Origin of the sequence: Amorphoplanes digitatis (genome assembly GCF_014205335.1) — a bacterium.
Lineage (GTDB): Bacteria > Actinomycetota > Actinomycetes > Mycobacteriales > Micromonosporaceae > Actinoplanes > Actinoplanes digitatus.
The window spans coordinates 6677713-6906915 of sequence record NZ_JACHNH010000001.1 but is presented as its reverse complement, the minus strand read 5'-3'; the positions used below and the strand labels follow the sequence as shown (position 1 = coordinate 6906915).

Below are 229203 nucleotides of genomic sequence, written 5' to 3'. Positions count from 1 at the left end.
TCCGGCGCGGTCACCCGGTGCCCGACGTAGTAGGCGCCGTCGGTGACCTCCGCGGTCGCCAGCCAGCAGAGCAGGGCGCCGGCCTTCTCGGAGCTGGTGAGGAACGGCGCGAACCGGTAGAAGAGCCGCATCACCGCGCCGGTGCCGAAATTGCTGCGCACGATGCCCGGGTGGAACGACACCGAGGTGATGTCGGGCCAGCGGCGGGCCGCCTCCGCGGCGAAGAGGATGTTCGAGGACTTGCTGGCCCCGTACGCCTGCCACATGCTGTGGCTCTGCGCCGACCCGGTGAAGTCGTCCGGATTCGCCTGCCCCCCGCGGTGCGCCTGCGACGCGGTGTTCACCACCCGGCCGCCGCGCAGCGCGTCGCGCAGCAGGTTGGTCAGGAGAAAGGGCGCCAGGTGGTTGCCCTGGATCGTGGACTCGAAGCCGTCCACGGTGCGGACATAGGACCCCGGCATGCCGCCGGCATTGTTCGCCAGGACGTCGATCGACGGGTACGCCGCCAGCACCTTCGCCGCCAGATCACGCACCTCGTCGAGCGAATCGAAGTCGGCACGGAACTCGTCCGGCTCCGGCCCCGTCGCGGCGGCCCGGACCTGCGCCATCGCCGCACCCAGCCGACTCGGGCTACGGCCGACCACGATCACCTGGTCGCCCTGTGCGGCAAACTGTTCGGCCGCGGCCAGGCCGACACCCGAGCTGGCCCCGGTGATCATGACGGTGCGTGGCATTCCGTACTCCCTTGGTCGTCGGTGCGGCAGCCGCACCACCGTGCATTCTGGCACTGGGTCTCACAAAAGGATCGACGAACGTGGCGCCCGCACCCGCCCGGCCGGCCCGCCGAGCCCACCGACGCCCCATGCCGGCCCGCGGCAGCCCGCCGGTCCCGCTCCGCCCGGTCCCACTTCGGTCCCGATCCGAGCCGCTCCGACTCCGCCTCGGCTCCGGCTCGAGCCCGCTCGGGGTTCGATCCGGGTCCGCTTCGTACCCGCTCCGGGTCTGCCTGGGTCCCGCTCCGGCCCTGCTCTGGGCACACTCCGGTCCGCTCCGGCCCGCTCCGGCCCGCTCCGGCCCGCTCGAGTCCGGTCCGGGTCGGCTCGGATCCGGTCGGATCGGCCGTCTGGTCCCGTCCGGTCCGGGATGCTCCGGGCCGCTCCGGGTCCGGTTCGAACCCGCTTCGGGCCTGGTCCGCGCCCCGGTCCGCGCCCCGGTCCGAGCCCGGCTGTGCGGATCCGGTGGACCCGCGACGTCGCTGGGGTTCCCCGCCCGTGACCTGCGGCTCTCCTGTCGTTGGCGCGGCCCGTCGTAGGTGATCTCCGGCCGCTCCGGCCGCCGCCGCGCGTGTTGCTTTTTTGTCGGACCCACGGTGTACTCTCATTCGTAGTTAGAACGAGTGTTCGATTGGTTCGAACTCCTGTGCCAGGCGATCGCTCGGGCTGACTGACCGGGAGCCACGTTTCGCGGCGGGCTCCCGCGTGCGGCGCCCGCGAAGCGCCGCACGCGAGGTCCGGGCATTCGCGGGCTCGGACCGGCACGAGGCAGGACCGTCGTTCGCCGCCCTCGACCCCCGGGCGGCGGGCGACGGACCCGCCGGCAAGCCCGGCCGGGTGTGGTGTGGGGAAGCTTCACACCCGGCCGGCTGCCACAACCGCTGTGCCTTCCTCCGCAGCGGGATCGGTTCGACCAGCACGTCGGATGCGACACACGCGAGGAGAGACCATGGTGAGCAACCCGGCTTACCCGGTGCCCAGGCAACCGAGCCCCGGCCTACTGGCGCACGCGCACGCGCCAACGGCCGCGGCCCAGGCGGCACCCACGGTTCCGGCCAACCTGCTGCCGAGCCGCACGCCTGCCCAGCTGCTCGCCATCGCCCGCCAGGGCCTGGCCGAAGCGGCACACACCCGTCCTGACGGCCTGCGCTACGCCGCGGCGCACCTGGCGGCGCTGCGCGCGGCGGCGGCGGTGCTCGCGGCCCGGGCCCGTCCGGCGGCGCCGACCAAGCGCGGCCGGGTGACAAGCGCCTGGTCTCTCCTTGTTCTGGTGGCGCCGGAGTTCAGCGACTGGGCGAGCTACTTCGCCCTGGGCGCAGCCAAGCGCTCGGCCGCCGAAGCGGGCATCCCCCGGGTAGTCAGCGAACGCGAGGCGGACGACCTGCTCCGCGCCGCGGAGCATTTCGTCTCGCTTGTCGAATCGGTGCTGGGCCTGGCCTACCAGCCGACCCTCGAGGCCGCCTGACCACCCGGACCCCGGGCCGTCGCCCTCGATCGCCGAATCGGGCCGACCCGCCCCACGTAGCCACTTCGGTGATGCCGATGTCGAGCCGTCCCGAGCAAACGCGACCGACCCCGCCACGTCGAGGGCGCGCCGGACCGGCTGCGTGCCGTTCGCGCACGCAGATCACACGGCGCCGGCTGCGACCGGACGCGCTTCCCGGCTCGGACGCGGAGGCCGACAGCCGGGTGTCCTTCGCAGCTGGCGTGGGCCAGGCCGCGCGCCTTTGGCGGGGCTCCCGGGACCCGTCCCTGCGGGTACCGGGCGAGCAGGTCAACGTCGAGAGCGGCCACTCGACCCGGTGGCGGCTGGCCCGCCCAGAGCCGCCGCGACGCTCTCCGGAAGCGGGGTGCTCATGACGCGGTCGACGCCGGCCCGGACGCCGGCGACGTGGCTTGGGTGCTGGCGATGCGGACTTGGGTGCTGGCGACGCCGGCCCGGACGCCGGCGACGTGGGCTTGGGTGCTGGTGGCGCTGACCCGGACGCCGGCGACGCTGACGGCTACGTCCGCGGCCTCGGTGTGCGGGACGGTCTTGTCGTGGCTGTCGCGCCCGATGGTCTCGCCGGTCCGCGCCCGTGTGGCGTCGGCGGTGGGGTGCTGGTCCGGCCGGCGTGGCCGGTTCGGTGTTCGGACTTATGTCGTGGCCTCGGGTGGGCCGTGACTTTAAAGATCAACTTCAATGGGTTCAAGGCGAGGCGGGGAAATGGCCGGGCGCATGATCAACGGTGCTGCGGCCCTTGCTGACCTGATCCGTCCAGTCGGCGAGGCGGACGGTTTCGGAGCCAACCGGGTGCTGCCGGTGCTGCCGGAATTGAGTGGCCTGCTCCCGAGCCGGAGCCTCCGCCGGGGCACCACCATCGCCGTCGCCACCGGCCGTTCCCCCGAACCCGATGGATTAGCGCACGGAGCGCACCGCAACTCATCAAGGTCCTTGGTGGGCAGTACCTCGCTGTTGCTGGCGTTGATCTCGGCGGCTTCCCGCGCCGGATCGTGGTGTGCGGTTGTCGGCGTTCCCGCGCTGGGCGCGCTGGCCGCTGCCGAGAGTGGGATCACCCTGGACCGGCTGGCGCTGGTTCCCGATCCCGGTCCTGAGTGGCCCACCGTGGTCGCCGCCCTCATCGACGGCGTGGACGTGGTGGTCGTCGCCGTGCCCGGGCAGCTCTCCCCGTCGATCACCAGCCGGCTCGTGGCCCGGGCGCGGCAGCGTGGCTGCGTCCTGATGCCCTACGGACGGTGGGACGGCGCCGATGTGACGTTGCAGGTCACGCACGGACAGTGGGAAGGACTCGGCGCGGGCCACGGCAGGCTGCGCCGCCGGAAGGTCACCATTGTCGCCCGAGGCCGGGGCGCGGCGGCCCGGCCCAAGGAGATCACCATCTGGATGCCGGGAGTCACCGCCCCACCCCCGAACGACCCCGCCCCCGGCATCCCACCTCGTCGCCGCCCCACCACCATTTCCCCGGCATCACCTCCAGCCGCCGATGACGACCCGGCCCTCACAGGGCCGGCCGGAGAAGGCCGAGCTTCTGCGGGGGTTGCGAGGGCGAGCCGGGTTCGTGCGGGGCTGGCTGGGGTGAGTCGGGTCTCTGCGGGGCTGGCCGGGGGAGGGCGAGTTTCTGTGGGACTGGCGGGGGAGGGTGGGGTCCCTGCGGGGCTGGCTGGGGTGAGTCGGGTTCGTGCGGGGGTGGCTGGGGAGGGCCCGGTCTCTGTGGGGGTGGACCGGGCTTCTGTGGGGGTGGGGGAGGAGGACCGGGTCTCCGCACGCTTCGGTCCGCTTGCCTCCGTTACACGTATTTCGTCTGCGGCGATGCTTCCGGCGGGTGCTGTCGAGCTGGATTCGCCGTGGGGTTCGGGTGAGCGGGGCGACGGTGGGCAGGCGGGGTTGTTCTCGGTGGGGTTCGGGTGAGTGGGGGCAGCGCCGGGGTGCGGACCCTGCTCGTCTGGTGTCCGGACTGGCCAGTCATGGCCGCCGAGATCGTGGATGGGGTTCCTGCCGCCGAGGCCGTTGTCGTGCTGCGGGGAAACCGGGTTCTGGCGTGTTCCGAGGCTGCGCGCGCCGAGGGGGTGCGGCGCGGGCTTCGGCGGCGGGAGGCGCAGAGTCGGTGTCCTCACCTTGTCGTGGTCGAGCACGATCCTGGGCGGGATGCTCGGGCCTTCGAGCCGGTCGTCGCCGCCGTCGAGGAGGTTGCCGTCGGGGTCGAGGTCATCCGGCCCGGTGCCTGTGCGCTTGCCGCGCGCGGGCCGGCCCGGTACTTCGGTGGTGAGTTGCCGGCTGCTGAGCGGATCGTCGAGCAGGTGGCTCAGGCCTGCTCCGTGGAGAGCCAGGTCGGGATCGCGGACGGGGTCTTCGCCGCCGGGCTTGCGGCGCGTGCCGGGCAGGTCGTTGCTGCTGGGCGTACCCGGGAGTTCTTGGCGGGGGTGCCCGTCGAGGCGCTGGAGCGGCCCGAGCTGGCCGACCTGCTGCGGCGGTTGGGGATCAAGAGCCTGGGGGACTTCGCGGCGTTGCCGGCCTCCGATGTGCTGACCCGTTTCGGGTTCGACGGGGCGCTCGCGCATCGGCTGGCCGGCGGGCTCGACTATCGGCCGCTGGCCGTGCGGCGGCCGCCGCCGGATCTGGATGTCCAGGACACCTACGACGAGCCGCTCGAACGGGTCGATGTGGCCGCCTTCGCTGGGCGGGTGCTGGCCGAGCGGCTGCACGACCTGCTCGCCGCGCACGGGCTCGCCTGCACGCGGCTCGGCATCGAGGCGGTTACCGCCGACGGGCAGGAACTGCACCGGGTCTGGCGGCACGACGGCACGCTCACGGCCGCGGCCATCGCCGAGCGCGTACGGTGGCAGCTCGACGGCTGGCTCACCGGCGCCCGGCGCGGCGCACCCAACCGGCCGACCGCGGGACTGGTCCGGCTGCGGCTCGTGCCCGAAGGGGTGCTCGTCCACCTCGGATTACAGCCCGGCCTCTGGGGCGACGCGGGCTCCGAACGGGAACGAGCCCACCGTGCCCTGAGCCGCATCCAGGGTCTGCTCGGACCGGAGGCCGTGGTCACCGCCGTGCTCGGCGGCGGGCGGTCCGCGGACGACCAGGTTCGCCTGGTGCCCTGGGGCGATGAGCGCGCACCCGCGCGGCCCAGCGGTGACCTGCTCACGCCGCTGCCGGCGTTCGACGCGGCCGCCGTATCGCCGGCTGAGACGCCCGCCCTCGTCGCGCTGACATCCGCCCCGGCGCCGGTTGACGGCCCCGCCTGGTCGTCCGTCGGGGGTCTTTCCTCACCGGCCGATGAGGACCTCGCCTCGCAGTCGGCCGGCGGTGCCGCTTTGCCGTCGGCCGGGGGTTCGGCCCCGCCGGAGGACCACGACCCGTCGCCGGGCGGAAGCAGGGAGCGGGGGACGGCTGGCAAGACGCGGCGAGGGCTGAAGGTGGTGCCCGATGCCGCCCCGCTGGAGATCTCGCGCGATGCCGAATGCGATGGCGAAGAGGCGGGCACGGCCCTGGCAACCGCGGAACGGGATGCACGGGAGGAAGACGCGACATCGCTGAAGGGCGTCGGGCGGTCTGACGCGGTCCGGGATGGGGCGCGCAAGGCGATCGAAAGGAGCGCGGCCCAAGCGGCGGAAGTGCCTCAGGCGAAAGCGGATGAAGGTGCGGAAGCGGGCGAAGGCGCGGGCCCAGGGCAAGGCGCGGGCCCAGGGCAAGGGGTAGGGCCTGGGCAGGGAGTAGGGCTTGGGCAGGGAGCAGGGGCTGGGCAGGGAGTGGGGGCTGGGCAGGGAGTGGGGGCTGGGAGGGTGGGGAGGGGGCGGGGGGTTAAGCGGGCTGTGCCGTTGCCGTCCTGGCCTGGTCGGTTGCCTCGGCCTGCGCCCGCCCTGGTTCTTCCGCAGGCACTGCCTGCCGTGGTGCTGGACGCCGGCGGGCAGTTGGTCGGGGTCAGTGCTCGGCTTGAGCTCTCCGGTGAACCCGCGTTCCTGCTGATCGAGAACGGCGGGCCGGCCGGGGGCGGCGGGCGGGTGGAGATCGTCGGGTGGGCCGGGCCATGGCCGGTCGACGAGCGTTGGTGGGCGCCCGTCGAGGCTCGGCGGCGGGCCCGTTTCCAGATGGCCGTCGTCGACGGGCGGGCGTTTCTGCTCTCCCTGGTCTCCGGGCACTGGGCCGTGGAGGCCATCTATGACTAGCGCGGCGGTCACCGGTCAGGGTTGGTGGTGGCGATGAGTTTTCATAATCCGCGGATGCCGTGGTCCACGCTCGAGGGCACGCTCTCCGGCAAGCGGCATCTGCACGTCGTCGACCCGCTCGCCGTCGACGCGGACGGTGGGGACTCGCCCGCCTGGAGCCGGAAGCGGCAGCCCTATCAGGCGCCCGCCCTGCTCCGGAGCCCCAGCACGGACCGGTACGCGGAGCTGCACTGCCACACCAATTTCAGCTTCCTGGACGGTGCCAGCCACCCCGAGGAGCTTGCCGAGGAGGCCGCCCGGCTCGGGCTCACCGCGCTCGCGGTCACCGACCATGACGGCTTCTACGGGGTGGTGCGGTTTTCGCAGGCCGCGCGGGAGCTCGGCCTGCCCACCGTCTTCGGGTCCGAGCTCTCCCTGGACCTCACCAGGCCGCAGAACGGCGAGGCCGATCCCGAGGGCCGTCACCTGCTGGCCCTCGCGCACGGGCCCGAGGGGTACGCCCGCCTCGCGCGCACCATCTCCCGGGGTCAGCTCGACGGCGCGGAGAAGGGCAAGCCGGCGTACGGCGACCTGGAGGACGTCGCCGCGGTCCTGCGCGATCACGTGCTGGTGCTCACCGGCTGCCGCAAGGGCAGCGTTCCCAGGGCGCTCGCGGAGGGCGGCGTGCCGGCGGCGGCGTACGAGCTGGACCGGCTTGTCGATCTTTTCGGGCGTAGCAACGTCGCGGTGGAGCTCACCGATCACGGCGACCCCTACGACGATGACCGGAACGACGCGCTCCACGAGCTCGCGCTCGGCCGACGGCTGGAGATCGTCGCCACCAACAACGTGCACTACGCGACCCCGGCGCGGCGCAGGCTCGCCACCGCGCTCGCCGCGGTTCGGGCGCGGCGCAGCCTGGACGACATGGACGGGTGGTTGCCGGCCGCGGGTACCGCCCATCTGCGCAGCGGGGCCGAGATGAAGCGGCGGTTCGCCGCCTATCCCGGTGCGGTCGAGAACGCCGCGATGTTCGGTGAGGATCTCGCCTTCGACCTCAATCTGGTCGCGCCGAGGCTGCCCGATTTTCCCATTCCCGAGGCCGGGCACAGCGAGATGAGCTGGCTGCGGGAGCTGACCATGCGCGGCGCGCGGGAGCGGTACGGGCCGCCGCAGGCGCACCCAAGGGCGTACGCGCAGATCGAGCACGAGTTGCGGATGATCGAGGAGCTCGATTTTCCGGGGTACTTCCTGGTCGTCTACGACATCGTGCGGTTCTGCCGCGACCAGAACATCTACTGCCAGGGCCGGGGCTCGGCCGCCAACTCGGCGGTCTGCTACGCGCTGCGGATCACCAACGTGGACGCCGTCGAGTACGACCTGCTCTTCGAGCGGTTCCTCGCACCGGAGCGGGACGGGCCGCCGGACATCGACGTGGACATCGAGTCGGACCGCCGCGAGGAGGTGATCCAGCACGTCTACGGCAAGTACGGGCGGGAGCACACCGCGCAGGTCGCCAACGTCATCTCCTATCGGCCGCGTTCCGCCGTACGGGATATGGCCAAGGCCTTCGGGTTCTCGCCCGGGCAGCAGGACGCGTGGAGCAAGCAGATCGACCGGTGGGGCAGTGTCGCGTCGGTCGACGTGGACGAGGTTCCGGAGCAGGTTCTCGCGTTCGCCAACGAGGTGCAGGGCTTTCCGCGGCATCTGGGTATCCACTCCGGCGGCATGGTCATCTGCGATCGGCCGATCATCGAGGTGTGCCCGGTCGAGTGGGGGCGGATGCCGGGGCGCACGGTGTTGCAGTGGGACAAGGACGACTGCGCGGCGATCGAGTTGGTCAAGTTCGACCTGCTGGGGCTGGGGATGCTCTCGGCGCTGCACTACGCGTACGACATGATCGAGTCCGACCTGGACATCAGCACCATGCGGTTGGACGATCCCGAGGTCTACGCGATGTTGTGCCGGGCCGATTCCGTCGGGGTCTTCCAGGTGGAGAGCCGGGCGCAGATGGCGACGCTGCCCCGGCTCAAGCCGGGGGTGTTCTACGACCTGGTCGTCGAGGTGGCCCTGATCCGGCCGGGCCCGATCCAGGGCGGCTCGGTGCACCCCTTCATCCGGCGCAAGAACGGCCTCGAGGAGGTGACCTACCCGCATCCGCTGATGCGCAACGCGCTGGAGAAGACCCTCGGCGTGCCGCTGTTCCAGGAGCAGCTCATGCAGTTGGCGATCGACGTCGCCGGCTTCGACCCGGCCGAGGCCGACCAGTTGCGCCGCGCGATGGGCTCGAAGCGGTCCGTGGAGAAGATGGAGCGGATCAAGGCCCGGCTGTACGCGGGCATGGCCGAGCGCGGCATCACCGGGGAACTCGCCGACGACCTGTTCGTGAAGCTGTCCGCGTTCGCCAGCTACGGCTTCCCGGAGAGCCACGCGATGAGCTTCGCGTACCTCGTCTACGCCAGCGCCTGGCTCAAGCGCTACCACCCGGCGGCCTTCTGCGCCGCACTGCTCAACGCGCAGCCGATGGGCTTCTACTCGCCGCAGTCGCTGGTGGACGACGCCCGCCGGCACGGTGTCGAGGTGCGCCGGCCGGACATCAACTCCAGCGACGCCGCCGCGACCCTGGAGTCGACGCCGCGTACCCGCTGGTGCAGCGAGCCCGGCGAGCCGCCGCACGCCTGGGGGCTCGGTGGTCCGGCCGTGCGGATGGGGCTGACCAGCGTCCGTACCCTCGGCGACGAGCTCGCCCGGTGCATCGAGGAGGAGCGGCGCGCGCACGGCCCGTACCGGGACATGGCGGATCTCGCGCGCCGGACCGGATGCGCGACCGCCCACCTGGAGGCCCTCGCGACCGCCGATGCCTTCGCGGGTTTCGGTCTCTCGCGGCGCGAGGCGCTGTGGGCGGCGGGCGCCGCCGCCCAGGACCGGCCGGACCGCCTTCCGGGTACGGTCACCGGCACCGAGGCGCCCACCCTGCCCGGCATGGCCGACGTGGACAAGCTCGTCGCGGACGTCTGGGCGACCGGCCTGTCACCGGACGCGCACCCGGCGCAGTTCATCCGGGCCGAGTTCGAGCGTGTCGGTGCGCTGCCGATCGCGCGGCTGGGCCGGGTCGAGGCCGGTACCCGGATCCGGGTCGGCGGCATCGTTACCCATCGGCAGCGGCCGGCGACGGCGGGCGGGGTCACCTTCATCAACCTCGAGGACGAGACGGGGATGCTCAACGTCACCTGCTCGCCCGGCCTGTGGCAGCGCTACCGGCGGGTGGCCCGGACCAGCACGGCGCTGATCGTGCGGGGGCGGCTGGAGAAGTCCGAGGGCGTGCTCAACCTGGTGGCGGACCGGTTGGAGGCCATTGCCCCGCCGGTCAGCCCGGCATCCCGTGATTTCCGGTGAGAGGGGACTATATTTCCTTTTTCATATGATTTGCTCCGAGGTTGGGGGAGTTCGCCATGATCCGCGCCGTCGCCGCGTCGGCCGCCGCCGCAGCACTCCTGCTCACGGCCGATCCCGCCGCGGCGGCGATCGGCAGCCGGGTCGCCGCCGGGACCGGCAATCCGGGCGCGGTGATCAGCGCGGCGCGGGCGAAGATCGGGCTGACCGCCGGGACCGGCAGCCCGGGCGCGGTGATCAGCGCGGCGCGGCCGAAGACCGAGCTGACCCTGAGCTACATGGCCTTCAACGGGTACGCGGCCGCGGTCGTGCTGCGCTGCCACCCGGCCGGCGGCACCCACCCGAAGAAGGTAAAGGCCTGCCGGCTGCTCACGAAGGTCGACGGCGACCCGGGCCTGCTCAAGCCCGCCGCGACGCCGTGCACGTTGGAGTACGCGCCGGTCACCGCGCAGATCAAGGGCAGATGGCGGGGCCGCCCGGTCGACTGGTCGCGGCGGTTCGGCAACCGCTGCGAGATGAACCGGACCACCGGCGTGCTCATGACCTTCTGACCGACCCGCACCTCATGGAGTGGCGGGCCACCGCTCGCCGCCCCATCGCGGCACGCGGCCGATACGCTGCGCAGGTGGACACCGCATCGACGCGTACCCCCCGATCGCCCGTCACCGTGCGTACCGCAGCCGTCTGGGCGGTGCTGCGGCGTGAACTCGAGCGCAGCGCCGGACGGTCGCTGACCGTGCTCGACGTCGGCGGCGGGACGGGTGGGTTCGCCGTACCGCTCGCCGAGGCCGGACACTCCGTCACCGTCGTCGACGCCAGCCCTGACGCGCTCGCCGCTCTGACCCGGCGCGCCGCCGACGCGGGCGTAGCCGACCGGGTCCGGGCGGTGCAGGGCGACGGCGACGCGCTCGCCGGCCTGGTCGCGCCGGCCAGCGCCGACCTGATCCTGTGCCACGCCGTGCTCGAGGTCGTCGACGACCCGGCCGAGGTGGTCGCCGCCATCGCGACCGCCCTGCGCCCGGGCGGCGCGCTCAGCCTGCTCGTCGCCGGGCGGGCCGCGGCGGTGCTGGGCCGCGCGGTCAACGGCCACCTCGGCGCCGCGTCGGCGCTGATCGACGACCCGGACGGCCGCGCGGGCAACCGGGACACCCTGCGCCGGCGCTACGACGCCGAGACCGCGTCGGCGCTGCTCGGCGGTGCCGGCCTCACGATCGAGGAGATCCACGGGGTACGCGTGCTGGCGGACCTGGTGCCGGCGGCGGTCGTGGAGGCCGACCCGGAGGCGATGCTCAACCTCGAACTGGCGCTCTCGGCCCGGCCGCCGTTCCGCGACATCGCCTCCCAGCTGCACCTCTTCGCGCGGCGCCCGTGACAGATCTGCTGCCGCCCGAGGCGTTCGAGCCGGTGCGGCCGGCGTACGGGGTCAGCAGCCTTGCCGACCTGATGCCCAGCGCGTGCGCGCTGCTCGGGGTGCCCGGCACGACGGACGTGCTGGGGCTTCGCGCCGAACTCGAGGGCGTCGACCGGATCGCGGTGCTCCTGGTCGACGGGCTGGGCAGCTACCAGCTTCCGGTCGTCGCCGGGTACGCCCCGATCCTGGGGGATCTCCCGGGCCGCGACCTGACCGTGGGTTTTCCGTCCACGACCCCGTGCAGCCTGGTCACGCTCGGCACCGGCGCGCCGCCGGGCGCGCACGGGATCCTGGGCTTCACCCTGCGCCTGCCGGACGGCGGCATCCTCAACCACATCCAGTGGGGCACCGACCCGGACCCGGCGCAGTGGCAGCCGGTGCCGACCTGCTTCGAGCGGGCGGCCGCGGCCGGCGTGAACGTCACCCAGGTGACCCGCCCGCAGTTCGAGGGCACCGGTCTGTCGGTCGCGGCGAACCGGGGTGCCCGGTTCGTCGGCGCGGCGAACCCGGATGAGCTGGCGGCGGGCATGCTGGCGGCGCTGAACCGGCCCGGCCTCGTCTACGGCTACCACCCGGATCTGGATCACCAGGGGCACGCGGCGGGCGTCGACTCGCCGCCGTGGCGCACGGCCGCGGCGGAGGTCGGTCAGCTGGTCTCCCGGCTGGTCGACGGGCTGCCGGCCGGCGCCGCGCTGCTGGTGACGGCCGATCACGGGCAGCTCAACGTGCCCGCCGAGGGGCGCGTCGACCTGGACCGGGACCCGGCGCTCTCGGCCGGGATCGTCGCGGTCTCCGGCGAGCCGCGGGTCCGTTACCTGTACGTGGCGGACGGGGCGCGCGATGACGTCATCGCGGCCTGGCGCGGGGTGCTGGGACCGTCGGCCTGGGTGCTTGCGCGCGAGGAAGCGGTCGCCGAGGGCTGGTTCGGGCCGGTGTCTCCGGCGCACCTGGACCGCATCGGCGAGGTCGTGGTGATCTGCCAGGGGCGGGCCGTGGTGCTGGCGAGCGGGCGGGAGCCGGCTGCGGTGGGGCGACTGGTCGCCTACCACGGGTCGGTGACCGCGGCCGAGATGACCGTTCCGCTGCTGATCGCCCGCTGAGTTCTGTCGTACCCGGCCGATAGCCTCCGGTCATGGGACGAAGTCAGGCCATCGGCGGCGGGCGCGATCCGCGGTTCGGGCCGGAGGCCGACGACGCGGGTTGCCCGATCCTGCATGTCGACATGGACGCGTTCTTCGCCGCCGTCGAGGTCCGCCGCCGCCCCGAGCTGCGCGGCAGGCCGGTCGTGGTGGGCGGCGTCGGCCCGCGCGGCGTGGTCAGCTCCGCGAGCTACGAGGCCCGGCGCTACGGGGTCCGCAGCGCGATGCCGGCCGGGCGCGCCCGCGCGCTCTGCCCGCACGCCGTGTTCCTGCCGCCCGACTTCACCGAGTATTCGGCGGCCTCCGACGCGGTCATGCGGATCTTCAGGGACGTGACCCCGCTTGTCGAGCCGCTCTCGCTGGACGAGGCGTTCCTCGACGTCTCCGGCGCGCAGCGGCTGCTGGGCCGCCCCGCGGCGATCGCCCGCGACATCCGCGCGCGGGTCGCCGAGGAGCAGCGGCTGACCTGCTCGGTCGGGGTCGCGCCGAGCAAGTTCGTGGCCAAGCTCGGCTCCACCCGCGCCAAGCCGGACGGCATGATCGTCGTGCCGGCCGGTCAGGTGCTCGACTTCCTGCACCCGCTGCCGGTCGGCGCGCTGTGGGGCGTGGGCGAGCGGGCCGCCGAGACGCTGCACCGGCTCGGCCTGATGACGGTCGGCGACCTGGCCGCGGCGCCGCCCCGGATGCTGCGCGGCGCGCTCGGCGAGGCGTCCGCCGCGCACCTGCACGAGCTGTCCTGGGGCCGCGACCCCCGCCGGGTCGTGCCTGAGCAGGCGGAGAAGTCGATCGGCGCCGAGATGACCTATGACACCGACGTCACCGATCCGGCCACGATCCGCCGCAGCCTGCTCGCCCTCGCCGACAAGGTGGGTGTCCGGCTGCGGGCCGGCGGTCACGTGGGCCGCACGGTCACCATCAAGATCCGCGTGACGGACTTCCGCACGGTCAACCGGTCGCGCACGATGCAGACGGGCACCGATGTGGCACGCGAGATTTTCGAGACCTCCTGGGCATTGTTCGAGGCGCTCCGCCCCGCCGAGGCCATCCGTCTCGTCGGCGTCCGGGTCGACGGGCTCGCCCCGGCGGCGGGCGCGTCTCGCCAGCTCAGCCTGGGTGAACCGGACCGCGGCTGGCGCGAGGCGGAGGCCGCGACGGACGCCGCGGCGGCCCGCTTCGGGCGTTCCATCGTCGTACCGGCCAGTCTTTTGGGACAAACCGATCTACGTCGAACCGAAAATCACCCGCACTCAACGGTCGTCCCGCTTTCCGACCCGCCACCGCCCTCGTAGACTGCGATTAGGCAGCCGGACGGCTGTCTCGCACCATCGGCCCACCTGCACCACCGCCGGGGGGCCGGACATGCGCCCGGGGAGGAATGCCGTGCCGCTCTCGGAGCACGAGCAGCGGCTGTTCGACCAGATCGAGCAGTCGCTTGCCGAGGACCCCAAATTCGCCTCCGCAGTGCGGGCCAGCGACCCGCGTTTCCACGCCCGGCGTCGACTCGTCATCGCCGCGTTCGTGATCGTCGCTGGGCTGGCACTGGTTGTCTACGGCACGGTGAGCAGCAATACGCCGCTCGGCGTGGCCGGGTTCGTGGTCATGCTGGCCTCCGCCGCGTTCGCGATGCAGAGCCGCCGGAAGGGGCAGGCACCCGACCTGCACGCCGTCGGTGGCACCGCGACCCGCCGCACCAGGCAGACCCGGAAGGCGGGCTTCATCGACCGGCTCGAGGACCGCTGGCGTCAGCGTCCCGAGGGCCACCGCTAGCCGGCGACAGCGACGACGAAAATGGCGGCCTGCCGGCCGCCATCGCCGTATCCGCGCGGCCCATCACGACGATGAGCCGCCGAACACCCGAGCGGTGTCCTCAACCAGGGACGCCGCTCATTGCTATGCCCGCGCCGGGCGGCGAGCCCCTGCGCGGCGAGCCCCTGCGTGCCGCGGCCCTGCGGGGCGTGGCCCTACGTACCGCGGGAGCAGTTGCCGACCGGCGCCCGGATGTGCGAAACGCCGCCCGGCCTGTGGGGCCGGGCGGCGTTCGGGGTGTGGGTCGGTCAGCGGGTGCGGCCCGCAAGCAACCGCCGGGGGCTGAAGCGGATCAGCCAGTCCCGCCCGGTGCTGAAGAGGCCCACCCAGCGGGCCGACATGTCGCCGAGCCCCATCCGCCAGCGCAGCATCACGGACGGCGGCAGCAGCAGCGCCACGATCCGGGTCCGCTTGGTCGCCGTCCTGGCGAGACTCCTGCGGACCTGGCCCAGCGCCACCGTCAGCTCCCCGCCCTGAAGCGGCTGCCGCGCGTAGCGGGCCCGCTCCTCGGCCCGCCCGAGCAGCACCGCCGACTCGGCCGGCGAGTCGGTCAGCTCGGCCTCCCGGACCAGCCGCTGGGCGGTGTGCCGCGGGGTTTCGGTCGGGTCGACGGGCACCCGGTAGTCGATCATGGTGTCGACCAGTTCGTCCCAGGCCGCGTGCGCGTCCTCGCGGGCCTGGACCGTCTCGGTGGTCACCACGACCTCGCGGCCGTCCGGCGGGGCCGGGCCCCCGGTCGCCACCGCCGTCGTCTTCGGGATCGTCGCGGAGTGGCGGCGTCTTCGGACGAGGATCCGGCGCAGGGCCGGCACCGCCAGCAGGGCCAGGAACACCGCGACGAGCGCCATGGTCAGCATGGTCGCCGAGGAGACGCTTGCCTGGATGCCGGCGCCCGGTGAGTTCAGAGCCCCGTTGTCCACGTCCCGGTCCGGGCGCTGCGCGGCACCCGGCGCCGCCGACGGGTCCGTGCCCGGCGCCACCGTCGCCGTCGAGGACGCCGACGGGGTGGCCACCGCGTCCGGGTCCTCGGCCCAGGCGGAGCGGGCCGAGCCGACCACGGCCGCCGCCGGGGTGGCGTCGAACGGTACCCAGCCGAAGCCGTCCAGGTAGACCTCGGTCCACGCGTGCGCGTTGCGGTTCGTGAGCACGTACGCGTCGCCGTCGCGGGTGCTGCCCAGCGTGAAGCCGAAGGCCACCCGGGCGGGGATGCCCGCCTCGCGGGCCATCCAGGCCATCGCCGCCGCGTACTGCTGGCAGTAGCCGGCCTTGCCCTCCTTCAGGAACGTGACGATCGCGGACTTGCCGGCCTGCGGGTCCGTGGTCTGGAGGCTGTAGGTGAAGCCGTTGTCCCGGGAGAAGTAGCGGTAGATCGCCGAGATCTTGTCGTACTCGGTGCGCTGGTTCTTGATCAGGCCGGCCACCAGCGCCTGGACCTCGGGGTCGTCCGGCACGGCGGTGAACTGGGTGCGCAGCGGGTCGTCGCGGGCGAGCGCCTCGGCCGTCCGCAGCTGGGCGGGGGTGTACTTGGCGCGGACGTAGTCGAACGAGTACTTCCTGCCCCTGGTGGTCGTGCGGTTGGAGAAGACCACCTGGGTGTTCGGGTCGTACAGCCAGGCGCCGTCGAGGCCGTCCGTGTCGATGATCGTCGAGTAGACCGGGGCCAGGGTCTGGTTGAAGTCGTTCGTGATCTCCACGTCCGCGTGGTACTGGGTGTATTGCACCCCCGCGGTGGCGCCGTTCTGGCGCGGGTCGTCCAGGCCGCGCGACAGCGGCCGGCCGGTCGGCGTCCGGTTGGTGACGGCCTCCTGCGTGATCACGTCCGCCACGCCGAAGCGCAGGTAGAACGGGTCGGGCTCGTTCGTGGTGACCCGGACGTAGTTGGTGACCTGCGCCTGGTTGAGCTGGCCGCTCAGCAGCGCGAAGAGGTTGATCCGCCCGTTGCCGCCGGTGCCGTTGCCGCCGACGCCGGTGCCGGCGCCCACCTGGGTGAGGCTGTTCAGCAGGCCGGTGTTGATGCCCGGTACGACAAGCGGCAGCAGCACGGCAACGGCCATCCCGATCACCGCGAGCCGGCGCCCGGCCGCGGCCAGCGGCGACGGCTCCCACACGTCGACGTCGCGGCCGTCGCCGGTGAACCTGCGGCCGAAGCGGCGTACCCGGTCGACGTTGTCCGCGACCAGCAGCCAGAGGAAGCCGGTCGCGCCGATGACGAAGGTGAGCATCGGGACGCTGTCCAGGTAGACCGCGACCGGGACCGAGTAGATCGCCAGCATCGGCAGGCCGGCGAGGGCCGGCTTGCGGGCGACGACGGCGAGCATGTCGACCGCGATGGCGACCGTGCCGATGCCGAGCACCGCGATGAAGAGCAGGCCGTCGCGGTCCGGTACCGGGACGCCGTATGAGCGGGTGTCGGTGCCGGCCTCGGTGAAGAGCTCGCCGAAGTGGTTGAACGTGGCCGGCGACGGTATCAGCGACAGCAGCTCGTCGCCGCTGGGGAACATCCAGGTCAGCGTCAGCAGCAGGACACCGACCATGGCGATCGCCTGCGCCCAGGTCGGGAACCGCAGCGTGCGGGTGAGCACCGCCGCGCCGGCGACGAGGCCGACCGCGAGGATGCACTGGAGCAGCCACGTCCAGGTGTCGAAGATCGCCGAAAGGGGCGCGGCGGCCAGCAGGGTCGCGGCCGCCGCCACGAGGCCAAGTCGTCGTCGCCCGGTCACCGCTGAACCCCCGTCATCGTCCCACCGTTTCCGCCATCGCCGCCCGGTACGCGAATCCCTGCGAGCCGCGGCCGGCCGCCGGCCAGAGCGCGGCGAGGGAGTCGCCGTGCGCGACCGGCACCGAGCGCCAGCCGCTGCGGATCAGCGCCATGGCCGAGGCGCCGTGCGCCCGGTCGGCCTCGGTGCGGTCGCCGGGGATCATGTTCACCCAGGTGGAGCTGTCGATCGCGAACCCGATGCAGGTCGCGCCGTTGCCGCGCAGCCCGGTCAGCACCTCGGCCTCGGCGACGCTGAGCGTGCCGAACAGGCCGATGACCAGGCCGCCGTCGGAGCGGCGCCGCACCTGCTCGACAAGCACCGAGATGTCGCCGGCGCTGCTGAGCTTCACGTCGGCGAGGGTGTCAAGGATCGCGCCCTCGCCGCCGATCTCGGTGGCGTCGACGTCAACGCCGGTGCCGGTGACAAGCCGCAGCTTGTAGCCGGCGTGGCGCAGGTGCACCGCGATGCTCGCGGCCGCCGACACCGCCCACTCGAAGCTCGCGGTCGGGCCCTCGCCGCGGTGCGCGGCCAGCCGGGTGTCGAGCACCACGGTGGCGCGGCTCTCCCACGGCTGTTCCTCGCGGCGGACCATCAGCTCGCCCGTACGGGCGGTGGAGCGCCAGTGCACCCGCCGCAGGTCGTCGCCGCGGCGGTATTCGCGGGTGGCCGCGTCGTCCTCACCGTGCACGGCGACCGAACGGGCGCGGCTGTCGCCGGTGCCCGCGTACTCGCCGGCGAGCCGGACGGCCGGCAGCGAGACGACCTGCGGGATGACCGTGAGCCGGTCGACGCTCGGGAACGAGCGGGTCAGTTCGCAGAGCCCGAAGGGGTCGGTCAGCCGGATCACCAGCGGGCCGACCGGGTAGCGGCCGCGCACGTCGGCACGGACCGTGTACGCCACCGAGCTGGCCTGGTGCGCGCCGAGGCGCTCGAGCACCACCCGGGGCCGGCTGCCGAGTGCGTACGGGAGCCGGTCCTCGAGCAGCAGCGTCCCGGTGGGCAGCCGGGACAGGTTCTGCAGGCGCAGGATCACCCGTGCGCTGGAGCCGACCGGCGCGCGGCCGGGCTCCAGCGAGCGGGTGCACGCCAGCTTGTAGCGGCTGCGGCCGACATACGCCGCGGCGAGCAGCGGCAGCGCCGCCAGCAGGACCGCGACGCGCAGCAGGTCCTTCTCGCCGAGGACGATGGCGGAGACCCCGGCGGCCGCGGCCGCGGCGAGGAACGAGCGGCCGCGGGTGGTCATTCCCCGCATAGCCTCCCGCATGTCAGCGTCCCCGTGACTCGTACTGCCCGGTCACGCCGCCGGTGGCGCGGGTGTCGTAGGGCGAGCGGTTGCGGTCGTGCGGCAACGGGAGCCGGTGCACGATCTCGGCCACGATGGCGTCGGTCGTGCGCCTGTTGAGCTGGGCGTCGGCCGTGGGGATGATGCGGTGCGCCAGCACCGGCACCGCGAGGGTCTGCAGGTCGTCGGGCAGGACGTAGTCGCGGCCCTCGAGCGCCGCGACGGCCTTGGCCGTGCGGATGAGCTGGAGCGTGGAGCGGGGCGACGCGCCGAGGCGGATCTCCGGCGCCTCCCGGGTGGCCGTGACCAGCGCGATCGCGTACTGCTGCACGGCCTCGGACGCGTGCACGTCGCGCGCGGTCGCGATGAGCCGGCGCACGAGCGTGGCGTCGGCGACGGCGCGCAGGTCGTTGAGCGGGTCGTGCGCGCCGTGGCCGTTGAGCATGGCCATCTCGGCCCGGGGGTCCGGGTAGCCCATCGCGATGCGGGCGGTGAAGCGGTCGCGCTGCGCCTCGGGGAGGGGGTAGGTGCCCTCCATCTCGATCGGGTTCTGGGTCGCGATGACCATGAACGGCGCCTGTAGCTCATAGGTGGTGCCGTCGACCGTGACCTGCCGCTCCTCCATGCACTCCAGCAGGGCGGACTGGGTCTTGGGCGAGGCCCGGTTGATCTCGTCGCCGACCACCAGGTTGGCGAACACCGCGCCCGGCTTGAACTCGAAGTCGCGCGTCTCCTGGTTGTAGACGCTGACCCCGGTCACGTCGCTGGGCAGCAGGTCGGGGGTGAACTGGATGCGCCGCACCGAGCAGTCGATCGAGCGGGCGAGAGCCTTGGCGAGCTTGGTCTTGCCGACGCCCGGCACGTCCTCGATCAGCAGGTGGCCCTCGGCGAGCAGCACAGCGAGTGCCAGCCGGATGGTGGCGCTCTTGCCTTCGATGACCTGCTCGATGTTCGTCACGATGGCGCCGCTGGCGGCGAGGAACTCATCGCTCGGCAGGGGACCGCCGGGCTGGTCCCAGGTTGGCGTTGTCACGGGCCTCCTCCATGTCGTTCAAGCTCCTCGCCACGTGCCTTTCGTGGTGAGGAGCCGAAGGTTCGCGGGCGGCCGGCGGTCCGTGGGCCTCCGGCGCTCGCCGCCCGTTCAACACAGATTAGCCCGGTCGATGCAACCTGCCGAGTTGGGCGCAAGTACCCATCACGGCACGCGGTCAACCAGACACGCATACCGGATGCATTACGAATCGTCCCGGGTGATACCGGTCGCCACCGCCATATCGGGCCCGGTACTATGCAGGGATGGCTCGGTCTTTCCTGCTTCTTAGCCGGCCGTGCTGATCTCCTAGCAGAGAACAGCGCGGCGCCCCCTCCTGCGAGAGGGGCTTTTTTATGCCCTGAAGCAGGCGACCCTGTCGACTGACCTCACAGAACGAGATGGTGACGATGAGCGAGTCCGAGACCAACGCGGACGTCCCGCCGTACCGATACACGGCGGCGATGGCCGCGGAGATCGAGCCACGCTGGCAGGCCTTCTGGGCCGACAACGGCACGTTCTACGCGCCGAACCCGACCGGTGAGCTGGCCGACGCCGCCCACCCCCGCGCGGGCGCGCCGAAACTGCACGTACAGGACATGTTCCCCTACCCGTCCGGCGCCGGACTGCACGTCGGGCACCCGCTGGGCTACATCGGCACGGACTCATACACCCGCTACCAGCGGATGGCGGGCTTCAACGTCCTGCACCCGATGGGCTTCGACGCGTTCGGGCTGCCCGCCGAGCAGTACGCGGTGCAGACCGGCACCCACCCGCGCACCACGACCGAGGCGAACGTCGAGCGCTACCGCGGCCAGCTGCGCCGGCTGGGCCTGGCCTACGACGACCGCCGCTCGGTCTCCACCACGGACCCGGCGTACTACCGGTGGACCCAGTGGATCTTCCTGCAGATCTTCAACTCCTGGTTCGACCCGTCGCTGCGCAAGGCGCGCCCGATCTCCACGCTGGTCGACGAGTTCGTCGCGGGCACCCGCAAGGTCGACGGCCGGTCCTGGGCGGACCTGTCGCACACCGAGCGGCGCGCGACGATCAACGACCACCGGCTGGCCTACGTCAGTGAGGCCCCGGTCAACTGGTGCCCCGGGCTGGGCACGGTGCTGGCCAACGAGGAGGTCACCCCCGAGGGCCGCAGCGAGCGGGGCAACTTCCCGGTCTTCCAGCGCAGCCTGAAGCAGTGGAAGATGCGGATCACCGCGTACGGCGACCGCCTGGTCGAGGACCTGGACAGCCTGGACTGGCCGGAGCCGGTCAAGCTGATGCAGCGAAACTGGATCGGTCGCTCCCGCGGTGCGCACGTCGACTTCCCGATCGACGGCTTCGAGATCTCGGTCTTCACCACCCGGCCCGACACCCTGTTCGGCGCGACCTACATGGTGCTGGCGCCCGAGCACTCCCTGGTCGACTCGCTGGTGCCGGCGGCCTGGCCCGAGGGCACCAAGGACGCCTGGACCGGCGGGCACGCCACGCCGGGCGCGGCCGTCGCCGCGTACCGGGCCGAGGCCGCCGCGAAGACCGAGCAGGAGCGCACCGCCGACGCCAAGGTCAAGACGGGCGTCTTCACCGGCGCGTACGCGACAAACCCGGCAAACGGCGCGAGCATCCCGGTCTTCATCGCCGACTACGTGCTGGCCGGCTACGGCACCGGCGCGATCATGGCGGTGCCCGGCCAGGACGAGCGGGACTGGGCGTTCGCCGAGGTCTTCGACCTGCCGATCATCCGTACGGTGCAGGCGCCGGCCGATTTCGAGGGCGCGTTCACCGGCGAGGGACCCGCGGTCAACAGCGACTGGCTGAACGGCATGAGTGTCGTCGACGCGAAGGCGTCGATGATCTCCTGGCTGGAGGAGAAGGGCCACGGCCGCGGCGCGACGACGTTCCGGCTGCGGGACTGGCTGTTCAGCCGGCAGCGCTACTGGGGCGAGCCGTTCCCGATCGTCTACGACGAGACCGGCCTGCCGATCGCGCTGCCCGACTCGATGCTGCCCGTCGAACTGCCGGACGTCGACGACTTCTCGCCGCGTACCTTCGACCCGCAGGACGCCGCGAGCGAGCCGGAGACGCCGCTGTCGCGCAAGAAGGACTGGGTCAACGTCGAGCTGGACCTGGGCGACGGCCCGAAGCGGTACGTCCGCGAGACCAACACGATGCCGCAGTGGGCCGGCTCCTGCTGGTACGAGCTGCGCTACCTGGACCCGCACAACGACAAGGTGCTGGTCGACCCGGAGAACGAGGCCTACTGGATGGGCCCGCAGCGGGCCGGCGACCCGGGCGGCGTCGACCTGTACGTCGGCGGCGTCGAGCACGCCGTGCTGCACCTGCTGTACGCGCGCTTCTGGCACAAGGTGCTGTTCGACCTGGGCCACGTCTCGTCGTTCGAGCCGTTCCGCAAGCTGTTCAACCAGGGCTACATCCAGGCGTACGCGTTCCGCGACGCGCGCGGCGTCATCGTGGCCGCCGAGGAGGTCGTCGAGCGCGACGGCAAGTGGTTCCACGGCGACCAGGAGGTCCACCGCGAGTACGGCAAGATGGGCAAGTCGCTGAAGAACGTCGTCACCCCGGACGACATGTGCGAGCAGTACGGCGCCGACACGTTCCGGGTGTACGAGATGGCGATGGGCCCGCTGGACGTCTCGCGCCCGTGGGAGACCCGCGCGGTCGTCGGCTCGCAGCGCTTCCTGCAGCGGGTCTGGCGCCTGGTCGTGGACGAGACGACCGGCGCGATCCGGGTCACCGACGACCCGCTGGACGTCAAGACCCGGCGCGCCCTGCACCGGACCATCGACGGCGTCCGCGGCGACATGGACGAACTGCGCTTCAACACCGCGATCGCGAAGCTGATCGAGCTGACCAACACGCTGACGCCGCTGGCGACGGCGTCGCGCGAGGCGATCGAGCCGCTGGTGCTGATGATGTCGCCGTTCGCGCCGCACCTGGCCGAGGAGCTGTGGCGCAAGCTGGGCCACGACGACACCCTGGCCTACGCGGACTTCCCGGTGGCGGATCCCGCCCTGCTGGTCGCGGAGTCGATCACCTACCCCATCCAGGTGAACGGCAAGGTCCGCGGCCGGGTCGAGGTAGCGCCCGACACAACCGAAGATTCCGTACGCGCGGCTGCGCTGGCCGAGGTCGCCGAAGCACTGGCCGGACGGGAGCCGCGCAAGGTGATCGTGGTTCCGGGCCGGCTGGTCAGCATCGTCGTCTGACCCGGGTCATCTCCGGACGGCCCGCCGCGAACCACTCGCGGCGGGCCGTTTTCATGGCGCCTTCGCCACCGGACACGTACCGAAAGTGCCACGGCATCCGCCCGATAAGAGCAGCGAACTGCCAGCTCACCGGATGACCGCGGTGCCGCAAGATCACTACGCTGGCCGCTCCACCATCACACGGAGCAACCTTGCCATCGTCGATCCCCGCCCCGACCGTCCCGGTTCCTGACAGCACACGCCGACGGGTAGTCGCGGCGATGGTGATCGTGGTTCCCCTGCTGGCGGTTGCCGCCGTGCTGAGCTGGCTCGACGGCTACGCCGCCGAAGCCGCGTTCCGGCCGGTGACCGAAGAGGCGACAGCCGCGGAATGCCGGGAGCTCTACACCGAACTCGACTCACACCTGACCGCTGAGCCGGAACTGCGATTCGCGGCACGAGACGGTTACTACCAGGCGCGGGTCTACGTCTCCGAGCCCGACAACTGGATGGCCGTCTGCCGCAACGATCCACCCGGGGCACAGTACCTGGGAACCGCGATGGAGCCGGGTGCGAAAGACCGTATCCAGCTGTTCGGCGCTGAAGACACCGTGATGAAGTCCAACCTGGTGGTCGGACGGGTGCCCACGGGGACGACGACGATCCGCGCCCGCCTGGCGTCGGGCCGGATCGTCACCGGCTCGCACGACGGCGACGTATTCGTCATCTGGACGGTCGACGACTCTGTCCAAGGCGCCCAGCTCACGGCGACCACCGCGGACGGCTCGGTCATCGCGGCAGCCACCGCGCCCGCGGAGTTCTGATCCCCGATGTCGGACGCCGAGCGGGCTGACCGAACCCTGCGCACGATCGCCGTGCTGATCGCCGCGTACGTGAGCTTCCAGATTCCGTCCACGACTCCGGCGATGCTCACCCTGCTGCCGCCACTCGCCGCGGCCACACCACTCGCGCTGCCCGCCAAGGCCCGAAGTTGGGCCGGAGCCGCCGTCGCGACGATGCTCACCGGGTTCACCTTCGTCCCAGGCGACCTCGGTCTGTACTACCTCCCAGTCGCGCTCCAGCTCTGGGCGGCCACGATCGTGCCCTGGGTGCTGCGCCGCGGCATCGGCCGCGTCGCCACCCGCTCATGGCACCTCGCCGCAGCCGCAGTCATCGCTCTGCCCGCACTGCTGCTGATATCCGCGTTCGCGACCGGCAAGTTCGACATCTACTGGGCCGGCGTGGCGCTGTGGGTCGCCGGGCCGCTCGTGGTTGCGGCGCTGTGCGCCTTCGGCATCCGGACGGGATACGCCCTGACCGCGCTGGCCGGCGCATCGGTCATGATCCTCGCGGTCCGCGATCAAGGCTTCCTGTTCGCCGCCTTCTGGCTGTTCGCAGCGGTGTACCTGACGATCGGAGCCACCGGTTTCACCGCGACCCGGCCCACTACCCGCGACGAAGCCGCACAACCGGGGGTGCCCGCCCAGCGATTGGGCTCGGCGCCATGAGTGCCTGGTGAACGAAGCCAGGGAGTACGGGACCTGGGCGGACTGGCTCGGGGTCCCTCGACACACCTTCTCGGCCGTCTTCGGCGCGGTCATCGCGCGCGGTCAGGACTACCGCGAGACGTTTCAGGTGTTCCGGCCCGGCTTCGATCTGACCGAAGAGCGGGAGAAGCGGGCCGCGGCGTTCAACAACGAAGCGCGCTGAGGGTGGTCTGCCAGCCGTAGAGCCGGTCATCCAGCTGGCGGACACACTCGGTGCCGGCCCATGGTTGCAGGCCGTGCCGGACTTCCCGGATGCGTTCCATGCCCGTGGCGTACCAGGTGATCCCGAGCTGATCGAGCGCTGCTTGAGCGTGGGCGCAGGCTTCGTCGGGGTGCTTGCGGGCGACCTCGACGGCGGCCAGGTCGCCGAGGATGACCGTGCGCTGTTTGCCCTCGTCGGCGGTCAGTGCCTCCAAGGCCCCGAACGCGAGGCGCTGGTCCGGGTGGCTGCCCTGCGCCAACACCCGCCGAAGCGGTGAAGGCTCCGGCCCGACGGAACGCCGGCCTGTGCCGGGTTGTCCGGCGGGATGTGCGGGGGACTGCGGGTCAGGCGGCGGGTGCGGCCAGGGCTGCTGCCGCGGCGGCGTCTCGGCGGGCGGCGAGGCGCCAGCGGAGGACGATCGCGGTGGTCAGGCCCATGCCGATCGCGGCGGGGGCGAGCGTGAGCGGGTTCATCGAGCCCGGTGAGGTGACGGCCGCGCCGATCACCGCGTACGAGACCGCGGACGGTACCGCGGCCAGCGTGGTGCCGAGCAGGTAGCGCACGCGGCAGACCGACGTGGTGCCGTACGCGTAGCCGATCAGGCCGTAGGGCGCGAGGGGCAGGAAGCGGACCAGCAGCACTGCGGCGAGGCCGCGGCGGTTCAGCCAGCCGTCGAGGCGGTCGAGGCGGCCGCCGGCCCGCGCGCGGAGTGCGCCCCGGCCGGCCCAGCGGCCCAGGTAGTAGGTGGCGACGCCGGCGATGACGGCCGCGGCCAGCGCGGTCACCGCGCCCGTCGCCGGGCCGAGCAGGGCGCCGCAGGCGAGGGTGATCGCCGTGCGTGGCACGAGCACCGAGAGCAGGAGGCCGCCGACCACGGCGATCGCCACGGCGGCCGCGGGGCCGATGGCGACGACCGAGTCCGCGATGGCGTGCAGGGGCAGGACCGCGGCGGCGACACCGAGGGACGCCACCGCCGTCCCGAGGATGCCGAAACGGACGAGCCGCCGGCGCCAGCCGATGGGGGTGTCCTGGTGCTGCGCGCTGGCCTGAGGGTCCGTGGCGGGGTTTTCGATGCCCCGCGGGGCGATCAGGGTGTCAGTCATGCAGGCGTACCGCCCCAACTTCTCGTCGGTCCAGGACAGGTCGTACCGGTCAGGCGTTCAGTCGGTCATACGGCGCCCGCCGCGGCGAGCCGCTCGCCTCGTAGCCGATCGGCCCAGGAGTCGTCGAGCGGTTGAAGGCTATCCGCGCCGATCGCCCAGCGCAGTAGCAGATCGGCTATAGCTGGGTTGCGAGCCAGCGCGGGGCCGTGCGCGTAGGTGCCGAGGATCTTCCCGTGCCAGGCGCCCTCGGTCTGGCCGTCGTTGCCGACGCCGGCGGTCACCCGGGCGAGCGGCGCGACGCCGGGCCCCAGCAGGGTCCGGCCGCCGTGGTTCTCGAAGCCGGTCAGCGGGGGCAGGCCCAGCCGCGGGTCGATGTCGCCGCGAACCTCACCGACCGCGCGGGTCTCGCCCCGGTCGGAGGTGAGGTCGAGCAGGTCCAGTCCGGCGCATTTGGTGCCCTTCGCGTAGAACGAGCCGCCGAAGAGCTGGTAACCCGCGCAGACGGCCAGCACGGCCGCGCCCTGGTGCACGGCCCGGTGTAGGCCGCCGTCGGCGATCAGCCGCTGCGCCGCGAGCGCCTGCGGCCCGTCCTCGCCGCCGCCGATCAGGTAGATGTCGGCGGTGGTGGGCAGCGCCTGGTCGGAGCGGACCTCGTAGGTCTCCACCGGGATGCCGCGCAGGGCCGCCCGGCGGCGCAGGATCAGCATGTTGCCCCGGTCGCCGTACGTCGACAGCAGGTCGGGGTAGATCCAGACGATCCGCAGCGTGCTCTCAGTTGACACGGTCCAACTCCGCTCGGATGTCCTGGAACGCGGTGTAGTTCGCGATCACCTCGAGGCGGCCCGGCGGGCTCGCCCGTACCGCCTCGTCGAAGGTATGCACGTGCCGGAAGGCCACATCGTTCACTTCCAGCCGAACGGCGAGGTCGTAGGCGCGGTCGCCGGTGATCAGGACCTGCCGCCCGCGCAGGGGGGAGAAGTCGACGTCGTAGAGCCACGACGTGTCGAAGCCGTCGGGGTCGCGGGCGTTGATGGAGAGCAGCGTCGGCGCCACCTCGGCCATGTCGAAGGCCTCCAGCCAGCTTGCCGGGTTCTTCGCCAGCAGCAGCCGGATGTTGCGCCCGTCGCGGTCGACCTGCGCGTAGCGGCCGGCCACCGAGGCCACGCCGGCGAGCCGTGGTGCGGCCTCGATCGGCCGGATGCCGAACTCGGCGGCGACGGCCAGCGCGGTGGCCGCGTTGCCGAGGTTGACCTGGCCCGGCAGCTGGAGCTTGATCAGGTGCCAGTCGCCGTTCGGATCGACGACGCCGTCGTCCTCCACGGTCCACTGCGCCCGCGGGCGGCGCAGCGGGCAGCCGCTGCACCACCAGTCGCCGTCGGCGCGCTCGATGGGCGAGCCGCACTCGGGGCAGACGAACGAGTCGTCGTGCCAGCGCTGCCCGGCGCTGAACCAGACGACCTGCTGGGTGTCGATCGCGGCCCAGACGACCATCGGGTCGTCGGCGTTGGCGACCACGTGCACGTCGGGGTGGGCCGCAAGGGCCGTGCGCCACATCTGCGCCATCATCGCCACCTCCTTCGCCCGGTCGAGCTGGTCGCGGGACAGGTTCAGCAAGGCGACCACACGCGGGGTGGTCTCGTCGATCACCCGGGCGAGGTAGTGCTCGTCGACCTCGAGCACCGCGAACGGGGTTGCGCCGGCCTTGGCCAGGGCCGAGGTGTGCCCGGTCGGCATGTTGGCGCCGAACGAGTTGGTGGCGACCGGGCCGAGCACGCCGACCGCGGCCGCGGCGAACCGGGTCGTGGTCGTCTTGCCGTTGGTGCCCGACACCAGCGCGATCGCGCGGCCCGAGGCGAGGTTCCTGAGCAGGTCAGGATCGATCTTGAGGCCGATCCACCCGCCGATCACCGAGCCGTCACCGCGTCCCGCGGCGCGTGAGAGCGCCGCAGCGGTTCGCGACACCGAAGTCGCGACCTTGGCCCGTAGGGGCAATTTCCCGTCCGTCACGGCTGCGAGGGTACCGGAAACGGACACTACGTCGAGTGGCCCCGGGGTCCGTGGCCTGCGGTGGGCCGGGGTCGGCCGAACGGATGATCTCCACCCCGCCGCTCGGTGCCGCGTTTAGGCCGGTGGGGGCGTTTAGGCCGACATTCTCCCGATCTTGCGAAAGTCCATGATCCACCGAGGTGCGGCTTTTTATGTGTCGTGTTTCACCCGTTACTTTCGGCGCAGGGTAAGTGATCCACTACGTCTCGTGACGGCATTTGTCACGGCCCGGTTACAAACCGGACAGAGTCCGATGTGCCAAATACTCTGAGTGACCAACTGGGGTCCGACGGTCCCGGCGGAAATCAGGTAGCAAGGTTGGGCCGGTGAGCATTCGCTCGCCGTTCGTGTCGCGTCGGACCACGCCGAGCCCTGCCCCGGTCCGGGCGGCATGACCGTTGAGGTAGCTACACCAACAAAAGGCAGTTGGGGGCAGGGACGGGGGACCCAGATCCGGTCCACCGGCGGTCACGTCGCTTCGGCGGCGCGTACCGCCCGGACCTTGGGGTGAAGTCGCCAGCGGCGACCGGGCAACCTTCCCGCCCGAACCCGACAGCTAACCTCGCAGGCGTGCCGGAGGGAATTCTCTACCGTGCACGAACGCAGTTCGAGCCGGAACCGCCGCATGGCCGGAACCGGCACCATCGCACTGTCCCTGGGTCTCTGCCTCTGTGCCGGCCAGCTGGTCGCCACACCGGCGGCGTCCGCCGCTCCCGTCGTCGAGGCGGCGGCCGCGGCATCGGCGATCAAGCCGAAGATCTCGAACTCCGCGGCCCGCTCCATCGCGTGGGGCAAGACGGTCAAGGTGACCGCCAAGGTGATCGACCCGAAGACCGGCGACGTGGTCACCAAGGGCTCGGTCCGCCTGCAAGCCAAGCGGAACGGCAAGTGGCGCACCTGGGTGACCCGCAAGCTGTCCGCCAAGGGGACGGTGACCCTGTCCGCCGAGCCGCACATCACCGGCTACTTCCGGACGCAGTACACCGGTGCCAGCGGCATCAACTCGGTGACCAGCCCGGGCATCAAGGTCACCGTGCGCAGCAGCGGCGCGAAGATCCTCGCCGAGGCGAAGCGGCACAAGGGCGCGCTCTACAAGTTCGGCGCCGCGGGCCCCAAGCGCTTCGACTGCTCCGGCTACACCCAGTACGTCTTCCGCAAGACGACGGGCAAGAAGCTCCCGCACAAGGCGAACGCGCAGCAGAAGCACGGCAAGAAGATCAGCAAGAGCAACAAGCGGATCGGCGACCTCATCGTGGTCCGGTCCGGCTCGTACGGCACGCACGCCGGCATCTACGCGGGCGGCGGCTACATGTGGGACTCGCCGCACTCGGGCGCCCGGGTGGGCAAGCACAAGATCTGGAGCAAGAACTACGTCGTCCGGCGCCTCGTCGCCGCGTGACACTAGTAAGAACAGTGCGGCACCGGTAAGAAGCAGTAGGACAGTTCAGTGGGGCGCGACCCGGTTCGGGTCGCGCCCCACTGTCGTGCGCGGCCTCCACTTTGCTCCCCACCCGAGCGTCGAAGGGCGGCTGCCCCTTCCCGAAAGCCCGATTTCGGGGGACTTTCGTGCCCGCGTGGGCGGCATGTCGGAAAGTGGACCATGGCAAGGAGGCCTAACCCCTCCACTTCGCCGCCACCGGCTCTGACGTGCGCATTCATCTGCGAATCTGACTCGCAGGCCGCGTCATTCTGGTTGCGGGTGGAGGGAAGTGGAGTAGAGTGGAGCGCAGTGGCAGGGCCTGAGGAGCTGACTCCGAAGGGGTTGCCGGCCCAGACGACAGGCGGTCCGCGAAACCGCCCAGGGGCAGGGGGTTGGGCCGATGTTTCTCGGCACGCACACCCCGCGCCTCGACGACAAGGGACGGTTGATCCTTCCGGCGAGGTTCCGCGACGAGCTGGCGGGAGGTGTCGTGATCACCAAGGGGCAGGAGCGTTGCCTTTACGTCTTCCCGATGCCTGAGTTCCAGCGCATCGCGGGCCAGCTGCGTGAGGCACCGGTCACCAACAAGGCGGCCCGGGCCTACAGCCGGGTGTTCTTCGCCAGTGCGCACGACGAGATCCCCGACAAGCAGGGCCGGGTCACCATCCCGGCACACCTGCGGGGTTATGCGGCGCTCGACCGCGAGTTGGTCGTGATCGGCGCGAGCACCCGGGTGGAGATCTGGGACAAGCAGTCCTGGGAGCAGTACCTCTCGGCGAGCGAGGACGAGTTCGCCGACATCGAGGAGGGGGTGCTGCCCGGCGGACTGTGAGGCGTGGCACCTGTGGGCCGCCGACACGGTCCGGACGTCGCCTCGGCCGTACTGCGAGATCTCCAGCCGCTCCCGCTCCTGGCGCCTCTTCCCCGGCGCCAGGCGTGTGTCCGGTCGGGCGCGCCCGAAGGCAACGGGCACGAGCGGATGGGGATCTGGCGGTACGGACGGACGACCGGGCACGTAGGCGCCGAACGCCCCGGTAGGGGCGGCCGGTATCGGGTAAGGCCGGGTGAGCGCGGAAAGAGCGGGCAATGGGGGTCGTCATGGGGGAGCTTCGCGGCACGCACGTGCCGGTGCTGCTCGAGCGCTGCCTCGAGCTGCTCGCCCCGGCCCTCGCTCTGCCGGGCGCCGTGCACGTCGACTTCACGCTGGGCCTGGGCGGGCACGCCGAGGCCGTGCTGGAGCGGCACCCGGACGTGGTCCTCATCGGACTCGACCGGGACACCGAGGCGCTCGCGCACTCCCGGCACCGGCTGGCCCGCTTCGGCGACCGGGTGCACTTCGTGCACGCGGTCTACGACGAGCTGCCGGAGGTGCTCGCGGGGCTCGGCCGGCCGGCGTTCCACAGTGGGCTGTTCGATCTCGGCGTCTCCTCGCTGCAACTCGACGAGCCGGACCGGGGCTTCGCCTACTCGCGGGACGCGCCGCTGGACATGCGGATGGACCAGTCGCGGGGCATCACCGCGGAGGAGGTCGTCAACGGCTACGAGCCGGGCGAGCTCGTCCGCATCCTGCGGGTCTACGGCGAGGAGAAGTTCGCGCCCCGGGTCGTCTCGGCGATTGTCCGGGAGCGGGCGAAGGCGCGCATCGTCTCCTCGGCGCACCTGGCGGAGCTGGTCAAGGACGCCATCCCGGCCGCCGGGCGGCGTACGGGTGGGAATCCCGCGAAAAGAACGTTTCAGGCGTTACGCATCGAGGTAAATGCGGAGCTCGCGGCGGTGGAGGCCGCCGTGCCGGCCGCGCTGGACCTGCTGGCCCCGAAGGGGCGGCTTGTCGTGATGTCGTACCAATCGCTGGAGGACCGGATCGTCAAGCGCGCCTTCGCCGAGAGGGCACGCAGCACGGGGCCGATCGAGCTGCCGGTCGAACTGCCCGGCACGGGTCCTTCGGTGCGGCTGCTGACCCGCGGGTCGGAGCCGCCGAGCGAGCAGGAAGTGGCGGAGAACCCGCGGGCGGCCTCGGTGAAGCTGCGCGCGGTGGAACGGATCGACAAGCACGACCAGGCATCGGGTGCCGCCCGCGAACGGCCCCGGATGTCTGCGCACGGGGGACAAGGGCGGAAACGCCCGGGGGCACGCCAGGAGGGGGAGGGGCATTGAGCGAGCGCAGGACTGCGCCGCGGTCGGGGGGCCGGACCGCGGAGCAGATTGGCAAGGACCGGCGCAAGCCGGCCGCCGCGACGACGGGCACCACCAAGGGCGGTGGCGGCCGGGGGGCGCGTCAGCACCCGACGGTCGGCGCCACACAGGGCAGCGCCGCGCTGAAGCTGGCGGCCGAGCAGCAGAGCGGCAACGTCGAGGCGCCCCGGCTGCGGGTCGCGCCGCCGGCGCCGATCAACGCGCCCCGGGCGCCGTTCATCGCGCTCGTGGTCGCGGTCGTCGTGGCCGGTGTGATCGGCATCCTGCTGATCAACACCAAGACCGCGGAGAACTCGTTCCGCATCGACACGCTGCAGAAGCAGCAGAAGAAGCTGGACACCCGGCAGCAGGAGCTGGAGAACGAGATCGCCGCCAACAACAGCCCGGGCAGCCTTGACGCGGCCGCCCGCCGGCTGGGGCTGGTCAAGGCCGAGAATCCGGCGTACATCCGGCTGCCGGACGGCGTGATCGTCGGCGTGCCGAAGCCGGCCACCGGCGACGTGGCCGTCACGGCGCAGGATCCCGCCACCTCGGCGACCGGACGGTAGAGCATGTCGCCGCGCGCCGACGAGACGCCGCGCCGGGGCCGGGAGCCCCGGCGCGGCGCTTCGCGTGACCTGCCGCAGGCCGACGATTCCGGGCGCGAGGACGACCGGACCCGCGGCTTCGGCGGCATCGGCGACGCGCGCGCGTACACGCCGCGGGGCCGGACCGTGCGCGAGGGCGACCAGCGCACCCGGTCGCCGCGCGCCGCCCGGGACACCGACCCGTTCCGCCCGGCGTTGCAGGTCCTCGACGGCGGCCGGCCCGCCCGGACCCGCCGCCGCGAGCCGGAGGAGGCGCCGCCGCCACCGCAGCGCCGCGGCCGCGAGGAGCGCGACGCCCGCGAACCCAAGGGCCGCACCGCGCGCGGTACGACCCGCGCGGTGCCGGCCGAGGACGACGAGTGGGACGACACCCCGCGCCGTCCGGGCCGGACCACGGCGGGCGCCGCACGCACCCGCTCGACGGCGAACCCGCGCAGGGGCGCCGCCGCCCGTACCGAGCCGGGTGCGCGTACCGGCCGGGAGCGTAAGGTCGCCGCGCCGCCCGGGCCGCGGCGCGGCACCGCCGGGCGCGCCGCGAAGGCCGCGCCGCCCGCCCGGCCCGCCTCGCGGCGGCCCGCGCCACCGGTGCCGGCCGAGCCGCCCAAGCTGGCCAACAGCACCCGGCGGCTGCGGCTCGGCACCGTGCTGGCGCTCGCGCTGTTCGCGACGATCGGGGTACGGCTGGTCGTGCTCCAGGTCGTCGAGACGCCCGCGTCCGCGCAGAGCCTGATGGAGCAGCGGCAGAACCGGCTCACCGACGTGACGCTGCCCGCGCCGCGCGGCAGCATCCTGGACAGCTCGGGCGCGGTGCTCGCGCACAGCGTCGAGGCCCGCTACATCTACGCCGACCCCGAGCTGGTCACGAACGCGCCAACCACGGCGGCGAAGCTGTCCCCGCTGCTCGGCGTCCCGTCGTCGCGGCTGGTCGCGCTGATGGCGAAGAAGAAGCGCCCCGGCGGCGGCGCGTCCCGCTTCGAGTACCTCGCCCGCGGCGTCGACATCGCGGTGGCGGACCGGATCACCGGCATGAAGCTGCCCGGCATCGGCTCCGACCGCGACGAGCGCCGCGACGTGCCCGGCGCCGACCTGGCGGCGAACCTGATCGGCTTCACCGGCGAGGACCACTTCGGCCTGGAGGGCATCGAGGCCCGCTACGACGACCTGCTGCGCGGCACCGACGGCAAGCGGGTCTTCGAGCGCGGCAACCCCGACGTCAACAAGGGCATGCTGGCCAAGGAGATCCCGGGCGGCTACAGCTCGTACCGGCCGGCCGCGCCCGGTTCGTCGATCCAGCTGACCATCGAGCGCGACCTCCAGTTCGAGGTGCAGCGCATCCTGAGCCGGCAGATGGAGCGGGTGAACGCCACCATCGGCGCCGCGGTCGTCATCGACGTGCGCAACGGCGAGGTGCTGGCGCAGGCCAGCTACCCGCCGTACAACGCGGCGAAGCCCTTCGACTTCAAGCCGACCGAGCGCGAGGACGTCGCGAGCAGCGTCATCGCCGACCCGGGCTCGACGCACAAGGCCTTCACCATCGGCGCCGCCCTCCAGGAGGGCGTCATCACGCCCGACTCCACCGTCACGGTGGGCCCGGGGCTGATACTGGGCGGCAAGCCGTTCGCGGACACGCACCGGTTCGAGGCCGGCACCAAGCTGACCATCCCCGGCGTGCTCGCCTACTCGTCGAACATCGGCACCATCCGCATCGCCCAGAAGCTGGGCAAGGAGAAGCTGTACGAGTACCAGCGCCGGTTCGGCCTCGGCGAGGCCACGAACGAGGGTATGCCGGGCGAGGCTGGCGGCCGGTTGCTGACCCCGGACGAGTGGAGTGGCTCGGCGTGGGGCTCGGTGCCGATCGGCATGAGCGTCGACGCCACGCTGATCCAGATGGCGGCCGGCTACGCGGCGATCGCGAACAACGGCACCTACATCCAGCCGCGGCTCATCAAGGCCACCATCTCGGGCAAGGACGGCTCGGTCACCCCGGCGCCCCCGCCGGTGACCCGTGAGGTGCTCAGCCCCGAGGTGGCGAGCCAGCTGCGCACGATGATGGAGTCCGTCGTCGATGCCAAGGGCGGCACCGGCGGCCGGGCCGCGGTCGCGGGCTACCGGGTCTCCGGCAAGACCGGAACCGGAAAGATGCTGGTCGAGGGGCAGTACACCAAGCACAACGCGGGCTCGTTCATCGGCATGGCGCCGGCCGACAACCCGCGCTTCGTGATCGGCGTGTTCGCCGACGTGCCCGACGGCACCGGCGGCGACGTGGCCGCGCCGGCCTTCAGCGAGATGATGGCCTCCGCGCTGCGGCACCACCTGGTCCCGCCGTCGGGTACCGATCCGCCGACCTTCAAGCTCAAGCAGTAGCCGCACCGATGGCGTTCGCAGTCGGATCCCAGGCACCGGGTAGGGTCTGACGCCGTGTCCGGCATTCCCCGTCCCCAGACCGTCCGTCCCCGCGGACTGGCCGACCTCGCAGCCCTGATCGGTGCTCGGCTGACCGGCGGGGACGTCGAGGTCACCGGCGTGACCCACGCCAGCAATGAGGTCCGCCCCGGCGATCTCTACGCCGCGCTGCCGGGCGCCCGGCGCCACGGCGCCGAGTTCGTCGCGGCCGCCGCCGAGGCGGGCGCGGTCGCCGTGCTGACCGACCCCGCCGGCCGCGACGCCGCCGTCGCCGCCGGGCTGCCGGTGCTCGTCGCCGACGACCCCCGCGAGGTGCTCGGCGTGGCCGCCTCGCGGATCTACGGCGACCCCACGGAGCGGCTCACCGTCATCGGCCTCACCGGTACGGCGGGCAAGACCTCGACGGCGTACCTGGTCGAGTCGGGGCTGCGGGCCGCCGGGCTGACCACCGGCCTGATCGGCACGGTCGAGACCCGCCTCGGCGACCTGGTCGTGCGGAGCGTGCGGACCACGCCCGAGGCCACCGACCTGCACGCGATCCTGGCCGCCGCGCTCGAGCGCGGTGTCACCGCGGTCGTGATGGAGGTGTCCAGCCACGCGCTGGCAATGGGCCGCGTCGGCGGTGTCCGCTTCGCCGTCGGCGGCTACACCAACTTCGGCCTCGACCACCTCGACTTCCACGCCGACGCCGAGGACTACTTCGCGGCCAAGGCGAAGCTCTTCGACGGCCGCTGCCGCGCCGAGGTGCTCAACGCCGACGAGCCGGCGCTCGCGCCGCTGCGCCGGCCCGCCACCCTCACCTACTCCGCGGCCGGCGACCGGTCCGCGACCTGGTCGGCGAGCGACATCGCCGGCGACGCCTTCGGACAGACCTTCACCGCGCACGGCCCCGGCGGCGCCGTGCGTGCGGGCGTGGCGCTGCCCGGCCGGCACAACGTCGCCAACGCGCTGCTCGCCCTCGCCTCGCTGACGGCCGCCGGCATCGACCCGCAGGTCGCCGCCGACGGCATCGCCGCCTGCAAGGGCGTGCCGGGCCGGCTCGAGCGGGTCGACTCGCCGGGCGAGGTGTTCGGCGTCGTCGACTACGCGCACAAGCCGGACGCGATCGTCGCCGCCCTCGCCGCGCTGCGCGAGCTGGCCACGGCCCGCCATGGCCGCCTGATCTGCGTCATCGGCGCGGGCGGCGACCGCGACACGGGCAAGCGCCCGCTGATGGGTGCGGCCGCGGCCCGCGGCAGCGACCTGGTCATCGTCACCGACGACAACCCGCGCACCGAGGACCCGGCCGGGATCCGCGCGGCGGTCCGGCAGGGCGCCGAGGGCGCCGGCGGACCGGCGAAGATCATCGAGGTGGCGGGCCGCCGTGCCGCCATCGACGAGGCGGTACGGCTGGCCGGCCCCGGTGACGTCGTCGCCGTGCTGGGCAAGGGACACGAGCGTGGCCAGGAGGTGAACGGCCAGGTGCTGCCGTTCGACGACCGGATCGAGCTGACCGCGGCGCTGGCCGCACGCCCGGACGGTGCCGCTTGATCCGCATGACTTTGGACGAGATCGCCGCGATCACCGGCGGGCGGCTCGTCAACGCCGACCCGGCCGCGGTGGTCACCGGGCCGGTCGAGTACGACAACCGTGCGCTGCTACCCGGCGGGCTCTTCGTGGCGTTCGCCGGCGAGAAGGTGGACGGGCACGACTTCGCCGGCGCCGCGATCGAGGCCGGCGCGGCCGGGGTGCTCGGCACCCGGGACACGGGCCGGCCCGGCATCGTCGTCGAGGATCCGCTGCGCGCGCTGGCCGCGCTGGCGAGCGTGGTGGTGAGCCGGCTGCCGGAGCTGACCATCGTCGGGCTGACCGGCTCGTCCGGCAAGACCACGACAAAGGACTACATCGGGCAGCTGCTCGGCCGCCTCGGCGAGACCGTCGCGCCGGCCGGATCGCTCAACAACGAGCTCGGCTTCCCCTACACGGTGCTGAAGGCGACCACCGCGACCCGGTTCCTGGTGCTCGAGATGGGCGCCCGCGGGATCGGGCACATCCGCTACCTCACCGACATGGCCGGGCCGCGGATCGGCGTGGTGCTCAACGTCGGCGCCGCGCACATCGGCGAGTTCGGCTCGGTCGAGGGCACCGCGCGGGCCAAGGGTGAGCTGGTCGAGGCGCTGAGCGAGGACGGCGTCGCGGTGCTCAACGCCGACGACCCGCTGGTCGCCGCGATGGCCGCACGCACATCGGCCCGGGTCGTGTCGGTGGGCGAGGCGGCCGAGGCAACGGTGCGGGCCGTCGACGTGACGCTGGACGATCGCGGGCGGGCGGCGTACACGCTTGTCACGCCCGCCGGGTCGGCGCCGGTGCGGCTGGCGGTGACCGGCCGCCACCAGGTCGGCAACACCCTCGCCGCCGCGGCCGTCGCGCTCGAGGCCGGGATGGCGCCCGCCGCCGTCGCCGCCGCGCTCGGCGAGGTCGGCATCGTCTCCGGCCGCCGGATGGACGTCTTCGACCGGGCCGACGGCGTGACGGTCATCGACGACTCCTACAACGCGAACCCGTCGTCGACCGCCGCGGCGCTGCACGCGCTCGCGGCGCTGGGGCAGGGGCGGCGCACCGTCGCCGTGCTCGGCTACATGGCCGAGCTCGGCGAGCACGACGCCGCCGGCCACCAGGAGGTCGGCCGGCTCGCGGCCGTGCTCGGCGTCGACCGGCTGATCGCGGTCGCCGGCAACGCCGCCCCGATCCTCGCCGGCGCGGCAACGGAGCCCGCCTGGAAGGGCGAGGCCGTGCTCGCGGCCGATCAGGCCGAGGCCGTCGCGGTGCTGCGGGCCGACCTGCGGCCGGGCGACGTGGTGCTGGTCAAGGGTTCGCGGTACCGCACGTGGGAAGTGGCCGACGCGCTCCGCGCGGATGCGGCCGGCGAGGAGGTAGGCCCGTGAGGGCAGTCATCGTCGCGGCCGCGGTCGCGTTCATCATCTCGCTGTTCGGCACCCCGGTCGCCATCCGCGTGTTCACCGCGCTGAAGGCCGGGCAGCCGATCCGCACGCTCGGTCCCGCCTCCCACCAGGGCAAGAAGGGTACGCCGACGATGGGCGGCGTGGCGTTCATCGTCGCGACCGTCCTGGCGTACGTCGCCGGGCACATCGCCCTGACCACGCTGCCGACCGAGCAGATCGCCCAGGTGCAGCCGACGATGACGGCGCTGGTCCTGCTCGGGCTCTTCGTCTTCTGCGGCGCGGTCGGCTTCCTCGACGACTTCCTCAAGGTCCGCAAGCGCCACTCCGGCGGCCTGAGCGCGAAGGGCAAGCTGCTCGGCCAGCTACTGGTCGGCGGCGGCCTGGGCATCGCCGCCCTGTACGTGCCGAGCACCAACAAGCAGACCGTGGCGAGCGAGCACATCTCGTTCATCCGCGACATCAGCTTCCTCGACGTCGGCAAGGTCGGCTCGGTGCTGATCTTCGTCTTCGTCATCATGGCGATGTCCAACGGCGTCAACCTGACCGACGGCCTCGACGGGCTGGCGACCGGCGCCTCGATCCTGGTGCTCGGCGCCTACTCGCTGATCGGCTTCTGGCAGTACCGGCACTGGTGCGGTGACGACACCTACGCCAGGACCGCGGACTACTGCTACCAGGTGCGCGATCCGCTCGAGGTGGCGCTGATCGCGGCCGCGGCGGCCGGCGCCTGCGTCGGCTTCCTCTGGTGGAACACGTCGCCGGCCCGGATCTTCATGGGCGACACCGGCGCGCTGGGCCTCGGCGGCCTGATCGGCGGCCTCGCCATGGCGACCCGCACGACGCTGCTGTCGATCATCATCGGCGGCCTGTTCGTCATCATCACGATGTCGGTGGTCATTCAGATCATCTCGTTCAAGACCACCGGCAAGCGGGTCTTCCGGATGTCGCCGCTGCAACACCACTTCGAGCTGGCGGGCTGGAGCGAGGTCAACATCGTGGTCCGGTTCTGGATCGTCGCCGGCATCTGCACCGCCATCGGCCTCGGCCTGTTCTACAGCGACTTCCTCGCGGTGATGGGATAGATCTCTCGCGACACGCCAGCGCCGCATCCCGGGGCAGGCGTGTCGCGCCACCATGATGGTGCACATGGGGGAGGAGAAGCCCGACGCCCGGCCCACGGTCATCGTGTCGCCGGCCGCCACCGCGCCCGCGGCCAGGCCGAGATCGCTCAGCCAGCAGCTGCTGCCGGCGGTGCACGGGCTGCTGGCCCGGCCGCTCTCCTCCTACTACCTGCTGATCGCCAGCTCCGGCCTGCTGCTGCTGATCGGCCTGACCATGGTCTTCTCGGCGACCAGCGTCAAGGCGTACGCGGAGGACGGCAACGCCTTCTCCGCGATCCGCAACCAGCTGCTCTTCGCCGCGCTCGGGCTGTTCGGCTTCTGGGTCTTCCAGCGCCTGCCCTCCGGCACGCTGCGCTTCCTCGGTAAGTACGTGCTGGGCCTGGCCGTCGTGCTGCTCGCCGTCCTCGACCTGCTGATGGCGCTCAAGGCGGTCGACCTGGTCGACAAGCCGCGGCTCGGCCCGGTGCACGCCGAGCTGCTCTGGCTCTACGTCGGCCCGGTCGGCGTGCAGCCGTCGGAGTTCGCGAAGCTCGGCGTGGTGCTCTGGGGCGCCGACATCATCGCCCGCAAGGGCGCGTCCCTCGGCTACTGGCGCGAGCTGGCCATGCCGCTGTTCCCGATCGTCGGCCTGCTCTTCGTGCTTGTCGGATACAACGACCTCGGCACCATGCTGGTGGTGCTCGCGCTGATCATCGGCCTGCTCTGGGCGGCCGGCGTGCGGCTGCGGGTCTTCGCGGCGCTGGGCGTGCTCGGCTTCTCCGGCATCGGGCTGCTCATCGCCGCCGCGTCCCGCGGCGCGGGATCCGGCGCCGAGGGCGAGGAAAACTACCGGCTGCTGCGCCTGACGACGTTCCTGCGGCCGCCGGACGAGTGCTCCCTCGGCCCCTGCTACCAGCTGCTACAGGGCCGCTCGGCGATCCACGAGGGCGGCTGGTTCGGCGTCGGGCTGGGCAAGGGCGCCCTGAAGTGGAACTGGCTGCCCGCCGCGGACAACGACTTCATCTACGCCGTGGTCGCCGAGGAGCTGGGCGTCGTCGGCTGCGTGGTCATCCTGGCGCTGTTCGCGGTGCTGGCGTACACCGGCTTCCGGATCGCGCGCCGGGTGCAGGACCCGTTCCGCCGGCTGGTCGCCACCGCGATCACCACCTGGCTGGTGGCGCAGGCCGTCATCAACATCGGCGGCGTGGTCGGCCTGCTGCCGATCACCGGCCTGCCGCTGCCCTTCATCTCGGCCGGCGGCAGCGCGCTGGTCGTGACTCTCTCCGCCATCGGCATGCTCGCCTCCTTCGCCCGCGCGGAGCCCGACGCGGCCCGAGCCCTGCATGCCCGTCCGCCCGCTCGGTGGGTACGGCTAGTCTGGGCCCCGCTGCCGCCGCTCCCCCCGCCGCGGCGGCCGGGGCCGTCGCGCCCTACCGCCCAGAAGAAGGGCGGCCGGACACCTGCGAACGCGGGGGGCGAGAGGAGAAGGTGATGGGTCTGCTGCGGTCGGTCGTGCTCGCCGGAGGAGGCACCGGCGGTCACATCTACCCGCTGCTCGCCTTCGCCGACGCCCTGCGTCGCCACTTCCCCGAGGTGCGGATCACCACCCTGGGCAGCCCGAAGGGCATGGAGAACGAGCTGATTCCGCCGGCCGGCTACGACCTGCGGGTCATTCCGGCGTTCCAGCTGCCGCGGGCGGTCAATCTGAACCTGCTGCGCACCCCGGACCGGATGTACAAGTCCGCGCACGCCGCGGGGAAGATCATCGACGAGGTCGAGGCGGACGTCGTGGTCGGCTTCGGCGGGTACGTCTCGGTGCCGGCGTACCTGGCGGCCTGGCGGCGCGAGCTGCCGATCGTCATCCACGAGGTCAACGTGCCGCCGGGCGTGGCCAACCGGATGGGCATGAAGTTCACCAAGCACATCGCGGTCGGCTTCCCGACCCAGCCGCAGCAGGCCGAGTCGCTGCGCGACGCCCGGGTCGTCGGCGTGCCGCTGCGCACGGCCATCGCCCGGATGGACCGCCAGGCGCTGCGACCGCACGCCCTGGCCCACTTCGGGCTGCGCCCCGACCTGCCGGTGCTCTTCGTCTCCGGCGGCTCCTCGGGCGCCCGCACGATCAACCTCGCGGTGGCCGGCGCCGCCAAGAAGCTGGCACACGCCGGCGTGCAGGTGCTGCACGTGCAGGGCGGGCGCAACGATCCGTTCGAGGTGCCCAGCGACCTGCCGACGCCGTACGTGGTCGTGCCGTACCTGTCCGACATGCAGCTCGGTTACGCGGCCGCCGACCTGATGCTGTGCCGCGGCGGCGCGATCACCGTGGCCGAGACGACGGCGATCGGCATGCCCGCGGTCTACGTGCCGTACCCGCACAGCAACCAGGAGCAGAAGCGCAACGCGCTGCCCGTCGTCGAGGCCGGCGGCGGCCTGCTGGTGGACAACGCCGAGCTCACGCCCGAATGGATCGAGCGCACGATCGTGCCGCTCGCCCGTGACCCGCGGCGGCTGGCCACCATGGGTGCCGCGGCCGGCGCGTACGGCCGTCGCGACGGCGACGAGGCGCTGCTGGACTTCGTGTGCGAAGCGGTGGCCGGCCGATGACCCTTTCACCAACGACCGCTGGAGTGCCGCTGTGAACACCGCTGAGCTGACGCCGGCCGGTGAGTTGACCGCCGAGGATCTGGGCACCGTCCACCTCATCGGCATCGGTGGGGTGGGCATGGGCGGCCTGGCCCGGCTGCTGCTCACCCGCGGCGTGCCGGTCACCGGCAGCGAGCTGCGGGAGTGGCCCGCGCTGGCCGCGCTGCGCGCGCTGGGCGGCACCGTGCACATGGCGCACGAGGCGTCCAACCTGGACGGCGTCGACACCGTCGTCTACTCGACCGCCATCCCGCAGGACCACGTGGAGATCGTCGAGGCGCGCCGCCGCGGCCTGCGGGTGCTGCACCGCTCCGAGGCCCTCGCGGCCGCGATGACCGGGCGCCGCACGATCGCGGTCGCCGGCACGCACGGCAAGACGACCACGACGTCGATCATGACGGTGATCCTCCAGCACGCGGGGGAGGACCCGTCGTTCGTGATCGGCGGCGAGATCTCCGCGGCCGGCTCGAACGGCCACCACGGCTCCGGCAACTACTTCGTGGCCGAGGCGGACGAGAGCGACAAGTCGTTCCTCATCTACCGCCCGCACGTCGCGATCATCACCAACATCGAGGGCGACCACCTCAACAACTGGGGCGACCTCACCGGGCTCAAGGCGGGCTTCCTCGAATTCGCCGAGCTCACCGACGCCGACGGCTTCGTGGTGACCTGCGCCGACGACGAGGGCGTTCAGGAGCTGATCGCGGGGCTGCGCGCCGCGGGCCGCACGGTGTACACCTACGGCGAGTCCGAGGGCGCCGACCTGCGGATCACCGACATCGTCTCCTCCGTGCAGGGCGTGCGCTACCAGGCCACGCTCGACGGCAAGCCGCTCGGCGAGATCACGCTGGCGCTTCCCGGGCGGCACATGGGGCTCAACAGCGCGGCGGCCGTGCTGACCGCGCTGCGCCTCGGGCTGCCGCTGCAGAAGGTGACCGAGGCGCTCGCGTCGTTCCCCGGCGTCCGGCGCCGCTTCGAGCGCAAGGGCACGGTCGCGGGCATCCGGGTCTACGACGAGTACGCGTACCACCCGACCTCGGTGAAGGCGGCGCTGCGCACGCTGCGCGAGGTGGCCGGCGACGGCCGGCTCGTCGTGGTGTTCCAGCCGTACCGCGTCTACCGGACCCGCGACCTGCAGGCCGAGCTGGCCGAGGGCCTGGCCATCGCCGACGAGGTGATCGTCATGGAGGTCTTCGGCCCCGGCGAGCAGCGCGGCCCCGGCGAGGGCGGGGTGGCGCTGACCGCGGCCGTCGACCTGCCCGCCGAGCGCAAGATCTTCGTGCCGTCCTGGGAGGACGTGCCCGCCGAGGTCGTGCGGCGCAGCCGCCCCGGCGACGTCGTTGTCACCATGGGCGCGCCGCCGATCTCGCTGATGGGCGACGAGTTGCTGGCCGCGCTGGCCGAGGCCTGACTGGCGTGAGCGAAGGCCGGGGCGGGGGCGGGCGTAGCTGGCGGCTGGTCCGGGCGGACACCGACGCCGTACCGGCCTCCGTGCGGCGGTTCATGGCCCGCGCCCGCCGGCGCCGGCTCCGCGCGGCGCTGCCCTGGGCGGTCGGCGCGGGGGTCGCGCTGATCGCGGGCGCACTCGCCTGGATCGTGTACGGGACGTCGGTGCTCGGCGTGCGCGCCATCGAGGTCGTCGGCGCGGACTCGCTCGCGCCGCTCGATGTCGAGCAGGCCGCGGCCGTACGGATGAACCAGCCGCTCGCCGGGGTCGACCTGGACCGGATCCGCGGCCGGGTCGAGGCCCTGCCCGCGGTCGACCGCGCGATCGTCTCCCGGAGCTGGCCCTCGACGGTCGTGGTCGAGGTGGTGGAGCGCACGCCGGTCGCCGCGGTGCCCGTCGGCGACGCGTACACGCTCATCGACGCCGAGGGTGTCGCCTACCGGACTGTGTCGAGCCGGCCGGGCGGGCTGCCGGTGGCCCGGCTCGCCGCGCCGGGCCCGGAGGACATCAACACCCGCTCGGCCCTGACGGTGCTCTCGGCGCTGACCGCGGAGCTGCGCGACCAGCTGGTGTCCATATCGGTGCCGGCGCCGGCGCAGGTCAGCCTCGGGTTGCGCCGGGGCCGGACGGTGGTCTGGGGCGACGACACCCAGAGCGACAACAAGGCCCGGGTGGCCACCGCACTGCTCGAACGCAAGGGCGACACGATCGACGTCAGCGCCCCGGACGTGGTCACGATCCGTTAACCGGACGAAAAGGACCGAACGGCGCATTCCGTCACAGGTTACGGCTCAGTCGGATAGTCGCCATGTAAGCGGACGCCGACACGCCGCGTCGGTCCTTGGATGTCGCCTGAGGTCCGCTTACGTTGCCCACGAGAGGTTGAGTAGTTGACATAACACTAAGCCTCTAGTAGAGGGTGAGGGTTTCCTCGCCCTCCCTTGTACGGAGCGGATGTCGATGGCGGGTTCTTGGCCGGGCCGCTGGGGCCCTCGACACCTAAAACCCTGGAAGGGAAGGCTGAGCCCGATGACACCTCCGCACAACTACCTTGCGGTCATCAAGGTCGTCGGCATCGGTGGCGGCGGCGTCAACGCCGTTAACCGCATGATCGAGGTTGGGCTCAAGGGAGTCGAATTCATCGCGATCAACACCGATGCCCAGGCACTGTTGATGAGCGACGCCGACGTCAAGCTCGACGTCGGCCGCGAGCTGACCCGGGGCCTCGGCGCCGGCGCGCAGCCGGACGTCGGCAAGAACGCCGCCGAGGATCACCGCGACGAGATCGAAGAGGTGCTCAAGGGCGCCGACATGGTCTTCGTGACCTGCGGCGAGGGCGGTGGCACCGGCACGGGCGGCGCGCCCGTCGTCGCGAACATCGCCCGCAAGCTGGGCGCCCTGACCATCGGCGTGGTCACCCGGCCGTTCTCCTTCGAGGGCAAGCGCCGCCAGGTGCAGGCCGAGGCGGGCATCGACGAGCTGCGCAACCAGTGCGACACGCTCATCGTCATCCCGAACGACCGGCTGCTGGCGCTCGGCGACCGCGGCATCAGCATGATGGACGCGTTCCGCCAGGCCGACCAGGTGCTGCTCTCCGGCGTGCAGGGCATCACCGACCTGATCACCACGCCGGGTCTGATCAACCTGGACTTCGCCGACGTCAAGAGCGTGATGAGCGGCGCGGGCAGCGCGCTCATGGGCATCGGCAGCGCGCGCGGCGACAACCGCGCCGTCGAGGCCGCCGAGAAGGCCATCTCCAGCCCGCTGCTGGAGCAGAGCATGGACGGCGCGCGCGGCGTGCTGCTCTCCATCGCCGGCGGCTCCGACCTCGGCCTGTTCGAGATCAACGACGCGGCGCAGCTGGTCACCGACGCGGCGCACCCCGACGCCAACATCATCTTCGGCGCCGTCATCGACGACGCCCTCGGTGACGAGGTCCGGGTCACCGTCATCGCGGCCGGCTTCGACGGGGGCACGCCCTCGTACAAGCCGGCCGAGCCCGCGCGCAAGGTTCCGCAGCCCGCGGCCCCGCCCGCGGTCGCGCCGGCCGCGACGGTGCCGGTCACCCCGCCCGCGCCGCCGGCGGCCGCCCCGCCGCCGCGCCGGGTGCTCTTCGACGACGTCGACGTGCCGGACTTCCTGAAGAACGGCTCCTGAGCGGTTGACGGTCCAGGCACGCCGCGACCTGCTGGCGGCCTCGCTGGACGAGGTGCATCAGCGGATCGGGCGTGCCTGCGCGGCGGCCGGCCGCGATCCGGGCTCGGTGGCCCTGGTCGCGGTGACCAAGACCTACCCGGCGAGCGACGTGGTGCTGCTCGCCGGGCTCGGCGTCACCGACGTCGGCGAGAACAAGGACCAGGAGGCGGCCGCGAAGTCGGCGGCAGTCCGGGCGCAGGACGTCGAGGTGCGCTGGCACTTCGTCGGCCAGTTGCAGCGCAACAAGGCCAAGTCGGTCGTCACCTACGCCGACGTGGTGGAGTCGGTCGACTCGACGCGCCTGGCCGGGGCGCTGTCCACCGCCGCCGCGCGGCTGCGGGAGCGCCCGCTCGACGTGCTCGTGCAGGTGAGCATCGACGGTGATCCGGCCCGGGGCGGCGCGATCGCCGGTGCCGCGGAGGCCGACCGTGATCTGTGGCGGGTGGCGGCGGCGGTGAACGACGCCGAGGGCCTTCGGCTCGGCGGCGTGATGGCGGTGGCGCCGCTGGACTGGGAGCCGGAGCGGGCCTTCGCGGATCTGGCCGCGCTGACCGCGCGGCTGCGCTCGGAATACCCGGGCGCGACGGCCGTCTCGGCGGGCATGAGCGGCGATCTCGAGCAGGCCGTTCGGCACGGCGCGACACACGTACGGATCGGCACTTCTTTACTCGGGATGCGAAACACGCTGCGGTAGCCTTGCGGCGGGCAGCAAACTACATACGTGTTGTTTACGCGCGACGTGCCTCGGCCGACGCGCCCGACGACGCAGCGTCGCGGCGGGACCCGGTCGATGTTCGACGATCGGGTGCCTGTGCAAGGGGGGACGCGGCACGCCGAGGGGGCGCGGGCCGCACAGCGGACGGAGGTGGGGGCATGGACGAGCGGTTCGGCGCCGAGCAGGGGGCTGGGGGTAGCCACATGAGCAAGCTTGCGAGCGGATCATCAGCTCAGTGCCCGCCGGCGGGGGTGATGGCATGAGCGCATTGCGTAAGGCGGGGGTTTGGCTCGGACTCGTCGAAGAGGACGACCAGTACGACGATCGCTACCGCGACGGCGGCTACCGCGACCGTGACCGCGACCGTGACCGCGACCGTGACTCCGGTTACCGCTACGCCGACGAGTTCGCCGACGACGAGGACGACGTCGACGAGGCGCCGGCGCTGCCGCGCGCCCGCCAGGAGCGCAGCGGCCGCCTCGAGCGCGCCGCCGCCCGCATCGACCTCGAGCGTGACGACCACCACGATCGCCCCGAGCGCCAGGAGCGGGCCAGCGTCCGCTCGATCACCCGGCCGTCGGCGCCCGTCGCCGAGACGTCCAGCTACGCCACCCGCGACAACCTGGCGCTCGCGCCGCAGGCTCAGCCGCAGGCGCACCAGCGGATCGTCGAGGAGGACCAGCGCTACCAGATCACCACGCTGCACCCGACGACGTACCGCGAGGCGCGCACGATCGGCGAGCACTTCCGTGACGGCGTACCGGTGATCATCAATCTCACCGAGATGGACGAGAGCGATGCCCGCAGACTCGTCGACTTCGCGGCCGGGCTGGCTTTCGGGCTGCGCGGTACGATCGAGCGCGTGACCAACCGGGTTTTCCTGCTCTCACCGGCCAATGTCCAGGTCACCGCTGAGGACAAAGCCAAGATCGCTGAGGGTGGGTTCTTCAACCAGAGTTGACCCTAACGAGGGATCCGCCTGACGTGCTGTCGATCGTGTTCCAGATCATCTATCTGTTTCTCTACGTCTTCTTCCTGACCTTGTTGGCCCGGTTCGTCCTGGGTGCGGTGCTGCAGTACGGGCGTCGGTGGCAGCCGGGGCGCGGGGCGTCGGCGGCACTCGAATCGGTGTGGAGCGTCACTGATCCACCCCTCAAGGCGTTGAGGCGTGTGATCCCACCGCTTCGAATTGGTACCGTGAGTTTGGACCTGGCGTCCCTGGTCCTGCTGGTTATCCTGTTCGTGCTTTTGAACTTCGTGTTAGCGGAGTTGATCAGGAAGTTCGCGTGACCGCGTTCGCCCTGATCGACTGCGCCCCACGCGGCCGCAACTGACCCGAGGAGTTTCGATGCCGCTGACCCCGGCCGACGTGCACAACGTCGCCTTCAAGAAACCCCCTATCGGCAAGCGGGGGTATGACGAGGAGGAGGTCGACGCCTTCCTGGACGAGGTCGAGCGCGAGCTCGCCCGTCTGATCGAGGAGAACAACGAGCTGCGCGCCCAGGTGGAGCGCGGCGGTCGGGGTGGCGCACCAGCCGGTCCGAGCGCCGACCCGCGTCTGGCCGCCGAGCTCAACGACATGAAGGCCCAGCTCGACCGGGTGCAGCGCGACAAGTCTGCCGCTGAGCAGGCCGCCCGCCAGATGCAGGCCGAGCTTGAGCAGGTCCGGGCACAGGGCCCGGTCGGTGCCGGAGCCGGCGCCGCCGGCGGTGCCGACGGCGAGCAGCAGGCACTGCGCGTCCTCATGATGGCCCAGCGCACGGCCGACGACCACGTGTCCGACGCCCGCCGGGAGGCCGACAAGCTTCTCTCCGACGCCCGTTCCAAGGCGGAGGAGGTCACCCGCGAGGCCCGCGCCAAGGCGGATGCCCTCGAGCGCGACGCGCGCCAGCGGCACCAGGAGGCCATGGGCGGCCTGGACGCCAAGCGCTCCGCGTTGCAGAAGCACATCGAGGAGCTCAAGCAGTTCGAGCGCGAGTACCGCACCCGGCTCAAGGCGTACCTCGAGAGCCAGCTGCGCGACCTCGACGGTCGCGGCCAGGGCCTCGAAGCTGAGATGTCCCGCGCCGACGCCAACCGTTCGGTCGGCGGCTCGGGCGGTCTCGCCGCCGCGGGCCTCGCCGGCTCCTACGGCGGCAGCCGCGCCGGTTCCATCGAGACCGGCCGCTGAGCCTCGGCTTGCGGATCGGTTCCCACTGCGGCGGGGATGAGCCATGATCGTTGCTAGTTTGCTGCTCATCCTCGTCGCCGTGACGCTTCTCGTCCTCGGCCTCGCCGGTGGATCGAGCTCTCTGCTGATCAGTTCCATCGTTGCCAGCCTGCTGGCCGCGGTGGCGCTGGTCATCGGCGCCCGGCAGGCCTCGGCCGCCCGGCGCGCGGTGCGGGTACCGGGCGACGACCCGGTCGGCGAGCCGGCCCGTGCGCACCAGGACGCGGCCCGCGGCGGGGACCATCCGGCCGGCGATCCGTTCCCGGAGTTCGACGGCCCCCAGGACGACGAGGCCGCCTACGCCGCCGGCCGCCGCGACGCGGACGAGTACCACTCGGCCCCGGACGTGACCCAGCGGGTGCACCCGGACGCGGACCTCTACGACGATGCCGCCGCCGGCCGGACTTCCTCGGGTCAGGCCGCCGGCGCGGCCTCGCGCGCGGAGGATCCCGACTACGACCGGGCGGCCACCGTCATCGGCGGAGCCCGCGCCGCCGCGCCGGACGAGGACGCGTGGCGCGGTGAGCCGGCGCCCGCGGACGCCGCACCGGCCTTCGCCGAGGCCCCGGCCGCTCACGACCTGTCGTTCGCCGGGCCGGAGAGCTCCGGACCGGACTACGCCGGGCCGGCCGACGAGTTCGACGAGCCCGACCCGGACGACCCGGACGACGAACCGCTGCCGCAGGCCGTCCGCCCGGCGGACGCGGTCAAGGTGGCCCGGCTGGACGCCGAGGTGCTGGTCGTGGACGGCCGGCCGCGTTATCACCTGCCGGACTGCCCGCACCTGATCGGGCGCATGACCGAGGGCCTGCCTGTCGCGGAGGCGGTCGAGCTGGGCTTCAGCCCGTGCGGCCTGTGCCGCCCGGTGGATCGCCTGGTCGCGGCCGCCGCCCGGTACTGATCCGGGGCGCCTAGGGGTGCCTCGCGCCGTTGCCCGTAAGTGCAGCCCTTCGGCCCGCACGCGGACGGGTCGACGTGATAGCTCTCCGTGGTCGCCAATGATCACCGGGCGTTGCGGGGTGACCCCGGTGGGGCACGGGATCGAAGATCGGCACAATGGGGCATGGCCAAGCGTCGCGCTCCCTCCACCGACCCGGCCATCGCGCCCGGCGCGGCACAAACCGCCCGCGCGGGGTCCCCGGCGTCCACCGGGAAGGGCGGGCGGCCCGCGGCGGAGCGATCCTTCGCCGTGCGGGTTCGGCCCGGTGCCGGGCGGACCCGGGTGGGCGGACGCTACGACGGTCCGCACGGTCCGGCGCTGATCGTCGCGGTCGGCGCGCCCGCGGTCGACGGCAAGGCCACCGAGGCGGTGCGGCGTGCCCTGGCCGCCGCGCTCGGGCTCCGGCCCGGCGACGTCGAGCTGAAGATCGGTGCCACCAGCCGCGACAAGGTCTTCACCGTGGCCGGGGACGTCGGCGAGCGGCTGGCCGCGCTGCGTGACGGCACCCCATGACCGGCGGGCTCGATCTCGCGCTGCTCGTCGGTGCCGCCGTGCTGCTCGTCGCGGTGGCCGCCGTGCGGCTCTCCACCCGGCTCGGGCTGCCAAGCCTGCTCGTGTACCTGTTCATCGGCATGCTCATCGGGGAGGCCGGCTTCGGCATCCGCTTCGACGACGCCGGCCTCACCCGTACCCTCGGCTTCTGCGCTCTGATCATGATCATCGCCGAGGGTGGGCTGACCGCCCGCTGGACCACCCTGCGGCCGGTGCTCGGGCTTTCCGCGGTGCTGGCCACCATCGGGGTTGCCGTGAGCGTCGCCGTCGTCGGCGTCGTCGTGCACCTGGTCCTCGGCCTCGACTGGCGGCTCTCGCTGCTCTACGGCGCGGTGCTCTCCTCGACCGACGCGGCCGCGGTCTTCGCGACCCTGCGGGTGCTGCGGCTGCCGCCGCGGCTGGTCGCCACGCTCGAGGCCGAGTCCGGCATGAACGACGCCCCAGTGGTCCTGCTGGTCATCCTGCTCTCCTCCGCCGGTGGGCCGGAGCATCCCTGGTGGCACGAGTTGCTGCTGGTCGGCTACGAGCTCGCGGCGGGGACCGCCATCGGGCTCGCCGTCGGCATGGCCGGGCGCTGGCTGCTGCGGCACGCCGCCCTGCCCGCCGCGGGGCTGTACCCGATCGCGGCGGTCGCGCTCACCTTCCTCGCGTACGCCGCCGGTGCGGCCGCGCACGCGTCCGGCTTCCTCGCCGTCTACGTGGCCGGCGTCGTCCTGGGCAACAGCCGCCTGCCGCACCGCCGGGCCATCCTCGGCTTCGCCGACGGGCTGGCCTGGGTCGCGCAGATCGGGCTCTTCGTGCTGCTCGGGCTGCTGGTCAAGCCGAGCCGGCTGGACGCGGCGCTGGTGCCGGCCCTGGTCGTCGGCTTCGCGCTCGTGCTGCTCGCCCGCCCGCTCTCCGTCTGGGTGTCGGCGCTGGTCACCCGCGGTGGCCGCCGGCTCGCCTGGCGCAGCCGGGCCTTCCTGTCCTGGGCCGGGCTGCGCGGCGCGGTGCCGATCGTGCTCGCGACGATCCCGCTCTCGCTCAGGACGGAAGGCTCCGACGGGCTGTTCGACGCGGTCTTCGTGCTCGTGATCATCTTCACCCTGCTGCAAGCCGGCACGCTCGGACCGGTGGCGCGCCGGCTCGGGATCACCGCGCCGGCCGAGGCGGTGGAGATCCACGTGGAGGCCGCGCCGCTGGAGCGGATGCATGCCGACGTGTTGCAGATCGAGATCGAGCCGGGCTCGCGGCTGGCCGGGGTGCACATCGACGAGCTGCGGCTGCCCGTCGGCGCGGTGGTGACGCTCGTGGTGCGGGACGGCGCGGGATTCGTGCCGGGGCCGGACACCCGGCTGCGGACCGGGGACGACCTGCTGATCGTCACCACCGCCGCCGCCCGGGACGTCGCCGAGCGGCGCCTGCGGGCGGTGAGCCGGCGCGGCCGGCTGGCCCGCTGGCACGGCGAGGACGGTCACGAGAAGCGCTGATCCCCTTGCGTCGGGTATCCGACGCAGGTTTTCGGTATGGTTCGTCCCGGTTAGTGGTCACTCGGTACGGTGCGCCGTGTTGTCGGTAACCTTCACGTTCCGTATCCTTGCCAGCCTCTAGGGGTGCGCGGCGGTGGCTGGCCGCGCCGTTTGTGCACGTGGGGCGGTGCACGGGTCGCGTGGGGGCGTGGCAGGAGCATCGACTGGGGCGGGTGGGCGAGCGCGCCCCTTCATGACCGCTGAAGACAGCCGATTCGCCGCGCCGAGCGCGGCTCAGGGGAGCGACGATGGCCAAGGCAACCGAGACCCGGTCCGCGTCGGCCGCGAAGGCCGCGCCGCGGAAGGCGCGCAGCGCGGCGGAGACCGAGAAGATCCGGGTCGCGCTCGAGGAGCGCCGCGTGGAACTGCAGGCGGAGTACGACCGGTCGCTCACCGAGATCACCGAGCTCCAGCGCGAGCGTCTCGCCGACTCCGCCGGGGACGATCAGGCCGATACCGGGACGAAGACGTTCGAGCGGGAGCAGGAGATCACTCTTGCGAACAATATGCTCGAGCGTGTCACACAGGTGGAGCGCGCCATCGACCGTCTCGGCGAGGGCAACTACGGTTGGTGTGAGCGATGCGGCAATGCCATCCCCGTCGAGCGGCTGGCGGCGTTCCCCGTCGCGACTCTCTGTGTTTCCTGTAAGCAGTTGGAGGAACGACGCTGAACGCCGACATTGAGCCCGGACCGGGTGCGCGCCCCGGTTTCTCGGGCCGGGCGGTGCTCGTGCTCGCCGTCACCGCCCTGGTCGCCGTCGGGCTCGACCAGCTCGTGAAGGAGCTCAGCACCAAGGGCCTGACCGAGGGCGAGCCCGTGCGGATCCTCGGCGGGCTGATCTACCTCTCGCTGCTGCGTAACAGCGGGGCGGCGTTCAGCCTCGGCAGCGGCTACACCTGGGTGTTCCCGCTGGTCACGCTCACCGTGATCGGCTGGATCACCTGGATGGCCGTCCGGCTGCGCTCGGTGCCGTGGGCGATCGCCCTCGGCCTGGTTCTCGGCGGCGCGCTCGGCAACCTGGGCGACCGGGTGTTCCGGGCGCCGAGCCCGTTCCAGGGCCACGTGGTCGACATGATCAGCATGTTCGGCCCCTACGCCGAGTACTTCGCGGTCTTCAACGTCGCGGACGCCTGCCTCTCCGTCGGCGTGGTCCTCGCCGTGCTGCTGGAGCTGACCGGCCGCCAGCGCGACGGTTCGCGGATGGTGCGGACCGCGAAGTCCGCCAAGACCGAGAAGGCCGAGAAGACCGCATGACCGCGCGCTCCCTGCCCGTACCCGACGGCCTCGACGGGATGCGGCTCGACCAGGCCGTGTCGCGGCTCTTCGGCCTGTCCCGCACCGCGGCCGCGACCCTGGTCGAGGCCGGCGACGCGCTCGTCGACGGCATCCCGCGGCCGAAGTCCGACAAGGTCAGTGCCGGCGCCTGGCTCGAGGTGACGCTGCCCCCGCCGGTGACCGCGCCGACGCTGGTGGCGACGCCGGTGCACGGCATGAAGATCGTCTACAGCGACGACGACATCGTGGTGGTGGACAAGCCGGTCGGCGTGGCCGCGCACCCGAGCCCGGGCTGGAGCGGCCCGACCGTGATCGGCGGGCTCGCCGCGATGGGCCAGAACGTCGCGACCAGCGGCGCCGCCGAGCGCCAGGGCGTCGTGCACCGCCTCGACGTCGGCACCACCGGGCTGATGGCGGTCGCCAAGAGCGAGATGGCCTACAGCGCGCTGAAGCGTGCCTTCAAGGAGCGCGAGGTCGACAAGCGCTACCACGCGATCGTGCAGGGCCACCTCGACCCGCTGCGCGGCACCATCGACGCGCCGATCGACCGGCACCCCACCGCCGACTACCGGTTCGCGGTGATGTCCGACGGCAAGCCCAGCATCACCCACTACGACACGCTCGAGGCGTTCCGCTCGGCGAGCCTCATCGACGTCAAGCTGGAGACCGGCCGTACACACCAGATCCGGGTGCACTTCTCGGCGATGCGGCACCCGTGCGTCGGCGACGTCACCTACGGCGCCGACCCGACCCTGGCCGCCCGGCTCGGCCTGCACCGCCAGTGGCTGCACGCGCGCGAGCTCGCCTTCCTGCATCCCCGTACGCAGGACGAGGTCCGTTTTGTCAGCGACTACCCTGAGGACCTGGGGCACGCACTGGACCTGCTCCGCGACGCCAGCTGACATCGACCTTGCGAGGGGGACCACCTCATGAGGCCCGGGGACCGGATGCTGCCGCCGCTGAACCATGGCCTGCCGCGCATCGGCATGTCCCCGGCGCGGCTGCGGTTCATGACCGGCCTGGCGCTGGCGGCGGCGGCCGCGCTGCTGGTCACCGTGGTGTGGGTGGCCGACCGCGGGCCCGAGCTGGAGAAGCCGACCGGCGACGTGGTCCGGGTCGGTGTCGTCGAGGGACAGTCGGTCGGCGGCTACCTGCGGTCCAGCCGCGGTGAGCTGGCCGCGTTGCTGCCCTCGGCGGGATCGCCGGCGGCGGGGGAGACCTGGGCCCTGGTGAGCCTGACGGAGTACCTCGCGCCGGATCGGTTGCAGGCCGCGCTCGAGGGCGTTCCGGTCGCACAGGTCTACGTGCGCGCCCCGCTCGCGGGCGTGCGCACCCAGGTCGTGAAGGTCCCGGTCTACCGGATGCCACAGGACGTGGTCGCCGGGATGCTCAACGCGGCGCTGGCCCGCGACCAGGAACAGGCCGACTACCGCAAGCTCGGCGCCGAGCTGCATGGCGAGGGCGTCAACGAGATCCGGCTGCGCCGGGCGTACGACACCGCGGCGCGCACCGCGGCGTCGGAGGCCGCCGCGTACCGGGCGCACTGCGCCTGCGCGTTCGCGGCCGTGGTGCGCGCCGGCCCGCTCGTGCTCGACCGGCTCGCGAACCGCCCGGAGGTGCGGGCGGTCGATCCCGCGCCGGAGGTCCGGAGCCTCGACCGCACCGAGTTCCGGCCCGTGCTGCCCGAGCAGACCGTCCTGGTGCCCGACGACGATCCGGCGCTGGAGGGCGTGCCATCGCGGTCCCGGACTGTTGCCCCGGCAACCCCCGCGCCACTACCCTCATCCACCGGGGCGGCTGTGAGATCTGCCTCACCAGACAACCCCGCAGTGGGGTCCGGCCATTCAGCCGCGGCAGTTCAGGAGAGCACTGCCGTTCCCTCCGTACGGTCCGGGGGCGCGGACCCGGACGCGCCGATCACTGCTCCGGGAGCATCTCGGGGCGCCTCCAGGCGTTGAATGCGGGGGCGGCGTGTGCCGCCATGGGTACGGGTTGGATGAACGTGCACGAGCTTGACGCCGACGGGCAATCAAGACCGCCGCACAATTGCGGTCATTGGGTGTGGCCTGAATAGGGTTGGCGTCCGTAGCCTGTCTAGGGCAACGGGGGTCCGTGGGAGTGTCGAGCAGGCACATCGAGCAATCGCTGGGAGGACGAGCCGTGGATGGGACCGAGACCGGCTGGGGCCGGCCTGCGGAACCAGCCCCGCGTTGGCGGGCGCTGCTCGACCGGGCCCGGCATGGTTCCCGGGCCGCCGAGGAGCAGTCCGACGCCGAGGGCAACCAGGACGGGCCACGCCGCCCGGCGCCCCGGCCCGCCGGACGACCCTTCAACCCCCTCGATCCACGGCAGAGCGAGCAGGCCCGCGGCCAGGAGTCGCGCCAGCCGGAGCGCCGCCCGCTCAACCCGCTCGACCGCCGCCCCGGCCGGGCCGGCCTGGGTGAACGGCTGGGTCAGTCCGAACCGCTCGCCCCGCTCGCCCCGCCCGCCGAGGCCCGGCAGCCAGACGGCCGCCCGGTCAATCCGCTCGCCGAGGCGCGCCGGCAGTCCCGCATCGGCGAGGGCTTCCAGGCCCGGCCCGCCTCCGGCGAGGAGCCGCACAGCTTCTTCAACCCGGCGCGGGGCTCCGCGGCCCCGTCGATCGGCCGGGTCTCGCCCTCGCCCGTCTCCGCGCCGCCGACCAGCCGGGGTGCCGCCTCGGTCGCGTCGGCCTCGGTGATGCCGCCGCCGACCATCGCGCCGCGGCAGCCGGCCGTCGCCACGCCGGCGCCGACCTCGCCCGCCCCGGCCCGGATCGAGTGGCGTCAGGCCCGGCCGGAGCAGGAGGACCGCTCGGTCGCGCTGCTGCGCCGCAAGCTCGGCAAGCCGCGGGTGATGGCGTTCGCCAACCCCAAGGGCGGCGTGCACAAGACCACCGCCACCGTGCTGGCCGCCGCGACCATCGGCAGCGTCCGCGGCCGCGGCGTGCTGGCCTGGGACGACAACGAGCTGCGCGGCACGCTGGGCCTGCGCGCCGGCAGCGCCCGGCACGCCCGGACGATCCGGCACCTGGTCAGCGAGCTTCTCGAGATCGAGAACCTGCACGGCGAGGGGCTGATGTCGCACCTCGACGACTTCCTGCGGCACGCCTCCGACGGCTCATACGACGTCCTCGCCGGCGAGGAGAACCCGCGCTTCGCTCAGCGGCTCGACCAGGGCACGGTGCGCCGGGTGATGGACCTGCTGCGCCGCACCCACGACGTGATCTGTGTGGACACCGGCAACAACGTCGAGAGCGTCAACTGGCAGACGGTCATGCGCAGCGCCGATCAGCTGGTCGTCACGACGGTCCCGCGCGAGGACGCGGCGTTCACCGCCGACTGGATGCTGGACGTGCTCAACGAGACCGGCATGGAGGACCTCGTCTCCAACGCGGTGACGTTGATCTCCTGCCCGTCGCCGGGCAAGCTGCCGCTGCTCGACGATCTGGCCAAGCACTTCGCCACCCGTACCCGGGCGGTCGCGGTCGTGCCCTACGACCCGGCGCTCGAGGTCGGGTCGTCGATCGAATACAGCGTGTTGCAGCCCGAGACCCGCCAGGCCTGGATGCGCGCCGCCGCGGCGATGATCGAGCCGTTCGCCGAATAGAGCGGGTGTCCCCGGTGCCACCCGGCCCGGGTCGGACTAGGCTCTCGAAGGCCGGATTCGCCAGCGGGAAAAGGGGGCCTGGGTGTCTGACTCGTTCGTGCATCTCCACGTGCACACCGAGTATTCGATGCTCGACGGCGCCGCCCGGCTGAAGGATCTGTTCGCCGAGGCCAAACGCCTCGGCATGCCGGCGGTGGCGATCACCGACCACGGCAACATGCACGGCGCCTACGACTTCTACCGGCAGGCGACCGCCGCCGGCATCACGCCGGTCATCGGCGTCGAGGCCTACGTCGCCCCCGAGTCGCGGCTGACCAAGCAGCGGATCAAGTGGGGCCGCCCCGAGCAGAAGAGCGACGACGTCTCCGGCTCCGGCGGCTATACCCACATGACCATGTGGGCCCGCAACGCGGTCGGCCTCAAGAACCTGTTCCGGCTCAACTCCCGGGCCTCCATCGAGGGCCAGCTCGGCAAGTGGCCCCGGATGGACATGGACATCATCGCCGAGCACGGCGAGGGCATCATGGGCACGACCGGCTGCCCGTCCGGCGCGGTGCAGACCCGGCTGCGGCTCGGCCAGTTCGACGAGGCGCTCAAGTCCGCCGCGGCGTACCAGGACATCCTGGGCAAGGAGCACTACTTCCTCGAGATCATGGACCACGGGCTCGACATCGAGCGCAAGGTCCGCGACGGCCTGCTGGAGATCGGCCGGAAGCTCAACATCCCGCCGCTGGTCACCAACGACTCGCACTACACGCACGAGGCCCAGGCCGAGGCGCACGACGTGCTGCTCTGCGTGCAGACCGGCAGCAACATCGCCGACCCCAACCGGTTCAAGTTCGGCGGCAGCGGCTACTTCGTCAAGTCCGCCGACCAGATGCGCGCCGTCGACTCCTCCGAGGCCTGGCAGGAGGGCTGCCGCAACACCCTGCTGGTGGCCGAGCGGGTCGACACCGAGGGCATGTTCACCTTCAAGAACCTGATGCCCCGGTTCCCGGTGCCCGAGGGCGAGACCGAGGAGTCCTGGTTCCGCAAGGAGGCGTTCGAGGGCCTCAAGCGGCGCTTCCCGGGCGGCGTCCCCGAGACGCACGTCAAGCAGGCGGAGTACGAGCTCGGGATCATCAACCAGATGGGCTTCCCGTCCTACTTCCTCGTGGTCGCGGACTTCATCCAGTGGTCGAAGCGGCAGGGCATCGCGGTGGGGCCGGGCCGCGGCTCGGCGGCGGGCTCGCTCGTCGCGTACGCGATGGGGATCACCGACCTCGACCCGCTGCCGCACGGCCTGATCTTCGAGCGGTTCCTCAACCCCGAGCGCGTCTCGATGCCCGACGTCGACATCGACTTCGACGAGCGCCGGCGCGGCGAGGTCATCCGCTATGTCACCGAGCGGTGGGGCGAGGACAAAGTCGCGCAGATCGCGACCTTCGGCACGATCAAGGCGAAGGCCGCGATCAAGGACTCTGCCCGGGTGCTCGGTTACCCGTACGCGGTGGGCGACCGGATCACCAAGGCCATGCCGCCGGCCGTGATGGGCAAGGACATCCCGCTCGCGGGCATCTTCGACCCCGATCACAAGCGCTACGGCGAGGCCGGCGAGATGCGCACGCTCTACGACACCGACCCCGACGTCAAGAAGGTCATCGACACGGCCCGGGGCATCGAGGGCCTGATCCGGCAGACGGGTGTGCACGCGGCCGGCGTCATCATGTCCGCCGAGCCGATCATCGACCACATCCCGCTGATGCGCCGCGACGCCGACGGGGCGATCATCACGCAGTTCGACTACCCGACCTGCGAGACGCTCGGCCTGCTCAAGATGGACTTCCTCGGCCTGCGGAACCTGACGATCATCGACGACGCGGTCAAGAACATCGAGCTCAACCACGGCCGCAAGCTCGACCTGCTGGGGCTGGCGCTGGACGACAAGCCGACATACGACCTGCTCGCCCGCGGCGACACCCTAGGCGTGTTCCAGCTCGACGGCGGGCCGATGCGCTCCCTGCTGCGGCTGATGAAGCCCGACAACTTCGAGGACATCTCCGCGGTGCTGGCGCTGTACCGGCCCGGCCCGATGGGCGCGAACTCGCACACCAACTACGCGCTGCGCAAGAACAAGCAGCAGGAGATCATCCCCATCCACCCGGAGCTGGAGAAGCCCCTGGAGGAGATCCTCGGCCCGACCTACGGCCTGATCGTCTACCAGGAGCAGGTGCAGCGCGCCGCGCAGAAGCTGGCCGGCTACTCGCTGGGCCAGGCCGACCTGCTGCGCCGGGCCATGGGAAAGAAGAAGAAAGAGGTCCTGGACAAGGAGTTCGTGCCGTTCAGCGACGGCATGAAGGCCAACGGCTACTCGCCCGAGGCGATCAAGGCCATCTGGGACATCCTGGTGCCGTTCGCCGACTACGCCTTCAACAAGGCGCACACGGCCGGCTACGGCCTGGTGTCGTACTGGACCGGCTACCTCAAGGCGAACTACCCCGCCGAATACATGGCGGGCCTGCTGACCAGCGTCGGCGACGACAAGGACAAGATGGCGATGTACCTGGCCGAGTGCCGGCGCATGGGCATCCAGGTCCTGCCGCCGGACGTCAACCAGTCCGCCGGCCCGTTCACGCCGGTCGGCAAGGACATCCGCTTCGGCCTGGCCGCGGTCCGCAACGTCGGCAACAACGTGGTCGAGGCGATCGCCCGGTGCCGTAAGGAGAAGGGCGACTATCAGGACTTCTACGAGTTCCTGTCCAAGGTCGATGCCGTCGCCTGCAACAAGAAGACCGTGGAATCCCTGATCAAGGCCGGCGCCTTCGACTCGATGGGGCACACCCGCAAGGGCCTGCTCGCCGTGCACGCCGAGGCGATCGACGCGTACGCGGACGTCAAGAAGAACGAGGCGGCCGGGCAGTTCGACCTGTTCGCCTCGTTCGGCGAGGACTCCGGCGCGGGCAGCGCGGCGACGGTCGCGATGCCGACCATCGGCGACGGCGAGTGGGACAAGCGCGACAAGCTCGCGTTCGAGCGGGAGATGCTCGGCCTCTACGTCTCCGACCACCCGCTCGCCGGCCTCGAGCAGCTCCTGCACAACTCGGCCGACACCACGATCGCCGCGCTCAACGAGGACGGCTCGGTACCGGACGGGCAGGTCGTCACGCTCGCCGGCATCCTCACCGGCGTGCAGCGGCGCATCACCAAGCAGGGCCGGGCCTGGGCGTCGGCGACCCTCGAGGACCTGGCCGGCGGCGTCGAGGCGCTCTTCTTCCCCAACACCTACGAGGTGATCGGGCAGTACATCGCCGAGGACGCGATCGTCGTCGTCAAGGGCCGGGTGGACCGCCGCGACGACACCCCGCGGATCATGGCGATGGACATGTCGATGCCCGACGTGACGCACAACCCGGACAGCAAGCCCATCACCCTGACCATGCCGATCACCCGGTGCACGCCGCCCCTGGTCGACGAGCTCAAGGAGATCCTGGTCAGCCACCCCGGCGACGCCGAGGTGCACGTGCACCTCCAGAACGGCAGCCGCACCACGATCTTCCGGCTGGGCGCGGTGCGGGTCGCGCCGACGCCCGCGCTGCGCGCCGACCTGAAGACGATCCTCGGCCCGTCGGCGGTGCTTTGATGCTCCCTGCGGGCGCCGGGGGCGGACCTGGCAGGATCGGGGCGTGAACCCCAGCCAGGAGCCGGCCCCACAGCAGTACGGGCAGGTGCCGCAGTACGACACCCAGCCGGCCTACCCGTTCGGCCCGCCCTCGGAGGCGATGGCCTGGGAACAGCCGCGCCCGCCGCACCGGTCGCCGCGGCGCACGGTGTCCGTGATGGCGGCCGTGACGGCCGGGCTGGCAGTGGCCGGTGCGCCGCTCGGCCTGCTCTGGTCGTGGCTGGCGCCGTCGGTGCCGGTGATCAACGCGGGACGGAACGGCATCGTGGTCAACGACCCGTCGCCGGAGGAGTACGTCGCGGCGGACGCCTGGTTCACCCTGCTCGGCTTCGGCTTCGGCCTGCTCGCCGCAGTGCTGATCTGGATGCTGCTGCGCCGCGATCGCGGACCCGCCCTGGTGCTCGGGGTGACCTTCGGCGGCCTCGCCTGCGCGGTCGTCGCCTGGCAGGTCGGCCGCCTGGTCGGGCTGAGCGCCTGGGACGAGTGGCAGCGGACGTCGGCGGCGGGCGACACCTACGCCCGGCCACCGGACCTGCGGACACACGGCGCGCTGCTGGTGATCGCGTTCGCCGCGGTGATCGTCACCACGCTGCTTGCCGGCTGGTCCAACGACCCCGACCTGGACCTGCCCGGCGCGAAGCCGGGCTACGGCCACGACCTGACGGACGCTAGTTCGGACTCACCGGACGAGCCAGATCCGACAGCGGCACCGGCACCGCCCGCACCTTGGCCAGCAGACCCGCCTCGCGGTTGAGCAGCCGCAGCTCGGTGCGCAGCCGGGTGGCCGTGTCGGGCGCGGCCAGCAGCTCCTGCCGTTCGTCGGTGGTGAGCTGCGCGGTCGCCGCGATCAGGTGGGACAGCACGGTCGGGTCGTCCGGCACCTGGTCGAGCACCTCGGAGTCGGGCCGCAGCAGATCCAGGTAGGTGCGGAACGCGGCGAGCGTCCGCGGCGCAAGCAGCGTCGCGGCCGGGCCGGCGCCGTCCTCGTCGGGCAGCCACTCGACCTCGGCGGTCACGTAGGGGTGGGTCTCCGCCGCGATCGCGACCACCCGGAAGCGCCGCCGGCCGACCGTGACGATGTCGAAGCGGCCGTCGGGCAGCTCGGTGACCTGCCGCAGCTCGGCCGTGCAGCCGACGTCGTACAACTGCTCGACCGTGACCGGCATCTCGTCCGCCGGGCGCTCGGCGTCGGCGTCCGGCGTCGCGACCTCCCAGCCGTACCGCAGCGTCACCACGCCGAACTCGTGCGGCTCGTCGTCGGTGGTGGCGACCAGGTCGCGCACCAGCGTGCGGTATCGCTCCTCGAAGATGTGCAGGGGCAGCACCAGGCCGGGGAAGAGCACCGTGCCCAGCGGGAAGACCGGGATAATCGCGCCCACGGTGCGAGCGTATCGGCCTGATCGCTGTCCGCGCGCCTCCCTCCCCGGCGATCTTCGGATCCGGTACGCGCAAAAGCGGCGAAAGCTCTGTTCCCATTGCCTGGAACGGCGACGGAGCGCTGTCGGAGGTGCCGCCTAGACTTGGCCCGTGCTGAACCGGATTGACCTGCGCGGCTCCCGCCGGGACCCCCGCGGCCTGCTGCCCCGTGCCCAGCTCGACGTCTCCGTGGCCGTCGAGAAGATCCGCCCCGTCGTGGTGGCGGTCCGGGAGCATGGCTTCGCGGCGATCCGGGAGGCGACCCATCGCTTCGACGGCGTCCAGCTCGACCGCCTGCGGGTGCCCCGGGAGGCCATCTCCGCCGCCGCGGAGACGCTCGACCCGGAGGTCCGCGCCGCCCTGCTCGTCGTCATCGAGCGGGCCCGCAAGGTGCACGGCGACCAGCGGCGCACCGACGTCACCACCCAGGTGGTCCCCGGCGGCACCGTGATCGAGCGGCACGTGCCGGTCTCCCGGGTCGGCCTCTACGTCCCCGGCGGCCTGGCCGTCTATCCGTCCACCGTGGTGATGAACGTGGTGCCCGCCCAGGTCGCCGGCGTCGAGTCGCTGGTGGTCGCCAGCCCGCCGCAGCAGGACAACGGCGGCCTGCCGGACGCCCGGGTGCTCGCCGCGTGCGCGCTGCTCGGCGTCGACGAGGTCTACGCGGTCGGCGGCGCACAGGCCATCGCCATGCTCGGCTACGGCTCGGACGGCGCGGACGAGGCCGACCGCTGCGAGCCGGTCGACGTCATCACCGGCCCCGGCAACATCTGGGTGACGGCCGCCAAGCGCCTGCTACAGGGCACGGTCGGCATCGACGCCGAGGCCGGCCCCACCGAGATCGCCATCCTGGCCGACGACAGCGCCTCACCGGTGCACGTCGCCGCCGACCTGATCAGCCAGGCCGAGCACGACCCGCTGGCCGCCAGCGTGCTGGTCACCGACTCGCCGGCGCTGGCCGACGCGGTCGAGGCGCAGCTCGCCGTGCAGGTGCCGGCCACCAAGCACGAGGCCCGGGTGCGCGAGGCCCTCGGCGGCACACAGTCCGGCGTCGTCCTCGTTGACGACGTCGAGCAGGGCCTGCGCGTGGTCGACGCCTACGCGGCCGAGCACCTCGAGATACAGACCCGGGACGCCCGCGCGGTGGCCATGCGGGTGCGCAACGCCGGCGCCGTCTTCGTCGGCGCGTACTCGCCGGTCTCGCTCGGCGACTACGCCGCCGGCTCCAACCACGTGCTGCCGACCGCGGGCTGCGCCCGGCACTCGTCCGGCCTGTCGGTGCAGTCGTTCCTGCGCGGCATCCACGTCATCGAGTACGACGAGGCGGCGCTGCGCGACGTCGCGCCGCACGTGGTGGCGCTGGCCAACGCCGAGGACCTGCCGGCGCACGGCCAGGCCGTGACGGCGAGGTTCGGCTCATGACCACGATCGACGACCTGCCCGTCCGCGCCGACCTGCGCGGCCGCTCGCCCTACGGCGCGCCGCAGCTCGACGTGGCCGTGCGGCTGAACACCAACGAGAATTCCTATCCGGTGCCCGACGCCGTGGTGGACGCGATCGGCAAGGCCGTGCAGGCCGAGCTGCGCGACCTCAACCGCTACCCCGACCGGGACGCGGTGGCGCTGCGCACCGATCTCGCCGACTACCTGGGCCACGGCCTGACCGCGGCGAACGTGTGGGCGGCCAACGGCTCCAACGAGGTGCAGCAGCAGCTGTTGCAGGCGTTCGCGGGGCCGGGGCGCTCCGCGCTGGGCTTCGGCCCGTCCTATTCGATGCATCCGCTGCTGGCCGCCGGCACCGGCACCCGCTGGATCGGCGCGCTGCGCGACGCCGACTTCGGCCTCACGCCCTTCTCGGCGGTGGAGCAGATCACCCGGCACGCCCCGGATCTGGTGTTCCTCTGTTCGCCCAACAACCCGACCGGCACCGCGCTCGACCCGGCGGTGGTCGACGCGGTGCTGCGGGCGGCGCCGGGCATGGTCGTGGTCGACGAGGCATACGCCGAGTTCGCCCGGGCCGGCACGACCAGCGCGCTGTCGGCCCTGCCGCGGCACCCGCGGCTGGTCGTCACCCGCACCATGAGCAAGGCGTTCGGCTTCGCCGGCGGCCGGCTCGGCTATCTCGCCGCCGACCCCGCCGTGGTCGACGCCGTCCAGCTCGTCCGCCTGCCCTATCACCTCTCGGCGCTGACGCAGGCCGCCGCCCGGGCCGCGCTCGCGCAGCGCGAGGCGCTGCTCTCCACCGTCGACGCGATCAAGGAACAGCGCGACCGCATCGTCGACACCCTGCGCTCCCGCGGCGTGCGGGTGGCCGAGAGCGACGCCAACTTCGTGCTCTTCGAGGTCGGCGGCGACCAGCACGTCGCGTGGCAGCGCCTGCTCGACCGCGGTGTGCTCGTCCGCGACGTCGGCCTGGCCGGCTGGCTGCGGGTGACCGCGGGAACAGAATCCGAAACTGACGCCTTCCTGGGGGCCCTGCTTTGACTCGCACCGCGCGCATCGAGCGCGTCACCAATGAGACCAAGGTGCTCGTCGAGATCGACCTCGACGGCACCGGCAAGGCCGAGCTGTCGACCGGCGTGGGGTTCTACGACCACATGCTCAACCAGCTCGCCAAGCACGGCGGCTTCGACCTCACCGTGCGCACCGAGGGCGACCTCGAGATCGACGCGCACCACACCATGGAGGACACGGCCATCGCACTGGGCGAGGCGTTCGCGCGGGCGCTGGGCGACAAGGCCGGCATCCGCCGCTATGGCTCCGCGACGATCCCGATGGACGAGGTGCTCGTGCGCGCCGCCGTCGACCTGTCCGGCCGGCCCTACGTGGTGCACGACGAGCCCGAGCTGGCGCCGTACATCGGCCCGGTCTACCCGACCAGCATGACCCGGCACATCTTCGAGTCGTTCGGGCACGCGGCCAAGGTGACCCTGCACGTCAGCGTGCTGCGCGCGGCCCGCGACGGCGGCCGGCCCGACGCGCACCACGTCGTGGAGACGCAGTTCAAGGCGTTCTCCCGGGCGCTGCGGGCGGCCGTGGAGATCGATCCGCGTAACGCGGGCGCGCTCCCGTCGACGAAGGGCGTGCTGTGAGCCTCGTACCGATCCTGCTGCTCGGCCTGTGCGGCATCCTGGTCGGCGGGGTCATCTCGCTGTCCCGGCAGGGCGCCTCGAAGTTCAGCATCGGCCTGGTCGCCGCGCTCGCACTGCTGGCGCTCGCCGGCGGCGTCGCCTGGATGATGCCCGGGGACAGCTGATGACCGAGGTGGTGATCCTGGACTACGGCTCCGGGAACCTGCGGTCGGCCGAGCGCGCCGTCGCGCGTACCGGCGCCACCGTGACGGTGACCGACGACCTGACCGCCGCGGCCGCCGCGGACGGCCTGGTGGTGCCCGGCGTGGGCGCCTACGCGGCGTGCATGGCCGGCATCGAGAAGCTCGGCGCCGGCCCGGTCATCGCCGGCCGGGTCGCGGCCGGCCGGCCGGTGCTGGGCATCTGCGTCGGCATGCAGATCCTCTTCGAGTCCGGCGTCGAGCACGGCGTCGAGACCCGCGGGCTCGGGCTGCTGCCGGGCGCCGTGACCCGGCTGACCGCCCGGCGCATCCCGCACATGGGCTGGAACACGGTGTCCGCGCCGGCCGGGTCGGTGCTGCTGGACGGCCTGCCCGCCGGCGCGCGGTTCTACTTCGTCCACTCGTACGCGGCCTCCGACCTGGCCGCGCTGGAGGCCGCCGGCGCCCGGGTCACGACGGCCGCGCACGACCTGCCGTTCGCCGCAGTGGTGGAGCACGGCCCGCTGTCCGCGGCCCAGTTCCACCCCGAGAAGTCCTCCGACGCCGGATACGCGTTGCTGAACAACTGGGTGGCGGGCCTGCCCTCGCAGTCCACCCGGTGAGCAAGGAACGCGCGAGACGGCGGGCCGAGCGGCTCGTCGTTCTCGAAAAGGAGAAGGCCAAGCGGGCCCGCCGCTCGGCCCGGCGGCAGCGTCGCCGCGCCCTGGTCGCCTCGTTGAAGCCGGGCCGGCGCTCCAGCTCGGGCCGGCTCTACCGGCGCAGCCGCGCCCAGCGCACGGGCATCGTCGTCGTGCCGCTGATCGTGGCGGCGGTGGTGTGGTTCCTCGTGCCCGAGCTCGCGCTCCGCCTGGTGCTGATCGCCATGATCGTTCTTGTCCTGCCGGCCCTGGTCGTCGTAGTCCTGGGCCGCCGTTCCTGACCCGCCTGTTCTCTCTGATCGGAGTTTCTCGTGACCCTGACGCTGCTGCCCGCGGTTGATGTCGCCGACGGCCAGGCGGTCCGCCTCGTACAGGGCGCCGCGGGCTCGGAGACCGGCTACGGCGACCCGCTCGAGGCCGCACTCGCCTGGCAGAACGACGGCGCGGAATGGGTGCACCTCGTCGACCTCGACGCCGCGTTCGGCCGGGGTTCGAACGCCGCGCTGCTCGCCGAGGTGGTCAGCCGCCTCGACGTGAAGGTCGAACTCTCCGGCGGCATCCGCGACGACGCGTCCCTGCGCGCGGCGCTCGCCACCGGCGCCGCCCGTGTCAACATCGGCACGGCCGCCCTCGAGGACCCGGAGTGGTGCGACCGGATCTGCGGCGAGTACGGCGACCGGGTGGCGATCGGCCTCGACGTCCGCGGCCGCACCCTGGCGGCCCGCGGCTGGACCCGCGACGGCGGCGACCTGTTCGAGGTGCTGGAGCGCCTCGACAAGGCCGGCGCCGCGCGCTACGTGGTCACGGACATCACCAAGGACGGCACGATGCGCGGCCCCAACCTGGACCTGCTGCGGGAGGTCTGCGCCCGCACCGACCGGCCGGTGATCGCCAGCGGCGGGGTGTCCAAGCTGGACGACCTGCGCGCCCTGGCGACGCTGGAACACCTCGGCGTCGAGGGCGTGATCGCGGGCAAGGCGCTCTACGCCGGCGCGTTCACGGTGGCCGAAGCCCTCAAGGCGCTAGCGCAGGCATGAGCGAGATCGAGCGCTTCGCCTCCGGTGGTCCCTGGGAGGAGCGGTATGGCTACTCCCGGGTGGTCCGGGCCGGGGACCTGGTGATCACGGCCGGTTGCACGGCGACCGTGGATGGCGCGGTGACCGGGATCGGTGATCCGCGGGCGCAGACGCTGACGGCGATCGGGATCGCGCTCGACGCCCTCGCGGGTGCGGGCGCGGGTCTCGCCGACGTCATCCGGACCCGGATGTACATCGTGGACGCGGCGCACGCGGACGCGGTGGCGGGGGCGCACGGCTCGGTCTTCGGCGAGGTGCGGCCGGTGGCGACGCTGGTGGTGGTGGCCGGGCTGCTGGATCCCGCGCACCTGGTGGAGATCGAGGTCGAGGCGTACATCGGCGGGCGCCCCAGGACGGTCCTGGTCTGACGCCGGGCGGCCGCATGTAGCGACCTTGCCTGGTTTCCGCCGCGGGTGGGCTCAGTCGATGCGAAAGACCGCGACGCGGTCCGCCGTCCCGAGCTGGAGCCGACACCGCTTTCCCCCGCCGCGGCATAACAGGCGGAACGCGTCCGGGCAGTGGCGACCCGCTCCGGGCGCGTCCTAGCCGCCGTTGCGCCGCCAGGCCTCGCGCAGCGCCGTGACCGCCGCGGTCAACGCCGGCCGGGCCGTCGAGGCCTCGCGCCACGCCAGCACCACCCGCCGGGTCGGCGCCGGCCGCACCGGCACCACGCACACGCCCTTCGGCAGCGGCGGCCGCGCCAGCCGGGGGATCATCGCGATGCCGAGCCCCGCCGCGATCAGCGTCAGCTGCGTCTCGAACTCGCCGACATGGAAGTCCGGCCGCACCCCGGGCAACACCCGCAGCAGCCACTCGTGGCAGATGTCGCCGGCCTTCGCCGCGATCCAGCGCTCGTCGCGCGCCCGCGACAGCCGCACCTCCTTCGCGGCGGCGAGGCGGTGGCCGGCCGGCACGATCAGGTCCGCCACGTCCAGGCCGATCCGCTCGTGCGTGATCCCCGGCGGATACCGCAGCGCCACCTCCGGCCAGTCGTCCAGCACCGCGAGATCGACATGCCCGCGCCGCAGCATCTCGAGACCCTCGTGCGGATTGACCTCCACCAGGCCCGTCGCCAGCTGCGGGTGGTCGGTCGCCAGCCGATGCAACGCGTACGGGAGCAGCGCCCGGCACGCGGTCGCGAAGGCCGCCACCGTCAGTCGTCCGGTGACCGTGTCGCGGTGTGCGGCGAGCGCCGCCTCGGCCTCGTCGAGGTGGGACAGCAGCCGCTCGGCGTGGTCGGCGAGCACCCGCCCCGCCTCGGTCAGCCGCAGCCGGCGCCCGTCCTTCTCGACGAGGGTGGCGCCGGTCTCACGCTCCAGCTTGGCGAGCTGCTGCGACACCGCCGACGGCGTGCAGTGCAGCGCCTCGCCGGCCGCCAGCACCGTCCCGTAGCTGGCCACGGCGTGCAGGGCGCGGAGCCGGCCCAGATCAATCATGTAGCCACGCTACATCGTCGGTGTAGCACTATTCGCTGGTGCTTCACGATGCGCCCGGGCGAGGGTGATCACATGAGACCCCGGGACATCGCGCTCGCCGCGGCCGTCGCCGCCGTGTGGGGCGTCAACTTCGTCGTGATCGACATCGGCCTCGACCACTTCCCGCCGCTGCTGTTCTCGGCGCTGCGGTTCACGCTCGCCGCGTTCCCGGCCGTGCTGTTCGCCGGTCGCCCGCCCGCGCGGTGGCGGTGGGTGCTCGCGGTGGCGCTGGCGCTCGGGGTCACCAAGTTCTCGCTGCTCTTCGCCGGCATCGCGGCCGGCATGCCGGCCGGCCTGAGCTCGCTGATCCTCCAGAGCCAGGCGGTGTTCACCACGATCTTCGCGGTGCTGCTCCTGCGCGAACGCCCCGGACCACGCCGGATCGCCGGCCTGGCCGTCGCGGCGCTGGGCATCGGCGTGGTCGCCACCCGGCTCGGCGCGGACGGCCTGCCGGCGGGCGCGTTCGGCCTGGTACTAGGCGCGGCCGTCGCCTGGGGCGTGTCCAACGTGGCCACCCGGCGTGCGGCGCCGGCCGACACGCTGCGCTTCATGGTCTGGGTGAGCGCGGTCGCGGCGCTGCCGCTGGCCGTCCTTTCGGTGCTCGTCGAGGGCCCGGCCGCGGACCTGGCCGCGCTCCGCGCGATCGACGCCACGGCGGTCGCCGCGCTGCTCTTCGTCGCCCTGATCTCGACCCTGGCCGGGTTCGGCGCCTGGGGCGCGCTGATCAGACGGTACGGCGCTTCGGCGGTGGCACCGTTCTCGATGCTGGTGCCGGTGTTCGGCATCGCGTCGGCGGCGATCTTCCTCGGCGAGGCGGTCCACGGCACCGACCTCGCCGGGGGAGTGCTGGTGGTCGGCGGGGTGCTGCTGGGAGCCTCCGGACCCGGCCGCACGTCCCCGGCCACCGGGCCCCACACCGCCAGCGCGAGCCTGGTCCCCGCCACCGGGGCCTCTGCCGCGGTGGCCGGTACCGCCGCCCGCGCCACAGGCCTGTCGGTGGCCGCGGTTGGCGCTGCCGGTTGCGACTGAACGAGCCCGGGGCGGTGCCCGGTCCTGCGGGCATCGGCCTGTCGGGGGTCGGCCGCATGGCTACTCGCGGCTGAGTGGGCTCGACGGTCGTGGCCGGTTCCGGCGCGGGTGGGGTGTGCCGGTCGCGGCTGAGGATTTCGGGGTGCCGCGAACGGCCATGCAGGCACCCGGCGTCGGCGCCCCGGCGGTCCGGTCGGCGTCAGCGGGCGGTGCCTGGCGCGCCGGGTTCCGCCCTGTGGATATCCGGGCACTCGCCGGAGCGCGGCTCGATAGGGTTGGGCCATGACGGTGGCGGTGCGGGTGATTCCTTGTCTCGACGTTGACGCTGGGCGGGTGGTCAAGGGCGTCAACTTCGTCGACCTGCGGGACGCGGGTGACCCGGTCGAGCTGGCGGCCGCCTACGACGCCGCCGGCGCCGACGAGCTGACCTTTCTCGACGTGACCGCCTCCTCCGACGACCGCGGGACGATGCTCGACGTGGTCCGGCGCACCGCCGAGTCGGTGTTCATCCCGCTGACCGTCGGCGGCGGGGTGCGCTCGGTGGACAACGTCGACACGCTGCTGCGCGCCGGCGCCGACAAGGTCGGGGTCAACACCGCGGCCATCAACCGGCCCGAGCTGATCGCGGAGATCGCCGACCGTTTCGGCAATCAGGTGCTGGTGCTCTCGCTGGACGTCCGCCGGGTCGCGTCCGGGCCGTCGCCGGAGCACCCGAGCGGCTGGGAGGTCACCACCCACGGCGGCCGCCGCAGCGCCGGCCTGGACGCCGTCGAATGGGCGCGGCGGGTCGCCGAGCTCGGCGCCGGCGAGATCCTGCTCAACTCGATGGACGCCGACGGCACCAAGGCCGGCTTCGACCTGGACCTGATCGCCGCGGTGCGCGCGGTGGTCGACATCCCGGTGATCGCGAGCGGCGGCGCCGGCGCGGTGGAGCACTTCCCGCCGGCGGTCGCCGCCGGTGCCGACGCCGTCCTGGCCGCGAGCGTCTTCCACTTCGGAGACCTGACCATCGGCGAGGTCAAGGAAAGCCTGCGCGAGGCGGGCAACCCGGTCCGCTGACGGCCCACCCGGCCCACCCGGACCGATCCACCGCTGTCGGAGCCGATCCGCCTGGGCCGATCCGCCGGTGTCGGGGCCGATCCGGCAGGTCCGGCGGGGCCGATCCGGCAGGGTGGCAGCCGGTCCATCCCGAGCCGATCCTGCGCGCGGAACCGATCCGCTGGAGTCGGAGCTGATCCGCCTGAGGTGGGAGCCGATCCGCTCGGGGTGGGAGCCGATCCGTCTGGGTGGGAGCCTGTCGCTGGGTTCGGAGTCAGTCTGGCTGGGGCGGAGCTGGTTCGTCGGGGGTCAGCGGCCGTCGGCGAGGCGTAGTGAGTACTCGCGGACTGCTGCGTTGTAGGTTCGCTCGTCGAGTCGCCAGTCCGAGTCGCCTGGGGTCGCCGCTCGGTTCAGTTGGGCCTGGAGGGTTACCACGGCCGAGGACAGGCCGCTGAACGGCCTCGTGCGCCAGAGCTGTTCGCCGGCCGGGGCCACCTCGACGAGGTCGTCGTCGACGGTGAGTAGGCCCGCGCCGGCCAGGCGGCGGACGGAGTCCTCCAGTTCGGCGCGGCTGGGCACGCTGTGGTGCAGGAAGTCGGCGGCCGCGAGTACGTCCGCGAGGCTCGCCCCGGTGACCGGCAGCGCCGCATGGAGCGCCCGGTCACGCTCGAGGCGCTCGGCGATGACTGTCGACACGAAGATCCATGCGTCGTTCCAGTGCCAGTCGCCAGCCCCCATGTCGCCATGATGCCGTGCGGTCGGCGAACCGGAAAGCAAATGTGCCTGGATGATCACCAACCTGTGTCCTCACCCCGGACAATTCGCCCGCACCCGACCCGCCGCGGTGGGACTCCCATCTGGATGGATCCGGCGGCCGATCGGGTTGGGTGTATCGGTTGAGCGGACCACCCACGTATCGGTTGAGCGGACCACTCGCGCATCGGTTGAGCGGACCGCCCGCGTATCGGTTGAGCGGACCGCCCGCGTATCGGTTGAGCGGACCGCCCGCGTATCGGTTGAGCGGACCGCCCGCGTATCGGTTGAGCGGACCGCCCGCGCGGGCGGATCAGGTGGACGGGACCGGAACCAGCCTCGCGGCGTTCGCGGGCGCCGGGTCCGCGGCGGGAATCGCGAAGACCGGCATGAACAGCTGCGCCAGCGGGCCGATCGCCAGCGCGTACGCGATGGTGCCGAGGCCGACCGTGCCGCCCAGCAGGAAGCCGACCGCCAGGACGAGCAGCTCGATGCTGGTGCGGACCAGCCGGATGGACAGGCGCGGAAAGCGGTTCACGATCCCGGTCATCAGGCCGTCGCGCGGGCCCGGCCCGAAGCGGGCCCCGATGTACATCCCCGTCGCCACGCCGTTCAGGGCGATGCCCACCAGCAGGTACGTGACGCGCATCGCCATCGACTCGCCGGGGGCCAGCAGGGCCAGGGCGGCGTCCACCACGAGCCCGATCACCAACAGGTTCGCGAGCGTGCCGAATCCGGGCCGCTGTCGCAGCGGGATCCATAGCATCAGGATCGGGACGCCGGCCAGGATCACCACCCAGCCGAAGCTGAGCCCAGTGGCCTTCGACACACCCTGGTGGAACACGTCCCAGGACGTCAGGCCCAGGCTGCTCTCCACCATGAAAGCCATGCTTATCCCGTACAGGACCAGGCCCGCGAGGAGTTGACTCACGCGGCGAGGGAGGCGGGCGCCGGTCGGGACGAGGTTGCTGATGCGGCTCATAGGTGCCACTCTGAAGGCCAATTGGTCGGCACCAAAGTGCCAATTTCGGGGAGGTGGCCATGACAACGTCCGTTCGTGGGGGCCAATTGGCCCGCCTCCTGGGTCAGTGGCACTCGCTTCCGGGGCGGCACCGCAGCCCGGACTACGCCGCGCTCGCCGGCGCGATCCGGGGGCTGCTCTCCGACGGGCGGCTGCCGCTGGGCGTGCGCCTTCCCGCCGAACGTGAGCTCGCCGAGGCGCTCGGTGTCAGCCGGACGACGGTCACCGCCGCGTACCGGTCGCTGCGGGAGACCGGCCATCTCACCAGCCGGCGCGGCGCCGGTAGCTGGACCACCCTGCCGACCGGGCACCGGGTCGCCACCTCGGGCCTGTGGACCCCGGACGACGACCTGGACATGATCGACCTGGGGGTGGCGGCCTCGGCCGCGCCGGTCGAGCTCGTGCCCGCGGCCCGCGCCGCCGCCGAGGACCTGCCGCGCTTCCTCGGCAGCGCGGGTTACCACCCGACCGGGCTCATGGAGCTGCGCGAGGCGGTCGCGGCCGGTTACTCCGGCCGCGGCGTGGCGACCAGCCCGGAACAGATCCTCATCACCAGCGGTACGCAGCAGGCCCTCGACCTGGTGCTGCGCCTGTCGGTACCGGCCGGCGCCGCGGTGCTGGTCGAGTCGCCGACCTATCCCAACGCCCTGGCCGCCCTTGCCGCGCGCCGGGCCCGGATCAGCACGCACGGCCTCGACGCCGCCGACGGCTGGGACGGCGAGATGCTGCTGGGCGCGCTGCGCCAGACCCGGCCGCGCCTCGCCTACGTGATCCCCGAGTTCCAGAACCCGACCGGCCACCTGATGCCCACCGAGCTGCGCGAGCGGCTCGCCGCCACCGCGCACGCGGCCGGCACCGAGCTGATCGTGGACGAGTCCTTCGTGGACCTGCCGCTGGACGGCACCGCGATGCCGCCGCCGGTCGCCCTCTTCGACCGGCACTCGCGGGTCGTGTCCATCGGCGGCATGAGCAAGGCGTACTGGGGCGGCCTGCGGATCGGCTGGGTCCGCGCCTCGGCGCCGCTGGTGCAGCGCCTGGCCGCCCTGCGGGTCGGCGTCGACATGGCCAGTCCGGTCCTCGAACAGCTCGTGGCCGTGCACCTGCTGCGGGACGCGGAGACGATCGTCGCGGCCCGGCGCGCTCAGCTGTCGGTCCGCCGGGACGCGCTCGTCGCCGCGCTCGGCGAGCACCTGCCCGAGTGGCGGTTCACCCTGCCGGCCGGCGGGGTGACGCTCTGGGCGGAGCTCGACGGCCCGATCTCCAGCGCCCTGGCCCGCGCGGCCGAGGACGTCGGTGTGCGGCTCGCGCCCGGGCCGCGCTTCGGCCTCGACGGCACCCTCGAGCGCTTCATGCGCCTGCCGTTCACGCTCGCCGCCGACGACCTCACCGAGGCCATCCGCCGGATCGCCTCCGTGCGCCACGACCTGGACCGGGCGACCCGGCCGGCCTGGCGCACCCCAGCCGTCATCGCCTGACGGTACGGAGGTCCTGCGCTGGGTCGCGTCGGTGTGTCGCGGCCTGGGCCGAGTGATCCGGTCGGCGTGGCGCTCTCCGGCTGTGATCGCCGGTGCGTGGCGCGACCGCCGGAACGAGCGACGAGCGCCGCGATTCGAGATCGCGACGCTCGTCGAACGGGCCGTCCGGGATGGTTACAACTGTGCGAGGCTGCCCGCGTACATCTGCTCGATCTGTGCGGAGAAGTTGGTCTCCACGCTGCGGCGCTTGATCTTCATGGACGGCGTGATCTCGCCGTCCTCGATGGTCAGGTCGCGCGGCAGGATGGCGAACTTCTTGACCGTCTCCCACCGGTTCAGCTTGCCGTTCAGCTCCTCGATGTAGCCCGCGACCAGCGCCTGCGTCTCCTTCGCCGCCACGATCTCCGCGTAGCTGCCGGAAACACCTTCGCCGGCGGCCCAGCCCTTGATCGCGTCCTCGTCGAGCGAGATCAGCATGGTCACGAAGTTGCGGGCCTGGCCGACGACGACCGCCTGCGAGGTGTACGGGCAGATCGCCTTGAACTGGCCCTCGATCGCCGACGGCGCGATGTACTTGCCGCCCGACGTCTTGACCAGGTCCTTCTTCCGGTCCGTGATCTTGAGGAAGCCGTCGGCGTCGAGTTCGCCGATGTCGCCGGTGCGGAAGAAGCCCTCCTCGGTGAACGCCTCCGCGGTCTCCTTGGGCAGGTTGTGGTAGCCGCGCATGACCGGGGCGCCGCGCAGCAGGATCTCGCCGTCGCTGTCGATGCGGCATTCGAGGTCGGCGAGGGCCTGGCCGACCGTGCCGAGCTTGAGCTTGCCCATCTTGTTGACGAAGTTGGCCGCGCTCGACTCGGTCAGGCCGTAGCCCTCCCGGATCGGCAGGTTCGCGGCGGCGAAGAACTCCGCGATGTCGGGGCTCAGCGGCGCGGAGCCGGAGACCAGCACCCGCAGCCGGCCGCCGAGGCGCTCCTGGAGCTTGCTGAAGACGAGCTTCTCGGCGACCGCGTACTTGGCCTTCAGCGCGGCGCCGACCGGCTTGCCGGCCTGCTCGAGCGCGACCTTCTCCTTGCCGATCCCGACGGCCCAGCTGAAGATCTTCGCCTTGGCGCCGCCGGCGGCGAGCGCGGTCGTGACGGTCTTGTTGTAGACCTTCTCGAAGATGCGGGGGGCCGCGCACATCAGCGTCGGCTTGACCACGGCCAGCATCTCGACGAGCTTGTCGACGCGGCCGTCGACGTAGGTCGGCACGCCCACGTGGATTATTCCGCAGACCAGCGTCTTGCCGAACGAGTGCGACAGCGGCAGCCACAGGTACTGGAGGTCGGACGACGCGAACAGGCCGGTGCCGAGCTGCGCGACGCCCTCCCAGGTCCAGCCGCGGTGCAGCAGCTGCACGCCCTTGGGGCGGCCGGTGGTGCCGGAGGTGTAGATCAGCGTCGCCAGGTTGTCGGGTCCGACGCTCTCGACGATGCGGTCCACCAGGTCCGGCTGCTCGGCGAGCGCGGCGCGGCCCCGCTCCTCCAGCTCGGCGAGGGTGAGCTGCGGCGGCGTGGCGCCGGCGTCGGCCGTACCGTCGATCAGGATGGTGTGTGTGACCGCGGTCTCGAAACCGGAGAGCTTCATCGCCTGTGCGGGGTTCTCCGCCACCAGGATCTTCGACCCGGAGTCGGCGACGATGTAGGCCGCGTCCTCGGGCTCGGTGGTCGGGTAGACCGTCGTGGTCGCGGCGCCGGCGCAGTTGATGCCGAGGTCCGCGAGGATCCATTCGAGCCGGGTGCCGCTGATGATGGCGACCCGGTCCTCGAGACCGATGCCGAGCCCGGCGAGGCCCGCGGCAATCGCGCAGGCGCGCTCGCCGACCTCGGACCAGTTGAGCCATTTGATCGCACTGTCGTCGGCGGTCGGTACTGCGAACGCCTGGTTGTTCGGGGTCGCCCGCACACGTTGCAGGAACATGTCCGGAATCGACCGGTAGGGAACCTCGAGAGCCATCGGGCGCCGCCTCTTTGCGTCTATGGGGGTGAGTTCATGTGACAGCTGAGTTACCGAAGAGTATTGCCAGTAAGCCGCGAGGGCCAGAGCACCCCGCCAGTCAATCTCCGTTCGCCTTCGGAGTGACCTGCGCAACAATCCTACCCGTGCCGATACGGCCGTTTGTGCACCGCATGACCGGGTGTGCCGGTTGCCCGGCGTCCTGGGTGATCCGCGCCGTCCCCGGGCGCTCGCTGCCCCAGGTCGGATTGTTAACAAATTTTGATATGGCCCATTCGATATAGAGGTTCATCAACTCCTTGGCCCTAATCTCTGTAGTCAACGGACCTTTCTCTGGGGCCACGGGCCCGGGACACGTCGGGGTCCGGCAGGCGCGCGAGAGAGGAAGACCATGGCGATTCGACCCCCCCGAAGCGGCCGGTTCCTGGCCGTCACCCTGCTTGTTGCGGCAACGACGACCGCCGCGACGGTGGCGCCGGCGGTGGCGGCTCCGGCCGCCGGGCAGATCAGGCTCGCCGGCACCGCCGACGCGGTGGCGGGCAGCTACATCGTGGTGCTGAAGGACAGCGCCGTGCGCACCGGGACGAACCGCGTCGCCGCCGTCGGCGACAAGTCGGCCGACCTGGCCCGCGGGTACGGCGCGCAGGTGCGGCGGACGTTCGGCGCCGCGCTGAACGGCTTCGAGGCGAACATGAGCGAGGCCGCCGCCAAGCGGCTCGCCGCCGACCCGAGCGTGGCCTATGTGGAGCAGAACCAGCGGGTCTCGCTGCTCACCACCCAGACCGGCGCGACCTGGGGCATCGACCGCATCGATCAGAAGGCCCGCCCGCTGAGCACCACGTACACCTACACCGTCACGGCAAGCAATGTGACGGCGTACATCATCGATACGGGCATCAAGTACACGCACAACGACTTCGGCGGCCGGGCGCGCTTCGGCTACGACGCGGTCGGCTCGGGCGGCGTGGACTGCAACGGCCACGGCACCCACGTCGCCGGCACGGTCGGCGGCACCGTCTACGGCGTCGCGAAGCAGGTCAAGCTCGTCGGCGTCCGGGTGCTCAACTGCTCCGGCAGCGGCACCACCGCGGGCGTCATCGCCGGCGTCAACTGGGTCACCCAGAACGCGGTAAAGCCCGCGGTGGCGAACATGAGCCTCGGCGGCGGCGCTAGCACCACCCTCGACAACGCGGTCGCGAGCTCGATCAGCTCGGGTGTCACGTACGCACTTGCCGCGGGGAACTCGACCGCGAACGCCTGCAACTCCTCGCCGGCCCGGGTCGCCTCCGCCATCACCGTCGGCGCCACCACGAACACCGACGCCAAGGCGTCGTACTCGAACTACGGCACCTGCCTCGACATCTTCGCCCCGGGCTCGTCCATCACCTCGGACTGGTACTCGTCGAACACCGCGACCAACACGATCAGCGGTACGTCGATGGCGTCCCCGCACGTGGCGGGCGCGGCGGCGCTGGTGCTCTCGGCCAGCCCGTCCCTCACCCCGGCGCAGGTGCGCGACAACCTGGTGAACCGGGCCACGACCGGAGTGGTCACCAGCCCCGGCACCGGTTCGCCGAACCGGCTGCTCTACGTCGGAGCCTGATCCCTCGCGAGACGGGGGTGTGGGTGGCTCCGGGCCGCGAGGTCCGGAGCTACCCCTTTGCGGGCGGGAGCCGGTACACCGACACGTGGTCGGTGCTGTCGGCGTCGAAGACCGCGCCGTGCCAGTCGGCGTAGCGGGCCTCGAGCCGCAGGCCGGCCTGCTCCGCGAGCCGGTCGATCTGCTCCGGCCACAGGTAGTGCATGCCGAACGGCTGCAACTGCACGCCGCCCGCCGAGAACGTCACGGTCTGCCGTACGAACGTCTGCGCGGCCCGGTCGTAGCGGTGCAGCCGCAACGACGCGGAGTCCTCGGTGACCGAGACCACCTGGGCCTGGCGCTCCTCGCGCTCGAACTCGGCGAGGTTCGGCACGAACGCCTCGACGACGAACGCGCCGCCGGGTGCGAGCACCCGCGCGACGTTGCGCAGGCAGTCCGCCTGCCGTTCGGCGTCGACCAGGTTGAACAGCGTGTTGAAGACCAGGTAGACCAGCGTGAACGGCCCGCGCACGGCCACGTCGGCCATGTCGCCGATGACCACCGGGAGGTCCGCGCCGCCGGGCTTGGCGCGCAGCTTCTCGACCATCTCGGGTGAGCCGTCGACGCCCTCGACGGCTATGCCCCGCGCGGCCAGCGGCAGCGCGACCCGCCCGGTGCCGATCGCCAGCTCCAGCACTGGGCCGCCGTCGGCCAGCCCGGCCAGGAAGTCCACGGCCGGCGCCGGGTCGGGGTTGCCGGGGGCGTCGTATTTCTCCGCCCACTGCCGGCCGAAGAGCCCGGGATCGTTGAATATCGACATGCCTCCCAGGACAGCAGAGCGGTCCGGCGCGCGGCAAGCGGTTTCCCCGGGCGCCGGCACCCGAGAATGGGCACGTGGACCTGGTCATCAGCCTCGACGGCACCGGCGAGAAGACCGTGCGGGTGTATCGCGCCCTGCGGGCGGCCATCGTGGACGGACGGCTGCCCACGGGGCACCGGCTGCCCGCCACCCGCGCCCTGGCCGCCGACCTCGGGCTGGCGCGCAACAGCGTCGCGACCGCGTACGAGCGGCTCGTCGCCGAGGGCTACCTGGTGTCGCGGGTCGGCGCGGGTACCTACGTCGCGCCCGTACGGGATGCGCCGGCGCCCGCCGCCGGGGCGCCGGCCGATCCGCTGCGCCCGCGGGCCGGCTGGACCTTCACCCCGCTGCCGACCAGCGCCGACCTGCCGCGGCCGCGGTACGACTTCCGGACCGGCATCCCGGACGCGCGGCTGTTCCCGTTCGACACCTGGCGCCGGCTGGTCGGCGCCGAGCTGCGGCTGCGGGCCAACGACCCCGGCGGGTACGCCGAGCCGTCCGGCCACCCGGCGCTGCGCGCGGCGATCGCCCGCTACGTCGGGTACTCCCGGTCGCTGCGGGCCACCGCCTCGGACGTCCTGGTCACCAACGGCACCCAGCACGCGCTCGACCTGATCGGCCGGGTGCTGCTGCGCCCCGGCGACGTCGTCGCGGTCGAGGAGCCAGGGTACCCGCCGGCCCGGCGGCTGTTCGAGTCGCTGGGCGCGCGCGTGGCCGGCGTACCCGTGGACCGCGACGGGCTGGTGGTCGACGCCCTGCCGGCCGCCGCGCGGGTGGTCTACGCGACGCCGTCGCATCAGTTCCCGCTCGGCGCCGCGATGAGCCTGGCCCGGCGGCACGCCCTGCTGGACTGGGCGCGGCGGCGGCAGGCGGCGATCGTCGAGGACGACTACGACAGCGAGTTCCGCTTCTCGGCACGCCCGCTCGAGCCGCTGTACAGCCTGGACACCGCCGGCCGGGTGCTGTACGTCGGCACCTTCTCCAAGACCATGCTGCCGAGCATTCGTACCGGTTTCGTGCTGGCGCCGGCCCCGCTGCGGGCGGCGCTGGTCGCGGCCCGGCAGCTCAGCGACGGGTACGGCCAGGTGGCCGTGCAGGCGGCGCTGGCGCGCTTCATCGACGAGGGTCAGCTGGCGCGCCACCTGCGCCGGGCCGGCAAGGCGTACGCGTGGCGCCACGCGCGCATCGTGGCCGCGCTCTCCGCGGACCCTGACCTCGAGGTCGTCCCGTCCTCCGCGGGCCTGCACGTGACGGCGCTGGGTGCCCGGTCCGCCGAGGTGGTGGCCGCCGCGGCCGCCCGGGGCGTGGCGATCGAGGATCTCGGCGTCTACGGCAGCGACTCGACCGGGTTCGTGTTCGGGTTCGGCGCGATCGACCCGGCGCTGCTCGACGAGGGGCTGGCGATCTTCGGGGCCGTCCTGCGCGACACGTAGAGCACCGCGCCCGCCGCCACCGCGAGGCTGAGCAGCGCGGGCGGCCCGTTGAGCACCATGAGGGCGAGCACCGAGGCGTTCGCGACGCCGGCGCCGCGCCGCGACCACCCGGGCGGCAGCAGCCGCAGCGCGGCCGCGGTCCCGAGCACGTAGACCAGGGTGAAGCAGCCGGTGACCAGCAGCATCAAGGTGTGCAGGTCGAGCGGCAGCAGCACCGACGCGCATCCGGCGAGGGTGACGAAGGCCAGTGACCTGCGCGGGGTGCCGACCATCCGCGCCGGCAGCGCGCCGTCGCGGGTCAGGGCGACGCCGAGCCGCGACGCGTCGGCCAGGTAGGCGTTCACGGCGCCGATGGTGAGCAGCACGGCGACGACCGCGGTGAGCGGGCGGACCGGGCCGCCGACGCCGACCGCCAGCAGGTCGGCCAGGGGCGCGGGGCTGGCGCCGGCGGCCGGTCCGAGGACCAGCACACTGGCCGCGGCGACGGCGAGGTAGAGCACGCCGACGATCAGCACGGCCGCCGCGGTGGCCCGGGGCACGTCGCGGCGCGGGTCGCGGTACTCGCCGGACAGCGACGACACCGCCTCCCAGCCGGCGAAGCCCCAGACCAGGATCGCGGCCGCGGCGCCGACGCCGGCCCAGCCGTGCGGCGCGAACGGGGTCAGGTTGGCGAGGTCGGCGTGCGGCAGCGCCGCCACCACCGCGATCACCAGCAGGCCGGCCAGCGTCGCGGTGAGGTAGAGCTGTACCCGGCCGGAGACGCGCAGGCCGAACCAGTTCATGGCGAAGACGACGGCCATGACGAAGGCGAACGTGGCCAGCACGGTGGCCTGGCCGCCGCCGAGGACGTCGGCGACGTAGCCGCCCGCGAACGCGGCCGCGGCCGGCGCGCCCAGCGGCACGGCGAAATAGAAACACCAGCCGACGGCCGCGGCGGCGTGCGGCCCGAAGGCCAGCCGGACGTACGTGGACACGCCCCCGCCGTCCGGGTAGCGCCCGCCGAGCGCGGCGAAGGTCCCGGCCAGGGGTGCCGAGAGCAGGATGAGGGCGAGCCACGCCAGCAGGGACGCGGGCCCGGCGACGGCCGCGGCGAGCGCGGGCATCGAGATGACGCCGGTGCCCAGGACCGCGCCGACGCAGAGGGCGGTGCCTTGTGCGCGGGACAGCCCGCCGGTTGGTGTCATGCGCTCAACGTAGGGGGAGATTGGCTCCATGTCCGGGCCAATTCGACCCTGTTCGGAGGGGCCAATTCGATCCGTCAAGAGGCGGGGCAGCGCGGCGATGTAATTGTGGACACAATGTAAACCTGTGGCGTTTACCGTTCGGTTCGGCAGGATGGACTGGTAAGGCCGAGACCGTCGGCGAGGACTTACGTCAGGGCGGGGATTTGACCACGAGGGCCAGCCGGGACGTGCTGGGCCGGGGCCTACGCGTGCTCGGCCGCGCTATCCGCACCGAACCCCGGCTCTTCATCGTCGGCACGGCCGGCAGCAGCCTCTTCGGCCTCCTGGTCATCGCCAACGCCTACCTGGTCGGCGCGGTCACCGGCCACGTCGTGGTGCCGGCCTTCGCCGACCACCGGGTCGGCGCCGCCGAGCTGTGCCTGGTCGCCGCCACGTTCATCGGCCTCTCACTGCTGCGGGTGGCGAGCATCTTCGGCCGCCGCCTCGGCGCCGGCTACATGCAGTTCCGGCTACAGGCCCGCTACCGCAGCGCCGTCACCCGCCGCTACCTGGCCCTGCCGCCCGCCTGGCACCAGCGGCACGCCACCGGCACGCTGCTGTCGAACGCCAACTCCGACGTCGAGGCCGCGTTCGTGCCCATCGCGCCGCTGCCGTTCGCGGTCGGCACGCTGGTGATGATCGCCGCCGCGGTCGTCTCGCTCTTCTTCACCGACTGGGTGCTGGCGCTTGTCGGCGTCTGCCTCTTCCCGGCGCTGTTCGGCCTCAACCTGGTCTACTCGCGGCGCATGTCGCCGCGGCAGATCCGCGCACAGCAGCTGCGGGCCCGGGTCAGCGCGGTCGCGCACGAGAGCTTCGACGGCGCGCTTGTGGTCAAGACGATGGGCCGCGAGGCCGACGAGTCGCGGCGCTTCGCGGTATACGTCGCCGAGCTGCGCGACGCCCTGATCTCCGTCGGCCGGCTGCGCGGCCTCTTCGATCCGCTGATGGACAGCCTGCCCAGCATCGGCACCCTCAGCGTGCTCCTGCTCGGCGCCTGGCGGCTGGAGGCCGGCGCGATCACCGTCGCCGAACTGGTCAGCGTCGCCTTCCTCTTCACCGTGCTGGCCTTCCCGATCCGCGCGATCGGCTGGGTGGTCGCCGAGCTGCCGCGCAGCGTGGCGGGCTGGGAGCGGGTCCAGGCGGTGCTCGGCGCCGAGGGCGACCTCGCCTACGGCTCGTCCGCACCCGCGCGCACCGGCCCGGCGGCGCTCACCTTCGACCGGGTCTCCTTCTCGTACGGCGGGAGCGCCGAGGTCCTGCACGACGTCTCGTTCACCGTCCCGGCCGGCCGGACCGTGGCGCTCGTCGGCGCGACCGGCGCCGGCAAGTCGACGATCGCCTCGCTCGCCGTTCGGCTGGTCGACCCGGACAAGGGAACGGTCCGCGCCGACGACACCCCGCTGCCGGAGCTCAGCGTCGCCGCGCTCGCGGCGACGGCCGCGCTCGTGCCCCAGGTGCCGTTCGTCTTCGACGACACCGTGCGCGGCAACGTGACCCTGGACCGCGACGGGCTGGGCGACGACGAGGTCTGGTCGGCGCTGCGCACGGCGCAGGCCGAGGGCTTCGTGGAGAAGCTGCCGGACGCGCTGGACACCGCCGTCGGCGAGCGCGGCACCTCGCTCTCCGGCGGCCAGCGGCAGCGACTCACCCTGGCCCGCGCGCTCGCGGGCCGCCCGCGGCTGCTGGTGCTCGACGACGCCACCAGCGCGGTCGACCCGCGCGTCGAGGCGGCCATCCTCGCCTCGCTGCGCGACCGCGACGCCGGCGCGTCCATCCTGGTCGTCGCCTACCGGCGGGCCACCATCGCGCTCGCCGACGAGGTGGTCTTCCTGGAGAACGGCCGGGTCGTGGCGACCGGCACCCATCACGACCTGCTGGCCACCGAGCCGGGCTACCTCAACCTGGTGACCGCGTACGAGCAGGCCGACGCCGCCCGCGAGGACGAGAGCGTGACCGCGTGAGCGACGTCCTGCTGGAGAAGCCCGAGCCGGGCACTTTCGCGACCGTGCGGCGCGGGATCGCGCTCTCGCCCGAGCTGCGCCCGGGCCTGATCGGCACGCTGGCGCTGGCGGTGCTCTCGATGTCCGGCCGGGTCGCCGTGCCGATCGCCGTCCAGCAGGCCATCGACCGGGGCATCCGCGCGCCCGGCGGCCCCGACCTCGGGGTGGTCGCCGTGATCGTCGGCCTCACGTGTGCGATCCTCGTCGTCTCCACCGCCTGCGGGTACGCGATGACGCGCCGGCTCTTCACCGTCAGCGAGACCGCCCTCGCCGCGCTGCGCGGCCGCACCTTCCGGCACATCCACGACCTGTCGATGCTGCACCAGCAGTCCGAGCGGCGCGGATCGCTGGTCTCCCGGGTGACCGGCGACGTCGACCAGATCACCCAGTTCCTCCAGACCGGCGGCGTGATGCTGCTGCTCAGCTCGGGCCAGCTGGTCGTGACGACCGTCGTCATGCTCGTCTACTCGTGGCAGCTCGCGCTGGTGGTCTTCGCCGCGTTCCTGCCGGCCGTGATCGTCATCCGGCTGTTCCAGAAGCGGCTCGCGGGCGTCTACCGGATCGTGCGCGAGCGCACCGGCACGATGCTCGGTGCGGTCGCGGAGAGCGTCGTCGGCGCCACGGTGATCCGCGCGTACGGCGTGGCCGGGCGCACCGAGCGGCGCCTGGACGACTCGATCGGCAGCCTGCGGGTCGCCCAGCAGAAGGCCCTGCGTACCAGCGTGGTCAGCTTTTCCACCGGCGAGATCGCCGCCGGGGTCGCGCTCGCCGCGGTGGTGGTCGTCGGCGTGCTGTTCGGCGTCGACGGTGGCCTGACCGTCGGCGAGCTGACCGCGTTCCTGTTCCTGGTGACGCTCTTCATCCAGCCGGTGCAGATCGCCACCGAGGTGCTCAACGAGGCGCAGAACGCGGTGGCGGGCTGGCGCCGGGTGCTCGACGTGCTCGACATCGATCCGGACGTGTCCGACCCCGACGCGCTGGGCGTTCCGCTGCCGCCCGGGCCGCTGTCCGTGCGCTTCGCCGACGTCTCCTACCGCTACCCCGGCGGCCCGGTCGTGCTCGCCGACGTCGACCTGGAGATCGCGGCGAGGACCAAGGTCGCCGTGGTCGGCGAGACCGGCAGCGGCAAGACCACGTTCGCCAAGCTGCTCACCCGGCTGATGGACCCGGCGGCGGGCGAGGTGCTGCTCTCGGGCACGCCGCTGACGTCGGTGCGGTTCACGTCGCTGCGCTCGCGCGTGGTGATGGTCCCGCAGGACGGCTTCCTCTTCGACGCGACCGTGGCGGAGAACATCCGCTTCGCGGAACCGGCGCTGACCGACGACGACCTCGAGATGGCCTTCGCCGGGCTGGGGCTCGCCGACTGGCTGGCCGGCCTGCCGCAGGGCCTGGAGACCCCGGTCGGCGAGCGCGGCGAGGCGCTCAGCGTGGGTGAGCGCCAGCTCGTCGCTCTGGTACGGGCGTACGTCGCGGATCCGGACCTGCTGGTGCTGGACGAGGCGACGAGCGCGGTCGACCCGGCCACCGAGGTGCGCCTGCAACGGGCCCTGGAAACCGTCACCCGGGGCCGGACCACGGTGGCCATCGCGCACCGGCTCTCGACCGCGCAGTCCGCCGACGAGGTGATCGTGGTGGACGCGGGCCGCGTCGTGCAACGCGGCCCACACTCCACGCTCCTGCTGGACGAGGACTCCATCTACGCCAAGCTCTACGCCTCGTGGCTGGAGCAGACCCGCTGACTCAGCGGGCGTAGAACTCGACTACGAGCTGCTCGTCGCAGATCACCGGTACCTCGGAGCGCAGCGGCTTGCGGATCACCGTGGTGCGCAGCTCCTCGACGACGGTGGACAGGTAGGGAGCCGTCGGGCCGTCGAGGTGCGCGCCGGTGGCCGCGATCTGGAACGGCGGCTTCTGCCGGCTGCTCTCCCGGACCTCCACGACCTGACCGGGCTTGAGCCGGTACGACGGGCGGTCGACCTTGCGGCCGTCGACGGTGAAGTGGCCGTGCGCGACGAGCTGGCGTGCCTGGTAGATCGTGCGGGCCAGGCCGGCGCGCTGCACGGTGGCGTCGAGGCGGCTCTCCAGCAGCTGGACCATGTTCTCGCCGGTCTTGCCCTCCTTGCGGTGCGCGTCGTCGTACGCCTTCCGCATCTGGGCCTCGCTGATGTTGTACTGGTGGCGCAGCCGCTGCTTCTCCAGCAACCGGACCTGGTAGTCCGAGGCCTTGCGCCGCCCCCGGCCGTGCACGCCGGGCGGGAACGGCCGCCGCTCGAAGTACTTGACGCACTTGCGCGTGAGTGGAATTCCGAGAGCCCTCGACAGCCGGGCCTTGGGTCGGGAGTTGTTCACGGGCGATCTCACTTCGTTTTCGGGGTGCTGTACGGTTAGCCTCACCTTACTAAGGCAAGCCTAACTGGTGCCCGGAGGTACCCGACATGCAGCCCACCCACGCCGAGGTCGCCCGCACCCTGGCCGCCGGCCACCTGCCCGCCACCGCGCACATCGCGTGCCGGCAGGGCCCCTACCCGGTGCGGCACGTGACCGACAGCCAGGGGCGGGTGCTGCTGCTCTCGCCGAGAAACGGGGCGCTGACCACCGCGTTGCGGCCGGCCGACGGCGTCGACGACACCGCGCTCGTGCTCGACATCAGCGACCTGCCGCCGGTCGCCGGCGCACCGTCGCTGGGCCGGGTCTGGGTCGCCGGCTGGGCCGTCGCGCTCACCGGCGACGAGGCCCGCGCGGCCGCGCTCGACTACGCCGACACCGACGCGGCGCCCGACCTGCTCGACGTCGGGGACACCCAGGTCCTGCACCGGATGGACGTGGCGGAGGTGCGCTACGAGCGCAACGGCGTGCTTGTCGACGTCGACCCCGACGACTACGCGCTGGCCGCCCCGGACCCGCTGCGGACGATCGAGTTCGACCTGATCGCGGACCTCGCCGACCACCACGTCCACGAGATGGCCGTCTACGTGCGCCGCCAGCTCGGCCCGGCCGCGCGCGAGGGCGACGAGCCCCGGGTGGTGCGCCTGGACCGGTACGGCTTCGTGGTCCGCCTCGGCGCCCGGCTCGCCCGGCTCTCCTTCCCGCGCCCGGTGTCCGACCGCCACGACCTGGCACACCTGCTGCACCCGGTGCTCTGCCACCGCTGCACCGCCGGCCAGGAGGCGGCCTGACCGGCCCGGTGCGGGTACCGCGCGATGATTCGGTGATGCGGCCGTTGCCCTATGGCTATTCCCATGACACCCGTGGTGACGGTGTCACCGTCACCAAGCGGTACCGGGGTCTGTTCGCGCACTCGCGCAGGTCCGCGGAGCGGCTCGTGCTTACCAGATTGGCGGGCGGCGACGTACCGGTTCCCGGCCTGATCGCCGAGCCGGCCGGCGCGCTGTGCATGCGGCACGTTCCCGGCACGCACGGCCAGGAGCTGATCCGGGCCGGGCACGCGGCCGCGGTCCTGCGTTCGTGCGGGCAGACGCTGCGCCGGATCCAGGCCGTGGACGCCTCGGCCGTCTTCGACGGCGTGCCGCCGGGCGCGGCGGTGGTCGTGCACGGCGACTACGGCCCCAACAACATGCTCTTCGACCCGGTCAGCTTCGGCGCGGCCGCTGTGCTCGACTGGGAGTGGGCCCACCCGGGTGAACCCGTGGAGGACCTGGCCTGGTGCGAGTGGATCATTCGAATGCACCACCCGGACGTCGTCGGCGAGCTCGGGTCGCTGTTCATCGGCTACGGAGATCGTCCGAGCTGGCGCCGGCGGCGGGCGGCCATGCTGGCCAAGTGCGAAACGATGCTGGCGCCGCCCCGGCCCGATGGGGACACCTCCCCGGGCGCGCGCCGATGGCGCCGGAACCTCGAGATCACCGGCGCCTGGACGGAGTGACGCCGACGGGCAGGCTCAGTGGCCGTCGCCGGTCTCGAAGACGCCCGGTAGGTCGCCGGTCAGGTAGCGCTGCACGTTGGGGCCGATCGCCGCGACCAGCTGCTCGGTCGGCGCGGACGCGACCGGCTCGACCCTGAGCACGTAGCGGACCACCGCGAGCCCGGCGATCTGGGTCGCGACAAGTGCCGCCCGGGTGGCGGCCTGCGCCTCGTCGATGCCCAGCTCGGCCACGGCCCGGCGCAGCACCTGGGTGACCACGAACTCGCGCATCAGCCGCGCCGTCCACTCGTTGCTCAGCGCGGAGCGGAACAGCGCGACCGCGGCGGCGCCGGCCGGCGAGTCCCAGACTCCGAGGACCAGCCGCACCAGCCGCTCACCGGCCTCCTCGGGCGGGCCGGCCATCGCCTTCGGGATGACCTCGGCCGGGTCTATCGGCGAGTTCATGCTCGCCAGGAAGAGCTTCTCCTTGGTGCCGAAGTAGTGGTGCACCAGGGCGGGGTCGACCTGGGCCTCGCCGGCGATGGCCCGGATCGAGGCCTTGTCGAAGCCCCGCTCCGCGAAGACCTTGCGGGCGGACTCCAGGATGGACTGCTTGGTGTCCTGGTTTCCCGGACGCCGCCCGCTGCGCCGTACCAAAAACGCTCCTCGGTCAGGGGGTGCGACGCCGCAGCGTCGCCGCGGCCAGGACCAGCGCGATGATCGCCGCGCCGGCCACGACCGTCAGGCCGCGCCACATCGTCGTGGTGGGGTCGGGGTGCGCGCCGACCTCGGCCAGCGCCTCGACGGCGTACGACAGCGGAAGGACGTCCGCGACCGCCTGTAGCCAGCCCGCCATCTGCTCCCGCGGCACGAACAGCCCGCAGAGCAGCAGCTGGGGAATGACCACCACCGGTAGGAACTGTACGGCCTGGAACTCGGTGCGCGCGAAGGCACTGCAGAACAGCCCGAGCGCCACCCCGAGCACGGCGTTGACCACGGCGATCAGCACGACCAGCCCGACATTGCCGGCCGTGTCGAGCCCGAGCAGCAGGAACGCCGCCGCGACCGCGACGCTGGCCTGCACGGCGGCGGCGAGCCCGAACGCGAGTCCGTAGCCGAAGAGCAGGTCCAGCTTGCCGAGCGGGGTGGTGAGCAGCCGCTCCAGCGTGCCGGTGGTGCGTTCGCGCAGCATCGCGATGCTGGTCACCAGGAACATGATCACGAACGGGAAGACGCCGAGCATGACCAGCGCGATCCGGTCGAAGGTGCTGCCCGCGTTGTCGAACATGAAGTAGAGCAGGGTGAGCAGGACGGCCGGCACCGCGATCAGCAGGCCGACGGTGCGCCGGTCGTGCCGAAGCTGCCGCAGGATGCGGCCGCACGTCGACAAAGTGATCCGAAGGCTCATGCCATCCCCTCCGCTGGCGCTCCGGCGATGCCATGAGTTTTGGACTGAGTTGATGATTCGCTCGCAAGCTCGCTCATGCCGTCGCCTCCGCTGGCGCTCCGGCGATGCCATGAGTTTTGGACTGAGTTGATGATTCGCTCGCAAGCTCGCTCATGCCATCGCCTCCTGCTCGCTGTCGCGGATCAGGCGCAGGAACGCCGCCTCGAGGTCGTCGGTGCCGGTCGCCGTGCGGATCGCGGCGGGGGAGTCGTCGCCGATCAGCCGCCCCTCGCGGATGAGCAGCAGCCGGTCGCAGCGCCCGGCCTCGTCCATGACGTGACTGGAGACCAGCAGGGTCGTGCCCTCGGCGGCGAGGGCGTGGAACTTCGCCCACAGGTCGGCCCGCAGCACCGGGTCCTGGCCGACGGTGGGCTCGTCGAGCACCAGCAGCCGGGGCTTGCCGATCATCGCGCAGCCGAGCGACGCGCGGCTGCGCTGACCGCCGGAGAGGTTGCCGACCAGCTGGCCGGCGGCGTCGGTCAGGCCGACGTCCGCGATCGCGGTGTCCGCGTCGGCGGCCGACAGGCCGTACAGCGAGGCGAAGTACCGCGCGTTCTCCCGGACGGTGAGGTCGGCATAGACGCTGGGCGCCTGGGTCACGTAGCCGACCGTGCGCCGCAGGGCGGCCGATCCGGCCGGCTCGCCGAGCACGGTGACCGTGCCGGACTTGACGATCTGCACACCGACGACCGCCCGGATGAGCGTCGTCTTCCCGCTGCCGCTCGGGCCGAGCAGGCCCACGACGCTGCCGGCCGGAACCGAGCAGTCGATCCCGTGCAGCACGCGGCGTCTGCCCCGATCGACCACGAGGTCCCGGACCTCGATGGCGCTGGTCATCGCGCCTCCTCCAAGAAATCATCGAATGTTGATTTCAACGCTAGATGAATTCTTCGCGCAGGGCAATCGGGTAACCGTCGGCCGGGTACGGGAAATGACAGAAGCCGCGCTCCCCGGGAGGGGGAAACGCGGCTTCCGCGGGTTTTGCGGTGCTCAGAGGGCGAGGATGCGGTCCAGGAACTCGCGGTAGCCCCGCATCGACATGCGCATGCTCTCGGTGTCCGGCGTGCCCGTGCCGCGCAGCGGATCGAGATCGTCGCGCTCCGCCAGCATCGACTCGGTCAGCTCATGCACGGCCTCGGTGAGCAGGTCGTGCGCCCTGGTCAGCGCGGCGACCGGGTCGTCGACGAACTGCGCCTTGATCTCGTGCCACTCGGCGCGGAACTGCTCGCTGGCGGCCTCTTCCCAGAAGGTGATCGAGGTCTCGCGCACGTCACCGGGGCGCAGCGGGGTGTCGGAGGCGTCGGCCTCGGCGGCGGCGCGGGCCGCCCGCCGGCCAACCGGCGCCTCGACGGCGTCGTCGAGGCTCGCGGCCCGGCGCGGCGCCGGGGTCCGGTGTTCCTCGTCGTCGAGGCCGCGGCGGCCGCCCGGGGGACTGACCGGCACGGCCGCGCTGCCGGAGGCTCCCGCCCGGGGCCCGGCCGTCGCCCAGCCGGTCGGCTCGAGCCGGGTCGGGGTGTGGTCCGTGGCGAGCGTGTGCGGCACGGACCGGGTGGCCTGCGACTGCTCGGGTGCGGCCGGCGGCGCGCTGACCGGGCGGCTGGGCCTTGGCGCGGGAACCTGGGCGGAGCCGGAGGCCGCGGGCTGCGCGCTGACCGGGCGGGGCACGGCCGGCGGCCGCGTGGACGCCGCGGCACCGGGCAGCGGCGCCGCCGGGTCGAGCGGGTGCGCCGGGTCCAGCGGGTGTGCCGGGTCCAGGGGGTGCGCCGGCGCGGCCGGCTCGGCGACCGGGCTGCTCGCCGGTGCGGAGCCGGAGGCCTGCGGCGCGAACGGCGACGCGGCGAACGGCGTGTCGGCCGCCCCGCCCTCCTCGGCCGGCGCGAACGGCGACCGGGGCGCGGGCGGGCCGTCGTCGCCGCCCGGGGCGAACGGGGAGCGCGACCCGGGCACGGGCCGGGCCGAGCCGCCGGCGGGCGCCTGGCCGTTGGTGATCGGGGCGCCGCCGTGCCGGGGCCCGGCGTCGCCGTTTCGGTGGCCGTTGGTCTCGACCGGCGCGAAGCCGACCTGGTTGCCCCACCGGGAGCCGTTGGCGCCGCTGAGCAGCGCGTCGGCCGGTCGGCGGGAACCGAGGGCGACCATCTGGGTGTCGCTGGTCAGCGCCGGGTGTGGCCGGCCCGGCGCGAACGGGTTCGGTGCCGGCTCGTCGGACCCTTGCTGATCATCTTGCGGCTGGGACTGCTGATCGCTCACCTGCGGGTGCTCCCCGGTCGGGCCGGCGGCGCCGGCTTGCTGGTCGGAGGTGGGCGCCGTGGCGGCGCCGCCGGAGGTGTCAGACACGTCCGGATCCTCATCGGACTGGCGCTGGGCCGGCGCGGCCGCACCGTGCACCGGCCAGAAGCGGGCGAGGCCGCGCGCCTGGCGGTTGTGGTCGGGCTCGGACGTCGGCTCCATCGGTCAAGACTCCCGTTTCAGTTACGGCACGATCCGCGCCGGGGGAGACCGGGCGGCCGGCGGGCGCGGCACCCGGGCAGGCGGCGCACGACGACGGTACCGTCATCCGCCGCCCGGTCACACCCCCAGTCCGCGTCAGTGACCGGATCGTGGGTTACCGCTACGCCCAGGTGGACGGTCGACGGCGATGCGGGACAATCTGACACTGTGCCCGCACCTGACCTTGAGAACGGACCCACTTCCGCGCTGGATCCGGCCATCGCCGCCCGTCTGCGCCGTGACTCCGGCGGCCTGGTGGCCGCGATCGTCCAGGAGTACGGAACCGGCGACGTGCTGATGATGGCATGGATGGACGACGAGGCGTTGCATCGCACCTTGTCCACCGGCCGGGCGACATACTGGTCCCGCAGCCGCCGCGAATACTGGGTGAAGGGCGCTACCTCCGGTCACCATCAGTACGTGCGGTCGGTCGCGCTGGACTGCGACGGCGACGCGCTGCTGGTGACGGTCGAGCAGGTCGGCGCGGCCTGCCACACCGGAACGCACACCTGCTTCTCCGAGGACCTGCCCGTACACCAGGAGGAGCGCCCGTGACCACCACTGGAGCGGTTTCGCCCGATGAGGACGGTTTCGTCGCCCAGGCGGCCCGCCGCCGGGTCGTGCCCGTCACCCGCCGGCTGCTTGCCGACGGCGAGACCCCGGTCGGCGTCTACCGCAAGCTCGCGGGCGGGCCGGGCACCTTCCTGCTCGAGTCCGCCGAGCAGGGCGCCGGCACCGCCGCCTGGTCGCGCTACTCGTTCATCGGCGTGCGCAGCGCGGCGACGCTCGTCGAGCGCGACGGCCAGGCCGTCTGGCTGGGCAGCCCGCCCGGCGGCGTACCGGTGGCGGGTGATCCGGTGGTCGCCCTGCGGGAGACCGTCGCGGCCCTGGCCGACCCGCCCGAGCCCGGCTCGGGCGACGACCTGCCCCCGCTGACCGGCGGCATGGTCGGCTACCTCAGCTACGACCTGATCCGCCGCTTCGAGCGGCTGCCGTCGATCGCCGCGGACGACGTACCCCTGCCCGAGCTGGGCATGATGCTCGCCACCGACCTGGTGGTGCTCGACCACTACGACGGCTCGGCGATCCTGGTCGCCAACGCGGTCCTGCCCGCCGGCGCGGACCCGGCGGCGGCCCGCGCGGCCTACCACCAGGCGGTCGGGCGGCTCGACGCGATGACGACCGCGCTGTCGCGGCCCACCCCGCCGATGATCTCCACGGTCGAGCGGGTGCCGCCCGGCGAGGTGATCAGCCGCACCGCGCCGGGCGACTACCAGAAGGCGGTCGAGGCGGCCAAGGAGGCGATCCGGGCCGGGGAGTGCTTCCAGATCGTCGTCGCGCAGCGCTTCGAGCGGGCCACCGACGCGGACCCGCTCGACGTCTACCGGGTGCTGCGGGCCACCAACCCCAGCCCGTACATGTACCTGCTGCGCTTCGACGACTTCGATATCGTCGGCTCGTCGCCGGAGGCGCACCTCAAGGTCAGCGCCGAGGACGGCGGCGGCCGCCGGGCACTGCTGCACCCGATCGCCGGCACCCGGTGGCGCGGCGCGACGCCCGAGCAGGACAACGCGCTCGCCGCCGAGCTGCTCGCCGACCCGAAGGAGCGCGCCGAGCACGTGATGCTCGTCGACCTGGGCCGCAACGACCTGGGCCGGGTCTGCCGGGCGGGCACGGTCGAGGTGCCGGACTTCGCGCGCATCGAGCGCTACAGCCACGTCATGCACATCGTCTCGACCGTGGTCGGCGAGCTGCGCGAGGACCGCAGCGCCTTCGACGCGCTGGCCGCGACGTTCCCGGCCGGGACCCTCTCGGGCGCGCCCAAGGTCCGGGCCATGGAGATCATCGAGGGCCTCGAGCCGACCCGCCGCGGCCTGTACGGCGGCACGGTCGGCTACTTCGGCTTCGCCGGCGACATGGACATGGCGATCGCCATCCGCACGGCGCTGCTGCGCGGCGGTACGGCGTACGTGGGTGCCGGCGCGGGCATCGTGGCCGACTCCGACCCCGCCGCCGAGGAGCAGGAGAGCCGCAACAAGGCCGCCGCGGTGCTGGCCGCGATCGCCGCCGCCGAGACGCTGCGCGCGGCCCGCTGATGAGCCCGGCGCGCCGCCTGACGGCAACGGTGCTGCTCTGCGCGGCGGGCGCGGGCCTGACGATCTACGGCGTCACCCGCACCTGGTCGGAGATCGTCACCGAGCGGCCCGGCCTGTCGGCGCTGCGCGCGGTTCGCACCGGCGCCGACCTCGAGCCGTGGGTGATCGGCCTGGCGCTCGTCGCGCTCGCCGGCGCCGGCGCGCTGCCGGCCACCCGGGGGCTGCCCCGGCGGGTGCTCGGCGGGCTGCTCGCCCTGGCCGGCCTGGGGATCGCGGCGGGCGCGATCGCGGGCCGGGCGGGCCTGGACACCGGCTCGGCGGGCGCGGGCGCCACGGTCTGGCCGGTCGCCTGCGTCGCCGGCGGCCTGCTGATCCTGCTCGGCGGGCTGGCCGCGGCCCGCTACGGCCACGAGTGGCCGGGAATGGGCGCGCGCTACGAACGCGGCGCGGCGCGGCCGGACGACGATCAGACGATGGACGACGATCAGGCGGTGGACGCCGATCAGCGGGTGGACACCAGGGCGGCCTGGGACGCGCTGGACCGCGGCGAGGATCCGACCGCCCGCTGACCGCGGGCCGCCTTCGGGCCCTTCGGCCGTCCGCCGGAGCGCTTCGCGGGGGTGCCGGTGGCGCGGGTGGTGTCCGGTGCGCCGTCGCCGGCCTCCGCACCGCCCTGCGGCGGCTGCGGGCCGCGCGGCCGGGCCGCCAGCGTCGCTACCAGCGCGTCCACGTCGGCGCGGGCCTGCGCGCGGGCCCGGTCGGCGCACATCGCCGCCCAGGCGTTGCCCTGGGCCGTGCGGACGTTCGCATCCCCGACCACGCGACGTTCGACATCGGCGACGAGGTCCGCGGCCACCGCGACGACCGCGCGGGAGACGGCGGCGAAACCAAGCTCAGCATCAGGCATGGTCCACTCCACAAAGACTCGTACCGGGGGCCGGCGTTCCCCGGTGCCGCCGACCAGTTTGCCCGAGTCCCATGATGCCGGTGTCGTATTTCCGAACCATGTCACCACCATCAACGCTGAGTGGTGTCAGCCGATCATCCAGGGGGTCCCAGCTAGGCCGAAGATGCACAGGAGGAGGATGTGACTGAACTGACATGCGACACCCGGCAGGGCATTATGCCGCAGTCCACGTCGCGAGGCGCGCCGTACCCCGGGGGGCTGTACGTGTCGGCGGCCACCTAGCATCGGGCCGAGGACACCCGGAGAGGGGAGTCATTAGGTGACATCCGATCAGGCGGAAGCGGGCAGTGGCGGACCCGCGGAGCGTGGTGCAGGACCGCAGAACGTGCTGGAGGAGATCCTCGCCGGTGTGCGCGAGGATGTCGCGGCCCGGCAGGAGCAGATCTCGCTGGAACGGGTGCGTGACCTCGCCGCGGCGGCCCCGCCGGCGATCGACGCGTACGCGGCGCTGCGCAAGCCCGGCGTGGCGGTGATCGCTGAGGTCAAGCGGTCGTCGCCGTCCAAGGGCGCGCTGGCCGACATCCCGGACCCGGCCGAGCTGGCGGGCGAGTACGCGGCGGGTGGCGCCCGCTGCATCAGCGTGCTCACCGAGGGCCGCTGGTTCGGCGGCTCGCTCGAGGACCTGGCCGCGGTGCGTGCCGCGGTCTCGGTGCCGGTGCTGCGCAAGGACTTCGTCGTCTCCAGCTATCAGGTGCACGAGGCCCGGGCACACGGCGCCGACCTCGTCCTGCTCATCGTGGCGGCGCTGGAGCAGAACGTGCTCGTCGGCCTCCTCGAGCGCATCGAGTCGCTGGGCATGACCGCCCTCGTCGAGGTGCACAACGAGGAAGAGGCCGACCGGGCACTCGACGCCGGCGCACAGGTCATCGGCGTCAACGCCCGCGACCTGCGCACCCTGGAGGTGGACCGGTCCGTCTTCGAGCGGATCGCGCCCGGCCTGCCGAACAACGTCGTGAAGATCGCCGAGTCCGGCGTGCGCGGCCCGCACGACCTGATCCGGTACGCGTCGGCCGGCGCGGACGCCGTGCTGGTCGGCGAGGGTCTCGTCACGAAGAAGAGCCCGCGCGACGCCGTCGCCGAGCTCGTCAACGCGGGCAACCACCCGGCGACACCGCGGCCGGTGCGATGAGCGACCGGGGTGCCGGCACGAGCACGCCGGTGCTGCCGGACCTGGCCGGTCACTTCGGGCGGTTCGGCGGGCGCTTCGTACCCGAGGCGCTCGTCCGCGCCCTCGACGAACTGGACGCGGCGTACCGGTCGGCGAAGACCGACCCGGTCTTCCAGGAGCGCTTCGGCGGGCTGCTGCGCGACTACGCGGGCACGCCGTCGCTGCTGTACTCCGCCGAACGGCTCTCCGCGGCGCTCGGCGCCGAGGTGCTGCTCAAGCGCGAGGACCTGAACCACACCGGCGCGCACAAGGTGCGCAACGTGCTGGGCCAGGCCCTGCTCGCCAAGCGGATGGGCAAGCCGCGGGTCATCGCCGAGACCGGCGCGGGCCAGCACGGCGTCGCCAGCGCCACCGCGGCCGCGCTGCTCGACCTCGAGTGCGTGGTCTACATGGGCGAGATGGACACCGAGCGGCAGGCGCTGAACGTGGCCCGGATGCGCATGCTCGGCGCCACCGTCGTGCCGGTGTCGAACGGCTCGCGCACCCTCAAGGACGCGCTCAACGAGGCCCTGCGCGACTGGGTCTCCAGCGTCGACACGACGCACTACCTGCTGGGCACGGCGGCCGGGCCGCACCCGTTCCCGGAGATCGTCCGCGACTTCGTCGGCGGCATCGGCGTCGAGGCCCGCGCGCAGTGCCTGGAGAAGATCGGCCGGCTGCCGGACGCGGTCGCCGCCTGCATCGGCGGCGGCTCGAACGCGATCGGCATCTTCCACGCCTTCGTACCGGATGCCTCCGTGCGCCTGTACGGCTTCGAGGCGGGCGGCGACGGCCTGGAGACCGGCAGGCACGCCGCGTCGATCACCGGCGGCACGGCGGGCGTGCTGCACGGCGCCCGCACCTATGTGCTCCAGGACGAGGACGGCCAGACCATCGAGTCGCACTCGATCTCGGCGGGCCTGGACTATCCGGGCGTCGGCCCGGAGCACGCCTGGCTGCACGACACCGGCCGGGCCCGCTACGAGCCGGTCACCGACGCCGAGGCGATGGCGGCGTTCCAGCTGCTGTGCCGCACCGAGGGCATCATCCCGGCTATCGAGAGCGCGCACGCCCTGGCCGGCGCCGCGCGGATCGTGCCGGAGCTGACCGCCGAGCTGGGGCGCACGCCGACGATCGTGATCAACCTGTCCGGCCGCGGCGACAAGGACGTGCACACCGCCGGGGCCTACTTCGGGCTTCTCGACCAGGTCGAGCAGCTCGTACCGGGGGAGCAGTCGTGAGCATCGCGGACACCTTCGGCAAGGCGAAGGCCGAGGGGCGCGCGGTGCTCGTCGGCTGCATGCCGGCCGGCTTCCCGACCGTCGACGACAGCATCGCCTCGATGGTCGCCATGGCCGAGGCCGGCTGCGACGTCATCGAGGTCGAGCTGCCGTACTCCGACCCGGTGATGGACGGTCCGGTGATCCAGCGGGCGAGCGACATCGCCCTTGCCGCCGGCGTACGCACCCGGGACACGCTGCGCATCATCGAGGCGGTCGCGAACGCCGGCGCGACGGTCGTGCTGATGACCTACTGGAACCCGGTCGAGAAGTACGGCGTCGACGCGTTCGCCCGCGACCTCGCCGCGGCCGGGGCGACCGGCATGATCACCCCGGACCTGATCCCGGACGAGGCCGCGGAGTGGATAGCCGCGTCCGACCGGCACTCGATCGACCGCACGTTCCTGGTCTCGCCGTCGTCGACCGACGCCCGGCTGGCGATGACCGTCGGCCAGTGCCGCGGCTTCGTTTACGCGACCGCGCTGATGGGCGTCACCGGCGCCCGCACGCAGGTGTCGTCGCAGGCTCCCGAGCTGGTCGCCCGCGTCCGCGCGGTAGACCCGGGCATGCCGGTCGGCGTCGGCCTCGGCGTCGGAACGGGTGCGCAGGCGGCCGAGGTGGCCGCGTTCGCCGACGGTGTGATCGTCGGCAGCGCCCTGATCCGCTGCGTCCTGGACGCACCCGACCGGGGCACGGGCCTGTCCCGGCTGCGGGCGCTGAGCGGGGAGTTGGCCGAGGGCGTGAGGGCTTCCAAGCCCTTGTGATTGCCGAATCAGGGATCGGCGGTAGGGTGCCCGCGTGAACCTCGCCGCCATCCCCAGCCCGACGACCTCGGTGTGGCATGTCCTCGGACTGCCGCTCCGCGCTTACGCGCTCTGCATCGTCCTGGGCATCGTCGTCGCCGTCCTCGTCATGGAGTACCGCCTGCGCCGCCGTGGCGTGGCGCCCTGGGCCTCGCTGGATATGGCCGTGTGGGCGGTCCCGTTCGGCATCATCGGCGCGCGGATCTACCACGTCATCACCTCGCCGACCGAGTATTTCGGCTCCGGCGGTGACCCGATCCGGGTCTTCCAGATCTGGGAGGGCGGCCTCGGCATCTGGGGCGCGGTCGCCGGCGGCGCGGTGGGCGCCTGGATCGCGGCCCGCCAGCTCGGCCTGCCGCTGAGCGTCTTCGCCGACGCCCTGGCGCCGGCCCTGCCGCTGGCGCAGGCGATCGGCCGGGTCGGCAACTGGTTCAACAACGAGCTGTACGGCAGCGTCACGACCCTGCCGTGGGGCCTGCGGGTGCACGACATGGACCGCTCGGACCCGGGCCACGCCACGGTCATCGACGGCAAGGCCGTGACCCTGCCGGACCTGTACCACCCGACGTTCCTCTACGAGGCGTTGTGGGACCTCGGCGTCGCCGGCCTGGTGTTCTGGCTCGACCGCAAGTTCAAGTTCGGCAAGGGCCGGGCGTTCGCGATCTACGTGATGGCGTACACCGCCGGCCGCTGCTGGATCGAGATCCTGCGCGTCGACGAGGCCAACCACTTCTTCGGCGTACGGCTGAACGTCTTCACCTCCGTGGTGGTCTTCCTCGGCGCGCTCATCTACTTCATCCTGGTCAAGGGCCCCCGCGAGTACGTGGTGCCGATCGACGCGCCCGACACGGCGCCGGAGCCGGCCGAGGCCGACGACGTCTCGAAGACCGACGTTGAGGGCACCCCGGCGCACGCCAAGACCCCGAAGGCGTACCAGGTGGTCAGCGAGGAACGCTTCCGGGAGTACGAGCGCACCGGCGTCCTGCCGCCCGCGACGCCCGCTGCCGCGGAGACGGACAAGCCGGGGGACGACGGCGACGACGGCGACGACAGATCGTCCGCGTCCGCCTCCGCCGACGAGCACTGACCGCCGGCACAGGCGAGAGGCGGCGGCGTGCGTACGGCCGTGGTGGTCGGTGCCGGCATGGCCGGGCTGGCCACCGCCGGTGCCCTGGCCCGCGAGGGCTGGCAGGTGACCCTGCTCGAGCGCGGTGAGCGGGTGGCCGCGTCACCGACCGCGCTCGTGCTCTGGCCGAACGGTCGGCGCGCCCTGGAGGCGCTCGACCCGGACGGCGGCTGGTCGGCGATCGCGCTGCCGCTGCCCGACGGCGGCGTGCGCCGGCCCGACGGCCAGTGGCTGGCCGCGCCCCGCGCCCGGCCGGGCGCCGGTCCCGGACCGGCGGTCGTGCACCTGGAGGACCTCTACGACGCCCTGGTCGCCGGGCTCGGCGAGCGGGTCGACATCCGTACCGGTGTCGAGATCACCGCGGTGCGCACCGGCCGCGCCCAGCGGCCCAGCGTGAGCGACGGCACCACCGTGTTCGAGGCCGACCTGCTGGTCGCCGCCGACGGCATCGACAGCGCGGTCCGCCGCGCGCTGGCGCCGGAGGCGGTGGCCGTCGGGTCGGGCTTCGCCTCGTGGCAGGCGGTCATCCCCGGCTTCCGCGTGCCGGACCTGCCCGCCGACCAGCTGGCCGGCGGCGAGACGCTGGGTGCCGGCTACCGCTTCGTCTCCATGCCGCTCGGTGAGCACGCGGCCGGCCGCGGCGGGGTCTACTGGATCGCCACCGCGGCGGGCGCGCCCCGGCCCGAGTCCGCCGCCACCCAGCTCGCCCTGCTGCGGCGCTGGTTCGCCAGCTGGCACGCCCCGGTCGGCGCGCTGCTGGCCGCGACCCGGCCCGAGGACCTCGTGCCGCAGGAGGTCAGGGAGCTGCGGCCGCTGCCGCGGGCCTACGGCTTCCGGGCGGGTACCGGCGGCGTGGTGCTGCTCGGCGACGCCGCGCACGCCATGCCGCACCACCTGGGCCAGGGCGCCTGCCTGGCGTTCGAGGACGCGGCGACGCTGCGTTCGCTGGTCGCCGACTGCACGCCCGGCGCGCAGCTCGGTGCGGCCGTCGAGGCGTACGACCGGGCCCGGCGCCCGCGGACGGCCAGCGTGGTCCGGCAGACCCGCCGCATGTCGGCGGTCGTGCAGGCGCGCGGCCGGCTGGCGCTGCGGGCGCGCAACGCCGCGCTCGGCTCGCTGCGGCCCCGCATCCTCGGCCACGCCCGCGGCCTGGCCGCGGACTGGCAGCCGCCGGACTGACGTTTACCCGCCCGCTCAGGCGGGTGCCGGCTCGGCGATGCAGGCGGTGCCGATGCGCCGGAAGCCGACCTTGGAGTAGAGGCGGGCGGTGTCGTCGTCGCCGGCCGAGAGCAGGATCAGGTCGGCGCCGTCGTGCAGCGCGCGCCGGGCCAGGCTCGCGGTCAGCTGCGACGCGTAGCCGCGGCGGCGGGCCGACGGCAGCGTCGCCACCCCGGCGATCTCGGCCACCGCGTCGGCGCACAGCGCCGATCCGCAGGTCAGGATGCCCTCGGCGGGCGACTCGACGACCGCGCTGACCAGCCGGCCGGACGCGTGCCGGCGGGTCAGCTGGGCGAGGTCGTCGTCGCCGAGCGGGGGCACCGCGTCGCGCTCCTCCGGGCCTGCGACCTCGACCACCAGCGAGCCCGCCTGCACGGCGGTGGCGTTGGCCGGTGCGCCGAAGCCGAGGCGGCCGACCGCGCGGCTGGCGTTGAGGTCGGCGCCGAAGGCCGGCGAGGCCGGGTCGAGGAAGCGGATCCCGGCGCCGGGCAGCGGCAGGTCCGGCACGAGCGCGGCGCTCTTGAGCACCATCAGCGGCGCGAGCAGCACCTCCAGCCCGCCGGAACGGGCGACGGCCAGCAGGTCCGGCGTCGTCTCGTGCACCCATTCGAACGCCTCGGGGACGCCGAGATCGCGTTGCCGCTGCCGGACGGCGGTAATATCAGCTGCGGACGGTGTTGCCGCGCCGCCCAGACGGGGACGGGCGTAGAACGGCCAACCCCCGCCATCGTTGACGAAGAGCACGAACCCGCCGACATCCTCCGCGACGGCGGCGTCGCGGGGCACGGCATCGTAGAAACGTTCGAGCCGGGTGAAGACGTCGGTATCTTCTAGCGCCACCGCGCGAGACTACCCGTTGTGCCCGCGCCGACTCTCCCCCGGCGACGACATACCGCCCCCGGCGCCGCATCGATGACAAATCGGTGGGCAAAAGTGTGATCTATCCGCACCTGGCGGAGATCGGTGACGACTAACGTAGACTCTAGTGACTTTGCAGGGCCGACGTCGTCCCGACCTTGAAACGGAACACCAGTGACGATCGGAGGCCCGGTGGCTCTTCCGCACCCTCAGGGGTTGTACGACCCGGCTCAGGAACGCGACGCATGCGGCGTGGCGTTCGTCGCCGACCTACACGGCCGGCGCTCCCACGACGTGGTCGCCAAGGGCCTGTCGGCGCTGATCCGGCTCGACCACCGTGGCGCCCGCGGCGCCGAGCACAACACGGGCGACGGCGCCGGCATCATGATCCAGATTCCCGACGTGTTCCTGCGCGCCGTGGCGGGCTTCGACCTGCCGCCGGCCGGCGCGTACGCGACCGGCCTGGTCTTCCTGCCCAACGACCCGGCGGAGGCGGCCCGCGCGATCGCGGTCTTCGAGAAGTACGCCCTGGTCGAGGGCGGTGACATCCTCGGCTGGCGCGACGTGCCCGTCGACCCGTCCGGCCTCGGCGAGACCGCCGAGGCGGCCCGCCCCCAGATCAAGCAGGTCTTCCTCGCCGCACACCGGCTCACCGGCAGCGCCGCCGGCCCGTCCGGCGAGGCCCTGTCCGGCATCGAGCTCGACCGGGTGGCGTTCTGCATCCGCAAGCAGGCCGAGCGGGAGACCTCGCAGCGCGGCGTCGCGGCGTACTTCCCGTCGCTGTCGGCCCGCACGATGACCTACAAGGGCATGCTGACCCCGGACCAGCTGCCGCACTTCTTCCCGGACCTGACCGACTCCAGGGTGGACAGCGCGATCGCGCTGGTGCACTCGCGCTTCTCGACGAACACGTTCCCGTCGTGGCCGCTGGCGCACCCGTACCGGTTCATCGCGCACAACGGTGAGATCAACACCATCCGCGGCAACAAGAACTGGATGGCCGCCCGCGAGGCCCTGCTCGCCTCGCCGAACCTGCCCGGCAACCTCAAGCGGCTCTTCCCGATCTGCACCCCGGAGGCGTCGGACTCGGCGAACTTCGACGCGGTCCTCGAGCTGCTGCACCTGTCCGGGCGCAGCCTGCCGCACTCCGTGCTGATGATGATCCCGGAGGCCTGGGAGAACGACCTGGGCATGGACCCGGCGCGGCGCGCCTTCTACCGCTTCCACGCCAGCCTCATGGAGCCGTGGGACGGCCCGGCCAGCGTGGCGTTCACCGACGGCACCCTGATCGGCGCGGTCCTGGACCGCAACGGCCTGCGCCCGGGCCGCTGGTGGCACACCAGCGACGGCCTGGTCGTGCTCGGCTCCGAGGCCGGCGTGCTCGACCTCGACCCGGCAACGGTCATCGCCAAGGGCCGGCTCCAGCCGGGCCGGATGTTCCTGGTCGACACCGAGGCCGGCCGGATCGTGCACGACGACGAGATCAAGGCCGAGCTGGCCGCCGCCCGGCCGTACGACGAGTGGCTGCACGCCGGGATGATCGACCTGCGGGACCTGCCGCCGCGTGAGCACATCATCTACACCCACGACTCGGTCATGCGCCGCCAGCAGATCTTCGGCTACACCGAGGAGGAGCTGAAGATCCTGGTCGCGCCGATGGCCCGCAGCGGCGCCGAGCCGCTCGGCTCGATGGGCACCGACACGCCGATCTCGCCGCTGTCGACCCGCCCGCGGCTGCTGTTCGACTACTTCCACCAGCTGTTCGCCCAGGTCACCAACCCGCCGCTGGACGCCATCCGTGAGGAGCTGGTGACCAGCCTGTCGACGACCATCGGGCCCGAGGGCAACCTGCTCAAGCCGGGACCGGCCAGCTGCCGGCAGATCGTGCTGCCGTACCCGGTCATCGACAACGACGAGCTGGCCAAGCTGCTCTCCGTCGACGAGGACGGCGACCTGCCCGGCTTCAAGGCGGTCCGGGTCTCCGGCCTGTACCCGCTGCGGGAGGGCGCGCAGGGCATCAAGGCGCGGCTGACGCAGATCTGCCGCCACGTGTCCGAGGCGATCGAGGACGGGGTGCGCATCCTGGTGCTCTCCGACCGCGACTCCAACGCGGACCTGGCGCCGATCCCGTCGCTGCTGCTCACCGCGGCGGTGCACCAGCACCTGGTCCGCGAGCAGACCCGCACGCAGGTGGCGCTCGTCGTGGAGAGCGGCGACTGCCGGGAGGTGCACCACGCGGCCGTGCTGATCGGGTACGGCGCCGCGGCGGTCAACCCGTACCTGGCGTTCGAGTCCGTCGACGACCTCATCGCCACCGGCCCGCTCGCCGGCATGGAGTCGAAGAAGGCGGTCCGCAACTACGTCAAGGCGCTCGGCAAGGGCGTCCTGAAGATCATGTCCAAGATGGGCATCTCGACGGTGTCGTCGTACTGCGGCGCGCAGGTGTTCGAGGCGGTCGGCCTCGACAACCGGCTGCTCCAGCGCTACTTCGCCGGCACCTCCGGACGCATCGGCGGCTCCGGCCTTGCCGAGATCCACGCCGAGGTCGCCGCCCGGCACGCCAAGGCGTACCCGAGCAACCCGGCCGAGCGCAGCCACCGCCGCCTCGAGGTCGGCGGCGAGTACCAGTGGCGCCGCGAGGGCGAGCTGCACCTGTTCAACCCGGAGACCGTCTTCCTGCTCCAGCACGCGACCCGCAGCAAGCAGTACGACGTCTTCAAGCAGTACACGGCGAAGGTCGACGACCTGGCCGAGCAGGCGGGCTCGCTGCGCGGGCTGTTCCGCTTCAAGGACCGCGAGGCGGTCCCGCTGGACGAGGTCGAGCCGGCCTCGGAGATCGTCAAGCGTTTCGCCACCGGCGCGATGAGCTACGGCTCGATCTCGGCCGAGTCGCACGAGACCCTCGCGATCGCGATGAACCGCCTCGGCGGCAAGTCCAACACCGGCGAGGGCGGCGAGGACGTCGAGCGCCTCTACGACCCGCAGCGGCGCTCCTCGGTCAAGCAGATCGCCTCCGGGCGCTTCGGCGTGACAAGCGAGTACCTCGTCAACGCCGATGACCTCCAGATCAAGATGGCGCAGGGCGCGAAGCCCGGCGAGGGCGGCCAGCTGCCCGGCAACAAGGTGTGGCCGTGGATCGCCAAGACCCGGCACGCCACGCCCGGCGTCGGGCTCATCTCGCCGCCGCCGCACCACGACATCTACTCCATCGAGGACCTGGCGCAGCTCGTACACGACCTGAAGAACGTCAACCCGGCTTCCCGCGTACACGTGAAGCTGGTCTCCGAGATCGGGGTCGGCACCGTCGCGGCGGGGGTGGCCAAGCTCAAGGCCGACGTGATTTTGATTTCGGGCCACGACGGCGGAACCGGCGCGTCCCCGCTCAACTCGCTCAAGCACGCCGGCTCGCCGTGGGAGCTCGGCCTCGCCGAGGCACAGCAGACGCTGCTGCTCAACGGGCTGCGCGACCGGGTGACCGTGCAGGTCGACGGCCAGCTCAAGACCGGCCGCGACGTGATCATCGCGGCGCTGCTCGGCGCCGAGGAGTTCGGTTTCGCGACCGCGCCGCTGATCGTGTCGGGCTGCATCATGATGCGGGTCTGCCACCTGGACACCTGCCCGGTCGGCATCGCCACGCAGAACCCGGTGCTGCGCGAGCGGTTCACCGGCAAGCCCGAGTTCGTGGAGAACTTCTTCCTGTTCCTCGCCGAGGAGGTCCGCGGCTACCTCGCCGAGCTGGGCTTCCGCAGCATCGACGAGGCGATCGGGCACGCGGAGCTGCTCGAGATCGAGCCCGCCGTGTCGCACTGGAAGGCCAAGGGCCTCGACCTGTCGCCGGTGCTGTTCGTGCCGGAGCTGCCCGAGGGCGCCGCGCGGCGCGGCATCGTCAAGCAGGACCACGGCCTGGAGAAGTCGCTCGACAACGAGCTGATCGCGCTCGCCGCGCCCGCGCTGGAGGCGGGCGCCCAGGTCCGCGCCGAGGTGGCCGTGCGCAACGACCACCGCAGCGTCGGCGCGATGCTCGGCGGCGAGGTCACCCGCCGCTACGGCGGCAACGGCCTTCCCGACGACACCATCGCGTTCACCCTGCGGGGCACGGGCGGGCAGTCGTTCGGCGCGTTCCTGCCGCGCGGGGTGACCCTGCGGCTGATCGGCGACACCAACGACTACGTGGCCAAGGGACTCTCCGGCGGCCGGGTGATCGTGCGGCCCGCACCGACCGCCGCGTTCGTCGCGGAGGACAACATCATCGCGGGCAACACCATCCTGTACGGCGCCACGAGCGGCGAGGTGTTCCTGCGCGGCCGCGCCGGTGAGCGGTTCGCGGTGCGCAACTCCGGCGCCGTCGCGGTCGTCGAGGGCGTCGGCGACCACGGCTGCGAGTACATGACCGGCGGCACCGTTGTCGTGCTCGGCGCCGTCGGGCGCAACTTCGCGGCCGGCATGAGCGGCGGCACCGCGTTCGTGCACAAGCTCGACGCGGGCCGGATCAACCCCGAGCTGGTCGACCTCACCCCGCTCACCGGCGAGGAGCGGGAACGACTGCACGCCCTGGTGGAGAAGCACTTCGCCGAGACCGACTCCGCCGTCGCGGGTCGGCTGCTCAAGGACTGGCAGACGGCGGTGGAGGAGTTCACCGCGGTCGTGCCGCGCGACTACAAGCGCGTGATGGAGCTGATCAGGACCGCCGAAGCCGCCGGTCGGAACATCGACGAGGCGGTTATGGGGGTCACCCGTGCCTGATCCGAACGGTTTCCTGCGTTACGAGCGGCAGCTGCCCAAGCGCCGCCCGGTGCCGGTCCGCATCCGCGACTGGCGGGAGGTGTACCCGTCGGCTGACGGCGAGCTCATCCGCGACCAGGCCACCCGGTGCATGGACTGCGGCATCCCGTTCTGCCACGAGGGCTGTCCGCTGGGCAACCGCATCCCGGACTGGAACGACCTGGTCCGCACGAACGCCTGGGCGGCGGCCGCGGAGAGCCTGCACGCGACGAACAACTTCCCGGAGTTCACCGGCCGGCTCTGCCCGGCGCCGTGCGAGGCCGCGTGCGTGCTCGGCATCTCCGATGACCCGGTGACGATCAAGCAGGTCGAGGTGGAGATCGCCAACCACGCGTTCGCCGCCGGCCTGGTGCCGCAGCCGCCGGTCGTCCTGTCCGGGCGCAGCGTCGCCGTGGTCGGCTCCGGCCCGGCCGGGCTCGCCGCCGCGCAGCAGCTGGCCCGCGCCGGCCACGCCGTCACCGTCTACGAGCGGGACGACCGGATCGGCGGCCTGCTGCGGTACGGCATCCCGGACTTCAAGCTGGAGAAGGAGCGCATCGACGAGCGCCTCGCCCAGATGGCGGCCGAGGGCGTTGTCTTCGAGGTCGGCGTCGAGGTCGGCGTCGACGTGACCGCCGACGACCTGCGGGAACGCTTCGACGCGGTGCTGCTCACCTGCGGCGCCCTCGCCGGGCGCGACACCACCGGCACCCCCGGGCGGCACCTGTCGGGCGTGCACCTGGCGATGGAGCACCTGGTGCCCGCCAACCGCGTCGTCGCCGGCCTGCAGGACACCACGCCGATCGACGCCAACGGCAAGCACGTCGTGATCATCGGCGGCGGTGACACCGGCGCCGACTGCCTCGGCGTCGCACACCGCCAGGGCGCGGCCGGCGTGATCCAGCTCGACCAGTACCCGCTGCCGCCCGAGGCCCGCGCCGGCGAGCTGCACCCGTGGCCGACCTGGCCGGTCATCCTGCGCAACTACCCGGCGCACGAGGAGGGCGGCGAGCGCGTCTTCGGCGTCGCCGTGCAGGAGTTCGTGGACGACGGCACCGGCAAGGTCGTCTCGGTCCGCGTCGCCGACGTCGTCGTCGAGCGCATCGACGGCCGCCGTACGGTCACCGTCCAGGAGGGATCGGAGCGCGACCTGCGCGCCGACCTCGTGCTGCTGGCCATCGGCTTCGACGGCACCGAGCCGCAGCCGCTGCTCACCCAGTTCGGGGTGACCCGTAACAGCAGGGGAGCCGTCGACGCGGACGAGGACTGGCAGACCGGCGCCGAGGGCGTGTTCGTCGCGGGCGACATGCACCGCGGCGCGTCGCTGATCGTGTGGGCCATCGCGGAGGGCCGGGCGGCCGCCGCGGCGATCCACACCTACCTGGGTGGATTCGGCGAACTGCCGGCACCGGTACGCCCGTCGTCGCAGCCGCTGGCCGCGACCCGCTGAACCGGCGATCGCGGGGCGGCCCGGCCGCCCCGCGATCATCAGACCCGTACCGTCGTCGCGGCCGTCCGCTGCCGGGGCAGTGCCCGGGCGCCACCGCACTGTGCCGCGTGGCGCAGCAGCCGCCGCCGCGCCGCGTCGCTCTCGTATGCCTGCTCGCGGGCCGCGCGCTCCAGCACCCGCTGCCGCCTGCTGGCCCACCACCGGATCGCCATCGCCGTACCCCCAGTCCGACGCCAACCCCATTTAACCGAGTGCAATCAACACGTGACAATCGGTTTATGGGTTCACCGGGGGCGCGCTCCAGTCGGGCCATCTCCCGGCGGACGCCGGGAGCCGACCGATAAGCTGAGGCCGATTGCGGTCGCTGACGCCCGCCACCCTTGCTGATCGAAGGCGCGCCCGACGGACCCAACCGGGGCGCCGCCATTCGCAGTTCATCCTTCTGACGGGGGTCGGCCAGCGAGCCGATCCGAAAGAGAGACTAGCCTGATGGCTGTGACACGTCGCGCAAAGATCGTCTGCACCATGGGTCCCGCAACCGCCTCCCCCGAGCGCATGCTCGGGCTGGTCGAGGCCGGCATGGACGTCGCACGGCTGAACTTCAGCCACGGCAGCCACGAGGACCACCGCAAGATCTACGACATGGTCCGCGCCGCCGCGAGGGAGACCGGCCGCGCCGTCGCGGTCCTCGCCGACCTGCAGGGTCCCAAGATCCGTCTCGGCCGGTTCGCCAACGGCCCGCACGTCTGGCGCACCGGTGACCTCGTCACCATCACCAGCGAGAACATCCTCGGCACCCCCGACCGGGTCAGCTGCACCTACACCAAGCTGCCGCAGGAGGTTAAGGTCGGCGACCGTCTCCTCATCGACGACGGCAAGGTCGCGGTCGAGGTCTCCGCCGTCGACGGCGAGGACATCCGCTGCCTCGTCACCGAGGGCGGCCCGGTCAGCAACAACAAGGGCGTCTCCCTGCCCAACGTCGCCGTCAGCGTCCCCGCGATGAGCGACAAGGACGAGGCCGACCTGCGCTTCGCCCTCGGCCTCGGCGTCGACCTGATCGCCCTGTCGTTCGTCCGCTCGCCCGACGACATCAAGCTCGTGCACCAGATCATGGCCGAGGAGAAGAAGACCCTCCCGGTCATCGCCAAGGTCGAGAAGCCGGAAGCCGTCGTCCACCTCGAAGCCATCGTGCTCGCCTTCGACGGCGTCATGGTCGCCCGCGGCGACCTCGGCGTCGAGCTCCCCCTCGACCAGGTCCCGCTGGTGCAGAAGCGCGCCGTCCAGCTCTGCCGCGAGAACGCCAAGCCGGTCATCGTCGCCACCCAGATGCTCGACTCGATGATCGAGAACTCCCGCCCGACCCGCGCGGAGGCCTCCGACGTCGCCAACGCGGTCCTCGACGGCGCCGACGCCGTGATGCTCTCGGGAGAGACCTCGGTCGGCAAGTACCCGGTCCTCACCGTCAGCACCATGGCGAAGATCGTCACCACCACCGAGAGCGGCGACTTCGGCGTGCCGGTCCTGCAACACGACCCGCGCACACACGGCGGCGCGCTGACCGTCGCCGCCAGCCGGATCGCCCGCAACATCGGCGCCAAGGCCCTCGTCGCGTTCTCACAGACCGGCGACACCGTCCGCCGCCTCTCCCGGCTGCACTGCGAGCTCCCGCTGCTCGCCTTCACCCCGGTGCCCGAGGTCCGCGACCAGCTCGCACTCTCCTGGGGCGTCGAGACGTTCCTGACGGACTTCGTCCAGCACACCGACGACATGTTCCGCCAGGTCGACCGCAGCATGCTCGGCCTCGGACTGGCCAAGCCCGGCGAGTACGTCGTCGTCGTGGCCGGCAGCCCGCCGAACGCTCCCGGCTCCACAAACACCCTGCGCGTGCACCAGCTCGGCTCGCTCGTCGACCCGGCGACGGTCAACGAGGTCAAGTGAGCGGCAAGCCGCTGGTGGGACAGGCCGCCGTCGATCAGCTACTCGAAGTCCTCGACCTCAAGCAGATCGACGCGGCCACGTTCCGGGGCGAGAGCCCACAGGTCGGCGCCCAGCGCGTCTTCGGCGGGCAGGTCGCCGGCCAGGCCCTCGTCGCGGCCGGCCGCACCGTCGACCCGGACCGCCTGGTGCACTCCCTGCACGGCTACTTCGTGCGCCCCGGTGACCCCACGGTCCCCATCGAGTTCAGCGTCGAGAACATCCGCGACGGCCGCTCGTTCTCCGTACGCCGCGCCACCGCGCAGCAGCACGGCAAGGCGATCTTCCTGATGTCCGCGTCGTTCCAGGTCGCCGAGGAGGGCCTCGACCACCACTCGCCGGCGCCGCAGGGTGTGCCCGGCCCGGACGAGACCCCGACCATGGGCGACTGGCTCGCCCAGTACCCCGAGCGCCTGGCCGTCTTCAAGTCCGCGCCGCAGGCGATCGACGTCCGCTACGTCGCCACCCCCGGCTGGGTGCCGCCCGGCGACCGGGAGGCGGCCGACGAGCAGCGGGTCTGGATGCGCATCAACGGCAAACTGCCGGACGACCCGCTGATCCACGCCTGCGCCCTGGCCTACGCGTCCGACCTGTCGCTGCTCGACGCGGTCCTGTCGACGCACGGCGAGGTCTGGGGCCCTGGCGGGGTGATCGGCGCCAGCCTGGATCACGCGTTGTGGCTGCACCGGCCGTTCCGCGCGGACGAATGGTTCCTCTACGACTGCAGCAGCCCGTCGGCGAGCGGCAGCAGGGGCCTGGCCAGCGGACGGATGTTCACCGAGGACGGTCGACACATCGCCAGCGCCGTGCAGGAGGGCCTACTGCGCCGCGTCGGCGCCCGCTAGTCTCCCTCGGCTCGGCTCGGCTCGGCTCGGCTCGGCTCGGCTCGGCTCGGCTCGGCTTTGGTTTCGTCCGGTCTGGCCATGCCCGCCGCTTGGTTCTGGGCACCGCTTGGTTCTGGGCACCGCTTGGCTCAGGTCACCGCTTGGCTCAGTCGACCCAGCGCTTCGCGATGATCGCCGTGTCTTCCGCGCCTGGCGAGGCCGTTTCGCCCGCGCGCGCCGCCGAATCCAGCAGCGGCAGCGCCGGGTCGTCCACCTCGGCGACCTGGCGCTGTGCCGCCGCGGCGGCCGCGGCGGCGGCCTCGTGCTGGTCGGGCAGCTCCGCGCCCTCGGCGGTGTCCGGCACCTCGATCGGCTCGTGCGCATGCGCCAGCGGGCCCGGCGACATCGCGCCGGTCACCCCGGCCTGCGCCAGCATCGCGTCCAGGTCGGCCGTGGTCCGCAGCACCTCGTCGTGGAAACTGACCGGCCGGCCGGCCGGCACCTCCCACGATCTCGGAGGCTGCGGCCCGGCGGCCGGCATCTCCGTCCCCGCCGTCTCCGTTCCCGGCATCTCCGTCCCCGTCGTCTCCATCAACGGCGGGCCCGCCACCGGCATCTCCGACACCGGCACTTCCGTCAACGGTGTCTCCGTCAGCGGGCCTGCCGCCGGCGGGTACGGCATCGGCGCGGCCGCGGTCGTGGTCGTGGTGGTCGGCGTGGCCCGGTGCCGGGGGCGGGCGCCCCGCGCCGGCCGGCCCGCCTCGAAGTCGGTCAGCCCCGCCGAGTAGCCGGCCACCCCGACCGCGCGCTCCGGCGTCAGCTCCAGCAGCCGGTCGCCGTCCATCGCCGAGGAGACCTCGCGCAGCCGCAGCGAGGCGACGAGATCGGCCACCCCGCGCAGCAGCGCCGCGCCACCCAGCACGAGGATCACCACCTCGGCCGTGCGCGCGTACGAGCTCGCGGCGAAGAAACCCAGCGCGAGCTCGGCCAGCCCGACGACCGTCAGCATGCCCCAGATCCGGTCGGACTCCCGGGTCATCATCGAGATGCCCAGGTCGGCGGCGCCTCGCACCATCAGGTACCAGCCGATCAGCGCCGCCGGGGTGGCCCAGGAGCCGCCGTTGTCCATCAGCACGATCACCCCGGTTATGGCGAACAGCACGGCCATGCCCGCGTTCAGCCACCAGGTCCGGGTGCCGGCGAGCGCCCGGATCGCCTCGGTGAGCGCCCCGAACAGGATCACCAGCCCGGCCGCGGTCACGATGTCGACGGGTTCGAGCCGGAGCACGCTCCAGGCGATCGCCAGCCAGGCCACGCCCGAAAATAGGAGGAAACCCCATATACCGTCACGCACGACGGTCAAGGGGGCGGAGCCGGACCACAACATGGAGCCTCCTACCGGTGCTGGTACTGCCATGACAACACTGGCGAGACCGGCAGACCGGCCTTTCGGGGAAATAGCCGAGGTGGCCGGCCGCCTGCCTGGGCCCGTCCGTCGAGGGTGTTCGGCCGCTGCTCAGTGCTTCGGTCCCACGTGCTGGTCCAGCTCCGCCACGTCGTCCTTCCGGGCGACCGAGAGCAGGTTGCGCCGGCACATCCGCCAGCTGACGCCGAGCCGATCGAGTGAGTCCTGACAGAGCCTCATGATGTCGGCCGATTCGTTGGAGAGCATGTACCTGGGATAGGAGTACGTCTGGCCGGCCCGGACGACCTTATTGATGACGCGGCAACCGTCGGAATGTATGAGCCCGCGTAGAAAACTCCCAGGATTGGCGTCGACCAGCGATTGTTGCCAAGCGGCGAGATAGATCGGGCGTTCGTGCTTGCGCCCGGGCCCGTGCTGGGGAAATAGGCACGGCCAATGAATGGAATAGCTCTGCACGCCGACACATCCGACCTTCTGAACCCGCTGGACGCGTTTCGCGAGAACGGCGAGCATGGCCCGCTCGCACTCGTCGATGAGCCCGGGCCACGCGTCGGCGCAGTAGACACGGAGGACCGGGACCTTGGCGGTTGTCACCAGGTGGCCGTCACCGAGATACAGACCTAGGAGATAGCAGTAGCTTTCACGATCGTCGAGATTCCCCGAGTCCGGCCGGCAGCGGGGACATCGGGTGGGTTCGAGTGGACTGAGCAGGCGGCGCCGGGCGCGCTCGCCATAGAACCAATGGATTACCGTCCCGCGTGGCAGGCCAAGGGCTTTGCACACCTCGCCGAACGGAACTCCGGCGGCCATCATGCGGGCGGCGCGTTCGCGCAACTGAGGAGGATGCACCCCGACATCTTCGAACGGGGGTACGACACTATTGCCGTGGTGCCGGGGACGGGATTCGAACCCGCATGTCCTTTCGAACAGATGATTTTGAGTCATCCGCGTCAGCCGATTGCGCCACCCCGGCATGCCCGGCCCGAACGTGACAAGGTCACGCTGGCGAGGGCACGTCGAAGCTTACCCACTACGCTTAGGGCGGCGGCACCCAGATACCCGGGTGTCGCGACTTCGGAGTGTTGGGGGTAGGAGTTCCGTGGCCGACACGCAAGCGAGCGCTGAGCGCAGGCGGGTGCTGATCGCCGAGGACGAGGCGCTCATTCGGCTGGACCTGGCCGAGATGCTCGTGGAGGAGGGCTACGACGTCGTCGGCGAGGCCGGTGACGGCGAGACCGCCGTCCGGCTGGCCGAGGATCTGACGCCGGACCTGGTCATCCTGGACATCAAGATGCCGATCATGGATGGCCTGGCCGCCGCCGAGCGGATCGCCGGCGGACGCATCGCGCCGGTCGTGATCCTGACGGCGTTCAGTCAGCGCGATCTGGTCGAGCGGGCGCGCGCCGCCGGCGCCATGGCGTACCTGGTGAAGCCCTTCCAGAAGTCGGACCTGGTGCCGGCGATCGAGATCGCGCTCTCGCGGTACTCGGAGATCTCGGCGCTCGAGGCCGAGGTGGCCGGGCTGACCGACCGGCTTGAGACGCGCAAGTCGGTGGAGCGCGCCAAGGGCGAGCTCATGACGAAGTACTCGATGACCGAGCCGCAGGCGTTCAAGTGGATCCAGCGCACGGCGATGGACCACCGGATGACTATGCGTGAGGTCGCGGACCGGATCCTCGCGGAGGGTGAGGAGTCGCCAGGGGTGCCCGCGCCGTAGCGGCGGGCCCGGCCTCAACTGGCTGTTTGTTACACCTTCTCCTACGCGGCATCACCGCACGTAACGGTTCGGTGAATGCCCGTGCGAACCCTTACCCCCGTGCCGGAGTGTGGGATAGCGTCCGGCCCCATGACGGGCGCAGCGGCGTCGTTCGGGTGCGCAAGTGCCACTCGACCTGCGGTGGCTCGGTGGGTTCGGTATGGAGGAGGGTTCCAACCTTGAGGCAGGTTCTCGTACGTGCCATCGGCGGGTTGGCCGTTGTCGGCCTCATCGCCGGTGCCGCTGCTTGCAACAGCGACAGCGGCAGTGATGACACGGCCAGTGGCAACTGCGGCTACAAGCTCGCGTTCTTTGGCGCTTTGACCGGCCCGGCGGCCAACCTCGGTGTGAACATCGAGCAGGGCTTCGAGCTGGCAATCAACCAGTACAACGAGAAGAAGGGCTCCGACTGCATCACGGTCGCGAAGTTCGACTCTCAGGGTGACCCGGGCGTCGCGCCCGGCGTGGCCCGTAACCTGGTCGCGGACAAGAAGATCATCGGCATCGTCGGTCCGGCGTTCTCGGGTGAGTCCGAGGCTGCCGACCCGATCTTCGAGCAGGCCGGCGTCCCGTCGATCAGCCCGTCGGCCACCCGCGTCTCGCTCTCGGCCAACGGCTGGAAGACCTGGCACCGCGCGGTCGCGAACGACGACGCGCAGGGCCCCGCCGCGGGTAACTACATCAAGAACGTGATGAAGGCCGAGAAGGTCTTCGTCGCGGACGACCAGTCGGCGTACGGCGCCGGTCTGGCCGAGGTCGTCAAGAAGACCCTCGGCACCGCTGTCGTCGCCACGGACAAGACCGAGGCCGACGGCAAGCAGACCGACTTCTCGGCGCTCGTGACGAAGGTCGTCTCCTCTGGTGCGACCGCCCTGTTCTACGGCGGCTACTACCAGAACGCCGGCCTCATCCGTAAGGCCCTGACGACGGCCGGCTGGAAGGGCACCCTCGTCGGCGGCGACGGCATGAAGGACCCGGGTCTGGCCAAGGCCGCGGGCAACGCCGCCGCGACCGGCACCATCGTGACCTGCCCCTGCTCCCCGCCGGAGAAGGCGGGCGGCACGTTCGTCACCGACTACAAGGCGAAGTGGAACGTCGACGCCGGTACCTACAGCGACGTCGCGTTCGACGCGGCCAACTTCATGCTGCAGGGCATCGACGCCGGCAACACCACGGTGGAGAAGCTCAACACGTACCTCGGCGCGACCGAGTACAAGGGCATCGCCAACACCTACAAGTTCACCCCGACCGGTGAGCTCGACCCCAAGTTCATCAAGGTGTGGGCGTTCAAGTTCGACGCGGCTGGCAACACGATCGCGGACCAAGAGGTCCCGGCCGTCTGATCGGCTGAGTCACTTTTCGTAGGGCCGGTGCGGCCGGATGATCTCCGGCCGCACCGACCTTCTCGTTTCAGGAGCCCCTTGTGAACTTCTCCGGTCTGATTCAGGACTTCGGGCCGCTCACGATCACGGGCCTGGCCCAGGGCGCGATCATCGCGCTCTTCGCCCTGGGTTACACCCTGGTCTACGGCGTCCTTCGCCTGATCAACTTTGCGCACTCCGAGGTCTTTCTGCTCGGCACCTTCGCCTGCATCTGGGCGTGGGAGCTCTTCGGTCTCGACCAGAACACGGCGATCCCGTCCGTTCCGGCCGTGATCGGTCTGCTGGTACTGGGACTGGTGGCGGCGATCGTCCTGTCCGGTGTCACGGCACTCGGTGTCGAATTCATCGCCTACCGGCCGCTGCGTAAGCGCAACGCGCCGCCGCTGGCCTTCCTCATCACCGCGATCGGCGCGTCCCTGTTCATCTCAGAGACCATGGGCGTCATCACCCAGCGCAACATCAGGGCGGTGCCGGCGCTGATCCATCCGCGAGACGTCTTCGTGATCGGCAACATGCATGTCACGAATCTTCAGATTCTGATCATCGTGCTGGCGCTCGTGATGATGTTCGTGCTCGACCGCTTCATCAACAGCTCCCGGCTGGGCCGCGGCATCCGCGCGGTGGCGCAGAACCCGGACAGCGCGGCGCTGATGGGCGTCAACAAGGGCCGCGTGATCTCGCTCGTCTTCCTGCTGGGCGGTCTGATGGCCGGTATCGCGGCGGTGATGTACGACCTGAAGGTTGGTGTCACGCGTTTCGACGCCGGCTTCCTGCTGGGCATCGAGGCGTTCACGGCGGCGGTGCTCGGCGGTATCGGCAACCTGCGCGGCGCGCTGGTCGGCGGCCTGCTGCTCGGGCTGCTGCAGAACTACGCGGCGTCGCTGTTCGGCACGGAGTGGCTGCACGCGGCGTCGTTCGTGCTGCTCGTGTTGATCCTGCTGGTCCGTCCGACGGGCCTGCTGGGCGAGTCTCTCGGAAGGGCGAGGGCATGACCGAGGCGACAAGTTCGACTCCGGAGCAGACTCCGGCGCCGGCGAAGAAGGCCAAGAGTGACTCGGGCGGCGTCCGGGGCTGGTTCGGCCGGCAGAGTCCGGTGGTGCGCGGGGTCCTGATGGTGGTGTTCGCGGCTCTCGCGTTCCTGCTGCCGTACGTGGGCGAGATCCCCGTGATCGGGCCGCAGATCGTCACCCAGGGTGTCGACTGGCCGAGTGCGCTGTTCAACATGTCCTACTACGTGCTGCTCGCGCTGGGCCTGAACGTGGTGGTCGGCTTCGCGGGCCTGCTCGACCTGGGCTACGTCGGCTTCTTCGCCGTCGGCGCCTACACCGTCGCGCTGCTGACCTCGCCGGACAGCGTCCTGCGTACCGAATGGGGCTGGCTGGCCGCGGTGCCGGTCGGTCTCGCGGTCGCGATGGTCTCGGGTCTCATCCTGGGCTGGCCGACGCTGCGCTTGCGCGGTGACTACCTGGCGATCGTGACGCTGGGCTTCGCGGAGATCATCCGGATCGTGGCGACGAGCACCGAGACGTTGCGCGGTGACCGGGGCTTCGCGGACATCCCGCACCCGCCGGGCACGCTGGCCGACGGCAAGCCGATGTTCGGCGTTGCCGACGCGACGCCGTACTACTGGCTGGGTCTCGCCGTGATCATCCTGGTGATCCTCGCGGTGCGGAACCTGGACCGCAGCCGGGTCGGCCGGTCGTGGCTCGCGATCCGCGAGGACGAGGAAGCCGCCGAGATCATGGGCGTGCGGACGATCAAGTACAAGCTGTGGGCGTTCGCCATCGGCGCGTTCATCGGCGGCCTTGGCGGCGTGATGTTCGCGGGCGAGCAGGGCTTCATGAACTCGGGCACGTTCGTGCTCCAGTTCTCGATCCTGGTGCTGGCCGGCGTCGTCATGGGTGGTGCGGGCAACATCGCCGGTGCCATCCTGGGCGGTGCGCTGATTTCGTACATTCCCGACCGGCTGCGCGGCATCGAGGACCCGATCTGGCACACCGACCTGTTCGGTTTCCGGTTCGCGATCTTCGGTGCGGTGATCATCGCAATCATGATCTTCCGGCCGCAGGGCCTGATCCCGAGCCGGCGGCGTGCGATGGAGCTCAAGGACCGCGAGAAGGAGGTGGCTCCCATTGAGTGAGCCGCACATCGAGACGCCGCAGGAAGCCGACGCCGCCAACGCGCGTCCGGTAGACCAGGCGGCGCCAACGGGCAAGACCACCGCGGTAGCGAGCACGCCGGTCAGCGACGAAGAGCGCTCGGGCGAGGTGCTGCTGGTCGTCGACAACGTGACGCTGCGCTTCGGCGGCGTCGTCGCGCTCAACGAGGTCAGCTTCAGCCTGCGCAAGGGTGAGATCTTCGGTCTCATCGGCCCCAACGGTGCCGGCAAGACGACGTGCTTCAACGCGATGACCGGCGTCTACCGGCCGACCAGCGGCGGCATCCGGTTCCAGGGTGAGTCGATCGTCGGAAAGAAGAAGCACGAGATCACCCGCGGCGGGATCGCCCGCACGTTCCAGAACGTGCGGCTGTTCCCGGAGATGACCGCGCTGGAGAACGTGATGGTCGGCGCGGACGCCCACCACAAGACCAGCGTGATCAGCGCCCTGTTCCGGCTGCCCCGGTTCTGGCGCGAGGAGCGCAGCGGCCGGGACCGGTCGTTGCAGCTGCTGCGCTTCGTCGGCATCCACGAGCGGGCGGGCGAGGTCGCTCGCAACCTCTCGTACGGCGAGCAGCGGCGGCTGGAGATCGCCCGGGCACTGGCGACGAACCCGACGCTGCTGTGCCTGGACGAGCCGGCGGCCGGCTTCAACCCGGCGGAGAAGGAAGACCTGCTCGCGCTGATCCGCAAGATCCGCGACACCGGGGTGACGGTGCTGCTCATCGAGCACGACATGCGTCTGGTCATGGGCGTCACGGACCGGATCGTGGTGCTGGAGTTCGGCAAGAAGATCGCGGAGGGTACGCCCGCCGAGGTGCGGGACAATCCCGCCGTGATCGCGGCGTACCTGGGGGTGCCCACCGATGCTGCTTGAGTTGCAGGACGTCACGCTGCTGTACGGGCGCATCCAGGCCCTGCACGGCATCAGCCTGAACGTCGGCGAGGGCGAGATCGTCGCTCTGATCGGCGCGAACGGCGCCGGCAAGTCGACGACGATGCGGGCGATCTCCGGGCTGCGCCCGGTGGCGCAGGGCTCGATCAAGTTCGATGGTGAGGACATCACCAAGCTGCGCGCCGATCTGCGGGTCGTGCGGGGTGTCTCGCAGTCGCCGGAGGGCCGGGGCATCTTCCCCGGCATGACGGTGCGGGAGAACCTCGAGATGGGTGCGTACACGCGACGCAACCGGGCCGAGATCAACCAGGACCTGGACCGGGCGTTCAGCCTGTTCCCGCGGCTCAAGGAGCGCGAGAAGCAGGTCGGCGGCACCATGTCCGGCGGCGAGCAGCAGATGCTCGCGGTCGGCCGGGCGCTGATGAGCCGGCCGAAGCTGCTGCTGCTCGACGAGCCGTCCATGGGCCTCGCGCCGATGCTGATCCAGCAGATCTTCGACATCATCGTCGAGATCAACCAGCAGGGCACGACCGTGCTGCTGGTGGAGCAGAACGCCCAGCAGGCGTTGTCGCGGGCGCACCGCGCGTATGTGCTGGAGACCGGCCGGATCGTGAAGACCGGAACCGGCGCAGAGCTACTGACCGACCCCTCGGTCAAGGATGCCTACCTCGGCGTTGCCTGAGTAACTCGAAACACCATTGAGGAGTTGACGACGATGTTCCGCACCACCCCTTTGCGGCGCGCGATCGTGGGCCTGAGCGCCGCGTTTGCGATGACCGTTTCCCTGTCCGCCTGCGGTGAGGAGTCGGGTGACACCGGCGCGGGTACCCCCGTGCCCACGGCCTCGGCCGACACGTCGCTGGCCGACAAGGTCCCGGCCGAGATCAAGGCCGCCGGCAAGCTCACCATCGGCACGGACTCCTCGTACGCGCCGAACGAGTACCTGGACGCCGACGGCAAGACGATCATCGGTTTCGACGTCGACCTGTTCGACGCGGTGGCGCAGAAGCTGGGCCTGACCACCGAGTGGCAGTCGGCCAAGTTCGACGCGATCATCCCGGGCGTGACCTCGGGCAAGTACAACGTCGGCGTCTCGTCGTTCACGGTCAACGCCGAGCGCGAGAAGGAGGCCACCATGGTCTCCTACTTCTCGGCGGGCACCCAGTGGGCGGCCAAGGCCGGCGCGGCGATCAACCCGGACGACGCCTGCGGCAAGAAGGTCGCCGTGCAGGTCGGCACCGTGCAGCTCGACGACATCACCGCGCGGTCGAAGAAGTGCACCGACGCCGGCAAGGCGAAGATCACGATCGACCAGTACCAGGCGCAGAGCGACGCCACCAACGCGGTCGTCTCCGGCAAGGACGACGCCATGCTGGCGGACTCGCCGGTCGGCGCGTACGCGGTGAAGCAGACCAACGGCCAGCTGGCCCTGGTCGGCGACATCTACGACGCGGCGCCGTACGGGTACGTCCTGCCGAAGGCGCAGGCCGAGTTCGGTGACGTCATCAAGCAGGCGCTGGCGGCGCTGATCGCCGACGGCACCTACAAGACGATCCTCACCAAGTGGGGCGTCGAGGCCGGCGGCATCACCGACCCGGCAGTCAACCCGCAGGTCTCCTGACCCACGCATGACAACGGAGACACAGTCCGGACGGGCACGACCCGAGGCCATCAAGGCCGTGCCCGTCCGGCACCCCGGGCGCTGGGTGGCGATCGCGGTCCTGGCCGTGCTGACCGCGATGTTCCTGCACCTCGTGCTGACCAACGAGCGCTTCAACTGGCACTTCATCTTTGTCAGCATGGGCGAGGGCAAGCGCGGCGCCATGTTCACCGGCCCTGTGCTCGAGGGCCTGCGCGGCACGATCGTGCTGACCGTGCTGGCGATGATCATCGGTGTCGGGCTCGGCATCGTCGTCGCGATCATGCGGCTGTCGACGAACCCGATCCTGTCCAGCGTCGCGTTCCTCTACACCTGGGTCTTCCGGGCGGTGCCCCGGCTGGTGCTGGCGATCCTCTTCGGCAACCTGGGCATCCTGTGGGAGCGGATCGGTCTCGGCCTGCCGTTCGACCAGCAGATCGGCAACCTTTTCGGGATCCATGACCTGAACGCGCAGTTCTACAGCATCAGGGCAACGGACCTGCTCTCCGGGTTCGTCGCCGGCGTGCTGGCGCTCGGGTTGTCCGAGGCCGCGTACATGGCCGAGATCGTCCGGGCCGGCATCCAGTCCGTCGACGAGGGGCAGTCCGAGGCGGCCTCGGCGCTGGGGCTGTCGCGCGGGCAGGTGCTGCGGCGCATCGTGCTGCCGCAGGCGATGCGGGTGATCGTCCCGCCGACCGGCAACGAGACCATCGCCATGGTCAAGGACACCTCGCTGGTGGCGTTCGTGCCGGTGACCTATGAGCTGTTCTTCCAGTTGCAGGCGATCAGCTCGCGCACCTTCGTGGTGCTGCCGGTCCTGATCGCGGCCTGCATCTGGTACCTGATCCTGTGCAGCGTGCTGATGGTGATCCAGTACTTCGTGGAACGGCACTTCGGGCGCGGCTACGGCGCCGCCGGGAAGGCCCGGATGCGCCTGAGCGGCCTGACGGCCGAGCAGGGCGGCAAGATCGGCGAGGGAGGCACGCCATGACGGTCACGGACGACAAGACCGCCGAGATGGTACGCGCGGACAACGTGCACAAGTCCTTCGGCTCGCTCGAGGTGCTCAAGGGCATCGATCTGGTGGTCAAGCCGGGCGAGGTGTGCTGCGTGCTCGGGCCGTCCGGCTCGGGCAAGTCGACGTTCCTGCGCTGCATCAACCACCTCGAGAAGATCAACGCAGGCCGGATCTTCGTCGACGGTGAGCTGATCGGCTACCGCGAGCGCGGCGGCAAGCTGCACGAGCTCCGGGACCGCGAGGTCGCCGAGCAGCGCCGCGCCATCGGCATGGTGTTCCAGCGGTTCAACCTGTTCCCGCACATGACGGTGATGCAGAACGTCATGGAGGCGCCGCTGCGCGTCAAGCGTGAGAACCGGGGCGAGGTCCGGGAACGGGCGGCGGCGCTGCTGGAGCGGGTCGGCCTGAGCGCGAAGAAGGACAACTACCCGGGGCAGCTCTCCGGCGGCCAGCAGCAGCGGGTCGCGATCGCCCGGGCCCTGGCCATGCGGCCCAAGCTGATGCTCTTCGACGAGCCGACCAGCGCGCTCGACCCGGAGCTCGTCGGCGAGGTCCTCGACGTGATGAAGGACCTGGCCCGCGACGGCATGACCATGATCGTGGTCACCCACGAGATCGGTTTCGCCCGTGAGGTCGGCGACTCGCTGATCTTCATGGACGGGGGCGTCGTGGTCGAGCAGGGCCCGCCGCGGGAGGTCATCGGGAACCCGCAGCAGGAGCGAACCAAGGCGTTCCTCAGCAAGGTGCTGTAAAGCGGGCGGGGCGGTCGGCGTTCCTGTCATACCTCGCGACTAGAGTTCTGCGACGTGAGTGACGACGCCCAGACCCCCCGCTTGCTGCTGCTCGACGGGCACTCGCTGGCCTACCGCGCCTACTACGCGCTGCCGGTGGAGAATTTCTCCACCCAGACCGGCCAGGCGACGAACGCCGTGTTCGGCTTCACCTCGATGCTGATCAACATGCTGCGCGACGAGAAGCCCACGCACATCGTGGTCGCCTTCGACGTCTCGCGGGTGTCGTTCCGCACCGAGCTGTATCCGGAATACAAGGCCGGCCGCGCCGAGACCCCGACGCCCTTCCAGGGCCAGGTGAGCCTGGTCAAGGAGGTCCTCGAGGCGCTGCGCATCCCCGTGGTGGAGAAGCCCGGCTACGAGGCCGACGACGTCATCGCGACGCTCTCCAGCCAGGCCCGCGAGGCCGGCATGGAGGTCGTCATCTCCACCGGCGACCGGGACGCGTTCCAACTCGCCGAGGAGCACGTCACGATCCTCTACCCGGTGCGCGGCGTGTCCGAGGTCTGGCGGATGACCCCCGAGGCCATCGAGACCAAATACGGCGTGGCGCCCGACCGCTACCGCGACAAGGCCGCCCTGGTCGGCGAGACCAGCGACAACCTGACCGGCGTGCCCGGCGTCGGCGACAAGACCGCCGCCAAGTGGATCAATCAGTACGGCGGGCTCGACGGCATCGTCGCGCGCGTCGACGAGATCAAGGGCAAGGCGGGTGAGAGCCTGCGCGACCACCTGGCCGAGGTCATGCGCAACTACAACCTCAACGCGCTCGTCCGCGACCTCGAGCTGCCGCTGCGCCCCGAGGACGTCAGGTGGCAGGGCTGGGACCGCGAGGCCGTGCACCAGGTCTTCGACGCGCTCGAGTTCCGGGTGCTGCGCGAGCGGCTCTATTCGTACCTGGAGGCGGTCGAGCCCGAGGCCGAGTCCGGCTTCGACCTGTCCGGCGCCGTGCTTCGCCCCGGCGAGGTCGCGGGCTGGCTGGCCGAGCACGCCCTTGAGGCCCCGGTCGGCGTGGCCGTCACCGGCCGCTTCGGCCGCGGCACCGGCGAGCTGACCGGCATCGCGGTCGCGACCGGCGACGGCCCGGCCGCCTGGTTCGACCCCACGGCGCTGGACGAGAGCGACGAGCGCGCGGTCGCGGCCTGGCTGGCCGACGCCGACCGGCCGAAGGTCATCCACGAGGCCAAGTCGGCGATGCTCGCGTTCCGCGCGCACGGCTGGACCCTGGCCGGCGTGCGCGTCGACACGGCCCTGGCGGCCTACCTGGCCAAGCCCGACCAGCGTGCCTACGACCTGACCGACCTCGCCCTGCGCTACCTCAAGCGCGAGCTGCGCGTCGACGCCCCCGAGAACGGCCAGCTCACCCTCGACGGCCTCGGCGAGGACGAGGGCACCGCGGAGCAGAACGTCATGCTCCGCGCCCGCGCCACCCTCGACCTGGCCGACACGATCTGCGAGGAGCTGTCCCGCGACGACGGCGCCTCGCAGCGCCTGCTCGCCGAGGTCGAGCAGCCCCTGTCGATCGTGCTCGGCGAGATGGAGCACGTCGGCATCGCCGCCGACACCGCCTACCTGTCGGAGCTGGAGGCGCACTTCGCCGCAGAGGTGAAGTCGGCGCAGCAGGGCGCGCACGAGGTGGTCGGGCGCGAGTTCAACCTCGGCTCGCCCAAGCAGCTCCAGGAGATCCTCTTCAACGAGCGTGGCCTGCCCAAGACCAAGAAGATCAAGTCCGGCTACACCACCGACGCGGACGCGCTGCAGAACCTGTTCGCGCAGACCGGCGACCCGGTCCTGGCGCACCTGCTGCGCCACCGCGACGTGGCCAAGCTGAAGTCCACGGTGGACGGCCTGCTCAAGTCGGTCTCCGACGACGGCCGGATCCACACCACGTTCAACCAGACGGTCGCCGCGACGGGCCGGCTGTCCTCGACGGACCCCAACCTGCAGAACATCCCGATCCGCACCGAGGAGGGCCGGCGCATCCGCCGCGCGTTCGTCGTGGGCGACGGCTACGAGCAGCTGATGACCGCCGACTACAGCCAGATCGAGATGCGCATCATGGCGCACCTGTCCGGCGACGAGGCCCTGATCGCCGCGTTCAACTCGGGCGCCGACTTCCACGCGGCCACGGCCTCGTCGGTCTTCCACGTCCCGCTCGACGAGGTCATCCCGGACCAGCGCCGCAAGATCAAGGCGATGAACTACGGCCTCGCGTACGGCCTGAGCGCCTTCGGCCTCTCCAACCAGCTCAGCATCGGCACCGACGAGGCCCGCGCCCTGATGGAGGAGTACTTCGAACGCTTCGGTGGCGTCCGCGATTACCTACAGGCGGTGGTCCGCCGCGCCGTCCAGGACGGCTACACGGCCACCATCCTCGGCCGCCGCCGCTACCTGCCGGACCTGAGCAGCGACAACCGCCAGCGCCGCGAAATGGCCGAACGCATGGCCCTCAACGCCCCGATCCAGGGCTCCGCCGCCGACATCATCAAAATCGCGATGCTCCGCGTCGACACCGCCCTGCGCACCACAGGCCTGACCTCCCGCATGCTCCTCCAGGTCCACGACGAACTGGTCTTCGACGTCGCCCCAGGCGAACGCGAGGCCCTCGAGGCCCTGGTCCGCCGCGAAATGGGCGGCGCCTACCCCCTGTCGGTCCCCCTCGAGGTCTCAGTCGGCGGCGGCCAGGACTGGAACGTAGCCGGCCACTAAAGCCCTCACAGCCAAACCAGCACACCAGCCGGGGCCGCGGCCCCGGCTACGTCCCCGCGCCACAACGCTCGCCCCGAGCCGCCCACAACGCGCCCGCGCCGCCCGGCAACGCGGCACGGCGCGGCACGGCACCGAGAATGTCACCGGGCGGTTGCGCTGGCGACCGCAGCGGCAGTCGCGGTGGCGGCGGTGATCGCAGCGCCATGCGAGGGCAGCGGAGGCGGCGGTCGCGGTAGTGGCGGCAACGGCAGCTGCGTCAGTGGCGACTGCTGTGCGAAAGCAGTGACCGCGAGACGCTGCGGCGGCGCCAGTGTCCGCGGTCGCGGTAGCCGGCGGCAGCGACGAGCGGCGGCGATCGCCACTCCGCACGTGCTTGTGCGAGACGCCTTGTAGGGCTTCGTTGCGGAGTGCACCGTTCTCTGTGATGTCGGGGGTTGACGACACAGGTTGCTCGCATGTGTGCGCGCTCATCGTGGGCGGGCCACGGCTCCGCACGTCTAGGCAGATCCCGCGCGGGCGCCAGAGCTGAACCCGGGCCGAGGGGGTCTATTCGACGATGAAGCCCGCGCCCCGCGCCCCGCGCCCCGCGCCCCGCGCCCCGCGCCCCGCGCCCCGCGCCCCGCGCCCCGCGCCCCGCGCCCCGCGCCCCGCGCCCCGCGCCCGCGCCCCGCGCCCCGCGCCCCGCGCCCCGCGCCCCGCGCCCGCGCCCCGCGCCCCGCGCCCCGCGCCCCGCGCCCCGCGCCCCGCGCCCCGCGCCCCGCGCCCCGCGCCCCGCGCCCCGCGCCCCGCGCCCCGCGCCCCGCGCCCCGCGCCCCGCGCCCCGCGCCCCGCGCCCCGCGCCCCGCGCCCCGCGCCCCGCGCCCCGCGCCCCGCGCCCCGCGCCCCGCGCCCCGCGCCCCGCGCCCCGCGCCCCGCGCCCCGCGCCCCGCCTGTTGCCGTGAACGTTCGACCTCCGACCCATGTGATGCCGAGATGGCCTGATCGACGGCCATCTGGTCGGAACGGTCCGGTCGCGCCGACCCTGATCGGCCCCGAGGCCGACGATCTTTCGGTCGCGCCGGGGCGATTCTCACGGTTTAAGGGCAGGCGCAGGTGATTCCGACCACTATCGATGTGTGTCGAATCATGTCCATGGCGGGTGTCCGAGGTGGACTGCGGATGACGAAAGGTTGCGGCCCGAGCGTCGGTCAACCTCCGACAGCACCATCCACCTCGGATTCCGCAGCACGGGCGCCGTGTTCCGGTACCTAGCGGAATTCGTTGCCGAATAATGCATTCTGTCATTTGGGCGACGATGGGACAGCGCTCCGCAATCACAGTCAATTAGCGGATACCCGAAGCTTGCTTCCGTTTGCAAGGGTGGGCTGATGTCGAGTTCAACGATCGAATTGACGAAGTCGCCGGGCGCGTGGGCGCCCGTCGTCCACGGGTCGCTCGATGCGGACCAGGCGCGGGCGTTCGCCCCGATGTTCAAGGCGCTGGGCGACCCGGTGCGCCTGCGGCTCCTGTCGATGATCGCGTCCGCCGGTGGCGGCGAAGTCTGCGTCTGCGACCTCACCGGCTCGTTCAAGCTGACCGGCCCGACGATCTCGCACCACCTCAAGGTTTTGCGCGAGGCCGGCCTGGTCGACAGCGACCGCCGCGGCACATGGGTCTACTACCGACTCGTCCCAGCGGCGCTCGTACTACTTGCCGGGCTCCTCGACGTCAGCGGCGCCGCGGCAGCCTGACCCGACGCGCCTGTCGTCGCCCGCCGTCCGGCCCCGGCCTGACCGGGTAGTCGCGATGGGTCGGCCTGGCTTGGCTGGTCGGCTCGCAGTGTCCGGCCCGGCTCAGGTTGGGTCGCTGGGACGGGCCGGTCCGGCTTGGGCTGGTCGGTTCGGGGTGTCTGGCCCGCCTCGGGTGGGTTGCTGGGACAGGGCGCTCTGGCTTGGGGCTGGTTGGCTCGCAGTGTCTGGCCCGGCTCGGGTTGGGTTGCTGGGACGGGTCGGTCCGGCTTCGCTGGTCGGCTCGCAGCGGTCTGGCCCGGCTCGGGCGGAGGCTGTGACGGTCTGATCCAGCCGGGTCGTCGTAATGGTCCGACCGGCCACCGCGTCGCTGTGATCCGCCCAACCCCACATGACCAAGACCTGTGCGCGGTGCAGCGGGCACGGAGACCAAGCGGTAGCGGAGCTGGCTGGGCCGGCGCCTTCAAACATCGTTCCGGCCTCGATCCGGGCTGGCCGAACCGGCGCCAGCGGCGAACACGCCGTCGTCGGCGAGGCGCGCACCCGCGGCCACTTCGCTCGGGCACGTCGCCCGGCAGTTCGGTGGGCAGGACGACGGCGTCCGGCTCCGACGGTCTCTCGTTGGTCCGATGCCTGCGCCCGGCTGCGATGCGTGGTCTCGGCCGCGCTGTCCGGTTCGGCGGCTGGAGCGGGTACTCGGCCGCGGTCTGATGCCTCGGCCGGGCCGATGTCCGGCCGCGATGAGTTCGTCCCGGCCGGTGGGCCTGGCGTGGAAGCACCCGGCCGCAAGAATTCGCCGCAGCCAAGACCGCGACAATCCCCGCCCCTTGCGGCTCGTGTTTCGGGGCCTATGGCTGCTCACGTCCGCAGCTCGCAGCTCATGTCTGCAGCTGGTGGTCCGCAGCCCGCGGTTCGTGGTTGCGGTTCGTGGCCCGTAATCCCGTGGCCCGTAATCCCGTGGCCCGCAATCCCGTGGCCCGCAATCCCGTGGCCCGTGGCCGTGCTCAGCGAGCTCCTGCCGGACCACCAGACGCCCTAGCGTGCCGTGACCCGGAATCGCTCCGCCACGCGGTTGGGTGGCCGGCTAAGACGGCAGGTGGCTGACGAAGATGGCTGTGCCGGGGAAGAGGCGGCCGCGCAGCGGGCTCCACTGCCCCCAGATCTGATCGTGACCCTCCGGCCACTCCGGCTCCACCAGGTCGTTCAGCACGAACCCCGCCCCGACCAGCTCGCGGATCCGGTCGCCGAGCGTCCGGTGCTGTTCCACGTAGCTCGGCACCCCGTCCGCGTCCTGCTCGACATACGGCCGGCGGTCGAAGTAAGGGTGCGTCGCCACCAGGCCCTCCTCGCCCGGCTCGTCCAGGAAGATCCAGCGCATCGGGTGGGTGATGGAGAACACCCACCGCCCGCCCGGCTTGAGGACCCGGGCCACCTCCTTCATCACCATGCCGGAGTCCGCCACGAACGGGATCGCGCCGAACGCCGTGCAGACCACGTCGAAGGACGACGTCGCGAACGGCAGTGCCAGCGCGTCGGCCTGGACCAGCGGCACAGTCACGCCGCTGCGGTCGGCCGCCGCGCGGGCGTGCTGGAGCATCCCCGCCGACAGGTCGAGCGCGACCACGTCGGCGCCTTGGCCGTCCAGCCAGCGCGCTCCCGCGGCCGCGCCGGCGCCCAGCTCAAGGATCCGCCGGCCGCGGACCTCGCCCAGCAGGCCGGCGTCCGCCTCCCTCAGGCCCTCGGGGCACCAGACGAAGTCCACGTCGCCGAGGAACGAACCGTGCTCCTCCTGGTAGTCGTCGGCGTCGAGGTCCCACCAGTGCCGGCTGGCCGCGCGGCTCTCGTTGTCGGTCACGGCCCGGCGGAGCGCGCCGGCGGCGGGAGATGGTTGCGCTTCGATCACCGTTCAGACGGTACGGGGGACCTACGACATCTCCGGAGCCAGGGCGAGATGGGGTCTAAACGGCACAAAAAGTCCTGGGTACGGAGTTTGCCTTCAACAATGTGCCTCGGTCATCAGGAGGCCTTGCAACCTGTGGTAATGCGCACGGTAAGCTAGTCGATGCACTCGCGGATCGTGTGCCTCGGCAGGGAGCAGGTTCCGCAAGTCGTCGGTCCCAGCATGATCCTGCTCGCCTGATCTGACCTCAGTTGTCGTGATCACCGGATGTTCGTGCTGTGCCCGCCGGCAGTTCCGCGGGGCGCGAGAGTCACCACGACACCATCCGTTCGGAGCAACAGTCCACATGACGAGCAGCATCGAGGCCACCTCGAGCGCCAACAAGGTCACCGTCGACGATCTTGGCTCGGAGGAAGCATTCCTCGCAGCCATCGACGAGACCATCAAGTACTTCAACGACGGCGACATTGTCGAAGGCACCGTCGTCAAGGTCGATCGGGACGAGGTCCTGCTCGACATCGGCTACAAGACCGAGGGCGTCATCCCCTCGCGCGAGTTGTCGATCAAGCACGACGTGGACCCCGCGGAAGTGGTGTCGGTCGGTGACCACATCGAAGCCCTCGTCCTCACCAAGGAGGACAAGGAAGGCCGCCTGATCCTCTCGAAGAAGCGTGCGCAGTACGAGCGCGCGTGGGGCACGATCGAGAAGATCAAGGAGGACGACGGCGTCGTTCGCGGCTCCGTCATCGAGGTCGTCAAGGGTGGCCTCATCCTCGACATCGGCCTCCGCGGCTTCCTCCCGGCCTCCCTGGTCGAGATGCGCCGTGTCCGCGACCTCCAGCCGTATGTGGGCCGGGAGCTCGAGGCGAAGATCATCGAGCTGGACAAGAACCGCAACAACGTGGTCCTGTCCCGCCGCGCCTGGCTCGAGCAGACCCAGTCCGAGGTTCGCACCGAGTTCCTCAACAAGCTCCAGAAGGGCCAGGTCCGCAAGGGCGTCGTGTCCTCCATCGTCAACTTCGGTGCCTTCGTGGACCTGGGTGGCGTGGACGGCCTGGTGCACGTCTCCGAGCTCTCCTGGAAGCACATCGACCACCCGTCCGAGGTCGTCGAGGTCGGCCAGGAGGTCGAGGTCGAGGTGCTCGACGTCGACCTGGACCGCGAGCGCGTCTCGCTGTCGCTGAAGGCGACCCAGGAAGACCCGTGGCGTCAGTTCGCCCGGACCCACGCGATCAACCAGATCGTGCCGGGCAAGGTCACCAAGCTGGTTCCGTTCGGTGCGTTCGTCCGCGTCGACGACGGCATCGAGGGCCTGGTGCACATCTCCGAGCTGGCCGAGCGGCACGTCGAGCTGCCCGAGCAGGTCGTCCAGGTGGGCTCCGACGTCATGGTCAAGGTCATCGACATCGACCTCGAGCGTCGCCGGATCTCGCTGTCGCTCAAGCAGGCCAACGAGAACTTCGTCGAGGGCGAGGAGCACTTCGACCCGACCCTCTACGGCATGGCTGCGACGTACGACAACGAGGGCAACTACATCTACCCGGAGGGCTTCGACCCCGAGACGGGTGAGTGGCTCGAGGGCTTCGACAAGCAGCGCGAGGTGTGGGAGAAGCAGTACGCCGACGCTCGCGAGCGCTGGGAGGCCCACACCAAGCAGGTGCAGGCGTCCCGCGAGGCCGACGCCGAGGCCGCGCTCAACCCGGCTCCGGCCGGTGGCGTGACCACCTCGTCGACCTCCACCTCCACCAGCACGTCGACGAGCTCGTCCTCGCCGGCGCGTGCGGCGGAGGAGCCGGCCGGCACCCTGGCCACCGACGAGGCGCTCGCCGCTCTGCGCGAGAAGCTCGCCGGCGGCAAGAGCTGACCCAGCTCGTAGCCAGTAGCTAGCAAGGCTCGAGGGCCGTCCGCGATTTCGGTCGCGGGCGGCCCTTCGGCATACTTGCCGCGTGCTGAAAGTAGGTCTCACCGGTGGAATCGGCGCGGGTAAGAGCGCGGTCGCGCAGCGCCTCGTCCAGCGCGGCGCGATTCTGATCGACGCCGACCGGCTCGCGCGCGAGGTCGTCGCCGCCGGCACCGACGGCCAGGCCGCGGTCGTCGAGGCCTTCGGCCCGGCGGTCCTCGGCCCGGACGGCGAGCTGGACCGGCCCGCGCTGGGCGCGCGGGTCTTCGGAGACGAAGCGGCCCGCCGCCGGCTCGAGAGCATCATTCACCCCCGGGTACGCGCCCGTACGGCCGAACTGACGTCCTCGGCACCGCCGGACGCGATCGTGGTCAACGACGTGCCGCTGCTTGTCGAGACCGGGCTGGCGCCGTCGTACCACCTGGTCGTCGTGGTCGACGCCGACCCGGCGCTCCGGATCGAGCGGCTCGTGACGCTCCGCGGCATGACGCGGGAGCAGGCGGCCGCCCGCATCGCCGCACAGGCCGACGAGGCCGTCCGGCGCGCGGCAGCGGACGCGCTGATCGCCAACGATGCCGGCCTGGACGAGCTGGACGCGCGGGTCGAGCGGCTGTGGCAGGACCGGCTGCGCCCGTACGAGATGAATCTCCGCCTCGGACGCCATGCCCCGCACGACCGCGCGCTGCACGTCGTACCCCCGGATCCGACCTGGCCGGAGCAGGCAGGCCGGGTGATCGCACGGATCCGGCACGCGCTGCGACCGCAGGTCGGCGCGGACGCCGACGTCTCGCACATCGGGTCGACGGCCGTGCCGGGGCTGCCGGCGAAGGACCGCCTCGACCTGATGCTGGCCGTGCCGACGCTGGAGGAGGCCGACAGGCTCTCCGACGCCCTCGGCGGCGCGGGCCTGCCGCGCCGGGAGGGCGAGTGGTACGACAATGCCCGCGGCCTGCCCGGCAAGACCTGGCCGAAGCGGATGCACGGAAACGCCGACCCGGGCCGGCCGGTCAACCTGCACGTCCGGGTGACCGGGTCGCCCGGGTGGCGATTCGCGCTGCTCATGCGCGACCACCTGCGCGCGGTCCCCGCGGCGCGCGACGAGTACGCCGCGGCGAAGGAACGCTGGGCCGCGCGGCACGGCGACGTGGCCGGCTATGCCGAGGCGAAGGAGCCGTGGTTCGACGCCGAGGCCGTGGCCGCGGAGGAGTGGGCGCAGGCGACCGGCTGGCAACCGGCCACCGACCAGCCGAAACCGTAGTCGGCCAGGCAGCGCCTTCCTCGCCGACGCCTCCATGCCGACGGACTGCCTCGCCCGGGGTGGGTGGTGCTCGGCGTGAAGCGTCCGGGTGGTGCCGGACACGAAGGGGCGCCCGCGGCGGCCGGTCGGCGCTGAGCGCGACCATCATCAGGTGCGCGCGCCGAGCAATGTCGGGGCAGCAACCTGCGTGCCGACGCGGCCGCACCGTGTGGTGGTGTCGGACCGGGCCGGGCGGCCGCCGCGAGCGGCCTACCGAGTCACCGTAGCGTCGCCGCCGAACGGTGGACAATGCCGTTTTCGGCGGCCGAATGTGCACCCTCTGAACCGGCCCTGGCGGCAGCCGCTGAAAGTTGTCACACCCCCGACGTACCGTGGTCCCCATGGCGCTCGACATCCCACGACTCGACGGCCGCTTCGAGGTCATCAGCGATTACCAGCCGGCCGGTGACCAGCCAACGGCCATCGCCGACCTGGAACGCCGGGTGCGCCGCGGCGACCGCAACACGGTGCTGCTCGGCGCGACCGGCACCGGCAAGAGCGCCACCACCGCCTGGCTCATCGAGAAGCTGCAACGTCCGGCGCTCGTGCTCGCGCCCAACAAGACCCTCTGCGCCCAGCTGGCCAAGGAGTTCCGCGAGCTGCTGCCCAACAACGCTGTCGAATACTTCGTCAGCTACTACGACTACTACCAGCCCGAGGCATATATCGCCCAGACCGACACCTACATCGAGAAGGACTCGTCGGTCAACGAGGAGGTCGAGCGGCTGCGCCACTCGGCGACGATGTCGCTGCTCACCCGCCGCGACGTGATCGTGGTCGCGACCGTCAGCGCGATCTACGGCCTGGGCACCCCGCAGGAATACGTGGACCGGGCGGTCCGTGCCAAGGTCGGGCAGGAGGTCGACCGCGACAAGCTGCTGCGGCGCCTGGTCGACATCCAGTATTCCCGCAACGACATGGCCTTCCAGCGCGGCACGTTCCGGGTGCGCGGCGACACCCTCGAGATCATCCCGGCCTACGAGGAGCTCGCGATCCGCATCGAGCTGTTCGGCGATGAGATCGAGAAGCTCTACTACCTGCACCCGCTGACCGGCGAGATCGTCCGCGAGGTCGACGAGCTCGTGATCTTCCCGGCGACGCACTACGGGGTCGGTCCGGAGCGGATGGAGCGGGCGATCCGCGACATCGAGGCCGAGCTCGCCGAGCGGCTGGCCGAGCTGGAGCGCCAGGGCAAGCTGCTCGAGGCACAGCGGCTGCGGATGCGCACCACCTACGACATCGAGATGATGCGCCAGGTCGGCTTCTGCAACGGCATCGAGAACTACTCGATGCACATGGACGGCCGGTCGCCCGGCGACCCCGCCTACACGCTGCTCGACTACTTCCCGGACGACTTCGTCACCGTCATCGACGAGTCACACGTGACGATCCCGCAGATCGGCGGGATGTATGAGGGCGACGCCTCCCGCAAGCGCATCCTGATCGAGCACGGCTTCCGGCTGCCCAGCGCCGCCGACAACCGGCCGCTGCGCTTCGACGAGTTCCTCGAGCGGGTCGGGCAGTTCGTGTTCCTGTCCGCGACGCCGGGGCCGTGGGAGATGCAGGAGGCGCAGGGTGAGTTCGTCGAGCAGATCATCCGCCCGACCGGCCTGGTCGACCCGCAGGTCGTGGTCAAGCCGACCAAGGGCCAGATCGACGACCTGATGCACGAGATCAAGCTGCGCACGGAGAAGGACGAGCGGGTCCTGGTCACGACGCTGACGAAGAAGATGGCCGAGGACCTCACCGACTACCTGCTGGAGAACGGCATCCGCGTGCGCTACCTGCACTCGGAGGTGGACACGCTGCGCCGCGTCGAGCTGCTCAAGGAGCTGCGCAAGGGCGACTACGACGTGCTGGTCGGCATCAACCTGCTGCGCGAGGGCCTCGACCTGCCGGAGGTCTCGCTGGTGGCGATCCTCGACGCGGACAAGGAGGGCTTCCTGCGCAGCGGGCGCTCGCTGATCCAGACGATCGGCCGCGCGGCCCGCAACGTCTCCGGCGAGGTCCATATGTACGCGGACAAGATGACCCCGTCGATGCGCAACGCGATCGAGGAGACCGACCGCCGCCGGGCGAAGCAGATCGCCCACAACGAGGCCAACGGCATCAGCCCGGAGCCGCTGCGCAAGAAGATCCACGACATCCTGGACGACATCTACCGCGAGGCCGAGGACACCGACGTCGCGGTCGGCGGGCACGGGCCCGGCGGTCACGTGGTGGGCGGCGGCGGCCGCCAGATGTCGCGCGGCAAGGGCCCGGTCCCGGAGACCCGCTCGAAGGCCCGCGGGTCGTCGGTGCCGGCCCGCGAGGGCATGGCCCGCGCCGAGCTGGCCCAGCTGATCCAGGACCTGAACGACCAGATGCTCGCGGCGGCGCGCGAGTTGCAGTTCGAACTGGCGGCCCGAATCCGTGACGAGGTCAAGGAACTGAAGAAGGAACTCCGCGGCATGGACATGACCGGCGTCCGCTGAACGAGCTCACGGAGCTTCGGGGCGTGGGTGCGGCGGCGGCCGTGGGGGTGGCTGGGGTGGATTACTAGGCTGGCCGCGTGTCTGTGATCGAGGGCGTGACCTGGGGGCCGCTGGCGTTCGAGGATCTGCGGGATCCCCAGGCGGGTGACACCGAACTGGTTTTGCTGGCTCGGCGGTGTCTTGACGCCGACGGTGGTCTGCCGCTTGCGGCCGATCCGGGCTTTCTGCGCGGTCGGTGGGCGGCGCCGGGGGGCGTGGCCGTGCAGGCGCGTGACCGCGCGGGTGTGCTCGTCGCCGCCGGTGCGGTGCGGCCCGGTGGGGACGGGGACGGTGCGACGTTCGCCGGGATGGTCGACCCGGCCGCGCGGGGGCGTGGGCTCGGTGCCCACCTGCTGAGCTGGGGGCTGGCGGAGGGCGGTCGGCACGCGGGTCCGGTCACCGTCGAGACCGAGTCGCTCAACGGCGGTGCCGAGGCGTTGTTCGTGGCGCGGGGGCTGCGGCAGGTCTTCGCCGAGGACGTCATGCGTGTCGACCTGGCTGCCGCCGTACCGGATCGGGGTTGGCCCGAGGGTGCGATCGTGACCGGCTGGAGCGAGGCGGCCGCGGGGCGCTTTCATGCGGTCTATGAGGCCGCGTTCCGTGAGCGGCCCGGGTTTCCGGGGTGGACCGCCGAGGAGTGGATCGCCGATCTGGTCGAGGACGACGAGTTCCGGCCCGCCTGGTCCGTGATGGCGACCGTGCCCGGCCTCGGCGACGCCGGGTTCGTGACGGCGACGGTCGACTGGATCGTGCAGGTCGGCGTCGTGCCGGCGGCCCGGGGGCGGGGGATCGGCGCGGCGCTCGTCGCCGAGGGGCTGCGACGGATGCGCGCCGACGGCGGCACCCACGTCTGGCTCAACGTCAACGTCGACAACCCGGCCGTCCGCTTGTACCGCAAGCTGGGGTTCGAACACCGGGGACGCCGGGCCCGCTACCGGTTCCCAGCGACCGAAGCCTGACGATTCCGCGCCGACCTGGCGCCGACCGCCGAGGGTGGGTCGGCGCCACGCCGAGCTCGTGTCGAGTCGGGGGCATTCGCTGGCCGTCACGACGTGACTCACTTCGTGCGGCCGGCTTGGCTTCCTGAAGCGGCCGGGTCTGGCGATTCGTACGCCACAGCGGCCTGGGCTTCGAGCGTTTGCGCCCAGGAGGCGTGGGTTCCTCAAAGGCGACCGGTATGGCGATAGAACTAGCCTCCTAGGATGCCCAAGGAAGTGTGCCGCGGCGAGGAAAAGCCGCTCTCTGTCCGGTTCCGCGGCCCCGAGCGGCACAAAAAGCCGAGAGTCGCAACACGATTGGCAGGGTGGAGTGGGGTTCCGGTCGTAGATGCGACACAATAGGCGCGTAGGAGGGGAGTATTCCTCTGCACCGGTCTCGTCAGCACGGTTTTCACCTCGCGGTGGGCCCGGGGCCGGTGGTCGTCGCCCGCCGGGCGACGGCGGAAGAGACCTCCGACAGTCGCACGTCGCTGTGGCCCTCGGAATCGAGTGGGCGCAGCGATGGACCGTGTCTGCCGGAGGTTCTCGTTGAACGTGTCCGCCTGGGTTTGGATCGTTACCCTGATCGCCCTGGTCGTTGTCCTCGCCGTCGATCTGCTGATCGTCGGTCGCCGCCCGCACGAGCCGAGCATGCGCGAGGCCGGAGGGTGGGTCGCGTTCTACGTCGGCCTGGCGCTGGTTTTCGGGGTCGGAGTGTGGCTCGTCTCGGGCGGCCAGGCCGCCGGTGAGTTCTATACGGGCTGGCTGACTGAGTACAGCCTGTCGGTCGACAACCTCTTCGTCTTCGTGATCATCATGGCCCGCTTCGCCGTGCCCCGGCAGTTCCAGCAGAAGGTGCTGCTCATCGGCATCGTGCTCGCGCTGGTCATGCGCGGCGCGTTCATCGCCGCGGGTGCCGCCCTGATCACGCAGTTCTCGTGGGTCTTCTACATCTTCGGCGCGTTCCTGGTCTACACGGCCATCACGCTGTTCAAGCAGGGTGAGAACGACGAGGAGGACTTCAAGGAGAACATCCTCATCCGGTGGTCGAAGCGGGCGCTGCCGATCTCGTCGTCGTTCGACAGCGGCAAGATGACCATGATCACCGAGACCGGCCGGCGGCTGTTCACGCCGATGCTGATCGTCATGATCGCGATCGGTACCACCGACCTGATCTTCGCGCTCGACTCGATTCCGGCGATCTTCGGCATCACGAAGGAGCCGTACCTGGTCTTCACCGCGAACGTCTTCGCGCTGATGGGCCTGCGCCAGCTGTACTTCCTGCTCGGCGGGCTGCTGGAGCGGCTGATCTACCTCAACATCGGGCTGGCGTTCGTGCTCGCGTTCATCGGCGTGAAGCTCTTCCTCGAGGCCCTGCACACAAACACGCTGTCGTTCATCAACGGCGGGCACGGGGTGCACTGGGCGCCGGAGATCCCGATCTGGCTGTCGCTGCTGGTCATCCTCGGCACGCTGGGCATCGCCACGGTCGCGAGCCTCTACAAATCGTCCCGGGACCGCCGGAAGGACCTGGTCAACTCCGGGGTCTGAGCAAGCGACGGGCCTGGGCGAGCGACGGGCCTGGGCGAGCGACGGGCCTGGGCAAGCGACGGGCCTGGGCAAGCGACGGGCCTGGGCAAGCGACGAGCCTGGGCAAGCGACGAGCCGGAGCAAATGACGGGCTTGAGCATATGACGGGCCTGGGCGAACGACGGGCCTGAGCGAACGACAGGCTTCAGCAAAAGAACACGGCCCGCGGTCCGAGACCGCGGGCCGTGCCATGAGGGTGCGGAGCGTAGCGGCGCTCCGTACCCTTCGTGCTACTGGTGCTTGCGTCGCGCGGCGGCGCGGCCGCGGACCTGCTGGTCGAGCTCCACCTTGCGGATGCGTACCGCCGCGGGGGTGACCTCGACGCACTCGTCCTCGCGGCAGAACTCGAGGGCCTGCTCCAGTGACAGCTTGCGCGGCGGGATCAGGCGCTCGGTGTTGTCCGCGCTCGCGGCGCGCATGTTGGTGAGCTTCTTCTCCTTGGTGATGTTGACGTCCATGTCGTCCTCGCGGGAGTTCTCGCCGACGATCATGCCCTCGTACACCTCGGTGGTCGGCTCGACGAACAGCTGACCGCGCTCCTGCAGGTTGATCATCGCGAAGCCGGTGACCACGCCGGCCCGGTCCGCGACGAGCGAGCCGTTGTTGCGGGTGCGCAGCTCGCCGAACCACGGCTCGTAGCGCTCGAACAGGTGGTGCATGATGCCGGTGCCGCGGGTCTCGGTGAGGAACTCGGTGCGGAAGCCGATCAGGCCGCGCGCGGGCACCAGCCACTCCATCCGGAGCCAGCCGGTGCCGTGGTTGATCAGTTCCTCCATCCGGCCCTTGCGGGTGGACAGCAGCGTGGTGATGGCGCCCATGTACTCGTCGGGGGCGTCGATGGTCAGGCGCTCGACCGGCTCGTGCACCTTGCCGTCGATCGTCTTGGTGACCACCTGGGGCTTGCCGACGGTCAGCTCGTACGACTCGCGGCGCATCTGCTCGACCAGGATGGCCAGGGCGAGCTCGCCGCGGCCCTGCACCTCCCAGGCGTCCGGGCGCTCGGTCGGCAGGATGCGCAGCGAGACGTTGCCGATCAGCTCCTTGTCGAGACGGTCCTTGACCATGCGGGCCGTGACCTTGGCGCCCTTGACCTTGCCGACCAGCGGCGAGGTGTTGGTGCCCAGAACCATGGAGATGGCCGGCTCGTCGACGCTGATCAGCGGCAGCGGGATCGGGTTCTCCGCGTCGGCGAGGGTCTCGCCGATCATGATCTCGGGGATGCCGGCGACGGCCATGATGTCGCCCGGGCCGGCGCTCTCGGCCGGCTTGCGCTCCAGGCCCTCGGTGATCAGCAGCTCGGAGATGCGGACGTTGCTGATCGTCCCGTCGGTCTTGCACCAGGCGACGGTCTGGCCCTTGCGGATCGTGCCCTCGTGCACGCGGCAGAGCGCGAGGCGGCCGAGGAACGGCGAGGCGTCCAGGTTGACGACGTGCGCCTGCAGCGGAGCGTCCTCGGTGTAGGTCGGTGCCGGGATGGTCTCCAGGATCGTGCTGAACAGCACCTCGAGGTCGGTGCTGTCCTCCGGGACGGTGCCGTCCTTCGGCTGGGTCAGCGAGGCGATGCCGTCGCGCGCGCACGCGTAGACGATGGGGAACTCGATCTGGTGCTCGTCGGCGTCCAGGTCGAGGAAGAGCTCGTACGTCTCGTCCACGACCTCCTTGATCCGGGCGTCGGGGCGGTCGACCTTGTTGATGATCAGGATGATCGGCAGCTTGGCCTGCAGGGCCTTGCGGAGCACGAAGCGGGTCTGCGGCAGCGGGCCCTCGCTGGCGTCGACGAGCAGGGCGACGCCGTCGACCATGGTGAGGCCGCGCTCGACCTCGCCGCCGAAGTCGGCGTGGCCGGGGGTGTCGATGATGTTGATGGTGACGGGTCCACCGTCGGCGGGCCGGTAGCTGATCGCCGTGTTCTTGGCGAGAATGGTGATGCCCTTTTCCCGCTCCAGGTCCATGGAGTCCATGACGCGGTCGGCCATCTCGCCACGCGCGTGGGACTGGCTCCCCTGGCGCAGCATGGCGTCGACCAAGGTTGTTTTGCCATGGTCGACGTGGGCGATGATGGCGACGTTGCGTAGGTCGGTGCGGGTCTGCATGGCCACCATTGTCCCCGGCGTTTGTATCGGACGACGTTCCGGGGGTCAATACCCGGAACCGGTTGCGGTGCTCGTCCCGAACGTCCCTTTTTCGGGGCAACGCCGCGATCTTCCCACTGCTAGCGTTCGGGCGTCGGTGGCCGGAACGGGGAGGGGCTTCGTCGATGAATCGCAGGATGTCTTGGCTTGTCGCGGCGGTGGTGGGTCTGCTGGTGGTCGGTGGCTGCGGAGTCGTGGGCGGCAAGGACGACGATCCGGCGCTGGTGGCGGCGCCGCTGCCCTCGGCGTCCGAGCCGGAGAACATCGTCGACCCGGTGATCGAGTCCGAGGAGCCGGAACCGGAGCCGACGACGGCCTCGCCGTCGCCGTCCCGGAGCAGCGCGAAGCCGAAGGCGACGCCGACGGAGGACCCCAACAACTTCCAGCTACCCGAGTGCGCGCACCGGGAGGGCAAGGAGGTCTCGAAGGCGAAGGCCAAGGCGGCGCTGAAGAGCGCCGCCGCCCGGAAGTACTGGCCGACCTCCGCGCCGGGGCTCAAGGTGCCGTCCCGGCTGGTGCTGACCACGGCGTGGCACGAGAGCGGCTGGACGTCGAACATCGTCAACTGCGACGGCGGGCGCGGGCTCATGCAGGTGATGCCCGACACCGAGGCGTTCATCAACCAGCGCTTCGAGCAGTCGTACACGAGCACCGACTACCGGCAGAACGCCGTGCTCGGCGCGAACTACCTGGCCTGGCTCACCAAGGCCTTCGGCGACCAGTACTTCAAGGGCAGCTACGACCTGAGCGCCGGCAAGTGCAAGACCAACAAGAGCATGTGCCTGCTGAACATGGTGATTTCCGGCTACAACGCGGGCCGGGCGGCCGTCGACGAGTCGCACGCCTCCGGGCGGCTGCCGAACCCGGAGTACGTGGGCGTGGTCCGGTCGCTGATGAAGTCCTGCTACTGCGACCGGTACTGAGGCCACCGGGTCATCGGGGCCGCGCGGGTCCGGTTACACTTGTCGGCGGTACCCGGGACTGTGCCCGCCGCTTTGACCCACCTACGGTCGCGGTAGTAAAGTCTCGGGGTTGTCGTGCGTTGATGATGCTGGCGAGCTCCTGACTTAGGCCCGTGCAGCACACACTAAGGAGCCGTTGCGTAATGCCGCCCAAGAAGAAGACCCATGTGGTGACCCTCGCGCTTGAGGCGGGTAACGCCGCGATGGTCGACCTCGGCAAGATGCTCGGCCCGACCGGTGCCAACATGCGCGCGGTCAAGGTCGAGTACGACGAGGCGACGTCGAAGTCGCGTGGCGAGATCATCCCGGTCGTCGTCACGGTCTTCGAGGACCGCAGCCACCAGCTCGTCTACAAGACGCCGCCGACGAGCTTCCTGATCCGCAAGGCTCTGGGCATCCAGTCGGGCGCTTCCAACCCGCTGACCCAGACCGTCGGCACGCTCAGCGCCGACCAGATCAAGCAGATCGCGGAGCGCAAGCTCCCCGACCTGAACGCGAACGACGTCGCCGCCGCGGTCAAGGTCGTGGCCGGCACCGCGCGCTCGATGGGCGTCAAGGTAGCGGAGTAGGTAGTCCGGTAAAGCGCTGAACGGCGCGGGCCCACTGGGCCCGCGCCGTTTTGTCATGCGCCCTTGTCGCCGACGATCTCGTCGATGAGGCCGTAGTCGCGGGCCTCGGCCGAGGTGAGGGTGCGCCCGGTGGAGAGGTCGTCCTCGATCCGGCTGCGCGACTGCCCGGTGACCTCGACCAGGCGCAGCACGACCTCCTCGAGCTCGCGCAGGTGCTGCCCCGCGGCGGCGGCCACCTCGTCCGCGGTGCCGGTGACGGCGCCCGCCCGCGGCTCGGCCAGCTTGAACCGGGCGTGCCGGTACGCGGAGCGCCGCTCGGCCGCGGCCAGCACCGCGAGCACGGCCTCGCCGGCCTCGGAGGTGACAACGGCGTGCACCGGCGCGGTCATCGCGTCGATGACGTCGGTGACGGCGTGTGCGGCGTTCAGGTCCCCGCCGGAGCTGGCCACGTGCAGCTGGATCGGGGCCGGCCCGGCGGCGTCGAGGGTGAGCAGCGCCGCGGCGATGCCGGAGGCCGCGTGCGCGGTGAGCGGGCCGCGGATCATGACGATGCGCTGATCGAAGAGCCGTTCCTCGAGCCAGCCCGGCACGGCCGGCCCGCTCTGCCAGGGTTCGGGTTGCTGGGGTACGGGGGAGGGCTGCCATCGCAGGTGGGGTGTCACCGGACCTCCGCGGGTCGAGGGGTTCTCCGATTTTAGGTATGCGACGGCACTGTGGCGGTGCGGTTAAGCCGTGGGCGGACTAGCGTCGGTGTGAGCCAACGCATACCGGGAGACGCGATGTCCGAGACGCTGCAACTCGATCCCGCCAGGACCGCGATCGTGCTGATCGAGTACCAGAACGAGTTCACCTCGGACGGCGGTGTGCTGCACCGCGCGGTCGCGCCGGTGATGGAGAAGACCGGCATGCTGGCCAACACGGTCGCGCTTGTCGACGCCGCCCGCGCGGCGGGCGTGACGATCATGCATGCGCCGATCACGTTCGCGCCGGGCTACGGCGAGCTGTCGCGTCATCCGTACGGGATCCTCAAGGGAGTCGTCGACGGCAACGCGTTCGTGAAGGGCACCTGGGGCGCGGCGATCGTGGACGACCTGACGCCGGCCGAGGACGACATCCTCATCGAGGGCAAGCGCGGCCTGGACACGTTCGCCAGCACGAACCTCGACTTCATCCTGCGCGGCCGTGGCATCGACACGGTGATCCTCGCGGGTTTCCTGACGAACTGCTGCGTCGAGTCGACGATGCGCAGCGCGTACGAGAACGGCTACCGGGTCATCACGCTGACCGACTGCACGGCGGCGACCTCCAGCGAGGAGCATGACAACGCCATCGCGTACGACTATCCGATGTTCTCGCTGCCGATGGAGTCGGGCCGGGTCGCGGCGGCTCTCTGAGCGGTTCATCCGTCCGGGGTGGTGCGCGCGGCGATGATCCGGTGGACGGTACAGGCACCGGCCGGGTGGGACGGCCGTGCGCTGCTAGCTCACCGCGGTGCGCGGGACGTCATCCAGCACGGATGAATTCCGCATGCCCGCGGGCGTGCACCCGGCGGGTGCCGGCCGGGGCCGGCGGCCCGGACGGCCCGGCCCGCTTCCGTACGTACCGGACCGGCGCGGCATCGATGGATATCCTTCCGCCGGGATGAGGCCGGGTACCCCGCCGGGCCGCCAGGATGGCAGGCGATCGGACCGGAGGCGCCGTCGCTGGCCACGCCGCCTCCCATTCTCGAGGGGTAGGACTATGACCACTTTCACGGTGTGGAAGTTCGACGGTCCGGAGCGCGCCGACCGGGCCGCTCTGGTCCTGCGGGACGCGGCGCGGGACGGGCTGGTCAAGATTCTCGACCACGCGGTCGTGAGCTGGCCGGAGGGCGCCGAGCACCCGACCACCAAGCACTCGCACGACGAGAACAAGCGCGGTGCGGGCTGGGGCGCGTTCTGGGGTGTCCTGGTCGGCGCGCTGTTCTTCGTCCCGGTGGCCGGCGGCGTCGCCGGCGCGGCGATCGGCGCCCTCGCCAAGTCGACCGAGGACGTCGGGATCACCAAGCAGCAGCTGGAGACGATCCGCACCGAGGTGACCGAGGGGAGCTCGGCGCTGTTCATCGTGACCGAGGAGGGCGACCTCGACCGGCTGGGCGAGCGCTTCCACGGCATGGAGAAGAAGCTGATCGCGACGAACCTCACCGAGGGCGAGCGGGACATCCTGATCGAGACCTTCGGCGGTGCCTGACCGCCCGGGCGGTCAGGCACCGCCCGGTCACCAGCCGCGTGCGCGCCATTCGGGGATGGCCGGCCGCTCGGCGCCGATGGTGCTGTCCTTGCCGTGGCCCGGATAGAACCAGGTGTCGTCGGGCAGCCGGCCGAAGATCTTGGTCTCCAGGTCGCCCATGAGGCTCGCGAAGTCCTTCGGGTTCCTGGTTCCGCCGGGGCCGCCCGGGAAGAGGCTGTCGCCGGTCCACAGGTGTGCGATGCCGCCCGGCTCGCGGTAGAGCAGCACGATCGAGCCCGGCGTGTGGCCGACCAGGTGGATGACCTCGAGGGTGCAGTCACCGACAGCGATGGTGTCGCCGTCGCTCACCGTGTCGGTCACGAGGGGGATGGCCGCAGCGTCGTCGGCGCCGGCCACCGAGCGTGCGCCGGTCGCCTTCACGATCTCCTTCAGCGCGCCGGTGTGGTCCGGGTGGCGGTGTGTCGTCACGACCGTCGCCAGCCCGGCCGGGCCGATCAGCTCCAACAGCGTCTCCGCGTCGTTCGCCGCGTCGATCAGCAGCTGCGAGCCGTCCGAGCGGCAGGTCAGCACGTACGCGTTGTTGTCCATCGGGCCGACCGACACCTTCTTGACGGTGAGGCCGGCTAGCTCGCGGACCGCGGGACCGCCGCCGTGTGTGACGTCTCCGGTGTATGCCATTGTCACTTCCACCTCGGTGGCTGGGGTAGCTCGCCGTCGGGCGAGACGGTCAGGTCGGCGCCGTCGCCGCGGCCGGCGAGCCACGCGGCGATCGAGCGGGTCGGCCCGCCGACCGTCGGCGCGCCGTCGCCGGCGCCGATGCTCAGCGGGTGCTCCACGCCGTGCGGTCGCAGCACGACGGCGAAGTCGTCGCCTTTGGACCCGGCGACGATCTCGCGCAGCAGCCGCAGCGCGAACGCGTCGGTCCAGTCCTCCGGGGTGTAGCCGGCGCCGAGGTCGACGTGGTGCACCTCGACCTCGCGCAGCCGCGCCCACGGCACGGCCGCCGCGGAGGCGCCGGTCGGCGGCAGGTAGTAGGTCCACGCCTCGGCGGGCATCGCCGCGCCCGCGTCCGCGAAGCGTTCGTGCGCCGCGCGGAGATCGGCGATCTGCTCGGCGATCGGCCGCCCGGCACCGTCCTCGATGCCGTCCACGCGGGCGGTCGGCGACGCGTACGCCGGGGTCTCGACGCCGGTGCGGGCCCAGGTCAGCAGGTTGGTGTAGGCGTCGGCGTTGCGGGCCACGTGGGTCAGGACGTGCCCGATGGTCCAGCCGGGCAGCGCGGACGGCGCGGACGGCGCGGCGTCGAGAGCTTCGGCGGTACGGATCAGGCGTTCGGTCGCCTGATCGACGTCGGTCATCAGCACCAGCGGGTCCACTGTCATGACAGACCGCGCCGGGGAAGGGGTAATGACATCACGGGTCGACCCTAACGGCCGCCCGCACGACCGGGGCACCGGAATTCGCTTTCGCGCCGGATGCCCCGACCGTACCGTCGGTTCTTGACGCGATCGCGACAACCGCGGAGGGGGTGGGGAACCGTGCTGTGCGTCCGTACGTCCCGGCTTCGCCCGGAGGTCACGGCCTGACACCCGTCGGGCCACGCCTCCTCACACCCAGAGGGTTTCTCATGTCTGACCTGTCCGCGTTGGGCTGGAGCGAGACGCTCGCCTCCGCCTATCGAAACTTCGACCGCCCCGACGCCCTGCCCGGCCGCGTGCTGCGTGCCGACCGCGGCGTCTGCACCGTCCTCGATCCCACCGGGGTCACCCGGGCCAGCCTCGCCGGCAGCGTGCTGCTCGGCGCCGCCCAGGACCCCGCCAACCTGCCCTGCGCCGGCGACTGGGTGGTGCTGCGCCGCTGGCCGGACCGACGAACCACCCTGGAATGCGTGCTGCCCCGGCGCACCGCGCTGATCCGGCGCACCGCCGACAAAGACTCCTCCGGCCAGGTACTGGCCGCCAACATGGACGCCGTCGCGGTCGTCGAACCGATGCTCCCGGCGCCCGACGACGCCCGCGTCGAACGGCTCCTCGCGCTGGCCTGGGAGTCCGGCGCGGAACCGCTGGTGGTGCTCTCCAAGAGCGACACCGCGGGCGACCCGCAGGCGATCGCGCGCCAGCTATCCCGGCTGGCTCCCCGGGTACGCGTGCTGCCGGTCAGCGTGCACGACGGCACCGGGGTGCAGGCCCTGCGGGAGTACGTCGCACCGGGGCGCACCCTCGCGCTGCTGGGCCGTTCGGGTGCCGGCAAGTCGTCGCTGGTGAACGCCCTGGCCGGCACCGACGTCATGGGCGTACAGGAGATCAGGCGTGCCGACGGCAAGGGCCGGCACACCACCGCGTACCGGAATCTGGTCCTCGTGCCGGGTGGCGGCGCGGTCCTCGATACGCCGGGCATCCGCGGGGTCGGCCTGCTCGACACCGGCGAGGGCCTGGAACGGGCCTTCGCCGACGTGGCCGAGCTGGCCGCGCAGTGCCGCTTCGGTGATTGTCATCACGACGCCGAGCCGGGGTGCGCGATCGTCGCCGCGCTGGCCGACGGGACGCTCGTGCCGAGACGGCTGGAAAGCTGGCGCAAGCTGCAGCGCGAGGTCGCCGTCGAGAGCGGCCGGCGGGCGGTCCGCCTGGCCGGCGCCGCGCAGCGCCGGCCGCACCGCTAGGCGGCTCTGGCACAATTCACCGGTGCCCGCGGTGGAAGAGGTCCTGGACAAGCCCGGCCTCTCCGTCGAGGCGGTGCCCGAAATGCGCACCCGTGGGTACGTCGACGTCTGGGCGCTGACCAGCTATCTGGTGCTCGCCGTGATCGTCCTGATCCAGCTCTGGATCAGCCCCGGCGGGCGGGTGCTGGCCGCCAACGACGACGACCACGGCTTCTTCTCCTTCGTCATGGCGCACGGCGAGCGTGTCCTGTTCCACGGCGCGAACCCGCTGTTCAGCGACCGGATGAACGTGCCGGACGGCGTCAACATGATGGCCAACACGACGGTGCTGGCGCTGAGCCTGCCGATGGCGCCGGTCACGCACTTCCTCGGCGTCGGCGTCTCCGTCGTGCTGCTGCTCACCCTCGGCCTGGCCGGCACCGCGTTCGCCTGGTACTGGGTGCTCTCGCGGCACTTGGTGACGGGCCCGGTCGCGGCCTGGATCGGCGGGCTGTGGTGCGGCTTCGCGCCGACGATGGTGTCGCACGCCAACGGGCACATCAACTTCGTCTCGCTGTTCGTCGTGCCGTTCATCGTGTGGCAGGTGCTGCGGCTGCGCGAGCCCGGCCGGGCCGTGCGCGGCGGGATCGTGCTCGGGCTGCTGGTGGTGTTGCAGGTCTTCATCAACGAGGAGACCCTGCTGTTCACCGCGCTCACGCTGGGCGTCTTCGTCGCCGCGTACGCGGCGCTCGCCTGGCGCACCGCGGTCGGCTACGCGCGGCGGTTCGCCGCCGGGCTGGCGGTCGCGGCGGGTACGGCGCTGGTGTTCCTCGCCTACCCGCTGTGGTTCCAGTTCAACGGGCCGCAGAGCTACAGCGGGCAGCCGTTCGAGCCCGGCAAGTTCGTCACCGACCTGCTCGCCCTCGGCGCGTACGCGCGGCAGTCGCTGGCCGGCAACGGGGTCGTCGCCCGGGCGCTGAGCGTCAGCCCGACCGAGGACAACACGTTCTTCGGCGTACCGATGCTGGTGATGCTCGTCGTCAGCGTGGTGCTGCTGTGGCGCAACCTGGCCGCCCGGGCCGCCGCGATCGCCGCCCTGGTCCTGCTGGTCGTCTCGATGGGCCCGGAGCTGCGGGTCGCCGGGCACGACACCGGCGTGCCGCTGCCGTTCGCCCTGATCAGCCACGTGCCGATCATCGACCTGGTGAGCGTGACCCGGTTCGGCATGGTGCCCGCGACGATCATCGGGGTGCTGCTGGCGCTGGCCGCCGATCGCGCGCCGCTGCTGCCGCGCCGCCGGCGGATCGCCTTCTGGATCGGTCTCGCGGTCGCGATCGTGCCGGTGCTGCCCAAGCCGCTGCCGGTCGTCGCCGCCGATCCGCTGCCGCCGTTCATCGCGCAGCAGATGTGGCGCGAGTACGTGCCCGACGACCGCACCCTGGTCACCGTGCCGCTGCCGGAGGTCACCACCGGGCGGGCCGGGATGCGGTGGTTCGCCCTGTCCGGGCTGGACTACTCCGTGCCGCGCGGCTATTTCATGGGCCCGGCGGATCCGCCGGGCGACCGGACCGGTTCGTGGATGGCCGGTCCCCGGCCCACCTCCGACCTGTTGCGCATCGCGGGGGCGTACGGTCGGATGCCGGTGCTCACGGACGCCGACCGGCGGGACGCGATCACCGACCTGACCTACTGGCGGGCCGCGGTCGTGGTGCTGGTTCCCGGCACCCCGAACCACGACCTGCTGAAATCGGTGGTGAGCGGGCTGCTCGGCAGCGCGCCGCGTGAGGTCGGCGGCGTGCTGTTGTGGGACGTCCGGAGCCTGGTACCCCCGTCCGAGTGACGGGAATTCTCGCTCACCGCGCGGCGCTGTACCTCGGCGCCGGGAAACTTGTCGTACCCCGCGGCTAGGGTGGCGGCGCCCATCGTCTTGACGTAACGGAGTGGCTGGCTGTGGCCGACCGACTGATCATCCGCGGCGCGCGGGAGCACAATCTGCGCGACGTCAACCTCGACCTGCCCCGCGACGCGATGATCGTGTTCACCGGTCTCAGCGGCTCGGGGAAGTCCAGCCTGGCGTTCGACACGATCTTCGCCGAGGGGCAGCGCCGCTACGTGGAGTCGCTGTCGTCCTACGCCCGGCAGTTCCTCGGGCAGATGGACAAGCCCGACGTCGACTTCATCGAGGGCCTGTCCCCGGCCGTCTCCATCGATCAGAAATCGACGTCGCGCAACCCGCGCTCCACCGTCGGCACGATCACCGAGGTCTACGACTACCTGCGGCTGCTCTTCGCGCGTACGGGAACACCGCACTGCCCGGCCTGCGGCGAGCGGATCAGCCGGCAGTCGCCGCAGCAGATCGTCGACCGGGTCCTGGCGATGGAGGAGGGGACCAGGTTCATGGTGCTGGCCCCGGTGATCCGGGGCCGCAAGGGCGAATACGTCGACCTCTTCGCCGAGTTGCAGTCCAAGGGCTACGCCCGCGCCCGCGTCGACGGCGTGGTGCACCCGCTGACCGAGCCGCCCAAGCTCAAGAAGCAGGAGAAGCACACCATCGAGGTGGTCGTCGACCGGCTCAGCGTCAAGGCGAGCAGCAAGCAGCGCCTGACCGACTCCGTCGAGGCGACCCTGGCGCTGTCCGGCGGCATCGTGCTGCTCGACTTCGTGGACCTGCCGGAGGACGACCCGCACCGCGAGCGCCGCTTCTCCGAGCACCTGGCCTGCCCCAACGACCACCCCCTGGCGATCGAGGACCTCGAGCCGCGGGTCTTCTCCTTCAACGCGCCCTACGGCGCCTGCCCGGACTGCACCGGCCTGGGCACCAAGAAGGAGGTCGACCCGGAGCTGATCGTCCCGGACGACGAGCGCAGCCTGCGCGAGGGCGCGATCCAGCCCTGGTCCGGCGGCACCACCCTCGAATACTTCCTGCGCCTGCTCGAGGCCCTGGCCGAGGCCGAGAAATTCAGCATCGACACACCGTGGCGGCAGCTGCCGAGCCGGGCGCAGAAGACGATCCTGTACGGCTCCGAGGACCAGGTGCACGTCCGCTACCGCAACAAGTACGGCCGTGAGCGCTCCTACTACACCGGCTTCGAGGGCGTGGTGCAGTGGATCGAGCGCCGGCACGGCGACACCGAGAGCGACTGGTCGCGCGACAAGTACGAGGGCTACATGCGCGACATCCCGTGCCCGGGCTGCGGCGGCGCCCGGCTCAAGCCCGAGGTCCTCGCGGTCACCATCGCCGGCAAGAGCATCGCCGAGATCTGCAACCTGTCCGTCGGCGAGTGCGCCGAGCTGCTGGCGACGATCGAGCTGACCGACCGCGAGAAGATGATCGCCGAGCGGGTCCTCAAGGAGATCAACGCGCGGCTGCGGTTCCTGGTCGACGTCGGCCTGGACTACCTGTCCCTCGACCGCGGCGCCGGCACGCTGTCCGGCGGCGAGGCACAGCGCATCCGGCTCGCCACGCAGATCGGCTCCGGCCTGGTCGGCGTCCTCTACGTGCTCGACGAGCCGTCGATCGGCCTGCACCAGCGCGACAACCACCGGCTGATCGAGACGCTGGTCCGGCTCAAGAAGCTCGGCAACACCCTGATCGTGGTCGAGCACGACGAGGACACCATCCGCACGGCGGACTGGATCGTCGACATCGGCCCCGGCGCCGGCGAGCACGGCGGCCGGATCGTGCACAGCGGCTCGGTGAAGGGCCTGCTGGCCAACCGGGAGTCGCCGACCGGCGCGTACCTGTCGGGCCGCAAGAAGATCCCGACGCCGGCCACCCGGCGCCCGCAGGTGCCGGGCCGGGAACTGGTCGTGCAGGGCGCGCGGGAGCACAACCTGCGCGACATCACCGTCGGCTTCCCGCTGGGGCAGTTCATCGCGGTGACCGGGGTGAGCGGCTCGGGCAAGTCGACGCTTGTCAACGACATCCTCTACACGGTCCTGGCCAACCAGATCAACGGCGCCCGGATGGTGCCCGGACGGCACACCCGCATCACCGGCCTCGAGGGCGTCGACAAGGTCGTCGGCGTGGACCAGTCGCCGATCGGGCGTACCCCGCGGTCGAACCCGGCGACCTACACGGGCGTCTTCGACAACGTCCGCAAGCTGTTCGCCGAGACCACCGAGGCGAAGGTCCGCGGCTACGGCCCCGGACGGTTCTCGTTCAACGTCAAGGGCGGCCGCTGCGAGAACTGCACCGGCGACGGCACGATCAAGATCGAGATGAACTTCCTGCCGGACGTGTACGTCCCGTGCGAGGTCTGCAAGGGCGCCCGCTACAACCGCGAGACGCTCGAGGTGCACTACAAGGGCAAGACGGTCTCCGAGGTACTGGAGATGCCGATCGAGGAGGCCGCCGCGTTCTTCGAGGCGATCCCCGCGATCCACCGGCACCTGCGGACCCTCGTCGACGTCGGCCTGGGCTACGTGCGGCTGGGCCAGCCGGCGCCGACGCTCTCCGGCGGCGAGGCGCAGCGCGTCAAGCTCGCCTCCGAGCTGCAGAAGCGCTCGACCGGCCGGACGGTCTACGTGCTCGACGAGCCGACGACCGGCCTGCACTTCGAGGACATCCGCAAGCTCCTGATCGTCCTGAACGGCCTGGTCGACAAGGGCAACACGGTCATCACGATCGAGCACAACCTGGACGTCATCAAGAACGCCGACTGGCTCATCGACATGGGCCCCGAGGGCGGCAACAAGGGCGGACTGGTGCTGGCCACCGGCACGCCGGAGGAGCTGGCCGAGGTGCCGGGCAGCCACACCGGGCAGTTCCTGCGCCCGATGCTCGGCCTGACCGGCGAGCCGGCCGGCGCCGACGCCGCGCTGGCCCGCGCCGCCAAGGCCAACGGCGCCACCAAGGCGGCGGCGAAGCCGCGCACGACCCGCACCCGGGCCCGGGCCGCCGCCGTCTGACGTTCAGGTAACACACAGCTACGACGCGGTGTCCGCCCCCGGCTGTGGGGGTGGACACATGCGCACGCCTGGAAGCATGGCGAAAACACAGGAACCGGGCCCATAATTTCCCCCGCGTTCATGAACCACTGCGGTGGCGAGAGCGTACTTACAAGCAACGCCGCGTGACTCGAGCGCGCGGATCAGGGGTAACGAAGGGTTCGGATCATATGACTGACGTGCAGACGGGACCTGCAGCCGAGACCGCGGCTGACCAGCCTGCCCGTACGGGAGTCGTCGCGACGCGCCGCGTCGTGCTGGCCGGCGCCGGCGCGCTCGGCGCCGGGTGCCTGCTGACGGCCTGCGGTACGGGCACGACCGGCAGCGGCAGCAACGGCGCCAACGGCGGCGACTTCAGCAACAACCCCGCCCCGGCCGGCAGCAAGGGCGCCGACGCCGGCGGCACCGGCTCGACCTCGGACAACGACTCGGGCGGCGGCGGCACGCTGGCCGCCGTCGCGGACGTTCCCGAGGGCGGCGGCGTCATCAAGGGCGACTACGTCATCACCCAGCCCACCGCGGGCAAGTACAAGGCCTTCAGCAAGGTGTGCACCCACGCGGGCTGCGACGTCAGCAAGGTCGACGGCGGCGTGATCGTCTGCCCGTGCCACGGCAGCACGTTCTCCCTCGAGGACGGCTCGCCCGTGAGCGGCCCGGCGAACCAGCCGCTGCCCGAGAAGAAGGTCACGGTGGACGGCGACAACATCGTCGCCGCCTAGCGATTCTTGGGGCCGGCCTGACCTGCCGACACGGCCGGCCCCGCACTACTCCGGCCGGAGGCCCGCTGCCGTGGCGGCGGCGACGGGCCTCCGGCGGGACAAATCATGTCAGGGGTCCGCACTAGTGTTGAGCCGTGCCTGACCCGTCCAGCTACCGGCCGGCGCCCGGGACCGTTCCGGACGCTCCCGGTGTCTACCGCTTCCGTGACCCGACCGGCCGCGTCATCTACGTGGGCAAGGCGAAAAGCCTGCGAAACCGGCTGAATTCCTACTTCGCCGACACGTGGACGCTGCACGCGCGCACCCAGCAGATGGTCACCACCGCGGCCGCCGTCGACTGGGTCACCGTCGGCAGCGAGGTCGAGGCGCTACAGCTCGAATTCTCCTGGATCAAGGAGTTCGACCCGCGCTTCAACGTCAAGTACCGCGACGACAAGTCCTACCCGTTCCTCGCGGTGACCCTCAACGAGGAGTTCCCCCGGCTACAGGTGATGCGCGGCGCCAAGCGCAAGGGCGTCCGCTACTTCGGGCCCTACTCGCACGCCTGGGCCATCCGCGAGACCCTCGACCTGCTGCTGCGCGTCTTCCCGGCCCGCACCTGCTCCACCGGCGTCTTCAAGCGCGCGGGCCAGATCGGCCGCCCCTGCCTGCTCGGCTACATCGGCAAGTGCTCGGCGCCGTGCGTCGGCACGGTCTCCGCCGAGCAGCACCGGGCCATCGTCGACGACTTCTGCGACTTCATGGCCGGGCGCACCGACGCGTTCGTCAAGCGCCTCGAGCGCGACATGCTCGACGCGTCCGAGGAGCTCGAGTTCGAGAAGGCGGCCCGGCTGCGCGACGACATCGCCGCCCTGCGCAAGGCGATGGAGAAGCAGACGGTGGTGCTCGGCGACGGCACCGACGCGGACGTGGTCGCCTTCGCCGAGGACCCGCTCGAGGCCGCCGTCCAGGTCTTCCACGTCCGCGACGGCCGGGTCCGCGGCCAGCGCGGCTGGGTGGTGGAGAAGGTCGAGGACCTGACCACCGGGGACCTCGTGCACCACTTCTGCACCCAGGTCTACGGCGACGAGCACGGCGAGAGCGACGTGCCCCGCGAGCTGCTCGTGCCGGCACTGCCGCCGGACGCGGCGGCGCTGGAGAACTGGCTCTCCGAGCACCGCGGCAGCCGGGTGAGCCTGCGCGTGCCGCAGCGCGGCGACAAGCGCTCCCTGCTGGAGACGGTGGCGCGCAACGCCGGTGAGTCGCTGGCCCGGCACAAGCTGCGCCGCGCGGGCGACCTGACCACCCGCAGCAAGGCGCTGGACGAGATCGCGGAGGCGCTCGGCATGGAGTCGGCGCCGCTGCGCATCGAGTGCTTCGACGTGTCCCAGATCCAGGGCACGGACGTGGTGGCGAGCATGGTGGTCTTCGAGGACGGCCTGCCCCGCAAGAGCGAATACCGCCGCTTCGCGGTACGGGGAAACCCGGACGGCTCCGGCACCGACGACCTGGCGGCGATGAGCGAGGTGATGCGGCGCCGCTTCGCCCGCTACCGCGCACAGTCCACCCTCCCCGGCGCCGCGGATTCGGCCGGCCCGGCGCCGGCCGGGGACGCCGTCGACGCCGAGCAGGATCTGGCGGGCGCCGAGCTGGACCTGGCGACCGCCGAGCAGGGTGCGGCGGGCGCTGGCCTTGATCTGGGGACCGCCGAGCAGGGTGCGGCGGGCGCTGGCCTTGATCTGGCGGCCGCTGGGCGGGGTCCGGCGGGTGCGGAGCAGGGGCCTGCGGCCGCTGAGCGGGATCTGGCGAGTGCTGAGCGGGATCTGGTGGCCGACGAGCAGGGGCCGGAGATTGCGGAGTTGCCCGGCATCGATCCGTTGACCGGGCGGCCGCGCAGGTTCGCCTACCCGCCCAACCTGGTGGTCGTCGACGGCGGCCAGCCGCAGGTCAACGCCGTGGCGGCCGTCCTGTCCGACCTTGGCATCACGGACGTGGCCCTGTGCGGGCTGGCCAAGCGCCTGGAAGAGGTGTGGCTGCCGGGGGAGGATTACCCGGTCATCCTGCCCCGCACCTCCGAGTCCCTGTACCTGTTGCAGCGGGTGCGCGACGAGGCGCACCGCTTCGCGATCACGTTCCACCGCCAGCGCCGCTCCAAGCGGATGACGGCCTCGGCGCTGGACGAGATCCCGGGGCTGGGTGAGACCCGGCGCAAGGCGCTGCTGCGGCACTTCGGGTCGCTCAAGCGGCTCGGGCAGGCGTCCCTGGAGGAGATCGCCGAGGTGCCGGGCATCGGCCGCCGCACCGCGGAGGCGATCCTCAAGGCGCTGACCGGTGCGGACCAGCCAGGCGTGGGCCAGCCAGGCTCGGACCAGCCAGGCGTGGGCCAGCTGGGCCCGGAGAAGGTGCCGCCCGCCGTGCCGGCCGGCGGCGCGGGCCGGACCCGGTCCGGGGCCAACCGCTTGCGGGTGCCGCGGCCCGTGTCGGCCGAAGCGGTGACACCACCACCGCCGGCTGAACCCACCGCGTAGACCGGAGGCGCCCGCGGATCCACCGCGTAGACCGGAGGCACCCGCGGATCCACCGTGTGGACCGGAGGCGGCGGCGGATCCACCGCGTGGACCGGAGGCGGCGGCGGACCCACCGCGTGGACCGGAGGCGGCGGCGGACCCACCGCGTGGACCGGAGGCGGCGGCGGATCCACCGTGTGGACCGGAGGCGGCGGCGGATCCACCGTGTGGACCGGAGGCGGCGGCGGATCCACTGTGTGGACCGGAGGCGGCGGCGGATCCACCGCGCAGGCCGGAATGCGTCGGTGGGCACGAGGGTGGGTCTTCCGCCGAGCCTGACCGGATCCACGCTGTTCAGCCCGGCGGCCGCGCAACGGCCCGGCCTGGGCAGGCCGGCCGCGCGGCGCAGTGTGGACTTCGCGGCACCCGTCCGGGAAAGGATTTCGAAGCCCGTCGTGGTGGATCTTGGTGGCTTGTGGTGCCTGGGTGCACTGGATCGGGTAATGGACACGATGTCAGCAGGCCTCGCACCCGCCCTTCGGCCTAGGATGCAGTGTCCGCCCGTACGGGGTGCAGAGACAGTGCGGTGCAGGAGGAGTCTGCGTGACCGAGTCGATGCCGGGGTTCGCCCCGGAGCCAACGCCCGACGAGGCCGGTACCGACCTCGTGGTGGTCACCGGGGTCTCCGGCGGCGGCCGCAGCACGGTCGCCCGGGCCCTGGAGAACGTCGGCTTCTACGTCGTGGACAACTTGCCTCAGGCGCTCATGCTCGACATGGCCCAGCTGGCGTTCGAGGCCGGCGGCGCCGCCCGGCGCACGGCGATGGTGCTGGACGTGCGCAGCCGGGCGTTCTCCACCGACCTGGCCGGCGCGGTCCGCGCGCTCAAGGACCGGGGATTCTCGCCGCGGGTCGTGTTCGTCGACGCCGACGACGAGGTGCTGATCCGGCGGTTCGAGTCAGTGCGGCGCTCGCATCCGATGCAGGGCGACGGACGGCTGGCCGACGGCATCGCCGCCGAGCGCAAGCTGCTCGAGGAGGCCCGCGAGCACTCCGACGTGATCATCGACACCAGCCACCTCAACGTCAACCAGCTCCGGCGCCGCGTCGAGGAGCTCTTCGGCGGTGAGGACGCGCGCCGGCTGCGGATCACCGTGCTGTCGTTCGGCTTCAAGTACGGGCTGCCGCCGGACGCCGACTACGTGCTCGACGCCCGCTTCCTGCCGAACCCGTTCTGGGTGCCGGAGCTGCGGGAGCACACCGGGCTCGAGGAGGGCGTCAGCGGCTACGTGCTCGGCCAGGAGGGTGCGCACGACTTCGTGGCCACCTATGCCGGGCTCATCGCCACGACCGCGCCCGGGTTCGAGCGCGAGGGCAAGCGCTACCTGACCGTCGCCATCGGCTGCACCGGCGGCAAGCACCGCAGCGTCGCGATAGCGGAGGAGCTCACGGCCCAGCTGCGCGACATCCGCCTGTCCGCACACTCCTCGCACCGCGACCTGGGGCGGGAGTGACGGCGGGTCAGCCGGGAGGGCCGCGCGGCGTAGCCGCCCGCGGCGGCGACGCGGGTGGCCGGCCGATCAAGGTCGTGGCCTTCGGCGGCGGCCACGGGCTTGCCGTTTCGCTCCGGGGCCTGCGCAACTGCGCGCCCGAGCTGGATCTCGACATCACCGCGGTGGTCACGGTCGGTGACAACGGCGGCTCCAGCGGGCGGCTGCGGGCCGAGCGGGACGCCCAGCTGCCGCCGGGCGACCTGCGCATGGCCCTGGCCGCGCTCGCCGACGACGACCCGGCCCATCAGCGCACGGTGGCGCTGCTCCAGCACCGTTTCGCGCTGCTCGGCGGTTCGGACCGCCGCGCCATGGAGGCCGACGGCATCCCCGTCTCGGCGGACTCCGGCGCCGCGGGTGGTGAGGGTGCCGCTAAGGCCGGGTGGGGTGGTGTCGATCGGCGGATCGCCTCCGTCGGGGGGCGGCACGATCCGCTTGCCGGGCACGCCGTCGGCAATCTGCTTCTGCTCGGGCTCATGGAGCTGCTCGGCGATCCCGTCGAGGCGCTCGCGCACGCCGGTGCCATGGTCGGTGCCCGGGGGCGGGTGCTGCCGATGGCCTGCCACGCCGTCGGGATCGAGGCCGACGTGCGTGGCGGCGATCCGGAGCGTCCCGACGACGTCGTCACCGTGCGCGGTCAGCACGCCGTCGCGGTAGCCAGCGGTCATGTCGAGGCGCTGCGGATCGTTCCCGCCGCGCCGCCGGCCTGCCCGCCCGCCGTCACCGCCATCGCCGAGGCCGACTGGCTGATCTTCGGGCCCGGGAGCTGGTACACGAGCGTGCTTCCGCACCTGCTGGTGCCGGAGCTCGCCGCCGCCATCGTCGCGAGCCCGGCCCAGCGGCTGGTGACGCTCAACCTGGCGGCCGAGAACGAGACCCTCGGGCTCTCCGTGGCCGATCATCTGGCCGCACTGCACTGGTACCTTCCGCAGCTTCGGGTCGACACGGTGCTCGCCGACAGCAAGTGGGTCGGCGAACCGGACCCGGTGCACCGGGCCGCCGAGGCCCTCGGTGCGCGCCTGGTCCTGGCATCCTTGGCGGTGGCGGACGGCAGCCCCAAGCATGATCCTGAGTCGTTGGGCACAGCACTGGTGCCGCTCCTCGGCTCCGATCGTTAAGCAACTGGCGTACCGCGAAACAAGCATGAGGTGACTTCGAGATGGCGATGACGGCAGCGGTCAAGGACGAGCTGAGCCGGGTGGATGTGCCCAAGCCGTGCTGCCGCCGTGCGGAGATGGCCGCCCTGCTGCGCTTCGCGGGCGGCCTGCACATCGTGTCCGGGCGGGTGGTGGTCGAGGCCGAGCTCGACACGGGCGCGGTCGCACGGCGGCTGCGGCGCGAGATCGCCGAGGTGTACGGCTACCCCAGCGAGGTGCACGTGCTCGCCTCCGGCGGCCTGCGCAAGGGCAGCCACTACATCGTGCGCATCGTCAAGGACGGCGAGGCACTGGCCCGCCAGACCGGGCTGCTCGACGTGCGGGGACGGCCGGTGCGCGGGCTTCCGCCGCACGTCGTCTCCGCGAACGTGTGCTGCGCGGTCGCCGCATGGCGCGGCGCGTTCATGGCGCACGGCTCGCTGACCGAGCCCGGCCGCTCCAGCGCGCTGGAGATCACCTGCCCGGGGCCGGAGGCGGCCCTGGCGCTGCGCGGCGCCGCCCGGCGCATCGGCATCACCGCCAAGGAGCGCGAGGTGCGCGGCGTCGACCGGGTGGTGATCAAGGACGGGGACGCGATCGCGGCGCTGCTCACCCGCATCGGCGCGCACTCGAGCGTGCTCGCCTGGGAGGAGCGCCGGGTACGCCGCGAGGTCCGCGCGACGGCGAACCGGCTGGCGAACTTCGACGACGCGAACCTGCGCCGCTCCGCCCGCGCGGCGGTGGCGGCGGCCGCCCGGGTGACCCGGGCGCTGGAGATCCTCGCCGACGAGGCGCCCAACCACCTCACCTCGGCCGGTCGCCTGCGCCTGGAGCACCGTCAGGCCTCGCTCGAGGAGCTGGGCGCGCTCGCCGACCCGCCGCTGACCAAGGACGCGATCGCCGGCCGGATAAGGCGTCTGCTCGCCCTGGCCGACAAGCGCGCCCGCGACCTCGGCATCCCGGACACCGAGGCCGCCGTCACCCCCGAGATGATGGCCTGCTGATCCCCGGGACGGGCACAGGACCCCTTTCGGGGGCGGCGGTTCGGCCGGGGCGCCGAGAGATTTTCGGTACCTTAGGTAACGATCAGGTCGCGCCCCAATGCGAGAGGCGGACACCTCCTCGGATAGGGTGACGACGACGGCGACGGTGCCGGCAGAATGGCCGCCCCACGCCGGGCGCCGCCGGTGGCACCAGGTCACGACCTGGCTGCGGCGGCTGGTCCCTGCACGCGCGGCGGCCCTGATGAGCAACAGCCGGCCCTCGATACGGTCGGCACGCAGACATCCGCCGGTCCCAGATTCCGGCGGACCGAAACGAGGAGATCCACCTGTGACCATCCGGGTTGGCATCAACGGCTTCGGCCGTATCGGCCGCAACTTCTTCCGGGCGGTGCTCGCCTCCGGCGCGGACATCGAGATCGTCGGCGTCAACGACCTGACGGACAACGCCACGCTCGCCCACCTGCTCAAGTACGACAGCATCCTGGGCCGCCTGCCGCACGAGGTGAAGGCCACGGCGGACGAGATCACCGTCGCGGGCAAGACCTTCAAGGCCTTCGCCGAGCGCGACCCCGCGAACCTCGCCTGGGGTGACCTGGGCGCCGACGTCGTCATCGAGTCGACCGGCTTCTTCACCGACGCCAACAAGGCCAAGACGCACGTCACCAACGGTGCGAAGAAGGTCATCATCTCGGCGCCGGCCAAGAACGAGGACATCACGATCGTGATGGGCGTCAACGACAACCTCTACGACGCCGCGAAGCACACGGTCATCTCCAACGCCTCGTGCACCACCAACTGCCTCGCGCCGATGGCGAAGGTGCTCAACGACACCATCGGCATCGAGCGTGGCCTGATGACCACGATCCACGCCTACACGCAGGACCAGAACCTGCAGGACGGCCCGCACAGCGACCTGCGTCGCGCCCGCGCCGCCGCGCTCAACATCGTGCCCACCTCGACCGGTGCCGCCAAGGCCGTCAGCCTGGTGCTGCCGGAGCTCAAGGGCAAGCTGGACGGCTTCGCGCTGCGGGTGCCGATCCCGACCGGCTCGGCCACCGACCTGACCTTCACCGCCGCCCGGGAGACCTCGGTCGACGAGATCAACGCCGCCATCAAGGCGGCCGCGGACGGCCCGCTCAAGGGCATCCTGGTCTACACCGAGGACCCGATCGTCTCGACGGACATCGTCACCGACCCGGCCTCGTGCATCTTCGACGCCGGCCTCACCAAGGTGATCGGCAACCAGGTCAAGGTCGTCGGCTGGTACGACAACGAGTGGGGCTACTCGAACCGCCTCGTCGACCTGGTCAAGCTGGTCGGCTGACACACGTGAAGACTCTCGACGACCTGCTCGGCGAGGGTGTCTCGGGTCGGCGCGTACTCGTACGCGCCGACCTGAACGTCCCGTTCGACAAAAACGAACCGGGCCGGATCAGCGACGACGGCCGCATCCGCGCGGTGCTGCCGACCCTGATCGCCCTGCGTGACGCGGGCGCCCGCGTGATCGTGTGCTCGCACCTCGGCCGCCCCAAGGGCGCGCCGGACCCGAAGTTCACGCTCGCGCCGGTCGCCACGCGCCTCGGTGAGCTGCTCGGCGGCCCCGCCGTCTTCGCCTCGGACACCGTCGGCCCCTCCGCAAGCCAGGCTGCCGCCGCGCTGGGCGACGGCCAGGTGCTGCTGCTGGAGAACCTGCGCTTCAACGCGGGCGAGACCAGCAAGGACGACGCCGAGCGCGGCGCCTTCGCCGATGAGCTCGCGGCGCTGGCGGAGTTCTACGTCGACGACGCGTTCGGCGCGGTGCACCGCAAGCACGCCTCGGTCTACGACGTCCCGGCCCGGCTGCCGCACTACGCGGGCGGCCTCGTCATCAAGGAGGTCGAGGTGCTGCGGCGGGTGACCGAGAGCCCGGAGCAGCCGTACGTGGTGGTGCTCGGCGGCTCGAAGGTCTCCGACAAGCTCGCCGTCATCAAGGCGCTGCTGCCGAAGGTCGACAAGCTGCTCGTCGGCGGCGGCATGTGCTTCACCTTCCTCAAGGCCCAGGGCCACGAGGTCGGCAAGTCGCTGCTCGAGGAGGAGATGATCGGCACCTGCGCCGATCTCCTCGCGCAGGCCGCCGGCCGGATCGTGCTGCCGGTCGACGTGGTCGCGGCGACCGCCTTCGCGGCCGACGCCGAGCACTCGACGGTCGCCGCCTCGGCGATCCCGGCCGACCGGCTCGGGCTGGACATCGGCCCGGAGAGCGTCGCGCTGTTCGCCGACACGATCGGATCGGCGAAGACCGTCTTCTGGAACGGCCCGATGGGCGTCTTCGAGCTGGCGCCGTTCGCGGCCGGCACCCGGGGCGTCGCCGAGGCCATCACGAAGATCGACGGCTTCTCGGTGGTCGGCGGCGGAGACTCGGCCGCGGCCGTGCGCACGCTCGGCATCGACGAGTCCGCGTTCGGGCACATCTCGACCGGCGGCGGCGCGTCGCTGGAGTACCTCGAAGGCAAGACCCTGCCGGGTCTCGCCGCGCTGGAGAGCTGAAGCATGGCTGATGTGACCCGTCGACCGATCATGGCCGGCAACTGGAAGATGAACCTCAACCACCTCGAGGCCATCCTCCTGGTGCAGAAGCTCGCCGCGAGCCTCAACGAGCAGCAGCTCACCGACGTCGAGGCGGTCGTGCTGCCGGCGTTCACCTCGCTGCGCAGCGTGCAGACGGCGATCGACGGCGACAAGGTGCTGATCGGCTACGGCGCGCAGGACCTGTCGCCGTACACCGGCGGCGCGTACACCGGGGACATCTCCGGCGCGATGCTGGCCAAGCTGGGCTGCGGCTACGTGGTGATCGGTCACTCCGAGCGCCGCGAGTACCACAACGAGGACGACGCGCTGGTCAACGCCAAGGTGAAGGCGGCACTGGCGAACGACCTGACGCCGATCCTCTGCGTGGGCGAGGGCCTGGAGATCCGCGAGGCCGGCACGCACGTCGCGCACTGCGGCAGCCAGCTCGACGGTGCGCTCGACGGCCTCAAGGCCGAGCAGGTCAAGAACATCGTGATCGCCTACGAGCCGGTGTGGGCGATCGGCACCGGCAAGACCGCCACGCCCGAGGACGCGCAGGAGGTGTGCGGCTCGATCCGGGAGCGGCTCGCCGAGAAGTACGGCGCGGAGACGGCCGACGCGGTGCGCATCCAGTACGGCGGTTCCGTGAAGGCGGCCAATATCGCCGCTATCATGGCGCAGCCCGATGTGGACGGCGCACTCATCGGCGGCGCGAGCCTGGACGCCGAGGAATTCGCCTCGATCGTCCGTTTCCGCGAGCACGTCCAGCGCTGAGTCATGGATGCCCGGCCGCCTCGTGGCGGCGGCCGGGTACCCGCTATTGTGGTGGCGCTGCCGTGCCCTTCGAGAGGAATGACCCGACCATGCCGATCGCGTTCGCGTACACGTTGATCGTGTTGCTGCTCATCTCCAGCGTCCTGCTGACCCTGCTCGTCCTGCTGCACCGCGGCAAGGGTGGGGGCATGTCCAGCATGTTCGGCGGCGGTGTCACCTCCAGCCTGGCCGGCTCCTCGGTCGCGGAGAAGAACCTGGACCGCTACACGGTGCTGGTGGGCGTCATCTGGTTCGCCTGCATCGTTGGCCTCGGCCTCTGGCTCAAGGTCACCCAGGCGGGCTGAAACAGATAGTTGACGTCCGCTTCGCAAGCGTTCGTGCTGGGCCCTTCTCCAGGGCCTCCGCGAGTCGTAGACTCTGCCGCGCGGTCCGGTCCGGGCCGCGCGGTTGTTTTTCCACCGTTAATGCCGCCGGCTTTCCCCGGCGATGAAACGCCCTCGAGACAGGAGTGACTTCCGTGTCCAGTGGCAGTGCGATCCGCGGTAGCCGCGTCGGCTCCAGCCCGATGCGTCCCGACGAGCGCAGCGAGCCCGCCCCCCGGCGGCACGTGACCTACTGGTGTGCCGCGGGGCATCCGGTCGAGGTCCGTTTCGCCGCCGACGTGGTACCCCCGGAGACGTGGGACTGCACCCGGTGCGGCCAGCCGGGCGGTCTCGACCGGCAGAACCCGCCCGGCCGGATGCGCAGCGAGCCGTACAAGTCGCACCTGGCTTATGTGAAGGAGCGGCGCTCCGACGCCGACGGCGCGGCGATCCTCGCCGAGGCGCTGGCCAAGGTTCGCCAGCGGCGCGGCCGCGGGGAATAGGCGTCGCTACGCGGCGGTGCCACGTCCCAGATAGGTGACCGTGGTGGCGCCGGGCACCGGAATCTCGGTGAAGCCGATCCGGTCGTAGAAGGCGCGTGCGGCGACGTTGGCGGTGGCCATGCCGAGGTGCACGCGCGGTACGCCGGCGGCCCGCAGCCCGGCCAGCAGCGCGTCCATCAGGCCGCGCCCCCAGCCCTTGCCCTGCCAGTCGGGCAGCAGATCGATGTGCAGGTGCGCCGGGTACGTCGCCAGCTCGGGCACGAGCATGCGCTCCGGGTGGTAGTGCAGCCACAGCATGCTCTCCTCCGGCGTCACGGGCGGGTCCGGAGGCGCCTGGTAGCGGTCGGCCGTGGCGGGCAGCCACTCGTCGAGGTAGCGCCGGGCGAACGTGGCCGTGTCTGCCGTGCCGACCACGTAGCCGACCGGGTTGCCGGCGCCGTCGTCGAGGATGTGCGCGTGCTCCGGCTCCAGCGTCACGTACGGGGCGGCGAAGATGTCGCCCATGAGCCGTTCGGACGAGTACAGGCCGCGGGCGTCGCCGCCGGCGTCCCCGGTGCGCACGCAGATGTCGTAGACGGCTTCGAGGTCGGCGGGCCGGTAGGCGCGGATCGATGGCTGCACGGCCGCGAGTCTAGGACGCGGTTCGGTGTGGCGTGCATCACCGTGCGACCGCCAACCTTCCGCGGCGCCGCGCGTCTACTCCTGCGAAGGCCGTACCCGACCCCCCAGGAGCCCCGTGATGCAACCGAACGCCCGCACCGCCTCGCTCGCCGTCGGCGGCATCGCCGTCGCCGTCCTCGGTGTGCTGACCGCAACCGGGGCGTTCGCGGACGAGGCGCCACCACCCGCGCCGAGGCCGGCGGTGTCCCCGGCCGCGCCGAGCCCCTCCTCGGTCCCCGGTGCGCCGGCGCCAGTGCCGACCGTTTCCTCGGTGCCGGGTGCCCCGGCGCCCGCGCCGACCGCTTCCTCGGTGCCGGGTGCGCCGGCGCCAGTGCCGACCGCCGGGCGGCCCGGCGGACCGGCCGCGGTCCCGCGGGGGCCCCGGCCGTCCGGCCCGGCCGCAGTCCCGGCGGCGCCGCGGCCGGCCGCCTCGCCCGTGCCCGATGGCCCGGTCGCGGTACCGTCGCCCTCACCGACCCGGCGCTGACCACAGGACCACCATGACCCTCGTCTTTCCGCTGCCCGCGCCCCTGCTGCGCCTGCTGCGGTCGGTGCTGTCCGGCTCGCCCCGGGCGGTACGCGGCGCCGGCGGGGACGGCCCGCCGGCGATCAACGAGCTGTACCACGCGCGCCGGCTGAGCCTGGTGCGGCTGGCGGTGCTGATGGTCGACGACCTGCCGACCGCCGAGGACATCGTCCAGGACGTGTTCGCCGCGCTGTACCGCCGGCACGGCGCCGACCTGGCAGGAGTGGCCGACCCGCACGCGTACCTGACGACCGGGGTGATGAACGCGGCGCGCTCGGCGCTGCGCCGCCGGCGCAGCGCGCGGGCCTACGTGCCGCCGCGCCCCGGCCTGGCGCCCGCCGCGGAGGACGAGGTGCTGCTGGGCCAGGGCGACCGGGAGGTGCTGGCGGCGCTGGCGGAGCTGACGGTGCGGCAGCGCCAGGTGATGGTGCTGCGGTACTGGTCGGAGCTGTCCGAGCGGGAGATCGCCGACGTGCTGCGGGTGTCGCGCGGCACGGTCAAGTCGACCGCGAGCCGCGCGCTGACCGTTCTGCGCGGCAGGCTGGGGGAGAGGCGATGAGCACGGAGGTCGAGGATCGGGTGCGCCGGGCGCTGGCCGGGCGCGCCGCTCAGATCACCCCCGAGCGGCTGCGGCCGGCGCCGCCGCCGACGGCGACGGCCGCGCGGCGGTCGTGGCGCCCCTGGTGGCGGCCGCTGCTGGCGGTCGCGGCCGTCCTGGTCGCGGCGGTTCTGGTCGTACGCGGTGGGCAGGAACCGCCGCGCCCGGTGCCGGAGCAGCCGGCCGCCACGGTGCCGTCGCCGTCCGCGCCCGCGCCGGAACCGACGAGCTCGCCCGCGCCGTCCCCGGCGGGGGAGCCGGTGCCGGCGAGCACGCCCTCCGGCCCGGGCTCCGTGCTGCCCTCCGCCGCGGTCTCCGTGCCGCCCGGCGGCCCGCTCGAGCCGCCGGCGCGCCCCATGGCGTCGCCGCCGGTGGCACGATAAGGCGCGTGAACTGGACACTTGAAGTGGTAGTCGTGCCCGTCTCGGACATCGACCGGGCGAAGGAGTTCTACGCCGACCAGCTCGGCTTCCATGTCGACCACGACACCGTGATCAACGACGACATCCGGATCGTGCAGCTGACCCCGCCGGGCTCGGGCTGCTCGATCGTCATCGGCAAGGGCGCCGTACCCGACATGGCGCCCGGCTCGCTCAAGGGGCTGCAGCTGGTGGTGCCCGACATCAACCGGGCGCACGCCGAGCTGGTCGCCCGCGGCGTGCCGGTCAGCGACGTGCAGAAGGTCGGCGAGAACCCACGAGCCACACCCGACCCGCTGGACAACGTGGGTTTCGTCTTCTTCGCCGACCCCGACGGCAACGGCTGGGCGGTGCAGCAGATCTCGTCCCGCGCCTGACCTGAGCCTTTCGCTCCTGCGGGAACCGGATGGCAACCGTCCTGCGCCGGTTATGGACTCCCCGGGTGTCGGCGGGGCGCCGATGGGGATTGCATGACCGACACGCAGATCGTTGAGCTGGGCCTCCAGGCGATGACCATCGCGGCGAAGATGTGTGCGCCGGTGCTGGTGACCGCGTTGCTCATCGGTTTCGCGATCTCGTTGTTCCAGTCGGTCACGCAGATCCAGGAGGCGACGCTGTCGTTCGTGCCGAAGGCGGTGGGTGTCGGCGCGGCGATCCTGTTCTCCGGCAACTGGATGTTGCACGAGATGATGACGTACACGACGCAGCTGTTCGAGAAGATCCCGACGCTGCTCGCCTGAGCTCACCCGCGCAAAGGGCCGCCCTCCGGCGGCCCTTTCGCACGTCCGCGGCGCTCAGCGCAGGCTGCGCGCCCGCGGCGGTACGTTGGCCGCGGCCGCGCGGTCCAGCAGCCACAGCGTCTTCACGGTGCCGACCGCCCCCGCCGCCGGCACCTGCTTCGGGCCCGCGCCGCCGATCGCCATGCCGGCCGCGGCCGCCTTGTCCTTGCCCGCCGCGATCAGCCAGACCTCCTCGGCCGTCTGGATGGCCGGCATGGACAGGGTGATCCGGGTCGGCGGCGGCTTCGGGCTGTTGTGCACCGCCGCGACCGTTCCGGTCTCGTAGACGCCGGGGTGCTCCGGGAAGAGCGAGGCTACGTGGCCGTCCTCGCCGACCCCGAGCATCAGCACGTCGAAGTGCGGCAGCTCCGAGCTGCCCGGCCGCGCCGCCGCGGCCAGCTCGTGCGCGTACCGGGCGGCGGCCGCCTTCGCGTCGTCGCCGTCCGGGCCGTCGGAGGCCGGCATGGCGTGCACGTGCGCCGGGTCCAGCGCGAGCGCGTCCAGCAGCGCCGCACGGGCCTGCGTCTCGTTGCGGTCCGGGTGGCCCGCGGGCAGGAACCGCTCGTCGCCCCACCAGAGGTCGATCCGCGACCAGTCGACCGCGTCCGAGGCCGGCAGCTCCTTCACCGCTCGCAGCACCTTCGCCGCCACCCGGCCACCGGTCAGCACGATGCTCGCCCAGCCGCGCTCGGCCTGCGCGTCGATGATCCTCACAACCAGGCGCGCCGCCACCGCCGACGCCAGAATGTCGGCGTCCGGAACCACCACCACAACGGTCTCGCTCATGCTGCCATCCCTCGTCATTCTGCAAAGGGGCCGTCCGCCGGAAGGCGGAACGGCCCCGTCGATCCTAGAGATCAGGCGATCCCGTCCGGCCAGGCTCCGGCGGCGACGGTGTCGCCCGCGCGGGCGGCCAGCGCCGGGTCCTTCCAGACGTGTACGCGCATCGCAGGCTTGCTGTCCAGCCCCGCGACGCCGGCCAGGGCGCCCAGCGCCTCGCCGTAGATCTGGTCGGCGTCGAGCCGGCGCAGCTCCTCGGCCAGTTCGTCGCCGACGGGCCGCTTCGGCAGCGGCATGTAGCGGTCCTCCTGGCCGGAGCGGCTGAACAGGGCCGTGCCCTCCTCGCGGGTCACCTTCACGCAGTCGCCGTTGGCGCACTGAAGCTCCACCGAGTGCATGCGCGGCGAGCGGTCGGTGTGCACCCAGTTCGGCTCGATGCCCAGCCGCGACTTCAGCCAGCCCTTCATCAGCGCGGCCGTCGGGTCGTTCAGCGGCGCCTCGATCGTCGCGCCGGTGACCCGCTCCTCGGTGGTGTCGAACGCGCCCGCGACCAGGGTGCGCCACAGGGTGATCCGGGTCCAGGTCAGGTCGGTGTCGCCGGGCGCGTAGTCGGCCGCCCGCCGGCGCAGCGCCGCGACGGGGTCCGGCGCCAGCTTGCTGTCGGTGATGCGCCGGTCGGCGACCACGCCGAGGAAGTCGTTGGCGATGGTCTCCGGCGGCTCGCTGTGCCACCACGTCACCACCGGCACGTCCGGCGCCAGCAGCGGCATGACGACCGACTCGGCGTGCAGGGCCAGCCGGCCGTACATGCGCATCACGACGGCCTCGGCCGGGCCCAGCCGGCCGCCCACGACGATCTCCGCGTCGAGCCGGCTGCGGCCGTCGAGGTCCGAGCGGACCACGATGAGCAGGCGGCAGGGGTGCGCCGACGCCGCGATGGTCGCGGCGGCCTCGGCCTCGCGGACCTTCTTCTCCTCAACGACCGCGACAAGCGTCAGCGCGAGGCCGCTGGCCACGCCGCCCGCGCTGCGCCGCTCGGCCGCGAGCGCCTTGACGACCTCGTTACCAGTGGTGTCCCAAAGCCCGATCATGCCGTCACCTCCGCTTCGCTCCGGCGCCGACATGATTTCAGACACTGAGCCGATGATTCGCTCGCAAGCTCGCTCATGCTCGCCTCCACGCGCGGCCCTCGCGGGCCAGCATCTCGTCGGACGCCCGCGGCCCCCACTCGCCGGAGCGGTACGGCTCCGGTTTGGTGCCCGCCCAGGCCGCTTCGAGCGGGTCGATGACCCGCCAGCTCTGCTCGATCTCGGCGGCGTCCGGGAACAGGGTGCGGTCGCCGACGAGCACGTCGAGGACGAGCCGCTCGTAGGCCTCCGGGCTGGACTCGGTGAACGCCTCGCCGTACTGGAAGTCCATCGCGATGTCGCGGACCTCCATCGTGGTGCCCGGCACCTTCGAGCCGAACTTGAGCACCACGCCCTCGTCCGGCTGGACCCGGATGACCAGCTGGTTGTTGCCGAGCATCTCGACGTCGGCGGGGTCGAACGGCAGGTGCGGCGCCTTCTTGAACATGATGGCGATCTCGGTGACCCGGCGCGGCAGCCGCTTGCCGACCCGGACGTAGAACGGCACCTCCGCCCAGCGCCGGTTCTGGATGCCGAGGCGGACGGCGACGTAGGTCTCCGTCGTGGAGTCCTCCGGCACGCCCTTCTCCTCGAGATAGCCGACGGCGCGCTCGCCGGCGACCCAGCCGGGCAGGTACTGCCCGCGCACCGAGTCGGCGGCGATGTTGCGGGGCAGGCTGATGGCCTTGAGGACCTTGAGCTTCTCCGCGCGTACGTCATTGGGGTCGAAGCTCGTGGGTTCCTCCATGCCGACCAGCGCGAGCAGCTGGAGCAGGTGGTTCTGCAGCACGTCGCGGGCCGCGCCGGAGGCGTCGTAGAACGCGGCCCGGGTGCCGATGCCGACGTCCTCGGCCATGGTGATCTGCACCGAGTCGACGTACTTGGAGTTCCACACCGGCTCGAACAGGTTGTTCGCGAAGCGCAGGGCCAGGATGTTCTGGACCGTCTCCTTGCCGAGGTAGTGGTCGATGCGGAACACGTCGGCGGGGGTGAAGACCTCGTCGACGAGCTGGTTCAGCGACATCGCCGTCTTCAGGTCGTTGCCGAACGGCTTCTCGACCACGACCCGGCGCCAGCCGCCGGACTTGGCGTTGTCGGCCATCCCGGTGCGGGCCAGCTGGTTGAGCACCAGCGGGAACGCGGCCGGCGGGATGGAGAAGTAGAAGGCGGCGTTGCCCGCGATGCCGTTGCGCTCGCGCAGCTCGTCCAACGTGTTCGCGAGCTGGTCGAACGCCGTGTCGTCGTCGAACGAGCCGGGGACGAACTGGAACTGGCTCGCCAGCCGGGCCCACACCTCCTCACGCCACGGCGTGCGGGCGCCCTTCTTGGCGGCCTCGTAGGCGAGCGACTCGAAGTCGCCGTCGCCCCAGTCGCGGCGCGCGAAGCCCAGCACCACGAAGCCGGGTGGCAGCAGGCCACGGTTGGCGAGGTCGTAGACGGCCGGGATGAGCTTCTTTCGGGACAGGTCGCCGGTGACCCCGAAGATCACCAGAGCGCAGGGCTCGGGGATCCTCGGAAGTCGTCGGTCCTGTGCCGTGCGCAGCGGATTACCCACGTGCCCATCCTGCCAGCTTTTCATTCCCTTGCAGGCGTACGGGTGATGGTCGGTGCGGCAACGTGCCGGCGGCGGCGAGCAGTTGCCGCACGCCCTCGGCGCGGTCGGTCAGGTGCAGGCGCAGCAGCGGGCGGCCGTCGCGGCGCAGCGCCTGCCGGTCGCCGGCGGCTCGTGCCGCCTGCCGGCCGCCGAGCGTGTACGGCTCGCCGGGAACCGGCACGTCGGCGGCGGCCAGGCCGGTGATCTGCAGAAACGAGCCGTTTCGCGGACCGCCCCTGTGGTATTGACCCCAGCCGAACGAGACCGGCCGCGGGCAGGCGGCGGCCAGCAGCGGCCGCACTCCGGCCACCGCGGCGTCGGCGTCACGGTCCAGGAAGGCCCGCACGGCGAGGTGATCGTCCACGTCGGCGAGAAGATCCCGTAGCGCCCCCGCGAGGCCGGTGGCGCCGCCGGTGGTGGTGAAGATCTCCACCGCGCCCTCGACGAAGGACGGTGTCGCGGGCTCTGGCTCGGCGGTCTCGGGCTCGAACCGGCGGAACGGGTCGACGCCGCGGACCCGCGCGGCGACGGCGACCGCGTACCGCCAGGCGAGGAACTGCGCGCCCAGCGGACCGTTGACGGCCACGTCGGGGCGCACGCCGCCGCCACCGGGAACCGCCGCCGGCGACAGGCTGCCGCCGTACGAGATGGTCAGGACGTCCTCGGGAAGGTAGCCGGCCTCGGCGGGGGACTCGACCGCGATCACGTGCAGCCCGAGCGCGCCGGTGACGAGGTCGGCGGCCCACTCGCCGAGGCCCTCGATGCCCGAGCCGTCCGGTATCAGGGCGACCCGGCGGGCGCCGGCCAGGGCGACGCCGAGCGCGAGCGCGGGATTGTCGCGGTCGCCGGCCAGTGACGGTGCGAACAGCTCGGCCTCGTCGATCAGCTCGGCGACGTCGACGCCGGCGAAGGCCAGGGCGGTCAGGGCGCCGGGGTCGCCCTCGACGCCGGTGAGGTCGGGCGCAGACCCGGACAGCGTCACGAAGTGGCGGGCGGACTCGGCCGGCGGGTCTCCGAGGTCGAGATAGGCCTGCCGGAGGATCGCGCGCAGGCCGTCGTCGCGGAGCACGACGAGCGTGCGGCGCAGCCGGCCGGCGTCGTCGATCAGCGCACGGACCCGCTGCGGGTCGGGGTCGTCGAGAACGGTCATAGGCCGGCCCAGGGTGCGGGCGGCGACCTCGGCGGTGCCGCCGGGGCCGGCGAGCACCACCTCGGTGAGGTCGGCGAGCTCCTCGTGCAGCTCGGCGATCAGGGGCAGCAGCTCGCGGTCCCGCCGGCTGGTGTCCAGGAGCTCCAGGGCCGCCTTCGCGCCGGCCTCGGCCGCGGGGCCCCACAGCGTCGGGTCCCCGCTGGCCAGCAGGCCCGGCACGCCCTGCGCGACAAGTGCGCGGCGGGAGGCCGCCGCCGGGCCGCCGAAAACGGCGAGCCCCGCGGCGGCCTCCACGCCCGCGAACAGGTCGTCGGTCACGTCACCGCGCGGCGTCGCTCGGATTCTGCGCGCCCGCGGCGGCGGCCGTGAGGGACTTCTTCACGTCCTCGAGCAGCTCGCCCCAGCTGGTCTCGAACTTCTCGACGCCCTCGTCCTCGAGGACCCGGAACACGTCGTCGAAGTCGATGCCGACCCCGGCGAGGTCGTCCATCACCTTCTGCGCGGCGGTGTAGGAACCGGTGACCGTGTCGCCACGGGTCTCGCCGTGGTCCTCGAACGCCTTGATCACCGACTCCGGCATGGTGTTCACCGTGCCGGGCGCGATCAGCTCCTCGACGTAGATGGTGTCCTTGTAGTCCGGGTTCTTCGTGCCGGTCGACGCCCAGAGCGGCCGCTGCGGGTGCGCGCCCGCGTCGGCCAGCGCCTGCCAGCGGGCGGTGCCGAAGACCTCGGCGTACGCCTTGTACGCGAGCTGGGCGTTGGCGACGCCCGCCTTGCCACGCAGCGCCCGGGCCTCGTCGCTGCCGATCTTGTCGAGCCGCTTGTCGATCTCGGTGTCCACCCGGGACACGAAGAACGAGGCGACCGAGCCGATCTGGGTCAGGTCGTGTCCGTTGGCCTTGGCCTGCTCCATGCCCGCCAGGAACGCGTCCATGACGGCCCGGTAGCGGTCCAGCGAGAAGATCAGCGTCACGTTCACGCTGATGCCCTCGGCCAGGGTCGCCGTGATCGCCGGCAGGCCCGCCTCGGTCGCCGGGATCTTGATGAAGAGGTTCGGGCGGTCGACGAGCCACCACAGCGTCTTGGCCTCGGCCTGGGTCTTGGCGGTCTCGTGCGCGCTGCGCGGGTCGACCTCGATGGACACCCGGCCGTCGACGCCGGACGACGCGTCGTACGCGGGCTTCATGACGTCCGCGGCCCAGCGCACGTCGTACGAGGTCAGCAGGCGCACCGCCTCCTCGACCGTGACGCCCTGCGCGGCGAGGTCCTTGAGCTGCGAGTCGTACGCGTCCGCGTCGGCGAGCGCCTTGGCGAAGATGGTCGGGTTCGTGGTCACGCCGACCACGTGCTGCTCGCGGCGCATCCGGTCCAGCGAGCCGCTCTGCAGGCGGACGCGGGAGAGGTCGTCGAGCCACACCGCAACACCTGCGGCGGAAAGGTCAGCCAGCCTGTCGGTCATCGCTACTCCTCAAGTTTCTTCTACCTCTAGTACGGCGGAGCCGCCCCGGTAGCTCAGGTACCGGTCGTGTAACCGGTGATTTCGCCGACCTTGGCGAGGGCGGCGTTGGCCTTGGCGACGACGTTGTCCGCGGTGAACCCGAACTGCTCGAACAGGATCTTGGCAGGGGCGCTGGCGCCGTAGTGCTCGATGCTGACCGGCTCGCCGGCCTCGCCGAGGATGCGGTCCCAGCTCATCCGGATGCCGGCCTCGACCGTGACGCGGGCCTTGACGCCGCGCGGCAGGACCTCCTGCTGGTACGCCGTGTCCTGCTCGTGGAACCACTCCTGGCACGGCATCGACACCACCCGGGTCGGCGTGCCCTCGGCCTCGAGCCGCTCCTGCGCGGTGAGGCAGTACTGCACCTCGGAGCCGGTGCCGATGAGGATGACCTTCGGCGCGCCGTCGGACGCCTCGGAGAGGATGTAGCCGCCCCGCAGGGTGCCCTCGGCCGACGCGTACCGGTCGCGGTCGATGGTGGGGAGGTTCTGCCGCGAGAGCGCGAGGGCGGTCGGGCGGTCGGTGTGCTCGAGCGCGCCGCGCCAGGCCCAGGCGGTCTCGTTGGCGTCCGCCGGGCGGACCACGTCGAGGCCGATGATGGCGCGCAGCGCGGAGAGCGTCTCGATCGGCTGGTGGGTCGGTCCGTCCTCGCCGAGCCCGATCGAGTCGTGCGTCCACACGTAGATGACCGGCAGCTTCATCAGCGCGGAGAGCCGGACGGCGCCGCGCATGTAGTCGCTGAACACCAGGAACGTGCCGCCGTACGGGCGGGTGCCGCCGTGCGCGGCGATGCCGTTGAGGATCGAGCCCATGCCGTGCTCGCGGACGCCGAAGTGCAGCGTGCGGCCGTACTCGTGGCCGGGGAACGCCTTGGTGGCGTACTCGCTCGGGATGAAGGAGGGCTCGCCCTTCATCGTGGTGTTGTTGCTCTCCGCCAGGTCGGCGGAGCCGCCCCACAGTTCGGGTAGGACTTCTGCGAGGCTTGCGAGCACCTTGCCGGAGGCGGCGCGGGTGGCCAGGCCCTTCGGGTCGGCGGGGAACTCGGGCAGCGCGGCCGTCCAGCCCTCGGGCAGGGCACGGGAGCTCAGCCGGTCGAACAGCTCGCGTCCCTCGGGGTTGCTCGCCGACCAGACCTCGAAGGCCTTGTTCCACTCGGCGTGCAGCGCCCGGCCCCGGTCGGCGACCTGGCGGGCGTGCGCGAGGACGTCGTCGGCGACGGGGAAGTTCACGAGCGGGTCGAAGCCGAGGATCTCCTTGGTGGCCTTGACCTCGTCGGCGCCGAGCGCCGAGCCGTGGATCTTGCCGGTGTTCTGCTTGTTCGGCGCGGGCCAGCCGATGATCGTGCGCAGCACGATGAACGACGGCTTGTCGGTCACGGCCCGGGCGGCCTGGATCGCCGCGAAGAGCTCCTCGACGTTCTCGTCGTAGTCGCCCTTGCTCGGGTCGCCCTTGCGCCAGTCGACGGTGTGCACGTCCCAGCCGTAGGCCGCGTAGCGGGCGCCGACGTCCTCGTTCTTGGCGATCCGGGTGTCGTCCTCGATGGAGATCTCGTTGTCGTCGTAGATCACCGTGAGGTTGCCGAGCTTCTGCACCGCGGCGACGGCGCTCGACTCGTGGCTGACGCCCTCCTCGATGTCGCCGTCGGAGCACATCACGTAGACGTGGTGGTCGAAGACCGACTCCTCGGCGTCCGGGTCGAACAGGCCGCGCTCGCGGCGGGCGGCCATGGCCATGCCGACGGCGTTGCCGATGCCCTGGCCCAGCGGTCCCGTGGTGACCTCGACGCCGGGGGTGTGCCCGTACTCAGGGTGACCGGGGGTGAGCGAGTCCCACTGGCGCAGCGCGGCCAGGTCGTCGAGCGCGAGGCCGTAGCCGGACAGATAGAGCTGGATGTAGAGGGTAAGGCTGGAGTGGCCGCAGGAGAGCACGAAACGGTCCCGGCCGGCCCAGTGCGGGTCGGTGGGGTCGTGCCGCATGACCCGGTTGAAGAGCAGGTAGGCCGCCGGCGCCAGGCTCATCGCCGTGCCGGGGTGCCCGTTACCGGATTTCTCGACCGCGTCCATGGCCAGCACCCGGACGGTGTCGACCGCCCTCCGGTCGAGGTCGGACCAGTTCAGATCGTCTTTGGCAGCCACGTCGCTTGTACTCCTCGGCCATGGTGGGGGAACCCTTTTGACTTGACCCTATCCATTAGCGGTAAACCACCGCCCGCGGAACCGGAACGGCCCATACGCTGAGAGCGGACGTGGAGCGACGGGGGCTGAGCCGCACGACACCCCCTGGACACCTCGGCCGTTGAGCGCCCCGGGCTGCGCGTAGTCTGTCCCAACGTGCCAGCCGGTCCCAGCCGGCAACGGCAAAGTTCGAACCCTCGCCGATGCCGGAAGGTGGCTGTCCGTGAGCATGATCACCGAGCGTCCCGACCAGGGGCGGTCGCCCGGTCTACTCCCGGCGCCACGTGCGGCGGAGCCTGCGCGGCGCCGCGACGTCGGTGCCGTGATCAAGGCCTATGTCTCGCTGACCAAGCCGCGCATCGTCGAGTTGCTGCTGGTGACCACGGTCCCGGCGATGATGCTCGCGGCCGGCGGCTGGCCGGACCCGTGGCTGGTCGCGGTGGTGCTGGTCGGCGGCTCGCTGGCGGCCGGCGCGGCGAGCGCGCTGAACTGCTACATCGACCGCGACATCGACCAGCTGATGCGGCGCACCAAGCGCCGCCCGCTGCCGGCGCACGACGTGACCCCGCGCTCGGCGCTGGTGTTCGGCCTGGTGCTGGCGGCCATCTCGGTCGTGCTCATGGGTGCCTTCACCAACTGGCTGGCCACGGCGATGACGGCGGGCTCCATCTTCTACTACGACGTGGTCTACACGCTCTGGCTGAAGCGCCGGACGCCGGCGAACACGTTCTGGGGCGGCATCTGCGGTGCGGCGCCCGTGCTCATCGGCTGGGCGGCCGTGACCGGGTCCATCGCCCCGCTGGGATGGGCGCTTTTTGCCGTTGTCTTCTTTTGGCAGATGCCGCATTTCTACGCATTGGCCATCAAATACAAGGATGACTACGCCCGCGCGGGCATCCCGATGCTGCCGGTGGTGCGCTCGGCCGGCCGGGTCAACGCCGAGATCCTGATCTTCACGGTGCTGATGCTTGCCGCGTCTCTGGCGGCCTGGCCGCTGGGCCTCGGCCCGATCTACGGGATCACGGCCGTCGTCTCGGGCCTGATCTTCCTGTCGGAGGCCGTGCGGCTGGTGGGTCGTTCCCGGCGCGGCGAGCCGCTGAAGCCGATGCGCCTCTTTCACTGGTCTTACACGTACCTGACCATTCTCTTCATCGCGGTCGCGGTCGACGCGCTCATCTGAGTAACAAACATCACGCCGCGACATTCACGTACGTCGCACAGAATGCCCGTTATTCGGGTTATCGGAGTGACGTGCCTTACCCCTTTAGGTGGAACCGGGGAGCGGGTGTAATTCGGGCAATATTGCCCCAAAACAATGCCCCCGGACGCCAAACCCGCAGGTAATTGCCATCACAATTCCCCGCCGTCCGTGCTTGCTCGCCGTCGAGTTCTGCCTAGAGTGCGAGTCATGGCAGAAGGTTCCGATACGACACTGACCGCCGACATCAAGTCATTCGCCACCGGCCACGGCGGGGCGAAGGCGGTCATCGAGTATGTCGGCAAGCGGGGCGCCCGCATCGTCCTGGTCGGCGAGGACGGCGAGTGGACCGACCAGTTCGCGGCCGACGGCACCGACGTGGCCCGCCGAGCGTGTGAGACGGCGGGCGTCGCGGTGGAGAACGAATGGGAGCGCGAGCTGATGGAGCAGATGCGCCCGAGCAACGACCTCTGGCGTTCGATGTCCCGCCGCAGCATGGCGCGCTGAGAGCCCCGATCACCACCACGGCACCTCTCGACAGGCCCGATACCCCACTGAATACCCCACTGACCGACCGCAGCGACCCGGGAGCGATCCCGGGTCGCTTCTCGTTGTGCGGGCGGCCCGGCGCCGGGCGGGCGGGGTCCGTAGCCGGGTAGGGATCGTCGGGCGGAGTCCGTGGCCGGGCGGGGCGTCGGCCAGGCAGGGCGTCGGCCAGGCAGGGCGTCGGCTGGGCGGGTGGGGTCCGTGGCCGGGCAGGGTGTCGGCCGGGTGGGTGGCCCCGGATCAGGCGACGGGTGTGGCCACGGGCTCGGTGGTCTCCGTTGCCGATGTTGCCGATGTGGCCGACGGGGTTGGAGTTGCCGGTGGGGCGGGCGTGGTGGCGGGTCGCTCGCGCAGGCTCCACAGCACGCCGAGCGTCGCCACCCAGACCAGGCAGGCGCCCAGCATGTGCGCGCCGACCAGCAGGACCGGCAGGTGGGTGAAGTACTGGACGAAGCCGATCAGCCCCTGGCCCAGCTCGACCACGATCAGGATGCCCGCCGCCCGGATCGCCGGCCTCGGCGCTCCCGCCGCGCGCAGCGCGAACCAGAGCCCCACCGAGAGCCCGATCAGCAGGAACACGAGATCGGCGTGGGCCTGGGCGATCAACTCCGGGTCGAGGCCGTTGCGCTTGGCGTTCTCGTCGCCCGCGTGCGGGCCGCTGCCCGTCACGATCACGCCGACCACGATCACCGCGGCGCTCACCAGCGCCGTCAGCCGGGCCAGCGTCGCCAGCGGCGCCGACACCAGGCGGCGCGGGGGCCCGTCACCCTCGGCGGTGCGTTTCCAGAGCGCGTACGCGAGGGCGATCAGCGCCATCGAGAGCAGGAAGTGGAGCCCGACCACCCACGGGTTCAGGTCCGTCAGGACCGTGATGCCGCCGATCACGCCCTGGCCCGGGATGCCGAGGAGTACCGCGAGCGACAGCAGGACCAGCGACCGGCGCCGCGGCCGTTCGAGCAGGGCCGCGACGAAGCAGGCCAGCGCGATCACGCCGAGCGCGAGGCCGAGCAGCCGGTTGCCGAACTCGATGACGCCGTGCACGCCCATCTCCGCCGTCGTGGTGTACGACGCGTCGGTGCACCTGGGCCACGTGGGGCAGCCGAGGCCGGAGCCGGTCAGCCGGACCGCCGCACCCGTGACGACCAGGCCGATGTTGGCGACCAGGGAGGCGAGTGCCAGCGGGCGCAGGAGGGTGCGTTTGCTCACGCCGGGAATCGTACGCCCGAATTTGATCTTGATTTTGGGCGGCCGTGGGCGCCGGTGTCATGGATCACCGGGTCTGCCGTTTGCGGGCCGCCGATGAAATACGTAACGTTGGCGTAGTGAAAACACGGGAACTCAGCGCGCCGGCCGTCATGGCCGTGGGCTTCCGTGTGCCCACCAGCGAAAACACTGACCTCCGCACCCGGGACCGGGTGGCCCAGCTGCTCTTCGAGAGCGGCGCCGCGACCGCCGCCGAGCTGGGTTCCCAGCTCGGGCTCAGCCCCGCCGCGATCCGCAAGCATCTCGACGCCATGCTGGCCGAGCGGCTGGTCGAGGTCCGCGAGAGCCGGCACCACGGCCCGCGCGGCCGGGGCCGGCCCGCCAAGGCGTTCGTGCTCACGGCGGAGGCCCGGGAGGGCTTTCCGCACTTCTACGACGGCATCGCCACCGCGGCCCTGCGGTGGATCGCCGAGCACGGCGGCCCCGAGGCGGTCGGCGCCTTCGCCACCGCTCAGGTCGCGCCCCTGGAGGAGCGCTGCCGTGCGGCGCTGGCCGAGGCCGGCGACGATCCCATCGCCAGGGCGGAGGCACTTGCCAAGGCCCTGACCGCCGAGGGTTACGCTGCCAGTTCGACCGCGATCGCGTCCGGCGGGCAGCTGTGCCAGCACCACTGCCCGGTGGCGCACGTGGCCGCCGAGTTTCCCCAGCTGTGCGACGCCGAGACCGCGGTCATCTCGCGACTCATCGGCACCCACGTGCAGCGTCTCGCCACCATCGCGCACGGCGACGGGGTGTGCACCACGCACATCCCCGGCCCGTCGCGCGTGACCGATACAACCGCCACCACTGTGAGGACAGATAAATGACCGAGCAGACCGTTCAGCCCGTCGTTACCCAGGAGGAGCACCTCGCCGCCCTGGGGAAGTACGAATACGGCTGGGCAGACGCCGACACCGCCGGGGCCACCGCCCAGCGCGGCCTGTCCGAGGCCGTGGTGCGCAACATCTCGGCGCTCAAGAGCGAGCCGCAGTGGATGCTCGACCTGCGGCTCAAGGGCCTGCGTCTCTTCGACCGCAAGCCCATGCCGAACTGGGGCGCCGACCTCACCGGCATCGACTTCCAGAACATCAAGTACTTCGTGCGCTCGACCGAGAAGCAGGCCGCCTCCTGGGACGACCTGCCCGAGGACATCAAGAACACGTACGACAAGCTCGGCATCCCCGAGGCGGAGAAGCAGCGCCTCGTGTCCGGTGTCGCGGCGCAGTACGAGTCCGAGGTCGTCTACCACAAGATCCGTGAGGACCTTGAGGAGCAGGGCGTCATCTTCCTGGACACCGACACCGCCCTCAAGGAGCACGAGGAACTCTTCAAGGAGTACTTCGGCACGATCATCCCGGTCGGCGACAACAAGTTCGCCGCGCTGAACACCTCGGTGTGGTCGGGTGGCTCGTTCATCTACGTGCCGAAGGGCGTGCACGTCGACATCCCGTTGCAGGCCTACTTCCGGATCAACACCGAGAACATGGGCCAGTTCGAGCGGACGCTGATCATCGTCGACGAGGGTGCCTACGTGCACTACGTCGAGGGCTGCACCGCGCCCATCTACTCCTCGGACTCGCTGCACAGCGCGGTCGTCGAGATCATCGTCAAGAAGAACGCCCGCTGCCGTTACACGACCATCCAGAACTGGTCGAACAACGTCTACAACCTGGTCACCAAGCGCGCCACCTGCGAAGAGGGCGCGACCATGGAGTGGGTCGACGGCAACATCGGCTCCAAGGTGACGATGAAGTACCCGGCCGTCTACATGACCGGCGCGCACGCAAAGGGCGAGGTGCTCTCGGTCGCGATGGCCGGCGAGGGCCAGCACCAGGACGCCGGCGCCAAGATGGTGCACGCCGCGCCGCACACCTCCTCGACGATCATCAGCAAGTCGATCGCCCGTGGCGGCGGCCGCACCTCGTACCGCGGCCTCGTGCAGGTCCTGGACGGCTCGCACCACAGCAAGAGCACCGTCAAGTGCGACGCGCTCCTGGTCGACACCATCTCCCGCTCGGACACCTACCCGTACGTCGACATCCGCGAGGACGACGTGTCGATGGGCCACGAGGCGACCGTTTCCAAGATCAGCGACGACCAGCTCTTCTACCTGATGAGCCGGGGCCTGACCGAGGACGAGGCCATGGCGATGATCGTGCGCGGCTTCATCGAGCCGATCGCCAAGGAGCTCCCGATGGAGTACGCCCTCGAGCTGAACCGTCTGATCGAACTTCAGATGGAGGGCGCCGTCGGCTGACCGCCGCCGCCCCGTCCCCCGAACGCACCGGATCACCAGAGCAAGGATGAGATGACTACCGAGGCCATGGCACCGCCGAGCACCAAGTCGCAGGTGCTGCGTTCCTTCGACGTCGCCGACTTCCCGGCCCTCAACGGCCTGGAGGAGGAGTGGCGCTTCACTCCGATCAAGCGTCTCGGTGAGCTGATCACCGCGGGCGCGCTCACCGGCGCCGCGCCGGTGTTCGACGCCGGCGACCTGCCGGCCGGGGTGTCCGTCACCCAGGTCGACGCCGGCAAGGTCGATCCGGTGCTGACGCCGTTCGACCGGGTCAGCGCGCTCGCGTTCGGCTCGGCCGCGTCGGTGACCCTGATCGACGTCGCCGCCGAGACGGTGGAGAACGCGCCGGTCGTCATCAAGGTCGTCGGCCAGGGCGGCGCCGCCGCCGCGGCCCGCACCTACGTCCGGGTGGGCAACTTCGCGAAAGTCACGGTCGTACTGGAGCAGGTCGGCGCTGCGACTCTGGCCGACAACATTGAAGTGGTCCTCGGCGACAGCGCCCAGCTCACCTTCGTCACGCTCGCCGAGTGGGACGCCGAGACGGTGCAGGCGCAGCACATCCGGTTCCGGGTCGGCCGCGACGCCCGCGTCGACCACGTCCAGGTCTCGCTGGGCGGCAGCCTGATCCGCCAGTTCGCCAGCGTCGAGTACGCGGGCCGCGGCGGGCAGGCCGAGCTCTGGGGCCTGTACTTCGCCGACGCCGGCCAGCACATCGAGCACCGCCAGCTGGTCGACCACGGCGTGCCGGACTGCCGCAGCTACGTCGGTTACCGCGGCGCGCTTCAGGGCCGGTCCGCGCACACCGTCTGGGTCGGCGACGTGGTCATCCGCGCGGCCGCGACCGGCACGGAGACGTACGAGATCAACCGGAACCTGCTGCTCACCGACGGTGCCCGCGCCGACTCGGTGCCGAACCTGGAGATCGAGACCGGCGAGGTCGTCAGCGCCGGGCACGCCAGCGCGACCGGCCGCTTCGACGACGAGCAGCTGTTCTACCTGATGGCCCGCGGTATCCCCGAGGAGTCGGCCCGCAAGCTGGTCGTGCGTGGCTTCTTCGCCGAGCTGATCAACAAGATCCCGGTCGAGGAGCTGCGGGAGCGCCTGGGCGACGCCATCGAGGCCAGGCTGGCGAAGGCCGGCTCATGACCTTTGAGCTCGTGGGCAAGGCCGAGGACGTCGTCAAGGGCAGCGTGGCAACCGCCAGCGTCGACGGCGTCGATGTCGCGATCGTGCACGCCGACGACGACCGCTTCTACGCCGTGCGCGACGAGTGCAGCCACGCCGCCATCGCACTCTCCGAGGGGGAGGTCGACGGCTGCACCCTGGAGTGCTGGCTGCACGGCTCCCGCTTCGACGTGCGTACCGGTGAGCCCTCCGGCCCTCCCGCCACCGAGCCGGTGGCAACCTTCCCCGTCGAGATCCGCGACGGCGACATCTACGTCTCTACGACACCGAGTAATGGAGTAATGCCGTGAGCACCCTCGAGATCCACGACCTGCAGGTGTCGGTCAAGTTGCCCGATGGCGACCTGAAGCCGATCCTCGCCGGCGTCGACCTGACCGTGAGGTCGGGCGAGACGCACGCCATCATGGGCCCGAACGGCTCCGGCAAGTCGACCCTGGCCTACTCCATCGCGGGTCACCCGAAGTACGAGATCACCGGCGGCACGGTGACCCTCGACGGCGAGGACGTCCTCGCGATGACCGTCGACGAGCGCGCCCGCGCCGGCCTCTTCCTGGCGATGCAGTACCCGGTCGAGGTGCCCGGCGTCTCGGTGGCGAACTTCCTGCGCACCGCGAAGACCGCGATCGACGGCGAGGCGCCCAAGCTGCGCACCTGGGCCGGCGAGCTGCGCGGCGCCATGGAGAAGCTCCAGATGGACCCGGCGTTCGCGCAGCGCAACGTCAACGAGGGCTTCTCCGGCGGCGAGAAGAAGCGCCACGAGATCATGCAGCTCGAGCTGCTCAAGCCGAAGATGGCCATCCTCGACGAGACCGACTCCGGCCTCGACATCGACGCGCTGCGCATCGTCAGCGAGGGCGTCAACCGGGTGCGGGCCTCCGGCGAGGCCGGCCTGCTGCTGATCACGCACTACACCCGGATCCTGCGCTACATCAAGCCGGACTTCGTGCACGTCTTCGTCGCCGGCAAGATCGTCAAGGAGGGCGGTCCCGAGCTCGCCGAGCAGCTCGAGGCCGAGGGCTACGAGCGCTACGTGGCCTCCGCGAACGCCTGAGGATCGAGGAACCGATCATGACGTTCGACGTGCGCCTGGTGCGAGCCGACTTCCCGATCCTCGATCGGGAGGTCAACGGGCATCCGCTGGTCTACCTCGACAGCGCGAACACCTCGCAGAAACCGCGCCAGGTGCTCGACGCCATGCGCGTGCACCAGGAGCGGCACAACGGCAACGTGTCCCGCTCCGTGCACACGCTGGGCACCGAGTCGACGACGGCCTACGAGGACGCCCGCGCGAAGATCGCCACCTTCATCGGCGCGTCCTCGCCCGACGAGGTGGTGTTCACCAAGAACTCCACCGAGGCGATCAACCTGGTCGCGTACACGTCGGAGCGGCTGCTCTCGCTCGGCCCGGGTGACGAGATCGTGGTCTCCGAGATGGAGCACCACTCCAACCTGGTGCCGTGGCAGCTGCTGTGCCAGCGGACCGGCGCGACCCTGCGCTGGTTCGGCGTCACCGACGAGGGCCGGCTCGACGAGTCGAACCTCGAGGAGCTGGTCAACGAGCGCACCCGGATCGTCGCGATCGTGCACATGTCCAACATCCTCGGCACCATCAACGACCCGGCGCGGATCGTCGCCCGGGCCCGCGAGGTCGGCGCGAAGGTGCTGCTTGACTGCTCGCAGTCGGTGCCGCACCTGCCGATCGACGTCGCCGAGCTCGGCGCCGACTTCATCGCGTTCACCGGGCACAAGATGCTCGGCCCGACCGGCATCGGCGTGCTCTGGGGCAGGTTCGCGCTGCTCGAGGCCATGCCGCCGTTCCTGGCCGGCGGGTCGACGATCGAGACCGTGACGATGACCGGCACCACGTTCGCGCCGCCGCCGGCGCGCTTCGAGGGCGGCACCCCGCCGATCACCGAGGCCATCGGCCTCGGCGCGGCGGTGGACTACCTGACGGCGCTCGGCATGGAGAACGTGCACCGGCACGAGCAGGAGATCACCGCGTACGCGTTGAAGGCGCTCGCGGACATCCCCGGCGTGCGCGTCTTCGGCCCCGCCACGCCGGAGGGCCGCGGTGGCACGGTTTCGTTCGAGGTCGAAGGGGTGCACCCGCACGACGTCGGGCAGATTCTCGACGATCTCGGTGTCGAGGTGCGGGTGGGGCACCACTGCGCGCGCCCCGTGTGCGCGCGGTTCGGTGTGCCGGCGATGACCAGGGCCTCGTTCTACCTCTACACGACGACCGACGAGATCGACGCCCTGGTGCGCGGCCTCGAGCAGGTTCGGAAGGTGTTCGCCTGATGGTCGATCAGCTCTACCAGGACATCATCCTGGACCACTACAAGCACCCGCACGGCAAGGGCCTGCGGGCCCCGTTCGCGGGCGAGGCGCACCACGTCAACCCCACCTGCGGCGACGAGGTGACGTTCCGGGTCGCCGTGGACGGCTCCACCTTCTCGGACATCTCGTACGACGGCGTGGGCTGCTCGATCAGCCAGGCCTCGGCCTCCGTGCTGCACGAGCTGCTCCAGGGTGTCGGCTCGGACGAGGCGAGCCGGGTGCACGAGGCGTTCGTCGCGCTGCTCCAGAGCCGCGGCGCGATCGAGCCCGACGAGGAACTGCTCGGCGACGGCGTGGCGTTCGCCGGGGTGGCGCGCTACCCGGCCCGGGTGAAGTGTGCGCTGCTGCCGTGGATGGCGTTCAAGGACGCCGCGGCCCGCGCGGGGGTCGGCGTCGGCCCGGAGGTCACGGCATGACCGACTGCGTGTCCCAGGAGGAAAGAGCATGACCGACAGGACTGTGGAAGAGACCGTCCCGGACGCGGCCGAGACGGCCGTGCCCGAGGTCCCGGTCGCCGCGGACGACGCGCCGAAGTCCGACGAGGCGGCGAAGGCCGACGGCGGCACCGTCGTCTCGAAGGCGACCGTCGCCGAGGTCGAGGAGGCGATGAAGGACGTCGTCGACCCCGAACTGGGCATCAACGTGGTCGACCTCGGCCTCGTCTACGACGCGCACATCGACGACGACAACGTCGTGACGCTGGACATGACGCTGACCTCGGCGGCCTGCCCGCTGACCGACGTGATCGAGGACCAGACCCGGCAGGCCCTGACCACCGGCCCCGGTGGCGGCCTGGTCAAGGACTTCCGGATCAACTGGGTGTGGCTGCCGCCGTGGGGCCCCGACAAGATCACCGACGACGGCCGCGACCAGCTCCGGTCGCTGGGCTTCAACGTCTGACAAGAACCTTCGAGAACGCCGGACCGGGTACCTGGTCCGGCGTTCTGTTCTAGCGTTGGTGAGATGGCACTCATCTGGGGCCTCGCGCCGATGCTGCTGAGTGCGGCCCTCGCCGCCGGTTCGCCGGGCGGCGCGGCACCGGCGGTGCTCATCGGCGCCGGGGACATCGCCGACTGCGCCGGCTCCGGCGACAGCCGGACCCTCGCCCTCGTCCAGCGCTCCGCCGGCACGGTGTTCACCCTCGGCGACAACGCCTACCCGAACGGCAGCCGCGCCGACTTCGCCCGGTGCTACGAGCCCACCTGGGGCAAGGTCAAGAACCGGACCCGGCCGGCCCTCGGCAATCACGACTACCGCAGCGAGAACGGCGCGCCCTACTTCGACTACTTCGGCGCGGCGGCCGGCCCGCGGGGCAAGGGCTATTACTCGTACGACGTGGGCTCCTGGCATGTGGTCGTGCTCAACACCAACTGCGGGAACGTGCCGGGCGGCTGTGGCCAGGGCTCCGCACAGCAGCGATGGCTGCGCGCCGACCTCGCCGCCGCCGGTAAGTGCACCGTCGCGATGGCGCATCACCCGCAGTTCTCCTCGGCGACGCTCCACCCGCCGACGAAGCGGACCCTTCCGCTGGTGCGGACGCTCTACGACGCCGGAACGGAACTGCTGCTGGCCGGGCACGATCACGTGTACGAACGTTTCGCGCCGCAGACGCCGACCGCGCGCCCGGACCCCGATCGCGGCATCCGGCAGATCACCGTCGGCACGGGCGGCGGCGCCGAGCGGCACACGTTCGGCCCGGCCGCGGCGAACAGCGAACGGCGGAACAGCGACACCCTCGGGGTGCTCCGGCTGACCCTGCGGCCGGGCTCCTACCGCTGGGACTTCCTGCCGGTCGCCGGCGAGACCTTCACCGACTCCGGCACCGGGACCTGCCATTGAGCGCCTATTTCGGCAGCCGTAGCCCGGCCATGCCGCCGTCGACCGCGAGCAGCGTGCCCGTGGTCGAGGCGGCGAGCGGGCTCGCCAGGTAGGCGATCGCCTGCGCGGTCTCGCCCGCGCTGACCAGCCGGCCGATCGGCTGGCGGGCGCGCAGCGCGGCCCCGGCGGCCGCCGGATCGTCGGCGGCGGCCAGCAGCCGCTCGACCCACGGGGTGTCGGCGGTGCCGGGCAGCACGGCGTTGACCCGCACGCCCTCGCGGACGTGGTCGGCGGCCATGGCCAGGGTGAGCGCGGCCACCGCGCCCTTGCTGGCCGCGTACAGGGCGCGCTGCGGCACGCCGACCGAGGCGACCACCGAGCAGGTGTTGACGATCGCGGCGCTGGGCGAGGCGAGCAGCAGCGGCAGGGCGGCGCGGGACATCCGCGCGATGCCCACCACGTTGATGTTCAGCACCCGGTGCCACTCGTCGTCGCCGTTCGCGGTGACGTCGCCGGTCGCGCCGATCCCGGCGTTGTTGACCAGGATGTCGAGGCGGCCGAAGCGGGCGGCGACGGTGGCGACCGCGGCATCGACGGACGCGGCGTCGCCGACGTCGCAGACCACGGAGAGGTCGCTGTCGTGGTCGGCGAGGTCGAGGCCGGCCACCCGCGCGCCGCGCTCGCGCAGCAGGGCGACGGTCGCGGCGCCGATCCCGCTCGCGCCGCCGGTGACGATCGCGGTGAGTCCTTCGAGGTCGGTCATGACGCTAACCCTTCGCCGTTCGGGCTGACGTGGATCTTCGGCCCCGAGCCCCACGACGGGTGGCGCTCGCCGGCCAGCACCGCGGCGACGTCGTCCAGGCCGACGGTGGCGGCGATCAGCGGGCGCGGGTCGACCGCGCCCGCCGCGAACAGCTCGACCGTCCCGGCGAAGCCGCCCGACGCGCTGAGCACCCCGACGGCCGTGACGTCCTTGAGCACCAGGGCCCGGGAGTCGACCGGGCTGGGCACGCTCGCCAGCCCGACGTAGACCACCCGGCGGCCCGGCTCGACCAGCTCGGCGGCCAGGGCGGGCAGCGCGGCGGAGTTGGAGGCGTCGATGACCGCGTCCCACGGCAGCTCCGGCAGGGTCTCGGCGGTCCAGGCCCGGGCGAAGCCGATCGAGGCGGCGAACTCCAGCGCCGTGCCGCCGCGCCCGAGCAGGTGCACCTCGGCGCCGCCCGCGGCGGCGATCTGGCCGGCGAGCAGGCCGATCGTGCCCGGCCCGAGCACCAGCAGCCGGCCGCCGGGCGGCAGCGCCGCCGCGCGGACCGCGCGCAGCGCGTTGCCGCCGGGTTCGACCAGGGCGCCGAGCGCCGGGTCGACGGAGTCGGGCAGGATCTGCAGGGCCTTCACGGGTACGGCGAGCTGCTCGGCGAGGGCGCCGGGCCGGCCGTTGCGGACGCCGATCTCGTACCGGTCGGCGCAGACGTGCTGCCGCCCGGTCGTGCACCGGTGGCAGTGTCCGCAACCCAGCATGGTGTCGCCGGTGACCCGGCGCCCGACCCAGGCCGCCTCGACCCCTGCGCCGACGGCGGCGACCGTGCCGGACCACTCGTGCCCGATCCGCATCGGGTACCGCGCCTGGCCGGTGTGCAGATAGGACATCGCGCCGCTGAAGAACTCCACGTCCGTGCCGCAGACCCCGGCCCGCTCCACGTCGACCACGACCTCGCCGGGGCGGGCCTCGGGCGGCGGCACGTCGCGCACCTCGGCCCGGCCCGGGCCGGTGATGACGAAGGCGCGCATCAGCGGGCGGCCACCACGGTCTGGCGCTGGCTGCCCAGCCCGTCGATGCCCAGCTCCATGACGTCGCCCGGCCGCAGCCAGGGCGACGGGTCGAGACCCATGGCGACGCCGGGCGGCGTACCGGTGTTGATCAGGTCGCCGGGCTCCAGCACCATGAACTGACTCAGGTACCGCACGATCTCGTACGGGTCGAAGACCATTGTCGCGGTGCTGCCGGTCTGCCGGCGTACGCCGTTGACGTCGAGCCACAGACCCAGCGCCGACACGTCCGGTACCTCGTCGGGCGTCACGAGCCACGGCCCGGCGGGGTTGAACGTCTCGGCCGACTTGCCCTTGGACCACTGCCCGCCGCGCTCGATCTGGAACGCGCGCTCGCTGATGTCGTTGCACACCACCCAGCCGGCGATCGCGGCGCGAGCGGCGTCGTGATCCTCCAGGTAGCCGGCCCGGCGGCCGATCACGATGCCGAGCTCGACCTCCCAGTCCAGCTTGGTCGAGCCGCGCGGCTGCCGGACGTCGTCGTTCGGGCCGACAAGCGTGTTGGGCGACTTGGTGAACAGGATCGGCTCGTCCGGCACCGCCTGGCCGGTCTCGGCGGCGTGGTCGCGGTAGTTGAGCCCGATGCAGACGATCTGGTGTGGGCGGGGGATGGGCGCGCCGATCCGCTCACCGGCGAACGGCGCCACCCGGCCGGCGGCGATCCTGGCGTCGACGGCCTCCCGGAACTCCTCCGGCGCGGCGAAGAACCGGTCGCCCAGGTCCGAGACGTCGACGTAGCCGTCGTCGTCGACCCGGACGACGGCCCGCTCGGCGCCGGCGTCCCCGATCCGCATCAGCTTCATTGATCTCCAGATTTCGGTCCGGCCCAGGGGGCCACCGGCAGGCCGGTCACGCCGGCCCGGGCGATGAAGAGACGACCCGACATCGGGTACGCGGCCAGACGATCCGCGTCCAGCTCGTCCGTCGCGGTGGTGATGAGCATCCGGTCGAGCCCCGGGCCGACGAACGCGACGCTGCTGGTGTGCGGGGCGGCCACCTCGACGACGGCCCCGGTCGGCCGCCCGTCGGGGGTGTACCGGCGCACCTCTCCGGCGCCCCAGATCGCGATCCACAGGTGGCCGTCGGCGTCGGCGCACATCCCGTCGGGGACGCCGTCGTCGATCCGCAGCCACTCCCGCCGCGGACCCACGGCGCCGGTTGCCACGTCGTACGGGCGGACCCAGACGATCCCGGGGACGCTGTCGATGCTGTAGAGCAGGGTGCCGTCCGGGCTCCAGGCGAGCCCGTTGGAGAGGGTCAGATCGTCGTCGAGGGTGGTCAGGCCGCCGTCGTGCTCCAGGCGGACGAGCGTCTCGCCGCCCCGGGTGCGGTCCAGCGTGAGCGATCCGACCAGGAAGCGCCCGGCCGGATCGCAGGCGCCGTCGTTGAGGCGCCGCGGCGGGGACTCCTCGGCGATGACCCGCGCGCCGGTGGCTCCCCGCGGCGCGGTGAACACGGTCTTCGCCCCGGCGACGAGCAGCTCGCCGGCCGCGGAGCAGACCACCGCGCCGACCGTGCGGTCCAGGTGGTGGGTGGCGGTGACGACCACCCGGTCGCCGTCGAGGCGGCCCTCGTGCACCGCGCCGGCCGGGATGTCGACCCAGAGCAGCCGCTCCCGCGGGCCGTCCCAGACGGGACCCTCGCCGAGGGTGAACGTCTCGGCGCTCGCGACGGTCGCGGTGTACCTCATCGGGCCTCCACGGTCGCCCGGATCGCCGGTACCTGGGCGATCAGGGTGGTCAGCGGGGTGCGGGAGGCCGGCGCGGAGACGCTGACCGCGCCGCTCGGCCGGGTCGGCGACGCCATGAACACCGGCACGGCGAGGCACACGATGCCGGGCTCGTTCTCCTGGTCGTCGACCGCGTAGCCGTCGATCCGGACCCGGCGCAGCGCGGCGGCCAGGGCCGGGGCGGTGGTCAGGGTCTGCGGGGTGCGGGGCGCCAGGGTGCGCCCGCCGATCCAGTCGGCGACCGCGTCGTCGTCGCTCAGCGCGTACGCCAGGAGGAGCTTGCCGACCGCGGTGCTGTGCACCGGATTGCGGCCGCCGACCGTCGAGGTCAGGCGCAGCGCGCCGACCGCGGGGTCGACCTTGGCCCGGTAGACGACGGTGTCGCCGTCGAGGACGGCATAGTGCGCGGTCTCGCCGTAGCGTACGGCCAGTTCGCTCAGCACGGGCGCGATGCGCAGGTGGTCGGGGCGGGCCTCGTGGTGCGCGAACGCCAGCCGCAGGAACTCGTCGCCGAGCACGTACCGGCCGCGCCCGTCGCGGCCGGCGAAGCCGAACCGGCACAGCGCGGCAAGGGCCCGGTGGACGGTGGGTTTGGGGCTGGCGACCGCGCGGGTCATCTCCTCGAGCGTGACGCCGCCGGCGTGCCGCGCCAGCTCGGTCAGGACCGCGAGCACGCGATCCGTGCCGACCAAGGGGGGTGCGATTTCCGTGGGCACCGGCGTACCGTACCGGATATTCCAGATAGGACACCAGCGTTCCAATAATTGGAAGATTTATGCCTGAGCTGCGCAGCGCCCAGTGGTACGCCGGACCGGACCGCAACGCCTACATCCATCGCGCCTGGATGCGCCGGGGAGCGCCGAACTCGGCGTTCGAGGGCCGCCCGCAGATCGCGATCGCCAACACCGCCTCCGACCTGACCCCGTGCAACAGCCACCTCGACGAGATCGCCGAGCATGTCGGGCGCGGCGTCTGGGAGGCCGGCGGCGTCCCGCTGAACCTGCCGGTCGTGTCCATCGGCGAGACGCAGGTGCGCCCGACCGCGATGCTGTGGCGCAACATGGCCGCTATGGCGACCGAGGAGATGCTGCGCGCCAACCCCGTCGACGGCGTCGTGCTGCTCGGCGGCTGCGACAAGACCATCCCGTCGCTGCTCATGGCGGCGGCCTCGGTCGACCTGCCGGCCGTCGTCGTGCCGGGTGGGCCCATGCTCACCGGCACGTTCCGCGGCGTGCCGCTGGGCTGCGGCACCGACGTGTGGCGCCTGTCCGAGGAGGTCCGCGCCGGCACGCTCAGCCAGGCCGCGTTCCTCGACTCCGAGTCCTCGATGATCCGCAGCCGCGGGCACTGCAACACCATGGGCACCGCGTCGACGATGGGGCTGCTCGCCGAGGCGCTCGGCACGGTCCTGCCCGGCACGGCGGGCACCCCGGCTCCGGACAGCCGCCTGCTGGCCCGGTCGCACGAGACCGGCCGGCTGATCGTGGAGATGGTCGACGCCGGCCGGCGGCCCAGCCGGGTGCTCACCGCCGGCTCGTTCCACAACGCGATCGTCGCGCTGGCCGCGCTCGGCGGCTCCACCAACGCGGTCGTGCACCTGCTGGCGATCGCGGGCCGGCTCGGCGTGCCGCTGACCCTCGCCGACTTCGACCGCATCGCCGCCGACGTGCCGCTGCTCGTCGACCTCCAGCCCGCCGGCAAGTACCTGATGGAGGACCTGTACCGGGCCGGCGGCCTGGCGGCGGTGCTGCGCGAAGTCACCGATCTGCTCGACCCCACCGCGATCGACGTGACCGGGCGGCCGTTCGTCGAGTCGCTCGCCGAGGCGCAGATCTACGATTCCGAGGTCATCCGCACCCGGGGCGCCCCGGTGTCGCCCAACGCCGGCATCGCCGTGCTGCACGGCAACCTCGCGCCGAAGGGCGCGATCATCAAGCCCGCGGCGGCCAGCCCGCACCTGCTGCGGCACCGCGGCCGGGCCGTGGTCTTCGACTCCGTCGAGGACTTCCACGCCCGCATCGACGCGCCGGACCTCGAGGTCGACGCCGACTCGGTGCTAGTGCTGCGCGGGTGCGGCCCGCGCGGCTACCCCGGCATGCCCGAGGTGGCGAACATGCCGCTGCCCACCCGGCTGCTGCGGCAGGGCGTGCGGGACATGGTCCGGGTCTGCGACGGGCGGATGAGCGGCACGGCGTACGGCACCGTCGTGCTGCACGTCGCGCCGGAGGCCGCCGCCGGGGGACCGCTCGACCGGGTACGGGACGGGGACTGGATCACCCTCGACGTCGAGGGGCGGAGCATCACTGTGGACGTACCGGATGAGGAGCTTGCGGCCCGCGAGCCGTCGGCGGCGCTGCGGGCCGCGGTGGCCCGGCCGGTCCGTGGCTGGCAGAAGCTCTATGTGGACACCGTGCTCGGCGCCGATACGGGCGCCGACCTGGACTTCCTCGTCGGGTCGAGCGGCGACGGGGTCAGCCGCGAATCGCACTGACAGACATTGTCGGTCCCCGGTGGTAGACAACGGGAATGACTCAGATGCCGCCGTTCCCCGAGTCGCTCGACCTCATCGCCGAGCGGTCCGCCGCGCTCCGCGCGGCGATCGCCTGCGCGGGTGATCTGGAGAGCCGGGTGCCGGGCTGCCCCGACTGGTCGCTGCGCGACCTGGTCGCCCATCTCGGCCGGGTGCAACGTTTCTGGGCGGCCGCGGTCGCCGCCGGTCCCGCAGACGGCCCGCCGCCCGGCTCGGCCGTGGTCGACCCGCAGCCGGTCGGCGACCTGACGGCCTGGTCGGCCGAGTCGACGCGCCTGCTGCTGGAGTCGCTGCGCGCGGCCGGCCCGGACCGTGACTGCTGGACGTGGTGGGGCGCCTCCGACGCGCCGATGACGTCTGGCGCGGTGGCGCGGCACCAGGTCCAGGAGGCGGCCGTGCACGCCTACGACGCGCAGGAGACCGTCGGCAAGCCCGAGCAGATCCCGGCGGGCGTCGCGATCGACATCATCGACGAACTGCTGGTGGTGACCCTCGGCTCGCTCGGCGGCTGGCCGCACCGCTCGGCACGCCTCGCGCTGTCCGCGACCGAGGGGCCGACCTGGACGCTCGACCTGACGCCCGGCGGCGTGCGGCCCGGCCCGGCGGCGGGTGACGAGCCCGTCGCGACGATGCGCGGCTCGGCCGCCGACCTGGTGCTCGCCCTCTACACCCGCATCCCGCTGGACCGCATCGAGATCGATGGCGACCGGGAGGCCGTCGAGCGCTTCCAGGCCTGGACCGACACCCGCTGATCAGAGGTGCTCGACCGAGTTGTAGCCGTCCAGCACGAGGCGCCCGGAGGAGCCGTCGAACCGGGTGATCGAGGCGTTCAGCACCCGGCCGGCCTCGGCGACGACGGCGGCCAGCCCAACCCAGTCCAGGCCCTCGATGACATATCGCATCATCAGCACCACGGAGTCGTGTGCGACCACCACCACCCGCGTGCCGGCGTGCCGGGCGTTCAGGTCGTCGAGAAACAGGCTCAGCCGCGCGGCGATGTCCTCGAAGTTCTCGCCGCCGGGCGGCCGGTAGGTGTATTCGTTCGCGTGCGCCCTCCAGCGGGCCGGCTCGTCGGGGAAGCGGGCCGTGATCGCCGCCCGGGTGAGCATCTCCAGGTCGCCGAGCAGCCGGTCGACGAGCCGCTCGTCGGCGGCCGGCGCCGGCAGGCCCAGGCCGGACGAGTCGGCCGCGATCCGCCAGGTCTCCCGGGCCCGCAGATAGGGGGAGACGATCACCACCTCGGGCACCCGCTCGGCGGGGAGCGCGGCCAGCCAGCGGCCGACGGCCCGGGCCTGCTCGACGCCGAGGTCGGTCAGCTCCACGTCGGTGTCGCGGCCGGTGAGCCCCGACTCGAGCAGGCCCTTCTCGTCCGCGAGTGGAAAGGCGACGTTCGCCACACTCTGCCCGTGCCGGATCACGATCAGCTCGGCAACGACACCCGTGCGACGAAAATCTGTGGCCATCAACCGAGTGTGCGGTCATCATGGCGGCGTGACAAAGCTGAGCCTGCCCGCGCACCTGCCCGCCGCCGACCCCGACCGGGTCGTGCGACAGCAGCGTGTCGCCGTCGGCCCGGCGATGCACCCACCCGTGCCATGAGCGGCCCGTTCCTGGCCGGCGTGATCGCCGGCTACGGCGTCGCCGTGCCCGTCGGCGCGATCGCCGTCCTGATCGCCGGCCTGACCGCCCGCACCTCGCTGCGCGTCGGCGCGGCGGCCGGGCTGGGCGCGGCCACCGCGGACGGCGTGTACGCCCTGGTGGCGGTCCTGGGCGGTGCGGCCCTGGCCGGCTCGGTCGCCCCGATCGCGATGCCGCTGCGCTGGGTCGCGGCCGCCGTGCTGGTGCTCCTCGCGGTGCACACCGCCCGGTCGGCGCTGCGGAAGCGGACCGGCGAGGCCGCCACGGTCACGACCACTCCCGGCGCGGCCTACCTCGGCGTCCTCGGCCTGACGATGCTCAACCCGGCGACGGTCGTGTACTTCGCGGCGCTGGTGCTGGGCCGCGGCGGCGCGGGCGGCGGGGTGTGGTTCGTGCTGGGCGCGTTCCTGGCCTCGGCGAGCTGGCAACTGCTGGTGGCCGGCGGGGGTTCCCTGGTCGGGCGGGTGCTGACGGGCGAGCGCGGCCGGCTGGTGACCGCCCTGGTCTCCAGCGCGGTCATCGCGATCCTGGCCGTCGGCCTCGTGGTCTGACCCCTGCTCAGAGGTGCTTTGCGGCCTCGCGGACCGAGAGCGGGGACAGTACGTCGCGGTGCTGGGCGAGGTAGCGGCGTACCGCGTCCGGGTCGGTGCGGGCGTAGTGGCGCAGCGCCCACCCGATCGCCTTGCGGACGAAGAAGTCGGGGTGGCCCGCCTGGCGGGTGCAGTAGCCGAAGAGCCGGTCCGTGTCCGTTTCCGCGCCGTAGTGCAGTTGGTGCAGCAGCGCCGTGCGGATCAGCCACTTGTTCTCATCGGCCGACCACGCGTCCATCCGGGCGCTGAGCTCCGGATGCCGGCGCACCAGCCCGCCCACGAACCGGGTGGCCAGCGGGTCGATCGTGTCCCACCACGACTTGGCCGTGATCAGCATCCGCGCGGTGGCCAGGAAGTCCGGGCCCGGCACCGCCACGTGCCTGCGCAGCCAGTCGCAGGCGAAGTACTGGTACTCGCGCTCCTCCAGCTCCCAGCAGGCCAGCACCACCGTGCGCAGCTCCTCCTCGGTCGGCGCGGGCAGCCCGGCCAGCACCTTGCGGGCCAGCGCCCGCTGAGCCGGCGCCGGCAGGCCGAGGAAGGCGAACTGATCGCGCATGTACGCCGCCGCGCCAACGGCACGCTCGGGGTCGCGGGCCGCACCGAACTCCCGCACCAGCCGGTCCAGCAGTTCGTCGGCGAGCGGTCGCGTCATGTGACGATCATCGCACCCGTAGGGTGAGGACATGAGCGAGCGTGTCGTCGCCGGAGCCCCGGCGCAGGGGGCGGCATGAGCGCGCGGCCGGCCGCGGGTGGTGGACGGTGGGTGGATGTCGCGCCCGAGCGGCTGTCGCGCTGGCTGGAGAACTTCGCCGCCCGGCACGGGCCGTGGATCGGGGACGGCCTGCTGCTGACCGCGGCGGACGGCGCGACCGCCGAGCTGGTGCCGCCGCCGGGTGCTCCGCCGGTCGACGACCTGGAGTCCCTGCGGCGCGAGGCGGACGCGGTCCGCCGGATCGGGCTGCTGCTGGCCCGCAAGGGTGCGGTCGCGGTCGGCGTCGCCGAGGGCACCAAGCTGGTCGTGTCCAAGGTCGACACCCACTACGTGCAGGGCAGGACCGCGGCGGGCGGCTGGTCGCAGCAGCGCTTCGCGCGCCGCCGCGACAACCAGGCGAAGGCGGCCGCCGCGGACGGCGCCGGCATCGCGGCCCGCCTGCTCCTTCCGGAGGTACGGGGCCTGAGCGCGCTGGTCACCGGCGGCGACCGTACGGCGGTCGAGTCGATCCTCGCCGCGCCGAACCTGCGGCCGCTGGCGGCGCTGCGCGCGGAGCGCTTCCTTGACGTACCGGAGCCGCGCCGTACGGTTCTGGAGGAGGCGGCCGCCCAGGCCCGTACGGTGCGGATCCTGGTCCGAGATCCTTAGTTCGGCGCGCCGGCGGCGAAGGTGTCGCAGTCCTTCGGCGAGCCCGATTCGTAGCCCCTGCTGAACCACGCCTGCCGCTGGGCGCTGGTGCCGTGGGTGAACTCCGCCGGGTTGACGTCGCCGCCCCCGCGCTGCTGGAGCGCGTCGTCACCGATCTTGGCCGCGGTGTCCAGGCCCTGCTGGATGTCCTCCTGGCCGATGCTCTTGAAGATCTTCTTGCCGGACTTGTCGTCCGTGCCCGTCGCGTTCTTCGCCCAGGCGCCCGCGTAGCAGTCCGCCTGCAGCTCCAGCTTCACCGACAGCGCGTTCGCGTTGCCCGGGTCGCGCTGCTGCGCCCGGCGCATCTCCGCCTCGGTGCCCAGCAGGTCCTGCACGTGGTGGCCGTACTCGTGCGCCAGCACGTAGGGCTGCGCGAACTCGCCCGGCGCGCCGAGCTGGTCCGCCAGCACCCGGTAGAACGTCAGGTCGATGTAGACCCGGTCGTCGGCCGGGCAGTAGAACGGCCCGACGCCGGAGTCGGCCGCGCCGCACTTGGTGCGGACCGCTTTCGAGAACAGGACGGTCTTGGCCGGCTGGTACGGCTCGCCGAAGTTCGCCGGAAGCGCGTCGGCCCAGTAGTCCTGAATCGAGTTCACGAAGAGCACGTTGCGGCAGTCGAGCTGCTCGCGGGCGTCCGACTGCGCGCACTTCTGCGCCAGCGCGGTGTTGTCACCGGCCGGCGCCGCCCCGTCGTCCCCGGTGAGGTTGTTGACGCCGAAGTAGCCGCCGACCAGGGCGATCAACACCGCCACCACGATGCCGGTGAGACCTCCGCCACCGATGGGCAGGCCGCCGATGCCGCCGCCCGATCCGCCGGAGGAGCGCTGGTCGTCGATCTGGCTGGTGTCGATACTGGCGTTCTCGTTGAGTTCCATCTCACCCTCGCTCGGCCATCCGGCACGTGTGCTCCGCGCCTTACCCGTTGCCGTCGCGGGCTAATCGGTTGGGAGGTCGCGGCGAGCGCCCGGTACAATCGGCGAGTGCTGCTCTGCGAAGGCTGACCTGCCCCGCGCCGACCGGATGTTTCTCCTCCGCTCGGCGCTTCCGTGTGCCTGAGCCAGCCTTTTCACTGAGAGCGAGACGTCTTCTCATGATTACCGCCACCGGACTCGAACTGCGTGCGGGCTCCCGGATCCTGATCTCCCCGACCACGCTGCGGGTCCAGCCCGGCGACCGCATCGGCCTGGTCGGCCGTAACGGCGCCGGCAAGACGACCACCCTCAAGGTGCTGGCCGGCGAGGGCCAGCCGTACGCGGGGGAGGTCACCCGTACCGTTGAGGTCGGTTACCTTCCGCAGGACCCCCGAACCGGTGACCTGAACGTGACGGCCCGCGACCGGGTGCTCTCCGCCCGGGGCCTCGACGTGCTCCTCTCCGAGATGCAGAAGCTCGAGGTCGAGCTCGAGGAGAGCACCGACGAGAAGCTCATCCGCCGGTACGGCCAGCTCGAGGACCAGTTCGCCAGCCTCGGCGGCTACGCGGCCGAGGCCGAGGCCGCCCGGATCTGCTCGAACCTGGGCCTGCCCGACCGGGCGCTGGCGCAGACGATCGGCACGCTCTCCGGCGGCCAGCGCCGCCGCATCGAGCTGGCCCGCATCCTGTTCCAGAACTCGGGCCAGAACGGCAAGGGCATCCTGCTGCTCGACGAGCCGACCAACCACCTGGACCAGGACTCGATCACCTGGCTGCGTGGCTACATCGCACAGCACAAGGGCGGCCTCATCGTGATCAGCCACGACGTCGAGCTGCTCGACGCCGTGGTCAACCGGGTCTGGTACCTGGACGCGAACCGCGCCGTCGTCGATATGTACAACGTCGGCTGGAAGACCTACCTCAACCAGCGTGAGACCGACGAGCGCCGCCGCCGCCGCGAGCGGGCCAACGCGGAGAAGAAGGCCGGCGCCCTGATGGCGCAGGCCGACAAGATGCGGGCCAAGGCCACCAAGACCGTCGCGGCGCAGAATATGGCCCGCCGCGCGGAGAAGCTGCTCGGCGGCCTCGAGGAGGTCCGCACCTCCGACCGGGTCGCCAAGGTGCGCTTCCCCAGCCCCGCGGCCTGCGGCAAGACCCCGCTCACCGCGCACGGACTGTCGAAGTCGTACGGCTCGCTGGAGATCTTCGCCGACGTCGATGTCGCGGTGGACCGCGGCTCGCGGGTGGCCATCCTCGGCCTCAACGGCGCGGGCAAGACCACGCTGCTGCGGATCCTCGGCGGCCTGCTGGAGTCCGACACCGGCGAGGTGCGTCCGGGGCACGGGCTGCGGCTCGGCTACTACGCACAGGAGCACGAGACCCTGGACGTGGACCGCACGATCCTCGAGCACATGCGCAGCGCCGCGGCGGAACAGACCGACACCGACCTGCGGAAGATCCTGGGCGCGTTCCTCTTCTCCGGCGACGACGTCGACAAGCCCGCCGGGGTGCTCTCCGGCGGCGAGAAGACCCGGCTCGCGCTCGCGACTCTGGTCTGCTCGGGCGCCAACGTGCTGCTGCTGGACGAGCCGACGAACAACCTCGACCCGATCAGCCGCGAGCAGGTGCTCGACGCCATCGCCAACTACCCGGGCGCGATCGTGCTGGTCACGCACGATGCCGGTGCCGTGCAGGCGCTGAAGCCGGACCGGGCGATCCTGCTGCCCGACGGCGACGAGGACGCGTGGAGCGACGACCTGCTGGAGCTCGTCGAGCTGGCGTGATCGCCATCGTTTGATCCAGGATCAACGGCATCGTCAGTTGTCAACTGGTGCCCACACAGACAGTGCGACTCCTGCCCGGCTCCGGTCACCCCACGACGGAGCCGGGTTGCGGTGTGCCCGGGTGTGCCCGCCGCTCCGGGCGGCCGCGGCGCCTCTGCGTGAACACCGTATAGACAGTGAGTGACATCGTTGTCCGGCCCCGCCGTAGTTGATGTTTGTGCAGCTCAGCGGGTGGTCTTGGACTCGGGCCCGCTATACCACGCCGGGCCCGGGCCGGACCGGGGAAACGCTCTCCGGTACCCGATTTCCGGCGGCTTCGGGGTGTGGAGCCATCGGTCTGACATTGATGCACATGGTGACCGTCGGGTTCCTGACAGTGGTAATTGGGCACGTTCGCTAAGCCAAGATACCTAGCGCATGATCGTTGGAGGCGGTCTAATAGGTGGGACCGTATCGAACCGCACAGTCTGGGACGTGAGGATTCAACATGGCAGCCACGGGCACAGCCACCAGCACTGAGAAGGGTCGTCGAATCGTCGGAAGCGAGCGCCAGACGCTCGCCAAAGACCTGGTGAAGCGTTACACGTCCGGGGAGAGCATTCGCGCGTTGGCCGCCTCGACCGGGCGGTCCTACGGATTCGTGCACCGGGTGCTCACCGAGTCGGGCGTTCAGCTTCGCCAGCGCGGCGGCGCCCGTCGTCGCAAGAAGGCGTGACGACCAGTGCATCACCCGGGTCCGACGTAGGCGTTCGGTATGACCAGGACGGGCCGGTCGCAACGGTGACGTTGTGCCGGCCCGATGTGCTCAATGCACAGACTCCGGCCATGTGGTCGGAGCTCGGCAATATATCCCGGAAATTACCGGGAGATGTACGAGTCGTCATTGTCCGCGGCGAAGGACGCGCCTTTTCCGCGGGACTCGACTTGTCGGTAGCCAGGGGTGACGGCGATTCTTCGCTGCCCGTACTGGCCCGGTTGTCTCCGGAAGAGTGTGCCGAACGCATTGCCGGCTTCCAGGAAGCGTTCACCTGGTTACGACGTCCGTCGCTCGTCACCATCGCGGCCGTACAGGGCCACGCTATCGGCGCGGGATTTCAGTTGGCGTTGAACTGCGACTTCCGGGTTCTCGCCGACGACGCGCGCTTCTCGATGGCCGAGGTGACCCTCGGCCTTGTACCGGATCTCGGCGGGACCAAGCGCCTGGCGGAACTCGTCGGGGTGTCCCGGGCGCTGGAGATCTGCGTGACCGGCCGACGGATCTCGGCGCAAGAGGCGGACCGGATCGGTCTGGCCACCGCCGTCGTGCCCGTCGCCGACCTGGCGGGCGCGGTCACCGACCTGGCCGCAGCCACGCTGGCCGGCGACGCCGGCGCCGTCGCGGAGATCAAGGCCCTGCTCGCCGGAGCGCCACAGCGCTCGTACGCCGAGCAGGACCGGGCCGAGCGGGAGGCGCAGACCCGCCGCCTGCGCGACCTGATCGGCAGCGAGTAAGGACCCAACAGGAAGAAACCGGTTACCTCTCGGGTTGTCATACCCAGCGGGCACACTGTTGCCTGCGGTTCAAGACGCCCGGGAGGTGACACATGGGCCCGATGTCCAGCGGCTCCAGCTGGATGATGCTGCGCTCGATCCAGAATTCCGAGCGTGTGTCGAAACACCAGCTCAGCAGGGGCACGACCCGGCGCATCCTACAGTTCGCGCGCCCATACCGGCGCGACATCGTGGTCTTCCTGATCACCGTCGTGTTCGCGGCCGGCATCGGCGTCGCGACCCCGGTGCTGGCCGGCCACGTGGTAAACGCGATCACCGCCGGCGGCCCCGACGCGGCGGCCACGGTGATCAAGATCGCCTTCACCATCGCGGGCCTCGCGGTCGTCGACGCGTTCCTGTCACTGGCCCAGCGGTGGTATTCGGCGCGCATCGGTGAGGGCATCATCCTCGACCTGCGCACCCAGGTCTACGACCACGTCCAGCGCATGCCGCTCCAGTTCTTCACCCGGACACAGACCGGCGCGCTGGTCAGCCGGCTCAACAACGACGTCACCGGCGCGCAGCGCGCGTTCACCTCGACGCTGTCCGGCGTGGTCAGCAACGTGATCCAGCTCGTGCTCACCGCGGCCGTGATGTTCAGCCTCTCCTGGCAGATCACCGTGCTCTCGCTGGTGCTCCTCCCGGTGTTCGTCATCCCCGCGCGCCGGGTCGGCAAGAAGCTCGCCGAGATCACCCGCGAGTCCTACAACCTTGACGCGAAGATGAACGCGACGATGACCGAGCGCTTCAACGTCTCCGGCGCCCTGCTGGTCAAGCTCTTCGGCCGGCCCGGCGCCGAGGCGGCTCGCTTCGGCGAGCGCGCCAAGCGGGTCCGCGACATCGGCGTCGAGCAGGCGATGTACTCCCGCACCTTCTTCGTCGCGATGCTGCTCGTCGCCTCGCTCGCGCAGGCACTGACCTACGGGCTCGGCGGCTGGCTCGCGGTCACCGGCAGCGTCACCGCCGGCACCGTGGTCACCCTGGCACTGCTGCTCACCCGCCTGTACGGCCCGCTGACCGCGCTGAGCAACGTGCGCGTCGACGTGATGAGCGCGCTGGTCTCCTTCGACCGGGTCTTCGAGGTCCTTGACCTGAAGCCGGGCATCGAGGAGAAGCCCGGCGCGGTGGCGATCCCGGCCGGCGCGGGCCTCGTCGAGTTCCGCGACGTGCACTTCCGCTACCCGAGCGCCGACCAGGTCTCGCTGGCGACGCTGGAGGACGTGGTCGCGCTCGATCGCACGGAGAACACGCCGGTGCTGCGCGGCGTCGACTTCACCGTCGAGCCCGGGCAGATGGTCGCGCTGGTCGGCCCGTCCGGCGCCGGCAAGTCGACCACCTCGATGCTGGTCTCCCGGGTCTACGACGTGACCGAGGGCGCGGTCCGCGTCGGCGGCGTCGACGTCCGCGACGCCACGCTGGACTCGCTGCGGGACACCATCGGCGTCGTCACCCAGGACTCACACCTGTTCCACGAGACGATCGCGGAGAACCTGCGCTACGCCCGGCCCGAGGCGACCGAGGAGGAGATGTGGGCGGCGCTGAGCGGCGCACAGGTCGCCGACCTGGTCCGCTCGCTGCCCGAGGGCCTGGACACGATGGTGGGTGAGCGCGGCTACCGCTTCTCGGGCGGCGAGAAGCAGCGCCTCGCGATCGCCCGGCTGCTGCTCAAGCAGCCCTCGATCGTGATCCTCGACGAGGCGACGGCCCACCTCGACAGCGAGTCGGAGGCCGCCGTCCAGCGCGCGCTGTCGGTCGCCCTCGAGGGCCGGACGGCCCTGGTCATCGCCCACCGCCTGTCGACGGTCCGCGACGCCGACCAGATCCTGGTCCTCGACGCCGGCCGCATCGTCGAACGCGGCCGCCACACCGACCTGGTCACGGCCGGCGGCCTCTACGCCGAGCTCTACCGCACCCAGTTCGCGGTCGCGGACAGCCCCGCCGTCCCTTACCTGGCCGAGCCCGAACCGATCATCGTCACCGCCTCCCACCCGATCGAGCCCTGACCCGGGGCGCCGGCCTCTCAACCTGTCGCCTCGGCGACGAACGGTGCAGCACCGTCGACTTCCCAACCGCGTTCGTCGACCGGGCAGGCGAACTAGCCGCGGTCTCCTTCGCGGCCGCACCGTTCCATGTCGGCCATTCCGGCACCGCCGAGGTGCGTCTGGTAGCGGGGAGGTGCACCGACGAAAGCCGGGCGGGCACCGAGCACCTGCTGCGGATCTATCCCAATGGCCTGCGAGGCGTCCCGAAGGGTCTGGTTGACTTGCATCGGATGTACGAACTCGCCCACACCCCGCAATTCGCGGCGACCCACCGCCGCCGACGTTTGGTGCGGCGGCGCCTCGACTGGCGCGTGGGCCTGTCATCCTCGATCAGCGGCGGCCAGGGACCGATTTTCTGGGGGCGTCTGGCCTCCTTCAGTCGCCTGCCTGATCGAGTGCCGACCAGGCAGAAGCCGCACTGCCCGTTCAACGGCTACGCCACTGCGGCGATGAGCGATCGCAAGCTGACCGACTCGGTCGGGATCACGTTCCAGCCCGCTCTGCAGGACCTATTCACTTCATCGGGGTACAGCGGCAGGATCAACGAGGCCGTGGCAGAAGCCCTTGCCGTGTCGGCCCTACCCGGGTCGCCCAGCACAACGAACGCCGAGATCACCGCGGGGTAAGAGCGAGACGCATCCGGTGACCTACGCGTGTCTCGACCATGACCGCAGGAGAGGCCGCAGCGACAGCTTCTGCCGGCTGCCCGAATCGCTGCTTTGCGTCGTGAGCAACGGACTTGGCATGAGGACAGGGTCGATGCTCAGACCGGGCAGGGTCGAATAGTCTACGCCACGGCGGTCAAGGCGCTTGGCAGTAGCGTAGATGGCTGGACCGGTGTAGGGATTGCCTTGACAGGCTGCGGAGGTGATATTTGATCACCCAAGACCATTGGAATGGCATTTCAACGTTCCCGATAATCCGAGAATTGAGGAACTAAAGGATCGCATACTCGCGTCGGCATCTTTTACCGATGGCGCCGGTCTGGCGTGGAGGAGGCTTAACCGCGATGAGCCAACCCGCGTGGCCGTTGGGCGGCCTCCCGGCCTTTAAAGTGCCTGCGGGTGGATTAGCCAGGGCGGTGGCTCGGTGACAAGGACCAGAGTTCCCGGCACCGGATTGTCGCTCATCTCAACGAGGTACTCGCCATGCGTCAGAGGAGAGATCTCTGGGGTGGAGCGCGCCCGTTGAACCTCCCCCACGGGTAGGAAGTCGCCTTCGGATTAGGTGGATCCCTGTGGCTTATGGCCTCCAAGCTCGACAAGGCGCGCCACGACTCTCGTCGCGCCTTTACAAGGAGCGGACTGGCGGCTGCGGGAACAACCTCCGCCGGCCTCGGCACCGGTATGAGGTCCGCGCACTGACATGCCGGTCCGAGCGCTCGGGGCTGCCGCTGCTACGACCGCGGGACTGCTGATGTTGGTCGGTCCGGCTCAGGCGGCACCTGCGGCGCCGACGGCCGCCGATCAGTCGATCATCGAGGCGAACAACGCCGCAGTGCGGGCCTCTCTGCCGCCGAACGTGACCATGAAGGTGATTGGGGAGCTTCACTCAGACGTACGTCGACGGTAAGGGTCAGGTCCGGTATCCCTGATCATTGATTCCAGCGTTCAGAACGCGCGGAGGCGACTCGCCTCCGCGCGTTCTGGCGTTAGCGGGGGCCCACAGTGAACGGCGTCATTATGAACACCTTCTCCAGGTGGGATAGGTCCGCCGTCGGCGTGAGTTCTACCGTGCTTGCGTCCACCGCCTTTTCGGCGGACGCTCGCCCGATCGTGACAGCGCCCACCTGATTGTTTTCCTGGGATGGATCCGGCATCAAGACACGGTTACCCTGGAAGACCTCGCCACCTGCCGGAATGCGCTCCATGACCAGCTTCTGTCCGGTCCCACGCCCGGAACCCGGCACATTACTGATATTGGTGTAGACCTCGCCGGCGAATCCGGTACTGGTGACCAAGTCGACAGTGGCTTCGCCGCGAGCGGCATCGACTGCGGTGACGCGTCCAACCAGACCCTCGGCTACGACAGCGAGCTGCCCCTGCCGCACCGCCTGGCCCTTCGGGAACACCACGACCATCTGCTGGCCGGTCCTGCTGACCACCTCGGCGGGTACAGCCCGCGCGTCGCCGTCGGCGCCGTCCTCGCCTGGTTCCTCGAACACCTTTGTCGCTTTGGCGAAGGGTAGTTTCGCTGTGATGAAACCGGCGATGGCGGTCGTCTGCGCAGTCGCAGCGAGCGGGAGGCTCTTTACAGCGAGGCGACTGGTGGGTGCGTCGGGTGTCCCTATCATTTGTTCGTCGATCGCAGTGCTTGATACCCGCACCGCGGTAACGCCTGGCATGACGACGGCGATGGCGTAGGTACCCCAGGGATCCGTGCTGAGGGTTCCCGCCGGCCCGGTCAACCGAGGACTGACCAGACTGATCACCTTGGTGTTCACCGGGTCGGGCGACGGCCGATCGGCCCGCAACCGCAAGGCATCCGCCGCGCTCACATCACTTGTGAAGAACGCCAACCGTGCCGCGCCCTGCTTGTCGTAGCCCTGAAGCACGACCACCGAGTGCAGGAGTCGATCCCGCGTCGCCACCAGAGTTCGAACGCCAGAGTGCGGACCTGTCGAGGCGGTCCGGTCCCAGGTATCAGTTGCCTCACGCACCAGGGCGGCGTCAACGTCGCCCACAGAGGACCAGCCCAGGAACGGGCCGTCCGGGGTCGCCGCGGCAAGTTGCGGCGTGGACCCGACGCCGACCACTCGAAACATCGTCACCAGCAACGCCACGCACACCGCGGCCGCCGCTCCGGTGGCGATACGCCGCCGTCCACGAAGCCGGCGTGCCCGCCGCATGACTCCGTCTTCGTAGCCCTCGATGGGTATCACCGGCTCGGCCAGCTCGATCAGACCGTCGCGCAACTCTGTCGGGCTATGCATATCGCACCTCGTGTTCGGCCACAGTGTCGACCTCGACCCACCGCTTGCGCAGTGTCTGCAGGCCCCTTGACGAAAGACTCTTGACCGTGCCGACCGAACAGCCCAGCGCGTGCGACGCTTCCTGCTCGGACAGGTCCTCATAGAAGCGCAGAACGACCGCAGCACGCTGGCGTGCCGGTAGCCCTTCCAGTGCTCGGCGTAGCCAGTCTCGCTGCTCCACCCCTACGTACTCGTCCCGCGCTCGACTCTCCACCAGGCGACCCAGGGGCTGCTCCCACCAGGACCGGCGCCGCCGCGAGGTCACATAGGTATTGACCAGAATTCGCTGCACGTAGCGATCGATACCTTCCGCGCCTTGCAGCCGAGGCCACGCCACTACCGTCTTGGCCAACGCCGTCTGGACCAGGTCCTCGGCCTTCCCTCGATCGCCGCACAGCAGATAGGCGGTCCGAAGCAACGGTCCGTAACGCGCCCGGACGAAGGCCGTAACCTCCTCGTCCTCACGATCGCGCATCAGCCCCCCGCATCCTTGATCTCAACTTCACGAGTACTGCTTACGCCCTGGAGCACGGTAAAGGTTGCCGTGATCCGAGGACTTCCTACATCGACGATCTTGATCTGTGACCGTCTCCGCCGGAGGGCGGCCAGGGCGAAGAAAGACACGGCGATGCCGCGCAATGCCGGCCGCTCCCTGGCTTCGGGCACGCGGGACCGGAACTGCCAGATCACCCCCAGGGCGCTGGAGACCTCGACGAAGGAGTCCAGGCCGAAGCCGAGCATGCTGCGGCAGCCGGTAGAACATCTGCCGCCCGACCGCCCGGCCCTCGACCAGGCCGCAATCGCGCAGGCCGGGGACCGGGTCGCCCGTCGCGGATGTTCCGGCTCCCGGTCCGGCGTTCGTACGATTCGTCGACTGACATGGGTTGATGTCTGGTTCCGCGAGGGCTGGGAGGTTCGAGTGGATGCTGCGTTGATCGTCGCGCAGGGGATCGTCGCGATCCTTCTCGGTGTACGCATGGGCGGCATCGGTCTCGGCCTCTGGGGCCTGGTGGGCCTCGCGGTCCTGGTGTTCGTCTTCGGGCGGGCACCCGCCGACCTCGTCGATGGGCGGCCTGGTGGAGGCGGCGACCTGGACCATCGCCATCACCTGCGCGGCGAGTCCGGCTTCGACATCAGCCCCTGCCGGGCGCGGCCGGAATCAGGCGAGCCGGTGATGCTCGCCTACGTCGGGCGGCCGGGAGCGCCGGGATACGGCCTAGCGACCGCCTACACCGGGCTGGACTTCTCGTCAGTACACCTTCCAGCAGCGTCTTCTTCGCGCCCGGCAAAGGCGGTTCCCTGGATGACGTCACCGCCGGCCTGGACCCCGACAAGGACGTGAGCGGCATGGCTGAGAAGAAGGTTCTCCTCGTGACCGGTGCGAGCCGGGGCATGGGAGTGGACATCGCGAAAGCCGCCCTGGCCGCCGGGTACGCGGTGGTCGCGACCGGCCGCGATCCGGAGCAGGTCGAGAAGGCGGTCGGCAACGCCGACGATCTGCTGACCGTGCGGCTCGACGTGACCGATGCGGACAGCGCGCAGGCCGCGGTGCGGGCGGCGGTCGACCGGCTCGGCCGTATCGATGTGCTTGTCAACAACGCGGGCAACTTCATCGCCGGGTTCTTCGAGGAGATCGCCCCCGAGGCCTTCCGGCCGCAGGTGGAGACGAACCTGTTCGGCCCGCTGAACGTCACCCGGGCCGCGCTGCCGGTGATGCGTGCTCAGCGCTCCGGGCTGGTCGTGTCGATCTCCTCGGTCGCCGGCTTCCTGGGTGCGGAGTTCACCTCGGCGTACGCGGCGGCGAAGTTCGGCCTGGAAGGCTGGATGGAGTCCCTGGCGCCGGAGGTCGCGCCGTACGGGATCCGGACGATGATCGTCGAGCCGGGCTTCTTCCGCACCGACCTGCTCACCCCGGAGTCGACCAGTTACGCCGAGGCGAGCATCGAGGACTACGCCGAGCGCGCCGAGCAGACCGTCACCGCGTGGAGCGGCGTGAGCGGCTTGCAAGGTGGCGACCGGCCAAGCTCGCGGCCGCGCTCGTACAGCTCGTCAACTCGGCCGAACCGCCGGCGCGCTGGGCGGCCGGCGCCGACGCGGTCGGCGCCGACGCGGTCGGCGCCCTGGAGATGAAGGCGAAGGCCTTGCTGGAGCAGGCCGGCGCGCACCGGGAGCTGTCGTCGGCGCTCGCCTACAACGACCAGCGACACCGCTGAACCCGACTCCGCAGCCGTCGCTGTCCAGGTGCTGCCGTGGCGCGGCGTTGTGGTGGTGGGGATGGTCTATGGGGTGCAGTCGTCGCAGTGGTCGCCCTGCCACGCCGCTATGCCTTCGCGGACGGCGATCGCGGCGATGAGCAGTGCGGCGACCGGGTCCGCCCACCACCAGCCGAGGGTTGTGTTCAGCAGCAGGCCGGCCAGCACGATCGCCGACAGGTAGGTGCACAACATCGTCTGCATGCTGTCGGCCACGACGGTCGCCGAGCCGAGTTCGCGGCCGGTGCGCCGTTTCGCGTAGACCAGCAGCGGCATGACGACCACGGACGCGGCGGCGATGGCGATGCCGGCCGGGGAGGCGTCCGGTCGTTCCCCGCCGGCCAGCGCGGTGACGGCGTCGAAGGAGATCCAGGCGGCCAGGGCGAGGAACGACACGGCGATGCCGCGCAGCGCGAGCCGTTCCCGGGCCTCGGGGACGCGGGACCGGAACTGCCAGATCACCACGAGGGCGCTGGAGACCTCGACGAAGGAGTCAAGGCCGAAGCCGAGCAGCGCGGTCGACGACGCGGCGGCGCCCGCGGTGACCGCGACGACGCCTTCGAGCAGGTTGTAGCCGGCGGTCGCGTACGCCAGGCGCAGGCTGCGCCGGTTCAGCGTCAGGCGCCGGTCGGCGCTCATGGTCGTGGCGGCCATCCAGGTCGGCCGGCTCACGAGGCGCCGTGCCCGTACACGGGGCACAGGTCGACGGCGTTGCCCGTCGCGGTCAGCAGCTCCTCCGCGGCGCCCAGCAGGGTGAGCAACCGCGGCTGCGCCAGCCGGTAGAACATCTGCCGCCCGACCGCCCGGCCCTCGACCAGGCCGCAGTCGCGCAGGCAGGCCACGTGCGCCGACACCGTCGACTGCGCCAGCCCGAGCGTCCGCGTCAGGTCAACGATCCGGCGCTCGCCCAGCGCCAGCTCCCGCACGATCGTCAGCCGCGTCTCGTCGCCAAGGCTGCGGAACAACGCCGCCGCCGGCGACAGGCCGGGCCTGCATCCGGGATCGTGAGTCTCCGTTGTCATCGCCATCTGGCGATAATAAGGCCTCGTGCGGGTGAATGTCCGGCCGGGCGGCAGAACGCCGCACCGCCGGGGAGTCGGCGGTGCGGCATGCGCCGATACTCTCGGCACTCCTGGTGTCACGGTCATTGACATGCGGTGATCGCAACGGGGGAGCGGGGCCGCGGTGAGGTAAACGACGATGATGGACGTGATCGTGGCCGCGTTGGCGGCCGGGGCGAGCGCGGGGGTGTCGGGTTCCGCCGGTGAGGCGGTCGGCGACGGCTATCGGCTGTTGAAGGCGCTGATCTGGCGCCGGTTCACCGGCCGGCAGGACGCCCGGCGCGCGCTGGACGCCGACGAGACCGAACCGGGTGTGTGGCGGGCCCGCATCGGACCGGACCTGGTGGACTCCGGCGCCGCCGAGGACGAGCAGATCCTGGCCGCGGCCCGGGAGCTGCTGGCCGCGGCCGCACCGGACCGGGCGGCCCGGTTCGCCGTCACGGTGGACACCAACGAGGGCGCGATCGGCGAGTTCCACGACACGGTGATCTTCGATCGGCGTACGCAGCTCCCCCCGATCCCGCCGGCAGCCGGGTAGCGGCGACGACTGCCGGCGCGACCACCGCGCCCGAGCCGGCCGCCCGGGACGTGTACGGGGCGGCCGGGATCTTCCACGGCCCGGTCACCGTCGGCGGGCGTTCCCCGGTGGCGTGGCCGCTGCGGGTGGGTGTGGTGCCCCCGCCGGCGGCCGGACGGCAGGCCCGGCCGGCCGATGAGGAGCTGGTCGCCGCCGCCCGCGACCACTACCAGCGGCTGTGCGCCACCAGCATCGCGGTGCTCGGCCCCGACCACCGCGACACCCTGACCTGCCGCCTGCACCTCGCAAACGGACAGGGCCAGGCCGGGGACGTCGGCGGCGCGGCGACCGCGTTCGAGCACCTGCTCGCCGACTGTCTGCGGGTCCTCGGCCCCGACCGGCCCGAAACCCTGGCCGCCCGCCACAACCTCGCCTTCTGGCGGGCCGCGGCCGGGGACCCGGCCGGCGCCGCGGACGCGTTCGAGCAGGTGCTCACCGACCGGTTGCGGCTCCTCGGCTCCGACGACCCCGACACCCTGAACGCCCGTCACAACATCGCCTTCTGGCGGGGTGAGGCGGGCGATGCCGCCGGTGCCGCGGACGCGTTCGAGCTGCTGCTCCCCGACTACGTGCGGGTCCTCGGCGCGGACCACCCCGACACCCTGCTCACCCGCGGCAACCTCGCCCGGCGGCGGGGCGAGGCCGGCGCCGTCGCCGCGTTCGAGCTGTTGCTCGCCGACTATGTGCGGGTCCTCGGCCCCGACCACCCCGACACCCTGAGCGCCCGCCACAACCTCGCCGGGTTGCGGGGCGACGCGGGGGATGCCGTCGGCGCCGTGGCCGCGCTGGAGCTGTTACTGGCCGACTGCCTGCGGGTCTTCGGCCCCGACCACCCCGACACCCGGACCTGTCGCGGCAGCCTCGCCCGGCGGCAGGCCGACGCGGGCTCCGACCGACCACGCCGCACGGCCGAAAGCGTTCACTATGATCCGCGCATGGCTCTGCTGTATCGCGCTGAACTGAAGCCGTCCAAGCTTGAACTCGTCGCGGCCTGGCTGCCCGGCCGTCCCTGGTTCGAGGGTCCGGCGACGGCGGCGATCGAGCGCGTCGCCGCGTACCGCTTCGATGACCCGGCGGGTGAGGTCGGCATCGAGACGCTGCTCGTCCGGTTCGGTGACGGGCCGATCCACCAGGTTCCGCTGACCTACCGGGGCGCGCCCCTCGACGACGGCGGCGACTGGCTGGTCGGCACGATGGAGCACAGCGTGCTCGGCCGGCGCTGGGTCTACGACGCGCTCGGTGACCCGGTCTATCTCGCGGCCCTGGCGGGCGCCTTCGCCGGCGAGCCGCAGGCCGAGGAGTTCATCGAGGTCGACGGGGAGCTGGAGCTGCGGGCGCCCTCCATGGCGATCACCGGCAGCGGCGCCGTTCCCGAGGGCCGCGCGGCGACGGTGGTCCGCCGCCTCGGCGACGACGCCACGGCGGCCGGTGCCACGTTGACCGGGACCTGGGACGGCCGGACGGCCCCGACGCTGCTGGCGTACGCCGAATGACCGGGACCGTCGCCGAGGTGATGGCCGAGCTCGCCGCGCTGGAGGACCCGAAGGCGCGCGCGGTGAACGAGAAGCACGGCGACGATCACGGCGTGAACCTCGGCAAGCTGCGCGCGCTCGCGAAGGAGCTCAAGACGCGCCAGGACCTCGCGGTGGAGCTCTGGGCGACCGGCGACACCGCGGCGAGGCTGCTCGCGATGCTGATCTGCCGGCCCCGGGCGTTCGGGCGCGACGAGCTGGACGGCATGCTGCGCGAGTCGCGCACCCCCAAGGTGCACGACTGGCTCGTGAACTACGTGGTGAAGAAGAACCCGCACGCCGAGGAGCTGCGGGTGGCCTGGTTCGCCGACCCGGATCCGGTGGTCGCGAGCGCCGGCTGGGCGCTGACCACCGAGCGCGTGGCGAAGAAGCCCGAGGGGCTCGACCTCGCGGGCCTGCTCGACGTCATCGAGGCGCGGATGCGCGACGCACCGGAGCGCCTGCAATGGGCGATGAACCACTGCCTGGCGCAGATCGGGATCGAGCACCCCGGGTACCGGGCCCGCGCGCTCGACATCGGCGAGCGCCTCGAGGTGCTCAAGGACTACCCGACGCCGCCGAACTGCACCTCCCCGTTCGCGCCCGTCTGGATCACCGAGATGGTGCGCCGCAAGTCGGCGAACGCCGAAGCCAGGCCGTCGACCGTGTAGTGCGCGTTCAGGCCGCTCGACGTGGATTACCTCAGGCGCTCTTGTCGCCGTCAGGCCAGTCGGGTAGTCCCAATGGGGTCGATACGTGAACCTGTTCTCCTTGGCATAGCCGCTGCGCACCGCCGACAAGTGCGACTCGCGAGATTCCTGACAGAAAGCCGGTTTCAGGACCTATTCGCCCGCGCGGTGATGCGGTTGTAGATCAGCCGCCCGAGCCGATAGACCAGGCGGGCCGGCACGGCCACGATCGCCAGTGCCACCTTGACTACTCGGTCCAGCACCGGTTCGACCACGCGGTCCACGGCCCGGTCGATCCGGCGTTCGATCGCGCTGTGGACGAGAGCGAAAGGCAGGAAAACAAGATATATCCCGCAAGTCGCGAAGCCGGCTAGGAGATGGACCCAGATTGGGACACCGCCGATCTCCTGCTGGAGGAACGATGGCTGCGGTGCGCGGGGTAGGTGAGGTTGCACGGGACCACTGTAGGGAGCCCTGTCATATCGACTCGAAGGACTGTGGTGAGCTCGACGAAGTCCTACTCGTCCGTGGTCTCTCGTAGATCGCGAAACGCATCGGCAAGCCGGGGTGTAGTCCACCGAGCGTTCAGGCCGCTCGGGTTCGGCAGCACCCAGACCGGGACGCCGGCGATCGACTCGTCCTGTGGTCCCATCCGCGCCTTCGGCCGGGCGAACGCCGCCCGGTACGCGGTCACGCCCAGCACCGCCAGGTAGCGCGGCCGCCACCGGGCCACCAGGTCCGCCAGCAGCAGGCCGCCCTCGACCAGCTCCGCGGGGGACAGCTCGTCCGCCCGGGCCGTCGCGCGGGCGACCACGTTCGTGATGCCCAGGCCCTCGGACGGCAGCGACCACTGCTCGGACGGGTGCAGGAGCCGCCGGGTGAACCCGGAGCGGTGCAGCGCCGGCCAGAACCGGTTTCCCGGGCGGGCGAAGTGGTGACCGGTCGCCGCCGAGTACAGGCTCGGGTTGATGCCGGAGAAGAGGACCCGCAGGTCCGGGCCGACCAGATCCGGAATGGTGCGGTCGGCGGCGGCCGCGACCTCGGCGGGGGTCGGCCGGTGCGGAACGGACGGCATCGGCGGGCTACAGCGTCCGGAGCGCGCCGCCGTCGACGGGCACGGTCAGGCCGGTCAGGTAGCCGGCCGCCGGCGACAGCACGAACGCCGCCACCCGTCCGAACTCCTCCGGCGCGCCGAGTCGCCCGAGGGGAATGGACGCGGCCGCCTCGGCCGCCGCGGCGTCGGCGTCCCCGGTGGCCTCGAAGAGCTCGCGGTTGCGGTCGGTCATCACCCGCCCGGGCAGCAGGCTGACCACCCGTACGCCGCGGGGGCCGAACTCGTCCGCCATGTCCTTCGCGACGCCGGCCAGACCGGGGCGCAGCCCGTTGGACAGGCCCAGGCCGGGGATCGGGGTCCGCGTAGAGGTGGACAGCACCACCGCGATCGCGCCGCCCTCGCCCAGCTCGGCCGCGAACGTGCGCATCGCGCGTACCGATCCGAGGAAGACCGTCTCGAACGCGCCGCGCCACTGGTCGTCGGTGAGCTGCGCGGCCGTGCCGCGGTCCGGGCCACCCACCGAGACGAGGGCGCCGTCCAGGCGCCCGAAGCGGGCCCGCGCGGTGCGGACCAGGAGCTCCGGCGTCGCGGGATCGGTGAGGTCCGCGGCAACCCCGGCGGCGCCGTCGCCCAGCTCGGCGACGGCGGCCTCGACGCTCTCCGCCGAGCGGGAGGAGATGACGACCTTGGCGCCGTCGGCGACCAGCGATCGCGCGGTGGCGAAGCCGAGGCCCTTCGAGGCTCCGGTGAGGACGTAGACGCGATCGGCGAGCCCGAGATCCATGACGCCGATACTGCCACCCCGGCGGCCGGGCCGTCATCGGGCGCGCAGGAACTCCGCCGTCTCCGGGTCGGCCGGCAGGAACGACTCGACGGCGAGTTCGGCGAGGGTGACGTCGAGCGGGGTGCCGAACATCGAGGTGAAGCTGAAGAACGACAGCTCACGGTCGGCCGCCGCGAAGCGCAGCGGCACGGCCAGGCCGTCGGGCTCCGCGGCGGCCAGGCCGCCGGGCAGGGCCAGCAGCTCGTCGTGCAGCGACCGCAGCACCGGGTCGCCGGTGGTCTGCGCCTGCCGGTCCAGCCGGTGCAGCACGTGTGCGCGCCACTGCGCCAGGTTCAGGATCCGTGGCGCCATCCCGTCCGGGTGCAGCGAGAGCCGCAGCACGTTCACGGGCGGCTCCAGCAGCTCGGGGGCCGCCCCGGCGGTCAGCAGGGCGATCGCCGCGTTGCCGTCGATCATGGTCCAGTGCCGGTCGACGAGCACCGCCGGGCAGGGCTCGTGCCCGGACAGCACCGCGCGCAGCGACGTCAGCACGGCGGCCAGGCCCGGGCCGCCGAGGTCACCCTCGGGATAGGCCGGCGCGTAGCCGCCGGCCAGCAGCAGCGCGTTCCGGGCCCGCAACGGTACGGCCAGCTCCTCGGCCAACCGCAGGATCATCTCCCGCGTCGGCCGGGAGCGGCCGGTCTCCACGAAGGACAGGTGCCGCGCGGACACACCGGCCTGGCCGGCTAGGGCGAGCTGGCTCAGCCGCCGGTCGCCACGCCAGCGCCGCAGCAGCGCGCCAACCTCGCTCATGCCCCGATCGTAGGCAGCCCGTCGCCGCGCGCCGATTACCCGGGAGGTAATCGACCCGGCTACCCGTACCGGGCGACGGTGGTCCGGCAAACCTCACCGACCTGTAAGGGAGATCGCCATGAGCAAGCTTGCGGTGGAGCGGTACCTGGCCGCCTGGAACGCGGAGCCGGCCGAGCGCAGTGCGCGGATCGAGGAGGCGTTCACGGCCGACGTCCGGTACGTCGATCCGTTCGCCGCGGTCGAGGGGCACGGCGCGCTGGGGCACCTGATCGGCGTGGCGCAGGACCGGTTCCCCGGCCTGGTCTTCACGCCCGGCGGCCCGGTGGACGCGCACCACGACCAGGCGCGTTTTACCTGGCACCTGGGCCCGGCCGGCGGGGAGCCGCTGGTGGTGGGCTTCGACGTCGCGGAGTTCGGCCCGGACGGCCGCATCCGAACGGTCCTGGGCTTCATCGACCGGGCGCCGGCGATGCCGGGCTGAGCACCGCTCAGTCGATGGTGTGGCCGCCGTTGACCGTGATGCGCTCGCCGGTGATGAAGCGGGCGCCGTCGGAGGCCAGGAACGCCACCACGTCGGCGATCTCCGCGGGCGTGCCCATCCGGCCCAGCGGCACGGCCCGCCGGTACTCCTCCAGGTACCGCGGTGGGACCTGCGCGTGGCGCTCCACCGGGATCCAGCCCGGCGCGACCAGGTTCACCGTGATGCCCCACGGCCCCAGCTCCCGGGCCCAGGTCCGGGTCAGGGAGATCTGGGCGCCCTTCGCCGCGTTGTAGGCCGACATGCCCGGCGCGGCCCGTTCGAACGCGTCCGATCCGATCTGGATGATCCGGCCGCCGCCGCGGGCCCGCATGCCCGGTGCCACCGCCCGCATGAGCAGGGTCGGGCTCTTCACGAAGAACGTGAGCTGGTCGAGGTGGTCCTGCCAGGTCACGTCGATGGCGTCGATAAGCGGCTGCGGGCCGGTCGCGTTCGGGATGAGCACCGCGACCGGCCCCAGCTCGGCCTCGACCGCCGCCACCAGCGCGGACACGTCCCGCTCGTCGGTGACGTCGGCCCGGAAGGCGGCCGCGCGTCCGCCCGCGTCCCTGATGTCCGCGACGACCCGCTCGGCGTCCTCGGGGTCGGGCAGGTAGTTGACCGCGACGGGCCGGCCGTCCGCGGCAAGCCGCCGGGCGATGTGCGCGCCGAGCCCGCGGGACGCGCCGGTGACGAGCACGGAGCCGTCCACGCGGCGCGGCTACCGGTGCGGTCCGGCGGCGGGGCGGCGCAGCACGCGTACCCGGCCGGCGAACTGGACGACGAGCGAGCCGGCGGCGCCGCGCACGGCCGGCGCCCGCCGGGTGCGCGGCGCCGACACTCCGTCGTAGGACATCAGCGCCTCGCGGGTCGCCAGCTCGGCGCCCGCCGGGGCCGGCAGCTCGCCGGCCGCGCGCAGGTCGCGGGCCAGGTCCCAGCCGTCGCGCAGCGAGCCCCGCGTCGGCCGGGCCGCGGCCCACGCCGACCACCGGCGCGGCCAGCCGCGGCCGAACGCCGCGGCCAGCTCCGGCCAGTGCCGCGCGACCTCACCGGCGCGCTTTCTGAGCAGCGCGACCCGGGCCGCCTCGACCAGCCGGCCGTCGAATCCCGGCGGTACGGCGGCACCGGCCGTCAGCGCGGCCACCAGCTCCGCCTGCCGCCGCTCCAGCGACGTCATGTCACGGCGGGGTAGCCGGAGGCGGCCGCGATGGCGTCCAGTTCGCGGCGCAGCTCGGCCGCCGCCGGGTAGTCGCCGTCGCGTTCGAGCATCAGCGCGGGCGGCCGGTGCCGCTCGCACAGCGCCGTGACCAGGTCGAGGACCGGCTGGGGCACCGCGTCGGTGTGCGTGTCGTGGTAGATGCCGTCGTGCTCGGCGCCGCCCGCCACGTGCACGTACGCGACCCGTTCCAGCGGCAGCCGGTCGAACAGGTCGGCCGGCTCGGTGCCCCGGTTGCGGGCGTTCGCGTAGACGTTCGCCACGTCGAGCAGCAGCAGGGCGTCGGTGCGCTCCAGGATCTCGGTCAGGAACGCGCCCTCGTCCATCTCGTCGTCGGGCCAGTCGAAGAGCGCGGCGATCGGCTCGAGCGCGATCGGCACGGACAGCTCGGCCTGGGTGCGCCGGACGTTGGCGACCACCGCGTCGACGGCCTCGCGGCTGCGCGGGACCGGCAACAGGTGTCCGGCCTCCACGCCGCCGGCCCGGACGAACGCGATGTGCTCGCTGACCAGCGGCGCGGCCAGGCGCTCGGCCACCGCGGCGAGGTGTGCGACGCGGGCCGGCTCGACCGGCTCCGCGCCGCCCAGCGACAGCTTCACCCCGTGCGGCACGACGGCGACGCCGCGGTCGAGCAGCTCGGCCAGGCCGGGCGGCAGGTCGCCGTGCGCGTGCACCGACTCGGCGACCACCTCGGCGAAGCCCAGGCCCGGCAGCTCGGCGACGAAGCCGGAGATCTCGGGCCGCCAGCCGATGCCCACCCCGTACGAGGTGGTCACCCGCCGCACCCGCCCCCGCCGCACCCGCCTCCGCCGCCGCAGGAGCTGCCGCCGCCGCACGAGCTGCCGCCCGAGTCTCCGCCGCTGCTGCTGCCTCCGCAGGAATAGGACGAGCCGTTCGCGCCGGCGGTGGAGTTGATCCGCTGGATCTCCGCCTCGGAGGCGAACGCCGGGTCCATCGTGTAGAGCGACGCCGCGCCGAACAGCGCCACGCCCATCCCGGCGCCGGTGGCGCCGTAGGTCGCGTAGGACGGGGACATCCGCGGCGACAGGTACTCGTGCTTGCGGCGCAGCGCGGTCATGCCCTTGTCGGCGACCCGGGTGGCCCGCCGCCGGCTCCTGCGCAGCATCGAGATCGACAGGATGACCGCGAGCGCGATGGCGAAGACGAGGAAGAGGACGGGCTTGTCGTTCTGCACGCCGTCGACCAGCCGGGCCACGCCGAGCAGCACGAGGGCCGCGCCGGCCAGCGCCCAGAGCCGGGCCACCTTCGCCTGGGCGGGCGGCACCGCGAGGCCCTGCGCCTCGAGCGCCTCGCGCTGTTGGCGCAGCGCCGCGACGACCCACTCGTCGCCGATGACGTCCCGGGCCCGGATGCCCCGCCCGGCCGCGTTGTAGATCGCCGAGTCCAGCGCGGTGGCGCCGGCCGGCAGCGGCCCGGCCTGGCGCAGGGTCTTGCCGGAGTTGCTGGCGATCGCCTCGGCGCCGCGCAGCCCGCCGAGCGCGGCGTAGACGGCGAGCCGGTCGCCGCCGTTGAGGTACGCGACCTGCTGCGGGTTGAGCCGCTCGACGTGCGCGCCGCGGTTGCCCGCGAAGAGGATCCGCCGGTGGATCGCCGCCAGGATCGCGACGGCCACCACGACGGAGACGTAGAAGATCAGAAAGCTCGGTCCGGTGATGCCCCAGGTGTTGCCCTGCGCTGCGAGATTCATGTCCGACCTCCCGAGCTCGCGCGGTTTCAGGGCCTCATTGTGCAGGTCACCGCAAACCCCCGGTCACCGGCGCCGGACGGCTTCCTCCACGACGTCGAGCACCCGGCCCAGCTCGCCCGCGGGGCGGCCGGTGGCCAGGTGCAGGACCATGCCGTCATACGCCAGCTCCAGGAACTGGGTGAGGACCTCGACCGGCACGTCGTCGCGGAGCACGCCGGCCTCGCGCTGGCGCTCCAGGCGCTCGCGGGTGGCCTCGGCGATGGCGGCCGAGCGCTCGGCCCAGCGCTTGGCGAACTCGGGGTCGGTACGCAGCCGCCGGGAGACCTCCAGCTGGGTGCCGAGCCAGCCGGCGGTGTCGCCGTCGCTGGAGCGGGCCTGTCCGAGCAGGTCACGCATGACCTGGACCAGACCGTCGCGGGCGACGGTCTCCACCATGGCGGCGGCGTCGTCCTCGGCGACCGCGAGGAAGAGCGAGTCCTTATCGCGAAAATGATGGAAAATCGCGCCCCGCGAGAGGCTGGTGGCCTCCTCGAGCCGGCGCACGGTGGCGCCCTCGTAGCCGAAGCGGGCGAAGCACCCCCGCGCCGCGGCGAGGATCTCGTGGCGGCGGGCGTCGAGCTGGTCCTGGCTTACCCTGGGCACGCTGAGATCGTGTCATGGACCTTCGGGCCCTTGCAATCCGTACGTACGGCTTGCCAGAGTCCGGGATTCACTCTCGCATGGCGCGAAAACAGCCATCCGGGCGAATCTTTGTTAACACTCTTGGACTGTCGGCTCCGGAATCACTCACGTACAGTGCGCGGGTGCCTCTCGTCTTCCTTGCCCTGGACGACACCCTGCTCGATCGCAGCGGGGCGTTCCGGCTGTGGGCGAAAGGCTTCCTCGACGAGATCTCGGCGCCGCACGAGGACCTCGAGTGGCTACTGTCCGTGGACGCCGACGGGCTTACCTCGCGCTGGGACCTCGCGGACCTGATCCGCGACCGCTACCAGCTGCAAATCCCCTCGATCGACCTGCTCGAGGAGCTGCACGAGGGCCCGCTGGCGTACGAGCGGCTCGACCCGCTCGTGGCCTGTGCGCTGCGGATCGCCGGTGATTCCGGGTGGGTGCCGGTGGTGGTCACCAACGGCCCGCACGAGCAGCAGGAGAGCCGGATCCGGCGTACCGGGCTGGACCGCTATGTCGCCGACTGGGTGATTTCGGAGCAGGCCGGGGTGAGCAAGCCCAATCCGCGCATTTTCGCGCTGGCCGCCCAGCGGGTCCGGATGCGCCTCGGCGGCGCCTGGATCGTCGGCGACAGCCCGGAGGCCGACATCGGCGGTGCCGCCGCGATGGGGCTGCCCAGCGTCTGGCTGCACCGCGGCCGGGACTGGATCGACAACCGGTTCGCGCCGACCCGGGTGGTCGGCAACGTGATCCAGGGGCTGTCCGCCGTGATGGCGGCCCGATAAATCGGTTGCGCCGTCCGGGGTCGCCCGGAAGAGTGCACCGCGTACGTGCTCCGCAGGATTCCTAGAAGAGAAGGGGGTGGACCTCATGGCTGTCGTTGTCCTTCGCCATGCCCAGGTTCTTGTTCTTTCTTTCTCTTCCGAGGAGACCCTCCAGTGCGAGAGCACGACTCTTTCGGCCCGGCCACCATGCGCCGCGGCCGCCGTAAGTTCGACGACGACGAAGCCGACTTCGTAAAGCGGGGCCGGCTCGAGCCGGCCCTTTCCGAGGACCCCGACCTGCCCGAGACCGGCGACCGCTGGTCGACGTGGGACGGTGCGCTGCACGGCCCGCTGCCGCGACCCGACTGGGTCCGCACCGAGCACGGGGCCGTCGACACCGAGCTGGGCATCCTCAAGACCGGCAAAGAGGCGGACGTGCACCTCGTGCGCCGTGCCGTGCCCGGCACCGACCGGGTCGCCGTGCTCGCGGCCAAGCGCTACCGCGACGGCGACCACCGGCTCTTCCACCGCGACGCGGGCTACCTGGAGGGGCGGCGGGTGCGCCGGTCCCGCGAGATGCGGGCCATGACCAACCGGACCGCGTTCGGCAAGGAGCTCATCGCCGGGCAGTGGGCGGCGGCCGAGTTCGGCGCGCTGTCGCGGCTCTGGCAGGTCGGCCAGGAGGGCGGCACGATCTCGGTGCCGTACCCGGTGCAGCTGATCGGCACCGAGCTGATGCTGGAGTTCATCGGCGACTGGGAGACCGGGGAGGCCGCGCCGCGGCTCGCGCAGGTGCGCACGGACCACGACGGTCTCGAGGACCTGTGGAGTCAGATGACCGAGGCGCTCAGCGTGCTGGCGCGTACCCAGATCGCGCACGGCGACCTGTCGCCGTACAACACGCTGGTGCACCAGGGCCGCCTGGTGATCATCGACATGCCGCAGATCGTCGACCTCATCGCCAACCCGCAGGGCGGCGAGTTCCTGGCCCGCGACGTGCGCAACGTGGCCGGCTGGTTCACCGCGCGCGGCCTGAGGGTCGACGCGGACGGCCTCATCGAGCGGCTGTGCTACGAGGCGGGGCTGCTGTGAGGCGCCGCGCCAGGCGTCCCGGACCGCGGCCGCCGGATACCCGCCGGCCGCGGCCGGGGCGGCGTCACTGGAGGTAGCCCTCTACCTCGGTGATGCTGTGCGCCTGCTCGGTGTCCGGGTCGTTGCCCTGATCGCGCGCGGCCCGGCGCCGGCGCAGGAGGTCCCAGCACTGGTCCAGTGCGACCTCCAGCTCTCGGAGCCGGACCTGCTCCTCGTCGCTGCTGATCTCGCCGCGGCCGAGCTGCCCGCGTAGCTTGTGCTCCTCGTCGACCAAGCCGCTGATCCAGCTCAGCACCGTCTTGTCATCCATGACTCAGAGCCTCGCATATTCCCGGGCGTGCACGCCTACAGCTCCAGGGCGACCCGGGGCGCGACGACCTCCCATTCGGTGGCCGGCATGAGATCGGTCGGGCGCGGCGCGAGGACCAGCTTGTAGCCGACCTGCCGGACGGTGCCGATCATCGACTCGTACTCGGAGCCGAGCTTGGCCCGCAGCCGCCGCACGTGCACGTCTACGGTGCGGTGGCCGCCGAAGTAGTCGAAGCCCCACACCTCGCGCAGCAACTGGTCGCGGCTGAACACCCGGCCCGGGTGCTGGGCCAGGAACTTCAGCAGCTCGAACTCCTTGTAGGTGAGGTCGAGCTGGCGACCCTTGAGCCGCGCGGAGTAGGTGTGCGGGTCGATCACGAGCTCACCGGCGTTGACCAGGCCGCTGGTGGCGCCCGCGGCGCCGCCGGACACCCGCGCCGCCGCCAGCCGCAGCCGGGCCTCGACCTCGGCCGGCCCGGCGCCGGTGAGCAGCACGTCGTCCAGTCCCCAGTCGGCGGCCATGGCGATCAGCCCGGCCTCCTCGACGACGGCGAGCAGCGGCACCCGCAGCCCCGTCGTGCGCAGCAGGCGGCACAGGTCGCGGGCGTCGAGCAGGTCACGCCGCGCGTCGACGAGCACGACATCGGGGTCGGCGCCGGACAGCAGGGCCTGTACGTCGTAGGTGCCGACCCGAAGGGAGTACCGCAGCAGATCGAGCGCCGGCAGGGCTCGATCCTCCGCGGCAGCGCCGGGACGGGTGGCCAGCAGCAGGATCTCCATTGCCACAGCGTGCAACACCCATGTTTCCAGCAGCTTTCCGGCAGCTCACAGGCGTGGGAACGGCGCGATGCCCCGCCGCCCGGGTGGGCGACGGGGCATCGGCTCAGGCGTACTTCGTCAGCTCGCGAGCATCTTGCGCAGCACGTACTGGAGGATGCCGCCGTGGCGGTAGTAGTCCGCCTCGCCCGGCGTGTCGATCCGGACGTCGGCGTCGAACTCCACGCCGGTGTCGGTGCGGACCTTCACCGTCGACGGGATGCCGCCCTCGTTGAGCGCCTCCACCCCGGTGATCGAGAAGGTCTCGGTGCCGGTGAGCCCGAGCGACTCCGCGTTCGTCTTCGGCGGGAACTGGAGCGGCAGCACGCCCATGCCGATCAGGTTCGAGCGGTGGATGCGCTCGTAGGACTCGGCGATGACCGCGCGCACGCCCAGCAGCATGGTGCCCTTCGCCGCCCAGTCGCGCGACGAGCCGGAGCCGTACTCCTTGCCGGCCAGGATGACCAGCGGGACGCCGGCCTCCTTGTAGGCGACCGAGGCGTCGTAGATGCTGGTCTGCTCGCCGGTGAGGTGGTTGACGGTGAAGCCGCCCTCCACGCCCGGTACGAGCTGGTTGCGCAGCCGGATGTTCGCGAACGTGCCGCGGATCATCACCTCGTGGTTGCCGCGGCGCGAGCCGTACGAGTTGAACTCGTGCCGGGGCACGCCGTGCTCGGCGAGGTACTTGCCCGCGGGGGAGTCCGCCTTGATCGAGCTGGCCGGCGAGATGTGGTCGGTGGTGACCGAGTCGCCGAGCTTCGCCAGCACCCGCGCGCGGGCGATGTCGACGACCGGCGACGGCTGCGCGGCCATGCCCTCGAAGTAAGGGGGCTTGCGCACGTAGGTCGAGTCCTCGGCCCACTCGAACGTCTTGCCCTCCGGCGTCGGCAGCGACTGCCACTGCTCGTCGCCGGCGAAGACGTCGGCGTAGGCGGCGCTGAAGCCGTCGGCGCCGATCGCCTGCGCGATGACGTCGTCGATCTCCTTGGCGGACGGCCAGACGTCGGCCAGGAAGACCGGCTTGCCGTCGGAGCCGGTGCCGAGCGGCTCGGTGGTGATGTCGATGTCCATCGAGCCGGCCAGGGCGTACGCGACGACGAGCGGCGGGGACGCCAGGTAGTTCATCTTGACGTCCGGGTTGATCCGGCCCTCGAAGTTGCGGTTGCCGGACAGGACGGACACCGCGGTGAGGTCGGCCTCGTTGACCGCGGCGGAGACCTCCTCGGGCAGCGGGCCCGAGTTGCCGATGCAGGTGGTGCAGCCGTAGCCGACCAGGTTGAAGCCGATCTTGTCCAGGTACGGCGTCAGGCCGGACCGGTCGTAGTAGTCGGAGACGACCTTGGAGCCCGGCGCGAGGGTGGTCTTGACCCACGGCTTGCGGGTCAGGCCCTTCTCGACCGCCTTCTTGGCGAGCAGGGCGGCACCGATCATGACCTGCGGGTTCGAGGTGTTGGTGCAGGACGTGATGGCGGCGATGACGACCGCGCCGTGGTCCAGCTCGTACTCGACGCCGTCGTCGCCCTTGACCACGGTGGGCTTTGAAATCCGGCCCTTCGCGCCGTTCGCGGCGCTGAAGAGGACCGGCTTGTCGGCCTCGTCGTCGACGCCGTTGGCGGGCGAGTCGGACGCCGGGAACGACTCCTCGCCGGACTCGTCGATGTGGCCGTGCGGCGCGGCGTAGTTCGGCAGGGCCTCGCGGAACGCCGCCTTCGCCTCGCTCAGCAGCACCCGGTCCTGCGGGCGCTTCGGGCCGGCCAGCGACGGAACGATCGTCGACAGGTCGAGCTCGAGCTTCTCGGAGAAGTTCGGCTCGGCGTTCGGGTCGAGCCACAGGCCCTGGCGCTTCGCGTACGCCTCGACGAGCGCGACCTGCTGCTCGGTGCGGCCGGTGAGCTGGAGGTACTTGATCGTCTCTTCGTCGATCGGGAAGATCGCGGCGGTCGAGCCGTACTCCGGCGACATGTTGCCGATGGTGGCGCGGTTGGCCAGCGGAACGGCGCTGACGCCGGGGCCGTAGAACTCGACGAACTTGCTGACCACGCCGTGCTGGCGGAGCATCTCGGTGATCGTCAGCACCAGGTCGGTCGCGGTGGTGCCGGCCGGCATCTCGCCGTGCAGCTTGAAGCCGACGACCCGCGGGATCAGCATGCTGACCGGCTGGCCCAGCATCGCGGCCTCGGCCTCGATGCCGCCGACGCCCCAGCCCAGCACGCCGAGGCCGTTGACCATCGTGGTGTGCGAGTCGGTGCCGACGACGGTGTCCGGGTACGCCTGGCCGTTGCGCTCCATGATCGTGCGGGCCAGGTACTCGATGTTGACCTGGTGCACGATGCCGGTGCCCGGCGGGACGACCTTGAACTCGTTGAACGCGGTCTGGCCCCAGCGCAGGAACTGGTAGCGCTCGCGGTTGCGCTGGTACTCCAGCTCGACGTTGCGGGCGAAGGCGTCCTCGCGGCCGAACAGGTCGGCGATCACCGAGTGGTCGATGACCAGCTCGGCGGGGGCGAGGGGGTTGACCTTCGTCGGGTCGCCGCCCAGCTCCTTGACGGCCTCACGCATGGTGGCGAGGTCGACGACGCAGGGGACGCCGGTGAAGTCCTGCATCAGCACCCGGGCCGGGGTGAACTGGATCTCCACGCTCGGGTCGGCGGTGGGATCCCAGCCGCCGAGCGCCCGGATGTGGTCGGCGGTGATGTTCGCGCCGTCCTCCGTGCGGAGCAGGTTCTCCAGCAGGATCTTCAAGGAGTACGGCAGGCGGTCATGCCCGTCGACCTTGTCGATCGTGAAAATCTCGTAGCTCGCGTCTGCGACGCGTAGCTCGCTCTTCGCACCAAAGGTGTCGAGGCTGGCCACGTCATCTCCTTCACACCCAGCGACTGTGAGTAGTACTCATCAGTCTGTCGCACCGGTGACGGGCGCCCGCCGGTTAGGTTGACCTAACTCAGGGTTCACGTCTTCCGTAAACCGTACGTCCGTCTTGTTATTCAGTGCAACCCGGGTACCGGCGCGCCGAAATCGGCCCGCCCCGGTGGGATCATGTCCCGGTGACCACGATCGAGATCGCCCCACCGGCCGCGGCCACCCGATCGAGCCGGCCGCAGTGGCTGGTCGTGCACTACCGCCGCGAGGACGAGGGCTACGGGGACTGGGCGCTGCACGCGTGGGGCGACATCGCGCCGGGCGCGATCACCGGCTTCCCCGGCGGCCACCCGTTCGCCGGCGAGGACGCCTACGGCCGCTTCGCCTGGGTGCGGGTCGCCGACGCGGCCCGCGAGGTGGGCTTCCTGGTGGTCGACCACACCGGCGCCAAGGACGTGGCGCAGGACCGGCACGTCGACCCGGCGGTCACCCCCGAGGTCTGGCTGCGCCCCGGCGACCCCGAGGTCTACCCGAGCGCCGCGGCGGCGGGCTTCACCGCCGAAACGCCGCCGGACGAGGGCTCCGCCGTCATCCACTACCGCCGCGCCGACGGCGACTACGCCGGGTGGAGCCTGCACGCCTGGGAGGGCACGCACCGAAAGCCCGACTGGAGCACGCCGCTCGGGCCGGTCGGCTTCGACGCCTTCGGCGCCGTGTTCCGGGTGCCGCTGCGCCCGGACGCCGTCGGGCTGCGCTTCGTGGTGCACCGCGGCGACGTCAAGGACCTGCCCGACGACCAGCGCCTCGACCTGACGGCCGCCCGCGAGGCGTGGCTGCTCTCCGGCGATACCGCGCCCGTGCTGCCCGGCGTGCGCTCGCTCGGACCCGAGCTCGACCCGGCGCGAGCCCTCGCCGTCTTCGTCGACCGCACCACGGTGGCCCTGCCGGCGCACCTCGCCGGCCTTGCCGCCGAGCTCACCCTGGTCTCGGCGGCGAACGGCGGCGGGCTGGCCGGCGAGCACTCGGTGCGACTCGCGCTCACGCCCCGCCCCGGCGGGCTGTTCCGGGCGCAGAGCCGCCGCTTCCCGCACCTGCGCTCCTACCGCGCCTTCGCCGTGCCCGAGCTCGCCGACGCCGCCCTCGGCGAGCTGCTGCTCGGCCAGGTGCTGGTGGCGGGCCGCGACGCAGCCGGCCGGGTCACGGTCCTGACCGCGGTCCAGCTCCCGGGCGTCCTCGACGACCTGTACGAGGCCGCCGCCGACGCCGGCCTCGGCGTGATCGTCGACGAGGAGCAGTCGACGATCTCGGTCTGGGCGCCGACCGCCCGCACGGTCGCGCTGGAGCTGTCCCGCACGCCCGGCGACGAGCCGGAGGTGCTGGCGATGGAGCGGGACGCCGCGACCGGGGTGTGGTCCATCGCCGGCCGGCGCGAATGGCCCGGCCGCTACTACCGCTTCCGGGTCGAGGTCTGGCATCCGGCGGCGCAGCGCGTAGTGACCAGCAGCGTCACCGACCCGTACTCGCTGTCGCTCTCGGTCGACTCGACGCACAGCCAGATCGTCGACCTGTCCGCGTCGGAGCTGCGGCCGCCGGGCTGGGCGGAGCTGGTCAAGCCGCCGGCCGTCGCGCCGGCCCGGATGCAGATCTCCGAGCTGCACGTCCGCGACTTCTCCATCGCCGACGCGGGGGTGCCGGAGGGGGAGCGCGGCACGTTCCTTGCCTTCACCCACGCCGGATCGGCGGGCATGCGGCACCTGCGGATTCTCGCGGACGCCGGGCTCACCCACGTGCACCTGCTGCCGGTGTTCGACTTCGCCACCGTGCCCGATCGCCGCGCCGACCAGGCCGTGCCGAGATGCGACCTGGCCGCGCTGCCGCCGGACTCCCCGGAGCAGCAGCGCGCGGTCATGGCGGTCGCCGACGAGGACGGTTTCAACTGGGGGTACGACCCGCTGCACTACACGACGCCCGAGGGCAGCTTCGCGGTCGATCCGTCCGGCAGCGCCCGGATCCTGGAGTTCCGCCGGATGGTCGCGGCGCTCAGCGAGGCGGGCCTGCGCGTGATCATGGACGTCGTCTACAACCACACGACGGCCGACGGGCTGGCGCCGTTCAGCGTGCTGGACCGGATCGTGCCCGGCTACTACCACCGGCTGCTCGACGACGGCACGGTCGCCGACTCGACGTGCTGCTCCAACACCGCGCCGGAGCACCTGATGATGGGCCGGCTGGTGGTGGACTCGATGGTCACCTGGGCCCGGGAGTACAAGGTGGACGGCTTCCGCTTCGACCTGATGGGCCACCACCCGCGCGGGAACATCCTGGAGGTCCGGGCCGCCCTCGACCACGTCGACCCCGGCATCTACCTGTACGGGGAGGGCTGGAACTTCGGCGAGGTCGCGTACGACGCGCGGTTCGTGCAGGCGACGCAGGTCAACATGGCCGGCACCGGCATCGGCACCTTCAACGACCGGCTGCGCGACGCGGTCCGTGGCGGCGGCTCGTTCGGCGACGACCCGTCCGTGCGGGGCTTCGCGACCGGGCTCGGCGCGGACACCCCGCTCGCCGTGCACGACCGGATCAAGGTGGGGCTCTCCGGCGGCCTGGCGACCTACCGGTTCGTCACGCACACCGGCGTCGAGCACAGCGGCGCACAGATCGACTACAACGGTTCACCCGGCGGCTACGCGGCCGCGCCGGGGGAGAGCGTCGCCTACGTGGACGCGCACGACAACGAGATCCTCTACGACGCGATGGCGTTCAAGCTGCCGCCGTCGCTGCCGATGCTGGAGCGCGCCCGCATGCAGGTGCTCGCCCTGGCGATCGTCGTGCTCGGCCAGGGCGTCGGCTTCGTCGCGCTCGGCACCGAACGGCTGCGGTCGAAGTCGCTGGACCGCAACTCCTACAACTCGGGCGACTGGTTCAACCAGCTGCGCTGGGCCGGCTCGGACGGCAACGGCTTCGGCGTGGGGCTGCCGCCGGCGCCGGACAACGAGGACAAGTGGCCGTGGGCGCGCCCGCTGCTCGCCGACCCGGCGCTGGTCCCGTCGGCGGAGCTCATGGACCTGACCGCGGCCCGCTACGCGGAGCTGCTGCGGATCCGCCGGGCCTCGCCGGTGTTCGGCCTGCCGACGGCCGCCGAGGTGCAGCGCCGGCTGAGCTTCCCGCTGGGCGGGCCGGACGAGAGCCCCGGCGTGATCGTGATGTGCCTGGACGGCGAGGGCCTCGACCCGCGCTGGAGCGAAACGGTGGTCGTCTTCAACGCGACCGGCGACGCGACGAGCCAGGAGGTGCCGTCGCTCGCGGGCCGGACCCTGGCCCTGCACCCCGAGCTGGCCGCCTCGGCCGACCCGTTGCTGCGTACCGCCACCGCGCAGGCGGGGACGCTGACGGTTCCCGCCCGCTCGGTGGCCGTGTTCGTCGCGGAGCCGAACCGGTGAGCGGGTGATGCCCCCGTCGGTTGAGGGGCCGTTGCCGGGGTCTGGCAGCATGGGCGCGGCCGCCGGGCGGCGGCCGGAATGAGCGTCGGAGGTCATCGTGCGGTTCGCCCCGCTGTTGTGCGGCATCGCCCTTGTCGCGGCTGTCGCCGCCTGCACCGACGAGCCGCCGGCCGCGTCCGCGCCGAGCCCCACCGCCCCGGCGTCGACGCCGGTGTGGCACGAGCCGATGAACTACGCGTACGTCGTCGACCGCCGCTGTGAGACCGGGCCGTCGGACGGCATCTACCGGGTGACGGTGCGCGGCCGCGAGGTGGCGGCCATCGAGCGTACCGATGGAAAGATCGCCTCCGGTGAGGAGGAGATCGACCTGCCGACCCTCGGCGGCCTGCTCGAGCTGGCACAGACCGCGGCGGACGACGGCGGCGAGATGACCACCAGCGCCGACCCGGCCGACGGTCACCCGGTGGCGGTCTCCTTCGACGTCTCGGAGGGCGCCGGCGAGCGCACCTGCTTCGTCATCACGGAATATGCGGTGCAGGGCTGAGGCTCGCCATCACGCCGGGCGCGGTCAGCAGCTGGCACATCGCGGCCAGCTCCTCGGGCTGGTACGGGAAGTCCTGCCGCACCCACCACAGCAGCGTGCTGAGCAGCGCGCCCGAGTAGTACTCGGCCGCGATCTCGACCGGCAGCCGGGTGCCGGCCATGCACAGGTGCTCGCGCAGCAGCTCGAAGAGCAGCCGCTGCATCAGGTGGGTGAAGGCGTTGCCGCCCTGGCGGCCGCAGACGGCGCGGTAGACCCGCTGATTCCGGTACGCATGGTCGAAGATCACCCCGAGCGGCCGGCTGGCGGCTGTCGGCTGCCGGCTGTCGGTCATGGCGTCGAATTCGCTGCGCAGGTCCTCGCGCAGGCCGTCGAACCACGTCATGAACAGGGCGTCCTTGTCGCGGAAATGCGTGTAGAAGGTGGACCGTCCGATGTCGGCGCGGTCGAGCACGTCCTGCACCGTGAGCCGCTCGTAGCCGCGCTCCTCGATCAGCGCGACGAGCGCCTCCTGCAACATCCGCCGAGTGCGCCGAACCCGTCGATCCATTGCCCCTCTTCCCGGACAGTTTCCGGACTTTGTGCGAAGCCGGACCACACGTCGTGATTGGTCGTTGACCGCGGCCCGGTGGGTAGAACAATACTCGAACATGATGTTCGACATTGAACGCTCTGTCCGGGTGTCGTCATGAGAAGCACCCACCTGCGCGGCGAGTTCGCCCACCCCGGCGGCTACGACCGGAACACCCACCGCCTGCTGACCCGGATGCGGGCCCGGATCATCGACGACATCGCGGCGGCGGGCCTCGAACCCGGCAGCCGGATTCTCGACGTCGGCACCGGCCCCGGCCGGTTACCCCTGGCCATCGCGGCCGCGTTTCCCTCCCTGCGTGTCGACGCGGTGGACCTGTCGGCCGAGATGATCGAGTACGCCCGCGGCGTCGCCGGCGACGCGCCGGTCACCTTCGCCGTCGGGGACGTGGCGCGGCTGCCGTTCCCCGACCACACGTTCGACCTGGTGGTCTCGTCGCTGAGCCAGCACCACTGGGCCGATGTGGAGGGCGGGATCCGCGACCTGCGCCGGGTGCTGCGCCCGGGCGGCCGGATGTGGATCTACGACGCGCGGTTCGCGCTGCGCCGGGCGACCGCGGCGGCCCGGGCCTCGTTCGCGCCCGCCTCGGTGACCCGGGTGCCGATCCGGGTCACCCGCGTTCCGGTGAAGCTGGTCAGCCGGCTGGGTGCCCGGGCCTGACCCCGGTGGCGGGGCGGCCCGGCGCGGTGAGCGCGCGCAGGGCCGCGTCGACCGCCTGCTCGCGGATCGCGCCGATGACCTCGTCGCCGGGGAAGAGGATCACGCAGTCCTGTAGGCCGCCGAGGGCGACGACCGCGCGTACCCGATCCGCCGGGTCCTCGCCGACAAGCATGACGTCGAGCCGGGTCCGCCATTGGATCATCGTGTTGACCAGGTCGAGCTCGCTGAGCACCTGCACGTCGCGCAGCAGCCCCGCGAAGAGCTGGCGATGCCGCACGCACATGTCGAAGTACGCCTCCAGCACCGCGCGCTGGTCGGTCCGGGCCTTGACCTCCACATCGGCGAGAAAGCCCTGCAGGTCCTCCACGAGCGGCGCGGTCAGCGCACTGAGCAGGTCGCGCTTCGAGGTGAAGTGGTAGTAGAGCGCCGCCTTGGTGATGCCGAGCTCCTCGGCGATCTCGCGCAGGCTGGTCTGCTCGAAGCCGCGGGTCGAGAACAGTCGCAAGGCGACCGTCTTGACCTCCTCGCGGGTGTCGGTGTTCAGGCGCGGCATGTCGGCATATTAACCGAGCGGTTGACTACCTGCCGCCCGGTAAGTAAGCATGGCGACATGACCAGCGTCCTGATTTCCGGCGCGAGCGTCGCCGGCCCCGCACTCGCGTACTGGCTGCACCAATACGGCTTCGAGGTCACCGTCGTGGAGAAGTCCGGCTCGATCCGCGGCGGCGGCTATCCCATCGACATCCGCGGCACGGCCGTCGACGTGGTCGAGCGCATGGGCGTGCTCCCGCAGGTGCGCGCCGCGCACATCGCCACCCGGCGGATCAGCGTGACCGACGGCGCCGGGCGCACCATCGCCGCCTTCAGCCCCGACGACATCACCGGCGGCCGGCCCGGCGCCGACCTCGAGCTACCCCGCGGCGACCTGACCTCCATCCTGTACGCACAGACCCGCGACAAGGTCGACTACGTCTTCGGCGACTCGATCGCCGCCCTCGGCCCACACGACGGCGGCGTCGACGTCACGTTCGAGCACGGCCGCCCGCGCACCTTCGACTACGTCGCCGGCGCCGACGGCCTGCACTCGAACACCCGCCGCCTGGCCTTCGGACCGGAGTCCGACTACCACCACTACCTGGGCTCCTGCTTCGCCGGCTTCACCGCGCCCAACACCGGCGCCTGGTCGCACGAGGCGATCCTCCAGAACACGCCAGGCACGATGGCCGCGGTCTACGCCGTAGGCGAGCACCCCTGGGTACACGCGCTGCTGGCGTTCGCCACACCGAAGCCCCCCGCCGACACCACGGACCGCGTCGCGCTCGTCACCAAGGCCTTCGCCGGCCAGACCGGCGAGGTCCCCGCCCTACTCGACACACTGGCCGGCGCGAACGACCTCTACTTCGACACAGTCAGCCAAATCCGAATGCCCGGCTGGGTCGCCGGCCGCGTCGCCCTGGTCGGCGACGCCGCATACGCGCCCTCATTCCTCAGCGGCCAGGGCACCAGCCTCGCCCTAACCGGCGCCTACGTCCTAGCGTGCGAACTACGCAACGGCACACCAGCGACCTACGCCGCGACAATGCGCGCCTACGTCACCCGCAACCAGGCGCTAGCCACCGGCGGCATCGGCATCCTGCCCCGCACCCGCAGACAACTATGGATGCGCAACCAGGCCTTCCGCCTACTACCCCTGCTAGCCCGCACCGACCTCCTAGGACGAGGCCAGCGCCGCGCAGCAAAATCACTGACCCTGCCGCCCCGCTGACCGCAACCGGCGCGGTCAATTCGCCTGACCCACCACCCACCCCGGCCTGCCCAACAAAATCCCAAGCCGCACCCACCACCGCGGCAGCCAGACCACCCACCGCACGGTGACCACCGAGCCCGCCCAAGCACCCAGCAGCGAGCAACCAACAACCTGCCGCAACAGGATCCAATGCAAGGGCGGGGCCGGGGGTGACCACGCACAGGCATAAAAACGATCCACCAGCAGTGCGTGGTCACCCCCGGCCCCGCCCGTCAAGCGCAACCAAAGGCAACCCACCAGCTCAAGGCAGCCGCGGCCCAGCCTCACGCTGCGAGGACAGCCAGGCCTCGACCTCCGCGGACGACCGCGGCAGCCCCGCCGACAGATTGCGGCACCCGTCGGCCGTAACCAGCACGTCGTCCTCGATCCGCACCCCGACGCCGCGCAGCTCCTCCGGGACCAGCTCGTCCTCAGGCTGGAAGTACAGACCAGGCTCGACCGTCAACACATAGCCCTCGCCGAGCGCACCGTCGCGGTAGGTCTCCTTACGGGCAGCCGAGCAGTCGTGCACGTCCACGCCGAGCATGTGGCCGAAGCCGTGCAGCGTCCACCGGCGGTACACCGTGGACTTGTCGCTCATCGCCTCGTCCACGCTGACCGGCAGCAGACCCAGGTCGTGCAGGCCCTCGGCCAGCGCCCGCATGCAGGTCAGGTGCACGTCGTGGAACTTGACGCCGGGCTTGATGGCGTCCATGCCGGCCTGCTGCGAGGCGTGCACGATGTCGTAAACCTGGCGCTGCAACGGCGTGAAGGTGCCCGAGACCGGGACGGTTCGCGTCACGTCGGCGGTGTAGAAGTTGCGGTTCTCGACGCCCATGTCCATGAGTAGCAGTTCGCCGGGCGCGGTGACGCCGGTGTTGCGGACCCAGTGCAGGATCGTCGCGTGCGCGCCGGCGCCGACGATGCTGCTGTAGCCGACGTCGTTGCCGTCGACCCGGGCGCGCAGCCCGAAGACGCCCTCGAGCAGGCGCTCCGGCACGCCGCGGTCGGCGGGCAGGATCCGGGCCACGTCCTCGAAGCCGCGCACGGTCGCGTCGATCGCGTCCTGCAGCTGCGCGATCTCCCACTCGTCCTTGACCAGCTTCAGCTCGGAGATTACCGAAGCCAGGGCGCGGTCCCGGCGGACCTGCGGGTCCGGCTCATAGGCCAGGACCGTCCGGTCGACGACCGGGGCCAGGCCGCGCAGCACCCGGGTCCGGGCCGGCGCGCACCCGGCGAGCGCCTGGCCCAGCTCGGCGTAGGGCGCGGTGTCGACGCCCAGCTCGGTGGACTTCTCGCGCAGGGTGTGCCGGCGGCCGACCCACAGCTCGCCGTCGCGGCTGCGGAAGAACTCGTCGGTCTCCTTGGACGACCGCTGCCGGCTGTAGACGACCGCGTCGTGGCCGGAGCCGCTGGGCCGCATGACCAGCACGCTGTCCGGGTCGCTGTCGCCGGTGAGGTAGACGAAGTCGCTGCCGGGCCGGAAGTGGTAGTCGGTGTCGTTGGCGCGCACCTTCTCGACCCCGCTCGGGATGACGAGCGTCTCGCCCGGGAACGCGTCGGACAGGGCGGCGCGGCGCTTGGCGTAGTTCGGCGTCTCCGGTCGGGGCGTCACGTTCAGGGTGTCGTCGCGCCAGCCGGTGCGCATGAACTGCAGCAGCGCCTCGGGGAAGTCCGGGTCGTGTGACTCGGTCTTCGGCGTGGTGTTGCCCTCGTTCTGCTCGGCCATGATGGCCCTCCCGTCGTCCGCGCGTCGTCCCTGATCCCGTCCTGACGGTACCGCCTGATCAAGATCAAGAGCAGTCGGGCTTCACTTGGTCGTCAGGGTGAGGCACGCCACCCGGGGCCCGGCGGTGCCGGCCCGGCCCGCGGCCGTACTCGTGGGCTTGGCGTGGATGATCAGCGAGCGGGGCGGTTCGATCCGGTCGAAATGCCAGTCCTCGCCCGCGCTGACGAGCGCGGCGCCGCGGGCGTCGGCCGTGAAGTCGAGCCAGACCTCGTTGTGCGGGTTCGCGTACGACGGGTCGACCGAGGGCGGTGACGCGGCGGCCTTGGGGTCGGGCACGTGCTGGTAGTGCGGCCCGGCGTCCTCCGGGACCGAGGTGCAGGGTTGCCGGTGCAGGTGTGCGCCGTACGCCCGGCGCGGCACCATGCCGGTGACCGCCAGCCGTACCCGGGTGCCGTCCGCGGTCCGGACGATGACGACCTGGGCCGTCGAGCCCGGCGGAACCACCTTGGGGTCGTAGGTGATCGCCAGCGTGCTCTGCGGGAAGGGCAGGAAGGTGCCGGTGACCATGCCCTGCGCCATCGGGGCGCCCTGGCTGCCCTGCGGCGACGCGGGCGACGGGCGGGCCGAGCCCGACGGGCCGCCGGCGAACCACGGGGTCGCGCCCGGCGGCGGGGAGAAGGTCCGTTCGCCGGTCGGCGTGGCGTCGGTGCAGCCCGCGAGGGCGGCGGTGAGCAGAACGGGTAGGGCGAACCGGCGGAGACGCATGGACAAATAATGCCAAACATGGGCAAATCGGGCGAGCATTTCCAAGGCGCTGGCTTTCTCGAGCCGCGGGCGCGAGGCTGACAGGGCAATACGACTGCGGTGCGATTGGGGATCGGGATGGGCTACGCGGTAGTGCTCGGGGAGGCGCTCGTCGATCTCCTGGAGACCGGGCACGACGGCGAGCTGATCTACCGCCAGGCGATCGGCGGCGCGCCGCTGAACGTCGCGGTCGGCGTCACCCGGCTCGGCGGCGACGTGCGGTACCTCGGCTCGCTCGGCAACGACACCCTCGGCGACCGGATCGCCGCGTTCCTGCGCCAGACCGGGATCGGCACCGAAACCTTGACCCGGGTCGGCGTGCCGACCACGCTCGCGGTCACCACGTTCGACGGCGCCGAGCCGACCTTCCAGTTCTATGGTGAGCCGCCGTCCTACGCGCTGCTGCGCCCCGAGGACGTCGACGACGCGGTGATCGCGGGCGCCGGCGTCGTCTACACCGGGTCGATCTGCCTGATGCGCGAGCCGTTCCGGGCCGCGGCCCGCAAGGCCTGGGCCGTGCCGGGGCCGGTGCGGGTCTTCGACCCGAACGTGCGCCCGAAGCTGCTGCCCGACGCCGCCGCGGTGACCGCCCTGCGCGAGCTGGTCGAGGAGTTCTTCGCGACGGCGGACCTGGTCAAGCTCAGCTCGGCCGACGCAGAGGTGCTGTGGGACGGCGCGACCCCGGCGAGCGCGGCGGAACACATCCTCAAGGTCGGCGCGCGGACGGTCGTGGTGACCTGCGGCTCGAAGGGCGCCTACGTGGCGACGCCGGAGGGCTCGTCGATGCTGCCCGCGCCGTCGGTGGCCGCCGTCGACGCGACCGGCGCCGGCGACTCCGTGATGGCCGCCCTGGTCCGGCGCCTGCTGGCCGACGGCGTGCCGGCGGACCTGGAGGGCTGGCGGCGAAACGTGCGCTTCGCGCTGGCCGTGGCCGGCCTGGTCTGCGAGCGCCCCGGCGGCGCGGTGGCGATGCCGACCACCGACGAACTCGTCACCCGCTGGGGCGCGCTGGTCTAGGGCAGGACAGGCCCTAGTCGCCGAGTGCCTTGGCGATGAAGCGCTGGCGGTCGAGCAGCACGCGCTCGACGCGTACCTCGGCGACCAGTTCCTCGCCGTCGCGGATCGCCACCTCGAAGAGCAGCTTGCGCCCGTCGACCTTGGTGAGCGTGGCCAGGGCGGTGACCCGGTGTCCGACCGGGGTCGGCGCGCGGTGTTCGACCTCGGCGCGGGTGCCGACGGTGGTCACCCCGCCCGGCAGCTTCCGGGCGGTGGCGGCGACCGTTGCCGCCTCGGCGAGCGCGAGCACCCGGGGCGTGCCGAGCACGGGCACGTCACCCGATCCGAGCGCCTGCGCGGTGTCGGCATCGGTGACGGTCAACTCGACCCGGGCACTGAGACCGGGCGAGAACTCCGGAAGCTCCATGCGCACAGCTTAAGGCTGTGCGGGGCCACGCCAGTAAGAGTCATCCTCCGGCGCCGGCGCGGGGTCCGGCGCCGCGACGGGTGCCGCCGGCCGTGGCGCCGGGCCGCGAGCGTGGCGGGCCCGGACCGACAGCTGCTCGGCGAGCCACCACGCCTCGGCGACGTCGCGGTCCCGGGCCACCCCGGAACGCCCGCCGGCGGTGTCGCCGTAGACCGTGGCAAGCCCGAGGCGCCGCTGGAGCGGCCCCTGTATCACCCGCACGCTCTGCAGCCGCGCGTACGGGACGATGGTCAGCTCGCGGGTCAGCAGGCCGGAGCGGGACACGAAGACCTCGTCGGTCAGCCCGGCGCCCATCGATCTGAGCGCGATCGGGTTCAGCCAGCGCGCGCGGGCCGGCGGCGGGGTGGTGACGAGGGCGGCCAGGTCGACCCGGGGCAGCACCTCCCAGGCCAGCTCGCGGGCGGTCGCGAAGACGCCGACGGGCAGCAGCCGGTCGGAGTGCTTGTCGTTGCCCGACTGCGGTCCCGCGTAGCCGGCGATGTCCAGCCGCATGTGCAGCCAGCCCTTCGCGCGCCAGAGCAGCGGCCAGGTGACGCCGATGGACTGCACCCTGTTCAGCGGGACGATCTGGCTGCGGGTCTCCAGCAGCCCGTGGCGGACCGCGAGCCGGCCGTCCGGGTCGCGCGCGAGCCGGAAGTCCCAGTCCTGCAACACCCGGCGTACCGGCTGGAGCAGCACGCCCGCCATCGCGGTGACCGTGCTGGCGATCCCGATGAAGGTCCACGAGTGCTCCAGCACGAACTGGGTCACCACGAAGGCCACGCCGAGCGGGAGCAGCAGGGCCTGCGGGGTGAGCAGCTGGCTGACCAGCAGGGCCCGGTTGTCGACCCGCAGCAGCGGACGCTCGAGCGCGGGTGGCCCGGCCGCCGGCTCCGGGGCGTCCCGGCCGGTCGCGCCGGGGGTACGCCCGGCGAGCGCGAGCAGCCGCTCGCGCAGCGCCGCCGCCTCCCGGACGGTCAGGTAGGCGAGCGGCGCCTCGGTCTTGCCGCCGCCGACCACCTCGAGCCGGAGCTCGGCGAGGCCGGTGAG

205 protein-coding genes, 1 tRNA gene, 4 pseudogenes and 1 riboswitch (2 of these 211 cut by a window edge) are annotated in these 229203 nt (G+C 71.8%); of the genes and pseudogenes, 140 read left to right on the top strand and 70 right to left on the bottom strand.

The features are described 5' to 3' along the window. Positions 1-734: the 5' portion of an SDR family NAD(P)-dependent oxidoreductase gene (locus tag BJ971_RS30135; protein ID WP_184996538.1), read on the bottom strand. Its footprint begins 70 nt before the window's first position; only the first 734 of its 804 coding nucleotides appear in the window; its start codon is at positions 732-734; its stop codon lies beyond the left edge, outside the window. A gap of 988 nt (positions 735-1722) precedes the next feature. Between BJ971_RS30135 and BJ971_RS30130 the strand changes: the two genes are divergently transcribed. The 9 genes and pseudogenes from BJ971_RS30130 (at position 1723) to BJ971_RS30090 (ending at position 14132) form a co-directional block, all read left to right on the top strand. Then, positions 1723-2238, top strand: coding sequence for an SAV_6107 family HEPN domain-containing protein (locus tag BJ971_RS30130; RefSeq protein WP_184996537.1), 516 nt, complete (start codon positions 1723-1725; stop codon positions 2236-2238). Positions 2239-2979: 741 nt separating this feature from the next. Continuing rightward, a pseudogene (gene imuA', locus BJ971_RS30125) lies at positions 2980-3777 on the top strand (DnaE2-dependent mutagenesis accessory factor ImuA'); the annotation flags it as partial. Positions 3778-4238: 461 nt separating this feature from the next. Beyond that, positions 4239-6443 (top strand): Y-family DNA polymerase, encoded by a 2205-nt coding sequence (locus BJ971_RS41720; RefSeq protein WP_239087398.1) that lies wholly within the window; start codon positions 4239-4241, stop codon positions 6441-6443. Positions 6444-6476: 33 nt separating this feature from the next. Beyond that, entirely contained in the window at positions 6477-9818 is a 3342-nt protein-coding gene (locus BJ971_RS30115; RefSeq protein ID WP_184996536.1) for an error-prone DNA polymerase, read from the top strand. 56 nt (positions 9819-9874) lie between these two features. Next, positions 9875-10366: an SSI family serine proteinase inhibitor gene (locus BJ971_RS41715; RefSeq protein ID WP_239087399.1), complete on the top strand. Its 492-nt coding sequence runs from the start codon at positions 9875-9877 to the stop codon at positions 10364-10366. A gap of 74 nt (positions 10367-10440) precedes the next feature. Continuing rightward, positions 10441-11187, top strand: coding sequence for a methyltransferase domain-containing protein (locus BJ971_RS30105; protein ID WP_239087400.1), 747 nt, complete (start codon positions 10441-10443; stop codon positions 11185-11187). Next, positions 11184-12326, top strand: a complete 1143-nt coding sequence (locus tag BJ971_RS30100; RefSeq protein WP_239087401.1) for an alkaline phosphatase family protein — start codon at positions 11184-11186, stop codon at positions 12324-12326. Before BJ971_RS30105 ends, BJ971_RS30100 begins: the two co-directional genes overlap by 4 nt. 32 nt (positions 12327-12358) lie before the next feature. Continuing rightward, positions 12359-13654 (top strand): DNA polymerase IV, encoded by a 1296-nt coding sequence (locus tag BJ971_RS30095; protein WP_184996534.1) that lies wholly within the window; start codon positions 12359-12361, stop codon positions 13652-13654. 91 nt (positions 13655-13745) lie between these two features. Further along, positions 13746-14132 (top strand): SCO2097 family morphological protein, encoded by a 387-nt coding sequence (locus tag BJ971_RS30090; protein WP_184996533.1) that lies wholly within the window; start codon positions 13746-13748, stop codon positions 14130-14132. Positions 14133-14419: 287 nt separating this feature from the next. Here BJ971_RS30090 and BJ971_RS30085 read toward each other — a convergent pair whose 3' ends face one another. From BJ971_RS30085 to BJ971_RS30075, 3 genes are read right to left on the bottom strand one after another with little or no spacing between them, the layout of a single operon-like run. Further along, the gene (locus BJ971_RS30085) at positions 14420-16891 is read right to left on the bottom strand and encodes a transglutaminaseTgpA domain-containing protein (RefSeq protein ID WP_184996532.1); all 2472 of its coding nucleotides are present in this window, start codon (positions 16889-16891) and stop codon (positions 14420-14422) included. 13 nt (positions 16892-16904) lie between these two features. Next, entirely contained in the window at positions 16905-18194 is a 1290-nt protein-coding gene (locus tag BJ971_RS30080; protein ID WP_184996531.1) for a DUF58 domain-containing protein, read from the bottom strand. A 1-nt stretch (position 18195) separates the two neighbouring features. Beyond that, on the bottom strand, positions 18196-19245 hold the full coding sequence (locus BJ971_RS30075) for an AAA family ATPase (RefSeq protein ID WP_184996530.1): 1050 nt from the start codon (positions 19243-19245) through the stop codon (positions 18196-18198). A gap of 407 nt (positions 19246-19652) precedes the next feature. On the opposite strand from BJ971_RS30075, the gene leuS reads away from it, so the two are divergent. The 4 genes and pseudogenes from leuS to BJ971_RS30055 form a co-directional block, all read left to right on the top strand. Beyond that, positions 19653-22466: a leucine--tRNA ligase gene (gene leuS / locus BJ971_RS30070; protein ID WP_184996529.1), complete on the top strand. Its 2814-nt coding sequence runs from the start codon at positions 19653-19655 to the stop codon at positions 22464-22466. Between the two features lie 260 nt (positions 22467-22726). Continuing rightward, positions 22727-23269 (top strand): hypothetical protein, encoded by a 543-nt coding sequence (locus tag BJ971_RS30065; protein ID WP_184996528.1) that lies wholly within the window; start codon positions 22727-22729, stop codon positions 23267-23269. Between the two features lie 51 nt (positions 23270-23320). Then, positions 23321-23953 carry a hypothetical protein gene (locus BJ971_RS30060; protein WP_184996527.1) on the top strand — a complete coding sequence of 211 codons (633 nt, stop codon included), beginning with the start codon at positions 23321-23323 and terminating at the stop codon, positions 23951-23953. 4 nt (positions 23954-23957) lie between these two features. Next, a pseudogene (locus BJ971_RS30055) lies at positions 23958-24134 on the top strand (haloacid dehalogenase); the annotation flags it as partial. Position 24135: 1 nt separating this feature from the next. On the opposite strand, the gene BJ971_RS30050 reads toward BJ971_RS30055, so the two are convergent. The 4 genes from BJ971_RS30050 to BJ971_RS30035 all read right to left on the bottom strand — a co-directional run bounded on the left by BJ971_RS30050 (position 24136) and on the right by BJ971_RS30035 (position 27289). Further along, entirely contained in the window at positions 24136-24456 is a 321-nt protein-coding gene (locus BJ971_RS30050) for a hypothetical protein (protein ID WP_184996526.1), read from the bottom strand. Positions 24457-24538: 82 nt separating this feature from the next. Continuing rightward, entirely contained in the window at positions 24539-25297 is a 759-nt protein-coding gene (locus tag BJ971_RS30045; RefSeq protein ID WP_184996525.1) for a TVP38/TMEM64 family protein, read from the bottom strand. Between the two features lie 65 nt (positions 25298-25362). Continuing rightward, entirely contained in the window at positions 25363-26079 is a 717-nt protein-coding gene (locus BJ971_RS30040) for a type 1 glutamine amidotransferase (protein WP_184996524.1), read from the bottom strand. Next, positions 26069-27289: a Mur ligase family protein gene (locus tag BJ971_RS30035; protein ID WP_184999186.1), complete on the bottom strand. Its 1221-nt coding sequence runs from the start codon at positions 27287-27289 to the stop codon at positions 26069-26071. The genes BJ971_RS30040 and BJ971_RS30035 overlap by 11 nt, the downstream gene beginning before the upstream one ends. Before the next feature lie 454 nt (positions 27290-27743). After that, a riboswitch (cyclic di-AMP (ydaO/yuaA leader) is annotated at positions 27744-27929 on the top strand. Between the two features lie 39 nt (positions 27930-27968). Between BJ971_RS30035 and BJ971_RS30030 the strand changes: the two genes are divergently transcribed. From BJ971_RS30030 to BJ971_RS29900, 27 genes are all read left to right on the top strand, one after another. Continuing rightward, positions 27969-28742, top strand: a complete 774-nt coding sequence (locus BJ971_RS30030) for a C40 family peptidase (RefSeq protein WP_184996523.1) — start codon at positions 27969-27971, stop codon at positions 28740-28742. 421 nt (positions 28743-29163) lie between these two features. Then, positions 29164-29595, top strand: coding sequence for a division/cell wall cluster transcriptional repressor MraZ (gene mraZ, locus BJ971_RS30025; RefSeq protein WP_184996522.1), 432 nt, complete (start codon positions 29164-29166; stop codon positions 29593-29595). Positions 29596-29849: 254 nt separating this feature from the next. After that, on the top strand, positions 29850-30917 hold the full coding sequence (rsmH, locus tag BJ971_RS30020; RefSeq protein WP_184996521.1) for a 16S rRNA (cytosine(1402)-N(4))-methyltransferase RsmH: 1068 nt from the start codon (positions 29850-29852) through the stop codon (positions 30915-30917). After that, positions 30914-31504: a cell division protein FtsL gene (ftsL, locus tag BJ971_RS30015; protein ID WP_184996520.1), complete on the top strand. Its 591-nt coding sequence runs from the start codon at positions 30914-30916 to the stop codon at positions 31502-31504. The genes rsmH and ftsL overlap by 4 nt, the downstream gene beginning before the upstream one ends. 3 nt (positions 31505-31507) lie before the next feature. Further along, a complete protein-coding gene (locus tag BJ971_RS30010) occupies positions 31508-33907 on the top strand; it encodes a peptidoglycan D,D-transpeptidase FtsI family protein (RefSeq protein WP_184996519.1) in 2400 nt (799 codons plus the stop codon). A gap of 54 nt (positions 33908-33961) precedes the next feature. Next, positions 33962-35476 carry a UDP-N-acetylmuramoyl-L-alanyl-D-glutamate--2,6-diaminopimelate ligase gene (locus tag BJ971_RS30005; RefSeq protein ID WP_184996518.1) on the top strand — a complete coding sequence of 505 codons (1515 nt, stop codon included), beginning with the start codon at positions 33962-33964 and terminating at the stop codon, positions 35474-35476. Beyond that, positions 35473-36870, top strand: coding sequence for a UDP-N-acetylmuramoyl-tripeptide--D-alanyl-D-alanine ligase (locus BJ971_RS30000; protein WP_184996517.1), 1398 nt, complete (start codon positions 35473-35475; stop codon positions 36868-36870). The genes BJ971_RS30005 and BJ971_RS30000 overlap by 4 nt, the downstream gene beginning before the upstream one ends. Next, on the top strand, positions 36867-37970 hold the full coding sequence (mraY, locus tag BJ971_RS29995) for a phospho-N-acetylmuramoyl-pentapeptide-transferase (protein WP_184996516.1): 1104 nt from the start codon (positions 36867-36869) through the stop codon (positions 37968-37970). The genes BJ971_RS30000 and mraY overlap by 4 nt, the downstream gene beginning before the upstream one ends. Before the next feature lie 64 nt (positions 37971-38034). After that, positions 38035-39480 (top strand): FtsW/RodA/SpoVE family cell cycle protein, encoded by a 1446-nt coding sequence (locus BJ971_RS29990; protein ID WP_239087402.1) that lies wholly within the window; start codon positions 38035-38037, stop codon positions 39478-39480. Then, complete coding sequence (murG, locus tag BJ971_RS29985; RefSeq protein ID WP_184996514.1) at positions 39480-40589, top strand: undecaprenyldiphospho-muramoylpentapeptide beta-N-acetylglucosaminyltransferase; 1110 nt, start codon at positions 39480-39482, stop codon at positions 40587-40589. The genes BJ971_RS29990 and murG overlap by 1 nt, the downstream gene beginning before the upstream one ends. A gap of 31 nt (positions 40590-40620) precedes the next feature. Continuing rightward, positions 40621-42039, top strand: a complete 1419-nt coding sequence (gene murC / locus BJ971_RS29980) for a UDP-N-acetylmuramate--L-alanine ligase (RefSeq protein WP_184996513.1) — start codon at positions 40621-40623, stop codon at positions 42037-42039. A gap of 5 nt (positions 42040-42044) precedes the next feature. Continuing rightward, positions 42045-42821: a cell division protein FtsQ/DivIB gene (locus BJ971_RS29975; protein ID WP_239087403.1), complete on the top strand. Its 777-nt coding sequence runs from the start codon at positions 42045-42047 to the stop codon at positions 42819-42821. Between the two features lie 283 nt (positions 42822-43104). Beyond that, positions 43105-44232 carry a cell division protein FtsZ gene (gene ftsZ, locus BJ971_RS29970; protein ID WP_184996512.1) on the top strand — a complete coding sequence of 376 codons (1128 nt, stop codon included), beginning with the start codon at positions 43105-43107 and terminating at the stop codon, positions 44230-44232. Positions 44233-44236: 4 nt separating this feature from the next. Then, positions 44237-44965: a YggS family pyridoxal phosphate-dependent enzyme gene (locus BJ971_RS29965; protein ID WP_184996511.1), complete on the top strand. Its 729-nt coding sequence runs from the start codon at positions 44237-44239 to the stop codon at positions 44963-44965. Between the two features lie 280 nt (positions 44966-45245). After that, positions 45246-45947, top strand: coding sequence for a cell division protein SepF (locus tag BJ971_RS29960; protein ID WP_184999184.1), 702 nt, complete (start codon positions 45246-45248; stop codon positions 45945-45947). A gap of 23 nt (positions 45948-45970) precedes the next feature. Continuing rightward, positions 45971-46276, top strand: a complete 306-nt coding sequence (locus BJ971_RS29955) for a YggT family protein (RefSeq protein WP_184996510.1) — start codon at positions 45971-45973, stop codon at positions 46274-46276. Positions 46277-46334: 58 nt separating this feature from the next. Next, the gene (locus BJ971_RS29950) at positions 46335-47156 is read left to right on the top strand and encodes a DivIVA domain-containing protein (RefSeq protein ID WP_184996509.1); all 822 of its coding nucleotides are present in this window, start codon (positions 46335-46337) and stop codon (positions 47154-47156) included. A gap of 43 nt (positions 47157-47199) precedes the next feature. After that, positions 47200-48096, top strand: a complete 897-nt coding sequence (locus BJ971_RS42710; RefSeq protein WP_184999375.1) for a hypothetical protein — start codon at positions 47200-47202, stop codon at positions 48094-48096. 288 nt (positions 48097-48384) lie between these two features. Continuing rightward, positions 48385-48648, top strand: a complete 264-nt coding sequence (locus BJ971_RS29940) for a DUF167 domain-containing protein (protein WP_239087410.1) — start codon at positions 48385-48387, stop codon at positions 48646-48648. Then, positions 48645-50156, top strand: a complete 1512-nt coding sequence (locus BJ971_RS29935; protein ID WP_184996507.1) for a potassium/proton antiporter — start codon at positions 48645-48647, stop codon at positions 50154-50156. Before BJ971_RS29940 ends, BJ971_RS29935 begins: the two co-directional genes overlap by 4 nt. A gap of 287 nt (positions 50157-50443) precedes the next feature. Beyond that, complete coding sequence (locus BJ971_RS29930; protein WP_184996506.1) at positions 50444-50866, top strand: TraR/DksA family transcriptional regulator; 423 nt, start codon at positions 50444-50446, stop codon at positions 50864-50866. Between the two features lie 8 nt (positions 50867-50874). Beyond that, positions 50875-51450, top strand: a complete 576-nt coding sequence (gene lspA, locus BJ971_RS29925) for a signal peptidase II (protein ID WP_184999183.1) — start codon at positions 50875-50877, stop codon at positions 51448-51450. Beyond that, positions 51447-52373 (top strand): RluA family pseudouridine synthase, encoded by a 927-nt coding sequence (locus tag BJ971_RS29920; RefSeq protein ID WP_184996505.1) that lies wholly within the window; start codon positions 51447-51449, stop codon positions 52371-52373. Before lspA ends, BJ971_RS29920 begins: the two co-directional genes overlap by 4 nt. Before the next feature lie 27 nt (positions 52374-52400). Beyond that, positions 52401-53429: a hypothetical protein gene (locus BJ971_RS29915; RefSeq protein ID WP_184996504.1), complete on the top strand. Its 1029-nt coding sequence runs from the start codon at positions 52401-52403 to the stop codon at positions 53427-53429. A 202-nt stretch (positions 53430-53631) separates the two neighbouring features. Beyond that, positions 53632-55098 carry a MinD/ParA family ATP-binding protein gene (locus tag BJ971_RS29910; protein WP_184996503.1) on the top strand — a complete coding sequence of 489 codons (1467 nt, stop codon included), beginning with the start codon at positions 53632-53634 and terminating at the stop codon, positions 55096-55098. Positions 55099-55180: 82 nt separating this feature from the next. Continuing rightward, positions 55181-58717: a DNA polymerase III subunit alpha gene (dnaE, locus tag BJ971_RS29905; protein WP_184996502.1), complete on the top strand. Its 3537-nt coding sequence runs from the start codon at positions 55181-55183 to the stop codon at positions 58715-58717. A 43-nt stretch (positions 58718-58760) separates the two neighbouring features. Continuing rightward, positions 58761-59510: a DUF2567 domain-containing protein gene (locus BJ971_RS29900; protein ID WP_239087405.1), complete on the top strand. Its 750-nt coding sequence runs from the start codon at positions 58761-58763 to the stop codon at positions 59508-59510. On the opposite strand, the gene BJ971_RS29895 is transcribed toward BJ971_RS29900, so the two are convergent. Continuing rightward, positions 59425-60135, bottom strand: a complete 711-nt coding sequence (locus tag BJ971_RS29895; RefSeq protein ID WP_184996501.1) for an LON peptidase substrate-binding domain-containing protein — start codon at positions 60133-60135, stop codon at positions 59425-59427. The genes BJ971_RS29900 and BJ971_RS29895 overlap by 86 nt on opposite strands. A 148-nt stretch (positions 60136-60283) precedes the next feature. On the opposite strand from BJ971_RS29895, the gene hisD reads away from it, so the two are divergent. From hisD to BJ971_RS29855, 8 genes are read left to right on the top strand one after another with little or no spacing between them, the layout of a single operon-like run. Then, entirely contained in the window at positions 60284-61594 is a 1311-nt protein-coding gene (hisD, locus tag BJ971_RS29890; protein WP_184996500.1) for a histidinol dehydrogenase, read from the top strand. Then, complete coding sequence (locus BJ971_RS29885; protein WP_184996499.1) at positions 61591-62655, top strand: histidinol-phosphate transaminase; 1065 nt, start codon at positions 61591-61593, stop codon at positions 62653-62655. The genes hisD and BJ971_RS29885 overlap by 4 nt, the downstream gene beginning before the upstream one ends. Then, on the top strand, positions 62652-63263 hold the full coding sequence (gene hisB / locus BJ971_RS29880) for an imidazoleglycerol-phosphate dehydratase HisB (protein ID WP_184996498.1): 612 nt from the start codon (positions 62652-62654) through the stop codon (positions 63261-63263). Before BJ971_RS29885 ends, hisB begins: the two co-directional genes overlap by 4 nt. Then, positions 63260-63427: a CG2302 family histidine operon protein gene (locus BJ971_RS29875; RefSeq protein ID WP_184996497.1), complete on the top strand. Its 168-nt coding sequence runs from the start codon at positions 63260-63262 to the stop codon at positions 63425-63427. Before hisB ends, BJ971_RS29875 begins: the two co-directional genes overlap by 4 nt. After that, positions 63427-64065: an imidazole glycerol phosphate synthase subunit HisH gene (gene hisH / locus BJ971_RS29870; protein ID WP_184996496.1), complete on the top strand. Its 639-nt coding sequence runs from the start codon at positions 63427-63429 to the stop codon at positions 64063-64065. The genes BJ971_RS29875 and hisH overlap by 1 nt, the downstream gene beginning before the upstream one ends. Beyond that, a complete protein-coding gene (locus BJ971_RS29865) occupies positions 64062-64382 on the top strand; it encodes a hypothetical protein (protein WP_184996495.1) in 321 nt (106 codons plus the stop codon). Before hisH ends, BJ971_RS29865 begins: the two co-directional genes overlap by 4 nt. Positions 64383-64412: 30 nt before the next feature. Further along, positions 64413-65138 carry a bifunctional 1-(5-phosphoribosyl)-5-((5-phosphoribosylamino)methylideneamino)imidazole-4-carboxamide isomerase/phosphoribosylanthranilate isomerase PriA gene (gene priA, locus BJ971_RS29860; protein WP_184996494.1) on the top strand — a complete coding sequence of 242 codons (726 nt, stop codon included), beginning with the start codon at positions 64413-64415 and terminating at the stop codon, positions 65136-65138. Then, a complete protein-coding gene (locus tag BJ971_RS29855; RefSeq protein ID WP_184996493.1) occupies positions 65135-65545 on the top strand; it encodes a Rid family hydrolase in 411 nt (136 codons plus the stop codon). The genes priA and BJ971_RS29855 overlap by 4 nt, the downstream gene beginning before the upstream one ends. Before the next feature lie 174 nt (positions 65546-65719). Here the strand turns inward: BJ971_RS29855 and BJ971_RS29850 are convergent, their stop codons facing one another. Further along, positions 65720-66613, bottom strand: a complete 894-nt coding sequence (locus tag BJ971_RS29850) for a LysR family transcriptional regulator (protein WP_184996492.1) — start codon at positions 66611-66613, stop codon at positions 65720-65722. Between the two features lie 72 nt (positions 66614-66685). Here BJ971_RS29850 and BJ971_RS29845 point away from each other — a divergent pair, with 72 nt between their 5' ends. After that, the gene (locus BJ971_RS29845) at positions 66686-67681 is read left to right on the top strand and encodes an EamA family transporter (RefSeq protein ID WP_184996491.1); all 996 of its coding nucleotides are present in this window, start codon (positions 66686-66688) and stop codon (positions 67679-67681) included. A gap of 282 nt (positions 67682-67963) precedes the next feature. After that, positions 67964-68740, top strand: coding sequence for an imidazole glycerol phosphate synthase subunit HisF (gene hisF / locus BJ971_RS29840; protein ID WP_184996490.1), 777 nt, complete (start codon positions 67964-67966; stop codon positions 68738-68740). A gap of 288 nt (positions 68741-69028) precedes the next feature. Here hisF and BJ971_RS29835 read toward each other — a convergent pair whose 3' ends face one another. Further along, positions 69029-69457: a hypothetical protein gene (locus BJ971_RS29835; RefSeq protein ID WP_184996489.1), complete on the bottom strand. Its 429-nt coding sequence runs from the start codon at positions 69455-69457 to the stop codon at positions 69029-69031. 328 nt (positions 69458-69785) lie between these two features. Further along, positions 69786-70454, bottom strand: coding sequence for a membrane protein YczE (gene yczE / locus BJ971_RS29830; protein ID WP_184996488.1), 669 nt, complete (start codon positions 70452-70454; stop codon positions 69786-69788). A gap of 59 nt (positions 70455-70513) precedes the next feature. On the opposite strand from yczE, the gene yczR reads away from it, so the two are divergent. Then, positions 70514-71968, top strand: a complete 1455-nt coding sequence (yczR, locus tag BJ971_RS29825; protein ID WP_184996487.1) for a MocR-like transcription factor YczR — start codon at positions 70514-70516, stop codon at positions 71966-71968. Positions 71969-72142: 174 nt separating this feature from the next. Here yczR and BJ971_RS29820 read toward each other — a convergent pair whose 3' ends face one another. Next, positions 72143-73963 carry an AMP-dependent synthetase/ligase gene (locus BJ971_RS29820; RefSeq protein ID WP_184996486.1) on the bottom strand — a complete coding sequence of 607 codons (1821 nt, stop codon included), beginning with the start codon at positions 73961-73963 and terminating at the stop codon, positions 72143-72145. A 391-nt stretch (positions 73964-74354) separates the two neighbouring features. Here BJ971_RS29820 and BJ971_RS29815 point away from each other — a divergent pair, with 391 nt between their 5' ends. Then, positions 74355-75566: a S8 family peptidase gene (locus tag BJ971_RS29815; RefSeq protein ID WP_184996485.1), complete on the top strand. Its 1212-nt coding sequence runs from the start codon at positions 74355-74357 to the stop codon at positions 75564-75566. Positions 75567-75615: 49 nt separating this feature from the next. Here BJ971_RS29815 and BJ971_RS29810 read toward each other — a convergent pair whose 3' ends face one another. Continuing rightward, positions 75616-76362, bottom strand: coding sequence for a class I SAM-dependent methyltransferase (locus BJ971_RS29810; protein ID WP_184996484.1), 747 nt, complete (start codon positions 76360-76362; stop codon positions 75616-75618). Positions 76363-76436: 74 nt separating this feature from the next. Between BJ971_RS29810 and pdxR the strand changes: the two genes are divergently transcribed. After that, on the top strand, positions 76437-77834 hold the full coding sequence (gene pdxR, locus BJ971_RS29805) for a MocR-like pyridoxine biosynthesis transcription factor PdxR (RefSeq protein WP_184996483.1): 1398 nt from the start codon (positions 76437-76439) through the stop codon (positions 77832-77834). Here pdxR and BJ971_RS29800 read toward each other — a convergent pair. Continuing rightward, the gene (locus BJ971_RS29800) at positions 77729-79018 is read right to left on the bottom strand and encodes an APC family permease (RefSeq protein ID WP_184996482.1); all 1290 of its coding nucleotides are present in this window, start codon (positions 79016-79018) and stop codon (positions 77729-77731) included. The genes pdxR and BJ971_RS29800 overlap by 106 nt on opposite strands. A gap of 227 nt (positions 79019-79245) precedes the next feature. On the opposite strand from BJ971_RS29800, the gene BJ971_RS29795 reads away from it, so the two are divergent. Together BJ971_RS29795 and BJ971_RS29790 are read left to right on the top strand one after the other, a co-directional pair. After that, positions 79246-81018: an ABC transporter ATP-binding protein gene (locus BJ971_RS29795; protein WP_184999181.1), complete on the top strand. Its 1773-nt coding sequence runs from the start codon at positions 79246-79248 to the stop codon at positions 81016-81018. After that, entirely contained in the window at positions 81015-82796 is a 1782-nt protein-coding gene (locus tag BJ971_RS29790) for an ABC transporter ATP-binding protein (RefSeq protein WP_184996481.1), read from the top strand. The genes BJ971_RS29795 and BJ971_RS29790 overlap by 4 nt, the downstream gene beginning before the upstream one ends. Before the next feature lies 1 nt (position 82797). Here the strand turns inward: BJ971_RS29790 and rpsD are convergent, their stop codons facing one another. Beyond that, positions 82798-83406: a 30S ribosomal protein S4 gene (gene rpsD / locus BJ971_RS29785; protein ID WP_184996480.1), complete on the bottom strand. Its 609-nt coding sequence runs from the start codon at positions 83404-83406 to the stop codon at positions 82798-82800. Between the two features lie 86 nt (positions 83407-83492). On the opposite strand from rpsD, the gene BJ971_RS29780 reads away from it, so the two are divergent. Together BJ971_RS29780 and BJ971_RS29775 are read left to right on the top strand one after the other, a co-directional pair. Next, positions 83493-84233, top strand: coding sequence for a DUF2470 domain-containing protein (locus tag BJ971_RS29780; RefSeq protein WP_184996479.1), 741 nt, complete (start codon positions 83493-83495; stop codon positions 84231-84233). A gap of 146 nt (positions 84234-84379) precedes the next feature. Further along, positions 84380-84940, top strand: a complete 561-nt coding sequence (locus BJ971_RS29775; protein WP_203709252.1) for a phosphotransferase — start codon at positions 84380-84382, stop codon at positions 84938-84940. A gap of 15 nt (positions 84941-84955) precedes the next feature. On the opposite strand, the gene BJ971_RS29770 is transcribed toward BJ971_RS29775, so the two are convergent. From BJ971_RS29770 to BJ971_RS29755, 4 genes are all read right to left on the bottom strand, one after another. Then, positions 84956-85576, bottom strand: coding sequence for a TetR/AcrR family transcriptional regulator (locus tag BJ971_RS29770; RefSeq protein WP_184996477.1), 621 nt, complete (start codon positions 85574-85576; stop codon positions 84956-84958). Between the two features lie 13 nt (positions 85577-85589). Beyond that, entirely contained in the window at positions 85590-86327 is a 738-nt protein-coding gene (locus tag BJ971_RS29765) for an ABC transporter permease (protein ID WP_184996476.1), read from the bottom strand. Between the two features lie 150 nt (positions 86328-86477). Then, positions 86478-87203 carry an ABC transporter ATP-binding protein gene (locus BJ971_RS29760; protein WP_184996475.1) on the bottom strand — a complete coding sequence of 242 codons (726 nt, stop codon included), beginning with the start codon at positions 87201-87203 and terminating at the stop codon, positions 86478-86480. Positions 87204-87356: 153 nt separating this feature from the next. After that, on the bottom strand, positions 87357-88814 hold the full coding sequence (locus BJ971_RS29755) for a hypothetical protein (RefSeq protein WP_184996474.1): 1458 nt from the start codon (positions 88812-88814) through the stop codon (positions 87357-87359). A 207-nt stretch (positions 88815-89021) separates the two neighbouring features. Here BJ971_RS29755 and hisI point away from each other — a divergent pair, with 207 nt between their 5' ends. From hisI to BJ971_RS29740, 3 genes are read left to right on the top strand one after another with little or no spacing between them, the layout of a single operon-like run. Next, positions 89022-89408, top strand: coding sequence for a phosphoribosyl-AMP cyclohydrolase (hisI, locus tag BJ971_RS29750; RefSeq protein WP_184996473.1), 387 nt, complete (start codon positions 89022-89024; stop codon positions 89406-89408). After that, positions 89405-90949, top strand: a complete 1545-nt coding sequence (locus tag BJ971_RS29745) for an anthranilate synthase component I (protein WP_184996472.1) — start codon at positions 89405-89407, stop codon at positions 90947-90949. The genes hisI and BJ971_RS29745 overlap by 4 nt, the downstream gene beginning before the upstream one ends. Continuing rightward, a complete protein-coding gene (locus tag BJ971_RS29740; RefSeq protein ID WP_184996471.1) occupies positions 90949-91518 on the top strand; it encodes a Trp biosynthesis-associated membrane protein in 570 nt (189 codons plus the stop codon). The genes BJ971_RS29745 and BJ971_RS29740 overlap by 1 nt, the downstream gene beginning before the upstream one ends. On the opposite strand, the gene BJ971_RS42705 is transcribed toward BJ971_RS29740, so the two are convergent. After that, positions 91452-91856, bottom strand: coding sequence for a hypothetical protein (locus BJ971_RS42705; RefSeq protein WP_377885472.1), 405 nt, complete (start codon positions 91854-91856; stop codon positions 91452-91454). The genes BJ971_RS29740 and BJ971_RS42705 overlap by 67 nt on opposite strands. Positions 91857-92241: 385 nt before the next feature. Between BJ971_RS42705 and trpC the strand changes: the two genes are divergently transcribed. From trpC to BJ971_RS29710, 5 genes are read left to right on the top strand one after another with little or no spacing between them, the layout of a single operon-like run. Then, entirely contained in the window at positions 92242-93045 is an 804-nt protein-coding gene (trpC, locus tag BJ971_RS29730; protein ID WP_184996470.1) for an indole-3-glycerol phosphate synthase TrpC, read from the top strand. Further along, positions 93042-94304, top strand: a complete 1263-nt coding sequence (gene trpB / locus BJ971_RS29725) for a tryptophan synthase subunit beta (RefSeq protein ID WP_184996469.1) — start codon at positions 93042-93044, stop codon at positions 94302-94304. Before trpC ends, trpB begins: the two co-directional genes overlap by 4 nt. Continuing rightward, positions 94301-95107 carry a tryptophan synthase subunit alpha gene (trpA, locus tag BJ971_RS29720; RefSeq protein ID WP_184996468.1) on the top strand — a complete coding sequence of 269 codons (807 nt, stop codon included), beginning with the start codon at positions 94301-94303 and terminating at the stop codon, positions 95105-95107. Before trpB ends, trpA begins: the two co-directional genes overlap by 4 nt. A gap of 34 nt (positions 95108-95141) precedes the next feature. Beyond that, positions 95142-96233, top strand: a complete 1092-nt coding sequence (lgt, locus tag BJ971_RS29715; RefSeq protein WP_184996467.1) for a prolipoprotein diacylglyceryl transferase — start codon at positions 95142-95144, stop codon at positions 96231-96233. Between the two features lie 27 nt (positions 96234-96260). Further along, a complete protein-coding gene (locus BJ971_RS29710) occupies positions 96261-97451 on the top strand; it encodes an FAD-dependent oxidoreductase (RefSeq protein ID WP_184996466.1) in 1191 nt (396 codons plus the stop codon). Positions 97452-97466: 15 nt separating this feature from the next. Here the strand turns inward: BJ971_RS29710 and BJ971_RS29705 are convergent, their stop codons facing one another. Continuing rightward, the gene (locus BJ971_RS29705; protein WP_184996465.1) at positions 97467-98330 is read right to left on the bottom strand and encodes a GNAT family N-acetyltransferase; all 864 of its coding nucleotides are present in this window, start codon (positions 98328-98330) and stop codon (positions 97467-97469) included. 192 nt (positions 98331-98522) lie between these two features. Between BJ971_RS29705 and gltB the strand changes: the two genes are divergently transcribed. Then, entirely contained in the window at positions 98523-103091 is a 4569-nt protein-coding gene (gene gltB / locus BJ971_RS29700; protein WP_184996464.1) for a glutamate synthase large subunit, read from the top strand. Beyond that, the gene (locus BJ971_RS29695) at positions 103084-104559 is read left to right on the top strand and encodes a glutamate synthase subunit beta (RefSeq protein WP_184996463.1); all 1476 of its coding nucleotides are present in this window, start codon (positions 103084-103086) and stop codon (positions 104557-104559) included. The genes gltB and BJ971_RS29695 overlap by 8 nt, the downstream gene beginning before the upstream one ends. A 38-nt stretch (positions 104560-104597) precedes the next feature. Here BJ971_RS29695 and BJ971_RS29690 read toward each other — a convergent pair whose 3' ends face one another. Further along, positions 104598-104771, bottom strand: a complete 174-nt coding sequence (locus BJ971_RS29690; RefSeq protein ID WP_184996462.1) for a hypothetical protein — start codon at positions 104769-104771, stop codon at positions 104598-104600. A gap of 277 nt (positions 104772-105048) precedes the next feature. Between BJ971_RS29690 and pyk the strand changes: the two genes are divergently transcribed. Continuing rightward, positions 105049-106497, top strand: a complete 1449-nt coding sequence (gene pyk / locus BJ971_RS29685) for a pyruvate kinase (protein ID WP_184996461.1) — start codon at positions 105049-105051, stop codon at positions 106495-106497. After that, entirely contained in the window at positions 106494-107378 is an 885-nt protein-coding gene (locus tag BJ971_RS29680; protein WP_184996460.1) for an acyl-CoA thioesterase, read from the top strand. Before pyk ends, BJ971_RS29680 begins: the two co-directional genes overlap by 4 nt. Positions 107379-107523: 145 nt before the next feature. Here the strand turns inward: BJ971_RS29680 and BJ971_RS29675 are convergent, their stop codons facing one another. The 3 genes from BJ971_RS29675 to BJ971_RS29665 form a co-directional block, all read right to left on the bottom strand. After that, a complete protein-coding gene (locus tag BJ971_RS29675; protein ID WP_184996459.1) occupies positions 107524-108711 on the bottom strand; it encodes an HdeD family acid-resistance protein in 1188 nt (395 codons plus the stop codon). A 162-nt stretch (positions 108712-108873) separates the two neighbouring features. Continuing rightward, entirely contained in the window at positions 108874-109617 is a 744-nt protein-coding gene (locus BJ971_RS29670; protein WP_239087840.1) for a transcriptional regulator, read from the bottom strand. Positions 109618-109669: 52 nt separating this feature from the next. Beyond that, positions 109670-109756 (bottom strand) — tRNA-Leu (locus tag BJ971_RS29665). A gap of 126 nt (positions 109757-109882) precedes the next feature. Here BJ971_RS29665 and BJ971_RS29660 point away from each other — a divergent pair. From BJ971_RS29660 to BJ971_RS29610, 11 genes are all read left to right on the top strand, one after another. Next, positions 109883-110500 (top strand): ANTAR domain-containing response regulator, encoded by a 618-nt coding sequence (locus BJ971_RS29660; RefSeq protein ID WP_184996458.1) that lies wholly within the window; start codon positions 109883-109885, stop codon positions 110498-110500. Between the two features lie 218 nt (positions 110501-110718). Continuing rightward, the gene (locus tag BJ971_RS29655; protein ID WP_184996457.1) at positions 110719-111882 is read left to right on the top strand and encodes a branched-chain amino acid ABC transporter substrate-binding protein; all 1164 of its coding nucleotides are present in this window, start codon (positions 110719-110721) and stop codon (positions 111880-111882) included. 80 nt (positions 111883-111962) lie between these two features. Then, the gene (locus BJ971_RS29650; protein ID WP_184996456.1) at positions 111963-112913 is read left to right on the top strand and encodes a branched-chain amino acid ABC transporter permease; all 951 of its coding nucleotides are present in this window, start codon (positions 111963-111965) and stop codon (positions 112911-112913) included. A gap of 119 nt (positions 112914-113032) precedes the next feature. Continuing rightward, on the top strand, positions 113033-114061 hold the full coding sequence (locus BJ971_RS29645) for a branched-chain amino acid ABC transporter permease (protein WP_203709707.1): 1029 nt from the start codon (positions 113033-113035) through the stop codon (positions 114059-114061). A 127-nt stretch (positions 114062-114188) separates the two neighbouring features. After that, entirely contained in the window at positions 114189-114956 is a 768-nt protein-coding gene (locus tag BJ971_RS29640) for an ABC transporter ATP-binding protein (RefSeq protein ID WP_184999179.1), read from the top strand. Beyond that, positions 114946-115656, top strand: coding sequence for an ABC transporter ATP-binding protein (locus tag BJ971_RS29635; protein ID WP_184996454.1), 711 nt, complete (start codon positions 114946-114948; stop codon positions 115654-115656). The genes BJ971_RS29640 and BJ971_RS29635 overlap by 11 nt, the downstream gene beginning before the upstream one ends. Before the next feature lie 33 nt (positions 115657-115689). Next, positions 115690-116595 carry an ABC transporter substrate-binding protein gene (locus tag BJ971_RS29630; RefSeq protein WP_184999178.1) on the top strand — a complete coding sequence of 302 codons (906 nt, stop codon included), beginning with the start codon at positions 115690-115692 and terminating at the stop codon, positions 116593-116595. A 7-nt stretch (positions 116596-116602) separates the two neighbouring features. Next, positions 116603-117604 (top strand): amino acid ABC transporter permease, encoded by a 1002-nt coding sequence (locus tag BJ971_RS29625; protein WP_184996453.1) that lies wholly within the window; start codon positions 116603-116605, stop codon positions 117602-117604. Further along, on the top strand, positions 117601-118383 hold the full coding sequence (locus tag BJ971_RS29620) for an amino acid ABC transporter ATP-binding protein (protein WP_275411409.1): 783 nt from the start codon (positions 117601-117603) through the stop codon (positions 118381-118383). The genes BJ971_RS29625 and BJ971_RS29620 overlap by 4 nt, the downstream gene beginning before the upstream one ends. Before the next feature lie 54 nt (positions 118384-118437). Beyond that, positions 118438-121131 (top strand): DNA polymerase I, encoded by a 2694-nt coding sequence (gene polA, locus BJ971_RS29615; protein ID WP_184996452.1) that lies wholly within the window; start codon positions 118438-118440, stop codon positions 121129-121131. 1367 nt (positions 121132-122498) lie between these two features. Continuing rightward, entirely contained in the window at positions 122499-122861 is a 363-nt protein-coding gene (locus tag BJ971_RS29610; protein WP_239087841.1) for an ArsR/SmtB family transcription factor, read from the top strand. A gap of 1081 nt (positions 122862-123942) precedes the next feature. Here the strand turns inward: BJ971_RS29610 and BJ971_RS29605 are convergent. Further along, the gene (locus BJ971_RS29605; protein WP_184999175.1) at positions 123943-124758 is read right to left on the bottom strand and encodes a class I SAM-dependent methyltransferase; all 816 of its coding nucleotides are present in this window, start codon (positions 124756-124758) and stop codon (positions 123943-123945) included. Between the two features lie 346 nt (positions 124759-125104). Here BJ971_RS29605 and rpsA point away from each other — a divergent pair, with 346 nt between their 5' ends. From rpsA to BJ971_RS29580, 5 genes are all read left to right on the top strand, one after another. Next, on the top strand, positions 125105-126622 hold the full coding sequence (gene rpsA, locus BJ971_RS29600) for a 30S ribosomal protein S1 (RefSeq protein ID WP_184996451.1): 1518 nt from the start codon (positions 125105-125107) through the stop codon (positions 126620-126622). 82 nt (positions 126623-126704) lie between these two features. Then, entirely contained in the window at positions 126705-127916 is a 1212-nt protein-coding gene (coaE, locus tag BJ971_RS29595; RefSeq protein ID WP_184996450.1) for a dephospho-CoA kinase, read from the top strand. Positions 127917-128296: 380 nt separating this feature from the next. After that, positions 128297-130429: an excinuclease ABC subunit UvrB gene (gene uvrB, locus BJ971_RS29590; protein ID WP_184996449.1), complete on the top strand. Its 2133-nt coding sequence runs from the start codon at positions 128297-128299 to the stop codon at positions 130427-130429. Positions 130430-130506: 77 nt separating this feature from the next. Continuing rightward, on the top strand, positions 130507-131427 hold the full coding sequence (locus tag BJ971_RS42335) for a GNAT family N-acetyltransferase (protein WP_184996448.1): 921 nt from the start codon (positions 130507-130509) through the stop codon (positions 131425-131427). A 573-nt stretch (positions 131428-132000) separates the two neighbouring features. Beyond that, complete coding sequence (locus tag BJ971_RS29580) at positions 132001-132996, top strand: TerC family protein (RefSeq protein ID WP_184996447.1); 996 nt, start codon at positions 132001-132003, stop codon at positions 132994-132996. A 269-nt stretch (positions 132997-133265) separates the two neighbouring features. On the opposite strand, the gene typA is transcribed toward BJ971_RS29580, so the two are convergent. Continuing rightward, positions 133266-135128 carry a translational GTPase TypA gene (gene typA / locus BJ971_RS29575; RefSeq protein WP_184996446.1) on the bottom strand — a complete coding sequence of 621 codons (1863 nt, stop codon included), beginning with the start codon at positions 135126-135128 and terminating at the stop codon, positions 133266-133268. Between the two features lie 176 nt (positions 135129-135304). Between typA and BJ971_RS29570 the strand changes: the two genes are divergently transcribed. Both BJ971_RS29570 and BJ971_RS29565 read left to right on the top strand, forming a co-directional pair. Beyond that, entirely contained in the window at positions 135305-136090 is a 786-nt protein-coding gene (locus BJ971_RS29570) for a lytic transglycosylase domain-containing protein (protein WP_239087842.1), read from the top strand. Positions 136091-136272: 182 nt separating this feature from the next. Continuing rightward, entirely contained in the window at positions 136273-136698 is a 426-nt protein-coding gene (locus BJ971_RS29565; RefSeq protein WP_184996444.1) for an uL11 family ribosomal protein, read from the top strand. Between the two features lie 53 nt (positions 136699-136751). Here the strand turns inward: BJ971_RS29565 and BJ971_RS29560 are convergent, their stop codons facing one another. Beyond that, positions 136752-137360: an ATP-dependent Clp protease proteolytic subunit gene (locus tag BJ971_RS29560; RefSeq protein WP_184996443.1), complete on the bottom strand. Its 609-nt coding sequence runs from the start codon at positions 137358-137360 to the stop codon at positions 136752-136754. Between the two features lie 117 nt (positions 137361-137477). Here BJ971_RS29560 and BJ971_RS29555 point away from each other — a divergent pair, with 117 nt between their 5' ends. Continuing rightward, positions 137478-138092 (top strand): cysteine hydrolase family protein, encoded by a 615-nt coding sequence (locus tag BJ971_RS29555; protein WP_184996442.1) that lies wholly within the window; start codon positions 137478-137480, stop codon positions 138090-138092. Between the two features lie 346 nt (positions 138093-138438). After that, the gene (locus tag BJ971_RS29550) at positions 138439-138927 is read left to right on the top strand and encodes a DUF1269 domain-containing protein (RefSeq protein WP_184996441.1); all 489 of its coding nucleotides are present in this window, start codon (positions 138439-138441) and stop codon (positions 138925-138927) included. A gap of 27 nt (positions 138928-138954) precedes the next feature. Here the strand turns inward: BJ971_RS29550 and BJ971_RS29545 are convergent, their stop codons facing one another. Both BJ971_RS29545 and BJ971_RS29540 read right to left on the bottom strand, forming a co-directional pair. After that, complete coding sequence (locus BJ971_RS29545; RefSeq protein WP_184996440.1) at positions 138955-139605, bottom strand: MBL fold metallo-hydrolase; 651 nt, start codon at positions 139603-139605, stop codon at positions 138955-138957. Positions 139606-139607: 2 nt separating this feature from the next. Then, positions 139608-140309 (bottom strand): maleylpyruvate isomerase family mycothiol-dependent enzyme, encoded by a 702-nt coding sequence (locus BJ971_RS29540; RefSeq protein WP_184996439.1) that lies wholly within the window; start codon positions 140307-140309, stop codon positions 139608-139610. Positions 140310-140554: 245 nt separating this feature from the next. Between BJ971_RS29540 and rsgA the strand changes: the two genes are divergently transcribed. The 13 genes from rsgA (at position 140555) to BJ971_RS29475 (ending at position 157594) form a co-directional block, all read left to right on the top strand. Beyond that, a complete protein-coding gene (gene rsgA / locus BJ971_RS29535) occupies positions 140555-141586 on the top strand; it encodes a ribosome small subunit-dependent GTPase A (protein WP_184996438.1) in 1032 nt (343 codons plus the stop codon). Between the two features lie 22 nt (positions 141587-141608). Next, the gene (locus BJ971_RS29530) at positions 141609-143405 is read left to right on the top strand and encodes a hypothetical protein (RefSeq protein ID WP_239087843.1); all 1797 of its coding nucleotides are present in this window, start codon (positions 141609-141611) and stop codon (positions 143403-143405) included. Positions 143406-143515: 110 nt separating this feature from the next. After that, the gene (gene uvrA, locus BJ971_RS29525) at positions 143516-146476 is read left to right on the top strand and encodes an excinuclease ABC subunit UvrA (RefSeq protein ID WP_184996437.1); all 2961 of its coding nucleotides are present in this window, start codon (positions 143516-143518) and stop codon (positions 146474-146476) included. Positions 146477-146685: 209 nt separating this feature from the next. Beyond that, the gene (locus BJ971_RS29520) at positions 146686-147234 is read left to right on the top strand and encodes a Rieske (2Fe-2S) protein (RefSeq protein ID WP_184996436.1); all 549 of its coding nucleotides are present in this window, start codon (positions 146686-146688) and stop codon (positions 147232-147234) included. Between the two features lie 134 nt (positions 147235-147368). After that, positions 147369-149741 (top strand): excinuclease ABC subunit UvrC, encoded by a 2373-nt coding sequence (uvrC, locus tag BJ971_RS41700; RefSeq protein WP_184996435.1) that lies wholly within the window; start codon positions 147369-147371, stop codon positions 149739-149741. 594 nt (positions 149742-150335) lie between these two features. Beyond that, complete coding sequence (gene rapZ, locus BJ971_RS29510) at positions 150336-151232, top strand: RNase adapter RapZ (protein WP_184999174.1); 897 nt, start codon at positions 150336-150338, stop codon at positions 151230-151232. Positions 151233-151297: 65 nt separating this feature from the next. Beyond that, positions 151298-152386: a gluconeogenesis factor YvcK family protein gene (locus tag BJ971_RS29505; protein ID WP_184999173.1), complete on the top strand. Its 1089-nt coding sequence runs from the start codon at positions 151298-151300 to the stop codon at positions 152384-152386. A 41-nt stretch (positions 152387-152427) separates the two neighbouring features. Next, positions 152428-153408, top strand: a complete 981-nt coding sequence (whiA, locus tag BJ971_RS29500; protein WP_184996434.1) for a DNA-binding protein WhiA — start codon at positions 152428-152430, stop codon at positions 153406-153408. Positions 153409-153736: 328 nt separating this feature from the next. Then, positions 153737-154732, top strand: a complete 996-nt coding sequence (gene gap / locus BJ971_RS29495; RefSeq protein ID WP_184996433.1) for a type I glyceraldehyde-3-phosphate dehydrogenase — start codon at positions 153737-153739, stop codon at positions 154730-154732. 5 nt (positions 154733-154737) lie between these two features. Continuing rightward, positions 154738-155934, top strand: coding sequence for a phosphoglycerate kinase (locus BJ971_RS29490; protein ID WP_184996432.1), 1197 nt, complete (start codon positions 154738-154740; stop codon positions 155932-155934). A 3-nt stretch (positions 155935-155937) separates the two neighbouring features. Further along, on the top strand, positions 155938-156729 hold the full coding sequence (gene tpiA, locus BJ971_RS29485; protein WP_184996431.1) for a triose-phosphate isomerase: 792 nt from the start codon (positions 155938-155940) through the stop codon (positions 156727-156729). A gap of 89 nt (positions 156730-156818) precedes the next feature. Then, a complete protein-coding gene (gene secG / locus BJ971_RS29480) occupies positions 156819-157073 on the top strand; it encodes a preprotein translocase subunit SecG (protein WP_184996430.1) in 255 nt (84 codons plus the stop codon). A gap of 173 nt (positions 157074-157246) precedes the next feature. Continuing rightward, complete coding sequence (locus tag BJ971_RS29475) at positions 157247-157594, top strand: RNA polymerase-binding protein RbpA (protein ID WP_184996429.1); 348 nt, start codon at positions 157247-157249, stop codon at positions 157592-157594. Between the two features lie 6 nt (positions 157595-157600). On the opposite strand, the gene BJ971_RS29470 is transcribed toward BJ971_RS29475, so the two are convergent. Next, positions 157601-158215, bottom strand: coding sequence for a GNAT family N-acetyltransferase (locus BJ971_RS29470; protein WP_184996428.1), 615 nt, complete (start codon positions 158213-158215; stop codon positions 157601-157603). A gap of 118 nt (positions 158216-158333) precedes the next feature. On the opposite strand from BJ971_RS29470, the gene BJ971_RS29465 reads away from it, so the two are divergent. The 5 genes from BJ971_RS29465 to fliQ all read left to right on the top strand — a co-directional run bounded on the left by BJ971_RS29465 (position 158334) and on the right by fliQ (position 160537). Beyond that, the gene (locus tag BJ971_RS29465; RefSeq protein ID WP_184996427.1) at positions 158334-158741 is read left to right on the top strand and encodes a hypothetical protein; all 408 of its coding nucleotides are present in this window, start codon (positions 158334-158336) and stop codon (positions 158739-158741) included. A gap of 13 nt (positions 158742-158754) precedes the next feature. Continuing rightward, entirely contained in the window at positions 158755-159339 is a 585-nt protein-coding gene (locus BJ971_RS29460) for an RNA polymerase sigma factor (protein WP_184996426.1), read from the top strand. After that, the gene (locus BJ971_RS29455) at positions 159336-159761 is read left to right on the top strand and encodes a hypothetical protein (protein WP_184996425.1); all 426 of its coding nucleotides are present in this window, start codon (positions 159336-159338) and stop codon (positions 159759-159761) included. The genes BJ971_RS29460 and BJ971_RS29455 overlap by 4 nt, the downstream gene beginning before the upstream one ends. Before the next feature lie 5 nt (positions 159762-159766). Further along, entirely contained in the window at positions 159767-160174 is a 408-nt protein-coding gene (locus BJ971_RS29450; protein ID WP_184996424.1) for a VOC family protein, read from the top strand. 93 nt (positions 160175-160267) lie between these two features. Beyond that, positions 160268-160537, top strand: coding sequence for a flagellar biosynthesis protein FliQ (gene fliQ, locus BJ971_RS29445; RefSeq protein ID WP_184993796.1), 270 nt, complete (start codon positions 160268-160270; stop codon positions 160535-160537). A 54-nt stretch (positions 160538-160591) separates the two neighbouring features. On the opposite strand, the gene pgl is transcribed toward fliQ, so the two are convergent. The 6 genes from pgl to tkt all read right to left on the bottom strand — a co-directional run bounded on the left by pgl (position 160592) and on the right by tkt (position 168788). Further along, positions 160592-161362 (bottom strand): 6-phosphogluconolactonase, encoded by a 771-nt coding sequence (gene pgl / locus BJ971_RS29440; protein ID WP_184996423.1) that lies wholly within the window; start codon positions 161360-161362, stop codon positions 160592-160594. A 71-nt stretch (positions 161363-161433) separates the two neighbouring features. Continuing rightward, positions 161434-162447, bottom strand: a complete 1014-nt coding sequence (locus tag BJ971_RS29435; RefSeq protein WP_184996422.1) for a glucose-6-phosphate dehydrogenase assembly protein OpcA — start codon at positions 162445-162447, stop codon at positions 161434-161436. A gap of 73 nt (positions 162448-162520) precedes the next feature. Next, entirely contained in the window at positions 162521-164038 is a 1518-nt protein-coding gene (gene zwf, locus BJ971_RS29430; protein ID WP_184996421.1) for a glucose-6-phosphate dehydrogenase, read from the bottom strand. Further along, entirely contained in the window at positions 164031-165545 is a 1515-nt protein-coding gene (locus BJ971_RS29425) for a glucose-6-phosphate isomerase (protein WP_184996420.1), read from the bottom strand. The genes zwf and BJ971_RS29425 overlap by 8 nt, the downstream gene beginning before the upstream one ends. A 1-nt stretch (position 165546) precedes the next feature. Beyond that, complete coding sequence (gene tal, locus BJ971_RS29420) at positions 165547-166686, bottom strand: transaldolase (RefSeq protein ID WP_184996419.1); 1140 nt, start codon at positions 166684-166686, stop codon at positions 165547-165549. Positions 166687-166739: 53 nt separating this feature from the next. Beyond that, complete coding sequence (gene tkt / locus BJ971_RS29415; RefSeq protein WP_239087527.1) at positions 166740-168788, bottom strand: transketolase; 2049 nt, start codon at positions 168786-168788, stop codon at positions 166740-166742. A 334-nt stretch (positions 168789-169122) separates the two neighbouring features. Between tkt and BJ971_RS29410 the strand changes: the two genes are divergently transcribed. Further along, the gene (locus BJ971_RS29410) at positions 169123-170079 is read left to right on the top strand and encodes a heme o synthase (RefSeq protein ID WP_377885125.1); all 957 of its coding nucleotides are present in this window, start codon (positions 169123-169125) and stop codon (positions 170077-170079) included. 228 nt (positions 170080-170307) lie between these two features. Beyond that, on the top strand, positions 170308-170604 hold the full coding sequence (locus tag BJ971_RS29405) for a hypothetical protein (protein WP_184996417.1): 297 nt from the start codon (positions 170308-170310) through the stop codon (positions 170602-170604). Between the two features lie 279 nt (positions 170605-170883). On the opposite strand, the gene BJ971_RS29400 is transcribed toward BJ971_RS29405, so the two are convergent. Further along, entirely contained in the window at positions 170884-171849 is a 966-nt protein-coding gene (locus tag BJ971_RS29400; protein WP_239087520.1) for a COX15/CtaA family protein, read from the bottom strand. 98 nt (positions 171850-171947) lie between these two features. Here BJ971_RS29400 and BJ971_RS29395 point away from each other — a divergent pair, with 98 nt between their 5' ends. The 9 genes from BJ971_RS29395 (at position 171948) to BJ971_RS29355 (ending at position 179542) form a co-directional block, all read left to right on the top strand. After that, a complete protein-coding gene (locus tag BJ971_RS29395) occupies positions 171948-172712 on the top strand; it encodes a helix-turn-helix transcriptional regulator (protein ID WP_377885220.1) in 765 nt (254 codons plus the stop codon). Beyond that, the gene (gene sufB / locus BJ971_RS29390) at positions 172709-174142 is read left to right on the top strand and encodes a Fe-S cluster assembly protein SufB (protein WP_184996416.1); all 1434 of its coding nucleotides are present in this window, start codon (positions 172709-172711) and stop codon (positions 174140-174142) included. Before BJ971_RS29395 ends, sufB begins: the two co-directional genes overlap by 4 nt. 51 nt (positions 174143-174193) lie before the next feature. Continuing rightward, positions 174194-175327 carry a Fe-S cluster assembly protein SufD gene (gene sufD / locus BJ971_RS29385; RefSeq protein ID WP_184996415.1) on the top strand — a complete coding sequence of 378 codons (1134 nt, stop codon included), beginning with the start codon at positions 174194-174196 and terminating at the stop codon, positions 175325-175327. Then, positions 175324-175656 (top strand): non-heme iron oxygenase ferredoxin subunit, encoded by a 333-nt coding sequence (locus BJ971_RS29380; RefSeq protein ID WP_184996414.1) that lies wholly within the window; start codon positions 175324-175326, stop codon positions 175654-175656. Before sufD ends, BJ971_RS29380 begins: the two co-directional genes overlap by 4 nt. Continuing rightward, entirely contained in the window at positions 175653-176417 is a 765-nt protein-coding gene (gene sufC, locus BJ971_RS29375; protein ID WP_184996413.1) for a Fe-S cluster assembly ATPase SufC, read from the top strand. Before BJ971_RS29380 ends, sufC begins: the two co-directional genes overlap by 4 nt. Positions 176418-176434: 17 nt before the next feature. Beyond that, positions 176435-177664: a cysteine desulfurase gene (locus tag BJ971_RS29370; RefSeq protein WP_184996412.1), complete on the top strand. Its 1230-nt coding sequence runs from the start codon at positions 176435-176437 to the stop codon at positions 177662-177664. Next, positions 177661-178119 carry a Fe-S cluster assembly sulfur transfer protein SufU gene (gene sufU, locus BJ971_RS29365; protein WP_184999169.1) on the top strand — a complete coding sequence of 153 codons (459 nt, stop codon included), beginning with the start codon at positions 177661-177663 and terminating at the stop codon, positions 178117-178119. Before BJ971_RS29370 ends, sufU begins: the two co-directional genes overlap by 4 nt. Positions 178120-178147: 28 nt before the next feature. Next, a complete protein-coding gene (locus BJ971_RS29360) occupies positions 178148-178603 on the top strand; it encodes a metal-sulfur cluster assembly factor (protein ID WP_184996411.1) in 456 nt (151 codons plus the stop codon). A 63-nt stretch (positions 178604-178666) separates the two neighbouring features. Next, positions 178667-179542 carry a metallophosphoesterase family protein gene (locus BJ971_RS29355; protein ID WP_184996410.1) on the top strand — a complete coding sequence of 292 codons (876 nt, stop codon included), beginning with the start codon at positions 178667-178669 and terminating at the stop codon, positions 179540-179542. Between the two features lie 4 nt (positions 179543-179546). Here BJ971_RS29355 and BJ971_RS29350 read toward each other — a convergent pair whose 3' ends face one another. Genes BJ971_RS29350 through BJ971_RS29330 form a run of 5 tightly spaced genes read right to left on the bottom strand, consistent with a single transcriptional unit; the run spans position 179547 to position 183793 of the window. Then, the gene (locus BJ971_RS29350; RefSeq protein WP_184996409.1) at positions 179547-180284 is read right to left on the bottom strand and encodes an SDR family NAD(P)-dependent oxidoreductase; all 738 of its coding nucleotides are present in this window, start codon (positions 180282-180284) and stop codon (positions 179547-179549) included. Next, positions 180281-181309 (bottom strand): zinc-dependent alcohol dehydrogenase, encoded by a 1029-nt coding sequence (locus BJ971_RS29345; protein ID WP_184996408.1) that lies wholly within the window; start codon positions 181307-181309, stop codon positions 180281-180283. The genes BJ971_RS29350 and BJ971_RS29345 overlap by 4 nt, the downstream gene beginning before the upstream one ends. Then, entirely contained in the window at positions 181309-182142 is an 834-nt protein-coding gene (locus BJ971_RS29340) for a fumarylacetoacetate hydrolase family protein (RefSeq protein WP_377885131.1), read from the bottom strand. The genes BJ971_RS29345 and BJ971_RS29340 overlap by 1 nt, the downstream gene beginning before the upstream one ends. A gap of 5 nt (positions 182143-182147) precedes the next feature. Continuing rightward, positions 182148-183038: an SMP-30/gluconolactonase/LRE family protein gene (locus tag BJ971_RS29335; protein WP_184996406.1), complete on the bottom strand. Its 891-nt coding sequence runs from the start codon at positions 183036-183038 to the stop codon at positions 182148-182150. Next, complete coding sequence (locus tag BJ971_RS29330) at positions 183035-183793, bottom strand: IclR family transcriptional regulator (RefSeq protein WP_203709375.1); 759 nt, start codon at positions 183791-183793, stop codon at positions 183035-183037. Before BJ971_RS29330 ends, BJ971_RS29335 begins: the two co-directional genes overlap by 4 nt. 59 nt (positions 183794-183852) lie before the next feature. Here BJ971_RS29330 and BJ971_RS29325 point away from each other — a divergent pair, with 59 nt between their 5' ends. Further along, positions 183853-185568 (top strand): IlvD/Edd family dehydratase, encoded by a 1716-nt coding sequence (locus tag BJ971_RS29325; protein ID WP_184996405.1) that lies wholly within the window; start codon positions 183853-183855, stop codon positions 185566-185568. A gap of 35 nt (positions 185569-185603) precedes the next feature. Then, a complete protein-coding gene (locus BJ971_RS29320; protein WP_184996404.1) occupies positions 185604-186359 on the top strand; it encodes a maleylpyruvate isomerase family mycothiol-dependent enzyme in 756 nt (251 codons plus the stop codon). Here BJ971_RS29320 and BJ971_RS29315 read toward each other — a convergent pair whose 3' ends face one another. Beyond that, the gene (locus tag BJ971_RS29315; RefSeq protein WP_184996403.1) at positions 186360-187070 is read right to left on the bottom strand and encodes a histidine phosphatase family protein; all 711 of its coding nucleotides are present in this window, start codon (positions 187068-187070) and stop codon (positions 186360-186362) included. Positions 187071-187202: 132 nt separating this feature from the next. Between BJ971_RS29315 and BJ971_RS29310 the strand changes: the two genes are divergently transcribed. Beyond that, entirely contained in the window at positions 187203-187796 is a 594-nt protein-coding gene (locus BJ971_RS29310; RefSeq protein WP_184996402.1) for a LysE family transporter, read from the top strand. 7 nt (positions 187797-187803) lie between these two features. On the opposite strand, the gene BJ971_RS29305 is transcribed toward BJ971_RS29310, so the two are convergent. Next, complete coding sequence (locus tag BJ971_RS29305; RefSeq protein ID WP_184996401.1) at positions 187804-188487, bottom strand: DNA alkylation repair protein; 684 nt, start codon at positions 188485-188487, stop codon at positions 187804-187806. A gap of 75 nt (positions 188488-188562) precedes the next feature. Between BJ971_RS29305 and BJ971_RS29300 the strand changes: the two genes are divergently transcribed. After that, the gene (locus tag BJ971_RS29300) at positions 188563-189195 is read left to right on the top strand and encodes an acVLRF1 family peptidyl-tRNA hydrolase (RefSeq protein WP_184996400.1); all 633 of its coding nucleotides are present in this window, start codon (positions 188563-188565) and stop codon (positions 189193-189195) included. Here the strand turns inward: BJ971_RS29300 and ypfJ are convergent. Then, positions 189192-190109 carry a KPN_02809 family neutral zinc metallopeptidase gene (gene ypfJ, locus BJ971_RS29295; RefSeq protein WP_184996399.1) on the bottom strand — a complete coding sequence of 306 codons (918 nt, stop codon included), beginning with the start codon at positions 190107-190109 and terminating at the stop codon, positions 189192-189194. The genes BJ971_RS29300 and ypfJ overlap by 4 nt on opposite strands. A gap of 215 nt (positions 190110-190324) precedes the next feature. On the opposite strand from ypfJ, the gene BJ971_RS29290 reads away from it, so the two are divergent. The 5 genes from BJ971_RS29290 (at position 190325) to BJ971_RS29270 (ending at position 196127) form a co-directional block, all read left to right on the top strand. Continuing rightward, entirely contained in the window at positions 190325-191929 is a 1605-nt protein-coding gene (locus BJ971_RS29290; RefSeq protein WP_184996398.1) for an ABC-F family ATP-binding cassette domain-containing protein, read from the top strand. Between the two features lie 487 nt (positions 191930-192416). Continuing rightward, a complete protein-coding gene (locus BJ971_RS29285) occupies positions 192417-192644 on the top strand; it encodes a helix-turn-helix domain-containing protein (RefSeq protein ID WP_015620263.1) in 228 nt (75 codons plus the stop codon). Continuing rightward, positions 192641-193420 carry an enoyl-CoA hydratase/isomerase family protein gene (locus BJ971_RS29280; protein WP_184996397.1) on the top strand — a complete coding sequence of 260 codons (780 nt, stop codon included), beginning with the start codon at positions 192641-192643 and terminating at the stop codon, positions 193418-193420. The genes BJ971_RS29285 and BJ971_RS29280 overlap by 4 nt, the downstream gene beginning before the upstream one ends. Positions 193421-193512: 92 nt before the next feature. Beyond that, positions 193513-195462 (top strand): ABC transporter ATP-binding protein, encoded by a 1950-nt coding sequence (locus BJ971_RS29275; RefSeq protein WP_184996396.1) that lies wholly within the window; start codon positions 193513-193515, stop codon positions 195460-195462. Between the two features lie 269 nt (positions 195463-195731). Beyond that, positions 195732-196127 (top strand): hypothetical protein, encoded by a 396-nt coding sequence (locus BJ971_RS29270; RefSeq protein WP_184996395.1) that lies wholly within the window; start codon positions 195732-195734, stop codon positions 196125-196127. Between the two features lie 1025 nt (positions 196128-197152). Here the strand turns inward: BJ971_RS29270 and BJ971_RS29265 are convergent. The 3 genes from BJ971_RS29265 to BJ971_RS29255 are packed head-to-tail and all read right to left on the bottom strand — an operon-like array spanning position 197153 to position 199213. Then, a complete protein-coding gene (locus BJ971_RS29265) occupies positions 197153-198415 on the bottom strand; it encodes a rod shape-determining protein MreC (RefSeq protein WP_239087521.1) in 1263 nt (420 codons plus the stop codon). 10 nt (positions 198416-198425) lie between these two features. After that, positions 198426-198947: a SigE family RNA polymerase sigma factor gene (locus tag BJ971_RS29260; RefSeq protein WP_184996393.1), complete on the bottom strand. Its 522-nt coding sequence runs from the start codon at positions 198945-198947 to the stop codon at positions 198426-198428. After that, positions 198947-199213, bottom strand: coding sequence for a hypothetical protein (locus BJ971_RS29255; RefSeq protein WP_184999374.1), 267 nt, complete (start codon positions 199211-199213; stop codon positions 198947-198949). The genes BJ971_RS29260 and BJ971_RS29255 overlap by 1 nt, the downstream gene beginning before the upstream one ends. On the opposite strand from BJ971_RS29255, the gene BJ971_RS29250 reads away from it, so the two are divergent. Next, positions 199212-199814: an anaerobic C4-dicarboxylate transporter family protein gene (locus BJ971_RS29250; protein ID WP_184996392.1), complete on the top strand. Its 603-nt coding sequence runs from the start codon at positions 199212-199214 to the stop codon at positions 199812-199814. The two genes, BJ971_RS29255 and BJ971_RS29250, sit on opposite strands and share 2 nt — an antisense overlap. A gap of 5 nt (positions 199815-199819) precedes the next feature. Continuing rightward, positions 199820-200602 (top strand): SDR family NAD(P)-dependent oxidoreductase, encoded by a 783-nt coding sequence (locus BJ971_RS29245; RefSeq protein WP_203709377.1) that lies wholly within the window; start codon positions 199820-199822, stop codon positions 200600-200602. Between the two features lie 152 nt (positions 200603-200754). Here the strand turns inward: BJ971_RS29245 and BJ971_RS29240 are convergent. Then, positions 200755-201378, bottom strand: a pseudogene (locus BJ971_RS29240) (cation efflux transmembrane domain-containing protein); the annotation flags it as partial. A 14-nt stretch (positions 201379-201392) separates the two neighbouring features. Then, positions 201393-201752, bottom strand: coding sequence for an ArsR/SmtB family transcription factor (locus tag BJ971_RS29235; protein ID WP_184996391.1), 360 nt, complete (start codon positions 201750-201752; stop codon positions 201393-201395). A 172-nt stretch (positions 201753-201924) separates the two neighbouring features. Between BJ971_RS29235 and BJ971_RS29230 the strand changes: the two genes are divergently transcribed. The 3 genes from BJ971_RS29230 to BJ971_RS29215 are packed head-to-tail and all read left to right on the top strand — an operon-like array spanning position 201925 to position 204544. Then, positions 201925-202323: a hypothetical protein gene (locus BJ971_RS29230; RefSeq protein WP_184996390.1), complete on the top strand. Its 399-nt coding sequence runs from the start codon at positions 201925-201927 to the stop codon at positions 202321-202323. Between the two features lie 50 nt (positions 202324-202373). Then, entirely contained in the window at positions 202374-203855 is a 1482-nt protein-coding gene (locus tag BJ971_RS42330) for a CG0192-related protein (protein WP_203709379.1), read from the top strand. Further along, positions 203852-204544 (top strand): DNA alkylation repair protein, encoded by a 693-nt coding sequence (locus BJ971_RS29215; RefSeq protein WP_184996389.1) that lies wholly within the window; start codon positions 203852-203854, stop codon positions 204542-204544. Before BJ971_RS42330 ends, BJ971_RS29215 begins: the two co-directional genes overlap by 4 nt. Before the next feature lie 164 nt (positions 204545-204708). On the opposite strand, the gene BJ971_RS29210 is transcribed toward BJ971_RS29215, so the two are convergent. From BJ971_RS29210 to BJ971_RS29195, 4 genes are all read right to left on the bottom strand, one after another. Then, complete coding sequence (locus tag BJ971_RS29210; protein ID WP_184996388.1) at positions 204709-205017, bottom strand: hypothetical protein; 309 nt, start codon at positions 205015-205017, stop codon at positions 204709-204711. A gap of 62 nt (positions 205018-205079) precedes the next feature. Beyond that, the gene (gene mug, locus BJ971_RS29205) at positions 205080-205637 is read right to left on the bottom strand and encodes a G/U mismatch-specific DNA glycosylase (RefSeq protein WP_184996387.1); all 558 of its coding nucleotides are present in this window, start codon (positions 205635-205637) and stop codon (positions 205080-205082) included. Positions 205638-205644: 7 nt separating this feature from the next. Next, on the bottom strand, positions 205645-206400 hold the full coding sequence (locus tag BJ971_RS29200) for an SDR family oxidoreductase (RefSeq protein WP_184996386.1): 756 nt from the start codon (positions 206398-206400) through the stop codon (positions 205645-205647). A gap of 33 nt (positions 206401-206433) precedes the next feature. Beyond that, a complete protein-coding gene (locus BJ971_RS29195) occupies positions 206434-207192 on the bottom strand; it encodes a helix-turn-helix domain-containing protein (RefSeq protein ID WP_184996385.1) in 759 nt (252 codons plus the stop codon). A gap of 118 nt (positions 207193-207310) precedes the next feature. Between BJ971_RS29195 and BJ971_RS29190 the strand changes: the two genes are divergently transcribed. Continuing rightward, entirely contained in the window at positions 207311-207673 is a 363-nt protein-coding gene (locus BJ971_RS29190) for a nuclear transport factor 2 family protein (protein WP_184996384.1), read from the top strand. Positions 207674-207680: 7 nt separating this feature from the next. On the opposite strand, the gene BJ971_RS29185 is transcribed toward BJ971_RS29190, so the two are convergent. The 5 genes from BJ971_RS29185 to BJ971_RS29165 form a co-directional block, all read right to left on the bottom strand. Continuing rightward, the gene (locus BJ971_RS29185) at positions 207681-208421 is read right to left on the bottom strand and encodes an SDR family oxidoreductase (protein WP_184996383.1); all 741 of its coding nucleotides are present in this window, start codon (positions 208419-208421) and stop codon (positions 207681-207683) included. 9 nt (positions 208422-208430) lie between these two features. Next, positions 208431-208886: an SCO6045 C-terminal-like domain-containing protein gene (locus BJ971_RS29180; protein WP_184996382.1), complete on the bottom strand. Its 456-nt coding sequence runs from the start codon at positions 208884-208886 to the stop codon at positions 208431-208433. Continuing rightward, the gene (locus BJ971_RS29175) at positions 208883-209701 is read right to left on the bottom strand and encodes an MbnB/TglH/ChrH family RiPP precursor modification enzyme (protein ID WP_184996381.1); all 819 of its coding nucleotides are present in this window, start codon (positions 209699-209701) and stop codon (positions 208883-208885) included. The genes BJ971_RS29180 and BJ971_RS29175 overlap by 4 nt, the downstream gene beginning before the upstream one ends. Next, positions 209698-210633 carry a TIGR04222 domain-containing membrane protein gene (locus tag BJ971_RS29170; protein ID WP_184996380.1) on the bottom strand — a complete coding sequence of 312 codons (936 nt, stop codon included), beginning with the start codon at positions 210631-210633 and terminating at the stop codon, positions 209698-209700. The genes BJ971_RS29175 and BJ971_RS29170 overlap by 4 nt, the downstream gene beginning before the upstream one ends. Before the next feature lie 63 nt (positions 210634-210696). Beyond that, positions 210697-211275: a TetR/AcrR family transcriptional regulator gene (locus BJ971_RS29165; RefSeq protein WP_184996379.1), complete on the bottom strand. Its 579-nt coding sequence runs from the start codon at positions 211273-211275 to the stop codon at positions 210697-210699. 161 nt (positions 211276-211436) lie between these two features. Between BJ971_RS29165 and BJ971_RS29160 the strand changes: the two genes are divergently transcribed. Both BJ971_RS29160 and BJ971_RS29155 read left to right on the top strand, forming a co-directional pair. Beyond that, complete coding sequence (locus tag BJ971_RS29160) at positions 211437-212084, top strand: HAD family hydrolase (RefSeq protein WP_184996378.1); 648 nt, start codon at positions 211437-211439, stop codon at positions 212082-212084. 153 nt (positions 212085-212237) lie between these two features. Continuing rightward, positions 212238-213155, top strand: a complete 918-nt coding sequence (locus BJ971_RS29155) for a serine protein kinase RIO (protein ID WP_377885144.1) — start codon at positions 212238-212240, stop codon at positions 213153-213155. Positions 213156-213219: 64 nt separating this feature from the next. Here the strand turns inward: BJ971_RS29155 and BJ971_RS29150 are convergent, their stop codons facing one another. The 3 genes from BJ971_RS29150 to acnA form a co-directional block, all read right to left on the bottom strand. Next, positions 213220-213465, bottom strand: coding sequence for a DUF2630 family protein (locus BJ971_RS29150; RefSeq protein ID WP_184996377.1), 246 nt, complete (start codon positions 213463-213465; stop codon positions 213220-213222). 35 nt (positions 213466-213500) lie between these two features. Then, a complete protein-coding gene (locus tag BJ971_RS29145; RefSeq protein ID WP_184996376.1) occupies positions 213501-214244 on the bottom strand; it encodes a winged helix-turn-helix transcriptional regulator in 744 nt (247 codons plus the stop codon). Positions 214245-214361: 117 nt separating this feature from the next. Next, the gene (gene acnA, locus BJ971_RS29140) at positions 214362-217133 is read right to left on the bottom strand and encodes an aconitate hydratase AcnA (protein WP_184996375.1); all 2772 of its coding nucleotides are present in this window, start codon (positions 217131-217133) and stop codon (positions 214362-214364) included. A 212-nt stretch (positions 217134-217345) separates the two neighbouring features. Here acnA and pulA point away from each other — a divergent pair. Together pulA and BJ971_RS29130 are read left to right on the top strand one after the other, a co-directional pair. Beyond that, positions 217346-220579 (top strand): annotated as a pseudogene (gene pulA / locus BJ971_RS29135) (pullulanase-type alpha-1,6-glucosidase); the annotation flags it as partial. A 97-nt stretch (positions 220580-220676) separates the two neighbouring features. After that, on the top strand, positions 220677-221123 hold the full coding sequence (locus BJ971_RS29130; RefSeq protein WP_184996373.1) for a DUF6174 domain-containing protein: 447 nt from the start codon (positions 220677-220679) through the stop codon (positions 221121-221123). Here BJ971_RS29130 and BJ971_RS29125 read toward each other — a convergent pair. Next, positions 221098-221670: a TetR/AcrR family transcriptional regulator gene (locus BJ971_RS29125; RefSeq protein ID WP_184996372.1), complete on the bottom strand. Its 573-nt coding sequence runs from the start codon at positions 221668-221670 to the stop codon at positions 221098-221100. The two genes, BJ971_RS29130 and BJ971_RS29125, sit on opposite strands and share 26 nt — an antisense overlap. 138 nt (positions 221671-221808) lie before the next feature. On the opposite strand from BJ971_RS29125, the gene BJ971_RS29120 reads away from it, so the two are divergent. After that, complete coding sequence (locus tag BJ971_RS29120; RefSeq protein ID WP_184996371.1) at positions 221809-222372, top strand: class I SAM-dependent methyltransferase; 564 nt, start codon at positions 221809-221811, stop codon at positions 222370-222372. Here BJ971_RS29120 and BJ971_RS29115 read toward each other — a convergent pair. Beyond that, the gene (locus BJ971_RS29115) at positions 222347-222925 is read right to left on the bottom strand and encodes a TetR/AcrR family transcriptional regulator (protein WP_184996370.1); all 579 of its coding nucleotides are present in this window, start codon (positions 222923-222925) and stop codon (positions 222347-222349) included. The genes BJ971_RS29120 and BJ971_RS29115 overlap by 26 nt on opposite strands. A 57-nt stretch (positions 222926-222982) precedes the next feature. On the opposite strand from BJ971_RS29115, the gene BJ971_RS29110 reads away from it, so the two are divergent. Then, positions 222983-224137: an FAD-dependent monooxygenase gene (locus BJ971_RS29110; protein ID WP_184996369.1), complete on the top strand. Its 1155-nt coding sequence runs from the start codon at positions 222983-222985 to the stop codon at positions 224135-224137. A 283-nt stretch (positions 224138-224420) separates the two neighbouring features. Here BJ971_RS29110 and BJ971_RS29105 read toward each other — a convergent pair whose 3' ends face one another. Both BJ971_RS29105 and BJ971_RS29100 read right to left on the bottom strand, forming a co-directional pair. Then, a complete protein-coding gene (locus BJ971_RS29105) occupies positions 224421-225887 on the bottom strand; it encodes an aminopeptidase P family protein (RefSeq protein WP_184996368.1) in 1467 nt (488 codons plus the stop codon). A gap of 81 nt (positions 225888-225968) precedes the next feature. Further along, a complete protein-coding gene (locus BJ971_RS29100; RefSeq protein WP_184996367.1) occupies positions 225969-226652 on the bottom strand; it encodes a superoxide dismutase family protein in 684 nt (227 codons plus the stop codon). Between the two features lie 117 nt (positions 226653-226769). Here BJ971_RS29100 and BJ971_RS29095 point away from each other — a divergent pair, with 117 nt between their 5' ends. Continuing rightward, positions 226770-227708, top strand: a complete 939-nt coding sequence (locus BJ971_RS29095; protein WP_184996366.1) for a carbohydrate kinase family protein — start codon at positions 226770-226772, stop codon at positions 227706-227708. A gap of 13 nt (positions 227709-227721) precedes the next feature. Here BJ971_RS29095 and BJ971_RS29090 read toward each other — a convergent pair whose 3' ends face one another. Beyond that, complete coding sequence (locus tag BJ971_RS29090) at positions 227722-228114, bottom strand: thioesterase family protein (protein WP_184996365.1); 393 nt, start codon at positions 228112-228114, stop codon at positions 227722-227724. A 9-nt stretch (positions 228115-228123) separates the two neighbouring features. After that, positions 228124-229203 carry the 3' portion of a PH domain-containing protein gene (locus BJ971_RS29085; RefSeq protein ID WP_184996364.1) on the bottom strand. Its footprint extends 390 nt past the window's final position, so 1080 of the gene's 1470 nt are visible here — the last part of the coding sequence; the start codon falls outside the window, past its right edge — the gene reads right to left on this strand; its stop codon occupies positions 228124-228126.

Excerpts from the sequence above, each read along its gene's own strand:
- BJ971_RS30130 (WP_184996537.1), top strand. The coding sequence starts at position 1,723 with ATGGTGAGCAACCCGGCTTACCCGGTGCCCAGGCAACCGAGCCCCGGC.
- BJ971_RS41720 (WP_239087398.1), top strand. The coding sequence starts at position 4,239 with ATGGCCGCCGAGATCGTGGATGGGGTTCCTGCCGCCGAGGCCGTTGTC.
- BJ971_RS30115 (WP_184996536.1), top strand. The coding sequence starts at position 6,477 with ATGAGTTTTCATAATCCGCGGATGCCGTGGTCCACGCTCGAGGGCACG.
- BJ971_RS41715 (WP_239087399.1), top strand. The coding sequence starts at position 9,875 with ATGATCCGCGCCGTCGCCGCGTCGGCCGCCGCCGCAGCACTCCTGCTC.
- BJ971_RS30095 (WP_184996534.1), top strand. The coding sequence starts at position 12,359 with ATGGGACGAAGTCAGGCCATCGGCGGCGGGCGCGATCCGCGGTTCGGG.
- BJ971_RS30080 (WP_184996531.1), bottom strand. The coding sequence starts at position 18,194 with ATGCGGGAGGCTATGCGGGGAATGACCACCCGCGGCCGCTCGTTCCTC.
- leuS (WP_184996529.1), top strand. The coding sequence starts at position 19,653 with ATGAGCGAGTCCGAGACCAACGCGGACGTCCCGCCGTACCGATACACG.
- BJ971_RS30065 (WP_184996528.1), top strand. The coding sequence starts at position 22,727 with ATGGTGATCGTGGTTCCCCTGCTGGCGGTTGCCGCCGTGCTGAGCTGG.
- BJ971_RS30045 (WP_184996525.1), bottom strand. The coding sequence starts at position 25,297 with ATGACTGACACCCTGATCGCCCCGCGGGGCATCGAAAACCCCGCCACG.
- BJ971_RS30030 (WP_184996523.1), top strand. The coding sequence starts at position 27,969 with ATGGCCGGAACCGGCACCATCGCACTGTCCCTGGGTCTCTGCCTCTGT.
- mraZ (WP_184996522.1), top strand. The coding sequence starts at position 29,164 with ATGTTTCTCGGCACGCACACCCCGCGCCTCGACGACAAGGGACGGTTG.
- rsmH (WP_184996521.1), top strand. The coding sequence starts at position 29,850 with ATGGGGGTCGTCATGGGGGAGCTTCGCGGCACGCACGTGCCGGTGCTG.
- BJ971_RS30010 (WP_184996519.1), top strand. The coding sequence starts at position 31,508 with ATGTCGCCGCGCGCCGACGAGACGCCGCGCCGGGGCCGGGAGCCCCGG.
- BJ971_RS29990 (WP_239087402.1), top strand. The coding sequence starts at position 38,035 with ATGGGGGAGGAGAAGCCCGACGCCCGGCCCACGGTCATCGTGTCGCCG.
- murG (WP_184996514.1), top strand. The coding sequence starts at position 39,480 with ATGGGTCTGCTGCGGTCGGTCGTGCTCGCCGGAGGAGGCACCGGCGGT.
- ftsZ (WP_184996512.1), top strand. The coding sequence starts at position 43,105 with ATGACACCTCCGCACAACTACCTTGCGGTCATCAAGGTCGTCGGCATC.
- BJ971_RS29960 (WP_184999184.1), top strand. The coding sequence starts at position 45,246 with ATGAGCGCATTGCGTAAGGCGGGGGTTTGGCTCGGACTCGTCGAAGAG.
- BJ971_RS29950 (WP_184996509.1), top strand. The coding sequence starts at position 46,335 with ATGCCGCTGACCCCGGCCGACGTGCACAACGTCGCCTTCAAGAAACCC.
- BJ971_RS42710 (WP_184999375.1), top strand. The coding sequence starts at position 47,200 with ATGATCGTTGCTAGTTTGCTGCTCATCCTCGTCGCCGTGACGCTTCTC.
- BJ971_RS29935 (WP_184996507.1), top strand. The coding sequence starts at position 48,645 with ATGACCGGCGGGCTCGATCTCGCGCTGCTCGTCGGTGCCGCCGTGCTG.
- BJ971_RS29930 (WP_184996506.1), top strand. The coding sequence starts at position 50,444 with ATGGCCAAGGCAACCGAGACCCGGTCCGCGTCGGCCGCGAAGGCCGCG.
- BJ971_RS29920 (WP_184996505.1), top strand. The coding sequence starts at position 51,447 with ATGACCGCGCGCTCCCTGCCCGTACCCGACGGCCTCGACGGGATGCGG.
- BJ971_RS29915 (WP_184996504.1), top strand. The coding sequence starts at position 52,401 with ATGAGGCCCGGGGACCGGATGCTGCCGCCGCTGAACCATGGCCTGCCG.
- BJ971_RS29885 (WP_184996499.1), top strand. The coding sequence starts at position 61,591 with ATGACCACGATCGACGACCTGCCCGTCCGCGCCGACCTGCGCGGCCGC.
- hisH (WP_184996496.1), top strand. The coding sequence starts at position 63,427 with ATGACCGAGGTGGTGATCCTGGACTACGGCTCCGGGAACCTGCGGTCG.
- BJ971_RS29855 (WP_184996493.1), top strand. The coding sequence starts at position 65,135 with ATGAGCGAGATCGAGCGCTTCGCCTCCGGTGGTCCCTGGGAGGAGCGG.
- BJ971_RS29850 (WP_184996492.1), bottom strand. The coding sequence starts at position 66,613 with ATGATTGATCTGGGCCGGCTCCGCGCCCTGCACGCCGTGGCCAGCTAC.
- BJ971_RS29845 (WP_184996491.1), top strand. The coding sequence starts at position 66,686 with ATGAGACCCCGGGACATCGCGCTCGCCGCGGCCGTCGCCGCCGTGTGG.
- hisF (WP_184996490.1), top strand. The coding sequence starts at position 67,964 with ATGACGGTGGCGGTGCGGGTGATTCCTTGTCTCGACGTTGACGCTGGG.
- BJ971_RS29835 (WP_184996489.1), bottom strand. The coding sequence starts at position 69,457 with ATGGGGGCTGGCGACTGGCACTGGAACGACGCATGGATCTTCGTGTCG.
- yczE (WP_184996488.1), bottom strand. The coding sequence starts at position 70,454 with ATGAGCCGCATCAGCAACCTCGTCCCGACCGGCGCCCGCCTCCCTCGC.
- yczR (WP_184996487.1), top strand. The coding sequence starts at position 70,514 with ATGACAACGTCCGTTCGTGGGGGCCAATTGGCCCGCCTCCTGGGTCAG.
- BJ971_RS29820 (WP_184996486.1), bottom strand. The coding sequence starts at position 73,963 with ATGGCTCTCGAGGTTCCCTACCGGTCGATTCCGGACATGTTCCTGCAA.
- BJ971_RS29815 (WP_184996485.1), top strand. The coding sequence starts at position 74,355 with ATGGCGATTCGACCCCCCCGAAGCGGCCGGTTCCTGGCCGTCACCCTG.
- BJ971_RS29810 (WP_184996484.1), bottom strand. The coding sequence starts at position 76,362 with ATGTCGATATTCAACGATCCCGGGCTCTTCGGCCGGCAGTGGGCGGAG.
- BJ971_RS29800 (WP_184996482.1), bottom strand. The coding sequence starts at position 79,018 with ATGACACCAACCGGCGGGCTGTCCCGCGCACAAGGCACCGCCCTCTGC.
- BJ971_RS29780 (WP_184996479.1), top strand. The coding sequence starts at position 83,493 with ATGCAGCCCACCCACGCCGAGGTCGCCCGCACCCTGGCCGCCGGCCAC.
- BJ971_RS29765 (WP_184996476.1), bottom strand. The coding sequence starts at position 86,327 with ATGAGCCTTCGGATCACTTTGTCGACGTGCGGCCGCATCCTGCGGCAG.
- BJ971_RS29760 (WP_184996475.1), bottom strand. The coding sequence starts at position 87,203 with ATGACCAGCGCCATCGAGGTCCGGGACCTCGTGGTCGATCGGGGCAGA.
- BJ971_RS29755 (WP_184996474.1), bottom strand. The coding sequence starts at position 88,814 with ATGGAGCCGACGTCCGAGCCCGACCACAACCGCCAGGCGCGCGGCCTC.
- BJ971_RS29740 (WP_184996471.1), top strand. The coding sequence starts at position 90,949 with ATGAGCCCGGCGCGCCGCCTGACGGCAACGGTGCTGCTCTGCGCGGCG.
- BJ971_RS42705 (WP_377885472.1), bottom strand. The coding sequence starts at position 91,856 with ATGCCTGATGCTGAGCTTGGTTTCGCCGCCGTCTCCCGCGCGGTCGTC.
- trpB (WP_184996469.1), top strand. The coding sequence starts at position 93,042 with ATGAGCGACCGGGGTGCCGGCACGAGCACGCCGGTGCTGCCGGACCTG.
- BJ971_RS29690 (WP_184996462.1), bottom strand. The coding sequence starts at position 104,771 with ATGGCGATCCGGTGGTGGGCCAGCAGGCGGCAGCGGGTGCTGGAGCGC.
- pyk (WP_184996461.1), top strand. The coding sequence starts at position 105,049 with ATGGCTGTGACACGTCGCGCAAAGATCGTCTGCACCATGGGTCCCGCA.
- BJ971_RS29645 (WP_203709707.1), top strand. The coding sequence starts at position 113,033 with ATGGTGGTGTTCGCGGCTCTCGCGTTCCTGCTGCCGTACGTGGGCGAG.
- BJ971_RS29635 (WP_184996454.1), top strand. The coding sequence starts at position 114,946 with ATGCTGCTTGAGTTGCAGGACGTCACGCTGCTGTACGGGCGCATCCAG.
- BJ971_RS29630 (WP_184999178.1), top strand. The coding sequence starts at position 115,690 with ATGTTCCGCACCACCCCTTTGCGGCGCGCGATCGTGGGCCTGAGCGCC.
- BJ971_RS29625 (WP_184996453.1), top strand. The coding sequence starts at position 116,603 with ATGACAACGGAGACACAGTCCGGACGGGCACGACCCGAGGCCATCAAG.
- BJ971_RS29620 (WP_275411409.1), top strand. The coding sequence starts at position 117,601 with ATGACGGTCACGGACGACAAGACCGCCGAGATGGTACGCGCGGACAAC.
- BJ971_RS29610 (WP_239087841.1), top strand. The coding sequence starts at position 122,499 with ATGTCGAGTTCAACGATCGAATTGACGAAGTCGCCGGGCGCGTGGGCG.
- rpsA (WP_184996451.1), top strand. The coding sequence starts at position 125,105 with ATGACGAGCAGCATCGAGGCCACCTCGAGCGCCAACAAGGTCACCGTC.
- uvrB (WP_184996449.1), top strand. The coding sequence starts at position 128,297 with ATGGCGCTCGACATCCCACGACTCGACGGCCGCTTCGAGGTCATCAGC.
- typA (WP_184996446.1), bottom strand. The coding sequence starts at position 135,128 with ATGCAGACCCGCACCGACCTACGCAACGTCGCCATCATCGCCCACGTC.
- BJ971_RS29570 (WP_239087842.1), top strand. The coding sequence starts at position 135,305 with ATGTCTTGGCTTGTCGCGGCGGTGGTGGGTCTGCTGGTGGTCGGTGGC.
- BJ971_RS29565 (WP_184996444.1), top strand. The coding sequence starts at position 136,273 with ATGCCGCCCAAGAAGAAGACCCATGTGGTGACCCTCGCGCTTGAGGCG.
- BJ971_RS29555 (WP_184996442.1), top strand. The coding sequence starts at position 137,478 with ATGTCCGAGACGCTGCAACTCGATCCCGCCAGGACCGCGATCGTGCTG.
- BJ971_RS29550 (WP_184996441.1), top strand. The coding sequence starts at position 138,439 with ATGACCACTTTCACGGTGTGGAAGTTCGACGGTCCGGAGCGCGCCGAC.
- BJ971_RS29545 (WP_184996440.1), bottom strand. The coding sequence starts at position 139,605 with ATGGCATACACCGGAGACGTCACACACGGCGGCGGTCCCGCGGTCCGC.
- BJ971_RS29540 (WP_184996439.1), bottom strand. The coding sequence starts at position 140,309 with ATGACAGTGGACCCGCTGGTGCTGATGACCGACGTCGATCAGGCGACC.
- rsgA (WP_184996438.1), top strand. The coding sequence starts at position 140,555 with ATGTCTGACCTGTCCGCGTTGGGCTGGAGCGAGACGCTCGCCTCCGCC.
- BJ971_RS29520 (WP_184996436.1), top strand. The coding sequence starts at position 146,686 with ATGACTGACGTGCAGACGGGACCTGCAGCCGAGACCGCGGCTGACCAG.
- rapZ (WP_184999174.1), top strand. The coding sequence starts at position 150,336 with ATGCCGGGGTTCGCCCCGGAGCCAACGCCCGACGAGGCCGGTACCGAC.
- whiA (WP_184996434.1), top strand. The coding sequence starts at position 152,428 with ATGGCGATGACGGCAGCGGTCAAGGACGAGCTGAGCCGGGTGGATGTG.
- tpiA (WP_184996431.1), top strand. The coding sequence starts at position 155,938 with ATGGCTGATGTGACCCGTCGACCGATCATGGCCGGCAACTGGAAGATG.
- secG (WP_184996430.1), top strand. The coding sequence starts at position 156,819 with ATGCCGATCGCGTTCGCGTACACGTTGATCGTGTTGCTGCTCATCTCC.
- BJ971_RS29465 (WP_184996427.1), top strand. The coding sequence starts at position 158,334 with ATGCAACCGAACGCCCGCACCGCCTCGCTCGCCGTCGGCGGCATCGCC.
- BJ971_RS29460 (WP_184996426.1), top strand. The coding sequence starts at position 158,755 with ATGACCCTCGTCTTTCCGCTGCCCGCGCCCCTGCTGCGCCTGCTGCGG.
- BJ971_RS29455 (WP_184996425.1), top strand. The coding sequence starts at position 159,336 with ATGAGCACGGAGGTCGAGGATCGGGTGCGCCGGGCGCTGGCCGGGCGC.
- fliQ (WP_184993796.1), top strand. The coding sequence starts at position 160,268 with ATGACCGACACGCAGATCGTTGAGCTGGGCCTCCAGGCGATGACCATC.
- pgl (WP_184996423.1), bottom strand. The coding sequence starts at position 161,362 with ATGAGCGAGACCGTTGTGGTGGTGGTTCCGGACGCCGACATTCTGGCG.
- BJ971_RS29435 (WP_184996422.1), bottom strand. The coding sequence starts at position 162,447 with ATGATCGGGCTTTGGGACACCACTGGTAACGAGGTCGTCAAGGCGCTC.
- tal (WP_184996419.1), bottom strand. The coding sequence starts at position 166,686 with ATGACCGACAGGCTGGCTGACCTTTCCGCCGCAGGTGTTGCGGTGTGG.
- tkt (WP_239087527.1), bottom strand. The coding sequence starts at position 168,788 with ATGGACGCGGTCGAGAAATCCGGTAACGGGCACCCCGGCACGGCGATG.
- BJ971_RS29405 (WP_184996417.1), top strand. The coding sequence starts at position 170,308 with ATGGCAGAAGGTTCCGATACGACACTGACCGCCGACATCAAGTCATTC.
- sufB (WP_184996416.1), top strand. The coding sequence starts at position 172,709 with ATGACCGAGCAGACCGTTCAGCCCGTCGTTACCCAGGAGGAGCACCTC.
- sufD (WP_184996415.1), top strand. The coding sequence starts at position 174,194 with ATGACTACCGAGGCCATGGCACCGCCGAGCACCAAGTCGCAGGTGCTG.
- BJ971_RS29380 (WP_184996414.1), top strand. The coding sequence starts at position 175,324 with ATGACCTTTGAGCTCGTGGGCAAGGCCGAGGACGTCGTCAAGGGCAGC.
- BJ971_RS29370 (WP_184996412.1), top strand. The coding sequence starts at position 176,435 with ATGACGTTCGACGTGCGCCTGGTGCGAGCCGACTTCCCGATCCTCGAT.
- BJ971_RS29360 (WP_184996411.1), top strand. The coding sequence starts at position 178,148 with ATGACCGACAGGACTGTGGAAGAGACCGTCCCGGACGCGGCCGAGACG.
- BJ971_RS29355 (WP_184996410.1), top strand. The coding sequence starts at position 178,667 with ATGGCACTCATCTGGGGCCTCGCGCCGATGCTGCTGAGTGCGGCCCTC.
- BJ971_RS29350 (WP_184996409.1), bottom strand. The coding sequence starts at position 180,284 with ATGACCGACCTCGAAGGACTCACCGCGATCGTCACCGGCGGCGCGAGC.
- BJ971_RS29345 (WP_184996408.1), bottom strand. The coding sequence starts at position 181,309 with ATGCGCGCCTTCGTCATCACCGGCCCGGGCCGGGCCGAGGTGCGCGAC.
- BJ971_RS29340 (WP_377885131.1), bottom strand. The coding sequence starts at position 182,142 with ATGCGGATCGGGGACGCCGGCGCCGAGCGGGCCGTCGTCCGGGTCGAC.
- BJ971_RS29335 (WP_184996406.1), bottom strand. The coding sequence starts at position 183,038 with ATGAGGTACACCGCGACCGTCGCGAGCGCCGAGACGTTCACCCTCGGC.
- BJ971_RS29325 (WP_184996405.1), top strand. The coding sequence starts at position 183,853 with ATGCCTGAGCTGCGCAGCGCCCAGTGGTACGCCGGACCGGACCGCAAC.
- BJ971_RS29320 (WP_184996404.1), top strand. The coding sequence starts at position 185,604 with ATGACTCAGATGCCGCCGTTCCCCGAGTCGCTCGACCTCATCGCCGAG.
- BJ971_RS29315 (WP_184996403.1), bottom strand. The coding sequence starts at position 187,070 with ATGGCCACAGATTTTCGTCGCACGGGTGTCGTTGCCGAGCTGATCGTG.
- BJ971_RS29310 (WP_184996402.1), top strand. The coding sequence starts at position 187,203 with ATGAGCGGCCCGTTCCTGGCCGGCGTGATCGCCGGCTACGGCGTCGCC.
- BJ971_RS29305 (WP_184996401.1), bottom strand. The coding sequence starts at position 188,487 with ATGACGCGACCGCTCGCCGACGAACTGCTGGACCGGCTGGTGCGGGAG.
- BJ971_RS29300 (WP_184996400.1), top strand. The coding sequence starts at position 188,563 with ATGAGCGCGCGGCCGGCCGCGGGTGGTGGACGGTGGGTGGATGTCGCG.
- ypfJ (WP_184996399.1), bottom strand. The coding sequence starts at position 190,109 with ATGGAACTCAACGAGAACGCCAGTATCGACACCAGCCAGATCGACGAC.
- BJ971_RS29290 (WP_184996398.1), top strand. The coding sequence starts at position 190,325 with ATGATTACCGCCACCGGACTCGAACTGCGTGCGGGCTCCCGGATCCTG.
- BJ971_RS29285 (WP_015620263.1), top strand. The coding sequence starts at position 192,417 with ATGGCAGCCACGGGCACAGCCACCAGCACTGAGAAGGGTCGTCGAATC.
- BJ971_RS29275 (WP_184996396.1), top strand. The coding sequence starts at position 193,513 with ATGGGCCCGATGTCCAGCGGCTCCAGCTGGATGATGCTGCGCTCGATC.
- BJ971_RS29270 (WP_184996395.1), top strand. The coding sequence starts at position 195,732 with ATGTACGAACTCGCCCACACCCCGCAATTCGCGGCGACCCACCGCCGC.
- BJ971_RS29260 (WP_184996393.1), bottom strand. The coding sequence starts at position 198,947 with ATGCGCGATCGTGAGGACGAGGAGGTTACGGCCTTCGTCCGGGCGCGT.
- BJ971_RS29250 (WP_184996392.1), top strand. The coding sequence starts at position 199,212 with ATGCTGCGGCAGCCGGTAGAACATCTGCCGCCCGACCGCCCGGCCCTC.
- BJ971_RS29255 (WP_184999374.1), bottom strand. The coding sequence starts at position 199,213 with ATGCTCGGCTTCGGCCTGGACTCCTTCGTCGAGGTCTCCAGCGCCCTG.
- BJ971_RS29245 (WP_203709377.1), top strand. The coding sequence starts at position 199,820 with ATGGCTGAGAAGAAGGTTCTCCTCGTGACCGGTGCGAGCCGGGGCATG.
- BJ971_RS29235 (WP_184996391.1), bottom strand. The coding sequence starts at position 201,752 with ATGGCGATGACAACGGAGACTCACGATCCCGGATGCAGGCCCGGCCTG.
- BJ971_RS29230 (WP_184996390.1), top strand. The coding sequence starts at position 201,925 with ATGATGGACGTGATCGTGGCCGCGTTGGCGGCCGGGGCGAGCGCGGGG.
- BJ971_RS29215 (WP_184996389.1), top strand. The coding sequence starts at position 203,852 with ATGACCGGGACCGTCGCCGAGGTGATGGCCGAGCTCGCCGCGCTGGAG.
- mug (WP_184996387.1), bottom strand. The coding sequence starts at position 205,637 with ATGCCGTCCGTTCCGCACCGGCCGACCCCCGCCGAGGTCGCGGCCGCC.
- BJ971_RS29200 (WP_184996386.1), bottom strand. The coding sequence starts at position 206,400 with ATGGATCTCGGGCTCGCCGATCGCGTCTACGTCCTCACCGGAGCCTCG.
- BJ971_RS29195 (WP_184996385.1), bottom strand. The coding sequence starts at position 207,192 with ATGAGCGAGGTTGGCGCGCTGCTGCGGCGCTGGCGTGGCGACCGGCGG.
- BJ971_RS29190 (WP_184996384.1), top strand. The coding sequence starts at position 207,311 with ATGAGCAAGCTTGCGGTGGAGCGGTACCTGGCCGCCTGGAACGCGGAG.
- BJ971_RS29180 (WP_184996382.1), bottom strand. The coding sequence starts at position 208,886 with ATGACGTCGCTGGAGCGGCGGCAGGCGGAGCTGGTGGCCGCGCTGACG.
- BJ971_RS29170 (WP_184996380.1), bottom strand. The coding sequence starts at position 210,633 with ATGAATCTCGCAGCGCAGGGCAACACCTGGGGCATCACCGGACCGAGC.
- BJ971_RS29150 (WP_184996377.1), bottom strand. The coding sequence starts at position 213,465 with ATGGATGACAAGACGGTGCTGAGCTGGATCAGCGGCTTGGTCGACGAG.
- BJ971_RS29145 (WP_184996376.1), bottom strand. The coding sequence starts at position 214,244 with ATGGAGATCCTGCTGCTGGCCACCCGTCCCGGCGCTGCCGCGGAGGAT.
- BJ971_RS29125 (WP_184996372.1), bottom strand. The coding sequence starts at position 221,670 with ATGGATCGACGGGTTCGGCGCACTCGGCGGATGTTGCAGGAGGCGCTC.
- BJ971_RS29120 (WP_184996371.1), top strand. The coding sequence starts at position 221,809 with ATGAGAAGCACCCACCTGCGCGGCGAGTTCGCCCACCCCGGCGGCTAC.
- BJ971_RS29115 (WP_184996370.1), bottom strand. The coding sequence starts at position 222,925 with ATGCCGCGCCTGAACACCGACACCCGCGAGGAGGTCAAGACGGTCGCC.
- BJ971_RS29110 (WP_184996369.1), top strand. The coding sequence starts at position 222,983 with ATGACCAGCGTCCTGATTTCCGGCGCGAGCGTCGCCGGCCCCGCACTC.
- BJ971_RS29105 (WP_184996368.1), bottom strand. The coding sequence starts at position 225,887 with ATGGCCGAGCAGAACGAGGGCAACACCACGCCGAAGACCGAGTCACAC.
- BJ971_RS29100 (WP_184996367.1), bottom strand. The coding sequence starts at position 226,652 with ATGCGTCTCCGCCGGTTCGCCCTACCCGTTCTGCTCACCGCCGCCCTC.
- BJ971_RS29095 (WP_184996366.1), top strand. The coding sequence starts at position 226,770 with ATGGGCTACGCGGTAGTGCTCGGGGAGGCGCTCGTCGATCTCCTGGAG.
- BJ971_RS29090 (WP_184996365.1), bottom strand. The coding sequence starts at position 228,114 with ATGGAGCTTCCGGAGTTCTCGCCCGGTCTCAGTGCCCGGGTCGAGTTG.